The 226815-nt window shown below is 58.5% G+C and carries 212 protein-coding genes, 3 tRNA genes, 4 pseudogenes and 1 riboswitch (2 of these 220 cut by a window edge); of the genes and pseudogenes, 119 read left to right on the top strand and 100 right to left on the bottom strand.

From position 1 onward, the window contains the following. The 20 genes from frr to ispD form a co-directional block, all read left to right on the top strand. On the top strand, window positions 1–520 hold the 3' portion of the coding sequence (frr, locus tag ACYZT7_RS26020) for a ribosome recycling factor (protein ID WP_462002529.1). It extends 38 nt beyond the left edge of the window; 520 of the gene's 558 nt are visible here — the last part of the coding sequence; the start codon falls outside the window, past its left edge; the stop codon is at window positions 518–520. A gap of 13 nt (window positions 521–533) precedes the next feature. Then, window positions 534–1289 carry a polyprenyl diphosphate synthase gene (gene uppS / locus ACYZT7_RS26015; protein ID WP_462038757.1) on the top strand — a complete coding sequence of 252 codons (756 nt, stop codon included), beginning with the start codon at window positions 534–536 and terminating at the stop codon, window positions 1287–1289. Further along, window positions 1289–2095 (top strand): phosphatidate cytidylyltransferase, encoded by an 807-nt coding sequence (locus tag ACYZT7_RS26010; RefSeq protein WP_462038756.1) that lies wholly within the window; start codon window positions 1289–1291, stop codon window positions 2093–2095. Before uppS ends, ACYZT7_RS26010 begins: the two co-directional genes overlap by 1 nt. Further along, window positions 2092–3282, top strand: a complete 1191-nt coding sequence (ispC, locus tag ACYZT7_RS26005; RefSeq protein ID WP_462038755.1) for a 1-deoxy-D-xylulose-5-phosphate reductoisomerase — start codon at window positions 2092–2094, stop codon at window positions 3280–3282. The genes ACYZT7_RS26010 and ispC overlap by 4 nt, the downstream gene beginning before the upstream one ends. Window positions 3283–3335: 53 nt before the next feature. After that, the gene (rseP, locus tag ACYZT7_RS26000; RefSeq protein ID WP_462038754.1) at window positions 3336–4688 is read left to right on the top strand and encodes a sigma E protease regulator RseP; all 1353 of its coding nucleotides are present in this window, start codon (window positions 3336–3338) and stop codon (window positions 4686–4688) included. Window positions 4689–4762: 74 nt separating this feature from the next. Continuing rightward, window positions 4763–7153 carry an outer membrane protein assembly factor BamA gene (gene bamA, locus ACYZT7_RS25995; protein WP_462038753.1) on the top strand — a complete coding sequence of 797 codons (2391 nt, stop codon included), beginning with the start codon at window positions 4763–4765 and terminating at the stop codon, window positions 7151–7153. Between the two features lie 45 nt (window positions 7154–7198). Then, entirely contained in the window at window positions 7199–7702 is a 504-nt protein-coding gene (locus ACYZT7_RS25990) for an OmpH/Skp family outer membrane protein (protein WP_008028980.1), read from the top strand. Between the two features lie 2 nt (window positions 7703–7704). Further along, window positions 7705–8760 carry a UDP-3-O-(3-hydroxymyristoyl)glucosamine N-acyltransferase gene (gene lpxD / locus ACYZT7_RS25985; RefSeq protein ID WP_462038752.1) on the top strand — a complete coding sequence of 352 codons (1056 nt, stop codon included), beginning with the start codon at window positions 7705–7707 and terminating at the stop codon, window positions 8758–8760. Between the two features lie 109 nt (window positions 8761–8869). Further along, a complete protein-coding gene (gene fabZ, locus ACYZT7_RS25980) occupies window positions 8870–9310 on the top strand; it encodes a 3-hydroxyacyl-ACP dehydratase FabZ (RefSeq protein ID WP_017336708.1) in 441 nt (146 codons plus the stop codon). After that, window positions 9307–10083, top strand: coding sequence for an acyl-ACP--UDP-N-acetylglucosamine O-acyltransferase (gene lpxA / locus ACYZT7_RS25975; RefSeq protein WP_262165811.1), 777 nt, complete (start codon window positions 9307–9309; stop codon window positions 10081–10083). Before fabZ ends, lpxA begins: the two co-directional genes overlap by 4 nt. 2 nt (window positions 10084–10085) lie before the next feature. Further along, window positions 10086–11216 (top strand): lipid-A-disaccharide synthase, encoded by a 1131-nt coding sequence (gene lpxB / locus ACYZT7_RS25970; protein WP_462038751.1) that lies wholly within the window; start codon window positions 10086–10088, stop codon window positions 11214–11216. Continuing rightward, window positions 11213–11854 (top strand): ribonuclease HII, encoded by a 642-nt coding sequence (rnhB, locus tag ACYZT7_RS25965; RefSeq protein ID WP_282376959.1) that lies wholly within the window; start codon window positions 11213–11215, stop codon window positions 11852–11854. The genes lpxB and rnhB overlap by 4 nt, the downstream gene beginning before the upstream one ends. Window positions 11855–11930: 76 nt before the next feature. After that, on the top strand, window positions 11931–15452 hold the full coding sequence (gene dnaE / locus ACYZT7_RS25960) for a DNA polymerase III subunit alpha (RefSeq protein WP_462038750.1): 3522 nt from the start codon (window positions 11931–11933) through the stop codon (window positions 15450–15452). A gap of 140 nt (window positions 15453–15592) precedes the next feature. Further along, window positions 15593–16540: an acetyl-CoA carboxylase carboxyltransferase subunit alpha gene (locus tag ACYZT7_RS25955; RefSeq protein WP_008154040.1), complete on the top strand. Its 948-nt coding sequence runs from the start codon at window positions 15593–15595 to the stop codon at window positions 16538–16540. A gap of 126 nt (window positions 16541–16666) precedes the next feature. Further along, on the top strand, window positions 16667–17980 hold the full coding sequence (tilS, locus tag ACYZT7_RS25950; protein WP_462038749.1) for a tRNA lysidine(34) synthetase TilS: 1314 nt from the start codon (window positions 16667–16669) through the stop codon (window positions 17978–17980). Window positions 17981–18254: 274 nt separating this feature from the next. Next, complete coding sequence (locus ACYZT7_RS25945; protein WP_462038748.1) at window positions 18255–19886, top strand: CTP synthase; 1632 nt, start codon at window positions 18255–18257, stop codon at window positions 19884–19886. A gap of 5 nt (window positions 19887–19891) precedes the next feature. Next, the gene (gene kdsA, locus ACYZT7_RS25940; protein ID WP_348124744.1) at window positions 19892–20737 is read left to right on the top strand and encodes a 3-deoxy-8-phosphooctulonate synthase; all 846 of its coding nucleotides are present in this window, start codon (window positions 19892–19894) and stop codon (window positions 20735–20737) included. A gap of 156 nt (window positions 20738–20893) precedes the next feature. Next, window positions 20894–22183: a phosphopyruvate hydratase gene (eno, locus tag ACYZT7_RS25935; protein WP_461965746.1), complete on the top strand. Its 1290-nt coding sequence runs from the start codon at window positions 20894–20896 to the stop codon at window positions 22181–22183. Window positions 22184–22355: 172 nt separating this feature from the next. Further along, complete coding sequence (ftsB, locus tag ACYZT7_RS25930) at window positions 22356–22634, top strand: cell division protein FtsB (RefSeq protein WP_008028992.1); 279 nt, start codon at window positions 22356–22358, stop codon at window positions 22632–22634. Beyond that, on the top strand, window positions 22631–23338 hold the full coding sequence (ispD, locus tag ACYZT7_RS25925) for a 2-C-methyl-D-erythritol 4-phosphate cytidylyltransferase (RefSeq protein ID WP_462038747.1): 708 nt from the start codon (window positions 22631–22633) through the stop codon (window positions 23336–23338). The genes ftsB and ispD overlap by 4 nt, the downstream gene beginning before the upstream one ends. A gap of 164 nt (window positions 23339–23502) precedes the next feature. On the opposite strand, the gene ACYZT7_RS25920 is transcribed toward ispD, so the two are convergent. Beyond that, a complete protein-coding gene (locus tag ACYZT7_RS25920; protein WP_462038746.1) occupies window positions 23503–24399 on the bottom strand; it encodes a LysR family transcriptional regulator in 897 nt (298 codons plus the stop codon). Between the two features lie 107 nt (window positions 24400–24506). Between ACYZT7_RS25920 and ACYZT7_RS25915 the strand changes: the two genes are divergently transcribed. The 9 genes from ACYZT7_RS25915 to ACYZT7_RS25875 all read left to right on the top strand — a co-directional run bounded on the left by ACYZT7_RS25915 (window position 24507) and on the right by ACYZT7_RS25875 (window position 32377). Further along, on the top strand, window positions 24507–25619 hold the full coding sequence (locus ACYZT7_RS25915; RefSeq protein ID WP_462038745.1) for an S-(hydroxymethyl)glutathione dehydrogenase/class III alcohol dehydrogenase: 1113 nt from the start codon (window positions 24507–24509) through the stop codon (window positions 25617–25619). Between the two features lie 8 nt (window positions 25620–25627). Further along, entirely contained in the window at window positions 25628–26473 is an 846-nt protein-coding gene (gene fghA, locus ACYZT7_RS25910) for an S-formylglutathione hydrolase (protein WP_462038744.1), read from the top strand. 43 nt (window positions 26474–26516) lie between these two features. After that, window positions 26517–26990 (top strand): 2-C-methyl-D-erythritol 2,4-cyclodiphosphate synthase, encoded by a 474-nt coding sequence (gene ispF / locus ACYZT7_RS25905; RefSeq protein ID WP_010462780.1) that lies wholly within the window; start codon window positions 26517–26519, stop codon window positions 26988–26990. Continuing rightward, window positions 26987–28045 (top strand): tRNA pseudouridine(13) synthase TruD, encoded by a 1059-nt coding sequence (gene truD, locus ACYZT7_RS25900; RefSeq protein ID WP_462038743.1) that lies wholly within the window; start codon window positions 26987–26989, stop codon window positions 28043–28045. Before ispF ends, truD begins: the two co-directional genes overlap by 4 nt. Continuing rightward, the gene (gene surE, locus ACYZT7_RS25895; RefSeq protein WP_462038742.1) at window positions 28033–28782 is read left to right on the top strand and encodes a 5'/3'-nucleotidase SurE; all 750 of its coding nucleotides are present in this window, start codon (window positions 28033–28035) and stop codon (window positions 28780–28782) included. Before truD ends, surE begins: the two co-directional genes overlap by 13 nt. Before the next feature lie 41 nt (window positions 28783–28823). After that, window positions 28824–29459 (top strand): protein-L-isoaspartate(D-aspartate) O-methyltransferase, encoded by a 636-nt coding sequence (locus ACYZT7_RS25890; protein WP_177318845.1) that lies wholly within the window; start codon window positions 28824–28826, stop codon window positions 29457–29459. Window positions 29460–29670: 211 nt separating this feature from the next. After that, window positions 29671–30528: a peptidoglycan DD-metalloendopeptidase family protein gene (locus ACYZT7_RS25885; RefSeq protein WP_462038741.1), complete on the top strand. Its 858-nt coding sequence runs from the start codon at window positions 29671–29673 to the stop codon at window positions 30526–30528. 105 nt (window positions 30529–30633) lie between these two features. Beyond that, a complete protein-coding gene (gene rpoS, locus ACYZT7_RS25880) occupies window positions 30634–31641 on the top strand; it encodes an RNA polymerase sigma factor RpoS (protein WP_449644935.1) in 1008 nt (335 codons plus the stop codon). 13 nt (window positions 31642–31654) lie between these two features. Further along, complete coding sequence (locus tag ACYZT7_RS25875; protein WP_462041865.1) at window positions 31655–32377, top strand: group II intron maturase-specific domain-containing protein; 723 nt, start codon at window positions 31655–31657, stop codon at window positions 32375–32377. Between the two features lie 519 nt (window positions 32378–32896). Here ACYZT7_RS25875 and fdxA read toward each other — a convergent pair. Next, window positions 32897–33220, bottom strand: coding sequence for a ferredoxin FdxA (gene fdxA / locus ACYZT7_RS25870; protein WP_008154011.1), 324 nt, complete (start codon window positions 33218–33220; stop codon window positions 32897–32899). Window positions 33221–33362: 142 nt separating this feature from the next. After that, a complete protein-coding gene (gene mutS, locus ACYZT7_RS25865) occupies window positions 33363–35942 on the bottom strand; it encodes a DNA mismatch repair protein MutS (protein WP_462038740.1) in 2580 nt (859 codons plus the stop codon). A gap of 211 nt (window positions 35943–36153) precedes the next feature. Between mutS and ACYZT7_RS25860 the strand changes: the two genes are divergently transcribed. The 6 genes from ACYZT7_RS25860 to recX all read left to right on the top strand — a co-directional run bounded on the left by ACYZT7_RS25860 (window position 36154) and on the right by recX (window position 40478). Further along, window positions 36154–36888 carry a LexA family transcriptional regulator gene (locus tag ACYZT7_RS25860; protein ID WP_282377059.1) on the top strand — a complete coding sequence of 245 codons (735 nt, stop codon included), beginning with the start codon at window positions 36154–36156 and terminating at the stop codon, window positions 36886–36888. Window positions 36889–37171: 283 nt separating this feature from the next. Then, window positions 37172–37519: a phage holin family protein gene (locus ACYZT7_RS25855; protein ID WP_462038739.1), complete on the top strand. Its 348-nt coding sequence runs from the start codon at window positions 37172–37174 to the stop codon at window positions 37517–37519. Between the two features lie 114 nt (window positions 37520–37633). After that, entirely contained in the window at window positions 37634–38197 is a 564-nt protein-coding gene (locus ACYZT7_RS25850) for a glycoside hydrolase family 19 protein (protein WP_462038738.1), read from the top strand. Window positions 38198–38365: 168 nt separating this feature from the next. After that, window positions 38366–38866, top strand: a complete 501-nt coding sequence (locus tag ACYZT7_RS25845; RefSeq protein WP_462038737.1) for a CinA family protein — start codon at window positions 38366–38368, stop codon at window positions 38864–38866. Window positions 38867–38949: 83 nt separating this feature from the next. Then, on the top strand, window positions 38950–40002 hold the full coding sequence (gene recA, locus ACYZT7_RS25840; RefSeq protein ID WP_150709927.1) for a recombinase RecA: 1053 nt from the start codon (window positions 38950–38952) through the stop codon (window positions 40000–40002). Window positions 40003–40010: 8 nt separating this feature from the next. After that, a complete protein-coding gene (gene recX, locus ACYZT7_RS25835) occupies window positions 40011–40478 on the top strand; it encodes a recombination regulator RecX (protein WP_462038736.1) in 468 nt (155 codons plus the stop codon). A gap of 42 nt (window positions 40479–40520) precedes the next feature. Here the strand turns inward: recX and ACYZT7_RS25830 are convergent, their stop codons facing one another. Then, the gene (locus ACYZT7_RS25830) at window positions 40521–41639 is read right to left on the bottom strand and encodes an LOG family protein (protein ID WP_462038735.1); all 1119 of its coding nucleotides are present in this window, start codon (window positions 41637–41639) and stop codon (window positions 40521–40523) included. 366 nt (window positions 41640–42005) lie between these two features. Here ACYZT7_RS25830 and ACYZT7_RS25825 point away from each other — a divergent pair, with 366 nt between their 5' ends. After that, window positions 42006–42200, top strand: coding sequence for a hypothetical protein (locus ACYZT7_RS25825; protein ID WP_449644957.1), 195 nt, complete (start codon window positions 42006–42008; stop codon window positions 42198–42200). On the opposite strand, the gene ACYZT7_RS25820 is transcribed toward ACYZT7_RS25825, so the two are convergent. Further along, window positions 42201–42626: a PA3611 family quorum-sensing-regulated virulence factor gene (locus ACYZT7_RS25820; RefSeq protein WP_462038734.1), complete on the bottom strand. Its 426-nt coding sequence runs from the start codon at window positions 42624–42626 to the stop codon at window positions 42201–42203. A gap of 189 nt (window positions 42627–42815) precedes the next feature. Here ACYZT7_RS25820 and ACYZT7_RS25815 point away from each other — a divergent pair, with 189 nt between their 5' ends. The 3 genes from ACYZT7_RS25815 (at window position 42816) to ACYZT7_RS25805 (ending at window position 44874) form a co-directional block, all read left to right on the top strand. After that, window positions 42816–43574, top strand: a complete 759-nt coding sequence (locus tag ACYZT7_RS25815) for a tRNA-uridine aminocarboxypropyltransferase (protein WP_462038733.1) — start codon at window positions 42816–42818, stop codon at window positions 43572–43574. Window positions 43575–43784: 210 nt separating this feature from the next. Next, a complete protein-coding gene (gene erdR, locus ACYZT7_RS25810; protein ID WP_282376915.1) occupies window positions 43785–44435 on the top strand; it encodes a response regulator transcription factor ErdR in 651 nt (216 codons plus the stop codon). 76 nt (window positions 44436–44511) lie between these two features. Further along, window positions 44512–44874 carry a diacylglycerol kinase gene (locus tag ACYZT7_RS25805; RefSeq protein WP_282376914.1) on the top strand — a complete coding sequence of 121 codons (363 nt, stop codon included), beginning with the start codon at window positions 44512–44514 and terminating at the stop codon, window positions 44872–44874. Here the strand turns inward: ACYZT7_RS25805 and ACYZT7_RS25800 are convergent. Beyond that, complete coding sequence (locus tag ACYZT7_RS25800) at window positions 44871–45797, bottom strand: LysR family transcriptional regulator (RefSeq protein WP_462038732.1); 927 nt, start codon at window positions 45795–45797, stop codon at window positions 44871–44873. The genes ACYZT7_RS25805 and ACYZT7_RS25800 overlap by 4 nt on opposite strands. A 149-nt stretch (window positions 45798–45946) precedes the next feature. Between ACYZT7_RS25800 and fpr the strand changes: the two genes are divergently transcribed. Beyond that, window positions 45947–46726: a ferredoxin-NADP reductase gene (fpr, locus tag ACYZT7_RS25795; protein ID WP_462038731.1), complete on the top strand. Its 780-nt coding sequence runs from the start codon at window positions 45947–45949 to the stop codon at window positions 46724–46726. A gap of 90 nt (window positions 46727–46816) precedes the next feature. On the opposite strand, the gene tsaA is transcribed toward fpr, so the two are convergent. The 6 genes from tsaA to rimO all read right to left on the bottom strand — a co-directional run bounded on the left by tsaA (window position 46817) and on the right by rimO (window position 51885). Then, window positions 46817–47518 carry a tRNA (N6-threonylcarbamoyladenosine(37)-N6)-methyltransferase TrmO gene (gene tsaA / locus ACYZT7_RS25790; RefSeq protein WP_462041864.1) on the bottom strand — a complete coding sequence of 234 codons (702 nt, stop codon included), beginning with the start codon at window positions 47516–47518 and terminating at the stop codon, window positions 46817–46819. A 183-nt stretch (window positions 47519–47701) separates the two neighbouring features. Next, window positions 47702–48472: an SDR family oxidoreductase gene (locus tag ACYZT7_RS25785; RefSeq protein WP_462038730.1), complete on the bottom strand. Its 771-nt coding sequence runs from the start codon at window positions 48470–48472 to the stop codon at window positions 47702–47704. A gap of 136 nt (window positions 48473–48608) precedes the next feature. Next, window positions 48609–49079, bottom strand: coding sequence for a YehS family protein (locus ACYZT7_RS25780; protein ID WP_056739223.1), 471 nt, complete (start codon window positions 49077–49079; stop codon window positions 48609–48611). 75 nt (window positions 49080–49154) lie between these two features. Then, on the bottom strand, window positions 49155–49865 hold the full coding sequence (locus tag ACYZT7_RS25775) for an rRNA pseudouridine synthase (RefSeq protein WP_010462687.1): 711 nt from the start codon (window positions 49863–49865) through the stop codon (window positions 49155–49157). 82 nt (window positions 49866–49947) lie between these two features. Then, the gene (locus ACYZT7_RS25770; RefSeq protein ID WP_461965689.1) at window positions 49948–50421 is read right to left on the bottom strand and encodes a GNAT family N-acetyltransferase; all 474 of its coding nucleotides are present in this window, start codon (window positions 50419–50421) and stop codon (window positions 49948–49950) included. A gap of 126 nt (window positions 50422–50547) precedes the next feature. Then, complete coding sequence (gene rimO / locus ACYZT7_RS25765) at window positions 50548–51885, bottom strand: 30S ribosomal protein S12 methylthiotransferase RimO (RefSeq protein WP_462038729.1); 1338 nt, start codon at window positions 51883–51885, stop codon at window positions 50548–50550. Window positions 51886–52174: 289 nt separating this feature from the next. Between rimO and ACYZT7_RS25760 the strand changes: the two genes are divergently transcribed. The 3 genes from ACYZT7_RS25760 (at window position 52175) to ACYZT7_RS25750 (ending at window position 54850) form a co-directional block, all read left to right on the top strand. Beyond that, window positions 52175–54076, top strand: a complete 1902-nt coding sequence (locus ACYZT7_RS25760) for a potassium transporter Kup (RefSeq protein ID WP_462038728.1) — start codon at window positions 52175–52177, stop codon at window positions 54074–54076. Window positions 54077–54260: 184 nt separating this feature from the next. Further along, window positions 54261–54551, top strand: coding sequence for a type II toxin-antitoxin system Phd/YefM family antitoxin (locus ACYZT7_RS25755; RefSeq protein WP_462038727.1), 291 nt, complete (start codon window positions 54261–54263; stop codon window positions 54549–54551). Window positions 54552–54562: 11 nt separating this feature from the next. Next, window positions 54563–54850 carry a type II toxin-antitoxin system RelE family toxin gene (locus ACYZT7_RS25750; RefSeq protein WP_462038726.1) on the top strand — a complete coding sequence of 96 codons (288 nt, stop codon included), beginning with the start codon at window positions 54563–54565 and terminating at the stop codon, window positions 54848–54850. Between the two features lie 58 nt (window positions 54851–54908). On the opposite strand, the gene ACYZT7_RS25745 is transcribed toward ACYZT7_RS25750, so the two are convergent. From ACYZT7_RS25745 to ACYZT7_RS25730, 4 genes are all read right to left on the bottom strand, one after another. Continuing rightward, the gene (locus ACYZT7_RS25745) at window positions 54909–56204 is read right to left on the bottom strand and encodes a virulence factor family protein (RefSeq protein WP_462038725.1); all 1296 of its coding nucleotides are present in this window, start codon (window positions 56202–56204) and stop codon (window positions 54909–54911) included. Continuing rightward, window positions 56204–58846: a bifunctional lysylphosphatidylglycerol flippase/synthetase MprF gene (gene mprF / locus ACYZT7_RS25740; protein ID WP_462038724.1), complete on the bottom strand. Its 2643-nt coding sequence runs from the start codon at window positions 58844–58846 to the stop codon at window positions 56204–56206. The genes ACYZT7_RS25745 and mprF overlap by 1 nt, the downstream gene beginning before the upstream one ends. A 279-nt stretch (window positions 58847–59125) precedes the next feature. Beyond that, window positions 59126–59202 (bottom strand) — tRNA-Met (locus ACYZT7_RS25735). Window positions 59203–59421: 219 nt separating this feature from the next. Further along, window positions 59422–59498: transfer RNA gene (locus tag ACYZT7_RS25730), tRNA-Met, on the bottom strand. 301 nt (window positions 59499–59799) lie between these two features. On the opposite strand from ACYZT7_RS25730, the gene dinB reads away from it, so the two are divergent. Then, window positions 59800–60861, top strand: coding sequence for a DNA polymerase IV (gene dinB, locus ACYZT7_RS25725; protein ID WP_462038723.1), 1062 nt, complete (start codon window positions 59800–59802; stop codon window positions 60859–60861). A gap of 99 nt (window positions 60862–60960) precedes the next feature. Here dinB and ACYZT7_RS25720 read toward each other — a convergent pair whose 3' ends face one another. The 4 genes from ACYZT7_RS25720 to ACYZT7_RS25705 form a co-directional block, all read right to left on the bottom strand. Next, the gene (locus tag ACYZT7_RS25720; RefSeq protein WP_462038722.1) at window positions 60961–61914 is read right to left on the bottom strand and encodes a hypothetical protein; all 954 of its coding nucleotides are present in this window, start codon (window positions 61912–61914) and stop codon (window positions 60961–60963) included. A 17-nt stretch (window positions 61915–61931) separates the two neighbouring features. Further along, window positions 61932–63647 carry a proline--tRNA ligase gene (locus tag ACYZT7_RS25715; protein WP_462038721.1) on the bottom strand — a complete coding sequence of 572 codons (1716 nt, stop codon included), beginning with the start codon at window positions 63645–63647 and terminating at the stop codon, window positions 61932–61934. Between the two features lie 143 nt (window positions 63648–63790). Next, entirely contained in the window at window positions 63791–65350 is a 1560-nt protein-coding gene (locus tag ACYZT7_RS25710) for an AmpG family muropeptide MFS transporter (protein ID WP_462038720.1), read from the bottom strand. A 44-nt stretch (window positions 65351–65394) separates the two neighbouring features. Then, window positions 65395–65748: an MGMT family protein gene (locus ACYZT7_RS25705; RefSeq protein ID WP_462038719.1), complete on the bottom strand. Its 354-nt coding sequence runs from the start codon at window positions 65746–65748 to the stop codon at window positions 65395–65397. 162 nt (window positions 65749–65910) lie between these two features. On the opposite strand from ACYZT7_RS25705, the gene ACYZT7_RS25700 reads away from it, so the two are divergent. Then, entirely contained in the window at window positions 65911–66918 is a 1008-nt protein-coding gene (locus ACYZT7_RS25700) for a DUF481 domain-containing protein (protein ID WP_462038718.1), read from the top strand. A 110-nt stretch (window positions 66919–67028) separates the two neighbouring features. Here the strand turns inward: ACYZT7_RS25700 and ACYZT7_RS25695 are convergent, their stop codons facing one another. Further along, a complete protein-coding gene (locus ACYZT7_RS25695) occupies window positions 67029–67238 on the bottom strand; it encodes a cold-shock protein (RefSeq protein ID WP_002554837.1) in 210 nt (69 codons plus the stop codon). A 355-nt stretch (window positions 67239–67593) separates the two neighbouring features. Here ACYZT7_RS25695 and dcd point away from each other — a divergent pair, with 355 nt between their 5' ends. From dcd to ACYZT7_RS25680, 3 genes are all read left to right on the top strand, one after another. Then, a complete protein-coding gene (gene dcd, locus ACYZT7_RS25690) occupies window positions 67594–68160 on the top strand; it encodes a dCTP deaminase (protein WP_282376893.1) in 567 nt (188 codons plus the stop codon). 106 nt (window positions 68161–68266) lie between these two features. Beyond that, window positions 68267–68476 carry a hypothetical protein gene (locus ACYZT7_RS25685; protein WP_157714825.1) on the top strand — a complete coding sequence of 70 codons (210 nt, stop codon included), beginning with the start codon at window positions 68267–68269 and terminating at the stop codon, window positions 68474–68476. A gap of 382 nt (window positions 68477–68858) precedes the next feature. After that, window positions 68859–69854, top strand: a complete 996-nt coding sequence (locus tag ACYZT7_RS25680) for an IS110 family RNA-guided transposase (RefSeq protein ID WP_462030744.1) — start codon at window positions 68859–68861, stop codon at window positions 69852–69854. A 31-nt stretch (window positions 69855–69885) separates the two neighbouring features. Here ACYZT7_RS25680 and ACYZT7_RS25675 read toward each other — a convergent pair whose 3' ends face one another. The 7 genes and pseudogenes from ACYZT7_RS25675 to ACYZT7_RS25645 all read right to left on the bottom strand — a co-directional run bounded on the left by ACYZT7_RS25675 (window position 69886) and on the right by ACYZT7_RS25645 (window position 77615). After that, window positions 69886–70650, bottom strand: coding sequence for an ABC transporter ATP-binding protein (locus ACYZT7_RS25675; protein ID WP_462038717.1), 765 nt, complete (start codon window positions 70648–70650; stop codon window positions 69886–69888). Window positions 70651–70663: 13 nt separating this feature from the next. Next, window positions 70664–71782 (bottom strand): succinylglutamate desuccinylase/aspartoacylase family protein, encoded by a 1119-nt coding sequence (locus ACYZT7_RS25670; RefSeq protein ID WP_462038716.1) that lies wholly within the window; start codon window positions 71780–71782, stop codon window positions 70664–70666. Between the two features lie 29 nt (window positions 71783–71811). Further along, window positions 71812–72522, bottom strand: coding sequence for an ABC transporter permease (locus tag ACYZT7_RS25665; protein ID WP_462038715.1), 711 nt, complete (start codon window positions 72520–72522; stop codon window positions 71812–71814). Further along, window positions 72519–73247: an ABC transporter permease gene (locus tag ACYZT7_RS25660; protein ID WP_462038714.1), complete on the bottom strand. Its 729-nt coding sequence runs from the start codon at window positions 73245–73247 to the stop codon at window positions 72519–72521. Before ACYZT7_RS25660 ends, ACYZT7_RS25665 begins: the two co-directional genes overlap by 4 nt. A 56-nt stretch (window positions 73248–73303) precedes the next feature. Further along, window positions 73304–74086, bottom strand: a complete 783-nt coding sequence (locus tag ACYZT7_RS25655; protein ID WP_462038713.1) for a transporter substrate-binding domain-containing protein — start codon at window positions 74084–74086, stop codon at window positions 73304–73306. A gap of 223 nt (window positions 74087–74309) precedes the next feature. Beyond that, window positions 74310–74899: pseudogene (locus ACYZT7_RS25650) on the bottom strand (ATP dependent DNA ligase); the annotation flags it as partial. A 265-nt stretch (window positions 74900–75164) separates the two neighbouring features. Further along, window positions 75165–77615, bottom strand: a complete 2451-nt coding sequence (locus tag ACYZT7_RS25645; protein WP_462038712.1) for a penicillin acylase family protein — start codon at window positions 77613–77615, stop codon at window positions 75165–75167. A gap of 262 nt (window positions 77616–77877) precedes the next feature. On the opposite strand from ACYZT7_RS25645, the gene ACYZT7_RS25640 reads away from it, so the two are divergent. Continuing rightward, window positions 77878–78426 (top strand): cysteine hydrolase family protein, encoded by a 549-nt coding sequence (locus tag ACYZT7_RS25640; RefSeq protein WP_462038711.1) that lies wholly within the window; start codon window positions 77878–77880, stop codon window positions 78424–78426. A 120-nt stretch (window positions 78427–78546) separates the two neighbouring features. Here ACYZT7_RS25640 and ACYZT7_RS25635 read toward each other — a convergent pair whose 3' ends face one another. The 4 genes from ACYZT7_RS25635 to ACYZT7_RS25620 form a co-directional block, all read right to left on the bottom strand. Beyond that, window positions 78547–78765, bottom strand: coding sequence for an SEC-C metal-binding domain-containing protein (locus tag ACYZT7_RS25635; RefSeq protein WP_046046248.1), 219 nt, complete (start codon window positions 78763–78765; stop codon window positions 78547–78549). Beyond that, window positions 78762–79256 carry an LEA/WHy family protein gene (locus ACYZT7_RS25630; protein ID WP_462038710.1) on the bottom strand — a complete coding sequence of 165 codons (495 nt, stop codon included), beginning with the start codon at window positions 79254–79256 and terminating at the stop codon, window positions 78762–78764. The genes ACYZT7_RS25635 and ACYZT7_RS25630 overlap by 4 nt, the downstream gene beginning before the upstream one ends. Window positions 79257–79320: 64 nt before the next feature. Then, window positions 79321–79797 carry a YchJ family protein gene (locus ACYZT7_RS25625; protein ID WP_462038709.1) on the bottom strand — a complete coding sequence of 159 codons (477 nt, stop codon included), beginning with the start codon at window positions 79795–79797 and terminating at the stop codon, window positions 79321–79323. Window positions 79798–79801: 4 nt separating this feature from the next. Continuing rightward, window positions 79802–80299 (bottom strand): DUF6231 family protein, encoded by a 498-nt coding sequence (locus ACYZT7_RS25620; RefSeq protein ID WP_461965638.1) that lies wholly within the window; start codon window positions 80297–80299, stop codon window positions 79802–79804. Window positions 80300–80490: 191 nt separating this feature from the next. On the opposite strand from ACYZT7_RS25620, the gene ACYZT7_RS25615 reads away from it, so the two are divergent. The 4 genes and pseudogenes from ACYZT7_RS25615 (at window position 80491) to ACYZT7_RS25600 (ending at window position 82556) form a co-directional block, all read left to right on the top strand. Continuing rightward, complete coding sequence (locus ACYZT7_RS25615) at window positions 80491–81186, top strand: OmpA family protein (RefSeq protein ID WP_462038708.1); 696 nt, start codon at window positions 80491–80493, stop codon at window positions 81184–81186. 90 nt (window positions 81187–81276) lie between these two features. Beyond that, window positions 81277–81372 (top strand): annotated as a pseudogene (locus ACYZT7_RS25610) (OmpA family protein); the annotation flags it as partial. 154 nt (window positions 81373–81526) lie between these two features. Further along, complete coding sequence (locus tag ACYZT7_RS25605) at window positions 81527–81805, top strand: DUF1145 domain-containing protein (RefSeq protein WP_462038707.1); 279 nt, start codon at window positions 81527–81529, stop codon at window positions 81803–81805. Then, complete coding sequence (locus tag ACYZT7_RS25600) at window positions 81798–82556, top strand: collagen-like protein (protein ID WP_462038706.1); 759 nt, start codon at window positions 81798–81800, stop codon at window positions 82554–82556. Before ACYZT7_RS25605 ends, ACYZT7_RS25600 begins: the two co-directional genes overlap by 8 nt. Before the next feature lie 172 nt (window positions 82557–82728). On the opposite strand, the gene ACYZT7_RS25595 is transcribed toward ACYZT7_RS25600, so the two are convergent. Further along, window positions 82729–83193: a CopD family protein gene (locus ACYZT7_RS25595; protein WP_462038705.1), complete on the bottom strand. Its 465-nt coding sequence runs from the start codon at window positions 83191–83193 to the stop codon at window positions 82729–82731. Window positions 83194–83292: 99 nt separating this feature from the next. Here ACYZT7_RS25595 and dinG point away from each other — a divergent pair, with 99 nt between their 5' ends. The 5 genes from dinG (at window position 83293) to pdxH (ending at window position 91241) form a co-directional block, all read left to right on the top strand. Next, window positions 83293–85437 (top strand): ATP-dependent DNA helicase DinG, encoded by a 2145-nt coding sequence (gene dinG / locus ACYZT7_RS25590; RefSeq protein WP_462038704.1) that lies wholly within the window; start codon window positions 83293–83295, stop codon window positions 85435–85437. A gap of 95 nt (window positions 85438–85532) precedes the next feature. Further along, on the top strand, window positions 85533–88055 hold the full coding sequence (locus ACYZT7_RS25585) for a beta-agarase (RefSeq protein ID WP_462038703.1): 2523 nt from the start codon (window positions 85533–85535) through the stop codon (window positions 88053–88055). Window positions 88056–88194: 139 nt separating this feature from the next. Next, window positions 88195–89340: a serine hydrolase domain-containing protein gene (locus ACYZT7_RS25580; protein ID WP_462038702.1), complete on the top strand. Its 1146-nt coding sequence runs from the start codon at window positions 88195–88197 to the stop codon at window positions 89338–89340. A 113-nt stretch (window positions 89341–89453) separates the two neighbouring features. After that, window positions 89454–90569 (top strand): OmpA family protein, encoded by a 1116-nt coding sequence (locus tag ACYZT7_RS25575; protein ID WP_462038701.1) that lies wholly within the window; start codon window positions 89454–89456, stop codon window positions 90567–90569. A 24-nt stretch (window positions 90570–90593) separates the two neighbouring features. Continuing rightward, window positions 90594–91241, top strand: a complete 648-nt coding sequence (gene pdxH, locus ACYZT7_RS25570) for a pyridoxamine 5'-phosphate oxidase (protein WP_462038700.1) — start codon at window positions 90594–90596, stop codon at window positions 91239–91241. A 5-nt stretch (window positions 91242–91246) separates the two neighbouring features. On the opposite strand, the gene ACYZT7_RS25565 is transcribed toward pdxH, so the two are convergent. Beyond that, window positions 91247–91483 (bottom strand): hypothetical protein, encoded by a 237-nt coding sequence (locus ACYZT7_RS25565; protein WP_462038699.1) that lies wholly within the window; start codon window positions 91481–91483, stop codon window positions 91247–91249. A 169-nt stretch (window positions 91484–91652) separates the two neighbouring features. Here ACYZT7_RS25565 and ACYZT7_RS25560 point away from each other — a divergent pair, with 169 nt between their 5' ends. Continuing rightward, window positions 91653–92117, top strand: coding sequence for an outer membrane lipoprotein (locus tag ACYZT7_RS25560; protein ID WP_017336812.1), 465 nt, complete (start codon window positions 91653–91655; stop codon window positions 92115–92117). Window positions 92118–92198: 81 nt separating this feature from the next. Here the strand turns inward: ACYZT7_RS25560 and ACYZT7_RS25555 are convergent, their stop codons facing one another. The 3 genes from ACYZT7_RS25555 to nhaA all read right to left on the bottom strand — a co-directional run bounded on the left by ACYZT7_RS25555 (window position 92199) and on the right by nhaA (window position 94919). After that, window positions 92199–92429, bottom strand: a complete 231-nt coding sequence (locus ACYZT7_RS25555; protein WP_461965616.1) for a DUF7683 domain-containing protein — start codon at window positions 92427–92429, stop codon at window positions 92199–92201. Next, a complete protein-coding gene (locus tag ACYZT7_RS25550) occupies window positions 92426–93610 on the bottom strand; it encodes a colicin E3/pyocin S6 family cytotoxin (protein WP_462038698.1) in 1185 nt (394 codons plus the stop codon). The genes ACYZT7_RS25555 and ACYZT7_RS25550 overlap by 4 nt, the downstream gene beginning before the upstream one ends. Before the next feature lie 121 nt (window positions 93611–93731). Beyond that, window positions 93732–94919 (bottom strand): Na+/H+ antiporter NhaA, encoded by a 1188-nt coding sequence (nhaA, locus tag ACYZT7_RS25545; RefSeq protein WP_462038697.1) that lies wholly within the window; start codon window positions 94917–94919, stop codon window positions 93732–93734. Window positions 94920–95186: 267 nt separating this feature from the next. Between nhaA and ACYZT7_RS25540 the strand changes: the two genes are divergently transcribed. Beyond that, window positions 95187–96281 (top strand): PLP-dependent cysteine synthase family protein, encoded by a 1095-nt coding sequence (locus tag ACYZT7_RS25540; RefSeq protein WP_462038696.1) that lies wholly within the window; start codon window positions 95187–95189, stop codon window positions 96279–96281. Between the two features lie 176 nt (window positions 96282–96457). Here the strand turns inward: ACYZT7_RS25540 and ACYZT7_RS25535 are convergent, their stop codons facing one another. The 3 genes from ACYZT7_RS25535 to ACYZT7_RS25525 form a co-directional block, all read right to left on the bottom strand. After that, window positions 96458–98071, bottom strand: a complete 1614-nt coding sequence (locus ACYZT7_RS25535) for an NAD(P)/FAD-dependent oxidoreductase (RefSeq protein ID WP_462038695.1) — start codon at window positions 98069–98071, stop codon at window positions 96458–96460. 95 nt (window positions 98072–98166) lie between these two features. Beyond that, the gene (locus ACYZT7_RS25530) at window positions 98167–98832 is read right to left on the bottom strand and encodes a COG3650 family protein (RefSeq protein WP_462038694.1); all 666 of its coding nucleotides are present in this window, start codon (window positions 98830–98832) and stop codon (window positions 98167–98169) included. Between the two features lie 59 nt (window positions 98833–98891). After that, window positions 98892–99491 carry a short chain dehydrogenase gene (locus tag ACYZT7_RS25525; protein ID WP_462038693.1) on the bottom strand — a complete coding sequence of 200 codons (600 nt, stop codon included), beginning with the start codon at window positions 99489–99491 and terminating at the stop codon, window positions 98892–98894. Window positions 99492–99596: 105 nt separating this feature from the next. Here ACYZT7_RS25525 and ACYZT7_RS25520 point away from each other — a divergent pair, with 105 nt between their 5' ends. Next, complete coding sequence (locus ACYZT7_RS25520) at window positions 99597–100517, top strand: LysR family transcriptional regulator (protein WP_462038692.1); 921 nt, start codon at window positions 99597–99599, stop codon at window positions 100515–100517. Between the two features lie 108 nt (window positions 100518–100625). Here the strand turns inward: ACYZT7_RS25520 and ACYZT7_RS25515 are convergent, their stop codons facing one another. From ACYZT7_RS25515 to ACYZT7_RS25490, 6 genes are all read right to left on the bottom strand, one after another. After that, a complete protein-coding gene (locus ACYZT7_RS25515) occupies window positions 100626–100877 on the bottom strand; it encodes a DUF6124 family protein (protein ID WP_462038691.1) in 252 nt (83 codons plus the stop codon). A gap of 480 nt (window positions 100878–101357) precedes the next feature. After that, a complete protein-coding gene (locus ACYZT7_RS25510; RefSeq protein ID WP_462038690.1) occupies window positions 101358–102059 on the bottom strand; it encodes an ABC transporter ATP-binding protein in 702 nt (233 codons plus the stop codon). Continuing rightward, the gene (livG, locus tag ACYZT7_RS25505) at window positions 102060–102827 is read right to left on the bottom strand and encodes a high-affinity branched-chain amino acid ABC transporter ATP-binding protein LivG (protein ID WP_449642623.1); all 768 of its coding nucleotides are present in this window, start codon (window positions 102825–102827) and stop codon (window positions 102060–102062) included. Continuing rightward, window positions 102824–104080, bottom strand: a complete 1257-nt coding sequence (locus tag ACYZT7_RS25500) for a high-affinity branched-chain amino acid ABC transporter permease LivM (protein WP_462038689.1) — start codon at window positions 104078–104080, stop codon at window positions 102824–102826. The genes livG and ACYZT7_RS25500 overlap by 4 nt, the downstream gene beginning before the upstream one ends. Then, window positions 104077–105000 (bottom strand): high-affinity branched-chain amino acid ABC transporter permease LivH, encoded by a 924-nt coding sequence (gene livH, locus ACYZT7_RS25495; RefSeq protein ID WP_462038688.1) that lies wholly within the window; start codon window positions 104998–105000, stop codon window positions 104077–104079. The genes ACYZT7_RS25500 and livH overlap by 4 nt, the downstream gene beginning before the upstream one ends. Before the next feature lie 232 nt (window positions 105001–105232). After that, window positions 105233–106360: a branched-chain amino acid ABC transporter substrate-binding protein gene (locus ACYZT7_RS25490; protein ID WP_462038687.1), complete on the bottom strand. Its 1128-nt coding sequence runs from the start codon at window positions 106358–106360 to the stop codon at window positions 105233–105235. 338 nt (window positions 106361–106698) lie between these two features. On the opposite strand from ACYZT7_RS25490, the gene ACYZT7_RS25485 reads away from it, so the two are divergent. Beyond that, entirely contained in the window at window positions 106699–107004 is a 306-nt protein-coding gene (locus tag ACYZT7_RS25485) for a DUF2288 domain-containing protein (protein WP_462038686.1), read from the top strand. A gap of 310 nt (window positions 107005–107314) precedes the next feature. Here ACYZT7_RS25485 and ACYZT7_RS25480 read toward each other — a convergent pair whose 3' ends face one another. Further along, window positions 107315–109510, bottom strand: coding sequence for a hypothetical protein (locus ACYZT7_RS25480; protein ID WP_462038685.1), 2196 nt, complete (start codon window positions 109508–109510; stop codon window positions 107315–107317). Between the two features lie 198 nt (window positions 109511–109708). Here ACYZT7_RS25480 and ACYZT7_RS25475 point away from each other — a divergent pair, with 198 nt between their 5' ends. Beyond that, entirely contained in the window at window positions 109709–110605 is an 897-nt protein-coding gene (locus ACYZT7_RS25475) for an NAD(P)-dependent oxidoreductase (RefSeq protein WP_462038684.1), read from the top strand. Here the strand turns inward: ACYZT7_RS25475 and ACYZT7_RS25470 are convergent. After that, a complete protein-coding gene (locus ACYZT7_RS25470; protein WP_462041863.1) occupies window positions 110496–112778 on the bottom strand; it encodes a putative bifunctional diguanylate cyclase/phosphodiesterase in 2283 nt (760 codons plus the stop codon). The genes ACYZT7_RS25475 and ACYZT7_RS25470 overlap by 110 nt on opposite strands. Window positions 112779–113068: 290 nt before the next feature. Here ACYZT7_RS25470 and ACYZT7_RS25465 point away from each other — a divergent pair, with 290 nt between their 5' ends. After that, window positions 113069–114418 carry a spinster family MFS transporter gene (locus ACYZT7_RS25465; RefSeq protein WP_462038683.1) on the top strand — a complete coding sequence of 450 codons (1350 nt, stop codon included), beginning with the start codon at window positions 113069–113071 and terminating at the stop codon, window positions 114416–114418. Window positions 114419–114515: 97 nt separating this feature from the next. On the opposite strand, the gene rapA is transcribed toward ACYZT7_RS25465, so the two are convergent. Next, a complete protein-coding gene (gene rapA, locus ACYZT7_RS25460; protein ID WP_462038682.1) occupies window positions 114516–117362 on the bottom strand; it encodes an RNA polymerase-associated protein RapA in 2847 nt (948 codons plus the stop codon). 253 nt (window positions 117363–117615) lie between these two features. Here rapA and ACYZT7_RS25455 point away from each other — a divergent pair, with 253 nt between their 5' ends. The 3 genes from ACYZT7_RS25455 (at window position 117616) to ccoM (ending at window position 118477) form a co-directional block, all read left to right on the top strand. Then, complete coding sequence (locus ACYZT7_RS25455) at window positions 117616–117957, top strand: aspartate-semialdehyde dehydrogenase (RefSeq protein WP_449642614.1); 342 nt, start codon at window positions 117616–117618, stop codon at window positions 117955–117957. Window positions 117958–118057: 100 nt separating this feature from the next. After that, window positions 118058–118219: a hypothetical protein gene (locus ACYZT7_RS25450; RefSeq protein ID WP_262162692.1), complete on the top strand. Its 162-nt coding sequence runs from the start codon at window positions 118058–118060 to the stop codon at window positions 118217–118219. Between the two features lie 144 nt (window positions 118220–118363). Further along, a complete protein-coding gene (gene ccoM / locus ACYZT7_RS25445; RefSeq protein WP_282381713.1) occupies window positions 118364–118477 on the top strand; it encodes a cytochrome c oxidase subunit CcoM in 114 nt (37 codons plus the stop codon). A 272-nt stretch (window positions 118478–118749) separates the two neighbouring features. On the opposite strand, the gene ACYZT7_RS25440 is transcribed toward ccoM, so the two are convergent. Both ACYZT7_RS25440 and ACYZT7_RS25435 read right to left on the bottom strand, forming a co-directional pair. Continuing rightward, window positions 118750–120225 (bottom strand): inorganic phosphate transporter, encoded by a 1476-nt coding sequence (locus ACYZT7_RS25440; RefSeq protein ID WP_462038681.1) that lies wholly within the window; start codon window positions 120223–120225, stop codon window positions 118750–118752. 376 nt (window positions 120226–120601) lie between these two features. Next, the gene (locus ACYZT7_RS25435) at window positions 120602–120802 is read right to left on the bottom strand and encodes a hypothetical protein (RefSeq protein WP_007935837.1); all 201 of its coding nucleotides are present in this window, start codon (window positions 120800–120802) and stop codon (window positions 120602–120604) included. A gap of 685 nt (window positions 120803–121487) precedes the next feature. Between ACYZT7_RS25435 and pcaR the strand changes: the two genes are divergently transcribed. From pcaR to pcaC, 10 genes are all read left to right on the top strand, one after another. After that, entirely contained in the window at window positions 121488–122330 is an 843-nt protein-coding gene (pcaR, locus tag ACYZT7_RS25430) for a pca regulon transcriptional regulator PcaR (protein ID WP_462038680.1), read from the top strand. A 140-nt stretch (window positions 122331–122470) separates the two neighbouring features. After that, window positions 122471–123817 carry an aromatic acid/H+ symport family MFS transporter gene (locus ACYZT7_RS25425; protein ID WP_462038679.1) on the top strand — a complete coding sequence of 449 codons (1347 nt, stop codon included), beginning with the start codon at window positions 122471–122473 and terminating at the stop codon, window positions 123815–123817. Window positions 123818–123990: 173 nt separating this feature from the next. Beyond that, window positions 123991–124848, top strand: coding sequence for a CoA transferase subunit A (locus ACYZT7_RS25420; protein ID WP_149417863.1), 858 nt, complete (start codon window positions 123991–123993; stop codon window positions 124846–124848). Further along, a complete protein-coding gene (locus ACYZT7_RS25415) occupies window positions 124848–125627 on the top strand; it encodes a CoA-transferase subunit beta (protein ID WP_462038678.1) in 780 nt (259 codons plus the stop codon). Before ACYZT7_RS25420 ends, ACYZT7_RS25415 begins: the two co-directional genes overlap by 1 nt. Further along, window positions 125624–126829: a 3-oxoadipyl-CoA thiolase gene (pcaF, locus tag ACYZT7_RS25410; RefSeq protein WP_462041862.1), complete on the top strand. Its 1206-nt coding sequence runs from the start codon at window positions 125624–125626 to the stop codon at window positions 126827–126829. Before ACYZT7_RS25415 ends, pcaF begins: the two co-directional genes overlap by 4 nt. A 37-nt stretch (window positions 126830–126866) precedes the next feature. Then, on the top strand, window positions 126867–127571 hold the full coding sequence (gene pcaH / locus ACYZT7_RS25405; protein WP_449642610.1) for a protocatechuate 3,4-dioxygenase subunit beta: 705 nt from the start codon (window positions 126867–126869) through the stop codon (window positions 127569–127571). Between the two features lies 1 nt (window position 127572). Next, window positions 127573–128139: a protocatechuate 3,4-dioxygenase subunit alpha gene (gene pcaG, locus ACYZT7_RS25400; RefSeq protein ID WP_462038677.1), complete on the top strand. Its 567-nt coding sequence runs from the start codon at window positions 127573–127575 to the stop codon at window positions 128137–128139. A gap of 148 nt (window positions 128140–128287) precedes the next feature. Beyond that, on the top strand, window positions 128288–129652 hold the full coding sequence (locus ACYZT7_RS25395; RefSeq protein ID WP_462038676.1) for a 3-carboxy-cis,cis-muconate cycloisomerase: 1365 nt from the start codon (window positions 128288–128290) through the stop codon (window positions 129650–129652). Between the two features lie 11 nt (window positions 129653–129663). Next, entirely contained in the window at window positions 129664–130470 is an 807-nt protein-coding gene (gene pcaD / locus ACYZT7_RS25390; RefSeq protein ID WP_462038675.1) for a 3-oxoadipate enol-lactonase, read from the top strand. A 10-nt stretch (window positions 130471–130480) separates the two neighbouring features. After that, window positions 130481–130873, top strand: coding sequence for a 4-carboxymuconolactone decarboxylase (gene pcaC, locus ACYZT7_RS25385; protein ID WP_462038674.1), 393 nt, complete (start codon window positions 130481–130483; stop codon window positions 130871–130873). A 51-nt stretch (window positions 130874–130924) separates the two neighbouring features. Here the strand turns inward: pcaC and ACYZT7_RS25380 are convergent, their stop codons facing one another. The 4 genes from ACYZT7_RS25380 to ACYZT7_RS25365 all read right to left on the bottom strand — a co-directional run bounded on the left by ACYZT7_RS25380 (window position 130925) and on the right by ACYZT7_RS25365 (window position 138405). Beyond that, window positions 130925–132184: an OprD family porin gene (locus ACYZT7_RS25380; protein ID WP_462038673.1), complete on the bottom strand. Its 1260-nt coding sequence runs from the start codon at window positions 132182–132184 to the stop codon at window positions 130925–130927. Window positions 132185–132622: 438 nt separating this feature from the next. Beyond that, window positions 132623–134083 (bottom strand): efflux RND transporter outer membrane subunit EmhC, encoded by a 1461-nt coding sequence (emhC, locus tag ACYZT7_RS25375; RefSeq protein WP_462038672.1) that lies wholly within the window; start codon window positions 134081–134083, stop codon window positions 132623–132625. Further along, on the bottom strand, window positions 134083–137244 hold the full coding sequence (gene emhB / locus ACYZT7_RS25370; RefSeq protein WP_462038671.1) for an efflux RND transporter permease subunit EmhB: 3162 nt from the start codon (window positions 137242–137244) through the stop codon (window positions 134083–134085). Before emhB ends, emhC begins: the two co-directional genes overlap by 1 nt. A 3-nt stretch (window positions 137245–137247) precedes the next feature. After that, window positions 137248–138405, bottom strand: coding sequence for an efflux RND transporter periplasmic adaptor subunit (locus tag ACYZT7_RS25365; protein ID WP_462038670.1), 1158 nt, complete (start codon window positions 138403–138405; stop codon window positions 137248–137250). A 265-nt stretch (window positions 138406–138670) separates the two neighbouring features. Here ACYZT7_RS25365 and emhR point away from each other — a divergent pair, with 265 nt between their 5' ends. Beyond that, the gene (emhR, locus tag ACYZT7_RS25360; RefSeq protein ID WP_462038669.1) at window positions 138671–139303 is read left to right on the top strand and encodes an efflux system transcriptional repressor EmhR; all 633 of its coding nucleotides are present in this window, start codon (window positions 138671–138673) and stop codon (window positions 139301–139303) included. Window positions 139304–139539: 236 nt separating this feature from the next. On the opposite strand, the gene ACYZT7_RS25355 is transcribed toward emhR, so the two are convergent. The 4 genes from ACYZT7_RS25355 to ACYZT7_RS25340 all read right to left on the bottom strand — a co-directional run bounded on the left by ACYZT7_RS25355 (window position 139540) and on the right by ACYZT7_RS25340 (window position 142912). After that, the gene (locus tag ACYZT7_RS25355; protein ID WP_462038668.1) at window positions 139540–140169 is read right to left on the bottom strand and encodes a hypothetical protein; all 630 of its coding nucleotides are present in this window, start codon (window positions 140167–140169) and stop codon (window positions 139540–139542) included. Window positions 140170–140350: 181 nt separating this feature from the next. Then, window positions 140351–141400 (bottom strand): alkene reductase, encoded by a 1050-nt coding sequence (locus ACYZT7_RS25350; protein ID WP_462038667.1) that lies wholly within the window; start codon window positions 141398–141400, stop codon window positions 140351–140353. A gap of 21 nt (window positions 141401–141421) precedes the next feature. Further along, window positions 141422–142588, bottom strand: a complete 1167-nt coding sequence (locus ACYZT7_RS25345) for an MFS transporter (protein ID WP_462038666.1) — start codon at window positions 142586–142588, stop codon at window positions 141422–141424. Window positions 142589–142591: 3 nt separating this feature from the next. Beyond that, complete coding sequence (locus ACYZT7_RS25340; protein ID WP_449642596.1) at window positions 142592–142912, bottom strand: ArsR/SmtB family transcription factor; 321 nt, start codon at window positions 142910–142912, stop codon at window positions 142592–142594. A 155-nt stretch (window positions 142913–143067) separates the two neighbouring features. On the opposite strand from ACYZT7_RS25340, the gene ACYZT7_RS25335 reads away from it, so the two are divergent. Continuing rightward, complete coding sequence (locus tag ACYZT7_RS25335) at window positions 143068–143667, top strand: acyl carrier protein phosphodiesterase (RefSeq protein ID WP_462041861.1); 600 nt, start codon at window positions 143068–143070, stop codon at window positions 143665–143667. A gap of 67 nt (window positions 143668–143734) precedes the next feature. Here ACYZT7_RS25335 and ACYZT7_RS25330 read toward each other — a convergent pair whose 3' ends face one another. Continuing rightward, entirely contained in the window at window positions 143735–144526 is a 792-nt protein-coding gene (locus tag ACYZT7_RS25330; RefSeq protein ID WP_462041860.1) for a lysophospholipid acyltransferase family protein, read from the bottom strand. Next, complete coding sequence (gene olsB, locus ACYZT7_RS25325) at window positions 144526–145281, bottom strand: L-ornithine N(alpha)-acyltransferase (protein ID WP_008152922.1); 756 nt, start codon at window positions 145279–145281, stop codon at window positions 144526–144528. Before olsB ends, ACYZT7_RS25330 begins: the two co-directional genes overlap by 1 nt. Before the next feature lie 154 nt (window positions 145282–145435). On the opposite strand from olsB, the gene ACYZT7_RS25320 reads away from it, so the two are divergent. The 5 genes from ACYZT7_RS25320 to ACYZT7_RS25300 all read left to right on the top strand — a co-directional run bounded on the left by ACYZT7_RS25320 (window position 145436) and on the right by ACYZT7_RS25300 (window position 149728). After that, window positions 145436–146323, top strand: a complete 888-nt coding sequence (locus tag ACYZT7_RS25320; RefSeq protein WP_462038665.1) for an acyl-CoA dehydrogenase middle domain-containing protein — start codon at window positions 145436–145438, stop codon at window positions 146321–146323. Between the two features lie 161 nt (window positions 146324–146484). After that, on the top strand, window positions 146485–147579 hold the full coding sequence (locus ACYZT7_RS25315; protein WP_462038664.1) for a serine hydrolase domain-containing protein: 1095 nt from the start codon (window positions 146485–146487) through the stop codon (window positions 147577–147579). After that, window positions 147576–147905, top strand: coding sequence for an amidase (locus tag ACYZT7_RS25310; protein ID WP_462038663.1), 330 nt, complete (start codon window positions 147576–147578; stop codon window positions 147903–147905). The genes ACYZT7_RS25315 and ACYZT7_RS25310 overlap by 4 nt, the downstream gene beginning before the upstream one ends. Window positions 147906–147978: 73 nt before the next feature. Continuing rightward, a complete protein-coding gene (locus ACYZT7_RS25305; RefSeq protein ID WP_462038662.1) occupies window positions 147979–148569 on the top strand; it encodes a YceI family protein in 591 nt (196 codons plus the stop codon). A 1-nt stretch (window position 148570) separates the two neighbouring features. Next, window positions 148571–149728, top strand: coding sequence for a phospholipase D-like domain-containing protein (locus tag ACYZT7_RS25300; RefSeq protein ID WP_462038661.1), 1158 nt, complete (start codon window positions 148571–148573; stop codon window positions 149726–149728). A gap of 123 nt (window positions 149729–149851) precedes the next feature. Here the strand turns inward: ACYZT7_RS25300 and bglX are convergent, their stop codons facing one another. Further along, window positions 149852–152143, bottom strand: coding sequence for a beta-glucosidase BglX (bglX, locus tag ACYZT7_RS25295; protein ID WP_462038660.1), 2292 nt, complete (start codon window positions 152141–152143; stop codon window positions 149852–149854). Window positions 152144–152381: 238 nt separating this feature from the next. On the opposite strand from bglX, the gene ACYZT7_RS25290 reads away from it, so the two are divergent. The 4 genes from ACYZT7_RS25290 to ACYZT7_RS25275 all read left to right on the top strand — a co-directional run bounded on the left by ACYZT7_RS25290 (window position 152382) and on the right by ACYZT7_RS25275 (window position 155947). After that, on the top strand, window positions 152382–152993 hold the full coding sequence (locus tag ACYZT7_RS25290; RefSeq protein ID WP_462038659.1) for a LemA family protein: 612 nt from the start codon (window positions 152382–152384) through the stop codon (window positions 152991–152993). Between the two features lie 43 nt (window positions 152994–153036). Continuing rightward, window positions 153037–153792: a TPM domain-containing protein gene (locus ACYZT7_RS25285; protein ID WP_462038658.1), complete on the top strand. Its 756-nt coding sequence runs from the start codon at window positions 153037–153039 to the stop codon at window positions 153790–153792. A 43-nt stretch (window positions 153793–153835) separates the two neighbouring features. After that, window positions 153836–154453 (top strand): TPM domain-containing protein, encoded by a 618-nt coding sequence (locus tag ACYZT7_RS25280; protein ID WP_462038657.1) that lies wholly within the window; start codon window positions 153836–153838, stop codon window positions 154451–154453. Window positions 154454–154720: 267 nt separating this feature from the next. Next, entirely contained in the window at window positions 154721–155947 is a 1227-nt protein-coding gene (locus tag ACYZT7_RS25275; RefSeq protein ID WP_462038656.1) for a class I SAM-dependent methyltransferase, read from the top strand. Here ACYZT7_RS25275 and ACYZT7_RS25270 read toward each other — a convergent pair. Further along, window positions 155937–156851, bottom strand: coding sequence for a DMT family transporter (locus ACYZT7_RS25270; protein ID WP_462038655.1), 915 nt, complete (start codon window positions 156849–156851; stop codon window positions 155937–155939). The two genes, ACYZT7_RS25275 and ACYZT7_RS25270, sit on opposite strands and share 11 nt — an antisense overlap. A 275-nt stretch (window positions 156852–157126) precedes the next feature. On the opposite strand from ACYZT7_RS25270, the gene ACYZT7_RS25265 reads away from it, so the two are divergent. Genes ACYZT7_RS25265 through ACYZT7_RS25255 form a run of 3 tightly spaced genes read left to right on the top strand, consistent with a single transcriptional unit; the run spans window position 157127 to window position 158430 of the window. Continuing rightward, on the top strand, window positions 157127–157708 hold the full coding sequence (locus ACYZT7_RS25265) for a DJ-1/PfpI family protein (protein WP_258620479.1): 582 nt from the start codon (window positions 157127–157129) through the stop codon (window positions 157706–157708). 14 nt (window positions 157709–157722) lie between these two features. Beyond that, entirely contained in the window at window positions 157723–158028 is a 306-nt protein-coding gene (locus ACYZT7_RS25260) for a ribbon-helix-helix domain-containing protein (protein WP_221108594.1), read from the top strand. A 57-nt stretch (window positions 158029–158085) separates the two neighbouring features. Beyond that, complete coding sequence (locus tag ACYZT7_RS25255; protein WP_462038654.1) at window positions 158086–158430, top strand: YegP family protein; 345 nt, start codon at window positions 158086–158088, stop codon at window positions 158428–158430. 40 nt (window positions 158431–158470) lie between these two features. On the opposite strand, the gene ACYZT7_RS25250 is transcribed toward ACYZT7_RS25255, so the two are convergent. After that, window positions 158471–159490 (bottom strand): DUF4917 family protein, encoded by a 1020-nt coding sequence (locus tag ACYZT7_RS25250; RefSeq protein ID WP_462038653.1) that lies wholly within the window; start codon window positions 159488–159490, stop codon window positions 158471–158473. Between the two features lie 157 nt (window positions 159491–159647). On the opposite strand from ACYZT7_RS25250, the gene yiaY reads away from it, so the two are divergent. Beyond that, window positions 159648–160796 (top strand): L-threonine dehydrogenase, encoded by a 1149-nt coding sequence (yiaY, locus tag ACYZT7_RS25245; protein ID WP_462038652.1) that lies wholly within the window; start codon window positions 159648–159650, stop codon window positions 160794–160796. Here the strand turns inward: yiaY and ACYZT7_RS25240 are convergent. Together ACYZT7_RS25240 and ACYZT7_RS25235 are read right to left on the bottom strand one after the other, a co-directional pair. Beyond that, entirely contained in the window at window positions 160793–161959 is a 1167-nt protein-coding gene (locus ACYZT7_RS25240) for an MFS transporter (RefSeq protein ID WP_462038651.1), read from the bottom strand. The two genes, yiaY and ACYZT7_RS25240, sit on opposite strands and share 4 nt — an antisense overlap. 21 nt (window positions 161960–161980) lie before the next feature. Next, window positions 161981–163216 (bottom strand): aminotransferase class I/II-fold pyridoxal phosphate-dependent enzyme, encoded by a 1236-nt coding sequence (locus tag ACYZT7_RS25235; RefSeq protein ID WP_462038650.1) that lies wholly within the window; start codon window positions 163214–163216, stop codon window positions 161981–161983. A 226-nt stretch (window positions 163217–163442) separates the two neighbouring features. Between ACYZT7_RS25235 and ACYZT7_RS25230 the strand changes: the two genes are divergently transcribed. The 4 genes from ACYZT7_RS25230 (at window position 163443) to ACYZT7_RS25215 (ending at window position 168105) form a co-directional block, all read left to right on the top strand. Further along, window positions 163443–164351, top strand: a complete 909-nt coding sequence (locus ACYZT7_RS25230; protein WP_462038649.1) for a LysR family transcriptional regulator — start codon at window positions 163443–163445, stop codon at window positions 164349–164351. A 106-nt stretch (window positions 164352–164457) separates the two neighbouring features. Then, the gene (locus ACYZT7_RS25225; RefSeq protein WP_462038648.1) at window positions 164458–165651 is read left to right on the top strand and encodes a CaiB/BaiF CoA transferase family protein; all 1194 of its coding nucleotides are present in this window, start codon (window positions 164458–164460) and stop codon (window positions 165649–165651) included. Next, on the top strand, window positions 165648–166574 hold the full coding sequence (locus tag ACYZT7_RS25220; protein WP_462038647.1) for a hydroxymethylglutaryl-CoA lyase: 927 nt from the start codon (window positions 165648–165650) through the stop codon (window positions 166572–166574). The genes ACYZT7_RS25225 and ACYZT7_RS25220 overlap by 4 nt, the downstream gene beginning before the upstream one ends. 199 nt (window positions 166575–166773) lie before the next feature. Continuing rightward, a complete protein-coding gene (locus ACYZT7_RS25215) occupies window positions 166774–168105 on the top strand; it encodes an MFS transporter (protein WP_462038646.1) in 1332 nt (443 codons plus the stop codon). A 45-nt stretch (window positions 168106–168150) separates the two neighbouring features. On the opposite strand, the gene ACYZT7_RS25210 is transcribed toward ACYZT7_RS25215, so the two are convergent. Further along, a complete protein-coding gene (locus ACYZT7_RS25210) occupies window positions 168151–168639 on the bottom strand; it encodes a DMT family transporter (protein WP_462038645.1) in 489 nt (162 codons plus the stop codon). A 77-nt stretch (window positions 168640–168716) separates the two neighbouring features. Between ACYZT7_RS25210 and ACYZT7_RS25205 the strand changes: the two genes are divergently transcribed. From ACYZT7_RS25205 to ACYZT7_RS25175, 7 genes are all read left to right on the top strand, one after another. After that, window positions 168717–169628: a LysR substrate-binding domain-containing protein gene (locus tag ACYZT7_RS25205; RefSeq protein WP_462038644.1), complete on the top strand. Its 912-nt coding sequence runs from the start codon at window positions 168717–168719 to the stop codon at window positions 169626–169628. 431 nt (window positions 169629–170059) lie between these two features. Beyond that, window positions 170060–170455, top strand: a complete 396-nt coding sequence (locus tag ACYZT7_RS25200) for a VOC family protein (RefSeq protein WP_462041859.1) — start codon at window positions 170060–170062, stop codon at window positions 170453–170455. Between the two features lie 62 nt (window positions 170456–170517). Beyond that, window positions 170518–171156: a LysE family translocator gene (locus ACYZT7_RS25195; RefSeq protein ID WP_449642567.1), complete on the top strand. Its 639-nt coding sequence runs from the start codon at window positions 170518–170520 to the stop codon at window positions 171154–171156. Window positions 171157–171258: 102 nt separating this feature from the next. Next, complete coding sequence (locus ACYZT7_RS25190; RefSeq protein ID WP_462038643.1) at window positions 171259–172608, top strand: sensor domain-containing protein; 1350 nt, start codon at window positions 171259–171261, stop codon at window positions 172606–172608. A 115-nt stretch (window positions 172609–172723) separates the two neighbouring features. Next, entirely contained in the window at window positions 172724–172882 is a 159-nt protein-coding gene (locus ACYZT7_RS25185) for a stress protein (RefSeq protein ID WP_449642565.1), read from the top strand. A 73-nt stretch (window positions 172883–172955) separates the two neighbouring features. Beyond that, window positions 172956–173459, top strand: a complete 504-nt coding sequence (locus ACYZT7_RS25180; protein ID WP_462038642.1) for a DUF4142 domain-containing protein — start codon at window positions 172956–172958, stop codon at window positions 173457–173459. Between the two features lie 425 nt (window positions 173460–173884). Further along, window positions 173885–174445, top strand: a complete 561-nt coding sequence (locus tag ACYZT7_RS25175) for a magnesium transporter (protein WP_462038641.1) — start codon at window positions 173885–173887, stop codon at window positions 174443–174445. A 32-nt stretch (window positions 174446–174477) separates the two neighbouring features. On the opposite strand, the gene ACYZT7_RS25170 is transcribed toward ACYZT7_RS25175, so the two are convergent. From ACYZT7_RS25170 to ACYZT7_RS25150, 5 genes are read right to left on the bottom strand one after another with little or no spacing between them, the layout of a single operon-like run. Beyond that, on the bottom strand, window positions 174478–174795 hold the full coding sequence (locus tag ACYZT7_RS25170) for a cytochrome C oxidase subunit IV family protein (protein WP_123499130.1): 318 nt from the start codon (window positions 174793–174795) through the stop codon (window positions 174478–174480). 13 nt (window positions 174796–174808) lie between these two features. After that, complete coding sequence (locus ACYZT7_RS25165) at window positions 174809–175522, bottom strand: heme-copper oxidase subunit III family protein (RefSeq protein ID WP_449642560.1); 714 nt, start codon at window positions 175520–175522, stop codon at window positions 174809–174811. A gap of 6 nt (window positions 175523–175528) precedes the next feature. Further along, the gene (locus ACYZT7_RS25160) at window positions 175529–176221 is read right to left on the bottom strand and encodes a cytochrome c oxidase subunit 3 (RefSeq protein ID WP_462038640.1); all 693 of its coding nucleotides are present in this window, start codon (window positions 176219–176221) and stop codon (window positions 175529–175531) included. Beyond that, entirely contained in the window at window positions 176218–177993 is a 1776-nt protein-coding gene (ctaD, locus tag ACYZT7_RS25155) for a cytochrome c oxidase subunit I (protein WP_462041858.1), read from the bottom strand. The genes ACYZT7_RS25160 and ctaD overlap by 4 nt, the downstream gene beginning before the upstream one ends. A 43-nt stretch (window positions 177994–178036) precedes the next feature. Then, complete coding sequence (locus tag ACYZT7_RS25150; protein WP_462038639.1) at window positions 178037–179515, bottom strand: c-type cytochrome; 1479 nt, start codon at window positions 179513–179515, stop codon at window positions 178037–178039. A 397-nt stretch (window positions 179516–179912) separates the two neighbouring features. Between ACYZT7_RS25150 and ACYZT7_RS25145 the strand changes: the two genes are divergently transcribed. After that, window positions 179913–180251: a hypothetical protein gene (locus tag ACYZT7_RS25145; protein WP_462038638.1), complete on the top strand. Its 339-nt coding sequence runs from the start codon at window positions 179913–179915 to the stop codon at window positions 180249–180251. Between the two features lie 216 nt (window positions 180252–180467). Here the strand turns inward: ACYZT7_RS25145 and ACYZT7_RS25140 are convergent, their stop codons facing one another. Both ACYZT7_RS25140 and ACYZT7_RS25135 read right to left on the bottom strand, forming a co-directional pair. Then, on the bottom strand, window positions 180468–181007 hold the full coding sequence (locus tag ACYZT7_RS25140) for an AidA/PixA family protein (RefSeq protein ID WP_462038637.1): 540 nt from the start codon (window positions 181005–181007) through the stop codon (window positions 180468–180470). 125 nt (window positions 181008–181132) lie between these two features. Then, window positions 181133–181636 (bottom strand): inclusion body family protein, encoded by a 504-nt coding sequence (locus tag ACYZT7_RS25135; protein ID WP_347803664.1) that lies wholly within the window; start codon window positions 181634–181636, stop codon window positions 181133–181135. Between the two features lie 481 nt (window positions 181637–182117). Between ACYZT7_RS25135 and ACYZT7_RS25130 the strand changes: the two are divergent. Then, window positions 182118–182702, top strand: a pseudogene (locus tag ACYZT7_RS25130) (methyltransferase domain-containing protein); the annotation flags it as partial. Between the two features lie 34 nt (window positions 182703–182736). Here ACYZT7_RS25130 and ACYZT7_RS25125 read toward each other — a convergent pair. Continuing rightward, window positions 182737–184289 (bottom strand): IS3 family transposase gene (locus ACYZT7_RS25125; protein ID WP_462038636.1). Its coding sequence is split into 2 segments (ribosomal slippage): window positions 182737–183827 and window positions 183827–184289, totalling 1554 coding nucleotides; the frame shifts between segments, so codons are not numbered across the junction. 53 nt (window positions 184290–184342) lie between these two features. On the opposite strand from ACYZT7_RS25125, the pseudogene ACYZT7_RS25120 reads away from it, so the two are divergent. Beyond that, a pseudogene (locus tag ACYZT7_RS25120) lies at window positions 184343–184558 on the top strand (trans-aconitate 2-methyltransferase); the annotation flags it as partial. A 261-nt stretch (window positions 184559–184819) separates the two neighbouring features. Here the strand turns inward: ACYZT7_RS25120 and ACYZT7_RS25115 are convergent. The 16 genes from ACYZT7_RS25115 to ACYZT7_RS25040 all read right to left on the bottom strand — a co-directional run bounded on the left by ACYZT7_RS25115 (window position 184820) and on the right by ACYZT7_RS25040 (window position 201319). Beyond that, complete coding sequence (locus ACYZT7_RS25115; protein WP_462038635.1) at window positions 184820–185551, bottom strand: class I SAM-dependent methyltransferase; 732 nt, start codon at window positions 185549–185551, stop codon at window positions 184820–184822. A gap of 359 nt (window positions 185552–185910) precedes the next feature. After that, on the bottom strand, window positions 185911–186174 hold the full coding sequence (locus ACYZT7_RS25110) for a short-chain dehydrogenase (RefSeq protein WP_462038634.1): 264 nt from the start codon (window positions 186172–186174) through the stop codon (window positions 185911–185913). Between the two features lie 315 nt (window positions 186175–186489). Beyond that, window positions 186490–186897 (bottom strand): type II toxin-antitoxin system HicB family antitoxin, encoded by a 408-nt coding sequence (locus ACYZT7_RS25105; RefSeq protein ID WP_462038633.1) that lies wholly within the window; start codon window positions 186895–186897, stop codon window positions 186490–186492. 37 nt (window positions 186898–186934) lie between these two features. Further along, window positions 186935–187114 (bottom strand): type II toxin-antitoxin system HicA family toxin, encoded by a 180-nt coding sequence (locus ACYZT7_RS25100; RefSeq protein ID WP_462038632.1) that lies wholly within the window; start codon window positions 187112–187114, stop codon window positions 186935–186937. Window positions 187115–187420: 306 nt separating this feature from the next. After that, window positions 187421–187494, bottom strand: a tRNA-Gly gene (locus ACYZT7_RS25095). Window positions 187495–187656: 162 nt separating this feature from the next. Beyond that, window positions 187657–188541 carry an alpha/beta fold hydrolase gene (locus ACYZT7_RS25090; RefSeq protein WP_462038631.1) on the bottom strand — a complete coding sequence of 295 codons (885 nt, stop codon included), beginning with the start codon at window positions 188539–188541 and terminating at the stop codon, window positions 187657–187659. A gap of 314 nt (window positions 188542–188855) precedes the next feature. Next, entirely contained in the window at window positions 188856–189548 is a 693-nt protein-coding gene (locus ACYZT7_RS25085) for a pseudouridine synthase (RefSeq protein ID WP_462038630.1), read from the bottom strand. Window positions 189549–189581: 33 nt separating this feature from the next. Beyond that, complete coding sequence (locus tag ACYZT7_RS25080; RefSeq protein ID WP_462038629.1) at window positions 189582–189800, bottom strand: cysteine-rich CWC family protein; 219 nt, start codon at window positions 189798–189800, stop codon at window positions 189582–189584. Window positions 189801–189806: 6 nt separating this feature from the next. Continuing rightward, window positions 189807–191294: a sensor domain-containing diguanylate cyclase gene (locus ACYZT7_RS25075; RefSeq protein WP_462038628.1), complete on the bottom strand. Its 1488-nt coding sequence runs from the start codon at window positions 191292–191294 to the stop codon at window positions 189807–189809. A 165-nt stretch (window positions 191295–191459) separates the two neighbouring features. Beyond that, window positions 191460–193238, bottom strand: a complete 1779-nt coding sequence (gene atzF, locus ACYZT7_RS25070) for an allophanate hydrolase (RefSeq protein ID WP_462038627.1) — start codon at window positions 193236–193238, stop codon at window positions 191460–191462. Between the two features lie 26 nt (window positions 193239–193264). Next, window positions 193265–196912 (bottom strand): urea carboxylase, encoded by a 3648-nt coding sequence (gene uca / locus ACYZT7_RS25065; protein ID WP_462038626.1) that lies wholly within the window; start codon window positions 196910–196912, stop codon window positions 193265–193267. A 306-nt stretch (window positions 196913–197218) separates the two neighbouring features. Continuing rightward, window positions 197219–197884: an urea amidolyase associated protein UAAP2 gene (locus tag ACYZT7_RS25060; protein WP_462038625.1), complete on the bottom strand. Its 666-nt coding sequence runs from the start codon at window positions 197882–197884 to the stop codon at window positions 197219–197221. Between the two features lie 11 nt (window positions 197885–197895). Then, complete coding sequence (locus ACYZT7_RS25055; protein WP_462038624.1) at window positions 197896–198621, bottom strand: urea amidolyase associated protein UAAP1; 726 nt, start codon at window positions 198619–198621, stop codon at window positions 197896–197898. A gap of 13 nt (window positions 198622–198634) precedes the next feature. Further along, window positions 198635–199423 carry an ABC transporter ATP-binding protein gene (locus ACYZT7_RS25050; RefSeq protein ID WP_462038623.1) on the bottom strand — a complete coding sequence of 263 codons (789 nt, stop codon included), beginning with the start codon at window positions 199421–199423 and terminating at the stop codon, window positions 198635–198637. Then, window positions 199420–200235 carry an ABC transporter permease gene (locus ACYZT7_RS25045; RefSeq protein WP_462038622.1) on the bottom strand — a complete coding sequence of 272 codons (816 nt, stop codon included), beginning with the start codon at window positions 200233–200235 and terminating at the stop codon, window positions 199420–199422. Before ACYZT7_RS25045 ends, ACYZT7_RS25050 begins: the two co-directional genes overlap by 4 nt. Before the next feature lie 16 nt (window positions 200236–200251). Next, window positions 200252–201319, bottom strand: a complete 1068-nt coding sequence (locus ACYZT7_RS25040) for a putative urea ABC transporter substrate-binding protein (RefSeq protein WP_462038621.1) — start codon at window positions 201317–201319, stop codon at window positions 200252–200254. 61 nt (window positions 201320–201380) lie between these two features. Continuing rightward, window positions 201381–201481, bottom strand: a riboswitch (guanidine-I (ykkC/yxkD leader). Window positions 201482–201758: 277 nt separating this feature from the next. Between ACYZT7_RS25040 and ACYZT7_RS25035 the strand changes: the two genes are divergently transcribed. The 5 genes from ACYZT7_RS25035 to ACYZT7_RS25015 all read left to right on the top strand — a co-directional run bounded on the left by ACYZT7_RS25035 (window position 201759) and on the right by ACYZT7_RS25015 (window position 210644). Further along, complete coding sequence (locus ACYZT7_RS25035) at window positions 201759–202001, top strand: hypothetical protein (RefSeq protein WP_462038620.1); 243 nt, start codon at window positions 201759–201761, stop codon at window positions 201999–202001. Window positions 202002–202168: 167 nt separating this feature from the next. Continuing rightward, window positions 202169–202624: a hypothetical protein gene (locus ACYZT7_RS25030; RefSeq protein ID WP_462038619.1), complete on the top strand. Its 456-nt coding sequence runs from the start codon at window positions 202169–202171 to the stop codon at window positions 202622–202624. A 316-nt stretch (window positions 202625–202940) separates the two neighbouring features. Beyond that, window positions 202941–204161, top strand: coding sequence for a glycosyltransferase family 4 protein (locus ACYZT7_RS25025; RefSeq protein WP_462038618.1), 1221 nt, complete (start codon window positions 202941–202943; stop codon window positions 204159–204161). A gap of 31 nt (window positions 204162–204192) precedes the next feature. Then, on the top strand, window positions 204193–205050 hold the full coding sequence (locus ACYZT7_RS25020) for a hypothetical protein (protein WP_462038617.1): 858 nt from the start codon (window positions 204193–204195) through the stop codon (window positions 205048–205050). Between the two features lie 2 nt (window positions 205051–205052). Then, window positions 205053–210644: a calcium-binding protein gene (locus ACYZT7_RS25015; RefSeq protein WP_462038616.1), complete on the top strand. Its 5592-nt coding sequence runs from the start codon at window positions 205053–205055 to the stop codon at window positions 210642–210644. Between the two features lie 176 nt (window positions 210645–210820). On the opposite strand, the gene ACYZT7_RS25010 is transcribed toward ACYZT7_RS25015, so the two are convergent. After that, a complete protein-coding gene (locus ACYZT7_RS25010; RefSeq protein WP_462038615.1) occupies window positions 210821–211924 on the bottom strand; it encodes an enoyl-CoA hydratase/isomerase family protein in 1104 nt (367 codons plus the stop codon). Between the two features lie 132 nt (window positions 211925–212056). Here ACYZT7_RS25010 and ung point away from each other — a divergent pair, with 132 nt between their 5' ends. Beyond that, entirely contained in the window at window positions 212057–212752 is a 696-nt protein-coding gene (gene ung / locus ACYZT7_RS25005) for a uracil-DNA glycosylase (RefSeq protein ID WP_449642547.1), read from the top strand. A 110-nt stretch (window positions 212753–212862) separates the two neighbouring features. Here the strand turns inward: ung and ACYZT7_RS25000 are convergent, their stop codons facing one another. The 5 genes from ACYZT7_RS25000 to ACYZT7_RS24980 are packed head-to-tail and all read right to left on the bottom strand — an operon-like array spanning window position 212863 to window position 218245. After that, on the bottom strand, window positions 212863–213909 hold the full coding sequence (locus ACYZT7_RS25000) for an AbrB family transcriptional regulator (RefSeq protein ID WP_462038614.1): 1047 nt from the start codon (window positions 213907–213909) through the stop codon (window positions 212863–212865). After that, window positions 213902–215416, bottom strand: a complete 1515-nt coding sequence (locus ACYZT7_RS24995; RefSeq protein ID WP_462038613.1) for a tripartite tricarboxylate transporter permease — start codon at window positions 215414–215416, stop codon at window positions 213902–213904. Before ACYZT7_RS24995 ends, ACYZT7_RS25000 begins: the two co-directional genes overlap by 8 nt. Before the next feature lies 1 nt (window position 215417). After that, window positions 215418–215876, bottom strand: a complete 459-nt coding sequence (locus tag ACYZT7_RS24990; protein WP_462038612.1) for a tripartite tricarboxylate transporter TctB family protein — start codon at window positions 215874–215876, stop codon at window positions 215418–215420. A 59-nt stretch (window positions 215877–215935) separates the two neighbouring features. After that, window positions 215936–216913, bottom strand: coding sequence for a Bug family tripartite tricarboxylate transporter substrate binding protein (locus ACYZT7_RS24985; protein ID WP_449642543.1), 978 nt, complete (start codon window positions 216911–216913; stop codon window positions 215936–215938). 39 nt (window positions 216914–216952) lie between these two features. Next, window positions 216953–218245 (bottom strand): OprD family porin, encoded by a 1293-nt coding sequence (locus ACYZT7_RS24980; protein ID WP_462038610.1) that lies wholly within the window; start codon window positions 218243–218245, stop codon window positions 216953–216955. A gap of 221 nt (window positions 218246–218466) precedes the next feature. Between ACYZT7_RS24980 and ACYZT7_RS24975 the strand changes: the two genes are divergently transcribed. Further along, window positions 218467–219138, top strand: coding sequence for a response regulator (locus ACYZT7_RS24975; RefSeq protein ID WP_123366793.1), 672 nt, complete (start codon window positions 218467–218469; stop codon window positions 219136–219138). Further along, window positions 219131–220519 (top strand): sensor histidine kinase, encoded by a 1389-nt coding sequence (locus ACYZT7_RS24970; RefSeq protein WP_462038609.1) that lies wholly within the window; start codon window positions 219131–219133, stop codon window positions 220517–220519. Before ACYZT7_RS24975 ends, ACYZT7_RS24970 begins: the two co-directional genes overlap by 8 nt. Window positions 220520–220563: 44 nt before the next feature. Here the strand turns inward: ACYZT7_RS24970 and ACYZT7_RS24965 are convergent, their stop codons facing one another. Next, entirely contained in the window at window positions 220564–221385 is an 822-nt protein-coding gene (locus ACYZT7_RS24965) for an HDOD domain-containing protein (protein ID WP_462038608.1), read from the bottom strand. A 34-nt stretch (window positions 221386–221419) separates the two neighbouring features. Beyond that, a complete protein-coding gene (ygfZ, locus tag ACYZT7_RS24960; protein WP_462038607.1) occupies window positions 221420–222361 on the bottom strand; it encodes a CAF17-like 4Fe-4S cluster assembly/insertion protein YgfZ in 942 nt (313 codons plus the stop codon). Window positions 222362–222510: 149 nt separating this feature from the next. Here ygfZ and ACYZT7_RS24955 point away from each other — a divergent pair, with 149 nt between their 5' ends. Both ACYZT7_RS24955 and ACYZT7_RS24950 read left to right on the top strand, forming a co-directional pair. Further along, the gene (locus ACYZT7_RS24955; protein ID WP_007944081.1) at window positions 222511–222765 is read left to right on the top strand and encodes an FAD assembly factor SdhE; all 255 of its coding nucleotides are present in this window, start codon (window positions 222511–222513) and stop codon (window positions 222763–222765) included. After that, the gene (locus ACYZT7_RS24950; protein WP_462038606.1) at window positions 222749–223213 is read left to right on the top strand and encodes a protein YgfX; all 465 of its coding nucleotides are present in this window, start codon (window positions 222749–222751) and stop codon (window positions 223211–223213) included. Before ACYZT7_RS24955 ends, ACYZT7_RS24950 begins: the two co-directional genes overlap by 17 nt. On the opposite strand, the gene nadB is transcribed toward ACYZT7_RS24950, so the two are convergent. Continuing rightward, window positions 223182–224798, bottom strand: a complete 1617-nt coding sequence (gene nadB, locus ACYZT7_RS24945; protein WP_462038605.1) for an L-aspartate oxidase — start codon at window positions 224796–224798, stop codon at window positions 223182–223184. The genes ACYZT7_RS24950 and nadB overlap by 32 nt on opposite strands. A 559-nt stretch (window positions 224799–225357) precedes the next feature. On the opposite strand from nadB, the gene rpoE reads away from it, so the two are divergent. The 3 genes in view from rpoE to ACYZT7_RS24930 are tightly spaced (at most 36 nt apart) and all read left to right on the top strand, a layout consistent with a single transcriptional unit that may run on beyond the window. Continuing rightward, entirely contained in the window at window positions 225358–225936 is a 579-nt protein-coding gene (rpoE, locus tag ACYZT7_RS24940; protein ID WP_449642535.1) for an RNA polymerase sigma factor RpoE, read from the top strand. Between the two features lie 36 nt (window positions 225937–225972). Then, complete coding sequence (locus ACYZT7_RS24935; protein ID WP_462038604.1) at window positions 225973–226560, top strand: sigma-E factor negative regulatory protein; 588 nt, start codon at window positions 225973–225975, stop codon at window positions 226558–226560. 8 nt (window positions 226561–226568) lie between these two features. After that, on the top strand, window positions 226569–226815 hold the 5' portion of the coding sequence (locus ACYZT7_RS24930; RefSeq protein ID WP_462038603.1) for a MucB/RseB C-terminal domain-containing protein. 710 nt of this gene lie beyond the right edge of the window; 247 of the gene's 957 nt are visible here — the first part of the coding sequence; it begins with the start codon at window positions 226569–226571; the stop codon falls past the right edge of the window.

The raw sequence follows: 226815 nt of genomic DNA, 5'->3' as shown, positions 1-226815 counted from the left end.
GAAAAAATCCGTGGAGTCGCTGGCGCACAACTTCGGCCGTATTCGTACCGGCCAGGCGCACCCAAGCATTCTTGAAGGCGTGATGGTGCCGTATTACGGTTCCGACACTCCGATCAAGCAGGTCGCGAACATCACCGTCAAAGATGCTCGTACCCTGCAAGTCGTTGCCTTTGAGCGCAACATGCTGGGTGCCGTCGACAAAGCTATCGGTAGCGCGGGTCTGAACCTCAACCCGACCAACCTGGGTGAATTGTTGCTGATCTCCATGCCGGCCCTGACCGAAGAAACCCGCAAGGGCTTCACCAAGCAGGCTCGCGATGTCGCTGAAGATGCCCGTGTTGCGGTGCGCAACATCCGTCGTGATGCGAATAGCCAGCTCAAGGACCTGGTCAAGGAAAAAGAAATCAGCGAAGACGAAGAGCGCCGCGCCACTGGCGAAATCGATGATTTGACCAAAAAATTCGTGGCTGAAATCGACGCGAATTTGGCGCAGAAAGAAAAAGACCTGATGGCCGTATAAGGGTCGCGTTTTAATGGATAAGACCAAGCAGACTGCGCCGTTCGCGGTGCCGCGCCATGTCGCGATCATCATGGATGGTAATAATCGCTGGGCGAAAAAGCGCTTTATGCCGGGTGTCGCCGGTCATAAAGCGGGTGTGGATGCAGTTCGTGCGGTGATCGAGGTGTGTTTCGAGGCCAAGGTCGAAGTATTGACCCTGTTCGCCTTCTCCAGCGAGAACTGGCAGCGCCCGGCCGACGAGGTCAGTGCCTTGATGGATCTGTTCTTCAAGGCATTGCGCCGCGAAGCCAAGCGCCTGAACGAAAACAACATCAGTTTGCGCATCATTGGCGACCGTTCGCGCTTTCATCCAGAGCTTCAAGCTGCCATGCGTGAAGCTGAAGCAATGACGGCGGGCGCCAATCGCTTCGTTCTGCAGATCGCCGCCAACTACGGCGGTCAGTGGGACATCGCGCAGGCCGCACAGCGTCTGGCGCGGGAGGTTCAGGCCGGGCACCTGCGTCCGGAAGACATCACCCCGGAACTGTTGCAAACCTGTCTGTCGACCGGCGATCTGCCGTTGCCGGACTTGTGCATCCGTACCGGCGGCGAGCACCGCATCAGCAACTTCCTGCTGTGGCAACTGGCTTACGCCGAGTTGTACTTCTCCGACCTGTTCTGGCCGGACTTCAAACACGATGCCATGCGTAATGCGTTGGCCGATTTTGCTTCTCGCCAGCGCCGCTTCGGTAAAACGAGTGAGCAGGTCGAGGCTGGGGCCCGGGTTTAATGCTTAAACAACGAATCATCACCGCGCTGATCCTGTTACCGATTGCCCTGTGCGGGTTTTTCCTGCTCGAGGGCACCGGTTTTGCGCTGTTCATCGGACTGATCGTGACCCTCGGTGCATGGGAGTGGGCTCGCCTGGCGGGTTTCACTGAGCAGCCGCTCCGCGTTGCCTATGCGGCAGTGGTCGCGTTGATGCTGTTTTTCATGCATATCCTGCCAGGGCTCGCGCCTTGGGTGTTGGGCGCTTCAGTGCTTTGGTGGGGCGTTGCAACCTACCTGGTGCTGACTTATCCGCGCACCAGCGAACATTGGGCCAGCGCTGCCTGCAAGCTGGTGATCGGTCTGCTGATCCTGTTGCCGGCCTGGCAAGGTCTGATTCAGATCAAACAGGAACCGTTGGGTAACTGGCTGATCATGGCGGTGATGGTGTTGGTCTGGGGCGCTGATATCGGTGCCTACTTTTCCGGTCGGGCCTTTGGTAAACGCAAGTTGGCGCCGCAGGTCAGTCCCGGCAAAAGCTGGGAGGGCGTCTACGGCGGCCTGGCGCTGAGTCTGGTTATCACTGTCGTTGTCGGTCTGGTCCGCGACTGGACGGTGGCTCAGTTGTTTAAAGGTCTGATAGGGGCTGCCATCATTGTGTTCATCTCGGTGGTAGGTGATCTCACTGAAAGCATGTTCAAGCGTCAGTCCGGGATCAAGGACAGCAGCAATCTGCTGCCGGGTCACGGCGGCGTGCTGGACCGTATCGACAGTCTGACGGCAGCAATTCCGGTGTTTGCCGTGCTGCTGTGGATGGCGGCACCGTGAGCCGCCCACAGCAGATTACTGTTCTGGGGGCGACCGGCTCGATTGGTCTGAGCACTCTCGATGTCATCGCTCGTCATCCCGAGCGTTATCAGGTTTTCGCCTTGAGCGGTTTCACTCGTCTGAGCGAGCTGCTGGCGCTGTGCGTTCGCCATACGCCGCGATTTGCCGTGGTGCCTGAGGCGGGTGCTGCCCGAGGCTTGCAGGATGACCTTCGCGCCGCAGGTCTGCCGACTCGCGTGCTGGTGGGTGAGGAGGGGTTGTGTCAGGTTGCCTCCGATCCTGAGGTCGATGCGGTCATGGCCGCCATCGTTGGCGCAGCGGGCTTGCGACCGACTCTGGCGGCGGTCGAGGCCGGCAAGAAAATCCTCCTGGCCAACAAAGAAGCACTGGTGATGTCCGGTGCGCTGTTCATGCAGGCGGTGCGCAAGAGTGGTTCGGTGTTGCTGCCGATTGACAGCGAGCACAACGCAATTTTCCAGTGCATGCCACAGGATTTCGCTCGTGGGCTGGGTGCAGTCGGGGTCCGTCGGATTTTACTCACAGCCTCTGGCGGTCCGTTCCGACAGACACCTATGGCTGAACTGGTGCATGTTTCCCCTGAGCAAGCGTGTGCCCATCCGAATTGGTCCATGGGGCGCAAGATTTCGGTGGATTCGGCCAGCATGATGAACAAGGGGCTTGAGTTAATCGAAGCTTGCTGGCTGTTTGATGCCAAGCCGTCCCAGGTCGAAGTGGTCATTCACCCTCAAAGCGTGATTCATTCGCTGGTCGATTACATCGACGGTTCGGTATTGGCCCAGTTAGGTAACCCTGACATGCGCACGCCGATCGCCAACGCGCTGGCCTGGCCGGAGCGAATCGACTCGGGTGTTGCGCCGCTGGACCTGTTTGCAATTGCGCGGCTGGACTTCCAGGCGCCTGATGAAGAGCGATTCCCGTGTCTGCGCCTTGCGCGTCAGGCAGCCGAATCCGGCAATAGTGCGCCGGCCATGCTTAATGCGGCGAATGAAGTGGCTGTCGCGGCCTTTCTCGACGGGCGGGTTCGCTACCCGGAAATCGCGAGTATCATCGAAGAAGTCTTGAATCTTGAGCCTGTCGTTACGGTTGATGATCTCGAGGCAGTGTTCACGGCCGACGCGAAAGCGCGAGTTCTGGCCGAACAATGGTTGAGCCGTCACGGGCGGTAAGTGCTGCAATACGTTGACCCATGCGGCACTGGACAGGATTGCGGAGAAAGTAGATGAGCGCGCTCTATATGATTGTCGGCACCCTGGTGGCTTTGGGTGTGCTGGTCACCTTCCACGAATTCGGCCATTTTTGGGTCGCGCGTCGCTGTGGGGTCAAAGTGCTGCGTTTCTCCGTGGGCTTCGGTATGCCGTTGCTGCGCTGGCACGACAAGAAAGGCACTGAGTTCGTCGTCGCCGCGATCCCGTTGGGCGGTTACGTAAAAATGCTCGATGAGCGCGAAGGCGACGTGCCTGCCGATCAGCTTGATCAATCCTTTAATCGAAAAACCGTCCGTCAACGCATCGCTATCGTTGCTGCTGGCCCGATTGCCAACTTTTTATTGGCGATGATTTTTTTCTGGGTGCTCGCAATGCTCGGCAGCGAGCAAGTGCGCCCGATCATCGGTGCAGTCGAATCCGGCAGTATCGCCGCCAAGGCGGGTTTAAACCCGGGCCAGGAAATCATCGCCATCGATGGCGAGCCAACGTCCGGCTGGGCTGCGGTGAACCTGCAACTGGTCCGTCGTCTCGGGGAGAGCGGTTCCCTGCAGTTGCTGGTCCGTGATCAGGGTTCCTCGGCGGATTCGCCCCATGAGCTGGCGTTGGATAAATGGCTCAAGGGTGCCGATGAGCCGGACCCGATTCGCTCGCTGGGTATACGCCCTTGGCGTCCGGCGCTGCCACCGGTCCTCGCCGAACTTGACCCGAAAGGCCCGGCACAGGCTGCAGGCCTGAAGACCGGTGACCGACTGTTGGCTCTGGATGGCAAGGCGCTCGATGACTGGCAGCAGGTGGTGGACACGGTCCGTATGCGCCCTGATACCAAAATCATGCTGCGCGTCGAGCGTGATGGTGCTCAAATTGACGTCCCTGTGACGCTGGCCGCTCGCGGCGAGAAGAAAGCACCCAGTGGTTATCTGGGTGCTGGGGTGAAAGCAGTCGATTGGCCGCCAGAGATGATTCGCGAAGTCAGTTACGGTCCTGTGGCCGCGATCGGGGAGGGTGCTCGACGCACCTGGACCATGAGCGTACTGACCCTCGATTCGCTCAAGAAAATGTTGTTCGGTGAGCTCTCGGTAAAAAACTTGAGTGGACCGATAACCATTGCTAAAGTGGCGGGCGCTTCTGCCCAGTCGGGTGTCGCTGATTTCCTGAATTTCCTTGCTTATCTGAGTATTAGCTTGGGGGTTCTGAATTTGTTGCCCATTCCTGTATTGGATGGGGGACATTTGTTGTTTTATCTGATCGAGTGGGCGCGTGGTCGCCCCTTGTCGGATCGGGTGCAGGGTTGGGGGATACAGATCGGTATCAGTTTGGTGGTCGGGGTGATGTTGCTTGCTCTGGTCAATGATCTGGGTCGACTGTAACGCTTCGCTGAATTGCGAATCTGCCGCATTTTGCGGCAGTTTGTTTATTGCCAGTTGGAATAAGAAAGGACTTCATGAAACGTCTGCTGCTAACTGCGGTTCTCACCGTATTGATGATCGCCGAAGTTCACGCCGAGTCCTTCACTATCTCTGATATTCGCGTCAATGGCCTCCAGCGGGTCTCCGCGGGTAGCGTCTTTGGTGCTTTGCCGTTGAACGTCGGTGAACAGGCGGATGATCGTCGCCTGGTGGAATCCACTCGTGCGTTGTTCAAAACCGGTTTCTTTCAAGATATCCAGCTGGGCCGAGATGGCAACGTCCTGGTCATCACGGTAGTCGAGCGCCCGTCGGTCGCCAGTATCGAGATCGAGGGTAACAAGGCGATCTCCACTGAAGACCTGATGAAAGGCCTCAAACAATCCGGTCTGGCCGAAGGCGAGATCTTCCAGCGCGCCACCCTCGAAGGTGTGCGTAACGAACTGCAGCGCCAGTACGTCGCTCAGGGTCGCTACTCGGCCACCGTCGACACCGAAGTGGTGCCGCAGCCGCGTAACCGCGTTGCGCTGAAGGTCAATATCAACGAAGGCACGGTTGCTGCCATCCAGCACATCAACGTGGTGGGTAACACCGTCTTCCCTGATGAAGACCTGATCGACCTGTTCGAACTCAAGACCACCAACTGGCTGTCGTTCTTCAAGAACGATGACAAGTACGCTCGTGAAAAACTTTCCGGTGACCTGGAGCGTCTGCGCTCCTATTACCTGGACCGTGGCTATATCAACATGGATATCGCTTCGACCCAGGTGTCCATCACCCCGGACAAGAAGCACGTATACATCACGGTCAACGTCAATGAAGGCGAGAAGTACACCGTCCGTGACGTCAAGCTGAGCGGCGACCTGAAAGTCCCTGAAGACCAGGTCAAGTCTCTGCTGCTGGTTCAGAAAGGCCAGGTGTTCTCGCGCAAGCTGATGACCACCACTTCCGAGCTGATCACTCGCCGTCTGGGTAACGAGGGTTACACCTTCGCCAACGTCAATGGCGTGCCTCAGCCTCACGATGAAGACCACACGGTCGATATCACTTTCGCCGTTGACCCAGGCAAGCGTGCTTACGTGAACCGCATCAACTTCCGTGGCAACACCAAGTCCGAAGACGAAGTGCTGCGCCGTGAAATGCGTCAGATGGAGGGCGGCTGGGCTTCGACTTACCTGATCGACCAATCCAAAACTCGTCTCGAGCGTCTGGGCTTCTTCAAGGAAGTCAACGTCGAAACCCCAGCTGTACCGGGTGTTGATGACCAGGTTGATGTGAACTACAGCGTTGAAGAACAGGCCTCCGGCTCGATTACCGCCAGCGTCGGTTTTGCCCAGAGCGCCGGTCTGATCCTCGGTGGTTCGATCACTCAGAACAACTTCCTGGGTACGGGTAACAAGGTCAGCATCGGCTTGACCCGCAGTGAATACCAGAGCCGCTATAACTTCGGTTATGTCGACCCCTACTGGACTGCTGACGGTGTGAGCCTGGGTTACAACGCCTTCTACCGCACCACCGACTACGACGAACTCGATGCCGACCTCACCAGCTATGCCGTAGACAGCCTGGGTGCGGGTGTGAGTGTTGGCTACCCGATCAGCGAGACTTCGCGTCTGACCTTTGGCCTGAATGCACAACAGGACGAGATCAAGACCGGTCAGTACACCGTTGACGAGATTTTCGACTTCGTTAACAAGGAAGGCGACAAATACCTGAACTTCAAGGCTTCGGCCGGCTGGTCCGAGTCAACACTGAACAAAGGCGTATTGGCGACCCGTGGTCATTCCCAGAGCCTGACTCTGGAAACCACCACGCCAGGCAGTGACCTGTCGTTCTTCAAACTTGATTACCGTGGCCAGTTGTTCCAGCCATTGTCTGAAAACTACACCATGCGCCTGCACACCGAGCTGGGCTACGGCGATGGTTATGGTTCTACCGATGGCTTGCCGTTCTATGAAAACTACTATGCTGGTGGTTTCAACTCGGTTCGTGGCTTCAAGGACAGCACCCTCGGTCCTCGCAGTACCCCAAGTCGCGGTGCAGCTGTGACGGGTAACACCGGTACGCTCGCTGACCCGGACCAGGACCCGCTGCCGTTTGGTGGTAACGTTCTGATCCAGGGTGGTGTCGAAGTGTTGTTCCCGCTGCCATTCGTCAAGGATCAGCGTTCGCTGCGTACTTCGGTATTCTGGGATGTGGGTAACGTATTCGATTCCAAGTGCGAAAAAACCACGAACGCGAATGTCGGTTCAACCGCTCAAACAGCGTGCAACGACATCAGCCTGAGCAACGTGGCCAGCTCCGTCGGTGTAGGCGTGACCTGGGTTACCGCACTGGGTCCTCTGAGTTTCGCGTTGGCCATGCCGATCAAGGAACCGGATGACGCTGAAACTCAAGTGTTCCAATTCTCCCTCGGCCAGACGTTCTAAGCGTCTGACCCAAGATAACGACAATGGATTTTGTAGGAGTGCATCGTGCGTAAGTTGACTCAATTGGTTCTCCTGGCGACCGTACTGGTAGCAGGTCCGGCTTTTGCCGACATGAAAATCGCCGTTCTGAACTATCAGATGGCTCTGCTGGAGTCCGACGCGGCCAAGAAATACGCTGTGGATGCCGAGAAGAAGTTCGGCCCTCAGCTGACCAAACTCAAGACTCTGGAAAGCAGTGCCAAAGGCATCCAGGACCGTCTGATGGCCGGCGGCGACAAGATGCAGCAAGGCGAGCGTGAACGCCTGGAACTCGAGTTCAAGCAAAAGGCCCGTGACTTCCAGTTCCAGTCCAAGGAACTGAACGAAGCCAAAGCCGTTGCCGACCGTGAAATGCTGAAGCAGCTCAAGCCGAAACTGGACAGCGCTGTGGAAGAAGTCATCAAGAAAGGTGCTTTTGACCTGGTCTTCGAGCGTGGCGCAGTGATTGATGTCAAACCTCAGTACGACATCACTCGCCAGGTTATCGAGCGCATGAATCAGCTGAAGTAACCATGACAGCGACTATAAAGCTCGGCCAATTGGCCGAGTTCCTCGGCGCCACACTGCGTGGCGACCCGGAGAAAGAAATTACTGGGCTAGCCACTTTGCAAGAGGCTGGCCCAGCTCAGTTGAGCTTTCTCGCAAACCCCCAATACCGTAAGTACCTGGCTGACAGCCGGGCTGCAGCCTTGTTGCTGAAGGCCGCTGATGCTGAAGGTTTTGCAGGTAATGCGCTGGTGGTGCCTGATCCGTATCTGGCCTACGCGCGGGTTTCCCATCTGTTTGATCCCAAGCCCAAGGCGTCTGCCGGTATTCACCCGACAGCCGTTGTGGCAGCGGATGCAGTGGTCGACCCTGCGGCGAGCATCGGTGCCTTTGCGGTGATCGAAAGCTGTGCGCGTATTGCTGCGGGGGTGACCGTTGGCGCGCACTGCTTCATCGGTGCCCGCTGCGAGATTGGCGAGGGCGGCTGGCTGGCCCCGCGGGTTACGTTGTACCACGACGTGCGTATCGGCAAGCGGGTAGTGATTCAGTCGGGTGCCGTACTCGGTGGCGAAGGTTTCGGTTTTGCCAACGAGAAAGGTGTCTGGCAGAAGATCGCCCAGATCGGTGGTGTCCTGGTCGGTGACGATGTGGAAATTGGCGTAAATACCGCTATCGATCGCGGTGCACTGGCCGATACCGTTCTGGGTAACGGTGTGAAACTCGACAATCAGATTCAGATCGCCCACAACGTCCAGGTTGGTGATCACACCGCCATGGCCGCGTGCGTGGGGATCTCCGGCAGCACCAAAATCGGCAAGCATTGCATGCTCGCCGGTGGCGTAGGGCTGGTGGGGCATATCGAAATTTGCGACAACGTATTTATCACCGGGATGACCATGGTGACCCACTCGATTACGGAAAAGGGTTCCTATTCTTCCGGTACGGCGATGCAACCAGCAGCCGAATGGCGCAAAAGCGCGGCCCGTATCCGTCAGCTCGATGACATCGCGCGGCGTCTGCGACAGCTGGAAAAGCGAGTAGGGGAAGTGACCCCTGACGGTAATGCTTCATCAGATGGCTGATACCATTTCCATATCAAGTGTGCACAGCCGCTAGACTGCCTCCTTGATTTGCTAGAGGGGTGCGCGTCAGTCGCGCGCTCCCAATCTTTACATAGGCTTCCCCCCCGAAATGATGGACATCAACGAGATTCGCGAATACCTGCCTCACCGTTACCCGTTCCTGCTGGTGGACCGAGTCGTGGAACTGGATGTGGAAGGCAAGCGCATTCGCGCCTACAAGAATGTCAGCATCAACGAACCGTTCTTCAATGGTCACTTCCCTGCGCATCCAATCATGCCGGGCGTGTTGATCATCGAAGCGATGGCTCAGGCTGCCGGTATCCTTGGCTTCAAAATGCTCGACGTGAAGCCCGCCGACGGCACGCTTTACTACTTCGTCGGTTCCGACAAGCTGCGTTTTCGCCAGCCCGTCACCCCTGGCGATCAGTTGATCCTCGAAGCCCGCTTCATCAGCTGCAAGCGCCAGATCTGGAAGTTCGAGTGTCAGGCTTCGGTCGATGGCAAGCCAGTCTGCTCCGCTGAAATTATCTGCGCGGAACGCAAACTATGAGTTTGATTGACCCTCGCGCAATCATCGATCCGACGGCCATCCTGGCTGACGGCGTCGAGGTCGGCCCCTGGTCGATCATCGGCGCAGGTGTGGAAATCGGCGAGGGGACAGTGATCGGGCCGCATGTGATTCTCAAAGGCCCGACCCGAATCGGTAAGCACAACCGCATCTACCAGTTTTCTTCGGTAGGCGAGGACACGCCCGATCTGAAATACAAGGGTGAAGAAACCCGTCTGGTCATCGGTGACCACAACGTCATCCGTGAAGGCGTGACGATTCACCGTGGGACCATTCAGGACCGTTCTGAAACGACCCTGGGCGATCACAATCTGATCATGGCCTATGCCCACATCGGCCACGACAGTGTCATCGGCAACCACTGCATCCTGGTCAACAACACCGCGTTGGCGGGCCATGTGCACGTTGAAGACTGGGCGATTCTGTCCGGTTTTACCCTGGTTCATCAGTATTGCCATATCGGCGCCCACAGCTTTTCCGGTATGGGCACCGCCATCGGCAAGGATGTCCCGGCGTACGTCACTGTGTTCGGCAACCCGGCCGAAGCCCGCAGCATGAACTTCGAAGGCATGCGTCGTCGCGGCTTCAGCGAAGATGCGATCCACGCGCTGCGTCGTGCCTACAAAGTGGTTTACCGCCAGGGGCTGACGGTCGAACAGGCGCTCGCCGAACTGGCCGAACCGTCGGCCCAGTTCCCGGAAGTCGCGGTATTCCGTGATTCCATCCAGTCTTCGACCCGTGGCATCACTCGTTAATCATGGCTAATCTGCGTATTGCGCTGGTGGCGGGTGAGGCTTCCGGTGACATTCTGGGCGCTGGTCTCATGCGCGCACTCAAGGCTCAGCATCCGGCTGTCGAGTTCATCGGTGTCGGCGGTCCGCTGATGCAGGCTGAAGGCCTGACCTCGTATTTCCCGATGGAGCGCCTCTCTGTCATGGGCCTGGTGGAAGTGCTGGGCCGATTGCGCGAGCTGATGGCTCGACGCAAGAAGTTGATTGCGGACCTGATCGCCCAGAAGCCGGATGTGTTCATCGGCATCGATGCCCCGGACTTCAACCTCAATATCGAACTGAAGCTGCGTCAGGCCGGGATCAAGACCGTGCATTACGTCAGCCCGTCGGTTTGGGCGTGGCGGCAGAAGCGGGTGCTGAAGATTCGCGAAGGCTGCGACCTGATGCTGACGTTGTTCCCGTTCGAAGCGAAATTTTATGAAGAGAAGGGCGTGCCGGTGCGGTTTGTCGGGCACTCCCTGGCTGATGCTATCCCGCTTGAAGCGGATCGCGCTGCAGCGCGGGCTGAACTCGGCTTGCCAGACGGGCCGTTGGTTGCGCTGATGCCGGGCAGTCGCGGTGGCGAAGTCGGCCGTCTCGGTGCGCTGTTTCTCGATACCGCCCAGCGCCTGCGGGCCTTGCGCCCCGGCGTACGTTTCGTCATGCCGTGCGCCAGCCCTGAGCGCCGAGTGCAGCTGGAAGAATTGTTGGCAGGTCGCGATTTGCCATTGACCTTGCTCAATGGCAACTCCCATCTGGCCCTGGCAGCCTGTGACGCTGTGCTGATCGCCTCCGGCACCGCTACGCTTGAAGCGTTGTTGTACAAGCGGCCGATGGTGGTCGCTTACCGCTTGGCACCGCTGACGTTCTGGATTCTCAAGCGCATGGTGAAAAGCCCGTATATCTCCTTGCCGAACCTGCTGGCACAGCGCCTGTTGGTGCCCGAGTTGCTGCAGGACGACGCGACAGTTGAAGCCTTGGCCCAGACGCTGTCGCCACTGATCGAAGGCGGTGAAGAACAGACCCGCGGCTTCGATGAAATTCACCGTACCTTACGTCTGGACGCCTCCAATCAGGCGGCGGACGCGGTACTGAACCTGATCGGCAAAACACAATGAGCAAAGCAAGCACTCAGATGGGCCTGGACTTCACCCTGGTCGCCGAAGTTGAAGATCTGGTCGCAGGCGTCGACGAAGTCGGTCGCGGCCCGCTCTGCGGTGCGGTGGTGACAGCCGCGGTGATCCTCGATCCGAACCGTCCGATCCTGGGCCTGAACGATTCGAAGAAGCTCACCGAAGCCCGCCGCGAAAAGCTCTACGACGAGATCTGCGAAAAAGCCCTGAGCTGGTGCATCGCCCGGGCCGAAGTCGAAGAAATCGACGAGCTGAACATCCTTCACGCCACCATGCTGGCCATGCAGCGCGCAGTCGAAGGCCTGCACATCACACCGAAACTTGCGATGATCGACGGCAACCGTTGCCCGAAACTGTCCATGCGCGCCGAAGCGGTGGTGCAGGGCGACGGTAAGGTACCGGCCATCGCAGCCGCGTCGATTCTGGCCAAGGTCAGCCGCGACCGCGAGATGGCAGCGTTCGAGCTGATTTACCCGGGTTACGGCATCGGCGGCCATAAAGGCTACCCGACGCCCGTTCATCTGGAGGCGCTGGCCCGCTTGGGGCCAACGCCGATTCACCGCCGCTCCTTCGCCCCCGTACGTCTGGCGTACGAGGCTCGGGAAAACCTGATCGAGAGTTAGTCGCAAGGCTGATGTTTTTGCCAAGGCCCGGTACAATCCGGGCCTTGTTGTCTTCACGTTTCTAGACAGGATCACTATGCCGGCTTCATTCGTTCATCTACGCCTGCACACTGAGTATTCCCTGGTCGACGGTCTGGTGCGGATCAAACCGCTGGTCAAGACCCTGGTCGGTATGAACATGCCTGCCGTAGCGGTCACTGACCAGAACAATATGTGTTCCCTGGTCAAATTCTATAAAGCCGCCATGGGCGCCGGGATCAAGCCGATCTGTGGCGCCGACCTGTGGCTGTCGAACAAGGATCCGGATAACGCTCTGAGCCGGATCAGCCTGCTGGCGATGAACGCCGTGGGTTATCGCAACCTCACCGAACTGATCTCCCGCGGCTTCATCGACGGCCAGCGCAATGGCTCGGTCATCATCGAGCGTGAGTGGGTGGCCGAAGCCAGCGAAGGCTTGATCATGCTGTCGGCGGCGAAAGAAGGCGAGATCGGCCTGGCTATGCTCGGCGGCAACCCGGCCGAAGCCGAGACCCTGGCCCGCGAATGGATGGCGGTGTTCCCGGACCGTTTCTATCTGGAGATCCAGCGCACCAACCGCCCCTACGATGAGGAACAATTGCACGGCGCCGTGGCCCTGGCCGAGAAAATCGGTGCGCCGCTGGTCGCCACCAACGACGTGCGCTTCATCAAGCAGGAAGACTTCGCCGCTCACGAAACCCGCGTCTGCATCGGTGAGGGCCGCGCCCTTGACGATCCGCGGCGTTCGAAGAATTACAGCGATCAGCAATACCTCAAAAGCGCTGAGGAAATGGCCGAGCTGTTCAGCGACATTCCCGAGGCGCTGGCCAACACCGTCGAGATCGCCAAGCGCTGCAACATCGAAGTGAAGCTGGGCACTCACTTCCTGCCCAACTTCCCGATTCCTGATGGCATGACCATCGACGAGTATTTCCGCAAGGTCTCGTTCGACGGTCTGGAAGATCGCCTCAGCGTGCTACTGCCCAGGGACACCACCGAAGACTACGAAACCAAGCGCCAGGTCTATGTCGACCGGTTGAATTTCGAGCTGGATATCATCATCCAGATGGGGTTCCCGGGTTACTTCCTGATCGTTATGGACTTTATCCAGTGGGCCAAGAGCAACGGCGTGCCGGTCGGCCCTGGCCGGGGGTCGGGTGCCGGGTCGCTGGTGGCCTATGTGCAGAAGATCACTGACCTCGATCCGCTGGAATACGACCTGCTGTTCGAACGTTTCCTTAACCCGGAACGGGTCTCCATGCCCGACTTCGACGTCGACTTCTGCATGGACGGTCGTGACCGCGTGATCGACTACGTGGCCGAGAAATACGGCCGCAATGCGGTGAGCCAGATCATCACCTTCGGTTCCATGGCCGCCAAGGCTGTGGTCCGTGACGTGGCGCGGGTGCAGGGCAAGTCCTACGGTCTGGCGGATCGTCTGTCGAAGATGATTCCGTTCGAAGTCGGCATGACCCTGGAAAAAGCTTACGAGCAGGAAGAAATCCTCCGTGACTTCATCAAGGTCGATGAAGAAGCCGCGGAAATCTGGGAAATGGCCCGCAAGCTGGAAGGCGTTGTGCGTAACGTCGGCAAGCACGCCGGTGGTGTAGTAATCGCCCCGACCAAGCTGACGGACTTTTCGCCGATCTATTGCGACGAGGCCGGTGATGGTCTGGTAACCCAGTTCGACAAGGACGACGTTGAGGCTGCCGGTCTGGTGAAGTTCGACTTCCTGGGACTTCGGACGCTGACGGTCATCGACTGGGCGCTGAAAACGATTAACCGCGACCGCGCCAAGGTTGATGAGCCGCCGCTGGACATCGCTTTCATCCCGCTGGATGACAAGCCGACCTACCAGTTGCTGCAAAAAGCCGAAACCACGGCGGTGTTCCAGCTCGAGTCCCGGGGCATGAAGGAGCTGATCAAAAAGCTCAAGCCCGACTGCCTGGAAGACTTGATTGCACTGGTGGCCCTGTTCCGTCCGGGCCCTCTGCAATCGGGCATGGTGGATGACTTTATCAACCGTAAGCACGGTCGCGCCGAACTGGCGTACCCGCACTCGGACTACCAGTACGAAGGCCTTAAACCCGTATTGGCACCGACTTACGGCATCATCTTGTATCAGGAACAGGTGATGCAGATTGCCCAGGTCATGGCCGGCTACACCCTGGGTGGTGCGGACATGCTGCGTCGGGCCATGGGTAAGAAAAAGCCCGAAGAAATGGCCAAGCAGCGCGGCGGTTTCATTGAAGGTTGCACCGCTAACAATATCGACGCGGACCTGGCCGGTAACATTTTCGATCTGGTGGAAAAATTCGCCGGTTACGGCTTCAACAAGTCTCACTCCGCCGCTTACGGCCTGGTGTCTTACCAGACCGCGTGGCTGAAAACGCATTACCCGGCGCCGTTCATGGCGGCGGTGCTGTCGGCGGATATGCACAACACCGACAAGGTCGTGACCTTGATCGAAGAAATTCGCACCATGAAGCTGCGTCTCGACGCGCCGGATGTGAATACGTCGGAATTCAAGTTCACGGTAAATGACGAAGGCCGCATTATTTACGGCCTCGGCGCGATCAAGGGTGTGGGCGAAGGTCCGGTGGAAGCGATCACCGAGGCGCGTCGGGACGGGCCGTTCAAGGATTTGTTCGACTTCTGCGCCCGGGTCGACCTCAAGCGAATCAATAAGCGCACGCTGGACGGTTTGATCCGCAGCGGCGCACTGGATCGTCTGGGGCCTTATTTCCATGACGAACCGAAAGCCTACCAAGCGAGCATCGACCAGAACCGCGCCGTACTACTGAATGCGATGGAAGGGGCGATCAAGGCCGCCGAACAAACCGCACGCACCCACGACAGCGGTCACGCCGACTTGTTTGGCGGGCTGTTCGTCGAGGAAGACGCCGATGTCTACGCCAATCACCGCAAGGCCAAGGAGCTGACCCTCAAGGAGCGCCTGAAAGGCGAGAAAGACACCCTGGGCCTGTACCTGACCGGTCACCCGATTGACGAATACGAAGGCGAGATCCGCCGTTTTGCCCGTCAGCGCATCATCGACCTGAAGCCGGCTCGCGATACGCAAACCGTCGCGGGCATGATCATCGCCCTGCGGGTGATGAAGAACAAAAAGGGCGACAAGATGGGTTTCATCACCCTCGATGACCGCTCGGGACGAATCGAAGCTTCGCTGTTTGCCGAGGCGTTCCATTCGGCGCAATCGCTGTTGCAGACCGACGCGATGGTGGTGGTCGAAGGCGAAGTCAGTAACGACGATTTCTCCGGTGGGCTGCGGCTGCGGGTCAAGCGGGTGATGAGCATGGAAGATGCGCGCACCAATCTGGCCGAAAGCCTGCGCTTGAAGCTGCAGACCAAGGACCTCAAGGGCGATCAGCTACGCTGGCTGGGTGAGTTGTTCAAGCGTCACCGCGGTGCATGCCCGATCACCATGGAATACACGAGTCTCGATGCGAAAGCCTTGCTGCAGTTCGGCGAGACCTGGCGAATCGACCCGGCGGATGCTTTGATTCAAGCCCTGCGTGACCAGTTCGGGCGAGACAACGTCTTCCTCCAATACCGTTGACGGTCAGGTCCTATTGAAGGGGCCTGATCTCGACCTGAATCTTTAATCTCGACCTGAACGCGCCTCTCCCTTAAGGTAGGGCGCGAATAGACAACCGGCCGGCCCAAGCTCTCTTGGATGTCGACCCAAGACGGACGCCTATGAACCCGAATTTTCTAGATTTCGAACAGCCGATCGCCGACCTGCAAGCCAAGATCGAAGAGTTGCGCTTGGTCGGTAATGACAATTCGCTGAATATCGGCGATGAGATCTCCCGCCTGCAGGACAAAAGCAGCACGCTGACCGAAGACATCTTCGGCAAGCTGACCAGCTGGCAGATCGCGCGTCTGGCGCGTCACCCGAAACGTCCGTATACCCTGGACTACATCGAACACATCTTCACCGAGTTCGACGAACTGCACGGCGACCGTCACTTCTCCGACGACGCTGCGATCGTCGGTGGCATTGCCCGTCTGGACGATCAGCCGGTGATGATCATCGGTCATCAGAAAGGCCGTGAAGTGCGCGAGAAGGTTCGCCGCAACTTCGGCATGCCGCGTCCGGAAGGCTACCGCAAGGCGTGCCGCCTGATGGAAATGGCAGAACGTTTCAAAATGCCGATCCTGACCTTCATCGACACCCCGGGCGCCTACCCGGGTATCGACGCTGAAGAGCGCAACCAGAGCGAAGCGATTGCCTGGAACCTGCGCGTCATGGCGCGCCTGAAAACCCCAATCATCGCCACCGTGATCGGTGAAGGTGGTTCCGGTGGTGCTCTGGCGATTGGCGTTTGCGATCAACTGAACATGCTGCAGTACTCGACTTACGCGGTGATTTCGCCGGAAGGTTGCGCTTCGATTCTGTGGAAGACCGCCGAGAAAGCGCCGGACGCTGCCGAAGCCATGGGCATCACTGCCGAGCGCCTGAAAGGCCTGGGTATTGTGGATAAGGTGATCAGCGAGCCTTTGGGCGGTGCGCACCGTAATCCGGCCGCTGCAGCTGCATCGATCCGTGCCGAGCTGAGCTCGCAGTTGGCGATGTTGAAGAAGTTCGATAACGAAGCGCTGTTGGCTCGCCGTTACGAGCGTCTGATGAGCTACGGCCTCTGATCGATCGCTCCTGCATCACCCTGTAGGAGCAAGGCTTGCCCGCGATTGGGACGCCTCGGTTTAACAGACCGACCGCGTTATCGTTCATCGCGAGCAAGCTCGGCTCCTACAGGTTATGGTGCGTTCATGACTCTTTACTCAACGCTTCTCAAGCAACTTGCACCCTGGCGCAATGCTTCAACCTGGTGCATCGCCTTCTCCGGTGGCCTCGACTCCACCGTTCTGCTGCACCTTCTCGTACACCTCGCAAAAACCGAATCCTTGCCGGCGCTAAACGCCATCCACGTCCATCACGGCCTTCAGGCTGCGGCTGATGCGTGGCCGGATCATTGTCAGTCGGTCTGCGATGCTCTGGATGTGCCGCTGAAAGTTGTTCGCGTGCAGGTCCAGCCCGGCGCCAGCCTTGAGCGTGCAGCCCGGGATGCGCGATATGCCGCGTTCATCGAGGCGACTCAGGCCAATGAAGTGTTGATGACCGCCCAGCACCGTGACGATCAGGCAGAAACCCTGTTGTTTCGGATGTTGCGTGGGGCGGGGGTGAGGGGATTGTCGGGGATGCCACGCCATCGCCCGCTCGGTAAAGGGCAGCTGCTTCGGCCATTGCTCGATGTCACGCGGGCTGAACTTGAAGCCTATGCGGCCGAGCATCGGCTGAACTGGATCGAAGACCCTTCGAACCAGGATCGACAGTTCTCGCGTAATTACCTGCGGCATCAGGTTTTCCCTGTATTGACTGAGCGCTGGCCGCAAGCGCTGGCGACCATGGCCCGCAGCGTTGCACATCTGAGTGAAGCGCAGGGATTGCTCGATGAGCTTGCGCAAATCGACCTGGCTGGCGCCAGCACTGCCAACGACTTTGATTGGCTGGGATTGCCGTCCCTGGAACTGGGGGCATTGGAAACGCTGTCCGCTGCTCGTCAGCGTAATGCGTTGAGTCATTGGCTCGAACCGCTGACGCGACTGCCGGACAGTGACCATTGGTCGGGTTGGGAGGATTTACGCGATGCCACCGGCGATGCCCGCCCGATCTGGCGGCTGGCGGATGGCGAACTGCATCGGGCGGGCGGACGTATCTGGTGGTTGTCCGGTAGCTGGTTGCGCACGCCGCCCGCCGTCGGAAATTGGCCTGATCCCTCGCTATCGCTGGTGTTGCCGGACAACGGTGTGATCACACTCACCGGCCAAATCCCCGATGGTCCGCTGCATATCCGCTATCGTGAGGGTGGTGAGGTCATGAGTCTGCCCGGTCGCGGCCACCGCGATCTGAAGCGATTGCTCAACGAAAGCGGCGTGCCGGGTTTCGCCCGTGGCAGATTGCCGCTGCTCTATCGAGGCGAGCAATTGCTGGCGGTGGCCAACCTGCGGGGCTTGGACGGCAGTGCAAAGGAGCATTGGAATTTGCATTGGCAGCCACCGAACGAAGATCAAGGTTTGAGCTGAAAGGGGCTTTCCGGTAGACTACGCTCCCTTCTTGATACAACTTCTGTGGATTCGCCTGAATTGCAGGAGTTGCCGATTACCAAGCAGTCTTTGCTGGGCGATTCCAAAAAATGTGTAGCGAGCAACGTACCGGTGTTTCATCTTCCGGTCTGTCCCAACGCGGCGGTTTTTTTGAAAGGTGCACTGTGATTAATGCAGGTGATCGGGGGCTTCGGCCTTCCTTCGCTTTCCCCGGCGGCTCGGACCGCTTTAACGCAGACTTCTAGGGTTTTTCATGACGCGCTACATATTCGTCACGGGCGGTGTTGTTTCTTCATTGGGGAAAGGCATCGCATCGGCTTCATTGGCGGCCATCCTGGAGGCGCGGGGACTTAAGGTCACCATGCTGAAGCTGGACCCGTACATCAACGTTGACCCGGGCACCATGAGCCCGTTCCAGCACGGTGAAGTGTTCGTCACCCATGACGGCGCCGAGACCGACCTGGACCTGGGCCACTACGAGCGGTTCATCCGCACGACCATGACCCAGAACAACAACTTCACCACTGGCCGTGTCTACGAACACGTCCTGCGCAAAGAGCGCCGTGGTGATTACCTGGGCGCCACCATTCAGGTGATCCCGCACATCACCGACGAAATCAAGCGCCGGATCATCAAGGGCGCCGGCGATGCTGACGTGGCCATGGTCGAGATCGGTGGCACCGTGGGTGACATCGAGTCCCAGCCGTTCCTCGAAGCGATCCGTCAATTGCGTTTCGAAGTCGGCGCCAAGCGCGCGATGCTGATGCACCTGACGCTGGTGCCGTACATCGCCACTGCCGGCGAAACCAAAACCAAGCCAACCCAGCACTCGGTCAAGGAACTGCGTTCCATCGGCCTGCAGCCTGACGTGCTGGTCTGCCGTTCCGATCACCCGATCGACATCTCCTCGCGTCGCAAGATCGCGCAGTTCACCAACGTTGAAGAACGTGCGGTGATTGCGCTGGAAGACGCCGACACCATCTACAAGATCCCGGGCATTCTGCACTCCCAGGGCCTGGATGATTTCGTTGTCGAGCGTTTCGGCCTGCAATGTGGCGGTGCCGATCTGTCCGAGTGGGAAGCCGTGGTCGACGCCAAGCTCAACCCTGAGCATGAAGTCACCATCGCCATGGTCGGCAAGTACATGGAACTGCTGGACGCCTACAAGTCGCTGATCGAAGCGATGAGTCACGCAGGCATCAGCAACCGCACCAAGGTCAACCTGCGCTACATCGACTCCGAAGACATCGAAAACCAGGGCACTGCGCTGCTGGAAGGTGTCGACGCGATTCTGGTACCCGGCGGCTTCGGTCTGCGTGGCGTGGAAGGCAAGATCACTGCCGTTCAATACGCTCGCGAAAACAAGGTTCCGTACCTGGGCATCTGCCTGGGCATGCAAGTGGCCGTGATCGAGTTCGCTCGTAACGTGCTGGGCTGGAAAGACGCAAACTCCACCGAGTTCGATCGTGCCAGCGGTCATCCGGTCGTGGGTCTGATCACCGAGTGGGAAGATGCCACCGGCGCCGTTGAAACCCGTACCGAAACGTCCGATCTGGGCGGCACCATGCGCCTTGGCGCTCAGGATTGCCTGCTGGAGCCAGGTTCCCTGGTGCACGATTGCTACGCCAAGGACGTGATCGTCGAGCGTCACCGTCACCGCTACGAAGTGAACAACAACCTGCTGCCGCAAATCATGGAAGCCGGTCTGAAAATCACCGGTCGTTCCGGTGATGGCGCCTTGGTAGAAGTGGTTGAAGCCCCGGATCATCCATGGTTCGTCGCTTGCCAGTTCCACCCTGAGTTCACCTCGACACCACGCGACGGTCACCCGTTGTTCAGCGGTTTCGTTAAAGCAGCTTTGGTTCAACACCAGAAGAAGGCGTAAATCCGATGGCCCAGAAGATCATCCGCGTAGGCGATATCGAGATTGCCAACGACAAGCCAATGGTGCTTTTCGGTGGTATGAACGTGCTGGAAAGCCGCGACATGGCGATGCAGGTCTGCGAAGAATACGTAAAGGTCACCGAGAAACTCGGTATCCCTTACGTGTTCAAGGCCAGCTTCGACAAGGCCAACCGTTCCTCCGTGACCTCTTACCGTGGCCCCGGCCTGGAAGAGGGCATGCGGATTTTCCAGGACATCAAGCAAGCGTTCGGCGTGCCGATCATCACCGACGTCCACGAGCCTGATCAGGCCGCGGTCGTCGCTGAAGTCTGCGATATCATCCAGCTGCCGGCCTTCTTGTCGCGCCAGACCGACCTGGTGGTCGCGATGGCCAAGACCGGCGCGGTGATCAACATCAAGAAAGCCCAGTTCCTCGCACCTCAGGAAATGAAACACATCCTGAGCAAGTGCGTGGAAGCGGGTAACGATCAGTTGATCCTCTGCGAGCGCGGTTCGAGCTTCGGCTACAACAACCTGGTCGTCGACATGCTCGGCTTCGGCATCATGAAGCAGTTCGAATACCCGGTGTTCTTCGACGTGACCCACGCGCTGCAAATGCCTGGCGGTCGCTCCGACTCCGCCGGCGGTCGCCGGGGCCAGGTCACCGATCTGGCAAAAGCCGGTATGAGCCAGTCGTTGGCCGGTCTGTTCCTCGAAGCTCACCCTGACCCGGACAACGCCAAATGCGACGGCCCTTGCGCCTTGCGTCTGGACAAACTGGAGCCATTCCTGGCCCAGCTCAAAGCTTTGGACGAACTGGTGAAGAGTTTTCCGACGGTAGAAACCGCGTAATCCTCGTTTCTCCGGTAAAGTACCGCACGAATTAATGCTCAGGCCCTCGGGCCTGGGCCTTATCGTCAGCAAGTCTGCCCGCTGCACATCACTTGCCGGCGATACAAGATTTCCTTCAGCTGCGTCGTTTTCGTCAACTTTGGAGTGTTTACAACAATGGCAAAAATCGTCGACATCAAAGGTCGTGAAGTTCTCGACTCCCGTGGCAACCCCACCGTGGAAGCGGACGTGCTTCTCGATAACGGCATCATCGGTAGCGCTTGCGCGCCGTCCGGTGCTTCCACTGGCTCGCGTGAAGCGCTCGAGCTGCGTGATGGCGACAAGAGCCGTTACCTGGGCAAGGGCGTACTCAAAGCCGTCGCGAACATCAACGGTCCGATTCGCGACCTGTTGTTGGGTAAAGACCCAAGCGACCAGAAAGCCCTGGATCACGCGATGATCAAGCTCGACGGTACTGAAAACAAAGGTTCCCTGGGCGCCAACGCGATCCTCGCCGTTTCCCTGGCAGCAGCCAAGGCAGCAGCACAGGACCAGGACCTGCCGCTGTACGCTCACATCGCCAACCTGAACGGCACCCCGGGTGTTTACTCGATGCCGGTTCCGATGATGAACATCATCAACGGTGGCGAGCACGCCGATAACAACGTCGACATCCAGGAATTCATGGTTCAGCCGGTTGGCGCCAAGTCTTTCTCGGAAGGCCTGCGCATGGGCACCGAGATTTTCCATCACCTCAAAGCCGTTCTGAAAGCCCGTGGCTTAAGCACTGCTGTCGGTGACGAAGGTGGTTTCGCGCCGAACCTGGCCTCCAACGAAGACGCTTTGAAAGTGATCTCCGAAGCCGTGGCCAACGCCGGTTACAAGCTGGGCACCGACGTGACCCTGGCACTGGACTGCGCGGCCAGCGAGTTTTACGAAGACGGTAAATACAACCTGTCCGGCGAAGGCCAGGTATTCACCGCTGAAGGTTTCGCCGACTACCTGAAAGGTCTGACCGAGCGTTATCCGATCATCTCCATCGAAGATGGCCTGGACGAATCCGACTGGGCTGGCTGGAAAATCCTCACCGACAAAATCGGCGAGAAGGTTCAGCTGGTAGGCGACGACCTGTTCGTAACCAACACCAAGATCCTGAAAGAAGGCATCGATAAAAAGATCGCCAACTCGATCCTGATCAAGTTCAACCAGATCGGTACCCTGACCGAAACCCTGGAAGCCATCCAGATGGCCAAGGCCGCTGGTTACACTGCCGTAATCTCGCACCGCTCCGGCGAAACCGAAGATTCGACCATTGCCGACCTGGCTGTGGGCACTGCGGCTGGCCAGATCAAAACCGGTTCCCTGTGCCGTTCCGACCGCGTTTCCAAGTACAACCAACTGCTGCGTATCGAAGAGCAGTTGAATGGCAAAGCCAAATACAACGGCCGCAGCGAATTCCGCGGCTGATCGCTAGATGATAAAAAGACACCGGATTGTGTCGGAAAAAATCGCTGCAGCGATGGATTTGCCACTAATCTGATGCCTTATTAGCACAAGCCTGGTTTTTCCAGGCTTCGTGCTATCAGACGCTTCAAAGTTTTGGCATGGCTGTCTTTTTTCACTGGATACCTGATATTCGATGCGCAGTCCCAATTGGTTGTTCCTCGTCTTGCTCCTGCTGCTGGCTGGCCTGCAATACCGCCTGTGGGTGGGTAATGGCAGTCTGGCGCAAGTGGCCGAACTGACTCAGCAGATCGCAGATCAACACGCTGAGAACGAGGGGCTGCTCGAGCGCAATCGGGTGATGGACGCTGAAGTCAGTGAGTTGAAAAAGGGCATGGAGACCGTTGAAGAACGGGCCCGCCATGAGCTGGGCATGGTCAAGGACGGTGAAACCCTTTACCAGTTGGCCCAATGATTCAGTCGTTACCGGCCTTCTGGGCCGTGATTCCTGCCGCGGGCGTCGGTGCCCGTATGGCCGCGGACCGTCCCAAGCAATACTTGCAACTGGGCGGGCGCACTATTCTCGAACACAGCCTCGGCTGTTTCCTTGATCATCCTTCCCTGAAGGGGTTGGTGGTCAGTCTTGCTGTTGATGATCCTTATTGGCCGAACCTGGCGTGTGCTTGCGATCCGCGTATTCAGCGGGTTGAAGGCGGCTCCGAGCGCTCCGGGTCGGTACTCAATGCGTTGTTGCATTTGCACGCGCAAGGCGCTGACGATGAGGATTGGGTGTTGGTTCACGATGCCGCGCGGCCGAATCTGAGTCGTGATGATCTGGACAAGTTGCTGGGTGAACTCGCAGATGATCTGGTAGGTGGACTGCTGGCGGTTCCGGCACGCGATACCCTCAAACGGGTCGACAAACACGGTCGTGTGGTCGAAACCGTGGATCGCAGTGTGATCTGGCAAGCCTATACGCCGCAGATGTTTCGCTTGGGTGCGTTGCATCGGGCGTTAGCCGACAGTCTGGTGGCCGACGCCGTCATCACCGACGAAGCCTCGGCCATGGAGTGGGCAGGCCTGGCGCCGCGCCTGATCGAAGGTCGGTCCGACAACCTCAAGGTCACGCGCCCTGAGGACCTGGAATGGCTGAGACAGCGGTGGGCCAACCGCCGCTGATCCACCTTTGGATCTGTGGTGCCCCGATCGCGAGCAAGCTCGCTCCCACAGGGCTCTATGGCGTTTACAAGATTTGTGTTCGACCCCGGTCACTGTGGGAGCGAGCTTGCTCGCGATAGCGGTAGTACTGACAACCGACATCTTACTGGCACGCCGGCACCTTCCTAGCTTCGATACTCCGGCCGTTCGGCCAGCCCTTCCTTCAAGTAGTCCACTAACTTGCGCACCTTGGGCGACAGATGCCGTTGCTGCGGATAAAGCGCCCACACGGCGGTGTTCGGTGGTTGATGCGCGTCCAACAGTGAAATCAGTTCGCCGTTTTTCAGATGCTCCAGGACGTAATAGTCCGGCAGCTGACACAAACCCACGCCCTGCAACACGGCATCCAGCACCGCTTGCCCACTGTTGCAGCGCCAGTTTCCCTGCACTCGCTGGGAAAATTCCCGCCCGTTCTGTTCCAGTTGCCACATGTCCGAGCTGCCGATGAGGCAGTTGTGGCGGCTTAGTTCCGACAAGCTATGCGGGCGACCATACCGTTCCAGGTAGGACGGCGATGCGCACAGGTACATCCGCCGTGGCGCCAGACGCGCCGCCACCAGCCGCGAGTCCTGCAGGCGACCGAGGCGGATTGCCAGGTCCAGGCCTTCATGCACGAGGTCGAGTTGGCGATTGCTCAATTCAATGTCGATGCGCAGTTGCGGATACAACCCCATGAATCGCGTCACCAGCGGCACGATGAATCGTTCGCCGTACGCCACAGCGCAGGTCATGCGCAGCATGCCTTTGGGTTCGCTGGTCAGGTCACCCACCGCTCGCAGTGCTTCTTCTCGACCATCCTGTAAACGCTGGCAATGTTGCAGAAAGGTTTGCCCGGCCTCGGTCAAAGTGACCCGGCGGGTGCTGCGGTAAAGCAGGCGCGTTTGCAGCCGCTCTTCAAGGCGTACTATTTGTCGACTGATGTGGGAGGACGAAACCCCAAGGCGTTCCGCGGCAGCCGTGAACTGGAGGCACTCGGCCACGGCGACGAACTCGTCGATACCTTCCCAGCGGTTTTCGGACATCAAGGATTATCCCTGTATGGCAATAATGTTTTGCTTTTGTCCGGATTATTCACCGTCAGGCGGTGTATTACACTCCCTGTCTCGTTTTTATTAACCGGAGAATCCACATGATCAAGTCGCGCGCTGCCGTTGCCTTCGAGGCCAAGAAACCCCTCGAGATCGTTGAAGTCGATGTCGCCATGCCCAAGGCCGGTGAAGTTTTGCTGCGCGTGGTTGCCTCCGGAGTCTGCCATACCGACGCCTACACGCTGTCGGGCGCGGACCCGGAAGGTATCTTCCCGTCGATCCTCGGTCACGAAGGTGGCGCGGTGGTTGAGGCGATTGGTGAGGGCGTGACCTCCGTCGCAGTCGGCGATCATGTGATCCCGCTGTACACCCCGGAATGCCGCCAGTGCAAATTCTGTCTGTCGGGCAAAACCAACCTGTGTCAGGCGATTCGCGCGACTCAGGGTAAAGGCCTGATGCCGGATGGCACTTCGCGCTTTTCCTACAAAGGCCAACCAATTTTCCACTACATGGGGACGTCGACGTTCTCCGAGTACACCGTGCTGCCGGAAATCTCCGTCGCCAAAATTCCAAAAGAAGCGCCACTGGAAAAAGTCTGCCTGCTGGGCTGCGGTGTCACCACCGGCATCGGTGCAGTCCTCAATACCGCCAAGGTAAAACCAGGTGATACCGTCGCCATTTTCGGCCTCGGCGGCATCGGTCTGTCGGCGGTGATCGGCGCCGTCAAAGCCAAGGCTGCGCGGATCATCGCCATCGACATCAACCCGGCCAAATTCGAGATCGCCAAGCAGTTGGGTGCAACCGATTGTGTGAACCCGAAAGATTTCGATCGTCCGATCCAGGAAATCATCGTCGATATGACCGACGGCGGCGTCGACTTTTCCTTCGAGTGCATCGGCAATGTGCAATTGATGCGTGCCGCACTTGAGTGCTGCCACAAGGGTTGGGGCGAGTCGGTGATCATCGGTGTTGCCGGTGCCGGCCAGGAAATCGCCACCCGTCCATTCCAGCTGGTGACCGGTCGCGTCTGGCGCGGTTCGGCATTTGGCGGTGTGCGTGGTCGCACCGAGCTGCCGAGCTATGTCGAGATGGCTGAAACCGGCGAAATCCCGCTGGATACTTTCATCACCCACACGATGGGCCTGGAAGATATCAACAAGGCGTTCGACCTGATGCATGAAGGCAAGAGCATCCGTTCCGTCATCCATTTCTGAGGTCGGTCATGAGCCTGGAAAATATCTCCTGCCAGAAAAGCTTCGGTGGCTGGCACAAACGCTATCGGCACCGCTCCGATGTGCTCGGCTGCGACATGGTGTTCGCCGTGTACCTGCCGCCGCAAGCGGAGCAGGGCGGCAAGTTGCCGGTGCTGTACTGGTTGTCCGGCCTGACCTGCACCGACGAAAACTTCATGCAAAAGGCCGGTGCCATGCGCATGGCCGCCGAGCTGGGGCTGATCATCGTTGCTCCGGACACCAGCCCTCGCGGCCCCGATGTGCCGGGTGATCCGGATGGCGCCTGGGACTTCGGTCTCGGTGCCGGGTTTTATCTGAATGCCACGCAGGAACCCTGGTCCCGCCACTATCGGATGCATGACTATGTCGTGCAGGAATTACCGACATTGGTTGAGGCTCATTTCCCGGCATCGGACAAGCGCGGTATCAGCGGTCACTCCATGGGAGGCCACGGTGCGCTGGTCTGCGCGTTGCGTAATCCGGGGCGTTATCAGTCGGTGTCGGCGTTCTCGCCAATCAACAATCCGATGGATTGCCCGTGGGGCCAGAAAGCCTTTTCCCGTTACCTGGGCGAAGACCGATCGAAGTGGCGCGAATGGGATGCCTGCGCGTTGATCGCCGAGGCACACGAGAAGCTGCCGCTGCTGGTCGACCAAGGTGATCGCGACGATTTCCTCGCCACCCAGCTCAAGCCTGAAGCGTTGCAACAGGCTGCCAAATTGGCCGGTCATCCGCTGACGTTGCGCTTGCAACCTGGCTACGACCACAGCTATTTCTTCATCGCCAGTTTCATCGACGACCACTTGCAACATCATGGACGCGCCCTAGGCGTCTAATGCAGGTAGAATCACGCCCTGACAAAAATCGGGGCGTTTTTTTATGCGTATTGGCCACGGCTATGATGTGCACCGTTTCGCTGAAGGCGATTTCATTACTCTGGGCGGCGTGCGCATTGCACACGGCTTCGGGCTGCTCGCTCACTCCGACGGTGACGTCCTGCTGCACGCCTTGAGCGATGCCTTGCTCGGCGCCGCTGCGCTGGGTGATATCGGCAAGCATTTCCCGGACACCGACCCGACATTCAAGGGCGCCGACAGCCGTGTGCTGTTGCGTCATGTCGTCGCACTGATCCACGCCAAGGGCTGGAAAGTCGGCAACGTCGATAACACCATCGTCGCCCAAGCCCCGAAAATGGCCCCGCATATCGAATCGATGCGCGCGCTGATTGCCGCGGATCTTCAAGTTGAGTTGGATCAAGTGAACGTGAAAGCTACCACCACCGAAAAGCTCGGCTTTGTCGGTCGCGAAGAAGGCATTGCCGTGCATTCCGTTGCCTTGTTGCTGCGCGCATGAACGAGGCGCAATTGCTCGGCCCGCGGGCCTATGGTGACGCTCTCGGCACCGCGGTACTGAAAGCCACGGCGGAAGATTTTCAGGTCGACGAAGTGCTCAATATCCCCCTCAGTGGCGACGGCGAACACTTGTGGATCTGGGTGGAAAAGCGCGGTCTGAATACCGAAGAAGCGGCACGGCGGATCGCCAAGGCCGCGGGCGTGCCATTGCGCACCGTCAGTTACGCGGGCCTCAAGGATCGTCAGGCGCTGACTCGCCAGTGGTTCAGCGTGCAGCTGCCGGGCAAGGCTGATCCTGATCTGTCGGCGGCGCAAAACGATACGCTGAAAATCCTCAAGACCGGTCGGCACAAGCGCAAGCTGCAACGCGGTGCCCACTCGGCCAATGGCTTCACGTTGCGACTGACGCAATTCGCGGGCGACAAAGCGGCGATCGAGGAGCGTCTGCAACTGATCGCCAAGCAAGGTATTCCCAATTATTTCGGTGCCCAGCGTTTTGGGTTTGACGGCGGCAACGTGGTCGATGCCCGCGCATGGGCGGCGCGTAAAGCCTTGCCGGAGCAGCGCAACGTGCGTTCGCGTCTGCTCTCTACGGCGCGCAGTTTTCTGTTTAATCAGGTGTTGGCGGCGCGTGTCGCCGATGGCAGCTGGCAGCGTGCTCAGGTCGGCGATCTTCTGGCCTTCACCGATAGCCGCAGCTTTTTTCCAGCCGGTGAAGCGGAATGCAGCGACCCGCGTCTGGCGATTCTCGATCTGCACCCGACCGGTCCGCAGTGGGGCGAAGGTGACTCGCCGGCGACTGGCGCTGTCCATGAACTGGAGCAGGCAATCGCCACTCGCGAAGCGGACTTGCGTGATTGGTTGATTAACGCCGGAATGAGCCACGAACGTCGCATCCTGCGGCTGCCCATTGGTGGGTTGACGTGGCATTATCCCGAGCCTGACATTCTGCAACTGGAATTCGTCCTCCCGGCCGGATGCTTCGCCACTGTATTGGTGCGCGAGCTCGTTGATCTGGTGCCGGTGGGGCAGACGGACAGCTCATGCGTATTCTGATTTCTAACGACGATGGGGTAACCGCACCCGGTCTCGCCGCGCTTTATGCTGCGCTGGCGGATTACACCGAATGCGTGGTTATCGCCCCGGACCAAGACAAAAGCGGCGCCAGCAGCTCGCTGACGCTCGACCGTCCGTTACACCCGCAAACCCTGGCCAACGGCTTTATCAGCCTCAATGGCACACCGACCGATTGTGTGCACCTGGGCCTCAATGGCTTGCTGGAACGCGAGCCGGACATGGTGGTTTCGGGCATCAACCTGGGCGCCAACCTGGGTGATGACGTGTTGTATTCCGGCACCGTGGCGGCGGCCCTTGAGGGACGTTTCCTGGCGCTTCCTTCGTTTGCCTTTTCGTTGGCCTCACGGCAAGTGGAGAACCTTCCCACAGCCGCGTACTTTGCGCGCAAACTGGTAGAGGCTCACGCGGACCTTGAACTGCCACCGCGTACGGTACTGAACGTGAACATTCCCAATTTGCCGCTGGACCACATCCGCGGTATTCAGCTGACCCGCCTCGGGCATCGCGCACGTGCTGCAGCGCCGATGAAAGTGGTCGATCCGCGCGGTAAATCCGGTTACTGGATTGCGGCGGCGGGCGATGCTGAAGACGGCGGCCCGGGCACCGATTTCCATGCGGTGATGCAGGGCTATGTTTCAATCACTCCACTACAACTGGATCGCACCTTCAATGATGCCTTCAGAAGTCTCGATGGCTGGCTGGAGGGGCTGCACTAATGGGTCGTGAACAAGACGATATGCTGCGTCGCGGCATCGGCATGACCTCTCAGCGGACTCGCGAGCGCCTTATTCAGCGGCTTTATGAGGAGGGGATTTCCAACGCCAAGGTGCTGGAAGTCATCCGCCGTACGCCGCGTCACCTGTTCGTCGACGAGGCGCTGGCCCATCGCGCTTACGAAGATACTGCGCTGCCGATTGGGCATAACCAGACCATCTCCCAGCCTTATATGGTGGCTCGCATGAGCGAGCTGCTGCTGGAGGCAGGTCCTCTCGACAAGGTGATGGAAATCGGCACCGGTTCGGGCTACCAGACGGCGGTGCTGTCGCAACTGGTCGAACGGGTATTTTCGGTCGAACGCATCAAGGTTTTGCAGGATCGGGCCAAGGAGCGCCTGGTGGAACTGAACCTGCGCAACGTGGTGTTCCGCTGGGGCGATGGTTGGGAAGGCTGGCCGGCACTGGCGCCGTACAACGGCATTATCGTGACCGCAGTGGCGACCGATGTACCTCAGGCGCTGCTTGATCAATTGGCGCCGGGAGGGCGGCTGGTGATCCCGGTCGGATCGGGGGAGGTTCAACAATTGATGCTGATCATCCGGGAAGAGCAGGGCTTTTCCAGGCGTGTTCTGGGGGCTGTTCGCTTCGTTCCGTTACTCAATGGGCCGCTCGCCTGAGCATTTGTTTCAGCGCGCTGAATTCTCTTCGATTGCTCCTGTCTTACAGCGGCACCGATCAGTTAAACGGGATTCATCGTCAGGCAGCAAACGTGTGCGCGAAGCCCTTTCGCTTCATTAAAGGTAAAGCCTGCACGGCCCGTTATACTTGCGACATTTCATGCCGGAACACGGCAATCCACATTTTCAGCCACCACAAAGGGAGCGGCGGGTGAGTCTCACAGTCATTGCGCAGCGAATGGGTAAAACGAGCTTTCAGCGCCTGGTGACTGGCTTTGTTTTGAGCACCTTGCTGGTAGGTTGCTCCAGCAACAAGTCGAGTGATGTGCGCGTCGTCGATCGCAACAATACCGTCGCCCAGCGTCCGGCAGTGACCACGGGTCAATACGTCGTCCGACCTAAAGACACCTTGTTCTCCATTGCTTTTCGCTACGGCTGGGACTACAAAGCCCTCGCGGCACGCAACAACATTCCTACGCCTTACACGATCCATCCGGGTCAGACGATTCGCTTTGACGGTCGAACCGGTTCAACGCCGACGCCGGTGGCCAGCTCCACCGATTCAACGCCTTCTTCGTCGCTGAAAACCACGGTTATCCGGCGCCAGACGAATGGCGCAACCACCAGCACAGCAGTGGTTGCACCGTCCGTCGCCAGCAAGCCGACCCCTGCTCCGATGCCTCCTGCCGGTCCGGCCCCGACCGGCTGGGGATGGCCATCTAATGGCATTCTCATTGGTAAATTCTCTTCAAACGGGAGTTTGAATAAAGGAATTGATATCGCCGGGGATTTGGGACAGCCTGTTTTAGCTGCGTCTGATGGGACGGTGGTATACGCCGGGAGTGGCTTAAGGGGCTACGGCGAATTAGTCATCATCAAACACAGCGATACCTACGTCAGTGCCTACGGACATAACCGCAGGCTGTTGGTTCGGGAGGGGCAGCAGGTCAAGGTCGGACAGACAATTGCCGAAATGGGGTCAACGGGAACAGACCGGGTGAAGCTGCATTTTGAGATTCGCCGGCAAGGTAAACCCGTAGATCCGCTGCAGTTCCTGCCACGTCGTTGATCGCTTTCCAGCCTGTTTCTTCACGTAGAGGGAACAGGCTCCAGCGTTGCCAAGGATAAAGGCGCCGCTTGAGCCTGAGGTCGAACTCACCAAAGGACTATAACAATGGCTCTCAGTAAAGAAGTGCCGGAGTTTGACATCGACGATGAGGTTCTCCTGATGGAGACCGGCATCGGTACGGATTCGATGTCGAATGATGAAGGGGCTGCTCCACCTTCCGTTCGTGCCAAATCCAAAAACTCCGCCTCGTTAAAGCAACACAAGTACATTGACTACACGCGTGCACTCGATGCCACGCAGCTGTACCTCAATGAGATTGGCTTTTCCCCTCTGCTGTCCCCCGAAGAAGAAGTTCATTTTGCGCGCTTGTCGCAAAGTGGAGATCCGGCTGGGCGCAAACGCATGATTGAAAGCAACCTGCGGCTGGTGGTGAAAATCGCCCGGCGTTACGTCAATCGTGGTCTGTCGCTGCTGGACCTGATCGAAGAGGGCAACCTCGGTCTTATCCGGGCAGTAGAGAAGTTCGACCCCGAACGTGGCTTCCGCTTTTCGACCTACGCGACCTGGTGGATTCGTCAGACCATCGAGCGCGCGATCATGAATCAGACCCGGACCATCCGGTTGCCGATTCATGTGGTCAAAGAGCTCAACGTGTACCTGCGGGCTGCACGGGAGCTGACTCAAAAACTCGATCACGAACCCTCACCCGAAGAAATCGCCAACCTGTTGGAAAAACCAGTGGGAGAGGTCAAGCGCATGCTCGGCCTGAACGAGCGGGTTTCTTCGGTCGACGTCTCGCTGGGTCCGGATTCGGATAAAACCCTGCTGGACACCCTTACCGATGACCGTCCAACCGATCCATGTGAACTGTTGCAGGATGACGACCTGTCCCAGAGCATCGATCAATGGCTCTCGGAGCTGACCGACAAGCAACGTGAAGTGGTGATACGCCGCTTCGGCCTGCGCGGTCACGAGAGCAGCACGCTTGAAGATGTAGGCCTGGAGATTGGCCTGACCCGGGAGCGGGTCAGACAGATTCAGGTTGAAGGCCTGAAGCGTCTTCGGGAGATTCTCGAGAAGAATGGCCTGTCGAGCGAGTCGCTGTTTCAATAAGTAATTTTGCTGGCTGGCATTAGGAAGCCCCGACTGGTTCGGGGTTTTTTATTGGTGCGCCCAGCATGGGCGCAATCTTGTGGGTGAAAGTCCCACCTTGTGCGGGGCGCCGCAAGGCGGCCCGCTGTCGCCGTTACTGGCGAACGTGCTGCTGGATGAAGTGGATCGGGAGCTTGAGCATCGAGGTCATTGCTTTGTGCGCTATGCCGATGACGCGAATGTGTATGTTCGCAGTCGCAAGGCAGGGCAGCGGTTGAGCGTCAACGAGAGCAAGAGTGCGGTGGCGAGTGCGTTTGGCCGTAAGTTTCTGGGGTATGCCTTTTGGTCCTGCCAAGGCGAAACCAAACGAGCCGTCTCATTTAAAGCGCAGAAGCGGTTCAAGCAGCGGATACGCGAATGCACCCGACGCTCAGGCGGTCGTAGCATGCAGCAAGTCGTAAACGGCTTGCGGCCTTACCTGTTGGGTTGGAAAGCTTACTTTGGGTTGTCGCAAGTCCCGAGAATCTGGCGAGAGCTGGATGAATGGATACGACATCGACTGCGAGCCATCCAACTCAAACACTGGAAGCGTGGAACGACGATCTACAGAGAGTTACGAGCACTGGGTGCACGCGAAGAAAGCGCACGCAGAGTTGCGGGAAACTCGCGCAGCTGGTGGCGTAACAGTCGTATGGAAATGAACCGCGTGCTTGATATTGCGTGGTTCGACAGCCTGGGACTACCACGCCTCTCCTGACCTCAATCTCTCGAACCTCCCGGTGCGGACCCGCATGCCGGGTGGTGTGGCAGGGGTACGGTCTATGAAGACCGTCCCCTATGCCGATCCTGAGAGAAAGGTTGTGAGTTCCCTCTCTAATCGCCTCTGTTTTGTAGTCTCTCGCTGTAAGTGTTTGCTTACTCTTTCGTAAGTGTTCGCTAACTCCATGAGTAGCAGTCGTATATATTCTTACGTGAGAAAAGATTAACTTGTTGATTTATATGATTATATTTTTAGATGAACAACGTATGACAGGCAGTTTTAACTATCCGGGGCAATTGCTCTTGGTAGGGAACTCTCTAGTATCTGAACTGTGTCGACGGACAGACACGCCCTTCAAGGATGAGGGGAAAGGATATCGCAGGAAGCGATTCATCAGGACGATGAAAAGGAACACAGGGAATAGGGAAAAAATGTGGGCGGGTCATACCGCCCCTTTTTTTGCCTGCAGAAAAGCAAAAAGGCCCACAAGGGGCCTTTTCGAGAACGCGGGGGTAATCAGCGTTCGAGGTCTTTGATCTTGCCTTTGACGCCATCCCACTCTTCGGCATCGGGCAACGATTCTTTCTTCTCGGTGATGTTGGGCCAGATTTCCGCCAGCTCAACGTTCAGCTGAATAAATTGTTGCATGTCTTCCGGGACTTCATCTTCGGAGAAGATGGCCACGGCTGGGCATTCTGGTTCGCACAGTGCGCAGTCGATGCACTCATCCGGGTGAATCACCAGGAAGTTCGGGCCTTCGTAAAAGCAGTCCACCGGACACACTTCTACGCAGTCGGTGTACTTGCACTTGATGCAGTTGTCGGTGACGACGAAGGTCATTTCTAATTTTCTCCTCAGGCGGCGGCAGCGGAGCCCCTTCACGTTGGGGTCGCCAGGTTTGGGAGCGATAGTCTGCTGGTCAGGCTATAAGCCAGCAGCATCCCAAACCGCGCGAGATTCTAACAGCTTGCAGGCAAGTGCGTTAGATCCGTGTCTTTAGTGTATAGAGCATTTCGAGCGCGCGACGCGGTGTCATGTCGTCCAGATCAAGTTTGGCCAGATCATCCAGCACCGGATGCGGCAGGCTGGCGAACATGTCGCTCTGCTGCGGCGCGTCCGGTTTGCCTTTGGCAGTCTTGGGAGCTTCATGAGGCAGGGCGGTCGCTTCCAGCCGGCCCAGGTGTTCGCGAGCGCGCACGATCACTTCGCTCGGCACACCGGCCAACTGCGCAACCGCAAGGCCGTAGCTCTGGCTGGCAGGCCCTGGCAGCACGTGGTGCAGGAACACGATGCGTTCGTTGTGCTCAGTGGCATTGAGGTGCACGTTCGCCACCAGCGGTTGGGCTTCCGGCAACACGGTCAACTCGAAGTAGTGGGTAGCGAACAGCGTATAAGCCCGCAGATGCGCAAGGCGTTCGGCCGCGGCCCACGCCAGGGACAGTCCGTCAAAGGTGCTGGTGCCACGACCGACTTCGTCCATCAGCACCAGGCTGCGCTCGGTGGCGTTGTGCAAAATATTCGCGGTTTCGCTCATTTCGACCATGAAGGTCGAGCGCCCGCCGGCCAGGTCATCGCTGGAACCGATCCGGGTAAAGATCCGGTCTACCAGAGACAACTCGCAACTGGCTGCCGGTACGAAGCTGCCGATGTGGGCCAGCAACACGATCAGAGCAGTCTGGCGCATGTAGGTGGATTTACCGCCCATGTTCGGACCGGTGATCACCAGCATGCGGGTGTTGTCGTCGAGGCTCAGGTCGTTGGCCACGAACGGCGTGGTCAGCACTTGCTCGACCACCGGGTGACGACCCTGGCTGATGCGCATGCACGGCTCACTGACGAAGCGCGGGCAGTTCAAATCGAGGTTCAGCGCACGTTCGGCAAGGTTGCTCAGCACGTCCAACTCGGCCAGTGCCGCGGCGGTGTCCTGCAGCGGTGGCAACTGGGCGATCAAATCTTCGAGCAGTGCTTCGTAGAGCATCTTCTCGCGCGCCAGGGCGCGGCTCTTCGCCGACAGCGCCTTGTCTTCGAACGCCTTCAGTTCCGGCGTAATGAAGCGCTCGGCACCTTTCAACGTCTGGCGACGGATATAGTCTGCCGGTGCCGATTCGGCCTGCTTGCTCGGCAACTCGATGAAGTAGCCATGAATGCGGTTGTAACCGACTTTCAGGTGAGACAGGCCGGTGCGGGCCTTCTCACGGGCTTCGAGGTCGATCAAAAACTGCCCGGCGTTTTCGCTGAGCGATTGCAAATCGTCCAGTTCGGCGTCGTAACCGGTTTTCAATACACCACCGTCACGGATGACGGCCGGAGGGTTGTCGATGATGGCTTTTTCCAACAGGGCCGCCAGTTCCGGGTAGGTGCTGGTGGTCTTCGCCAGTTGAATGATGTGCGGAGCTTCCAGCTCGGTCATCGCCACTTGTAACTCAGGCAATGCACCGAGCGCATCGCGCAGGCGAGCCAGGTCACGAGGGCGGGCATTGCGCAGGCCGATCCGCGCGAGGATCCGCTCGATGTCGCCGATTTCCTTGAGCTGCGGTTGCAGTTTTTCGAAGCGGTAACCGTCGAGCAGGCAGGTGATCGAGGTCTGGCGCGCCAGCAATACGGTCAGATCCCGCAGCGGACGGTTCAGCCAGCGGGTCAGCAGGCGGCTGCCCATGGCGGTCTGGCAGCGGTCGACCACCGATTGCAACGTGTTGTCGCGACCGCCAGCCAGGTTAGTGTCCAGTTCCAGGTTGCGACGGCTCGCGCCGTCCAGCACAACTGTGTCGTCCAGACGTTCATGCCGCAGGCTGCGCAAATGTGGCAGGGCAGTGCGCTGGGTTTCTTTGGCGTAGCTGAGCAGGCAGCCCGCGGCGCCGATGGCCAGGGTCAGGTTCTCGCAGCCGAAACCTTTTAGGTCCTGGGTGGAAAACTGCTGGCAAAGACTTTTCAGCGCCGAATCACGTTCGAAATCCCACGGCGCACGGCGACGAACCCCACGACGTTTCTCCGCCGGTAAATCCTTCGGCCAGTCATCCGGGATCATCAGTTCCACTGGATTGACCCGCTCCAGTTCTGCCAGCAGATTCTCCCAGCCCTTGATTTCCAGCACGGTAAAGTTGCCGCTGGTGATGTCCAGCACGGCGAGACCGAACAGGCGCTCGTCACCCAGCACCGCCGCGATCAGGTTATCCCGACGCTCATCCAGCAGCGCTTCATCACTGACCGTACCGGGCGTGATGATTCGCACCACCTGACGATCCACCGGCCCTTTGCTCGTGGCCGGGTCACCGACCTGCTCACAGATCACCACCGACTCGCCGAGCTTGACCAGTTTCGCCAGGTAGCCTTCCGCGGCGTGGTAAGGAATCCCACACATCGGAATCGCCTGTCCAGCCGACTGTCCACGGGCGGTCAGGGTGATGTCCAGCAACTTGGCGGCTTTCTTCGCGTCTTCATAGAAGATCTCGTAGAAATCGCCCATTCGGTAGAACATCAGCTGATCAGGGTGCTGGTTCTTCAGGCGCCAGTACTGTTGCATCATTGGCGTGTGCGAGGACAGATCGGAGAGTGCTTTATTCATCGGATAATCAGGCAAATTCGTTGAAAGGTGTAGGGCAAAGGAGGGGCATCGGCCCGGCTTTTCCGCGATGGGCGCAAGGTTAACATGGGCGGTCCACCCGACGCAGGCATGAAAGCCCCGCCATGCATTTCTTCTGTCTATGCACCACTCATGCGCTATCTATGCAGTTTGGCAATTGTTTTGCGCAAAAAGATCAAGCACTATGCGCGTTATGCAAAAACGCAATGTTTCTACCGTCTTAAGAGCACTGCTCGATCAGCACGGGATCTCCCCCACGGAGCTTCACCGGCGCACCGGCGTGCCTCAATCCACTCTCTCCCGGATCCTCAGCGGGAAGATCGTCGATCCCTCGGATAAACACATCTCGAAGATCGCCGAGTACTTCGCCGTGAGCACCGACCAGTTGCGGGGCCGTGCGGATGTCGCGCCGGCAGCCAACACCGGGCGCGATCAATTGCATTCGGAACTCAAGGACATAAGTCTGTGGGACGACGATACGCCCGTCGATGATGACGAGGTATCCGTCCCCTTTCTTCGCGAGGTTGAATTGGCTGCAGGATCAGGAAGATTCGTCATCGAAGAGAGCGAGCGCTCTAGCCTGCGCTTTGGCAAGCGGAGTCTGCGCCACAACGGCGTTCAGTTCGATCAGGCCAAATGCGTGACAGTGCGCGGCAACAGTATGTTGCCGGTACTGCGCGACGGCGCCACGGTCGGCGTGAATGCCGGCAAGTGCGGGATCGGCGATATCGTGGATGGCGACCTTTACGCCATTAACCACAACGGGCAGCTGCGGGTGAAACAGCTTTATCGCCTGCCTACCGGGATACGCCTGCGCAGCTTCAATCGCGATGAACACCCGGACGAGGACTACACCTTTCAGGAAATCCAGGAAGAGCAGATTGTCATCCTCGGTCACGTCTTCTGGTGGGGCATGTACGCCCGTTAACCTCAACGCTGTCAGATAAAACCCGCCACCGAGCGGTTTTTTTTTCGCCTGACGAAAGCTACCAACGGCCATTGCTTACGGGTTTCAATGCATTAACGCATTAGTTTCGTCTAAATAAATGCAGATATGCATTGACTGTATATGCATCCATGCATATTCTTTGTCTCAAGCCGCTCAACAAAGCAGCCCGAAACGAAGCTCTTTAGTTCCACAAAAAAAGGCAAGAGACACCGTTTGAAAGATGCATACGCATCATTCATCAATCACCCCCAGGAGGTGTGACATGACAATCGAGCAACAGGCGTTGCTGGACATGCCGATCTGGCTGGTCATGGTTCTCGCCCTGGTGGGTGGGGTGTCTGGCGAAATGTGGCGCGCCGACAAGGAAGGCGCTCGCGGCTGGTCATTGCTGCGACGTCTGGCCTTGCGATCCGGGGCCTGCGTGGTCTGCGGGGGCTCGGTCATCATGCTGCTGTATGCCGCCGGCGTGTCGATCTGGACGGCTTGCGCGTTCGGTTGCCTCACGGCGATGGCAGGGGCGGACGTTGCCATTGGTCTTTATGAGCGCTGGGCAGCCAAGCGGATTGGCGTTTGCGAAGTGCCGTCGCGAGATACCGGCCAGGATCACTGAACACAAAGTCCAATGGATTGGCGAACAGCGGTGCCGACCGGCATCCGACCTGCAAGGATGCGGGTTTTTCATGGGTAGTAACTTTCAGGACTCTCGTCGGTTTCAGGGGGCATCATGACCATTACACGACAACAGCTACAGAACGTTATGCCGAATGCCCGCACCCAAGTGGGCGTTTTCATTTCCGCTCTCAACACCGCCATGGCGGACTACAGCATCAATACGCCCAAACGCATCGCCGCCTTCCTGGCACAAGTCGGTCATGAGTCCGGGCAATTGCAGTATTCGCGCGAACTGGGCAGCGAGCAGTATGTGAGCAAATACGATACCGGAGCGCTGGCCGCTCGTTTGGGTAATACGTCAGAGCCCGACGGTGACGGTCAACAATTTCGCGGCCGTGGCCTTATCCAGGTCACTGGTCGCAACAACTACCGACAGTGCAGCTTGGCGCTATTTGGCGATGAGCGACTTCTGAATCAACCCGAGTTACTCGAAAAGCCGCAGTGGGCAGCCGAATCAGCTGCCTGGTTCTGGAAGCAAAACGGCCTCAACGAACTGGCCGACCGTGACCAGTTCAACCGCATCACCCGTCGGATCAATGGCGGTCTGAACGGGCTGCAAGACCGTCTGCAGCTCTGGGCACGGGCGAGGGCGGAGTTATGCCAGCCTTTGGTTTGACTCCAGCGTCTTACCGAGCGAAAGGTGTTGTTGTATTGCTGGTTGTGTTGGTTGGTGGCCCGGTGTTGCTGTCTTGGCGCTTCGCTAACATTTTGATCGATCCTGCGCCTTGCAAGCGTTATCCGCTCGTGTACGGTAGTTCTCATTCCGCTTGCTCAGGAGATGACCGTGAAAGAAATCACCCAACTGGCCGCTGAACTTGGCAGGCGTTTGCAGGTTCTCAATGCCCACGTCACTGCCGCCGAGTCCTGTACCGGCGGCGGGATCAGCGAGGCGATCACCCGGATTCCGGGCAGCTCAGCGTGGTTCGAGGCCGGTTATGTCACCTACTCCAACCGCCAGAAAACCCAGCAATTGAATGTCCCGGTCGATTTGTTTTCTACCGTGGGGGCGGTCAGTCGCGAGGTGGTCGAGGCCATGGTCCGAGGCGCGCAGGAAAAATGCCAGGCGCGTTTTGCCGTGGCGGTCAGCGGTGTGGCGGGGCCGGATGGCGGTTCGCCGAGCAAGCCGGTGGGCACCGTGTGGCTGGCCTGGGGCGTTGGCGAGCAACTGTTCAGCGAGGTGCAGCACTTTCCCGGTAGTCGTGACGAGGTCCGCCGACAAACGGTGAAGGCCGCGCTAGAGGGCCTGCTGCGCCATGCCGCTGGAGAAATCTCAAATCAGGGGTAGGCGATCCTGAAACGCTGTGGAATAATACTGGCTACTTATACAGGTGTTGGCCGTCAGGCCTTATTGATTACGTGAGGACTTTAATGGACGACAACAAGAAGAAAGCCTTGGCTGCGGCCCTGGGTCAGATCGAACGTCAATTCGGCAAGGGTGCCGTAATGCGTATGGGCGATCAGGACCGTCAGGCGATCCCGGCTATCTCCACTGGCTCTCTGGGTCTGGACATCGCGCTCGGCATTGGCGGTCTGCCAAAAGGCCGTATCGTTGAAATCTACGGTCCCGAATCCTCCGGTAAAACCACGCTGACACTGTCGGTGATCGCCCAGGCTCAAAAAGCTGGCGCGACCTGCGCATTCGTCGACGCCGAACACGCCCTCGACCCTGAATATGCCGGCAAACTGGGCGTCAATGTCGACGACCTGCTGGTTTCGCAGCCGGACACCGGCGAGCAAGCCCTGGAAATCACCGACATGCTGGTGCGTTCCAACGCGGTTGACGTGATCATTGTCGACTCCGTGGCCGCTCTGGTTCCAAAAGCTGAAATCGAAGGCGAAATGGGTGACATGCACGTGGGCCTGCAAGCCCGTCTGATGTCCCAGGCGCTGCGTAAAATCACCGGTAACATCAAGAACGCCAACTGCCTGGTTATCTTCATCAACCAGATCCGTATGAAAATCGGCGTGATGTTCGGCAGTCCGGAAACCACCACCGGTGGTAACGCGCTGAAGTTCTACGCTTCGGTTCGTCTGGACATCCGTCGTACCGGCGCGGTGAAAGAAGGTGATGAAGTTGTTGGTAGCGAAACCCGCGTCAAGGTTGTGAAGAACAAGGTCGCTTCGCCGTTCCGTCAGGCCGAGTTCCAGATTCTTTACGGCAAGGGTATCTACCTCAATGGCGAGATGATCGACCTCGGCGTGCTGCACGGTTTCGTTGAGAAGTCCGGTGCCTGGTATGCCTACGAAGGCACCAAGATCGGTCAGGGCAAGGCCAACTCGGCCAAGTTCCTGGCAGACAACCCGGAAATCGCCAAGAAACTTGAGAAGCAGCTGCGCGACAAGTTGCTGACTCCAGCACCGGACGTCAAAGCATCGCCAGTCAAAGAGACTGCTGATGACCTGGCTGACGCTGATATCTGATTGATCCGATGACCGCCGTACTCGATACACTCGTCGCGGTGCGGCGAACCGCAATGGACCTGCTCGCGAGACGCGAGCACGGTCGAGTCGAGTTGACGCGTAAACTGCGTCAACGCGGCGCCCTCCCTGAAATGATCGACACGGCACTCGACCGTTTGACGGAAGAAGGTCTGCTGTCCGAGTCCCGTTATCTTGAAAGCTTTGTGTCTTACCGTGCCCGCTCCGGTTATGGCCCTTTGCGAATTCGTGAAGAGTTGAGCCAGCGCGGCCTGCAACGTACCGACATCGAGCTCGCTTTGCGCGAGAGCGGTATCAACTGGCAGGAACAACTGGAGGACACCTGGCGGCGAAAGTTTTCCGGGCATTTACCGATAGACGTCCGGGAGCGTGCCAAACAGGGCAGGTTCCTGAGTTATCGGGGATATTCCATGGAAATGATCAGCCGCTTGTTCAGCGGCCGAGGGATGGACGATTGACTGAAACGGCTCGCTATTTCGATAGCGGGCCGTTTTTTTTGCCTACGTAACCTTGGACGGTTCCCGCGTGCGCTGTTGCTCCTGGGGTTTGGACTGCGCCCAGTTTTCCGACAGGTTGATGTAATCCACCAGTTCCCGCAGACGACCATGATCACGCGCATTGAAGGTGAAGGCTAGTCGCGCCAGGTGGCTGAACTGCGGTTCGTCGTGTTCCTCACCGCTGTAGGCATGTTGATGGAAATGATCGCTCAGACACAGGTCGGCAAATGCCTCCTGCATGTGTTCGAGCGCCTGGTCGCTTAGTTTGTGATTCATGCGAATCACGAACTGATGCTTGAGCCAGCGGCTGGAGTGGAAGTTGCCGTAGAACTGGTTGATCTGCTCCACAGCCTCTTCCGCGCTATAGACCAGGCTCACGAGCTTCATATCGGTCGGCAGGATGTAGCGATTTTCCTCCAGTTGATGGTGAATGAAGTCCAACGCACCTTGCCAGAACTTGCCGCCGGGAGCGTCCAGCAGTATCACGGGCACTAGCGGGCTTTTACCGGTCTGGATCAGAGTCAGCACTTCCAGGGCTTCATCCAGGGTACCGAAACCGCCAGGGCACAGGACGAGCGCATCGGCTTCCTTGACGAAGAACAGCTTGCGGGTAAAGAAGAAGTGAAAAGGTAGCAGGTTGGTGGTGCCATTCACGGTGGGATTGGCATGCTGCTCGAAGGGCAGGGTGATATTGAATCCCAGGCTGTGTGCCAGGCCGGCACCTTCGTGAGCCGCCGCCATGATGCCGCCACCGGCACCGGTGATAACCATCAGGTCTGAGCGCGCCAGTGCGGCGCCAAGCTCCCGGGCCAGACCGTATAAAGGATGTTCTATCGGTGTTCGGGCCGAGCCAAAAACGGTGACCTTGCGGCGCCCCCTGAACTGTTCCAGCGCACGGAAGGCATGTTCCAGTTCGCGTAGGGCTTGCAAGGTGATCTTGGCATTCCAGCGGTTGTGATCTTCCTGGGCCATGCGTAGCACGGTCAGGATCATGTCGCGGTAGATCGGGATGTTCGGGCTGTTGGGTGAAACCAGGTTGAGTTGCTCTTCGACCTTGCTGATGAGGTCGTGGCCGCTTTCTTCAAAATGACGGCTCAGGAGGTCATTCGGTTGGTAAGGCATCAACTTCTCCTTCCGTACAGGCTCTGTTTTTCCCTTGGATGAAGGAAACATTCGCACAACAAGACGTGTAATGGGCGGCCCCCTTCCTGCCCTGAAAAGTGAACGTGAACACTATGAATCTAGACCCTCGCAGAGATTTTCGCTGACTTGATCATTGCGCCGTAAAACCTTTCCTGGCAACCGCTTATTGGCGATTTGCAAGGTGCTTTCACCGCTCGTCTGACCGCAGTCCGCGTGTGCGATAGTCTGATTTACTAAATGACAGGTATGACACGACAACTTTGCGTCAAAGGCAGGGCGCACGGTACAAGCGGTTCAAGGATTTTATCGCTCAAGCATGGGCGAGGTGCAAGGAGGCGGGAAGCGATGGCCAGAGTCATTCTGGAGATCGATACGCAACTGTATCGATTACTGAAGTCATCGGCCGAGACCAATCATGTGAGTCTCGAAGAGGAGTGCTGCCGGCGTCTGGAGGGGGCCGACCGGCGTTCACGTTACTTGCAGGCGCTGGTGGCAGAACTGCGCGCCGAGGATGAACAGCGGCGCGCCAATTCCCATTGATTACTTCTTCTTGGCCGGAGCCGCTTTTGGGCAATCCGATTCCTGATAGCTGGCGGAGCCGACTGAGCGGTTGGTCTTCACCTCAGTGAAGTCGTAACGCATGACCGCGCCCTTGGCCATCAGCTTGCGGAACGATGGGTTGTTGCACACAGAAGCGCCCAGCTGGAAATACACGGCTTTCGGGTCGGCACGCATCTTGTTGGCGTGGCTGCTTTGTACGCTCAGATGATTGATCAGCGTGTTGCCTTCGACGGTGTATCCCTGATCAAGAATGTCTTCGTTGATCGCCCGTGGAGTGCCAGCACTGCTTTGTGTGGCGACGTTTCGCAGCTCTCTGTTGAGATTCTGCTCACTCAAGGAAGCAGCTTGAGCGCTGAAGGACGACGCCAGCAAAATGGCAGCGGTGGGGACGATAAGGCGCAGCATGAAACTCTCCTGGTTCAGTGACTGGTGGTTCGACCCGTCACATGACTGTGCGTTCAGTGGCGGCGAATTATAGGGGACGAGGCCTGGACGGTACAGGCTTGCGCCGGCTGCTCTGATAAACTGCCGCCACTTTCTGTCTTGCCGAGTGTTTTTCGTGTCGATTTTCTTCCCCAGCCGGCGTTGCCTGCGATGAGCCCTGCAACCCCACGCTTTGCTGCAAACGCAGTAGCCCGCTTGCGCGATGAGCGAGAGGAAGAGGGTATCAAGCCGATTCAGGCCCGAGGCTGGAGGGCGCCGCGTTGCCGAGCCTGCCGCGTGATCGAGAGCCACTGTCTGTGCGCCTGGCGCCCGCAGGTCGAGGCCCGCTCTGGCGTGTGCCTGATCATGACCAACAAGGAAGTGTTCAAGCCGAGCAACACCGGTTGGCTGATCGCCGACGTGGTGCGCGACAACCATGCATTTATCTGGTCACGCACGGAAACTGATCCGCAGTTGCTGGCGTTGCTGGCCGACCCGCAATGGCAACCGTATCTGGTCTTTCCAGGTGAATACGTCGAGCCTGAGCGAGTGACGAACACCGTCGAAGCCGATAGCACCAAGCGACCACTGTTCATTCTGCTCGACGCGACCTGGACCGAAGCCCGGAAGATTTTCCGCAAGAGCCCGTATTTTGATGCGTTGCCGATCCTGAGCCTGTTGCCCGAGAAGCTGTCGCGGTACCGGTTGCGCAGGTCGACCCGCAGCGAGCATTTGTGCACGGCCGAGGTGGCGGCGCTGTGTCTCGATCTTGCGGGCGATACCGAGGCGGCGTCGGCGCTGGACGCTTATTTCGACGTGTTCAGCCAACATTACCTCGACGCCAAACATCAGCTTGAAATGAACGTTTCAACGCCGGCACATGCTGAGCTGATGCCCTTCGTTGAGAACGCAGCGCCTGCCCCGAGCTGAGAGTCGCCCATACTGCAAGGAACGGGACAGGCCATGCACCTTGACCACCCCGGCTTCGCTGGGCATGCTTGGCGCCGATTAGGGCGCGGCCGAAGTTTGATACGCCGTATTCTTTGCGTGAATAGCCACGTTATTGGCGTTGAACGTGCCCTGTTGGTGCAGCTCCGTGGCTGCACCTCGAGTTGTTTGAAAAACAGGATCATTTGAAAAATGGCCACATACGAAATCCTGATTGCCGATGACCACCCTCTTTTTCGTAGCGCCCTGCATCAAGCGTTGACTCTGGGACTGGGCCCCGAAGTCCGTCTGGTGGAAGTAGCGAGCATTGCCGAGTTGGAAACCCGTCTGGACGAGAAGTCCGACTGGGATTTAGTGCTGCTGGACCTGAACATGCCGGGGGCCTACGGTTTTTCTGGGTTGGTGCTGCTGCGCGGTCAGTATCCGCAGATTCCGGTGGTCATGGTATCGGCCCAGGAAGAGGCTTCGATTATGGTGAAGTCCCGTGAGTTCGGCGCCAGCGGCTTCATCCCCAAGTCCAGTGATCTGAGCGTCATCCAGAAAGCCGTACGCGCGGTGCTCGATGGTGATGTGTTCTGGCCGCCCCAGGCGTTCGAGGCGGTCAGCGTTTCCGCCGAAGCCAAGGCCGCCAGCGAAGGCCTTGCGAGCCTCACGCCCCAGCAGTTTCGTGTCCTGACCATGGTCTGTGAAGGTTTGCTGAATAAGCAGATAGCCTACGAACTGAGCGTTTCCGAAGCGACGATCAAAGCCCACGTGACAGCGATTTTTCGCAAGCTGAATGTGCGGACCCGGACTCAGGCGGCGTTGCTCCTGCAACAACTTGAGTCAATTTCGAACCACTAAGGCGCTGCATGTTCACGCTTTTTTGACTTTGCTTAATCTAGCTTTCCCACTTCCTTCTTGGTCAGTTGCCTACTTTATGTCACCTTTCAAAGGCCAAACCGGCCTAAAACGCATCCTTAACGCCTCCGGTTATTCCCTGGATGGCCTGCGCGCAGCCTTCACCGGCGAAGCGGCCTTTCGGCAACTGGTGTTGCTCAACGTCATATTGGTCCCGCTGTCGTTCTTCCTGAATGTCAGCCGCGTCGAACAGGCGTTGCTGATTGCAGTCTGCCTGTTGGCGTTGATCGTCGAATTGCTCAATTCGGCAGTGGAAGCGGCCATCGACCGCATTTCCCTTGAATTGCATCCTCTGTCCAAGAATGCGAAAGACATGGGCAGCGCCGCTCAATTCGTGGCGTTGAGCATGATTGCGCTGGTGTGGGCGGTGATTCTGCTTTAAGCGATGGTGGGCAGCACAATCTCGTCGCTGCGCTGAACCCCGGCGGTGAAGGCGCGGCACAGGTCGAGAAATTCACGCATTGCTGATGTCTGATATTTCTGTTTGTGCCAGATGAAATAGAATTGCCGCGCCAGATCCAGATCCGGCGTCTCCACGGGCACCAGGCTGCCACGGCGAAATGCATCGCGCAGTGCCAGGCGAGAAATGCAACCAATCCCCAACCCGGACTCCACAGCACGCTTGATCGCTTCGGTGTGTTCCAGTTCCAGTCGGATATTCAGCGAGCTGCGATGGTGACGCATGGCCTGGTCAAAGGTCAGTCGCGTGCCAGAACCCTGTTCACGCAGAATCCAGGCTTCGTGGGTCAGCTCTTCCATAGTCGCCGCGCCGCGTTTGGCCAGTGGATGCTGGGGCGCGCAGAACACCACCAGCTCATCCTCGACCCAGCTCTGCACTTCGATGTCCGGATGGCTGCAGTCGCCTTCGATTAGACCCAGATCAATTTCATAGTGGGCAACCTGCTGCACAATGTTGGCAGTGTTCTGCACGTGCAGCTTCACCTGGCTTTCCGGATGGCGCTGCATGAAGCTGCCGATCAGCAAGGTGGCCAGGTAATTGCCGATGGTCAGGGTGGCGCCGACCGCCAGAGAGCCGAATCCCGACTTGCCATTGAGCAAGTCTTCAATTTCTTTGGACTGATCAAGCAACGCCACCGCTTGCGGCAGCAGCTGTTTGCCGAGGGCGTTGAGGCTCAGCCGTTTGCCGGCGCGGTCGAACAGCTGACAGCTGGACTGACGCTCCAGTTCGGTGATTGAGGTGCTCGCCGCCGACTGCGAGAGGTTGAGCAGACCCGCGGCACGGGACACGCTTTCCTGCTGGGCGACGGCGACGAATACTTGAAGTTGACGGAGAGTAAATCGCATATCTATATAACCGATAACCCTTATCTTAATAATCCAGTTAACAGATATTGTGGCTGCCATTAGAATGCGATGCAATTGTGCGCATCAGCTCATTTTTCGCTGAGCAGGCGCAGAGCATGCGCAGACAAAATCTCAGGAGTCCCACGTACATGAGCAACATGAACCACGAGCGTGTCCTCAGTGTTCATCACTGGAACGACACTCTGTTCAGCTTCAAGTGCACCCGCGATCCGGGCCTGCGCTTCGAGAACGGTCAGTTCGTGATGATCGGCCTGCAACAGCCCAGCGGCCGGCCGCTCATGCGCGCTTACTCGATTGCCAGCCCGAACTGGGAAGAGCATCTCGAGTTCTTCAGTATCAAGGTGCCTGATGGTCCGTTGACTTCCCAGCTGCAGCATCTGAAGGAAGGCGACGAGATCATCATCAGCAAAAAGCCTACCGGCACGTTGGTGCTGGATGACTTGAAGCCTGGCAAACATTTGTACCTGCTCAGCACCGGTACCGGTCTGGCGCCATTCATGAGCGTCATCCAGGACCCGGAAACCTACGAGCGTTTCGAAAAAGTGATCCTGTGCCACGGCGTGCGTTACGTCAACGAAGTCGCTTACCGCGAATTCATCACCGAGCACTTGCCGCAGAATGAGTTCTTCGGCGAGGCCCTGAGTGACAAGTTGATCTACTACCCGACCGTGACCCGCGAGCCGTTCGAGAACGAAGGTCGCCTGACCGACCTGATGCGCAGCGGCAAGCTGTTCAGCGACATCGGCCTGCCACCGATCAACCCGCAGGACGACCGCGCCATGCTGTGCGGCAGCCCGAGCATGCTCGACGAGACCAGCGAAGTGTTGAACAGCTTCGGCCTGAAAGTTTCGCCGCGGATGCGCGAGCCGGGTGATTACCTGATCGAGCGTGCGTTCGTCGAGAAGTAAGCAAACCGTATCACTTAAAAACCCCCATTGCCTTAGCAGGCAATGGGGGTTTTTTATGCCGGATACAATCTCTGTAGGAGCCTGCGGCAGCTACAGGTTGGAAGCGGGGATGACTTCAAGAACGCGGATCACACCCGCCTCGGGGTAATGCCAACGCACATCCAGATCCCAGAACTGTGCGCCGTATTCCCGTTCGGGCGTAGGAATCTGGTACGCCGGACGTGGGTCTTGTGCCAGGCATTGCTCGATCAACGCCACCAGCGGTTCTTCAAGGCGCTGAGCATGGCCGTGAGCCTGTTGCAGCGCTGAATCTGTCCACTGCACGGGAATCAGCTGCGGCGCAGCGCTGGCGATGCTGTTGGAGGCCGTATCGATGATGTCGGCGTAAGGCACGTAGGGTTTGATGTCGAGAATCGGCGTGCCGTCCAGCAGGTCGATTCCGGATATCCACAACCGATTGGCTTCAACCTTGTCCAGTTTGACCACTGACTGGCCGATGCCATTGGGTCGATGCGTCGCCCGGGTGGCGAACACGCCCATGGATTTGTTACCGCCGAGGCGAGGAGGGCGGACTTTCAGTCGTGGCTTTTCTTCCAGGGCCTGGTGAAACAGGAACAGCAGCCAGACATGGCTGACCTGCTCCAGACCTTGCACTGCGTCGCCCTGATCGAACGGCGCCACCAGTTCCAGCACGCCGCGAGCGGCCGGGGCCAGTTGAGGCTGGCGCGGGATGGCGAACTTCTCCTTGAAGCAGGAGCGCACGAAGCCGATGGGGGAAACGCTGTAGGTCATGGTCTGGGGTCGAGGCGGGATGAGGGCGGGCATGATAACCCGAGCGACCGTCGGACCGGTGGTGCCTGTCTATCCGTCATCGCGAGCAAGCTCACTCCCACAGGGTTCTCGAGCGAACACAAAATTGTGTCCACCACAAATCCTGTGGGAGCGTGGCTTGCCCGCGATGGTCGCGCCGCCGATCTAGAGGCTGAATCCGCCATCCAGCGGAATGATATTCCCGGTCATGTAAGCGCCGGCCGTACTCGCAAGACTGATCGCCAGCGCCGCCATCTCTTCCTCCCGGCCCCAGCGTTTCATTGGAATCAACGCCGTATCGTCGGCCAACGCCTGCTCATCATTGCCGATGTGCTGAGTCATCTTGCTCGGAAAACGCCCCGGCGCGATGACGTTGACGTTGATGTGCTGGCTCACCAGCTCCCGCGCGAGAATCCTTGAGAGTTGATGCAGGGCCGCTTTACTCGGCCCGTAGGCATAAGCCTGTTCGCCGAAGGACGAAATACCGGCCACTGAGCCGATGTTGATGATCCGCGCCGGATTCGCTGGCGAACCGGCCTTACGCAGCAGCGGCAAAAACTGTTGAATGCAGTTGAACACCGAGGTCACGTTGAGCTGCATGACCTTTTCCCAGCCTTTGAGCGGGTAGCTCTCCAACGGTGCTCCCCACGTGGTGCCAGCGTTGTTCACCAGAATATCCAGCTGGGCGATCTGTTCTCCCAATTGGGTGGCCAACTGAAGCACGCCTTCTTCAGTGGCGAGATTGGCCACCACGGCATGGCAGCGACCGAGCGCACCCAGCTCATCAGCCGTTTGTTGACAGGCTTCGGCATCTCGGGCGCAGACGTACACAGTGGCGCCAGCCTCGACATAAGCCTTGGCGATCATTTTGCCGATACCACGGGTGCCGCCGGTCACCAGAGCGGTGCGGCCTTGCAGCGAAAAGTACGGGTGCATGGCGAATCCTGAGAGCTGAGGGTCAGTACACCCTAGTCGTCAGCCGCCAGAAGCGGAGCCACTATTTTTGCGAGGAATGAGGGTCTATACAGCCTGGCCTTGAGCTACAGGTTTGCAGCTCAAGGTTGGCGGACGCTTACTGCGGGCGCACGCGCAGGGTCAGGCCCTTGAGGAAGTTGCGCAGCAACTGATCGCCGCACGGACGGTAGTTGGTGTGGCCGAATTTGCGGAACAGCGCGCTCAGCTCAGGCTTGGACACCGGGAACTCGGACGCCTTGAGAATCGCGTGCATGTCGTCTTCTTTCAGTTCGAAGGCCACACGCAGCTTTTTCAGGATGATGTTGTTGGTCACCGGCACTTCGATCGGCTGTGGCGGACGGCTTTCGTCCTTGCCGCGCTTGAAGGTCACCAGGCCGTCGAGGAAATGCGCCATGACTTCGTCCGGGCAGCGTACGAAGCCTTCCTCGTCTTCCTCTTTCTTGTCGAGGTACGTCACCAGGTCTTCCAGGGTCACGTCCATGCCGCCGAGCTTGATGATCTCGATGACTTTCTTGTCGCTGATGTCGAGCATGTAGCGCACGCTGCGCAGTACGTCGTTATGAATCATGGTGTGCAATCCTGATATTCAGCAGTGGGCGCCGCATACACAGCGGCGCCGAAAAGTGTGGCGGCGTGAAAAGTCTTAGAACTTCTCTTTGCCGGACAGGTAACGCCATTGGCCCAACGGCACTTTGCCGATGGACACGCCGCCAATACGGATACGGCGGATGGCGACCACCTTCAGGCCTACGGCCTGGCAGAACAGGGCGATCACACCCGGTTGCGGGTTCTTCATCGCAAAGCGCAGACGGTTTTCGTTCTGCCAGCTGGCCTTGACCGGCGGCAGTTCCTTGCCCTTGTAAGTCAGGCCGTGGTTCAGGCGGTTGAGGCCGTGAGCCACCATGTCGCCTTCAACCTCGACCACGTACTCTTGCTCAATTTTGGCGGAATCGGCGGTGAGTTTGCGCAGGATCTTCCAGTCCTGGGTGAACACCAGCAGACCGCTGGCATTGGCCTGCAAGTCGGTGCTGGCGGTCAGGCGCAGGAAGTGGCCCTTGAGCGGACGTTTGCTGAAGCGATGTTCTTCGCTCAAGGTCTCGGCGCTGATCGTCGCCATGGCCGTTTCCGCATCCATGCCCACGGGCACGTTCAGCAGGATGGTCACCGGCTCCGGCGCAGTGGCCTTGGCTTCTGGATCAAGCTCGACTTTTTGCGTGTCGACCTTGAACTGCGGCTCGTCGATGACTTCACCGTCCACGGTGACCCAGCCGCCCTCGATGAACAGCTCAGCCTCCCGACGGGAACAGCCGACGAGTTCGATGAGGCGTTTGGAGAGACGAATCGGGTCAGTCATGACAGGGCCGTAACAAAAAAGGGGTGGGCATTGTACCTGCCTGGCGCCGGTTAATCGCGGGTCCATTTGCGCAGTAAGGCTTTTAGCCGCGTTGAGCGCGCTGATTCGCCTGTTTCATGCGCATGTGCAGCAGCGGATAAGGCTGGCCCATGCCGTCATGCTCGGAGCGACCGATCACTTCGAAGCCCTGTTTGAAGTAGAAACCCAAGGCTTGCGGGTTCTGTTCGTTGACGTCCAGTTCATCGGCATTCAGGTGTTCCATGGCATAGCGCAGCAACTGCTTGCCCAGGCCCTGGCCACGGTGAGCCGGGTCGATGAAGAGCATTTCGATCTTCCCCGCAGCCACCCCGGCAAACCCGGTGATGCGCTGGCGCGAGTCTTTGGTGCAGATCAGCATCACCGCGTCGAGGTAGCGGGTCAGCACCAGGTTCTTCAGCAGTTCAATGTAGCTGTCCGGCAGAAAGTCGTGGGTGGCGCGTACCGAGGCTTCCCATACCTGAGTGAGTTCTACGTAGTCGCTGTGTTTCGGCGTGTGGATTACCGAATGTTGGCGCATGGCCGGCTGCTCCTTCTTTTTACTCGCTGTTTCTGTGAATGTTGAGAATCCTTTCCTCACAAAACGATAGACGTAAAAAAGCCCCGCATCTCGTCAAGAGAGCGGGGCTTTTCGTATTTTTTGCGTTTAGATCTGTTCAGCCCACAGGTCGTATTCGTCGGCGTCAGTCACTTTGCACCAGACTTTATCGCCTGGTTTCAGGTTGCTGCCGTTGTCGATGAACACGTTGCCGTCGATTTCCGGGGCATCGAAGAAGCAGCGGCCGACGGCGCCTTGCTCGTCGACTTCGTCCACCAGCACTTCGATTTCACGGCCAACGCGCATTTGCAGGCGAGCCGAACTGATGGCTTGCTGGTGCGCCATGAAGCGATCCCAGCGGTCTTGCTTGACGTCGTCCGGAACGATCTCCAGGTCCAGGTCATTGGCGGGTGCACCATCAACCGGCGAGTACTGGAAGCAACCGACGCGGTCGAGCTGCGCTTCGGTCAGCCAGTTCAGCAGGTACTGGAAGTCTTCTTCGGTTTCGCCGGGGAAACCGACGATGAAGGTCGAACGGATGATCAGGTCCGGGCAGATTTCGCGCCAGTTCTTGATGCGCGCCAGGGTCTTGTCTTCGAAGGCCGGGCGTTTCATGGCTTTCAGGACCTTCGGGCTGGCGTGCTGGAACGGTATGTCCAGGTACGGCAGGATTTTTCCGGCGGCCATCAGCGGAATCAGCTCATCGACGTGCGGGTACGGATAAACATAGTGCAGACGAACCCAGACGCCGAGGGTGCTCAGGGCTTCGCAGAGTTCGGTCATGCGGGTTTTCACCGGCGCGCCGTTCCAGAAACCGGTGCGGTATTTCACATCGACGCCGTAGGCGCTGGTGTCCTGGGAGATCACCAACAGCTCTTTGACGCCGGCCTTGACCAGGCGCTGAGCTTCGTCGAGCACGTCACCGACCGGGCGGCTGACCAGTTTGCCGCGCATCGACGGGATGATGCAGAAGCTGCAGCTGTGGTTGCAGCCTTCGGAAATCTTCAGGTAGGCGTAGTGGCGCGGGGTCAGTTTGATCCCTTGTGGCGGCACCAGGTCGATCAGCGGGTTGTGATCCTGACGCGGCGGCACGGCGTCGTGCACGGCGTTGACCACTTGCTCGTACTGCTGCGGACCGGTCACGGCCAGCACGCTCGGGTGCACCTTGCGAATGTTGCCTTCTTCGACGCCCATGCAGCCGGTCACGATGACCTTGCCGTTTTCCTTGATGGCTTCGCCAATCACTTCCAGGGATTCAGCCTTGGCCGAGTCAATGAAACCGCAGGTGTTGACCACCACGACGTCAGCGTCCTGATAAGTGGAGACAACGTCATAGCCTTCCATACGCAGCTGGGTAAGGATGCGCTCGGAGTCGACCAGTGCTTTGGGGCAACCCAGGGATACGAAGCCAACCTTTGGATTGGCCGGCGCAGGAGTGGTGGACATGTCTAACCTCGGTGTTTTGTGACGCCTCCAGCCATGAACGGCAAGGCGACAGACGGGCACTTGGTGTGCCTCTGATCAAAAAGTGCGCAATTCTAGCGATGAGAGGCGCACTTGACCAGCTTTATGCAGGGAAATACGACGAGTGCTGCGCTATGCTTCGCGCCGTTACGCTTTACCGATTTTTTACAGTCAACAAAACGTCTGTAACAGTACGTAAAACAGCGCATGCTGCACGGCAAAGCATAGTGCTTCTTCCATAGAAGTCCGGTCTGGGTAGTAGGAGTGGTGGATGGGTCAGGCAAGTAGTCAGGCGGCGGGTGCCGAGCATTCTGCGGCAAAGCCGATCGGCATGCTGGTCGCGGCGGTCGGGGTGGTTTATGGCGATATCGGCACAAGCCCGCTGTACACCCTCAAAGAAGTGTTTTCCGGTCACTATGGTGTACCGGTCGACCATGACGGCGTGTTCGGGATTCTGGCGCTGATTTTCTGGTCGCTGATCTGGGTCGTTTCAATCAAATACGTGCTGTTCGTGCTGCGTGCCGACAACCAGGGCGAAGGCGGGATCATGGCCTTGACCGCCCTCGCTCGGCGGGCTGCGGCCGGGCATCCGAAGTTACGCACGTTGCTGGTGGTCTGCGGGCTGATCGGCGCGGCGCTGTTCTATGGCGACAGCATGATCACTCCGGCGATCTCAGTGCTCTCGGCGATTGAAGGCCTGGGACTGGCTTTCGAGGGTATCGACCATTGGGTGGTGCCGCTGTCGTTGGTTGTGCTGGTGGCGCTGTTCCTGATTCAGCGCCACGGCACTGCGCGGATCGGCATTCTGTTCGGCCCGATCATGGTCACCTGGTTTGTGGTGCTGGGGGCGCTGGGTGTCTACGGCATCCTGCAGCACCCGGAAGTGTTGCAAGCGATGAACCCGGTCTGGGGCGTGCGCTTCTTCATCGTGCACCCGGGCATGGGGGTGGCGATCCTCGGCGCGGTGGTGCTGGCACTGACCGGTGCCGAAGCGCTGTACGCCGACATGGGCCACTTCGGTCGCAAGCCGATTGCCCGTGCGTGGTTCATCCTCGTGCTGCCGGCGCTGGTGCTGAACTACTTCGGCCAAGGCGCGTTGCTGCTCGGTGACCCGGAAGCGGCGCGTAACCCGTTCTACTTATTGGCTCCGAGCTGGGCGCTGATTCCGTTGGTGGGGTTGTCGACCCTGGCCACGGTCATTGCCTCCCAGGCAGTGATTTCCGGTGCGTTCTCCCTGACTCGTCAGGCGATTCAGCTCGGTTACATACCGCGCATGCACATTCAGCACACCTCCAGTGCCGAACAAGGCCAGATCTACATCGGCGCGGTGAACTGGGCGCTGATGGTCGGCGTCATCCTGTTGGTGCTGGGCTTCGAGTCCTCCGGCGCGCTGGCTGCGGCTTACGGCGTGGCCGTGACGGGCACGATGCTGATGACCACCATTCTGGTGTCGGCGGTGATATTGCTGCTGTGGAAATGGCCTCCGGTCCTCGCGGTTCCGCTGTTGCTTGGTTTTCTGGTGGTGGACGGTCTGTACTTTGCGGCCAACGTGCCGAAAATCATTCAGGGCGGGGCGTTCCCGGTGATCGCCGGTATCGTGCTGTTTGTGCTGATGACCACCTGGAAACGCGGCAAGCAATTGCTGGTTGATCGTCTGGACGAAGGTGGATTGCCGCTGCCGATCTTCATTGGCAGTATTCGCGTGCAACCGCCGCATCGCGTTCAGGGCACTGCCGTATTCCTGACCGCGCGGCCGGATGCCGTGCCTCATGCGCTGTTGCACAACCTGCTGCATAACCAGGTGCTGCACGAGCAAGTGGTGTTGCTGACGGTGGTGTACGAAGACATCCCGCGGGTGCCTGCGCAACGGCGTTTCGAGGTTGAATCTCACGGCGAAGGGTTCTTCCGGGTGATCCTGCACTTTGGCTTCGTCGACGAACCGGACGTGCCGCAAGCGCTGAAGCTGTGTCATCTCGATGATCTGGACTTCAGCCCGATGCGCACCACCTACTTCCTCAGCCGCGAGACGGTCATCGCCTCCAAGCTCGAAGGCATGGCGCGCTGGCGTGAGACGCTGTTCGCCTTCATGTTGCAGAACGCCAACGGCAACCTGCGCTTCTTCAATCTGCCGCTGAACCGGGTGATTGAGTTGGGTACTCAGGTAGAGATGTAAGCCGGATCAAAAAGCCCCCGTTGCCATTAAGGCAGCGGGGGCTTCTTTTTGCCTGGGATTTTTTGTTTGTTCTCCGAGCGCTTGGTCGGCTAATTTTTTTTCGGGTTGCGATGCGTTTAATTCGACGCGATACTCTGCGTATAACTGTGTGTGAATATGCACATGATTGTGAAGAGAGGTGAGTATGACGGCATTACTAGAGCGTGCTGACCAAGCGATATCGGTTACTGCAATGGTCAGGGGCTTCAGTGCGAGGCTCAAGGAGATCTCCAGTCGAGCCACTGAGCGCCTGGTCATTTTCAAAGACAATCAACCGGCAGCGGTCATTATCAATGTTGATGCGTATCAGGAAATGCTCGACGAGCTTGAGAATCTCAGGGTTGAAGCAGTGGCCCGGGAGCGACTGATCGGTTTCGATCAGGCCAAGGCAATCAGTCATGACGATATGCGGGCACGGTACGCTAGGAAAGACTAAAGGAGCTGTGGATGGTTTGGGGCGTGATCTATCATCCGGAGGTTCAGAAGGATCTGGATCTACTAGGAGCTGCGGCGGCAAACCGTATTCTTGATGTCATTGAAGAGCGGATTATCAACGGTGAGCCGGACAAGAGCGGAAAACCTCTAAGAGCCAGCCTGGCAGGTTGTAGGCGGATTCGAGCAGGCGACAAGCGGATTGTTTATCGAGTTGATGGAAAGGCAATCCAGGTGTTGATAGTCGCCGTCGGTGCCCGACGTGACGAAGAAGTATACGACGCCGCAGAACGTCGCCTCTAACAACAAAGCCCCCCGTTGCCTTGCGGCAGCGGGGGCTTTTCTGTGGGCGGAACTCATATCACTCCTGAGCCGCCGTCTCCTTCGCTTGACGCTTCTCGATCACATCCACCAAACGCTGGGCCAGGGCCGGGTAATTCTCGTCGAAGTGATGACCACCAGGCAGTTTCATCGCTTCGCCCACCGCAGTCTTGTCGGTGCAGCCGCTTTCGTCGACTTCCTCTTCACCGTAGATGCAGACCACTTTCTCCGGCGGCAGCTTGGCCATTTCCGGGCCGGTGGCGGCTTCTTTGCCGGCGTTGCCGAGCCAGCCTTCGACTTCGATTTCGAAGCTGCCGGTGCGGGCGAAGGCCAGCAGGATGATCGCGTCGACCCGTTGCTGTTCCGATGGCTCCAAGCGGTTGTAGATCGCCGGCAGGACGTCGGCGCCGAACGAATAGCCGGTCAGGATGAAGCGCTTGGTGCCCCACTTCTGCCGGTAGTGTTGCATCAGTTCGGCCAGGTCCAGGGCGCTTTGCTCAGGGCTCTTGTGCTGCCAGTAGTAACGCAAGGTGTCGATGCCGACCACCGGATAGCCGATCTTCGCCATCTCGCCCGCGACGTCACGGTCCAGGTCGCGCCAGCCGCCGTCACCGGACAGGAACAGGGTCACGGTGTCCTTGGCTTGGCCGGCCGGCACTTCGACCACCGGGATCTGCAGGCCGCCGGCGGCTTTATCGCCACCGACGAGGATTTTGCGCAGTTCGTTGTTCAGCACTTGCGGCAAGTTGATGTCGTAGTCGCTGATGCTGGTTTCGGCGTTGGGTTGGTCGCGCACGAAGCCGGCGCTGGTGTCGTCAGGGTTGTCGTTCCACGCTACCAGCCAGTGACCGTGAGTGGCGCTTTTCGGTAGCAGGTGCGTGCAACCGGGTTTTTCCAGGGCCAAATCCACCGAGACGGCTTGAGCCTTGTCGTTCTTCTGCTCGGACAACCAGCGCCACGCCAGCACGGCGCCAGGGCCGATGCCGCTGACCAGGGTCGCCGGGCCTTTGAGTTCTCTCAGGGCCGATTGCAGGGCGCGACTTTGCAGCAGGCAGTCTTTGGGCAGAATCACCTGAACGATCTGTGCCGAGCCGGTGCGGCTCAGGGTCATCAGTATTTTGTCGCTGAGCTTCTGGTCTTCATTGACTGCCACCAGCACCTGGGCGCGTGGCGTGTTACCCGGAATGACACGGGTCATCACGGCCCTATCGGCCGGCGTCAGCCGTTCGAGGGTCGGTTCCGGTGCCGGGCGTTTCAGGTACCAGTAACCGCCACCGAGAATCAGGGCCAGCACTACCAGTGTGGCCAATACGTACCGCAAGGAGCGTTGAATCATCAGCGTTTCACCAATCCAGTCAAGCCGCCTGCAATCAGGGCGGCAGTGTCGGCCAGAGCAACCAGCGGATCGAGTCCGGCGGGTACGGCCATATAACGGGGTTCCCAGTCAGGCTGGAATTTGTCTTTGAAGCGGCGCAAACCTTGGAAGTTGTAGAGCTGCTCACCACGGCGGAACACCATCGAGCCCAGACGCTGGGTCAGTGGTGCACCACGTCGGGGTTGTAACCCCGACAACGGCACCATGCCCAGGCTGAAGCGCCCGTATCCATGATTTTTATAATGTTGAATCAGGCCGACCATCATGAACTCCATGGTCAGCTTGGGGGCGTCCGGGTGTGCGCGCATCAGGTCGAGGCTGGCCAGGTCATGGCCGTAGGTCTCGAGCAGGTTGGCGAACGCCACCGGGCGCCCTTCGAAACGAATCACCGCGACGCGGAAATGCTTGAGGTAGTCATCGCTGAAGCGGCCGAGCGAGAAGCCTTTCTCACGCACGTTTTTGCCGGTCAGCCAGGCATCGGAAATCACCTTGAGCTCATCCATCGGCGCTTGCCCCGGATCAAAGATCTCCAGCGAAAGGCCATCGCGAGTGCCACGGTTCCAGGTGTAGCGCAGGTCTTTCATCTCTTTGCCTTTGGCTTCGAGATCAAAGCGAAGCAGGTCGACCCGGGCTTCTTCGCCGAGCTTGATCGCGGTCAGGCCGATGTCCATGTAGTACGGCAGGTTCTCGGCGCGCACTTGATAGAACACCGGGCGGGCGTGGTGGATATCGCAGAGGTCGCGGAACTGCCAGATCATTTCCGCCCGTTGCCGGGTCGGGCCGATCGGGTCATACAGGGCCACCAGGCTGCGACCACGGCGGGCGTACATCAGGAACGCCTCGTCGTTGGGGTGAAACAGCAGCGCCTTGTCACCGGTCAGGGCCAGGCCGCCATCCGGTTGTGCGGAGGCCATGAGGATCTTTACCGCGCGATCCAGTTCATCCGGCGTTGGCAGATGGATCACCGGGCGCGCGGTGCGCAACAGCCAGGTCAGGGACACCACCACCAGCAGGACCGCGGCGCCGAGCAGCGAGCGCAAGCCCCGTGGCGCGTCAGCGTCGAGGGTGAACTGCCACCAGAGTTGGTGGCTGTACGGGACGTCCTGATAGGCGAACAGCAACAGCCAGATCGACGCACCGAGTACGCACAGGCTGGCCACCAGATACAGCGGCGAGAACGGAAGTTCGGTCAGACGGCTGGGGCGATAGAACGAGCTGCGGAAAACCCCCAGCAGGCTCGCAGTCAGGGTCAGCAAGCAGGCTTCTTCCCAATCGAAGCCCTTGAGCAGCGAGAGCAGGGCGCCGACCAGCAACAATATGGTGGTCAGCATCCAGGCGGCCGACAGTCGGCGGCGCAGCCCTTGAGCCAGCAGCAAGCACAGTACGCCAACCAGGCTGGCACCGAAGTGCGAGGCGTCGACCAGTCGATGCGGGATCAGAAAGCCTATGTGTTCCAGGCGTGTGTCGATTTCCGGGGTGGCACCGGAGAACAACAGCACCACGCCCGACAGAAATACCAGCACCGCCAGAATCGGCGCGGCCAGGCCGGACGCAACCCTTAAAGACTGACGCGATTGAAACAGGCGCTGACCTTCGTTGATCAGCAGGAATAAGCAGGCCACCAGCAACGGAAGCACCACATAGATCAGGCGATAGAGCAGCAGCGCGGCAGCGAGTGGCGCGGCGCCGAGTGTGTCGGAGAAGGCCGCCAGCAGAATCGCTTCGAACACCCCGACCCCGCCGGGAACATGGCTGAGCACACCGGCGGCCAGGGCCAACAGGTACACCAGCAGGAACGCGCCGAAGGGCGGTGCTTCAGGCAGCAACAAATAGAGCACGGTCGCCGCGGCGGCTACGTCCAGGGCAGTGATGATCAGTTGCAGGAACGTCAGGCGACGGCCCGGCAGGCGCAAAGTGCGGCGTCCGACCTTGACCAGTAAGTTATCCGGGTAAGGCTGATCTGGCAGGCGACGGCGGTAGATGCCGATGGCCAGTACCGTGAACAACAGCAAAACGGCCGCGGCGATGGCGCCCAGCAAGGTCTCGGACAAACCCAGGGCGGCAGAGGCGCCAGGCAGGTTGCTGAGGGTGGCGAGGGCGGCCAGTGGGGGCAGGGCGCAGCCGAGCGAGAGGCTGGCGAACAGGGTCATGTGGGCGACTTCAGAAGCGCCCAGGCCATGACGTGCATATAAACGGTAACGAACCGACCCCCCCGAGAGCATCGAAAGGCCGATGGCATTGCCGATAGCGAATGCGGTGAACCCGCCCAGAGCCAGGATTCGCGGCGCCAGTGTCACGCCTGCGTAGCGGCTGGCCGACCATTCGTAGCCCAGCAGGATAATGAACCCGACCACGGTCGCGCCCAGCGCGCCCAGCAATGCCGGTTTCGGAACGTCGAGAATCGAGTCGTGCAGAGCGTACAGGTCGAGTTCGCTCAGCAGGTGGCGACAGGCAATCAGCGCGATAGCGAACAACAGCAAAGTAACTGCCAGGCCGATGGGCTGGCGGTATTTGCTGATTCGATCAAGCAAGCGCAGACGCTCGGTCTTGATCGGTTGTGTCGCTGTGACGGTGTCTTGTGAATCAGACGAGTTGGCGCGCATCAATCACCTCTTGGATTGTGCGCGACAGGATGGGGGTATCCAGCCAAGTTACCAATCCCTGTAGAAAAAAATAATCACAAATATTAACGCCTCTCACCGGGTATCGGTGATGGTACGTCATCAGGCAATAGAGGGTTTTGTCTGCGGGTCAGCTAAGTCTGGGCTCGAAGTATGGGTGATCCCGAACGGCTTACTGCACAGTGGCAGGTCATTGTTGCGAAAGGACTTTTTCAACAGATACAAAAAAGGCCACTCTTTCGAGTAGCCTTTTTTGATGTTTGGTTGCGGGAGCCGGATTTGAACCGACGACCTTCGGGTTATGAGCCCGACGAGCTACCAGACTGCTCCATCCCGCGTCTGTGTGGCGGCATTCTATAGAGATACGCCTGGGTGTCAACCGTTAATCCTGAATAGGGTCAAATAAGCGTAAATGAGCGGCGAACGGTCGTGGGGGAGACTTAAGTTTCGGAATCAGAACAATTTCTCACTTCTGCGCCTGTAGGCGTAGCACTTCATCTTTACAAAACAAGCACGCACAAAAAAGGCCACTCTTTCGAGTAGCCTTTTTTGATGTTTGGTTGCGGGAGCCGGATTTGAACCGACGACCTTCGGGTTATGAGCCCGACGAGCTACCAGACTGCTCCATCCCGCGTCTGTGTGTCGGCATTCTACAGCGGATCGGCGGGCTGTCAACCTTCAATTAAGAGAAAACCTCTTCCTGTTCAATCGCTTAGGTTGAAAAGAGGAGTGGGTGATTGGCTGTAAGGCTGGTATGGCAAGGCTTTCAGCTCTATCGGGTGGTGCTTCTCGATTGAAAAAATAAATTCATCCGGCACTTTTCCTACGAGTGGAAAAGAACATTCTGAGTACTGGTGCTATATACAGGTGTCAGTGAGATACTGCCGATCTGACTCGCCAAGACTCCATTTCTTCACCATGAACACTGCTTTTATATGACGCAGCGAAAAATCATCCACGTCGATTGTGACTGCTTCTACGCCGCCATCGAGATGCGTGATGACCCGCGCCTGGCCGGTAAACCTCTGGCGGTGGGCGGTTCGGCGGATCGACGTGGCGTGATCGCCACCTGCAATTATGAAGCGCGGGCGTATGGGGTGCGCTCGGCCATGTCTTCCGGACATGCATTGAAGCTGTGCCCGGACCTGACCATCGTCAAGCCGCGCATGGAGGCCTATAGAGAGGCCTCAAAGGAAATTCACACGATATTTCGCGATTACACCGACTTGATCGAGCCGCTTTCGCTGGATGAGGCCTACCTCGACGTGTCGGAGTGCGCGCATTTCGGCGGCAGCGCCACGCGGATCGCCCAAGACATTCGCCGTCGCGTCTCTAATCAGCTGCACATCACTGTTTCGGCTGGCGTTGCGCCGAACAAGTTTCTGGCCAAGATTGCCAGCGACTGGAAGAAGCCCAACGGCTTGTTCGTCATTACGCCGGATCAGGTCGAGGATTTTGTCAGTGGCTTGCCGGTGAGCAAGCTGCACGGCGTTGGCAAGGTGACCGCAGACAAACTGGGCAAGCTGGGCATCGTTGATTGCTCGCATCTGCGCGAATGGGACAAATTGGCGCTTGTGCGCGAATTCGGCAGCTTCGGCGAGCGACTCTGGAGCCTGGCCCGTGGGATCGATGACCGATTGGTGCACAACGACAGTCGTCGACAGTCGATCAGTGTCGAAAACACTTACGACGTCGACCTGCCGGATCTGGTGAGCTGCCTCGATAAGTTACCCGAGTTACTGGAAACCCTGGCCGGCCGCATGGCGCGAATCGACAGCAGCTATCGGCCGGGCAAGCCGTTCGTCAAAGTGAAATTCCATGACTTCACCCAGACCACTCTGGAGCAGGCCGGGGCAGGGCGGGATTTGGGGAGCTATCAGTTGTTGCTGACCCAGGCGTTCAATCGCGGCGGCAAACCGGTGCGGTTGTTGGGGATTGGTGTGCGGCTGGAGGATTTGCGGGGCGGGTTTGAGCAGATGGAGTTGTTTGAGCGGTAGTTCAGTGGTGAATTTAAGGGCCTCATCGCGAGCAAGCTCGCTCCCGCAGGAAACATGCAATACCTGTGGGAGCGAGCTTGCTCGCGATGCTTTTAGGCTTTAATTCGGTCCCGGATCCGCTACCAGTCGCCCGGCATCCTTGGTCAACGACTTGAGGAATTCGGTCTGCAACTCAGGATCGTTGCGCGTCAGTTCGATCAGGCTCTGTTCCAGCTCGGTGGCTTCTTCTTCCAGACCCAGTTCCGACAGGCGTTTGACCCGGTGTACCCACTGGCTCACTTCGTCGTCTTCGAGGTCGTCGTAAATCAGCCCGTGAGCTTCGAGCAGCTTGCCGCGCAAGGAACTGCTGACCGCCAGGGAAGAATCGGTGTGCACATCGTCCTGGGCATCTTCGACACTGATCAGCAGTCGGCTCAGATGATTGATGTCATGTTCAGCGAATGGGCTGTCCAGCAGGTTCACGCGCAAAACGCCGTTTTTGTCGGTACTCAGCTGGAACGTTTCTTTGCCAGCCTTGACCTCAACCGGACGCTCGCTCCATGGCAGGCTCGAGTATTCAGTGCGCTTGTCGAGCTGGACCTCGTCGATTCCCGCCAGGTTCTGTTGCGCGCGACCATGAGACTGCGCGTTCATGAACGGGTTGAGCCCGGCGAAACCGTAGCTCAACCAATCTTTCGTCACGCTGTCCGGCAAGTTGCCGAGGGCGAACACGTTGACCACGTTCGCACCGACCCCGGCCACCACGGCCACCGCACCCAGCGGGATTTCGTAAGCCTCCCGCCAGGGTTGGTAAGGCGTGTAGCGGTCGTAGTGGCGGGTGACTTCGAATTCGGTGACTTCGAAAGTCTTCTGCTCGTGGATCTTCACCCGACGTTGCGGCAGCTCAAGCACCTTTGGCTCGCCGACATCGATCTGCAGGCTGTGATCGAGCAATTTGCGCTCGACACGTTCCTCGTGCTCGCTGCGTTGCGACATGTGATTGGCACAGCCGCTGACCAGCAGGGTGCCGCACAGGGCGGCACCACCGAGGCCTAAGGTGTTTCGCTTGAACATGACTTCTCTATCTGGTTTCAGCGGCGGATACGGGCCTGGAGGAAGGACAGCACGTCAGCGACCGGCAGCGCTTGCGCTTCGGGTTCGGTACGGCTCTTGTATTCCAGATTGCCTTCGGCGAGGCCGCGGTCACTGACCACGATCCGGTGAGGAATGCCGATCAGCTCCATGTCCGCGAACTTGATGCCCGGGCTGGTTTTCTTGTCGCGGTCGTCCAGCAATACTTCGAAGCCGGCTGCAGTCAGTTCTGCATACAGCTTGTCGGTGGCTTCGCGAACCTGTTCGGTTTCGTAGCGCAGCGGCACCAGAGCGATCTGGAACGGGGCCAGCGTGTCGCTCCAGATGATCCCGTTGGCGTCGTTATTCTGCTCGATCGCCGCAGCCACCACGCGGGAAACGCCGATGCCGTAGCAACCCATTTCCAGAGTGACCGGCTTGCCATTCTCGCCCAGCACTTCGCACTTCATCGCTTTGCTGTACTTGTTGCCCAGCTGGAAGATATGCCCGACTTCGATGCCGCGCTTGATTTCCAGGGTGCCCTTGCCATCTGGGCTCGGGTCGCCGGCGACGACGTTGCGCAGGTCAGCAACGGTCGGAACCGGCAGATCGCGCTCCCAGTTCACGCCGAAGTAGTGCTTGTCGTCGATGTTCGCGCCGATACCGAAGTCGCTCATCAGCTCGACGGAACGGTCGATGATGATTGGCAGTGGCAGGTTCAACGGGCCGAGGGAGCCGGCACCGGCGCCAATGGCGTCGCGCAGTTCGGCTTCGGATGCCATGACCAGAGGGCTGGCAACGCCCGGCTGGTTGCCGGCCTTGATTTCGTTCAGCTCGTGGTCACCACGGATGATCAGGGCAATCAGCTTGCCTTGCTCTTCAGCGTGAACCACCAGGGTCTTGATGGTCTTTTCGATCGGCAGATTGAAGCCTTCGACCAGTTGCGCAATGGTCTTGGCGTTCGGGGTATCGACCAGGCGCAGCTCTTCGCTCGGTGCGGCGCGGGAAGTTTCGCGCGGCACGGCTTCGGCTTTTTCGATGTTGGCGGCGTAGTCGGAGCCGTTGCTGAAGGCGATATCGTCTTCGCCGGACTCGGCCAGCACGTGGAACTCGTGGGAGCCGGCACCGCCGATGGAGCCGTTGTCGGCTTCAACCGGGCGGAACTTCAGGCCCAGACGGGTGAACACGTTGCAATACGCCTGGTGCATGCGGTCGTAGGTGAGCTGCAGCGATGGCTGGTCAGCGTGGAAGGAGTAAGCGTCCTTCATGATGAACTCGCGACCGCGCATCAAACCGAAGCGTGGACGGATTTCGTCACGGAATTTGGTCTGGATCTGGTACAGGTTGATCGGCAGCTGTTTGTAGCTGCTCAACTCGTTGCGCATCAGGTCGGTGATCACTTCTTCGTGAGTCGGGCCGGCGCAGAAATCGCGACCGTGGCGATCCTTGAAGCGCAACAATTCAGGGCCGTACTCTTCCCAGCGACCGGATTCCTGCCACAGCTCAGCCGGTTGGGTGCTCGGCATCAACACTTCGAGAGAGCCAGCGGCGTTCATTTCTTCACGAACGACGGCTTCGACCTTGCGCATCACTCGCAAGCCCATCGGCAGCCAGGTATACAGGCCCGAGGCAAGTTTGCGGATCATGCCGGCGCGCAGCATCAGCTGATGGCTGATCACGACCGCGTCGGAAGGCGTTTCTTTCTGTGTGGCGAGCAAAAATTGACTGGTGCGCATGGTTGGCCGTTGTCGGTTGCTGATGACGAGAAATGACGGAACATTGTACGGGCGAGATCTGCTGGCGTACAGGCGTGCGGTCGGCGGTGTGGCAGGAGGGCGGGAATCGCCGCACCCTCTGCGATGCTTCCTTTGTTACGAGCCTACGATTCTTCCGCGACCTGGGTCGGAACCGGTTCTGGCGTTGGTGTCGGACCTGCACGACGGCTCTCCTGAAACCAGTGCAAGGCGATCAACAGCAAGGTCGGCACGCCTAACAGGGCGGTGATCAGGAAGAAGTTTTGATAGCCGAACTTCTCCACCATGACACCTGAGTAACCGCCGATCAGGCGTGGCAGCAGAAGCATGATCGAGCTGAGCAGGGCGTACTGGGTGGCCGAGAATTTGAGGTTGGTCAGGCTCGACAGGTAGGCGACGAACGCCGAGGTCGCCAGGCCCGAGCTGAAGTTGTCCAGGGAAATGGTGCCAATCAGCATGTTCAGGTTGGCGCCCATGTCGGCGAGCATCAGGAACAGCAGGTTGGTGCCGGCCGACGTGATGCCGCCGATGAATAGAATCGGAAGGATGCCAAAGCGCACGATCAGCAGGCCGCCCATGCCGGCGCCAACCAAAGTCATGATCAGGCCAAAGATCTTGCTGACGCTGGCAATCTGATCCTTGGTGAAGCCCTGATCGATGTAGAACACGTTGGCCATCACCCCCATGACCGTATCGGACATCCGATAGGTGGCGATCAGCCCGAGCAGCAAAAACGCCTGCCAGCGGTACCGCAGAATAAAGTCGTTGATCGGCGTCAGCACCGGCGCCAGGCCGCGGCGGCCCATGGCCGACAGGCACAGGGCAGTAAGCGTGGTGTAGAGGATCGCCCGCAGGAACGCGCGGTCGTCGAGCAGCAGGTCAAGCACGCTCGTGCTTTCGAACAGCACGCTGGCAAAGTCCGTGTTATAGAGCTGAGTGAACATGGCCGGTACGGACACCAGCAGCACGATTAGCACAAACACCGAAGCCAGTTGATGTACAAAGCTGTAGCGCCCGGCCTGCAGTTGCGTGCGCAGGGGCACCGGCGGTTCGCGCATGAAGAGGGAGGTCAGCAATGCCGGAACCATCAGGGCGCCGAACAGGATGTAGGTGCCGGCCCATGCCGAATGTTTATAGTTGAAACCGGTGGAGCCGAAGCCTTCCGCGAAGAACAGGGCGCCGGCGGTGGCCAGCAACGCTGCAATCCGATACCCGGACATATAACTGGCGGCAAGCGCGGCCTGGCGAGTGTCGTCGGCGATTTCCAGGCGATAGGCGTCGACCGCGATGTCTTGCGTCGCCGAAGCGAAGGCGACAACCACGGCAATGGCGATCAGCCAGGACAAATGCTTTTGCGGGTCGCAGAAACCCATCCCGATCAGGCCGAGGATGACCAGTGCCTGGGAAAGCACCAGCCAGGAACGTCGTCGACCGAGCTTGCCGAGGAATGGCAGGCGCCATTGGTCGAGCAGCGGTGACCAGACCCACTTAAAGGCATAGGCCAGGCCGATCAGGCTTGCATAGCCGATGGTTTCGCGAGCCACGCCGGCTTCGCGCAGCCAGACCGAAAGTGTCGAAAACACCAGCATGTAGGGCAGGCCGGCGGCGAAACCAAGCAGCAACAGTACGAGCGTCGAGGGGCTGGCATAGGCGGCGAGCGCGGCGCGCCAGGTTTTACGGGGCATGGGCTGAAGTCTGCCTCAAGAAATACGGAAACAAAGCGCGCACTCTAACCGCTGTGCTCTACCGGGCGCCAGCCATGGCGCTGAATATCAACACGATTGTTCAGGATACTGATGCCCTCCATGCGCAAACGCGCGCGTTGTTCATCCCCCGAAGGACTGCCCGCAGGCAGGCTGATACGCCCGCCGGCACCGAGTACGCGGTGCCAGGGTAATTTGCTGTCACCCGGCAGTTGGCTCAGTGTGCGCCCGACGAAGCGGGCGGCGCGACCCAATCCCGCCAGCTCGGCAAGTTGGCCGTAACTCACGACTTTGCCCTCGGGGACTTGGGCCAGTGTCAGGTAGAGCGCCGTGCGTCGGATTTGCGCCTGACTATCGGTTTCAGTGGTTGAGTCGGTCACGTCCGCAGTTCCTGAAAAAAGTTTGCCTTACCGTCTGTAGAGTAAATCCTGGATCACCCATTGAGAAATGAACTCAATAGAAATAGTCGGGTCAGTCCTTGCTAGGGTTTTATTCGTACGGATAATGCCGACTTTTTTCGCTAACTTGAGCCTGTATTGCTTATGTTGTCCAGAACTCTGCTGTGCCTCGCTGTCGCCAGTGCTTCCACGCCCTTGCTCGCCGATACCGTCTGGTTGAAGAACGGTGACAAGCTGAGCGGCAAGATCACCGTTTTCGATGGCGGCAAGCTGTTGATCCAGACCGAATACGCCGGTGCCGTCCCTATCGACTGGAAGCAGGTTAAAACCCTGGAAAGTGATCAGCAGTTGCTGGTCAAGCAGGATGCCTACACGGGCGAAAAGGCCAAGGCGCTGCATGCGGCAGGTGACGGCAAGGTCACCTTGGCCAATGGCGATGCTCCCAAGACCGTCGAGCTGGCCAGTATCCAGCAGATCCTCAAGCCCAAACCGGTGGTTGAGGATTTGGTGTGGAAGGGGAATGTCGACGCGGCGCTTGATTATCAGCGGGCGGAAAAAGACACCGATGACTACGACATCGACTTCAAAACCACTGCGCGCCATGGCCGGTGGCGGCACACGGCGGAAGGCGAGTACAACCGCGAGTTCCAGGATGACGTGGTCACCACGGACAACTGGCGGGGCGAGTACTCCCTCGACCGCTTCTTGACCGAGAAATGGTTCTGGCAAGGTCGTGCGGTCTATAAACGCGACAAGGTTGAAGACCTTTCCCGCCAGCGCACGGTCGGTACAGGCCCTGGTTACCAGTTCTGGGACGACGAGTTGGGCGCATTCTCCCTGGGCTCCCTGGTCAACCGCACGGACTATGAATTCGCCGACGGCGGCAAAGAAAACTTCTATTCCCTGGCGATGAAATGGGATTACAACCGCTACCTGATCGGCAAGAAGGTGGAGTTCTTCACGAATGGCGAAGTGGGTAAGCCGTTGTCGGGCGTGGCGGATTACGCGCTCGATGCCGAAATGGGCTTGCGCTACAAGGTGACCGATTGGGCGTCGCTTAACCTAAAGGCCGAGCGGGACATTATCAGCGGTACCGACGATGCCGATCTGGACAAGACCCGCTACACCGCAGGGTTTGGCGTGGCCTGGTAAGACGCAAAAAAATCGCGGCCATGGGCTGCGATTTTTTTTGCCTGCAAAACAGACAGGCACAAAAAAGCCCCGCTTTTGAGGGCGGGGCTTTTTACTAAAGCAAGTACAAGTTAGATAACTTGAACTTCTTCAGCTTGCATGCCTTTCTGACCGCGGGTAGCGATGAAAGAAACCTGTTGGCCTTCTTTCAGGCTTTTGAAGCCGTCGGATTGGATAGCTTTGAAGTGAACGAACAGGTCGTCACCGGATTGTGGAGTGATGAAGCCGAAGCCTTTTTCATCGTTGAACCACTTAACGGTACCAGTTTGGCGATTAGACATGGTGTAACTCCTTGAACAAAGATAACTGCGACGCAGGAAGAACCCTGGCCGAGACTGAGTGCAAAGAGCAGGAAAAATTCTTGTAGATGGTTGGATCGAAATTCAACATATCGTGTAGAGATTCTCAGTGACACAAGCAGCACAGTGGCGCCACCTTAACCCTTTTTCCGGAACGTGCCAATGCTTCCTGCGAAGGTTTCTCTGTTTTCATGACTGACGGTGCACCCGAATGCGGCGAAGGGCTAGATTTCACGGGGGATCGGCGAGAATTGTGTGCCTCGGACTTTGAACCCGAAGCGCGCGCCCGGTAAGATGCCGGACAGATTTTTCCACCTCGCTATTCAGGACACCCGCCATGAGCATCAAATCGGACAAGTGGATTCGCCGCATGGCGCAAGAGCACGGCATGATCGAGCCCTTCGTAGAGCGCCAGGTGCGTGGCGAAGGCGCCGACCGAGTGATTTCCTACGGTGTGTCGAGCTATGGCTACGACGTACGTTGCGCCGATGAATTCAAAGTGTTCACCAACATCAATTCGGCGACCGTTGATCCGAAGAACTTCGACGAGAAGAGCTTTGTCGACGTCAAGAGCGATGTCTGCATCATCCCGCCGAACTCCTTTGCCTTGGCGCGCACCGTGGAATTCTTCCGTATTCCGCGCAATGTGCTGACTATCTGCCTGGGTAAAAGTACCTACGCTCGTTGCGGCATTATCGTCAACGTGACGCCGCTCGAGCCCGAGTGGGAAGGCCATGTGACCCTGGAGTTCTCCAACACCACCACGTTGCCGGCAAAAATCTACGCCAACGAAGGCGTGGCCCAGATGCTGTTCTTCGAATCCGACGAAGAGTGCGAAGTGTCCTACAAGGACCGTGGCGGCAAGTATCAGGGCCAGCGCGGCGTCACCCTGCCACGCACCTGATCGGTTTGTCTGGCAAGTCGTGGGAATTCTTGAGCGGGTAGGCACTCTATTGGGTGTACTGCCCGGTTCTCGCAATGCGGACGGGGCCATCGCTCAGGAGTGCTGTATGAAGATCGATCCGCAAATAAGTGCCGAACTGGCAAGGCTTGAGCCCAATCAGGTTGGCGTTTTGGCCTGGTCCTTGTTGGCACATCCACCCATCAGCATGGCAGGGGGCATCCCCGGTCAGCCTGATCCCGATACGCCCAACGAACAACCTACCGAGCCCGGTGAGCCCACCCTGCCGGATGAGCCGCCTCCCGCGCCTGTAGTCTGATGGCCGCCTGCCGAAAAACGAATGGCGTGTAGGAGCGAAGCTTGCTCGCGAAGGCGATGTGTCAGGCAAGGATAATGTCGGCTGACACACCGCCTTCGCGAGCAAGCTTCGCTCCTTGTATGTTGACCCTGACTCCAGCGAGAGAGGTTACGCTCAAGGATTCATTCAACAGCAAGTGCGTTTCTGGGGGAGGCCGATCGCTCCTGAAGGCAGGATTTGCTCCTGACCTTGTCTGTAGAGAGGCCCCCCCGCCTCATTGCCCACCACGAAGAGTATCGAGAAGCCGACAAGTCGGACTTCGCATTACAAGGTTGCAGTGGCATGAAGTTCGAGGTCGGGGGAACCGGAAGCAATCTTACCTAAAGTCAGGGAAGTGAAAAGCATGAATACTCATGTCGGCATAGACATTGGTGCCAAAACGTCTGCCATGGGATGGCGGCAGAACGGCAAAACAGTCGGCCAGTGGGACATTCAGCACACGCCCAAGGGTCGTAAGGCCGCGGTGAATAAGATGATGGGCCTCAAACCGCTGAGCGTGGTCATGGAGGCCACCGGTATTTACTACCTGGATCTTGCGTTGGAGTTGCATGCCGCCGGCTTACCGGTCTCGGTGATCAACCCAAAAAGCTTCCACAACTTTGCCAAGTTGATGTTGCAAAACAGCAAGACTGACCAGATCGATGCGCAGTTGCTGGCTGAATATGGCGAGCGCATGGCACCCAGGCTTTGGGTCCCGCCTACGGCGGATCAAATGATGCTGCGTGCGATTGGCCGTCATATCAATCGACTGATTGGCCATCGGACCAGAGCCAAGAATGAGCTGCATGCGCTACAAGCGACAGATACGAGTATTGAGTTGCTAATCGCAGATGAGAAAGACGCGATTGCTGCATTGGATATACGCGTTGACCGTTTGAAAAAGGCTGCGCGCGACGCCATCGCCAAGTGCCCGAACCTGACCTTGCAGTTTCGCTGCATGATGGCGGCACCCGGCGTGGGAGAGGCTTCAGCGATTGCTGCACTGGCTGAGTTGACGACGCTACCTGTAACGCTCAAATCGGCACAGGTGAGCCGTTATGCGGGGCTGGACGTGAGATTGACCCAGTCAGGAACAAGTGTGAACCGCCCTGGCCGAATGTCGAAATGTGGCAACGCCTACTTACGCGCAGCGATGTTCATGCCGGCAATGACGGCAATCCGTTGCGATGAGAACGTGAAAGCCTTCTACGAAGCTCTGGTGGCTCGGGGCAAGAAGAAAATGCAAGCCATCGGAGCAGTGATGCGCAAGTACCTGACGGGTTTATGGGCTTGCATGCGCTCCGGCGAAGAATTTGATACGGCCAAGCTTTTTAGCGAAAAACATCTCGCGAAAGCTTGACCGTGAACAGAGTATCTACAGGGTTTTAGTTTTACTTGAGATTACCGCTCAGGAACTGCTTTAGCCGCTCACTTTTCGGACTGCCCAACACGTCTTCCGGTGCGCCTTCTTCCTCCACCAACCCTTGGTGCAGGAACAACACCTGACTTGATACTTTGCGGGCGAAGCTCATTTCGTGGGTCACCATGATCATGGTCCGGCCTTCTTCGGCCAGGCCCTGGATCACTTTGAGCACTTCGCCCACCAGTTCCGGGTCGAGCGCCGAGGTCGGTTCGTCGAACAGCATGACTTCCGGTTCCATGGCCAATGCGCGGGCAATGGCGACCCGTTGCTGCTGACCGCCGGAGAGGAACGCCGGATACTGATCGGCCACCCGCGCTGCCAGCCCGACCTTGTCGAGGTAACGTCGGGCACGGTCTTCGGCCTCTTTCTTACTGCAACCCAGCACCCTTCGCGGGGCCATAGTGATGTTTTCCAGCACCGTCATGTGGCTCCACAAGTTGAAGTGCTGGAACACCATGGCCAGGCGGGTGCGGATCCGTTGCAGTTCATCGGCGTCAGCCACGTGCATGCCGTGGCGATCCTTGATCATGCGGATGTTCTGGCCGTCCAGGCTCATGGCGCCATCGTTGGGCTGTTCGAGAAAGTTGATGCAACGCAGGAAGGTACTTTTGCCCGAGCCGCTGGCGCCGATCAGGCTGATGACGTCGCCGGTGTTGGCCTTGAGTGAAACGCCTTTGAGCACATGATGATCGCCATAGCTTTTATGCAGGCCGTCGATGGTCAGTTTGTACATGGGGCATGCATCCTCAAGGCGAAAGTAGGTAGCCGCTGCGATAGGCCTCGGTGCCCGCGACGTGCGCGATCACCATGCCGGCAGTGGCCATGCGCCGTAGCGAGCGGGCGTACATCAGGCCGGCGGCGGTGCAATGAACGGGGGTGACGCGATCAGTGATCGGGTCGATGATTTCGGCGATCAGTTGCCCGGCTTCGAGGTATTCCCCTGGCAGCGCGGTGAACACCAGCAACCCGCCGACCGGTGTTGCCACCGGTTCAACGCCGGCCAGCGGTGTCGCCGGGTAGGGCAGCTCAGGCAGCGACGCGGGTTCGCCAGCAATGGCGCCGAAGTGCATCAGGTAATCGATCAGCGCCTGGCAATCGAGGCTGGCCAACGGGTGATTGACGTCGCCCTGACCGCGCAATTCAACGGTGACCGAAAAACTGCCCAACGGAATGTCGAAGTGTTCGCCGAAGCGCTCCTTCAACTGCCACCAGAGCAGGGTGAAGCATTCATCGAACGACTGACCGCCGGAATCGGTGGCCAGCAGACTGGCTTCAGCCCCGATGTACCGCGCCAGCGGCTCGACCTGCGGCCAGGCCTCGGGCGTGGTGTAAAGGTGGGCGACCGCTTCGAAATCGCAATGCAGGTCCAGCACCATATCGGCATCGCAGGCCAGCCGTTGCAGGGCCAGGCGCTGAGATTGCAGTTGCGTGCTGGCAGTCTGCCGAGCGAGGGCATTGCGCAGGCAGCTGCGAATCAGTTCGAGGTTGAGCTGCGGATCGTCGCCGAGTTGGCCTTCGATCTCGTTGCCGACGGCTTCGCTCAAATCGACGAACCAGCGATTGAAGTTCTGCCCGCTTTCGAGTTCGTAACGGCCCAGCGGCACATCCATCAGCACTTGTTCGAGGCCGACCGGGTTGGCTATCGGCACCAGCACGATTTCGCTGCGCAGGCGGCCGGCTGCTTCAATTTCCGCCAGGCGTTGCTTGAGGTGCCAGGCCACCAGCATGCCGGGCATTTCGTCGGCATGCAGGGACGACTGGATGTAGATCTTGCCTTTGCCCGACTCAGGGCCGAAGTGGAAACTGTGAATCTGTCGTGCGGTCCCCGGCAGTGGGGCCAGCAGGTCATGAATCTGGTGGCGCATGTTCGTCTCTTTAATCCTGAAAGCGGGTCCTAGTGGGTCGGCCCGAGGAAGGCCAGCCATCGGCGTTCGGCGAGGCGGAACAGGCCGACCAGCGCAAAGGTAACGGTCAGGTAGATCAGCGCGGCGGTGCCGAACGACTGGAAGGTCAGGAAGGTCGCCGAGTTGGCATCCCGCGCGACTTTCAATATGTCCGGGATGGTCGCGGTAAACGCCACGGTGGTCGAGTGCAGCATCAGAATCACTTCGTTGCTGTAATAAGGCAACGAACGACGCAGGGCCGAAGGCATGATCACGTAGGCATAAAGCTTCCAGCCTGTCAGACCGTAAGCCTTGGCCGCTTCGACTTCACCATGAGCCATGCTGCGAATTGCCCCGGCGAAAATCTCCGTGGTGTAGGCGCAGGTGTTCAGGGCGAAGGCCAGGATGGTGCAATTCATCGCATCGCGAAAGAAGCTATCGAGCAGCGGTTGAGCGCGCACGGCGGCCAGGCTGTAAATACCGGTGTAGCAAATCAGCAGCTGGATATACAGCGGCGTACCGCGGAACAGGTAGGTGTAGAACTGTACTGGCCCGCGGATGTAGAAGTGCGGCGAAACCCGGGCGATGGAGAGCGGAATCGACACCAGAAAACCGATGAAGATCGACGCACTGAGCAGCCACAGGGTCATGGCCAGGCCGGTGATGTTATAGCCGTCGGTATAGAGGAAGGGTTTCCAGTATTCCTGCAAGAGTTCGATCATCGTACGGCCTCCCGGGAACCGGCGGCATAGCGGCGTTCGAGCCAGCGCAGGACAACGTTGGACGCGCTGGTGATCAGCAGGTAAATCAGCGCGGCAAGCACCAGGAAGTAAAACAGTTGATAGGTGCTTTTTCCGGCGTCCTGCGCAGCCTTGACCAAGTCGGCAAGGCCGATGATCGAGACCAGTGCGGTGGCCTTGAGCATCACCATCCAGTTGTTACCGATGCCCGGCAGGGCGAAACGCATCATCTGCGGGAACACCACGATACGAAAACGCTGGCCGCGTTTGAGGCCATAAGCGGTGGCGGCTTCGACCTGACCCCGAGGCACAGCGAGGATCGCCCCGCGGAAGGTTTCAGTGAAGTACGCGCCATAAATGAAGCCCAGGGTGATGACCCCGGCGCTGAACGGGTTGATCTCGATGTATTCCCATTCCATGAAATCGGTAAAGGTCGTCAACCAGGTTTGCAGGCTATAGAAGATCAACAGCATCAGCACCAGGTCAGGTACACCGCGAATCAGTGTGGTGTAGAGCTGGGCCGGAACCCGCACCAGTTTGACTTTTGACAGTTTGGCTGTGGCGCCAAGCAGGCCGAGCAACACGGCCACCAGCAGCGACAAAGCCGATAATTTGATGGTCATCCAGGTGCCTTCCATCAGCAACGGACCGAAGCCCTTGAGGCTGAAGGCTGAGAGCCCCAGATTTTGTAAGAGGTTTTCGAACATAAATCAGCAACCTGATCGGATAAAAAAAGCGCCCATCGTGAGATGGGCGCCGCGCATTATTTGCCGCTGTACAGATTCAGATCGCCAAAGTGTTTCTTTTGAATGGTGGCGTAGGTGCCATCGTCGTGTAACGCTTTGATACCTTTATCCAAAAGTGCCTTGAGGTCTTTGTTACTTTTAGAGATACCGACAGCCGTTTTGGCTGGCAGCAATTCGCTGTCAACCGGCTTGCTGACTTCGTAGCCCTCGCCCTTTGGCGACTTCAAAAACCCCAGTTCGGCTTGCAGCATGTCCTGGATCGCCGCGTCGAGACGGCCGGACATCAGGTCGGAATACACCTGATCCTGGTTCTGATAGGCCTGGGTTTTCACGCCCGCCTTGTCCAGAACAGCTTTGGCGTACGCTTCCTGGATGGTGCCTTGCTCGTAGCCGACGGTTTTGCCCTTCAGCGAAGCGACGTCTTCGGTCAGGCCGGAGCCTTTCTTGAACACGTAAGCGGTTGGGCCGGAGAACAGCTCGCTGGAGAAGTCGATGACTTTTTCGCGGGCCGGGGTGACGGTCATCGAAGAGATCACACCGTCGAATTTGTTGGCCTTCAGGCCCGGAATCATGCCGTCGAAATCGCTTTCGACCCATTTGCACTTGACCTTCAGCTCGGCGCAGATCGCGTTACCCAGATCGATGTCGAAGCCCACCAGGCTACCGTCAGCCGCTTTGGACTCGAACGGAGCGTAAGAAGGGTCAACGCCAAAACGCAGTTCTTTGTATTCCTTGGCCAGCACGGAGCCGGCAGCCATGCACAACGCCAGTGCAGAAAGGGTCAGCAATGCTTTTTTCATTATTCAATCCCTAAAAACCAATAGAGCGCTTATGGCGCAGAATTATTGTTACTGGAAAGCGTAAGACCTACTGAAAGTAGCAATTTCCGAACCAGAGTCCCGAACAAGTGTTTTAAAAGGTGATTCAAGAAATGGCAAGGAGGGATTTTTGCACGAAAACGGGCATTGAAAAATTGATGCACCAATATAGGTTGGGTCGACACAAAAAACTGTGGAATTCGGTTTAGCTCAACAAGTCCTGCAGTGTCGCCAGATTGTCAGCTTCCTCAACCGACTTATCCCGCCGCCAGCGCAACATCCTCGGAAACCGCACCGCAATCCCGCTTTCGTTTGGACAGGGCGATGCCCTCAAATCCCAGTTTAAACACCAGACTCGGCGTCACACTGCTCACCGGCCCGAATTTCTCTACGGTGGTCTTGCGCACGATGCTGTCGACCTGACGCATTTCTTCGTCGGTCAGCCCTGAATAGGCCTTGGCGAACGGCACCAGTGTGCGTTCGCTCGCCTCAGGCGGCCCGTCCCACACCGCGAAGGTGTAATCGCTGTATAGACTGGCCCGGCGACCATGGCCGCGTTGCGCGTAGATCAGCACCGCGTCAACGGTCTTCGCCCTGCCATTCCAGCAGGTCGTAGGCGAGGACTACCACCGGCACAGTTTCGAGAATTTTTTTGTCCAGGGTTTTACGGCCGATCCGCTGTGGCAGCAGAGCGAATGGTTTTACCGCGGGGGAGGCTGAGGAAGGAGGGTCGAAAGCGTCCTCGGTGGTGGGTTGTGCGGCTTTCCAAGCAACGATTTCACCGTCGATCACGCTATGAGGTTTGCGCGAGGCTGGAAGCTCTATTGATTTTTTCGCGAGGGTGGAAGATTTGCGGCGAGTTGAAAATCCACCCCTCACCCCAGCCCTCCCGAAACGTCGGACCGCCCCAGAGGGGAGAGGCGGAAAGGGGGCCGATTTATATCGTTTTCAAATCCTGAGTTCGACTCGATTTTTCAGGTCGATGTAGCTCTTAGAACAACTCGGTCAGTCCCCTCTACCCCTTGGGGAGAGGGTTAGGGTGGCTCTCATAGCAAACACATTACTTGCCAGGTGTCAGCGTCAACCGCGTCTTCCCATACACCTTGTCAAAGTTCTGCGGCTGCATCGGCAAGCTCATGTATTGCCCCTTGAGCCAAGGATCAATGCTGTTGAGGTAGTTCGGGCTGGCCGGGTTACCGGACTGGCCGGTGCCGTTCTGGCCCATCAGCGGTTCGGCCTGGCCGAAGTCGACGATAAAGCGCATGGCCGGCGCCAAGGTGGTGTTGAAGTCCTGACCCCAGGTGAACGCCGCGGTATTGAGCGTGGTGTGATCGCCACCCCCCGCGAATGGACCGCGCACGGTCTGGCCACTGGCATTCTTCCATTCATAACGGTGCAGTTTGCCCCACTGCCAGGCTTTGTGATCGCCGCCCAACTGACTGTCGCCAGCGCTGATCGCCGCCGCCAGACTGCGGGCGAGGATCACCGGTTTGTCTTCTTTGTGCGGTGTGCGAGCGTCATCCCAGAACGGACTGTCCTCACGCCCCAGCAGGTGGTCGGCCTGCGCCGTGTAGGACAACTTACCGTTGGCGATAAAGGCTTTCCACGCCGGGCTGCTTTCCGGACCCAGTTCATCGAGGAAAATCTGTTGGGTACTTTGCTGCAGGAACAGCTCATAAATCGCCGCATCGGCGGAGGTTGGGCTGAGTTTGCCGTCGAAGGCCATCAGGCGGGTATACGCCTCGCGAGCCTTGCCGCGATCCGCCTCAGGCAACGCTTCGATGGCCTGCTTGAGCGGCTGGGACATGCCCGGTGCTGCAAACATTTTCTTCAGTTTGGCGGCGAAGGTGGTGGTCTGATCGTATTGCATGGCGATCATGCTGCGCGTGTCGTGTTTGCCCACACCCGCCAGTTCGGCCAGGCGTTCGCCACGTTCCGGCGCTGACCAGGAGTTGGACAGTTGCATTCCGTAGCCATGGGGAATGACTCGCTGGTTGGCGGTGCCGAGCCAGCCTTGGGCCGGATCCTGGTCATAGGGATGGAGCATCGGGTCGGCGTAACCGTCCCAATCGTAACGACCTTCCCAGCCCGGCGACGGCAGCAGGCCTTCACCTTCGCGACGGTTCGGGTAGCGACCGGTGACTTGCCAGCCGATGTTGCTGGCGTCGGCAAATACCAGGTTCAGCGCAATGGCGCGGATTTCACGGCTGGCGTCCGAGGCTTTCTCGACGGTCTGCGCCCGGGACAGGTCGAAAAACGCGTCCAGTGTCTTGTCGTCGGTGAAGTTTGGCGTCTGCAAGGCCAGGCCGAACCCATTGGCCAGCGTCGTACCTTGAGCACTGTTGAGCAGCGGGCCGTGACGGGTTTCGTACACCACTTCGCGAATCGGCCGCTGGCCTTTGACGAAGTAGGTTTCGTTACGCACGATCGCCGGCTGCCATTTGCCGCCCACCTCGTAGGAAAGTCCGTTGCCCTGGCGTTTGATTTTTTCCAGGAACAGGTCCTGGTTGTCGCCCATGACGGTGGTCATGCTCCACGCCACTTTGCCGTTGAAACCGCCGAGCACCATTGGCAAGCCGGCAATCGTCACACCAGACGCCTGGTACTTCGGCGCGCGAATCTGTACGTAACTGAACAACGAAGGCACGCCCAGTGGTCCATGGCTGTCGCTGGCCAGCAAGCTTTTGCCGCTGCGGCTGCGTTGCGGGCCGATCGCCCAGTTGTTCGACGAGGTGGCGCCCAGCAGATTCAGATCGGACAGTTGGCTCGTGGCTTTGCTGATGTCGGCCAGGCCCGGGATTTGCCCGTTGAGCTTGATGCCCTGAAGTTTTTCAGCTTCGGCCAGCGGCAGTTTTTCATCGGGGGCAGACGGCGTCAGCCACGCGAGTTTGTCGGTGCTGACGGTCTGAGCCAGCATCAATGAGGAAATTTCCTCGGGCAGGTTGGCTGATTGGCTGAAGTTCAACAGGCAGAAAATCAGCGCTGAATCTTCCGGCTTCCAGTATTCAGGCTTGTAACCAGTGGCCGCGAGGTCTGCTGGCAACTTGTCGCGGTAGCGGAACAGGTAGGCGTTGACCCCGCGCGCATAGACTTCGAAGAAGCGTTTGAGGCGCGGCGATGATGCCTTGTACAGCTCGCCGGCGCTTGTCTTCAGGTTGACGGCGCGCATGTAGCGGTCAGCGTCCAGCAGGTCCGAACCGGACATCTCCGACAAACGGCCCTGAGCCAATAGGCGCAGGGTGACCATTTGCGTGATGCGGTCGCTGGCGTGGACGTAACCAAGGGCGAACAGCGCGTCGTGGAAGGTGTTGCTTTCGATCAACGGCATGCCCATGGCATTGCGGCGTACCGAAACGTTCTGCGCCAGGCCCTTGAGCGGCTGCACACCGGTGGTCGACGGGAGGGTGTCCTGGGTGTTCCAGGTCTGACAACCGGTCAGGCTTAAAACACTGGCCACTGCTGCGGCAACGCCGAACCGGGGAAGGAAATGTGTAAGGGCTGGCGAGGCCATGGCAAAGCTCCTGCGGGGGGGGTAGCGTCATTAAAGGCGCTACGTTAGTGAGCAGGTGGTGGCCGCGCAAGCGGCAGCGGGGTTATTTCTTCACCGGTGGTGGTTTCGGACCGCTACGCGGTCCAACGGGGGCAAGCCCCCTCGCCACAGGGGGTTGCGTCGTTTTTCAGGATTCGTCCTGTTTGCGTTCGATAGCTTGCCTGTAAAAGGAGGTGATGCTGAAGTGCGTGAAATTCAATGACCCAGCATGAGAACAACCGGCATGGAGCTCAAAACGAACGCGGCGCTGATCATCATTGATCAACAAAAAGGCATCCTGCATCCCAAACTGGGTCGCCGAAATAACCCTCAGGCCGAGGAGCGAATCCTCGATTTGCTAACGCATTGGCGGCGAACCGGGCGACCGGTGATTCACGTGCAACACCTGTCCCGGTCGCCTGAATCGGTGTTCTGGCCGGAGCAGTCCGGGGTGGAGTTTCAGGTGCGGTTCCAGCCACGAACCGGTGAGCAGCTGATTCAGAAACAGGTGCCGGATGCGTTTTGTTCGACGGGGTTGGAGCAGCGTTTGCGAGAAGCGGGGATCAATCAGTTGATCATTGTCGGCGTGGCGACCCACAACTCGGTGGAGTCCACGGCGCGAACGGCCGGGAATCTGGGGTTTGAGGCGTGGGTGGCGGAGGATGCGTGTTTTACCTTCGACAAGGCTGATTACTTTGGCAACGCCCATACAGCCGAGGACGTGCATGCGATGTCGCTGGGTAATTTGCAGGGCGAATATGCGACGGTCGTGAGCACCGTGCAGATTTTGTAGGAGCGAGGCTTGCCCGCGAAAAGGACGCCTCGATCATTCAGGCATACCGCGTCATCGTTCTTCGCGGGCAAGTCGGATCGCCGCACCGCTCGCTCCTACGCAGAGCAATGCTTCAACGCGTTACGCGCCGTGGCACTTCTTGAATTTCTTGCCGTTGCCGCAGGGGCAAGGGTCGTTGCGACCGACGTCTTTCAGGGCGTTGCGCACCGGTTCCTGGTGGGCGTGGCCGCAGTTCGGACCGTGAACATGGCCGTGGTCGTGATCATGGTGGTCGTGATGGTCGTGATGGTCATGATCGTGGTTGCAGTCAGGGCCATGGACATGGGGTTGCTGGGTCATCGGTTTTGCTCCGGAATTAAATCGGCGGGGATTATCACGCCATTACGCGCCAGGTGCACGTAGTGGGCGATGAATAAACCGGTTTCCAATTCACCTTCCAGGCGATAGGGGATGGGCTGGTCGGGTTTTTTCAGCATTTTCACCAGATCCCGGACCTTGGGCCACAGATTGGTGCGGATCGGTACTTTAAAGTAGGCACTGCGCTTGGGACCGACCGTGAACCAATGCTCGTGCTCGCCTTCGGTCAGCAGCATGTCGCCCAAGTGAATGCGGTACTCGATGCCCCGCACCGTCAGGTCACTGTCGTTGGGGTTGTCGACGCGAAAGTGCAGGAGGAATCGTTGCTGCATCAGTTTGGCCTGGACCACTTCGACCTTGACCAGATGCACCTGCGGCTCCGGCAAATCGTCGCCGAACCAGGACGCGCAGCCGCCGAGCCCCAGAAACAGGAGCAGAGCGAACAGATAAAGTGCGAGTCGCCGGGTGATCATGGTCGGGTTTCTCCCTTGAGCACCAGTCTAGCCCTAAAGGATCGGACGATCTTTTGACGTCACTTCAACTGCTGAAAAAACCCGCACAACACTTCTTGAATTTCTGTCCGCTGGCGCAAGGGCACGCATCATTGCGTCCGGCCTTGAGTTGTACGGTGGGGTCGATGAAGTACCAGTGGCCGGCGTTCTGCACGAACGACGAGCGCTCGCGGTGGCTGTGTTCACCGCTGCCGTCGTGCCAGCGCGCGGTGAAGGTCACGAAGGCGTGTTCCGGCTGACCGCCGAAGACCTCCGAGCTTTCCACTTCAAGGCCCAGCCAGGTGCTTTGGGCGCTCCAGTCGCTGATGGACTGTCGATCGAGGCCGGCCTGTTGCGCGGGCAGGGTGGTTGTCACCAGGTAATCGATCAGACCCAATACATAGGCGCTGTAGCGCGAACGCATCAAGGCTTCGGCACAAGGCGCCGGATGGCCGGCATGGTAATGACCGCAACAGGCATCCAGCAGGGTGCCGCTGCCGCAGGGGCAAATGGATGTACTCATTGCGTTACCACCAATATTTCCCGAAGTTTTCCGGATTGGCCCAAAAGCGTGAGTTGAGCCAGTCAGGTACTTGTTTGTAGTCAAGCAGATCATAGGTGAACAGGGTCAGCACTTGATCGTCGCGCTGGAAACGTTCGCTCGCTTGCAGGGCCAGGGAGAAAAAATCGGTCTCCTGCCAGCCGCTTGCCGGCAAATCCGCCAGCACCGCGATGCGACTGGCGTTGAGGTTACGGATCCCGCCAAGGAGGTTCAGGCCATCGCGTTTGGGCAGATGCTCGAGGCAATCGACCACCAGCGCCAGGTCAAACCGGCGCGCGGCCAATTCGTCAGGCAACGCCCCGGGTGCCGCGTGTGCAACACAGGTGTCCGGGTGCGCCAGCTTGAAGGCCTCAAGCGCGGGGAATTCGCTGGCGCCAATCAGCAACAGGCGCGCGGGGGCGTAACGATCAAGCAAAGCGGCCAACGCCTGCTGGGGCGTGCGCGAAGAAATACTTGCAATCATCGAAGTTCCTCAATCAGAGCTGCCAAGACTAGCCTGCTCAAGGGACCGGGCCTAGAGGTGGTTTCTCCCAAAAGCGTCGATCTACCGTGAACACGGGACGAAACTGCAATGGCCTATTGCTGGCGGAGATTAAAACTCGGGTCTTTACTACCTGAATCGGTCCTAAGCCGATCCCCTCAGGAGAAAACTAGATGAGCATAGTTCGCACAGCATTACCCTTGGTTCTGCTAACCAGTGTGTTGACTGGTTGCGCAGGTTTGCAGAAAACCGACTGGCCGACCTGTGCGGCGGTCGGTGGTGTCGTGGGTGCAGGTCTCGGCGCGACCGAGAGCTCGGCATGGGCGGGGTATGGCGCGCTGCTCATCGGCGGCACGGCTGCGGCCTATTGCTGGGTTCACGGTGATGGCGACGAAGACGGCGATGGCGTGCCGGATAGCCGCGACAAGTGCCCGGGAACACCTAGAGGCGTACGCGTCGATGCCGACGGCTGCCCTCCGCCGGTGCCTGCGCCAGTGGTCGAAGAAGCGGCCGTGGTTAAAGAAGAAGTCATCGTCATTCGCGATGTTCACTTCCAGTTCGACAAAGCCACACTTACCCCATCCGATAAAGATGTACTCAACACAATCGCCACGCGTCTGAAACAGGAATCGAGCACCGCGCAGTTGACCGTAACCGGTCACACCGACAGCGTGGGCAGTGACGCCTACAACCAGAAACTGTCGGACCGTCGTGCGCACTCGGTGGTCGAATACCTGATTTCCCAAGGTGTACCACGCAGCAGCTTTGTATCTGTCACCGGTGCCGGTGAAAGCCAACCGGTCGCCGATAACAAAACCGCTGACGGCCGCTCGTCGAACCGTCGCACGGAAATCAAAATCAACCGCTAAACCCCTCGTACTCCGTGGCTTGTGCAGTCGCGGATGCGGGTCTTTACTCCTGTGTAACCGGCATTGGCCGGTAACACAGGAGCTTTCACCATGAGTGTTCTCACACGGACCGTCTTGCCGGTTGTGCTGCTTGGCAGCCTGTTGACCGGTTGCGCTACTCACAGCGATGGCACCGCCCCCCTCAATTAACGAACCTGGCCAATCTGCCCATACCGACAGCCAAGGCTCGGACGCCTATAATCAGGCACTCTCGGAACAAGAATTTTCCGTTGGCCTCTGGCTTATCCCGCGTGGAAGCCGGTACTGTGCGCGCAAAGAATAATTCTCAACGGGGGAGCGTATGAACGTGTTTTGGGGGCTGGGGAAGTTATTGACCCTGCTGTTCTGGCTGGTGGTGCTGGTCAATCAGTTCACGCCGTTTATCAATCCTCTGCATCTATTGGTCGATCTGGTTGGCAGCCTGTTGGCGCTGCTCCATTTTCTGGCCGCGGTGTTCTGCTACCGCAGTCTCAGAGGTCGCGCTCACCCTTGGCGTGATCGCCTGAAGATCCTCTTTTTCGGCGTTTTCCACCTGCAAACCATCCCGGCTCCCACCGTACCGAAGGCTTCCCATGCGTAAACTCTGTCTGCTCGCCGCACTCATCAGCCCATTGGCTTGCGCTCAGGTGGTGAGCGTCGAAAGCAACACCTTGATGCGCTTGCCCAACACCGCCAGCACCTTGCAGCTGGAACGCCTGGAAGTGGCCGATTACGGCACGTTGTTGATTCCCTCGAATGTGACCGAGGTCACCGTCGGTGAATTGCGTCTGGGTCGTGAAGCGCGGATCGCCATCGTACCCAGCGAACAGCCGCTTGAGCTGAAGGTCAGTCGTGCGCAGTTGTCCGAAGGCAGCCAGATCACTGCTCGCGGCGCGCCGGGGACTTACCTCAAGGCGGCCCGCTCCGGGCGTAACCTGAATGTGCAGATCAAGGCGCTGAGCGCGCCGCTATTGTGGGTGGACGCTCGCGGCGGCGCGGGCGCACCGGGTTTCGTCGGTCTCGATGGGGCCAACGGTCAGGCGCCGGGTTGTACCTGGGGTCAGGCCGGTCGCGGTGCTGATGGCAGTAATGGCAGCGACGGTCAGCCGGGAGCACCGGGTGCGCTGGTAAGGCTGGAAATGCCGCGCGATTACCCGGCGGAACAGATCAAGGTTCAGGTGGCCGGTGGTGCCGGTGGTGTGGCCGGGCCTGGCGGCAAGCCGGGAGCGGGTGGCAAGGCCAAGGGCTGCTTCGTCTACAAGGCCGATGGCGGAAAAAGTGGTCGTCCTGGGGTTGATGGCCAGCCGGGGCCTGCGGGTGCGGCGGGTGCTGTGACATTGCAGCGTTTATAAGATCCACCCCTCACCCCACCCCTCTCCCCATAGAGAGGGAAAAGGGAGCCGATCTTCATTGTTTTCAAACCTGAGTTCGACTCGATCTTTCAGGTCGATGTAGCTCAAAAGTACACCTCGGTCAGTCCCCTCGCCCCTTTGGGGAGAGGGTTAGGGGGATGTTGATCTTTTCTCAAAACATCGGCCGCGCCGCAGCAATCGCCACCAGCCCCAACCCGACTATCAAATTAATCCCCACCAACTTACGAATCTTCCCAAGCACCGCAGCACCCGTCGGCCAATCCTGTGCCGCCACCGCCGTGCGCAACTCCGGCAACAACAACGCCTGAATCCGGATAAACAGCGCAGTCATCACCACGTACAACCCCATCATGACCTGCACATAACGCGGTGCCGTTTCAAAACCGGTGTACTGCAGATGAATCATGCCCACACCGCTAATTGGCAAAAGCACCACCGCGACCCAGACCCAGCGGAAAAAACCTTGAAACACTTCTACCCACAGCTTCAAACGGGCAGGGCCTTCCAGGGCCTTCATCGCCGCGGGGCGCAAGACCATCCACGCGAAAAACATGCCGCCAACCCACACCAGGGCTGACAGTACATGCAGGGTATAAACAAGGCCAAAAGGTGTCATTGAGGTACTCCGTTCTGCGCGGGATTAATTAGCGGGGTATGATAGCGGCCGATCCGAACCACTGAAAATTTATCCAGCGTTTTTTGCGCCCGACAATCCATGATCAGCACCGAACTCAAAACCACGATCCAGGGCGCCTACTCGCGTTTTCTCGAAGCCAAGAGCCTCAAGCCGCGCTACGGCCAACGCCTGATGATCGCCGAAATTGCCAAGGTCCTCGGTGACATCGACACCGACGACGAAGGCCGGCGCAGTGGCGACCCCGCGATTGTCGCGGTGGAAGCCGGCACCGGTACCGGTAAAACCGTGGCCTACAGCCTGGCCGCAATCCCCACTGCGAAGGCCGCCGGCAAGCGCCTGGTGATTGCCACGGCCACCGTGGCCCTGCAAGAGCAGATCGTCTACAAGGATTTGCCTGACCTGATGCGCAACAGCGGGCTGAATTTCAGCTTTGCCCTGGCCAAGGGGCGCGGGCGCTACATGTGCCTGTCCAAGCTCGACATGTTGCTTCAGGAAGGTCACGCGCAAACCGCCACGGCTCAGCTGTTCGAAGAAGAAGGCTTCAAGATCGAGGTCGATGAGGCCAGTCAGAAGCTGTTCACCAGCATGATCGAGAAACTTGCCGGCAATAAGTGGGACGGCGACCGCGACAGTTGGTCGACCGCACTGGAAGATGCCGATTGGGCGCGTCTGACCACCGATCACAGCCAGTGCACCAACCGTCATTGCCCGAACTTCGGCCAGTGCGCCTTCTACAAGGCCCGCGAAGGCATGGGTAAGGTCGACGTGATCGTCACCAACCACGACATGGTCCTGGCCGACCTGGCCCTGGGCGGCGGCGCCGTGCTGCCGGACCCGCGCGACACGATCTACGTGTTCGACGAAGGCCACCACCTGCCGGATAAAGCCATCGGCCATTTCGCCCATTACACACGTCTGCGTTCCACCGCCGACTGGCTCGAAACCACCGCCAAGAACCTCACCAAATTACTGGCCCAACATCCGTTGCCGGGCGACTTGGGCAAGTTGATCGAACAGGTGCCGGAGCTGGCGCGGGAGATCAAGACCCAGCAGCAGTTCATGTTCACCGCGTGCGAGCAGGTCGCCGATTTCAAACCCGGCGAAGACGTCGAAGGCCGTGAACGGCCGCGTCACCGCTTCGTTGCCGGGGTCATCCCCGAGCACATGCGCGAGATGGGTGTCGAGCTGAAAAAAGCCTTCGCCCGCCTGACCGATTTGTTCACCCGCCTCACCGAACTGCTCAAGGAAGGCATGGACGGCGAAGTCAACATCGGCATTGCCAGCAACCAGGCCGAAGAGTGGTATCCGCTGTTTGGCAGCCTGTTGTCCCGCTCTTCGGGCAACTGGGAATTGTGGGGCGCGTTCACCGCTGAAGACCCGGAAGACAACCCACCCATGGCTCGCTGGCTGACCCTGGCCGAAAGCGGTTCGCTGTTCGACATCGAGGTCAATGCCAGCCCGATTCTCGCGGCGGAAATGCTCCGTCGCAATTTGTGGAACGTGGCCTACGGCGCTCTGGTGACCTCGGCGACCCTGACGGCGCTCGGCACCTTCGACCGGTTCCGCATGCGTGCCGGTCTGCCGAAAAAAGCCGTAACCGCGGTAGTCCCGAGCCCGTTCCATCATGCCGACGCTGGCGTGCTGCGAGTGCCGGACCTGAAGGCCGATCCGCGTGATGCGCCGGCCCACACCGCGGCGATCATCCGCGACTTGCCCGCCTTGGTGGAAGGTTCGCGTGGCACCCTGGTGCTGTTCTCTTCGCGCAAACAGATGCAGGACGTGTTCGACGGGCTCGATCGCGACTGGCGCAAGCAAGTGTTCATTCAAGGCAACCTGTCGAAACAGGAAACCCTGAACAAGCACAAGGCGCGGGTCGATGGCGGTGATTCCAGTGTGTTGTTCGGCCTGGCGAGTTTCGCCGAAGGGGTCGACTTGCCCGGTGCCTATTGCGAGCACGTGGTGATCGCGAAGATTCCATTCTCGGTGCCCGATGATCCGGTCGAAGCGGCCCTGGCCGAGTGGATCGAGGCTCGGGGTGGCAATCCGTTCATGGAAATATCCGTGCCGGACGCTTCGCTGAAGCTGGTCCAGGCCTGCGGTCGCTTGCTGCGTACGGAAGAAGACCGCGGCACCATCACCTTGCTCGATCGACGCCTGGTCACCCAGCGTTACGGCAAGGCAATCCTCAATGCGTTGCCACCCTTCCGTCGAGAAATTTCCTGATACACCGGTGGGCAAATTTGCCCACCGCGTTGTCTATCTCTCTGCCATCGCTTTTCCACTGGCCCATCTGGGTCGTTAGGGAGAATTTCGTTCTCATGATTCGCCGTTCGCTGCGCCGTTCGTTACCTGCCGTTTTCGCTCTGATGTTCGCAGCCCCTTTGCTGGCGGCCCCTGCCGGCCAACAGACGCTGTTCAACTTTGTGCGCCCCGCCGATGTGGTCCAGGTGGCGACTCAGGACGCCAGCCTGCCGCAATCCAACGCCGAGCAAACGGCCGAAGGCGAAGTGCTGCGTCGGGTGACGTTCAACCCGGTGGCACAACCGACCTTGCGCCTGACCCCGCAGACGGGCGCCTGGGACTGGTCGCAGTCGGGCTTCATGAGCTTGCGGATTCAGAGCGCAATGAACTGGGCTGTGACCCTGTACGTGAAAATCCAGAGCAACGATGGCAAGACGCTGGTTAGCCGCGTCGACTTGCCGGCCGGCCCTGCGCAAACTTTATTAGTGCCGCTGCAGCCCTTTACGCCATTGAGCCTTGGCCTGAAAGCCGGTCCGCCGATGCCGATGACGTTTGATGGCCAACGCGTATTGCTGGCCAGCAGCGTCGGTGAACTGGAGCGCAGCCAAGTAGTATCGGTGACCTTGTCGATGGATCAGCCGAAAGTCGCACAAAGTATTCTGCTTGAGCGCTTTGGCGTGCAGGATGGCGATGCGGTCACCCAAGCGGCTTTTGGCGGCCTTGTAGACGCTTACGGCCAGTCAACCCGGGCCAAATGGCCGGAGAAAGTCGGCAGCGACGAGCAACTGAAAACCGCCGCCGCCAAAGAACAGCAGCAACTGAAAACCTGGCTGGCCGAGCGCGAGAAGTCGTCCCTGGACAAGTTCGGTGGATGGAACAAAGGCCCGGCATTCAAGGCTAGCGGGTTTTTCCGCACTGAGAAGCGCGACGGTCGCTGGTACCTGGTGACCCCTGAAGGGCATCCGTTTTATTCGCTTGGGGTCAACACCGTCACCCCGGACGTCAACCAGACTTACATCGCCGGTCGCGAATGGATGTTCGAATCCCTGCCAAAACCCGACGAGCCGCTGGCCAGCCACTATGGCGAAGGCGACAACCGCGGTGGCAACGGTGTCGATCAGGGGCGTGGATTTAACGCCGGTCGCTGGTATGACTTCTATGGGGCCAACCTGCAGCGCTTGTATGGTGAACCTTGCGCATTGGGCAGCGACACCAAGGCCGGTGTCGCCGAAGCCGCCAAGGCTGACGCCGTTGAGGCAACGGCCGATAAGGCCGCTGAGCAACCTGTCGTTCCTTCGACTACCGAATCCGGTGTCGCCGAAGCAGCCAAGACCGGCGCAGTCGACGCGACAGCCGCAAAAACGGCTGAGCAAACACCTGCCGAACCCTGCAAAGCGGTTGTTGATGAACAACGCTGGGCCAGCCACACCCTTGATCGCCTGCGAGCCTGGGGCTTCAACACCCTCGGCAACTGGAGCGACCTGGCGCTGGCCAACGCTGACCGCATGCCGTACACCTTACCGCTGTCGATCGTCGGCGATTACGCCAGCATCAGCACCGGCACCGACTGGTGGGGCGGCATGCCCGATCCGTTCGACCCACGATTCGCCATGGCCACCGAACGTGCCGTGGCCATCGCCGCGCGCGACCATCGCGACGATCCATGGCTGATCGGCTACTTTGCCGACAACGAACTGGCCTGGGCCGGTCCCGGCGACGACCCGAAAGCCCGTTACGCCTTGGCCTACGGCACCTTGAAAATGACCACCGACGTGCCGGCCAAACGCGCGTTCCTCAAGCAATTGCGGGATAAATACCGCAATCAGGCGGGCCTTTCCAAAGCCTGGGGCATTGATTTGCCGGCCTGGGAATTGATGGAAGATCCGGGCTTCGTGCCGCCGCTGCCAAGCGCCGAATACCCGGAAATCGAAGCCGACTTCAAATACTTCCAGAAGGTCTTCGCCGACACGTACTTCAAGACCCTCTCCGATTCGCTCAAGTGGCACGCGCCGAATCAGCTGTTGCTGGGTGGCCGATTTGCCATCAGCACCCCGGAAGCGGTTGAGTCCTGCGCCCAGTATTGCGACGTGTTGAGCTTCAACATGTACACCCTGCAACCGCAGGACGGTTACGACTTCGCCAAGCTGCGCAGCCTGGACAAACCGGTGCTGATCACCGAGTTCAACTTCGGCTCGGTCGATCGTGGTCCGTTCTGGGGCGGGGTGACGCAATTGGCGAAGGAAGAGGACCGTGGGCCGGCTTACGCCAATTTCCTCAAACAGGCGATGAGCGAACCGTCGATCGTCGGCGTGCACTGGTTCCAATACCTTGATCAACCGGTGACCGGTCGCCTGCTGGATGGCGAGAACGGTCACTTTGGTCTGGTGGGCATCACCGATCTGCCGTTCCAGGGGTTCGTCGACAGCGTACGCAAGAGCAATTTGCAGACCGTCGATCAGCTTGGTAAAGACGCCGAGAAGGCCAAGGCTGAGGCGGACAAAACCGGTCACGAAGCTGAGGGCGGCAGAAAAGGCGATGCTGGCAAAGGCGCAGGGCAGGGCGCTGGCCATGCGGGTGGGCATTCCGGCAATGGCCACTGAGTGCTGACAGGTACGTAAGATTTTCTGAGTGTTTCACCCGGGCGGGATGGCGACCGCCCGGCCCGGCCCTGTTCCCAAAACCTTCAATGGCTGGAACAATGCGGCCACTTTGTAGAGCGTTTATCCAGAGGAGTTGCGGGTGCAGATTCAGGGTTTTTACGAGCTGAAGTTCGAAGCGGTGCGTGAAGCTTTCGCGGCGCTGTTCGACGATCCTCAGGAACGTGGCGCGGCGCTGTGCATCCAGATCGGCGGTGAAACCGTCGTCGATCTTTGGGCCGGTAGTGCCGATAAGGATGGCGCTGAAGCCTGGCACAGCGACACCATCGCCAACCTGTTTTCCTGCACCAAGACCTTTACCGCTGTGACCGCCCTGCAACTGGTGGCCGAAGGCAAACTGCAATTGGATGCCCCGGTTGCTCGCTATTGGCCGGAGTTCGCCGCCGCTGGCAAAGAGTCGGTCACCTTGCGTCAATTGCTCTGCCATCAGGCAGGTCTTCCGGCGGTGCGTGAGTTGCTGGCCCCGGAAGCCCTTTACGACTGGCAAACCATGGTTGACGCCTTGGCCGCCGAAGAACCGTGGTGGACGCCCGGGGTCGGTCACGGTTACGCCGCGATCACCTACGGCTGGCTGGTCGGTGAGTTGTTGCGTCGTGCCGACGGTCGTGGTCCGGGTGAGTCCATCGTGGCGCGGGTCGCGAAGCCTTTGGGGCTGGATTTCCACGTCGGCCTGGCGGACCAGGAGTTCCATCGCGTGGCGCACATCGCTCGTGGCAAGGGCAATGTCGGCGATGCCGCGGCCCAGCGCTTGCTGCAAGTGACCATGCGCGAACCGACCGCCATGACCACGAGGGCGTTCACTAATCCGCCGTCGATTATGACCAGCACCAACAAACCCGAGTGGCGACGCATGCAGCAGCCGGCCGCCAATGGCCACGGCAATGCCCGCAGCCTGGCCGGGTTCTATGCCGGTCTGCTCGATGGCAGCTTGCTGGAAAGCGAACTGCTCGACGAACTGACGCGCGAACACAGCCTCGGCGAGGACAAGACTTTACTGACCCGGACCCGTTTCGGCCTGGGTTGCATGCTCGATCAACCGGACGTCCCCAACGCTACCTACGGCCTCGGCCCTCGTGCGTTCGGCCATCCGGGTGCCGGCGGTTCCATCGGTTTTGCTGACCCGGAACACGATGTAGCCTTTGGCTTTGTGACAAATACCTTAGGGCCGTACGTCTTGATGGATCCGCGCGCGCAAAAGCTTGTGCGGGCACTGGCCACTTGTCTGTAAATCGCGCTCAGGGGTTCCAGGGCCGGAACCCCAAGGCCTTTATGGTTTCCAAGCGTCTGTTTTTCCGGGTCAATCCGGCCTGATACTTCATTACTTCATTTTGTGGATATCCAATGTCTTCCAATAAAACTCTCGCTTTGGCCCTGTGCTTCGCTATTACCGGTTGCGCACAAACTCCACAAAATGACTCGGATGGCAGCAGTTGGTGGCCGTTCGGTTCCTCCGACAAAGTCGCCGCTAAAGACCCGGCTCCGACTAAGGCTCCGGCACCCCTGAAGCCTGCCGCGACTGCTCCGGTAGCCAAGACTGAAAGCTCCAGCCATTGGTACTGGCCGTTCGGCTCCGATGATGCCGCCGACAAGACCCCGGCCAAGCCAGAAGTAAAACCTGAAGCTAAACCTGCCGCTGTGACCAAGGCTGAGGCCGATGCAGGTGGCAAATGGTGGTGGCCGTTCGGCGGTAAAGAGCAAAGCACTGCCAAAGTCGTGCCGATGCCTGATCCGAAAGTCACCCAGGCCTGGCTCGATGACTACGAACCGCGCCTGCGCGAAGCGATCAAGGGCAGCAATCTGCAACTCGAGCGCCGTGAAAACGTCTTGGTGGTGACCGCGCCGGTAGAAGGGTCGTTCAACCCTGATCGTCCGGCCATGCTGCTGCCGGTGACCCTCGGTCCATTCACTCGCATCGCGAAAATCCTTGAAGTCGACCCAAAGACTGCCGTGCTGGTGCTCGGTCACAGTGATACGTCGGGCGCTGCACCGGCCAACGTGAAACTGAGCCAGGAGCGTGCCCAGGCCGTGGCGGCGATTTTCCGCCTCAGCGGTCTGCAGCGTGATCGCCTGATGCTGCGCGGTATGGGTGGTGAAGCCCCGCGTGCTGCCAACGACAGCAATGAAGGCCGTGCCTTGAACCGTCGAGTGGAACTGCTGGTGACCCCGCAAAACACCATGGTTGCGTTGCTGAGCAAGTACAACATGCCGGCCCCGGCGCCAGTGAAGATGGTTGCTGACCAGGACATCAAGCCAGTGGTCAAGCCTGTTACTCCTGCACCGGCCGCCAAGAAAGCGGCTGTGCCTGCCGCGAAAAAGGCCCCGGCCAAGAAAGCCGCCGCCAAGAAGACGCCTGCTAAAACCGCGACTCCGGCGAAAAAGACCGCTCCGGCCAAAGCCGCTGCCGACTCGAAAAAAGCCACCGCCGCTGCTGCGGACGGCGACGCCACAAAGAAGTGATTCGTTAACCAAAAGGAATACGCCATGACCCAGGGCCTGGCTGATATGCGTCGCGACTACACCCGAGATGGCCTGACCGAGGCACAAGCCCCGGCCGAGCCATTCGGGCTGTTCCATCAGTGGTTCGCCGATGCGGTGAAAACCGAGCAACCGCCGGTGGAGGCCAACGCCATGACCTTGGCCACCGTCGATCAGGACGGTCGGCCGCATTGCCGCATTCTGCTGCTCAAGGGGCTGGACGAGCAGGGCTTCACGTTCTTCACCAACTACGACAGCGCCAAGGGCGAGCATCTGGCCGCGAACCCGTTCGCGGCCATGACCTTTTTCTGGCCGGTCCTTGAGCGCCAGGTGCGCATCGAAGGACGAGTGGTGAAAGTCACGCCTGAAGAGTCCGACGCCTATTTTCAGGTCCGTCCACTGGGCAGCCGCCTCGGTGCCTGGGCTTCGCCGCAAAGCCGCGTGATCGCTGACCGTGGCGAGCTGGAAGCGCTGCTCAAGAACACCGAGCAACGTTTCAGCGACACGCAACCTCATTGCCCTGAGCACTGGGGTGGTTACCGTTTGTTACCGGAGCGCATCGAGTTCTGGCAGGGTCGTCCGAGCCGCCTGCACGATCGCCTCAACTACCGTTTGCAGGGCGCTAACTGGATTCTTGAACGTCTGGCACCCTAAACAGTCTACCGATCAAGATAGCTTGCCGCAGCGGCTTCCAGCCACTGTGGCAGGTCTCGGCGCTTGATCTTCTGCGCTTGAGCGTTCGCCAGTTGCTGGAGCATGAAAGCCTTTTTATGCTCGTCTTTACCCGCCAGCGCCAACGCCAGATCGCGGTCCATCCAGCGTTTGATCCGCACGTACAACCACCAGTGGAAGTACAGACCGGCGACGGTGGTGACGACAATGATGAAGTAATCCATGAAAATCCTTGGTTCAGTGGCTCAGATTGCGGAATTTGCCGCTACTGTGTGTCAAGTTCGTGGTAGCGCCCTGTACCGGGCCTGAATCAAACCAATTTTATCCGGGCGGGGCAGTGACAGGCGTCAAGCTGCGGAGTTTAATGAATACCTGTCCTTTGGAGTTGATGCTATGCGTAAGTCTGTTCTGCTGGTTGCTTCCTTTTCCACGATGGCGATGTTGCTCACTGGCTGCCAATCGAGCCTGACCGGTGACTCCTACTCCCGTGACGAAGCGCGTCGCGTGCAGACGGTTCGCATGGGTACCATCGAATCCCTGCGTCCGGTGAAAATCGAAGGCACCAAAACCCCGATCGGCGGCCTTGCCGGTGCGGCGGTTGGCGGTGTTGGCGGCAGCGCTATCGGTGGCGGTCGCGGCAGCATCGTTGCTGCTGTTATCGGCGCCGTTGCTGGCGGCCTGATCGGCTCGGCCACCGAAGAAGGCCTGACCCGCGCCCAAGGTGTGGAAATCACTGTTCGCGAAGACGACGGCAGCATGCGCGCCTACGTGCAACAGGTTCAGGAGAATGAAGTGTTCCGTGTGGGTGAGCGGGTGCGGATTGCCACTGTTGATGGGACTAGCCGCGTTTCGCATTAAGCGGGAACGGGTAAAAGAAAACCCCGATCAGGTGACTGGTCGGGGTTTTTTGTTTGAAGTGAGAGTTATACGGCGCTATTTCTAGACGTTGCAGGTGAGTTGAAAAAGAAATGCTGGATTATAAATTTTCTTTCCGAGTATTTCTTCCAAGGCATCAAGCTGCTCGGTCGTGAGGTTGTATCCCTCCCAGCCTTGTTGATCTGCTGTCCATCCCATAATTGCTTTCAGTTCTTTATCATGGCCGTTCGGCAGCTCTTCTTCGAATGCGAGGAGTTCCGTTTTTTTATCAAATGCCTCTATGACGTAAATCATGGTTCTACTTTCCTAGTGTTATCCGCTGGTTTGGTCTGCTCGCCAGTAGTCGGATCATATTCACCGAGATGACGGCCACGTTTGTCGTACATCTCGACAGCCCCATGCTGTGAGTCCCATTCAAATATTTTCCCGTTTGGAGTTTTCCAGCGTTTTCTAAGGCCGCCGCCACCTTTAACCGGGGTCTTACGAGTTGCTCTCGTAGCATCGGGAAAAGCGGTCAGTCCATTTGGCGCTGGATAATATTTGTGGTTAGAAACACCGACCACAATATAAACCGGCGACACCCCCGAACCCGCAGGGAATACCAGAATGAAATCCTTGTACTCAGGCGGATAAACCGGGTTCACGATAATGCTGTCAGCTGCTTCCGTCGGCGGATAAACCCAAATATGCGGCGCTTGCGGCGCAGCCTCCAGTGCTGGAATCCCAAGGATGTCGGATCCATCCACAGCCGGCGTCCAGATCAACTCAACGCCATCCCCGAGATCCGCCACCTGCTGGCTGCCGCGCACACTGAACTGCACGACATCGACCATTTCCCAATCGCGGTTCTTGCCGGTGTAAAACCCATAGCCTTTGAGACTGCCGTCAGCCTGTTGCTCTACCTGTAGACGAACGCGGGTTCTGGCCTGTTTCAGGGTGCGCAATTGATCTTCGGTGTAGAGGGCGCTGTCGCCCAAGCTGGGCGTCCAGAACGCTGCAACCACCGCGGCCAATACGGTGGCTCCAGCAGCACCGACTGCTGCGGCCGGAACGGCGAGAGCCGGCGCGCTGAGTGCAAGGCGGCCAATGCCGAGCGAGAGGGTGCTGCCGCTGATCGTTTCCAGGTTCAGCAGACCTGCATCGTCTACCTCGCGAGCGCCGAGCCAGGCGACTTCTCCGTAGTCCTTAAGGCTGTCGGTGGGCACCATTCCCGAAGGATTCGAGTAATCGATGATGGCGTCGGGAAGCTTGCAGGACTTGGCAAAGACGCATCCGGCGCGAACGGCTTGGTGCTTTTTGGCCACGACCTCACGACTCCGTTCGAAGGCGTCTTGCCTCGCGAGCATGGCGTCGTAAGCGTTTTGTCGGGCCTCGCGCTCGGCCAGTTCGGTGGCCGTCATGAAGCGGTGAGTGACGTGATGCCCGTCGCCTGACGGTGGATTCTGAACCCGGGGAATGTCCTTATTGCCAGCCACTGATCTTCCTTGCGTTCGTACGTCGACAGCCCTCAAAAAAGGGACTGCGCGACGTTAACGAACGTGGCTAATCGTGGCTGTAGGACGAATCCTGAATGTCGCTAAGAGTGTTCTCTATCGCTCAGGATTGCAGCGCAGTGCGCTTGCGACTCGCTGCCGCCGTCACCGCATAACCAATCAATGCCGCCAGAATCGAGCCGGTCAAAATCCCCATCCGATCCATCCCGGCGTATTCACTGGCGCCGGGCACGAAGGCCAGGGATCCGACAAACAGGCTCATGGTGAAACCAATGCCACAGAGGATCGCAACGCCCAATACCTGGCCCCAATTGGCGCCTTGGGGCAGGGCGGCGATGCCGATTTTCACCGCCAGCCAGGTCAGGCCGAAGACGCCGAGGGTTTTGCCCAGCAGCAGGCCAACCGCGATGCCCATGGGCACGTGGTGGGTGAAGCTTTCCATCGTCACGCCACTCAGGGACAGGCCGGCGTTGGCGAAGGCGAACAGTGGCAGGATGCCGTAGGCCACCCATGGGTGCAGGGCGTGTTCGAGGGTCAGCAGTGGCGAAGGTTCGGCGTTTTTCGTGCGCAACGGAATGCAGAACGCGAGGGTCACACCGGCCAGTGTCGCGTGGACACCACTCTTGAGCACGCAAACCCAGAGGATCAAACCGATGATCATGTACGGTCCGAGCTTGACCACGCCGAGCCGGTTCATCGCGATTAGCGCCACAATGCACGCCCCGGCAAGCGCCAGTGAGAGTGTCGACAACGTGCCCGAATAGAAGATCGCGATGACAATGATTGCGCCGAGGTCATCGATGATCGCCAGGGTCATCAGGAACAGCTTCAGCGAAACCGGCACGCGTTTACCGAGCAAGGCGAGTACGCCAAGGGCGAAGGCTATGTCGGTGGCCATCGGGATGGCCCAGCCACCCATGGCTGCCGGGTTGTCGCGGTTCAAAAGCCAGTAGAACAGCGCCGGTACCACCATGCCGCCAATCGCCGCCGCGCCGGGCAGGACGATTTGCGACGGTTTCGACAGTTGACCGTCAAGGACTTCACGCTTCACTTCCAGGCCGATCAGCAGGAAGAACATGGCCATCAGACCGTCGTTGATCCACAGCAACAAAGGCTTGGCAATCTTCAGCGCGCCGATCTGAGCGACCACGGGGGTGTCCAGCAGGCCGTTATAAAGCCACGACAGCGGGGAGTTGTTGATGATCAACGCCAGCGCTGCGGCAGCGATCAATAACAGACCGCTGGCAGCTTCCAACTGGAAGAAACGCGTGAACGTGCTACGCAGAGGCAAGGTCGCTCTCCATCGATGAATTCAAAAGGTGGCACACCCTAACCCGTACCGTTAGTTGTTAAAACAAAAGTTATATTCTTTTTTGTTATAAGCCGTGACAGCGGGAACAGCGGGAACAGCGGGAACAGCGGGAAGGACCTGAGCCTAGCAGTTGCCGAACGTATTGGACCTCAGCTGTACCTGTGCGTGATGTAGGTTTTTTCCTAAGCTTGAAGACTGAGCCTTGCGAAAAGGCCGACTCTTGCCCGATTCGACGAGAAAACCACCATGAGCGACAACCGACAGTGGGCCCGCGAAGCCATCCGGATCATCGAAGCCGATTTCCAGCGCAGCGCCGACACCCACCTGATCCCCTTGCCACTGCCGGGTTTTCCGGGCATCGAGTTGTATTTCAAGGATGAGTCCAGCCATCCCACCGGCAGCCTGAAGCATCGGTTGGCGCGCTCGCTGTTTTTGTATGCGCTGTGTAACGGCTGGCTCAAACCCGGTGCGCCGGTGATTGAAGCGTCCAGTGGTTCGACGGCCATTTCCGAAGCGTATTTCGCCCGTATGCTGGGTTTGCCGTTCATAGCGGTGATGCCGGCGAGTACCTCCAAGGAGAAGATCGCGCAGATCGCCTTCTACGGCGGCAAAAGCCATCTGGTCGACGATCCGACACAGATTTACGCTGAATCCGAACGTCTGGCTCGCGAACACGATGGGCATTTCATCGACCAGTTCACCTACGCCGAACGCGCTACCGACTGGCGGGCGAACAACAACATCGCCGAGTCGATCTTCCAGCAAATGCGCTTCGAGCTGCACCCCGAGCCGAGCTGGCTGATTTCCAGCCCCGGCACCGGCGGCACCACCGCGACGCTGGGCCGATACGTGCGTTATCGCCAGCATTGCACCCGCGTGCTGTGCGCCGACGCCGAGCGTTCGGTGTTCTTCGATTACTACCAGACTGGCGACGCTAGCCTGTGCCTGGACCATGGGTCGCGGATTGAAGGCATTGGCCGGCCGAGGGTGGAAGCGTCGTTCCTGCCCAAGGTGATCGATGCGATGATCAAAGTGCCAGACGCCCTGTCACTGGCGGCCATGCATTACCTGGCGCAGCGTTTGGGTCGTCATGTTGGCGGGTCGAGCGGGACCAACCTGATCGGCGCCTTGATGGCGGCCCAGCAGATGGCGGCGGCGGGAGAGTCGGGGTCGATCGTGGCGATTCTGTGTGATGGCGGCGAACGCTATGCCACCACCTATTACGATCAGGATTGGCTCAAGGCTCAGGGGTATGAGTTGAGTGGTTTGATGGATGCCGTGGCGGCGAGTGTCGAACGTGGCGAGCCGCTGCCGGCCACCGTGCTGCGCGCCAATATCTGACACACCACAGGGGATTTGCGTGCTGACATGGATTGCAAGCACACCCCCCAAAACAAATGTGGGAGCGAGCTTGCTCGCGATGAAGTCTGAACATTCAACAGAGATGTTGATTGGTCTACCGCTATCGCGAGCAAGCTCGCTCCCACAGGGTTTTGCATTATCTCAGGAATTGTCGATCAGTCTTTCAGGCCAAGGATATCGCGGGCCACGGCTTCGGCAATCCGAATCCCATCGACACCCGCCGACAGAATCCCGCCCGCATAACCCGCGCCTTCACCCGCCGGGAACAGGCCCTTCACGTTCAAACTTTGCATCGACTCGTTACGGGTAATCCGCAGCGGTGACGATGTACGCGTCTCGATCCCGGTCAACACGGCGTCGTGCAACGAGTATCCACGAATCTGCTTCTCAAACGCGGACAACGCTTCACGAATGGCTTCGATGGCGAATGGCGGCAAGGCCAACGCCAAATCACCCAAGGCAACGCCCGGTTTGTAGGACGGTTCTACGCTGCCCAACGCGGTCGACGGCTTGCCGGCAATGAAATCGCCGACCAGTTGCGCCGGCGCTTCGTAGTTGCTGCCGCCCAGCACAAAGGCGTGGGATTCCAGGCGTTCCTGCAACTCGATACCCGCCAGCGGGCCGCCCGGATAATCGACTTCCGGGGTAATCCCGACGACGATCCCAGAGTTGGCGTTGCGCTCGTTACGCGAGTACTGGCTCATGCCGTTGGTGACCACACGGCCCGGCTCGGACGTCGCCGCCACTACAGTGCCGCCCGGGCACATGCAGAAGCTGTAGACCGAACGTCCGTTGCTGGCGTGGTGCACCAGTTTGTAGTCGGCAGCCCCGAGTTTCGGGTGGCCGGCGTACTTGCCCAGACGCGCGCGGTCGATCAGCGACTGCGGGTGTTCGATGCGGAAACCCACCGAAAACGGCTTGGCTTCCATGAAAACGCCACGGCCATGCAGCATGCGGAAGGTGTCCCGGGCGCTGTGACCGAGGGCCAGAATCACGTGTTTCGAATGAATCTGCTCGCCGCCATTGAGTTCTACGCCGACTATTTGGCCGTCCTCGATCAACACGTCGGTGACCCGCTGCTGGAAGCGCACTTCGCCACCCAACGCGCGAATCTGCTCACGCATGTTCTCCACAACGCCGGTCAGACGGAACGTCCCGATGTGCGGTTTGCTGACGTAGAGAATTTCTTCCGGCGCACCGGCCTTGACGAACTCATGCAGGACTTTGCGTCCGATGAACTTCGGATCCTTGATCTGGCTGTACAGCTTGCCGTCGGAGAATGTCCCCGCGCCGCCCTCGCCAAATTGCACGTTGGATTCCGGGTTAAGCACGCTTTTACGCCACAGGCCCCAGGTGTCCTTGGTGCGCTGACGCACTTCGGTGCCGCGCTCGAGGATGATTGGCTTGAAGCCCATTTGCGCCAGCAGCAACCCGGCGAAAATCCCGCACGGACCAAAACCCACGACGACAGGACGTTGCTCTAGATCAGCGGGCGCCTGGCCGACCACTTTGTAGCTGACATCCGGCGCCACGTTGACGTTACGGTCATCGGCGAACGTGTGCAGCACCGCCGCCTCATCGCGAACGTTAAGGTCGATGGTGTAGATGAAACACAGTTCGGAGGACTTTTTGCGCGCATCGTAGCTGCGCTTGAACAAGGTGAAATCGAGCAGGTCATCACTGGTGATGCCCAGGCGCTGCACGATGGCAGGGCGCAGGTCTTCATCGGGATGGTCGATCGGCAGCTTGAGTTCGGTGATTCGTAACATGACAGGATCCGGTTCGCGGGGCGCACAACTGCGCCAAGGCGTTTGAAGCCCGCGATTATAAGCCTCAAAGAATGATTCCCGTGAGGCTAAAACGATCAGTCGTTACGCGATCCGCCGAAATACCCGCAGCCGCGCTGAACCTGGCCGTCGACGCGCAGTTCGGCGCTCATGTGCTGGACGCTGCCGGTGGTGCTGTCGACGCAACGTTGTGGCGCAACCCACAATTCGATGTGCTGGTTATTGGCTTCAGTGCTGAGATTGAAGCGGCCATCGCCCAGTTGCTCTTCAACGTAAGGTACGGCCAATGGCGGCTGACCGGCGCGGTCGATGACCATGCCTTTGCCGCTGACTTTCACGTTCCATTCCGGTCCATGGCCGGCGGCGCGCAGAATCAGCAGTTTGAAATTCGGATCGTTGCACACGGTGCCCGAGCGCTCGACGCGGTACAACTGCTCCAGATCGAGGCGGCTATCGGCGCCGCTTGCAACGATCTGGCCGCGTACGTCGGCAAACAACTTACCTTGGGCATCGGCCAGGGTCGCGGCCTCTTGCAGGACACTGGTGCCGCCGGTGTCGATGACCACGTAACTACGTTGCTCATTACACGGCTGGAACAACAGCTTGCCATCGGCCGCCGTCAACTGGCCCTGCATGCGGGTCTGGCCCACGTGGGACGCACTTTCACGCGGGCCATCGAGCAACTGGCAAGCAGTGAACAGCGGAAGCAGGGCAACGAGGACTAAGTAACGGGCAACACGCATCTTTGAGTCTCCTGACAAGTGCCGCCACGTTACGCAGCCTGACCGTTCATCACAAGGGCTTAGCCCACGTGAAAGGTCTGACCTGTTTGCAAGCCTTCTACGCTTTTGGCGTAGGCCAATGCCACATCGGCTGCCGGAACCGGTTTATAGCCGCGAAAGTACGGCGCGTATTTGCCCATGGCTTCGACCAGAACGTTCGGGCTCACCGAATTGATGCGCAGACCACGAGGCAGTTCAATGGCGGCAGCGCGGACGAAGCTGTCCAGGGCGCCATTGACCAGCGCTGCCGAGACGCCGCTGCGAATCGGGTCGTGGCTGAGGACGCCAGTGGTGAAGGTGAACGAGGCGTCGTCGTTGGCGTACTCGCGGCCGATCAGCAGCAAATTGACCTGGCCCATCAGCTTGTCTTTCAGGCCCAGCGCGAAGCTTTCTTCGGTCATTTCGCCCAAGGGTGCGAAGGTCACGTTGCCGGCGGCGCAGACCAGCGCATCGAACTTGCCGGTCTGTTCGAACAGCTTGCGAATCGAGGCGCTGTCGCTGATGTCAACATGGAAATCACCGCTGTTGCGGCCGATGCGGATGATCTCGTGACGCTCGGACAACGCCTTGTCGACCGCCGAACCGATGGTGCCGCCTGCCCCTATCAAAAGAATTTTCATCATGCTGATCCTTGAGTGGTTTGAATGAGGTCTCAGTCTAGAGTGGTTTTTTCCATTGATAAGCGCGCTAATAGGCAACCTTTGGTTTTCAAATGGAAACAATCCATGAGCGAAATGGATGATCTGGCAGCGTTCGCCGTGTTGATCGAAGCCGGGAGTTTTACCTTGGCGGCCCAGCAATTGGGTTGCAGCAAGGGCCAGCTCTCCAAGCGTATCAGCTTGCTGGAGACGCGCTTTTCCGTGGTCTTGCTGCAACGCACAACCCGCCGCTTGAGTTTGACGGCAGCGGGCGCGGCGCTGTTGCCGCAAGCCCAGGCGCTTGTAGTCCAGGTCGAGAGGGCGCGCCAGGCATTGGCGCGGTTGAAGGATGATATGGCTGGGCCGGTGCGTATGACGGTTCCTGTTTCGCTGGGGGAAACCTTCTTCGATGGCTTGTTGCTGGAGTTTTCCGGCAAGTACCCCGAGGTGCAGATCGAGCTGGATCTGAGTAACAACTACCGTGATTTGTCCCGCGACGGGTTTGATCTCGCGGTTCGCTCCGAGGTGGGCAATGACGAGCGCCTGGTGGCCCGGCCGCTATTAGCCTGGCACGAGATGACCTGCGCCAGCCCGGCTTACCTTGAACAATACGGCGAACCGCTGACACCGCAGGCCCTCGCTGAACATCGCTGTCTGCTCAACAGTCACTACAGCGGCCGCGAAGAGTGGCTCTATCACCAGCAACACGAGTTGTTGCGGGTACGCGTGTCGGGACCGTTCGCCAGCAACCACTACAGCCTGCTGAAGAAAGCGGCGCTGGCTGGCGCCGGCATTGCGCGGTTGCCGTCCTACCTGCTGCAAGCGGAATTGGCTGATGGACGTTTGCGCTGGCTCTTGCGTGACTATCAGACGCGCAGAATGCCGATGTACCTGGTGCACCCGTATCAGGGTGGATTGCCGAAGCGCACGCAGGTGTTGGCGGATTACTTGATTGGCTGGTTCAAGCGCAGTGGCGAAGCGCTGGATCGGCTCCAGCACACCACATAGATCCCAAGGAGCGAGCCTGCTCGCGAAAGCGGTAGGGCAGACAACATTTCTGTTGAATGTGAAATTGCATTCGCGAGCAGGCTCGCTCCCACAGGGTGATCTTCGGGGTCAGGATTCTTGTGGGTCGATTTGATCCAGCGCCCGATTCACCGCCAGCTCGCCCAGCATGATGCTTTGCTGGATACCGAGCAGCATGTTGCGGTGCGAACCTTCCAGGAAAGCGGCGAAATTGCTGGACATCACACTCGCCGACGCTAGTGATTCGCAGGCATGGCCCAGCAGGGTTTGCACATCGATACCGGGCGCGACGACAAACATAGGGCTGGGATTGTGCGGGGGATTGGGGGTGTTCTTGAACATAACGGGAGCTCACTAATTGAGGTTGCAACCCTGTTCGCGACTAACTGAAATTAGGGTGGCAGCTGTGTGCAGGTTAGTCGACCGATGAGCCCCAGAAACTCGGCGCGCCCGAGGGCGCCCTGCACACAGCCGCCGTCAAGTGCAGGGAAGGGATACCTGACTCTATGGCACCTATGCGTTTCTAGGGCAAAACAACCGAGCGACTAAACCCGACCACTGATGGGCAGTGGCGGGGGAAACGATAGAGGCCAGGCCCGAGGCGCACAAGCCGGCGGATTCTGGCTTAGCTGTAGGCAACGACGCAAGGCGATGTAGCTTGCAGGAAGTAACACTGACGCTAATTAAACACGCTCTGCAAAACATCCAATATCCCCTGTGGGAGCGAGCTTGCTCGCTCCCACAGGGGATTTTCATCGTTGCTGAGTTTGTGTGAGACACAAAAAAACGGCCCGAAGGCCGTTTTATGTTTACCGCAAAGACTCAACCACCCAGGTACGCTTCACGCACTTTCGGATCAGTCAGCAGCGCTTCACCAGTACCTTGCATCACCACCCGGCCGTTCTCCAGAACGTACGCGCGGTCAGCAATTTTCAGCGCCTGGTTGGCGTTTTGCTCAACCAAAAACACCGTCACGCCATCCTTGCGCAGCTGTTCGATGATGTCGAAGATCTGCTGGATGATGATCGGTGCCAGGCCCAACGAAGGTTCGTCGAGCAACAGCAGCTTGGGTTTGCTCATCAGTGCACGACCGATGGCGAGCATTTGCTGTTCGCCACCGGACATGGTGCCGCCGCGCTGGGCGAAGCGTTCTTTCAGGCGTGGGAAAAGTCCCAATACCTTGTCCATCTGTTCTTGATAATCGCCCTTACTGGTGAAAAAACCACCCATGGAGAGGTTTTCTTCCACGGTCAGGCGGGCAAACACCCGACGACCTTCCGGGACCACGGCGATGCTCTTGCGCATGATCTGCGATGAGCTCTGACCGACCAGTTCCTCACCCATGTAGCGGATGCTGCCGCTGTGGGCCTGCGGCGAACCGCAGAGGGTCATCAGCAGGGTCGACTTGCCAGCACCGTTGGCGCCGATCAGGGTCACGATTTCGCCCTGACGGACTTCGACGTTGACGCTGTGCAGGGCCTGGATCTTGCCGTAGAAGGTGGAAACGTTTTCGAATTGCAGCATTTACGCTTCCCCCAGGTAGGCTTTGATCACTTCGGGATTGTCGCGGATCTGTTCCGGTGTGCCGTTGGCCAGGGGCGTGCCCTGGTTGATCACGACGATGTGGTCGGAAATGCTCATGACCAGTTTCATGTCGTGTTCGATCAGCAGCACGGTGACGTTGTGCTCTTCACGCAACATGCTGATCAGTGCCTTGAGGTCTTCGGTTTCCTTGGGGTTCAGACCGGCGGCCGGTTCGTCGAGCATGAGGATCCGCGGTCGGGTCATCATGCAACGGGCGATTTCCAGACGACGTTGCTGACCGTAGGCCAGGGTGCCGGCCGGACGGTTGGCAAACGCTGTGAGGTTGACCTTGTCCAGCCAGAACTCGGCGAATTCCATCGCCTCGCGCTCGCTCTTGCGGAACCCCGGGGTCTTGAACAGGCCCGCCAGGAAATTGGTGTTCAGGTGACGGTGCTGGGCGATCAAGAGGTTCTCGACCGCGGTCATGTCCTTGAACAACCTCACGTTCTGGAAGGTGCGCACCACGCCTTTGAGGGCGATCTTGTGGCCCGGCAGGCCTTCGATCGGCTCGCCGTCCAGCAGGATGCTGCCGCCACTCGGCTTGTAGAAACCGGTCAGGCAGTTGAACACCGTGGTCTTGCCGGCACCGTTGGGGCCGATCAGCGCCACGACCTGTTTTTCGTGCACGGTCAGGGCCACGCCGTTGACCGCCAGCAAGCCGCCGAAGCGCATGCTCAGATTTTCGACTTTAAGGATCTCGCGGCTCATTTGCGCAGCTCCATGTGAGGGCGTTGCATGGGCAGCAGACCTTGAGGACGCCAGATCATCATCAGCACCATCAAGGCGCCGAACATCAACATGCGGTATTCACTGAACTCACGCATCATTTCCGGCAACAGGATCATCACCACGGCGGCCAGGATCACGCCCAGTTGCGAGCCCATGCCACCCAACACCACGATGGCGAGAATGATCGCCGACTCGATGAAGGTGAAGGACTCCGGCGTCACCAGGCCCTGACGCGCAGCGAAGAAGCTGCCGGCAAAACCGGCGAAGCTGGCGCCCAGGGTGAAGGCCGAAAGCTTGATGACCGTAGGATTGAGACCCAGTGCACGGCAGGCGATTTCGTCTTCACGCAGCGCTTCCCACGCGCGGCCCAGAGGCATGCGCAGCAGGCGGTTGATGACGAACAGCGCAGCCAGTGCCAGGAACAACGCCACCAGGTAAAGGAAAATCACCTTGTTGATCGAGTTGTATGCCAGGCCGAAGTACTCGTGGAAGGTCTGCATGCCTTCGGCGGCTTTACGTTCGAAGGTCAGGCCGAAGAACGTTGGTTTCTCGATGTTGCTGATACCGTTCGGGCCACCGGTGAGGCCAGTCAGGTTACGCAGGAACAGACGGATGATTTCACCGAAACCCAGGGTCACGATCGCCAGGTAGTCACCGCGTAGACGCAGTACCGGGAAACCGAGCAGGAAGCCGAAGGTGGCCGCCATCAGACCGGCGATCGGCAGGCAGATCCAGAAGCTCAGACCGTAGTAATGCGACAGCAGCGCGTAGCTGTAGGCGCCGACGGCATAGAAGCCGACGTAACCGAGGTCGAGTAGGCCAGCCAGGCCGACCACGATGTTCAGGCCGAGGCCGAGCATCACGTAGATCAACACCAGTGTGGCGATATCCACCGCCCCGCGAGAGCCGAAGAACGGCCAGACCAGCGCGCCGGCGATCAACGCAATGATGATCCAGCGCTGGGTGGTCGGCAGGGTCAGGAAGTTACTGGCCTTGGACGGAATCAGCGGCATGTTTGGCGAGGAGCGCCAGGCCGAGCTGATCTGCTGGTCGAAGAGCACCCGCAGGAACATCAATACCGAGCACACGGCGATGGTTATCAGGGTGGCGTCGCTGGTGCCATGGACTTCGAGGTTGATGCCGACGATGGTCAATTTCAGACCGAGTACCGGGTAGGCTACGGCCCACACCAGCAAGGCGCTGAACAACGCCTGTTTAAGATTCCTAGTCATACTTTCTCAACCTCCGGACGGCCCAACAGGCCGGTTGGCCGGAACAACAACACCAGAACCAATAGACCGAACGCCACAACGTCCTTGTACTGGTCACCGAAGATATCGGCACCAAAGGCTTCCGCCACCCCAAGCACGATCCCGCCGAGCATGGCTCCAGGGATGCTGCCGATGCCGCCCAGTACCGCTGCGGTGAAGGCCTTGAGGCCGACGAGGAAACCGGCGTTCGGGTTGATCACGCCGTATTGCATGCTCAGCAGCACGGCCGCGATGGCCGCCAGTGCGGCACCGATGACGAAGGTCAGGGCGATGATGTTGTTGGTGTTGATACCCAAGAGGTTGGCCATCTTGATGTCTTCGGCACAGGCACGGCAGGCGCGACCCAGACGAGAGCGGGAGATGAACAGCGTCAGGCCGAGCATGGCGACCAGGGTCACCACGAACACCACGATTTGCATGTAGGAAATCAACACTTCATGTGCGCCACCTGGCCCGAAGGCAAAGTTGCCCGGAATCAGGTTGGGGATGGATTTATCCTTGGAGTCTTGCGCCAGCAGAACCGTGTTCTGAAGGAAGATCGACATGCCGATGGCGGAAATCAGCGGGATCAGACGGTTGCTGCCGCGCAAGGGGCGGTAGGCGATCCGTTCGATGCTGTAACCGTAGGCACTGGTCACGACAATGGTCGCGAGAAAAGCGGCGGTCATCAACAGTGGAACACTGTCGAGTCCCATCATGGTCAGCCCGGCGATGGCGATGAACGCCACGTAAGAGCCAATCATGTACACCTCGCCGTGGGCGAAGTTGATCATTCCAATGATGCCGTAAACCATCGTATAGCCGATGGCGATCAGGGCATATGTGCTGCCAATGGTCAGACCATTAACCAGCTGTTGGAAGAAGTGATAGATGTCAGGCATTACAGCGCTCCTAAAAACCTGATACGCATTTCACTGGTGGAGTCATTTTCCCGCTCGAGCCCCGTGGATCTGCATCCACTTCGAACGCGAGGTTTGCCAGCGAACCGCTGATGACGGTTTTGAGATTTTCAGGTGGGGAGACTGGCGGATCACGCCAGCGCGGCCCTATACGTTCGTAAAACAAAGCCCACGGCACGCCGTGGGCTTTATTGGCAGTCAGTCAGGCAACGCCTTACTGAGGTTTTGCTTCAGTTTTAGGTTTGCCGAAGTGCCACTCGTAAACCACAAATTTGAAGTCTTTCAGGTCGCCCTTGTCATCGAAGCTCAGGTCGCCGGTAGGCGTCTTGAAGGTGCCTGCGTGGATGGCAGCAGCCACTTTGGCAGTGTCTTCGGACTTGGCAGCCTTGATGCCGTCGGCAATCACGGTCACAGCCGAGTAGGCCGGGAACACGAACGGACCGCTCGGGTCTTCTTTCTTGGCTTTGAACGCATCAGCCAGGGCGATGTTCGCCGGATCCTGGTCGAAGGATTTCGGCAGGGTCACCAGCAGACCTTCGGAAGCCTCTTTGGCGATCTGCGAAATCGAGTCGTTACCCACGCCTTCCGGACCCATGAACTTGGCTTTCAGGCCTTTTTCCTGGGCTTGACGCAGGATCAGACCCAGCTCCGGGTGGTAGCCGCCGTAGTAGACGAAGTCAACGTTGGCTTGCTTGAGCTTGGCGATCATCGAAGAGAAGTCTTTGTCGCCGGCGTTGATGCCTTCGAACACGGCAACCTTGACGCCTTTGCCTTCCAGTGTGGTTTTAACGGCGGTGGCGATGCCTTCACCGTATTGCTGTTTGTCGTGCAGAACAGCAACGATTTTCGGTTTTACGTGATCGGCGATGTAGTTGCCAGCGGCAGGGCCCTGGGCGCTGTCGAGACCGATGGTGCGGAACACCATTTTGTAACCACGAGCTGTGATGTCCGGGCTGGTGGCAGCCGGGGTGATCATGATCACGCCTTCGTCTTCGTAGATGTCCGAAGCCGGTTGAGTGGAGCTGGAGCACAGGTGACCGACCACGAACTTGACGCCGTCGTTGACGACTTTGTTCGCGACCGCTACCGCTTGTTTTGGATCACAGGCGTCATCGTATTCAACGGCTTCGAGTTTCTTGCCGTCTACGCCGCCTTTGGCGTTGATCTGTTCGATGGCCATTTTGGCGCCACTGAACTGCATGTCGCCGTATTGGGCTACAGGACCGGTTTTAGGGCCGGCGATGCCGATCTTGATGGTGTCAGCTGCGAACGAATGGCTGGCAACCCCGGCCAGAACCATAGCGGCAAACAGTTTTGAAATCTGCTTAGTAGCCTTAGTCATAGTGCTCCACTCTTACTGTTGTAGTTTTTATAGTCCTGGCGCCGTAGCAGCAGAACCGGGTCAGATATCTTCGATATCCTCCGGAAAATGCCCCCGGCAACTGTACCGGTACAGTGTAGAGCGCCAATTGTTAGCCTGGGAAGCTGGCGCCAGGGGGCAATACCAGAGGGTGTCGCTTTATTGAAAGAAAAAGACAGAATCGCGGCGGGGGTTCAGGCTGAATGAACAGCAATCCTTGGCTTTCCTGCACTTTTCAATCGGTAACTCAATTGCATCCGGGTTTTTCTGCCAGACCACCGACGTTATGATTACGTCAATTTATTTTCCGGACAGGACCCATGACTCAAGAACCTAGCACCCTCTATGCCAAGCTGCTTGGTGAAACCGCATCTATTACCTGGAAGGAGTTGGAGCCGTTCTTTGCCAAGGGTGCCCTATTGTGGGTCGACCCCGGTCTGGATTTGATTGCCGCAGCGGAGGCGGTGGCAACGGATGAAGGCGAGAAAGTCGCTGCCTGGCTGGCCGCCGACAAAGTCGCCAAGCTGTCTGAAACGCGGGCGCTGGATCTGTTTGAGCGCGATCCGGCGCTCTGGGCAGTGGTTGTTTCTCCATGGATCCTGATCCAGGAAAGGGCGACGAAGTGAAGGCTTGCACATTATTGGTGCGTCGTTTCGGCGGCTAAAAGTGTGTAGGTGAGTAGCGTGATGGCATGTTGCCGTAGAGAAAGGCCACAGAAGGGTCTTGGCGAGGGTGACGTAAACGGAACGGGAACAGTTTTGTTAGCAGCCTGATGGCTGCTTAATTGTTTCTGAATGTTGGATTTGTAGTGAATGTGAGGCCGCCATCGTCGGAACGCCGCCCGGAGCAAGCTCGCTCCCACATTTGATCGCATTCTTCTGAAAGAACGCGGCCCCCCTGTGGGAGCGAGCTTGCTCGCGATTGGAGCGCCGCTGATTAAGCGGTTTTACCGGTATGGTTATTCAGCGAAATAACCTTGGTCTTGCCAATCCGGTGGCGGTAGATCTCGCGCAGATACTTGATCGCCTTCTTCACGCAATCCCGGGACAAACGAATGTCGTTGATCGAGACGAACTTATCCTTGTCATTGATCAGCTCACGGTACTTCTTCTCGTACATCGGCTTGATCGCGTACCAGTTGGTGTCGAGGATCTTCGCCGGGTTCTCGAATTCATTAAGCAGTTCGTCGATCCGGTCCTCGTCGAAATCTTCATTAATGATGAAGTCCAGGATCGAGTTATCCAGGGTCTCGTCAAAGCGATACGGGTTTTTCGCAAAGCAACGCTTGATGAAGGCCACGATCAGCGTCAGGAAGTCGTCCGACAGGCACGGGCTCTTGGCGATCAGGGTGGTCAGCGACAGGTTGGCCGAGGCGCCGATTACCAGCGCATATCGCTTGAGCGTGGTGTTCGGAAACAGGCTGTTGAGGTGGGTCTTCAACCGGTTCAGGTCCATGTAGGACAGCTTGTAGTCCTTCGGCAGCGATACAATCGAGACCACCGACGAGCAATTCTTGAAGAAGTGCAGGTCGTGCAATGCGGCTGCGTCATAGCCCGAATTCTTGTACTGCTCCAGCGACGCGCGATAGCGTTTGGATTCGATCGGCAACAGGCTGATGCCTTCGATCGCCTGGGTCACTTTGTTGAAGTGCGGCAAGTCGATGGAGCGGAAGAACAGGTCGTCGATGTTCAGGCGCTGCGGTTCTTTCTCGAACACCTTGAACTTGTCGCTGCTCGGCGGCGGGGTTTCCGGCACCACGGACTCGGCGTAGGCAATCGCCACTGGACCGGCCAGACTCATGAACAGGTCGTTGGCGTCGAGGCGAATGGTTTCGCCAATGTCGATGCCGGCCCGACGGAAATAGTTCTGGTCGTAGTCGGTGGTGACTGCCTGCGCCGTCAGAATGTTGAAGATCTGCTGTGAGATGTATTGGTTGGCGTGCTTTTCCATCGCGTTGACGTCGATGTTCTGAATGTTGCCGTCATCGCTTTCTTCGGCGTAACGCATGATGTCGTTGGAGATCAGCATCATCGCGTTCCATGGACGGATCCGGCCCATGACACTGGCTTCGCTGCTGTCTTCATTGGCGAAGTTGTAGGAGAAGTCCCACTCTTCCGACAGGTACTTGCACAGCAGGCGACCGGCGTTGATGTGCAGCGCCTCGGACATTTCGCTGCGGTGATCGGAAATGTTCGGCAGCACGCAGATGCCGCTGGTGAAAATCGGCTCGAAAACGAACGAGTGGCCGCTTTTGCCGTCGTGCTCGTCCATCGGTTTGGTATCGAACGTCTTGTTCATGTACGAGTGCTGCTGCGCCAGGCCGAATTCCGAGGCCATGCCCGAACCGGTACCGCCGCCGGCACTGAAGATCGAGAAATACAGGCGCGACTGGTTGGCCTTGATCCCGCAGCTGTCGATCAGGTACGAGTGAATCATCTTCCAGTCAGGGCTGGAGAAACGCTGGGTGTCCTTGTTCAGGATGATCTTGGCCAGGTACTGACCGAGGATCGGCGCGTTACCGGCGCCACCGGCGTGGACTTCCGACAAGTCCATGATTTTCATTTTGCTGTAGTCACGCAAAAAGCCGCTTTTTTCACCCTTGCGCGAGAAACGGATACGACCGGCGATGTCCTTGTCCAGGTCGCCGAGCATCACCAGCGGTTCTACCAGGAACACTGGTTTGGTGGCTTTGTTCGGCCCCAGACGGAGGTTGTTGCGAATCCACTGTGCCGGGCTGTAGCCCTTTTCGGCGTAGCGTTTGTCCGGCGAAAGACGGTCTTCGTTATTGAACTCGTTGAGGTAGAACTTGCGGGCGTTGTACACCAGCTCCGCGACGTCCAGCGCGATGTTCGAACCGCAGCGGCCCAGGCCGATCAGGCACACCGACGGGAATTCCTGATCGCTGTGATGTTCACTGTCGCCTTCCAGATGCGGTGGGCGCGGGAACACCATGTCGCGCAGGCCGTCGAGGTTGTCGAGGATACGGTCGGTGTTGGTTTCGGTGAAGTACAGGTATTGCTGAGTTGCCAGCGGGCGCGATGGGGTCAATGGCTTCGAGGGGGCGGGGCTGTTCGCCGCAGGGCTCAGGGTCAGATCGGATATTGCAGCAGCCGGATTGTTTTTAGAAGTCATTGTGCGCCATGTACCTGGACTGGTTGGTTGGGCGACAGGCTGTCGTCAAACCATCACGGAATGGGAACTCGCGTCTTTTTTCAGCGCGTATTTGGCCCAAGCGTCAGGGTGTTGGCCTGGCCATCACTCGGGGGAATCCTTTCCTTAGTCATGATGAATCGGCCAATATTCGGTGATCTTTAATCAAAAGGAGGCTAAATGATGGCAGCGTTACCTTCACTTGGGTTTGCCGGAATCGGCCTGATGGGTTTGCCGATGTGCCGGCGCCTGCTGGCGGCGGGTTATCCGCTGACCGTGTGGAACCGCAATCCGGCCAAGTGCGCGCCGCTGGTCGAAGCCGGCGCCCGGCAAGTCGCCACGCCTGCGCAACTGTGTCAGCACGCCGACGTGGTGATGTTGTGCCTGGCGGATACTTCGGTGGTTCGAGAGGTGATTTTTGGCTCGGCTGGCATTGCCGAGGGGGCGAAAAGGGGGCAAGTGCTGGTGGACTTTTCCAGTCTGGAACCCACGGCGACCCGGGAAATGGCCGAGGCGCTGATCAACACCACCGGCATGAGTTGGATGGATACGCCTGTGTCTGGCGGTGTGTCCGGTGCCGAGGCTGGCAGCCTGGCGATCATGGTGGGTGGCACAACGGCAGATCTTGAGCGTGTGCGCTCGGTGTTGTTGACCCTTGGCCAGCGCGTGACGCACATGGGGGCTGTCGGAGCAGGGCAGGTGACCAAGGTTTGCAATCAGATGATTGTCGCCTGCAATGCGCTGGTGATCGCCGAAGTGATGGCTTTGGCTGAACGCTCCCAGGTCAATGCCGGCATGATTGCCGAGGCACTGGCCGGCGGTTTCGCCGATTCAAAACCCTTGCAGATTCTCGCCCCGCAAATGGCCGACAGCCGTTTCGAGCCCGTGAAGTGGCACGTACGCACGCTGCTCAAGGATCTGGATGCTGCGGTGAAATTTTCCCGCGAACAGGGTTCGGCCACACCGATCAGTGGATTGGCCGCACAACTGATGCGACTGCATGGGGCCCAGGGTTTTTTGGAGAAAGATCCGTCAACGTTAGTGCAGTTATACCGCGAGCCAGGCTCAAGGAACTGACCGTGTGCGGGTGCTTGCGCTGGTTGATTTCGTTCAGTACCGGGCGTAATTCTTCCAGCGGTACCGGGCGGCTGAGCAGGTAACCCTGGACGAAATCGCTGCCCTGGCGTTCGAGAAAGTCATATTGCTCGAAGGTCTCGACGCCCTCGGTGACCACCTGCAAATGCAGGGTGTGCGCCATGACGATGATCGCCTGGACGATCTCCATGTCCTGCGTTGCCTTGGGAATGTCCTGAATGAAAGAGCGATCGATCTTCAGTGTGTTCAGCGGCAGGCGCTTGAGGTAGGCCAAGGATGAGTAGCCGGTGCCAAAATCGTCGATCGACAATGAAACCCCGAGGGCGCGGATCTGCCGCAGCAGCATCAGGGTGTTGGCGATGTTGCCCATCAGCGCGTTCTCCGTGACCTCCAGCTCCAGGCGCTCGGGCGCAACCCCGGCCACGCGCAGGGCGTATTCGATTTCGTCGGCCAATTCCTCGCGCGCCAGGTTCAGCGGCGAGCAGTTCACCGCAATCTTCAGTTCTTCACAGCCGTGGCGGGACAACTCGCCCAGGTCTTCACAGGCCTTGCGCAGTACCCAGTTGTCCAGTTCGGCGATCAACCCGTTGGCCTCAGCGATGCCGATAAAGCGCTCCGGCGTGAGTAAGCCGTGAATCGGGTGTTGCCAGCGAATCAGCGCTTCCAGTTTGGTGACCTGGCCGCTTTTCAGGTCGTAGATCGGTTGGTAATGGATCATCAGCCCCGTGTCTTCGCGCAGGGCATGGCGCAGTTCTTCTTCCAGTTGCAGTTCCATCGTAGCCCGGGTCCTGAGGCTCGAACTGAAGAAATGCAGGCTGTTGCGGCCGCTGCCTTTGGACTGATACAGCGCCAGGTCGGCGTTTTTCAGCAGTTCTTCGCACGTCTTGCCGTCTTCGGGGAACAGGCTGATGCCGATGCTGGTGGTCATGACCATGCGCCGGCCGGACAGCTCGATGGGTTCCTTCATTTTCAGCATGATGCGCTGGGCCATGTGCCGGGCTTCTTCACGGTCGTGCAGGCCGATGAGAATGCAGAACTCGTCGCCACCAAAGCGCGCCACCACGTCGTCGTGGCTGCGTACCGAGCTTTTGATATGGCTGGCCAGGACCTTGAGCAATTCGTCGCCGGCGTCGTGGCCGAGGCTATCGTTGATGCGCTTGAAATGGTCGATGTCGAGGAACAGCACCGCCAGCATGCCTCCCTCGTTGGTTTTCTCGATCAGTTTCTCGGCAAAGATCTGATTGAAGCCGCGGCGGTTGATCAGGTTGGTAAGGGCGTCATAGTGCGCCACCTGTTGCAGCGACATGCGCGCCTGATCCAGTTGACTAAGCAGAGCATTGACCCGTCGCAGGTCGTGCTCCTTGTTTTGTAGTTTCTTGTCGGCCAGTGCCGCGCTGATGCAGCTACCGATGATCAACAGGGCCATGATCGCCACCGTTAGCCCCAGTTGCAGGTGGTTGTTTTCAGCGGGTAGCATCGGCAGGCTGCCGGTGGGCAGCACCAGAGTCAGCGCGGCCATGCCAGTGAAATGCATGCTGACGATACCGGCCCCGAGCACCAGGCTGGCGGTGAATTTTACCAGTGGGTGATGCAAACCGGTGCCATCGCGCAGGTGACTGGAAATCAACAGGGCGGCGAGGCTGGCGCCAATCGCGATCACGATGGAGAGGACGAACAGGGCGGGGTTGTAATAGGCCGTTGCAACCGAACGCATGGCAGCCATGCCCACATAGTGCATGGTCGCGATGCCCAGACCGATCCAGACCGCGGCCCGCAGGTACTGCCAGAAATTGAGGTCAGGATGACTGAGCGTGTGCATCGCCAGCCACGAAGCGGTCAGGGCGAACAACAGCGAGAGCAGAGTGATGGGCAGTTGGTAATGAATTTCGACCGGCGCCTGGAATGCCAGCATGCTGATGAAATGCATGGCCCAGATCCCGCCCGCCAGGCAACCGGCGCCGACCCAGCGCCAGAGCCGTTTCGAAGCGATTTTTTCGGCGTGACCCACCCGTTCGGCCATGTCCAGTGTGGCAAAGCTGCCGACACAGGCGACCATATAAGCCAGTAACACCAGAAAAGGGTCATGTGCGCAATTGAGTATTACCTGCCCGCTTTTCGGAAGCTCGGTAATGAAAAGCAAACCAAGCCACTCCATAGCATGCCCCATCTTGTCATCCTGGCTGCGCCATGAACGCTGGCGAATGCTTTGGAGTATAGAGGGCGTGTAAAGAGTGCAAGCGATAGTGGCACATTGGCCGCAACCATTTTGGAATGAGCGTTAGAGTGTTTGGAAATAAACTGTTGCACAGGCTGCGACATCTTCCATGGGCGGATATCAGCTTTACAAATAATGACAGACAGCTCTGGCGGGCCTGACTAAATTGCAGGTTCCGGGCTCGGATGCGCTGGCAGTGAAGCCCCAATAACAATAAAAGAGACGGACCCATGCAGAACTCGACCCAAGCGGCGAATGCCTGGCGCATTCTGTTCCTGCTGTTCCTCGCCAACCTGTTCAACTTCTTCGACCGCACGATCCCCGCCATCATCATCGAGCCGATCCGCATGGAATGGCACCTCAGCGACTTTCAACTGGGGATCATCGGTACCGCATTCACCCTCGTTTATGCCATTGCCGGCCTGCCTCTGGGACGGATGGCCGATACCGGTTCGCGCAGCAAATTGATGGGCTGGGGCCTGGCGGCCTGGAGCGGGCTAACGGCGGTCAACGGACTGGTGGGGAGTTTCTGGGCTTTCCTGATCGTGCGCATGGGCATCGGCATCGGTGAAGCCAGTTACGCACCGGCCGCCAACTCGCTGATCGGCGACCTGTTCCCGGCCCACCGCCGGGCGCGGGCGATGGGCATTTTCATGCTCGGGCTGCCCTTGGGGCTGCTGCTGGCATTCTTCACCATTGGCTGGATGGTCAAGGTGTTCGACAGCTGGCGCGCGCCGTTCTTTATCGCGGCAGTGCCGGGGTTGATTCTGGCGATCTTCATGTTCTACATCAAAGAACCGAAACGCGGCGCCGCAGAGAGTGTGCAGGTTTCTCAGGAACGCGTAGACCGGCCGATCCGTCGGGTGCTGGCAGTGCCGACTTTCCTGTGGCTGGTAATGGCGGGGCTGTGCTTCAACTTCGCCACGTATGCCTGCAACTCGTTTCTGGTGCCGATGCTGCAGCGCTATTTCCTGATGCCGTTGCAGGAAGCGGCGGTGGCGACAGGGGTGATTGTCGGCGTGACCGGGTTGTTCGGCCTGACACTGGGCGGTTGGGTGGCTGACAAGATTCACCAGCGGGTGGCCAATGGGCGACTGTTGTTTGCCGCGTTCAGCTTGATCATCTCGACGGTGTGTACGGCTTGGGCACTGCATTCCGGGCGGATCGAGATCGGGGTATTTGTGGCGGTGTTCAGTGTGGGCTGGTTGTTTGCCTACAACTTCTACACCTGCGTTTACACCGCCATTCAGGACGTAGTCGAGCCGCGCTTGCGGGCCACGGCCATGGCGTTGTTCTTTGCCGGGCTGTACTTGCTGGGCGGTGGGTTGGGGCCGGTGGTGGTCGGCGCCTTGTCCGACCACTTTGCGCATACGGCGATGCTCTCGGCGGGTGCTGAACAGATGACTGAGGCGTTCAAGGCTGTCGGCTTGCATGACGCGATGTACCTGATCCCGGTGGCGCTGTTTTTCACCATGGTATTTCTATTCCTGGCTTCGCGGTGTTTTGTGCGCGATGCCAAGCGGATGAAGGAAGGGTTGGTGGCGATGGTTGAGCCGCAAATTCCGGCGGTCACTGCGTAAATGATCGTTCCCACGCGGAGCGTAGGAACGATCAGCAGACAAAAAAAGGCCCGCATCGCTGCGGGCCTTCTTTGTTTTAGCGGGGCAGAGCAGGGACTTAACCCGCCACCAGCACCCGAATCGCTTCCAGTCGCAACGCAGCCTTATCGAGCATGGCCAGGCCTTGCTCGCGCTGTTTGCGCAGGGCAACCAGTTCGCTGTCGCGCACCGTCGGGTTGACCGCTTGCAAGGCGGTCAGGCGCGCCAGTTCTTCGTCGGTGTCGGCGGCCAGACGACGTTGCGCCTCAGCCACGCGCTCGGCGTGACGCGGGAATATCTTCTCTTCGCCAGCGTTGATCCGTGGCGTCAGCTGATCGCGCTGAGCCTGGATGAACTTGTTGGCGCTGGCGCGCGGTACGCTTTCCAGCTGATCGTTAAGGGTTTCGAACGAGACCCGGGTCGACAGGTCGTTGCCATTGGCATCGAGCAGGCAGCGCAGGGCGGCCGGCGGCAGGTAACGGCCCAGTTGCAGCGAGCGCGGGGCAACCACTTCGCTGACGTAAAGCAGTTCCAGCAACACGGTGCCAGGTTTCAGTGCCTTGTTCTTGATCAGCGCCACGGCGGTGTTGCCCATGGAACCGGACAAGACCAGGTCCATGCCGCCCTGAACCATCGGGTGTTCCCAGGTAATGAACTGCATGTCTTCGCGAGACAGCGCCTGGTTGCGGTCGTAAGTGATGGTCACGCCTTCGTCGTCGCCCAGCGGGAAGCTGGCATCGAGCATTTTTTCGCTCGGCTTGAGGATCAGTGCGTTTTCCGAGTGATCTTCGCTGTCGATGCCGAACGCGTCGAACAGGGTTTCCATGTAGATCGGCAGGGCGAACTGGTCGTCTTGCTCGAGGATGTCCTCGACCAGCGCATCACCTTCGCCAGCGCCGCCGGAGTTGAGTTCCAGCAAGCGGTCACGGCCGCTGTGCAACTCGCCTTCCAGACGCTCGCGCTCGGCGCGGGCTTCGTCGATCAGCGCTTGCCACTCGCCGTCGTCGGCGTTTTCCAGCAACGGCAGCAGGCGCGGGCCGAACTGGTGCTGCAAGGCATTGCCGGTCGGGCAGGTGTTGAGGAATGCGTTCAATGCTTCGTGGTACCACTGAAACAGCCGCTCTTGCGGGCTGGTTTCCAGGTACGGCACGTGCACTTCGATGATGTGCTTCTGGCCGATCCGGTCCAGACGACCGATACGCTGCTCCAGCAGGTCTGGGTGCGACGGCAGATCGAACAGCACCAGGTGGTGCGAGAACTGGAAGTTGCGACCTTCACTGCCGATTTCCGAGCAGATCAGCACTTGTGCGCCAAATTCTTCGTCGGCGAAGTAGGCGGCGGCGCGGTCACGCTCGAGGATGTTCATGCCTTCGTGGAACACCGTGGCCGGGATGCCGGAACGCACGCGCAGGGCGTCTTCCAGGTCCATGGCGGTTTCGGCGTGGGCACAGATCACCAGCACTTTGGTGCGCTTGAGCATCTTCAGGGTGTCGATCAGCCACTCGACGCGGGGGTCGAATTTCCACCAGCGCTCTTCTTCATTGGCGTCCGGCTGGGCCTGGAAGCTGACTTCCGGGTACAGCTCGGCGTGATCGCCCAATGGCAGTTCGAGGTATTCGTCGGGGCACGGCAGCGGGTACGGGTGCAGTTTGCGCTCCGGAAAACCCTGCACGGCGGCGCGGGTGTTGCGGAACAGCACGCGGCCGGTGCCGTGGCGGTCGAGCAGTTCGCGGACCAGACGGGCGCTGGCTTCGATGTCGCCATCGTTGACGGCGGCCAGCAGGGCTTCGCCTTCGTTGCCGAGGAAACCGTGAATGGTTTTGTGCGCTTCAGGCGACAGTCGCCCCTTGTCCAGCAGCTCCTGGACGGCTTCGGCCACCGGGCGATAGTTTTCACTCTCGGCACGGAAGGCGTGCAGGTCATGGAAACGGTTCGGGTCGAGCAGGCGCAGCCGCGCGAAGTGGCTGTCCTGGCCCAGTTGTTCCGGGGTCGCGGTCAGCAGCAGGACGCCCGGGATCGTTTCAGCAAGCTGCTCGACGAGGGTGTATTCGGGGCTGGCCTTTTCTTCGTGCCAGACCAAGTGGTGAGCTTCGTCGACGACCATCATGTCCCAACCCGCGGCGAACAGCGCGTCCTGGGCCTTCTCGTCGTCCACCAGCCACTCGAGTGCAACCAGCGCGAGCTGGGTGTCTTCAAACGGGTTGGCAGCATCGCTTTCGATGAAGCGTTCTTCGTCGAACAGCGCGACTTGCAGGTTGAAGCGGCGGCGCATCTCGACCAGCCACTGGTGCTGAAGGTTCTCCGGAACCAGGATCAGCACACGGTTGGCGCGGCCCGAGAGCAGTTGGCGATGGATGATCAGGCCGGCTTCGATGGTTTTCCCCAGGCCCACTTCGTCCGCCAGCAGAACCCGTGGCGCGATGCGGTCGGCGACCTCACGGGCGATGTGCAACTGGTGCGCGATCGGTTGCGCACGCACGCCACCCAGGCCCCAAAGGGAGGACTGCAATTGGCGGCTGGTGTGTTCCAGGGTGTGGTAACGCAGGGAGAACCAGGCCAGCGGGTCAATTTGACCGGCGAACAAACGGTCGCTGGCCAGACGGAACTGAATGAAGTTCGACAGTTGGGTTTCCGGCAGGGTGACCACTTCGTTCTGCCCGTTAAGGCCGTGGTAGACCAGCAGGCCGTCGACGTCGTCGACTTCTTGTACGGTCAGTTTCCAGCCTTCGAAGTGAGTGATCGAGTCACCCGGCGAAAACCGCACGCGGGTGAGGGGCGCATTCCGTAGCGCGTACTGGCGAGTGTCGCCAGTGGCCGGGTAGAGCACGGTCAACAAGCGGCCGTCCTGTGCCAGAACGGTGCCTAAACCCAGCTCGGCTTCGCTGTCACTGATCCAGCGTTGCCCCGGTTGATACTGCTGCGCCATGCTGCCTGACTCCCACCTTGAAAAAGCGGGCTATCTTAACGGAATCGGGCCTGCAGACCAAAGGTTTACATGCATAGGCGCTGCCGACGTCGGACGATCTTTTGATCTTCGGGAACACTTGAGTTCTGCGTTGTCCGATGAAAGATCGCAGCGGGCGGCAGCACCTACAGTGCCAACCGGGTCACAATTTGCGACCGATGGCTCAAGTCACCATCCCCGCAGCCGACAGCTTGCTGACAGGAGACTAATAATTATGCTGCCACCGATGCTCCCCTTGAGTGCCGTGCCGATCACCTCACAGCAGGATCCGATTCGCCAGCGGCCGGATATTCCACCCGTGGTGCCGGTGCAGGAAAGCTCCAGCGAAAGCACTATCGACCTGCAAAAACGCGATCCCGAAGAAGCCGCCTTGCAGCTACGCGAGGAGCAGCGCCGGCAGCAGGAGCGTGACCGACGTCGCCGTGAAGCTGATGAAGATCCCGAAGAGCACCTGGCGATTCCCGGGGACGAGCTCAACGCCGACAATACCGTGCCGGTGGCGCCATTGATGGACGATCAGCCTCGGCAAGGGTTGTGGGTCGATATTCAGATTTGAGGTGGCGGCTGGTCAGCGATGCGATCAGACCGCATTATTGGCACATCCTTGCCTGCCGATACGGCAGCTGAATTTCACCACAAGCGATGCACTGAGCACCATGAGCCAAGACGACAAGCTGATCGACCTCAACTCCGAACGCGCCAAGCGGGTTCATGACCTTAATGAAAAGCGTCTGAACGAAGTACGCCAGGCGTTCGAGCAAGCCCTGCCGTTGGGTAAAGCGAAGAAGAAGCCGAAGAACAAACCGAAAAAGCGTTGAAACACCCTGCATTGGTTGATGCAGGTCAGTTATTCCCCCTCCTTTACGCCCAGTCTCGGGCGACATTGATCCCGGTCAATTTTTTCTCCTGCCTGATTGGTTAACTTAGCCCTATCGCAACAAGGCAACCGCAGGAGGCCAGTCATGTTTTTCGACAACGTGGTGATCGCCGGAGTGCTGACTGTCGGCCTCATGGTTATGTTTTTTGCAGGGTTTGGATTTTTTATCTGGAAGGATTCGCATAAGCGCAAGCCGTAGGTCTTTCTGGAAGCAATGAGCACGCAAGGCATTTTGGGCAACTTCGGTTGCCCTTTTTTTTGTGTCTGAAAATCTATCGGAATACGCACCTGATCGTTCCCACGCTCTGCGTGGGAATGCCTCAAGGGACGCTCCGCGTTCCAGCTCTCGAAAGGGACGCGGAGCGTCCCGGGCTGCATTTCCACGCAGAGCGAGGGAACGATCTATACCGAAATGCGGGCAATAAAAAGGCGCGAACCTCACGGAACGCGCCTTTTTTGTGCGGCTATGTATCAGCTGCCCAGTGCCTTCGATGCCAGCCAGAACAGGCCGGCCGACAAGGCCACGGTCGCTGGCAAGGTAAGGACCCAGGCCAGCAGGATGGTTCTGACGGTGCCGCCCTGCAGGCCGCTTTTGTTGGCAACCATGGTGCCAGCCACGCCTGATGACAGAACGTGGGTGGTGGACACCGGCAGGCTGAAGATGTTGGCCATGCCGATCAGGGTCGCGGTAGTGATCTGTGCCGACATGCCTTGGGAGTAAGTCATGCCCTGCTTGCCGATCTTCTCGCCGATGGTCAGTACCACGCGTTTCCAGCCGACCATGGTACCCAGGCCGAGGGCCAGGGCGACCGCCAGGATCACCCAGAATGGGGCGTATTCGGTGGTGGTGGTCAGGTCTTTGCGCAGCTTGTTCAGGTCAGCTTTTTCACGGGCGTCGAGGCCTGGCAGCTTGCCGACTTTCTTCGCCGTGTCGTCCAGGCAGAGCAGATAACGACGCACTTCGATGCGGCTTTCCGCCGGTAGCGAGTGGTAGTCTGCTACACCTTTAAGGGTGCCGAGCAGGGCGGTGATGGTCGGTTCGGTCTGTTGCGGGTTGCAACGGAATTTCTCCGGCAGATCGCCTTCCACGCTTTTGCCCAGGGCCAGGTATTCACCCAGTGTTGCGGCGTTGCGCTTATAGAACTGGCTCAGGTGCAAGGTCGCATCGCGTGTCCGCTCGATCTGATAGGTGGTGCTGCCCAGGTCGAGTACGAACTGCGCCGGGACAATACCGATCAGCACCAGCATGATCAAGCCGATACCTTTCTGGCCATCGTTGGAGCCGTGCACAAAGCTCACGGCCATCGCCGAAATCACCAGCACCAGGCGGTTCCAGAACGGCGGGTGTTTCTTGTCATCGATCTTGCGGCGCTGTTCCGGCGTCTTGTGCATCTTCGACAGCGGACGCCACCATTTAAGGCTGATCAATATCAGGGCTGCGACCAGGAAGCCGGCCATCGGCGAGAACACCAGGGAGGCACCGATATCGATCGCTTTCTGCCAGTTCACACCATCGGCCAACGGAATATCGTTGATCAACGCGTTGGCCAGGCCAACACCGAGGATCGACCCGATCAGCGTATGGGAGCTGGAAGCCGGGATACCGAAGTACCAGGTGCCCAGGTTCCAGGTGATGGCGGCGGCGAGCAGCGAGAACACCATGGCCAGCCCGTGACCGGTGTTCACATTGATCAGCAACTCTACCGGCAGCAGGTGGACGATGGCATACGCCACGCCGACACCGCCCAGCAGCACGCCAAGAAAGTTGAACACACCGGAAAAGAACACTGCCAGATGAGGCGGCATGGCTTTGGTGTAGATAACAGTGGCCACCGCGTTAGCGGTGTCATGAAAGCCGTTGATGAACTCGAAGGCAAGGACAAAGGCCAGGGCGAGCAAGAGGCTCACAAGCACCCAAGCATCCAGTCCGCTGAATAAATCGATCATGAAGGTTTTCTGACCCGGTCGTAAGGGGGCGCGATTATGCCAGAAAAGACTGCTAATCGATGCACTAGGTGCTCATCGGTAACATTCTTCAATGAATTAGTTTGTGACGACAGCCTAAGCCCCAGGTTTTTACGGGGTTTTGCAAGTCATTGAATTCTTTGAAAAGGCCGCAGCCACAAGGGTTCCTCTCGTAGGGAGGAGAGGCTTGAACGCTTGTGCGAAACATCTGAAAAGAGGGCCAGACACGAGCCACTTGCCTCATCCGACAGGTGAGGTGGCCGCTGCCCGCTCATAGCGGGCGCGATAGGCATCATCAATACATCCCGCTTTTAGCGGGTGCAGACGCAGACCCTTGAAAGAATTCAGGCCAAGGCCGTTATGGCTCTTCGGCTTTGAGTTCCTTTTCCATTTTCTGCAATTCCTGAGTGAAAGCCTGATCCTGAACGGTGGCGCGTTTACGCCAGGGTTTGCGCTCTGGTTCGGGCTGAGCGGCGTAGGTGGTGACTTCCCCGCCGTAAACTTCCTTGTAACGTTGTTCCTGGCGCTCAAGTTCCGCGCGCAGTTCGTCTTTCGTCACAGTGCTACCTGATTGAGTTGAGATTAATTCTGGTGAAACGCGCTACATCAAACGTATTGACCACGCTCGCCGAAAGGACAAGGCCGGTGAAGGCATCGTTTTTACGGCATTGTGATCAATACTTCCATGTTGCAGGCGGCCACGGCACCAGAGATAAACAGCTGACGTAGCATCAGTTTCCTGTTTCAGCGAACGCTTTGGCGAAGCATATGAATGAGCGTCAGGCGCTTGCTGCGGGCAGCGGCAATGGAACATCGCGCTACCAGGTGGCGAATCGGCAATTAAAAACCGGTCGCCACTGATTTGCATTATAGCGGTCGATTCGAAGAACACTATCGCCAAAGAGTTAAAAGTGGGTCTTGATGTGTGATTGTTTGGGTACTCGCAACTTTTACGGCTAACTAGGTCGTTCCGCGTCGCCGACTTTACAGTGATGTCTTTCTGACGCCATTAAGTCGAATAAGTTACGGTAATTACATGGACCCTTTTAGTCTGCGTCCGAGCCAGTGTAAAGATAGGTAATAGGGGGTGCAAACCCGTTCAATAGTCGGTTGGCCCAGATGATAGTCGATTGCGATTATCGGTCGATGGTTCGATAATCGAACAGTCTTGGTTGCCAGGGCTTGTGTGAGAGGCCGGATGCCGCTTGTAATAGCCGCTGATCCGTGCGGGAAAAGGACCTTATATGAACGATCAAATGCGCAATTCCTTCGCTTCAGTGGCGCCGCCGATCGTTGCCTCGCCCGCCAAGCGGATCCAGGCACTGACCGGCGACCCCGATTTCATGACGTCCCTCGCCCGAGGCCTGGCTGTGGTGCAAGCGTTCCAGGAACGCAAACGGCACCTCACCATTGCCCAGATCAGCCACCGTACCGAAATTCCCCGCGCCGCTGTGCGACGTTGCCTGCACACGCTGATCAAACTCGGCTACGCCACCACCGACGGCCGCACGTATTCGCTGCTACCCAAAGTGCTGACGCTCGGCCATGCCTATGTGTCCTCGACTCCGCTGGCGGTTTCTGCCCAGCCCTACCTGGACCGCATGAGCGAGCAACTCCATGAAGCTTGCAACATGGCTACTCTGGAGGGCGATGACATCTTGTACATCGCTCGTTCGGCCACCACTCAGCGATTGATTTCCGTCGACCTGTCGGTGGGTGGACGTCTGCCCGCCTATTGCACTTCGATGGGTCGGATTCTTCTCGCGGCGCTGGACGATTCGTCACTGCGCGAGTACCTCGATCATGCAGAGCTGCAAGCCAAGACCAGCCGTACCCTGCACACCCCCGAGGCGTTGCTCGAATGCCTGCAAGAGGTGCGACGGCAAGGTTGGTGCATCGTCGATCAGGAACTGGAACAGGGCCTGCGCTCGATTGCCGTTCCCGTGTACGACGCTTCCGGGCAAGTGGTCGCAGCGCTGAACGTCAGTACCCACGCTGGCCGGGTCAGCCGCAACGAGCTGGAGCAGCGCTTTCTTCCGGGCCTTCTGAGCGCCAGCCGCGACCTTAGCGCACAACTCTTCGCCTGAACCGTCCACTAAGTTGTTCGATAAACGCACAGACTCGCGTTTATCGAATTGACGCTCTTTCCCCAAGATCACTAATGTCGCGGCAGCGTCAGCCTTGACTGGCACCTGTCCAACTGCGTTCTTTGCGTGGAATAAAAATAATGAACCAGCCTCAGTCTGCTGTAGGAAACTGCCTCGACGTGCAGTCTTTCATCAATGCTCAACCCATTTCGCGCTACCAGTGGCGAGTGCTCATCCTGTGTTTTCTGATTGTTTTCCTCGATGGCCTCGACACCGCGGCCATGGGCTTCATCGCGCCCGCCCTCACACAGGATTGGGGCATCGACCGCGCCAGCCTTGGGCCGGTGATGAGCGCTGCGCTGATCGGCATGGTCTTCGGCGCACTGGGTTCTGGCCCGTTGGCTGACCGCTTCGGGCGAAAAGTCGTACTGGTGGGCGCGGTATTGTTGTTCGGCGCTTTCAGTTTGGCCTCGGCTTACAGCACCAACGTCGATCAGCTGCTGGTGCTGCGTTTCCTCACCGGCCTGGGCCTTGGCGCCGGCATGCCGAACGCCACGACGCTCCTGTCCGAATACACCCCTGAGCGAAAGAAATCCCTGTTGGTGACCAGCATGTTCTGCGGCTTCAATCTCGGCATGGCGGGCGGCGGTTTCATTTCCGCCAAGCTGATCCCGGCCTTTGGCTGGCACAGCCTGCTGCTGATCGGCGGGATCCTGCCGTTGATCCTCGCAGTCGTTCTGTTCTTCTGGCTGCCGGAATCGGCGCGCTACCTCGTAGTCCGCAATCGCGGCACCGACAAGGTGCGCAAGACTTTGGCGCCCATCGACCCGACGGTCGTTGCCCAGGCTTCCAGCTTCAGCGTGCCAGAACAGAAAACCGTGAAGGCCCGCAACGTTTTCGCAGTGATCTTCTCCGGCACCTACAGCACCGGCACCTTGTTGCTGTGGCTGACTTACTTCATGGGGCTGGTGATCGTTTATTTGCTGACCAGTTGGCTGCCGACGCTGATGCGTGACAGTGGCGCGAGTATGGAGAACGCGGCGTTTATTGGCGCGTTGTTCCAGTTTGGTGGGGTATTGAGCGCGGTGGGTGTGGGCTGGGCGATGGATCGGTTCAATCCGCACAAGGTTATCGGCATTTTCTATCTACTCGCCGGGGTGTTTGCCTACGCGGTAGGGCAAAGCCTGGGCAACATCACGCTGCTGGCGACGTTGGTGCTGGTGGCCGGGATGTGTGTCAACGGCGCGCAATCGGCGATGCCTTCACTGGCGGCGCGGTTTTATCCGACCCAGGGGCGGGCGACCGGGGTGTCGTGGATGCTCGGGATTGGCCGCTTCGGTGCAATTCTCGGTGCCTGGATGGGCGCAACACTACTGGGCCTTGGCTGGAACTTTGAGCAGGTGCTGACAGCGCTGGTGATTCCAGCGGCATTGGCGACCACGGCGGTGGTGATCAAGGGCATGGTCAGTCATGCGGATGCGACCTGAGTCCAAGGGGCAGAAGATCGGTAGCCAGACAACAATCTGTTCGATAAACGAACACTTAGTCGATTATCGGATTGTTTGGCGTTTTTTAGGGGCTTACTCTTCAGTCATTCCGGCGCTGCGCATCGCGCCTTTTTCTTCGACTGTCGGTTCATAACAAAACAGGAGCCTGCCCCATGGCTGAAATCCTTTCGCTGCACGACGCGGTGAAGCAATTCGTTAACGACGGCGATACGGTCGCGCTCGAAGGCTTCACTCACCTGATCCCTACGGCGGCGGGTCACGAAATCATTCGCCAGGGCAAGAAAGACCTGACCCTGGTGCGGATGACGCCTGACCTGGTCTACGACCAGTTGATCGGCGCCGGTTGTGCTCGCAAGCTGATTTTCTCCTGGGGCGGCAACCCGGGCGTCGGTTCGCTGCACCGCCTGCGTGACGCCGTCGAGAAGCAGTGGCCACACGCGCTGGAAATCGAAGAACACAGCCACGCCGACCTGGCCAATGCCTACGTCGCTGGCGCATCCGGCCTACCGTTCGCGGTGCTGCGTGCCTACGCCGGCTCCGACCTGCCGAAGGTCAACCCGCTGATCAAAACCGTCACCTGCCCATTCACTGGCGAAGTATTGGCGGCCGTGCCTTCGGTGCGCCCGGACATCACCGTGATTCACGCACAGAAAGCCGACCGCAAAGGCAACGTGCTGCTCTGGGGCATTCTCGGCGTACAGAAAGAAGCGGCGTTGGCTGCCAAGCGCTGCATCGTTACCGTCGAGGAAATCGTCGACGACCTCAATGCACCGATGAACTCGTGTGTTCTGCCGACGTGGGCGTTGAGCGCGGTCTGCCACGTTCCTGGCGGTGCGCACCCGTCCTACGCTCACGGCTACAACGAGCGTGATAACCGTTTCTACCAGGCCTGGGACCCGATTGCCCGCGACCGTGAAACCTTCACCGCGTGGATCAACGAGTACATCCACGGCTGCGCTGACTTCAGCGAGTTCCAGGCCAAACTGGCCGCTGCTTCGGAGGCGAAGTAATGACTTACACCACCAATGAAATGATGACCGTCGCCGCTGCCCGCCGCCTGAAAAACGGTTCGGTGTGCTTCGTTGGTATCGGCCTGCCGTCGAAAGCCGCCAACCTGGCGCGTCTGACGTCCTCGCCGGACGTCGTCCTGATCTACGAATCGGGTCCGATCGGTGCCAAGCCGAGCGTACTGCCGCTGTCTATCGGTGACGGCGAGCTGGCGGAAACCGCCGATACCGTCGTCCCGACCGGTGAGATTTTTCGCTACTGGTTGCAGGGCGGGCGCATCGACGTCGGTTTCCTTGGCGCCGCGCAAGTCGACCGCTTTGGCAATATCAACACCACAGTGGTGGGCGACTACCATCAGCCGAAAGTCCGCCTGCCGGGTGCCGGTGGTGCGCCGGAGATCGCGGGCTCGGCCAAAAGTGTGCTGATCATCCTCAAGCAGTCGGCGCGTTCCTTTGTCGACAAACTCGACTTCATTACCTCGGTTGGCCATGGCGAGGGCGGCGATTCTCGCAAGCGTCTCGGACTGCCGGGCGCCGGACCGGTCGGCATCATCACTGACCTGTGCATCATGGAACCGGAAGCCGGCACCCATGAATTCGTGGTCACCGCGCTGCACCCTGGCGTGACCTGTGAGCAAGTGGTCGCTGCCACCGGTTGGGCGATTCGTTTTGCCGAGACGGTTGAAAACACCGCAGAGCCGACGGTCGTCGAACTGACGGCGCTCAGGGATCTGGAAGCCCGCACTGCCGCGGCCCACGGCCAAGCACCCGGAGAAGCCTGATGCGCGACGTTTATATCTGCGACGCGATTCGCACCCCCATCGGCCGTTTCGGCGGTGGCCTGTCGGCGGTTCGCGCCGACGACCTGGCCGCCGTGCCGATCAAGGCGCTGATGGAGCGCAACCCGTCGGTCGACTGGAGCGCGGTGGACGAGGTGTTCCTCGGTTGCGCCAACCAGGCCGGCGAAGACAACCGCAACGTAGCGCGCATGGCGTTGTTGCTGGCGGGCCTGCCGGACACCATTCCGGGCGTGACCCTCAATCGCCTCTGCGCCTCGGGTATGGATGCCATCGGCACCGCTTTCCGGGCCATCGCCAGTGGCGAGATGGAGCTGGCGATTGCTGGCGGCGTCGAGTCGATGTCCCGCGCACCGTTCGTGATGGGCAAGGCGGATGCGGCGTTCTCGCGCAACATGAAGCTGGAAGACACCACCATCGGCTGGCGTTTTATCAACCCGTTGATGAAAGCCCAATACGGCGTGGATGCGATGCCGCAGACCGCCGACAACGTGGCTGACGATTACGAAGTTTCCCGCGCCGATCAGGACGCTTTCGCACTGCGCAGTCAGCAGCGGACAGCCGCCGCGCAGGCCGCAGGATTTTTCGCGGAAGAAATCGTTGAAGTGCGCATTGCCCACAAGAAGGGTGAAAGTGTCGTCAGCCAGGATGAGCATCCTCGCGCCGACACCACGCTGGAAACCCTGGCCAAACTCAAACCGGTCAACGGTCCCGACAAAACCGTCACCGCCGGCAATGCTTCCGGGGTGAACGACGGTGCGGCGGCATTGATTCTGGCCTCTGGCGATGCGGTGAAGAAACACGGTCTGACCGCCCGCGCCAAAGTGCTGGGCATGTCCAGCGCCGGTGTTGCACCACGGGTCATGGGCATCGGTCCGGTGCCTGCAGTGCGAAAATTGATCGAGCGCCTCGGTCTGGCCGTCAGCGATTTCGACGTGATCGAACTCAACGAAGCGTTCGCCAGCCAGGGTTTGGCGGTGCTGCGTGAACTGGGACTGGCGGACGACGCAGCCCAAGTCAACCCGAACGGTGGCGCCATTGCCTTGGGCCACCCGTTGGGCATGAGCGGTGCGCGTCTGGTACTGACCGCGCTGCATCAGCTGGAAAAGACCGGTGGCAAGAAAGGTCTGGCGACCATGTGCGTCGGCGTGGGCCAGGGTCTGGCCTTGGCGATCGAACGGGTCTGACGCGCAGCGTTGATGAATAAGAACTGAGGAATGCTTCATGACTGACAAGCCTGGTTACCGCCGCCCGCAAGAGGGCACCCAGCCGGAATACCTGCACCCGGCCTATCAATCCACCAACCTTCGCTCGCCGTCCAAGCCGTTGGTGTTTTTGCCCCATTCGCTGTCGGAAATTACCGGTCCGACCATCGGCGCCGAGCGCATTCAAGCGCAGGACAACGACCTGACCGCCCAGCATAAGGGTGAGCCACTGGGTGAGCGCATCATCATTCACGGCCGCGTGCTGGATGAAGATGGTTTGCCGGTGCCGGGGATTCTGGTGGAGATCTGGCAAGCCAACGCTGCCGGTCGCTACAACCATGATCGCGACCTGCACGATGCGCCGCTGGACCCGAACTTTACCGGCACCGGCCGCACCGTGACCGACGCCGATGGCGGGTACCAGTTCCAGACCATCAAGCCCGGCGCCTATCCGTGGGGCAACCACCACAACGCGTGGCGCCCGGCGCACATCCATTTCTCACTGTTCGGGCCGAGCATTCTGACGCGCCTGGTCACGCAGATGTATTTCCCGGGCGATCCTTTGCTGGCCTATGACCCGATCTACAACTGCGTACCGGACACCAGCGCCAAAGAGCGCTTGATCGCCAGTTTCGACCTGGAAAAAACCATCCCTTCCTATGCCCTCGGTTATCGCTGGGACATCGTCTTGCGCGGCCGCGAAGCCACGCCGATGGAGAAATAAGATGACGCTGAATGCGACCACATCCCACACCGTCGGGCCGTATTACCACATCGGCCTGACCTGGCTGAACCGCGAAGACCTGACCGTCGAACAAACCCTGGGCGAGCGCGTGGCGATTACCGGGCAAGTCATCGATGGCAACGGCGACGTCGTCAACGACGCGATGCTGGAAGTCTGGCAAGCCAACGCCGCCGGCAAGTACGACCACCCCGAAGACGATCAGGACAAACCCCTGGACCCAAACTTCGAAGGGTTTGGCCGGGTGCCGGTGGATGCAGAAGGGCGCTTCCGCTTCACCACGATCAAACCGGGCACGGTGGAAGGCTTGAAAGGCACGACCCAGGCGCCACATCTGGTGGTGCTGGTGTTTGCTCGCGGGTTGGTGAAGCACTTGCTGACGCGGATTTACTTTGATGGCGAACCGGCCAACGTGGCGGATCCGCTTCTTGAGTGCGTGCCGGCTGAACGCCGCAATACCTTGCTGGCGAAGCAGGATACTTCGGGTGTGTATCAGTGGAATGTGATCCTGCAAGGGACGGATGCCGAGACGGTGTTCTTCGATTATTGAGTGATGAAGGCTCTGCTGGTCAGGGAGATTTTGTAGCGAGGGGGCTTGCCCCCTCGCTACAGAGATTGCATTGCCAGGCGAAGTATTGCACAACGACCTTTGATTTCTACGCGTAGGCCTGGCTGGCCCACGCCTGCAGGGACTGTTTATGAAAGAGCGACCGGGCAATCAATTGTTCGATGCCTATTTCACTGCACGCGGTATGCGTGAGGTGTTCTGCGATCAGGGTCGGGTTCAAGCGATGCTTGATTTCGAAGCGGCACTGGCCCGGGCCGAGGCGCGGGTCGGGTTGATCCCGCAAGCAGCTGTCGCGCCCATTGAAGCGGCCTGTCAGGCCGGGCATTACGACTTCGCCGCTCTCGGCGAGGCGATTGCCGCGGCCGGCAATTCGGCTATTCCGTTGGTCAAGGCGCTGGGTAAACAGATCGCGGCCAACAATGCCGAAGCCGAGCGCTATGTGCATCTGGGCGCGACCAGCCAGGACGTGATGGACTCAGGTTTGGTGCTGCAACTGCGCCGGGCGCTAGCGCTGATCGAAAGCGATCTGGCGCAACTGGGCGAAACTCTCGCGACTCAAGCCTTGCGTTACGTCGCCACACCGCTGGCCGGGCGCACCTGGTTGCAGCACGCGACGCCGGTCACCCTCGGCATGAAAATCGCCGGTTGGCTGGGTGCTGTCACTCGCAGCCGTCAACGTCTGCTGGAACTCAAACCGCGACTGCTGGTGCTGCAATTCGGCGGCGCCTCCGGAACCCTCGCGGCCCTTGGCGAGCAGGCGATGCCGATTGCCGAAGCGCTGGCTGAAGAATTGAAATTGGTACTGCCGGAACAGCCTTGGCACACCCAGCGAGATCGCTTGGTGGAGTTCGGCTCGGTATTGGGATTGATCGCCGGCAGCCTTGGCAAACTGGGTCGCGACATCAGCCTGTTGATGCAGACCGAAGCGGCTGAAGTGTTCGAACCCTCGGCGCCGGGCAAGGGCGGTTCGTCGACCATGCCGCACAAACGCAACCCGGTAGGCGCGGCGGTGCTGATCGGCGCTGCAACGCGGGTTCCGGGTTTGCTCTCGACCCTGTTCAGCGCCATGCCTCAAGAACACGAGCGCAGCCTGGGCCTGTGGCATGCCGAGTGGGAAACCCTGCCGGAGATTTGCTGCCTGGTGTCCGGCAGCCTGAAACAAGCGTTACTGGTGGCAGAGGGACTGGAAGTGGACGCGGAGCGCATGACCCGCAACCTCGATCTGACCCAGGGCCTGGTGCTCGCCGAAGCGGTGAGTATCGTCCTCGCGCAACGAGTGGGGCGCGACACGGCGCACCATTTGCTGGAGCAATGTTGCAAGCGCGCGGTGGCCGAACAACGTCATCTGCGAGCGGTGCTCGGCGACGAGCCGCAAGTGACCGCCGAACTGTCGGATGCTGAACTCGATCGTCTGCTGGACCCCGCCCATTACCTCGGTCAGGCCCATACCTGGGTCGAGCGAGCGGTGGCTGAACATTCCGCGTTGACTGCCTGAAGGAGATTGCTGTGGCTTTCGTACAACTCGCCGAGGGCGAACTGCACTACCAAATTCAAGGGCCGCAACTCGATGGCCCGGACGATGCGCCGGTGCTGGTGCTGGCCAACTCGCTGGGGACCGACCTGCACATGTGGGACGCGCAGATTGCGGCGTTAACCGAGCATTTTCGCGTGCTGCGTTTCGACACCCGTGGTCATGGCAAATCGCTGGTCACGCCGGGGCCGTACAGCATCGAACAACTGGGCCATGACGTGTTGGCGCTGCTGGATGCGTTGCACATCGAGCGTGCGCATTTCTGCGGTCTGTCGATGGGCGGTTTGATTGGTCAGTGGCTGGGGATCAACGCCGGCCAGCGTCTGCACAAATTGGTGGTGTGCAACACCGCAGCGAAAATCGGTGATCCGTCGGTATGGAACCCGCGGATTGAAACCGTGCTGCGTGACGGTCCGGCCGCCATGGTCGCACTGCGTGATGCGTCGATTGCGCGCTGGTTCACTGCGGATTTTGCTGAAGCCAATCCTGCTGCCGCGAAAAAGATTACTGACATGCTCGCCGCCACCTCGCCTGAAGGTTATGTCGCGAACTGTGCTGCCGTGCGCGATGCAGACTTCCGCGATCAACTGTCCTCGATCAAGGTGCCGCTGCTGGTCATCGCCGGCACCGAAGACGCGGTGACGCCGCCGTCCGGCGGGCACTTCATTCAGGACCACGTGCAGGGCGCCGAATACGCCGAGTTCTATGCGGCGCACCTGTCCAACGTCCAGGCCGGTGCTGCGTTCAGCGAACGGGTTCTGGCATTTTTGTCAGGCCATTGAGGGTTTTTTTGTGGACGAGAAACAACGTTACGACGAAGGCCTGAAAGTCCGACGTGCAGTACTCGGCGACGCCCATGTCGACCGCAGCCTGAACGCGATGACCGAGTTCAACTCGGAGTTTCAGGAGATGATCACCCGTCACGCCTGGGGCGACATCTGGACCCGTCCGGGGCTGCCGCGTCACACCCGCAGCCTGATCACGATCGCTATGCTGATCGGCATGAACCGCAATGAGGAACTCAAACTGCATCTGCGCGCCGCCGCCAACAACGGCGTGACCCGCGGCGAGATCAAGGAAGTGATCATGCAGAGCGCGATCTATTGCGGCATTCCGGCAGCGAACGCGACGTTCCACCTGGCGGAGTCGGTGTGGGATGAGTTGGGGGTTGAATCGCGGGAGTGATTGCGGGGAGATTGATCGTTCCCACAGCGTGGGAACGATCAATGCAGATGTTTACAACAAGCTGATCGGATAGCTGACGATCAACCGGTTCTCATCGAACTCGTTGTTGCTGAAGTCGCGGCGAATGGTCGAGTTGCGCCATTTGAGGTTCAGGTCTTTGAGCGCGCCACTCTGCACGGTGTAGCCCAGTTCGCTTTCGCGGCCCCATTCCTTGCCGTCGGTGAGGGTACCGGTGTGGACGTTGTCGCCGCTGATGTAGCGGTTCATCAGGGTCAGGCCCGGTACGCCCACGGCAACGAAGTTGTAGTCGTGGCGCACTTGCCAGGATTTTTCTTTGGCATTGTCATAGCTTGAGTTATAGCTGTCGTTGGCCAGGGTGCCGCCGCTGGTGCCGTTGACCCGCATCCAGGCGCTGTCGCCGGTGAGTTTTTGCAGGCCGACATAGAAGGTGTTGCCGCCGTATTTGGCCGAGAACATGCCTGACCAGGTCTTGTTGTCCAGCTCGCCGGCCCGGGCGCTGCCGTCATCCTTGCCGTAGAAGAAACCGAGGTTGGCGCCCAGGGTCCAGTCGCCGATGGGCTGGCTGTGGATCAGGTTGATGTATTGCTGGCTGTAAATGTCTTTGAGTTCGGCGTTCCACAAACCAATTTGGGTGCGCTTTTCGTTGAAGGCGTATTCGCCGCCCTGGAAGTTGAAGCGGTCAGAGGTGAACGCCGTTTTGCCGACCATCGACATGTCGCTCATGCTGCTGTCGTCCCGCGGGCTGTTGGCGCGGAGCTGGCCGCCGTAGAGCGTCAGGCCGTCGATTTCCTTCGAGGTGATCTGGCCACCACGGAACGTTTGCGGCAGGGAGCGACCGTCGTCCGAACGCAGGATCGGCAGCACCGGCATCCATTCGCCAACCTTCACTTCGGTCTGCGACAGCTTGGCCTTGAACGCTACGTTGGTGCGACCGAAGTTGTCCGCCGGGCGACCGTCGTGATCCAGCGGCAGCAACTGCGTTCCGCCTGTGCCTTTACCGCCATCGAGTTTCACCGAGTACAGCCCCAGCACATCCATGCCGAACCCAAAGGTGCCCTGAGTAAACCCGGACTTGGCGTCGAGGATGAAGCTTTGTGTCCACTCTTCTGCCTTGCCCTGAGCTTTGGTCGGGTGGGTGAAGTTGCGGTTGATGTAGAAGTTGCGCAGGTTCAGGTTGACCTTGGCACCTTCGACAAAGCCTGACTCCTCGGCCATGGCGGGCAGCGCCGTACTGGCCAGTGCAACGGCGATGAGGCTGGGGAACACGTAGTGCGTGCTGGAAGGTGTCATGTGCTCGGGTCTCTCTAATTGTTAGGCGTGAAACGGGGCGCTGCCGCAACCTGGGGTTGCAGTCCAAAAAATTTGAAATCAGGATAAAAACGAACGGGATCAGCCGGACAGGGCAAGGCGCGGTGGCATGGTGTCGAACCTGTTGTTATTGGTCTTGTGCCACGAATGGTGCGGGGGATGGGCGGGGCGATTCAATCGGCGAAAGCGGGTTTTGGGCGATTATCGAACGTAAGATTGGCTGGGGATTTGTGTTGTCTGTTCCGGCCTCATCGCGAGCAAGCTCGCTCCCACAGTGATCCGGTTTGAACGCAAATTATGTGTTCGCCTAAGACCCCTGTGGGAGCGAGCTTGCTCGCGATGAGGCCAGTCCTGGCGCCACAATTTTCCGCAGACAACAAAAAGCCCACCAATCGGTGGGCTTCTTGTTTTACAGCGCTATCAGAACAACTTCAGCTTCGGCGCTTCTTCTTTCAACGGCTCGTTCTTCGCGGTCTGCTCGTTCCAGCCACCGCCCAGTGCCTTGTACAGATTGACGGCACTGACCAGTTGGGCCAGACGGTCGGTGATCAGTACTTGTTGGGCACTGAACAGTTGGCGCTGGGCATCGAGGAAAGTCAGGTTGCTGTCGACACCAATGCGGTAACGACGCTCGGCCAGACGGTAGTAGTCCTGGTTGGCGGTGACGAAATCACGCTGGGCCTGCAACTGATCGGTGTAGGTCTGGCGGGCGGCCAGGCCGTCGGCGACTTCCTGGAAGGCCGTTTGAATGGACTTCTCGTAGTTCGCCACGCCGATGTCTTTCTGGATTTTTGAATAATCCAGGCTGGCGCGCAGGCTGCCGGCATTGAAGATCGGCAGGTTGATCTGCGGCTGAAACAGCCAGGTGCCCGAACCGCCCTTGAACAGACCGGACAGGTCTGGGCTCAGGCTCCCGGCATTGGCGGTCAGGCTGATGCTCGGGAAGAAGGCAGCACGTGCCGCGCCGATGTTGGCGTTGGCGGCTTTCAGGTTGTATTCGGCCTGGAGGATGTCCGGACGACGTTGCAGCAAGTCCGACGGCAGGCCAGGCGGCACGTCGCTCAGCAGGTCGTCAGCCAACGGCTTGGGCGCTTGCAGATTGGCCGGGATTCCCGAGCCGAGCAGCAGCACCAGGCTGTTTTCATCCTGGGCGACTTGACGTGTGTATTTGGCCTGTTGCGCGCGGGCGTTTTCCACCGAGGTACGCGACTGTGCCAGGTCCAGGGCCGAGGCTACACCCACTTCGTTGCTGCGGGCGGTGAGCTTGTAGCTCTCGTCGAATGCACCCAGGGTGTCCTGGGTCAGTTTCAGCAGCTCCTTGTCGGCTTGCCAGGTCAGGTAGGCATTGGCCACGCTGGCCACCAGGCTGATCTGAGTGCTGCGGCGTGCTTCTTCAGTGGCGAAGTATTTCTGCAGCGCTTCTTCGCTCAGGCTGCGAACCCGACCGAACAGGTCGAGTTCATAGGCGCTGATGCCGACCGTGGCCGAGTAGGAACTGGTGATACCCGCTTCGCCGGTCTGCGAGGCGCGTGCCGGGACGCGCTGACGGCTACCGGTGCCGTTGGCCGACACCGCCGGGAACAAATCGGCACGCTGGATGCGGTATTGAGCCGCGAAGGCGTCGATATTCAGCGCCGCGACACGCAGATCACGGTTGTTTTCCAGGGCGACCTGGATCAGCTGTTGCAGCGCCGGGTCGTGGAAAAACTGCTTCCAGCCCTGTTCGGCGGCAGCTTGGGCAGGCGCCTGGGCCGACGAATACGCCGGACCTTGCGGGTACTGGCCCGCCACCGGTGCTTCAGGCTGCTGATAATCGGGTATCAGCGAGCAGCCGCTGAGCACGAAGGCGGCAACAGCCAGGGAGAGTAGCGACTTGCTCATTAGCCAGCCTCTTTAGAAGGTTCAATAGCGTCGTCCTGGTCAGCGGTTTTGCGCTGCCCCATGGCCGACACGGTGACGAAAAACAGCGGGACCCAGAAGATCGCCAGGATCGTGGCGGTGATCATACCGCCAATGACCACGGTACCGATGGCGTGTTGGCTGCCCGAGCCAGCACCGCTGGAAATGGCCAGGGGCACCACGCCGAGGACGAACGCCAGGGACGTCATGATGATCGGGCGCAACCGCATGCGGCAAGCCTCGATGGCTGCCTCCTGCAAGCTCTTGCCCTGTTCGTGCAGGTCTTTGGCGAACTCGACGATCAGAATGGCGTTTTTCGCCGCCAGACCGATGGTGGTCAACAGACCCACCAGGAAGTACACGTCGTTGGACAGACCGCGCAGGCTGGTCGCCATCAGCGCACCGATAATCCCCAGCGGTACCACGAGCACCACCGCAATCGGAATCGACCAGCTTTCATACAACGCCGCCAGACACAGGAACACCATCAGGATCGAGAGCGCGAACAGCGCCGGCGCCTGAGAGCCTGCCAGTCGTTCTTCATACGACAGACCGGTCCAGGAAATACCGACACCGGCCGGCAGTTTCTTCGCCAGGGCTTCGACTTCGGCCATGGCTTCACCGCTGGAATAACCCGGTGCCGGGGTGCCAAGGATTTCCATCGCTTCTACGCCGTTGTAACGCGACAGTTTCGGCGCACCGTAAATCCACTCACCCTTGGCGAACGCCGAGAACGGGACCATGGTGCCGGCGCTGTTGCGCACGTACCATTTCTTGACGTCTTCAGGACTCATGCGCGAACCCGGCTGGCCTTGCACGTACACCTTTTTCACCCGACCGCGGTCGATGAAGTCGTTGACGTAGCTACTGCCCAGCGCAATCGACAGGGTGTTGTTGATGTCGGTGAGCGTCACGCCGAGGGCGCTGGCCTTCTCGTCGTCGATTTCCAGTTGGTATTGCGGTTCGTCGTTCAGACCGTTCGGACGGACTTGCGACAGCACCTTGCTCTGCGCTGCCATGCCGAGGAACTGGTTGCGCGCTTCCATCAGCTTGTCGTGACCGATACCGGCGCGGTCCTGCAGGAACACGTCGAAACCGGTGGCGTTACCCAGCTCCAGTACCGCCGGTGGGGCGAAGGCAAACACCATGGCGTCCCGGAAGGTGAAGAAGTGCTGCTGAGCACGGGCCGCAAGTTTGAACACGCTGTTGTCGGCGTTACGTTCGCCCCACGGTTTGAGCATGATGAACGCCATACCCGAGCTCTGGCCACGGCCGGCGAAGTTGAAGCCGGTCACGGTAAACACCGAGGCCACCGCGTCGCCTTCACCGCCATCCTTGCTCGGACGCAGCAGGAACTCACGCATTTCGTCCACGACCACTTGCGTGCGTTCGGCACTGGAGCCGGCCGGGGTTTGCACCTGGGCGAACAGTACGCCCTGGTCTTCTTCCGGGAGGAACGAGGACGGGATGCGCATGAACAGCCAGATCATGCCGACGACGATGATCACGTAGACCAGCAGGTACGGCACCTTGTTGCGCAGAATATTGCCAACGCCACGTTCGTAGCTTTTCACGCTACGGTCGAAGTTGCGGTTGAACCAGCCGAAGAATCCGCGTTTCGGAACGCCGTGCTCGCCTTTCGGAATCGGCTTGAGCATAGTGGCGCAGAGTGCCGGGGTGAAGATCAGCGCGACCAGTACCGACAGGGCCATGGCCGAGACGATGGTGATCGAGAATTGCTTATAGATCACACCGGTAGAACCGCCGAAGAATGCCATCGGCAGCAGTACCGCCGACAGTACGAGCGCAATACCGACCAGCGCACCCTGGATCTGCCCCATGGATTTCTTGGTGGCTTCCTTGGGTGACAAGCCTTCTTCACTCATGACCCGTTCGACGTTTTCCACCACGACGATGGCGTCATCCACCAGCAAGCCGATGGCCAGCACCATACCGAACATGGTCAGGGTGTTGATGCTGAAACCGAACGCCGAGAGGATCCCGAAGGTACCCAGCAATACCACTGGCACGGTCATCGTGGTGATGACGGTGGCGCGGAAGTTTTGCAGGAACAGGAACATCACCAGGAACACCAGCACGATCGCTTCGACCAGGGTTTCAACCACACCCTTGATCGATTCGGTCACCACCGGAGTCGTGTCGTATGGGAACACCACTTCCATCCCTTGCGGGAAGAACGGCTTGAGGGTTTCGATGGTCTTGCGCAGGGCTTTTGCAGTGTCGAGGGCGTTGGCACCGTTGGCCAGTTTCACCGCCAGACCGGAGGCCGGACTGCCGTTGAACTGGGCACTGACCGAGTAGTTTTCACCGCCCAGACCGACATCCGCAACGTCGCCGACACGCACTTGCGAACCGTCCTTGTTGACCTTGAGCAGGATCGCCTTGAACTGCTCGGCAGTCTGCAGGCGGGTCTTGCCGATGATCGTCGCGTTCAGCTGTTGGCCTGCCACGGCAGGCAAACCGCCGAGTTGACCGGACGACACCTGAACGTTCTGAGCGGCGATGGCGGTTTTCACGTCCACCGGGGTCAGGTTGTAGTTGTTCAGCTTGGCCGGGTCGAGCCAGATCCGCATCGCGTACTGGGCACCGAAGACCTGGAAGTCACCGACACCGGCGGTCCGCGAGACCGGGTCCTGCATGTTCGACACGATGTAGTTGGCCAAGTCGTCCTTGGTCATGCTGCCGTCGCGCGAGACCACGCCGATCACCATCAGGAAGTTCTTCACTGCCTTGGTGACGCGGATCCCCTGTTGCTGCACTTCTTGCGGCAGCAGCGGGGTGGCCAGGTTCAGTTTGTTCTGGACCTGAACCTGCGCGGTATCGGAGTTGGTGCCCTGCTCGAAGGTCGCGGTAATGGTCATGCTGCCGTCGGAGTTACTTTCCGAGGAGACATAACGCAGGTTGTCGATACCGTTGAGCTGTTGCTCGATCACCTGCACCACGGTGTCCTGCACGGTTTGTGCAGACGCGCCTGGGTAGGTCACCGAGATGGCAATGGCCGGAGGCGCAATGCTCGGGTATTGGTTGATCGGGAGTTTGAGGATCGATAGTGCCCCGACCAGCATGATCACCAGGGCAATTACCCAGGCGAAAATCGGACGGTCGATAAAAAATCTGGACATGGTCTACTCCCCTTTGCCGCTGGAAGCCTTGCTAGCTGCCTGTGCGGGGGCCGGGTTCTTTGCGCTAACGTTGGTCGCTTCACTGGCTTTTACTTCAATGCCAGGTTTGACGTATTGCAGCCCTTCGGTGATCAGGCGATCGCCGGCCTTCAGACCGTCTTCAATCAGCCATTGGCTGCCGACAGTACGGCTGGCCTTGAGCTGACGCAGTTCGACCTTGTTGTCCGCACCGACGACCAGCGCGGTCGGGGTGCCTTTGAGGTCGCGGGTCACGCCTTGTTGCGGCGCGAGGATCGCCGCGCTGTTTACACCGGCCTGCAATTGGGCGTGTACAAACATGCCTGGCAGCAGGGTGTGATCAGGGTTCGGGAATACCGCACGCAAGGTCACGGAACCGGTGGTCTGGTCCACCGAGACTTCGGAGAACTCGAGTTTGCCTTCCTGTTTGTACTGGCTGCCGTCTTCGAGGGTCAGTTTGACCGCTGCCGCCGTGGCGCCGGCCTTTTGCAGGCGACCGCTTTCCAGTTCGCGGCGCAATTCAAGCAGCTCCACGGAAGACTGGGTCACGTCGACGTAGATCGGGTCCAGTTGCTGGATCACCGCCATGGCATCGGCCTGGCCGTTGCTGACCAGCGCGCCCTCGGTCACGTTCGAGCGGCCGATGCGACCGGAGATCGGTGCGTAGACCTTGGTGTAACGCACATTGATCTGCGCGGTTTGCAGGGTAGCTTCCGATTGCAACCGGTTGGCCAGGGCCGTGTCGTATTCCTGACGGCTCACAGCCTGTTCGCTGACCAGTTGCTTGTAGCGATCCGAAATCGATTTGGTCTGCTGCAAGTTGGCTTGGGCGCTTTTCAGGGTGGCTTCATAAACCGCCGGATCAATCTGATACAGCTGTTGGCCGGCCTTGACGTCGCCGCCTTCCTTGAACAGGCGCTTGAGAATGATGCCGTTCACCTGAGGGCGAACTTCGGCGATGCGGTACGCGCTGGTACGGCCCGGAAGCTCGGAGGTCAGGGTGAAGGCTTGAGGTTGCAGAGTAACGACGCCGACCTGAGGGGGTGGTGCGGCAGGTGCTGTCTCTTCCTTTTTGCATCCGCTGAGCAGCGATGCCAAGGCGAGGGCAGTGACCAGAGCGGTAACAGCTGGTTTGAATTGCATGAAAATCCTCGGGTCAGGCGCGCAAATTGCGCACTAGAAATGTGGAAAGGTAAAAAATGTGCGCTGAGTGGATAAGTAGCTTGCTAAGCAATATACTTACGTTCATGGTTGTTTGTAAACACCTTGACTGTGTATCCACACCGTTACCAAAGCTGTTCAAAGATCCGAATTGTAGGCCGGGGACGACGCCTAAGAGCGCTTGCCCCACTTTTGTTCAGCGAATAGTCAGAAATCGCTGAAGCATCCTGATTGAGGTTGTACTGCCATGGTTCGTCGTACCAAAGAGGAAGCTCAAGAAACCCGTAGCCAGATACTCGAAGCGGCAGAAAAAGCCTTTTTTGAGCGGGGCGTAGCGCGCACGACACTGGCGGATATCGCTACCCTGGCCGGGGTCACTCGCGGCGCCATCTACTGGCATTTCAGCAACAAAGCGGATCTGGTGCAGGCCATGCTGGATACCTTGCATGAGCCGCTGGAAGAAATGGCCAAGGCCAGTGAAAGCGAAGATGAACTCGACCCCTTGGGCTGCATGCGCAAGCTGCTGATTCATTTGTTTCATCAAGTTGCCCTGGACCCGAAAACCCGACGCATCAATGAGATTCTGTTTCATAAGTGCGAATTCACCGATGAAATGTGCGACCTGCGCCAGCAGCGTCGAGCGGTCAGTCTTGATTGCAATGTGCGAATCGCTCTGGCCCTGAGTAATGCGGTCAATCGGGGACAGTTACCGGAAAGCCTCGATACGGCCCGCGCGGCCATCAGTCTGCATGCGTACATCGACGGCATCCTGTATCAGTGGCTGTTGGCGCCCGACAGCTTTGAACTGCACATAGATGCCGAGCGCTGGGTCGATACAGGGTTGGACATGCTGCGCTTGAGCCCCAGCCTGCGCAAATGAAACAAAATGCGTAATCGCATCGGTGTGTGTCATTAGGTGAGGTTTAGAGGAGCCACCGCTCATGCTTTGCGGCAGAGTGCTTTTATAAACTGACGCTGCCTAGGTTGATAGGCAATCAATGGCGAATTTTGTAGGGAATTTGTTTCGCGCTTGTGAAAGTGTGTGAACAGTCGGCCGACAAGCCGCCGAGTGGGCAGGCAGATGCTCCGCCAGACAACTCTGACGGGGCCGCATTTTCAGCCCAGCGTGATTTTCACGGTAAAACTGTATGGACCTTCATCCTCCGCGTAAGTGATTCGGGTCGTGCATTTGATCGGGGTGGCGCCGATAGAGATAACTTTGTTTGTTCGAACAGGCGTCAGCGTCGGCGTGAAAACACCGAAAGAGCTCTTGACGCTCAAGCCGAAGTCAAAACGAAATCCGAGGTCCTTGTCGTCGAACACAATAAAATGCTTGATCAAGTCCTTGCTGGGTGTTCCCAGTTGCCTGGAGTAAGTAAAGCCGCAGTTGAATGCCTGGATGTCCCAAGGAAGTATTTTTATACTGTCTCGCTCGTCTGCGCTCAAGTTAAGATTGTTTTCGCCAACGGCAAGGGCATGGGCGGTGTTATTGATCAACTTTACAACGAGACGCGTCCGCTTTGAGTGAGGTCTCTCTTGCTCCCAGGCTTGAACCTCCTTGTTGACCTTTTCTTCCAGTTTTGCATGTGCTGCCGTGGCCTTGAGCAGCTCGAGGTTTTCTTCTGTGTTAAGCGATTGGATATAGTTATAAATAGAAGCCCAAGGTGCATAGCCGGTCAGGGAGAGTAATTCTTCGTAAGTGTTCTTGTTGTCCTGGGTTGAATTTTCGAGGGCGTTATCATTCATCTTGAATTCCTTTTCAATAGTGTTTGTGGATGTTTATTAATCGATACGTTCAGTCCTGTCGTGGGGATAATATGAATCGTTAGACGGTTTTTTGACAGTTTGAATATTCTACTGAATATTTAACTTGGATAAAAAAAGCCCTGGCTCTTTCGAGTCAGGGCTTTGTTATTTCGGTTGATAGTTAGAGCGCGGGATAATCAATGTATCCTACCGGGCCTTTGGCGTAGAACAATTCCGGACGCGGCTCATTCAATGGCGCATCGGCCTTCAAACGTGCCGGCAGGTCCGGGTTGGCAATGAACGGCACACCGAAGGCGACCGCATCAGCCTTGCCGCTGGCCAGCCAGGCGTTGGCGCTGTCCTTGGTGAAGCGTTCGTTGACGATGTACGGGCCGCCGAACGCTTCTTTCAATTGTGGACCCAGGCTGTCGCCATCTTCTTTCTCGCGGGAGCAGATGAAGGCGATGCCACGTTTGCCCAGTTCGCGAGCGACGTAAGTGAAGGTCTCGGACAGGTTGTCGTCGCCCATGTCATGGAGATCGGCACGGGGTGACAGGTGCACACCCACGCGGCCTGCGCCCCAGACTTCGATCGCGGCATCGGTCACTTCCAGCAACAGGCGTGCGCGATTTTCCACGGAACCGCCGTAGTTGTCGGTGCGCTGGTTGGTGCTGGTTTGCAGGAACTGGTCGAGCAGGTAACCGTTGGCGCCGTGAATTTCCACGCCGTCGAAACCGGCCGCCTTGGCGTTCTCGGCACCGACGCGGTAGGCGTCGACGACGTCGGCGATTTCAGCGATTTCCAGGGCGCGTGGGGTTGGGAAGTCGGCCAGCGGGCGAACCAGGCTGACATGGCCTTTTGGCTGAATGGCGCTTGGTGCGACCGGCGCTTCACCGTCCAGGTACGACCCGTGGGAAATACGGCCGACGTGCCACAGTTGCAGGAAAATCTTGCCGCCCGCGCCGTGAATAGCCTTGGTCACGTTGGCCCAGCCACGCACTTGATCGTTGGACCAGATACCCGGGGTGTCCGGGTAGCCGACACCCATCGGCGTGACCGAAGTGGCCTCGCTGAGGATCAGGCCGGCCGAGGCGCGTTGTACGTAGTACTCGGCCATCAGCGCGTTTGGCACGCGGCCTTCGTCGGCGCGGCAGCGGGTCAGCGGCGCCATGATGATGCGGTTGGCCAACTCGAGGTCGCCCAGTTTGATCGGATCGAAAATAGTCGTCATGAAATAGCTCTCTTGTAGAGATCAGTGGGTAGCAGGGGCCAGTTCGGGATTGCCGCTCTGACGGAAGGTAATCAGGGTCACCAGCAGGGCGAGTACCGCCAGTGCGGCTGCCGCGAGAGGAACGCTGGTCAAGCCGAAACCGTGGGCGATGACGCTGCCACCGACCCAGGCACCCAGTGCGTTGCCGATATTGAAAGCGCCGATGTTCAGGGTCGACACCAGGTTCGGTGCGGCTTTGCCGTAGGTCACGACGTTCACTTGCAGGGCGGGCACGGCGGCAAAGCACGCGGTGGCCCAGAGGAACAGGGTGATTTCGGTCGGAATCAGCGCGACGCTGGTCCAGGTCAGCACGGTAGAGATCACGGCCATCGAGATGAAGACGCCGGTCAGCGTCGCGGCCATGCCTTTGTCAGCAAGCTTGCCGCCGATGATGTTGCCGACGGTCAGGCCCAGGCCGATGAGCATCAGGGTCCAGGTCACGCCTTTTGGCGAGACACCGGTGACATCGCCGAGCAGCGGGGCGACATAGGTGAACAGGGTGAATACGGAAGCCGCGAACAACGCAGTCATGCTCAGCGACAGCCAAATCCCGGCGCCTTTGAGGGCGCGCAGCTCGGCGCGCATGTCGAGTTTCTCTTCATCGCGCTTGGCCGGCAGGAAGCGGATCAGCCCGATCAATGCGATCACACCCATCACGGTCACCGCCCAGAAGGTCGAACGCCAGCCGGCTTGCTGACCGAGCGCGGTGCCCAGCGGAACGCCGAGCACGTTGGCCAGGGTCAGGCCGGTGAACATCAAAGCCACGGCCGAAGCGCGTTTATTCGCCGGAACGAGACCTGCCGCGACCACCGAACCAGTACCGAAGAACGCACCGTGGCAGAGGGCGGTGACCACACGGGCAAACATCAGCACGTTGTAGTCGGTCGCCATTGCGCAGAGCAGGTTGCCGACGATGAAAATCCCCATCAACGCTACCAGCGCGGCCTTGCGCGGCAATCGAGAGGTGGCCAGTGCCATGAACGGCGCGCCGATGGCCACGCCCAGAGCGTAACCGGTCACCAGCCAGCCGGCGCCGGGGATCGACACACCGAGGTCGGCCGCCACATCAGGCAGCAAGCCCATGATGACGAACTCGGTGGTGCCGATGGCGAAGGCGCTCAAGGCCAGAATGAGTAGCGAGAGGGGCATTGTTTAATTCCTGGTCGGAGCGCTGAGCTCCTTGACGATGGCGTCGAGGAACGCCTGAATCACGTCCTCGTTGCGTTTGAAGAAGTGCCATTGACCGGCTTTCTGGCTGCTGATCAACCCCGCCCGTTGCAAGTTCGCCAAATGGGCGGACACGGTCGACTGCGACAGGCCGCAGCGTTGATCGATCTGTCCAGCGCAAATGCCGTACTCGTGGTTGTGGATCTGTTCCGGGAACTGGGCTTTGGGGTCTTTCAGCCAGGTGAGGATGTCTCGGCGTACTGGGTGTGCCAGGGCTTTTATTATTTCGTCGAGGTCGATGGTCATGGTTTGGGCTCGTGATGAGTAAAACGCTATATCGCGATGAGGCGAACTTTAAATCGGTACTTCGCGATATACCAATATGATTTTGGTCTGACGACCGCCTAAATCGGTGTATCGGGTTATAACGATATTTGATGCGCAGTGCTAAGCTGCGCGGCATGAACTATCTCGCACATCTGCACCTCGGTGGCCAGCGCCCCGGTCAATTGCTCGGCAGTCTGTATGGCGATTTCGTCAAAGGGCGGCTGCAAGGGCAGTTCGATCCCGAGATCGAAGCGGCCATCCAGCTGCATCGAAGCATCGATGTCTTTACTGACCGCCATCCGTTGGTGGACGTTTCGTTGTCGCGGTTTTCCCTGACCCGCAGGCGCTACGCCGGGATCGTGCTCGATGTTTTTTTCGACCATTGCCTGGCGCGTGACTGGACGCTGTACGCCGACCGGCCGCTGGAGCAATTTACGTCGGACGTGTACCGGGTTTTGTCCGCAGAGCCGCAATTGCCGGAACGGTTGGCGAGGATCGCGCCGCACATGGTGGCGAATGACTGGTTGGGTTCTTACCGGGAGTTCGCGGTGCTGGAGCAGGTGCTGCGGGGGATTTCGCGGCGGTTGACGCGACCGGAGGAACTGGCCGCAGCGATGCAGGAATTGCGGGTGTTGTATGAGCCGTTGAGTGATGACTTTCGGTTGTTCTATCCGCAGCTTCAGGACTTTGCCCAAAACAATGTGGGAGCGAGCTTGCTCGCGATGAGGCCATAACTGTCACCATTGATGGTGAGTGGTAGATAGCTATCGCGAGCAAGCTCGCTCCCACAGGGGATTTGTATCAGGCCGCGATCGCGGGGCGCAGCGGTTCCGGTTGCGCCTGCGGAATCACCCCAAACAACGCCTTCTGTACCGCCTGCTGTGCCTCGAACGCCAACGCCGCACGCTCGCGACCTTCGCAAGCGATCGGCTTGAGCAGATGAATCTCCACCTCACCCCGATCATTGGCAAACAAGCGCATCAGGTGCGAGAGCAAGTCATCATCGCCAATGAACGGCGCCAGCGAATCGAGCTCACCGCCGCGCAGGTAACGAATCGCCACTGGCTGCAACTTCACTTCGGAATCGATCGCAGCAGACAGCAAGCGGCCATGAAAAGTACGCAATGTGCGGCCATCGGTGGTGGTGCCTTCCGGGAACATCAGCAGCGGATGATCCTGCTCCAGATGACGGGTCATCTGTTTGCGGATCAACTGACTGTCACCTGAACCGCGACGGATAAACAGGCTGCCGGCCTTGGCCGCCAACCAGCCCGCCACCGGCCAGGTGCGCACTTCGGCCTTGGACAGGAACGACAGCGGCGTGAGCATGCCCAGCAGTGGAATGTCGGTCCAGGACACGTGGTTGCTCACCCAGAGCATCGGCGCCTTCGGTAATTCACCGTGCATGGTCACGCGAAAGGGCAGAGCATTGCTCAGGCGCGCCATGAAGAACCGCGACCAGCGTTGGCGACGGACCATCGAATGAGCAATCCCCAAACGCTCGAATAGCCCAAACACTCCAGCCATGCTCAAACCCAGCGCCACCACCACCAACACTCGCGCAATCCGCGCGTACACCCGTAACCGACGCATCATACGGCCGCCTTGAAGTGCTTGGCATAACGCGGGCAGAGTTCGTCGCGCTTGAGCAGGATGAACACGTCGGCGACCTGGAAATCTTCGTCCCAGCACGGCTCGCCGCAGATCTTCGCGCCAAGGCGCATGTAGGCCTTCAGCAGCGGTGGCATTTCGGCGATGACGTTGGACGGGATGTCGAGGCTCGGCAGTGGTTTTTTCGGTTCGGCCCGCAGGTGTTCAGTGCACAGGTAGCGCTCACGCAGGCGCTGCATGATCGCGTGGGCTTGAATGCCGCCGTCCTGCATTGGAATGCTCGCGCAACCCATCAAATAGCTGTAGCCGCCCTGGTTCAGCACTTCGGCCAGTTCGCCCCAGAGTACGGCGATGGTACCGCCGTTGCGGTACGCCGGGTCGACGCAGGTGCGGCCGATTTCCAGAATCGGGCCTTTGAGATGGACCAGGCCATGCAGGCTGAATTCTTCTTCGCTGTAGAACTTGCCCAGGCTGCTGGCGGCCGTGTGGTCGAGCAAACGGGTGGTCGCCACCAGTCGCCCGGTGTTCAAGTCACGCACGCCGATGTGGGCGCAGTGAACATCATAGTCATCCATGTCCAGACCCAGCTCCGCGCCTTTCAGCTTGGCGTTGAATTCGCCGCTGAACACGTTGAAGCGCAGGGCCTGGGCTTCCTGCAAGGCCTCGGCGCCCACCAGGCGTTCGGCTTGCAGGCGGCGTTCATTGCCGGTGTCGCTGATGCGGGCGATCTGAGTCATTGCGAATCTCCATACGGGCCGGTCACCCGTCTTGGGTTGCAGCCGATCGACTTTCTTTATGCAGCCGTGTTGTGCAAAGTCAGGCTATGTAGCCCCGGTGTCATCGCCATGAAGCTTTGGTGATGCTTATATGACAGCCTTTGAGGAGCCTCTTATGCCCTGGCAAAACCTGCTGCGCCGCCGCGATCGTCTGCCCGCCAACCCGGACCTGGGCGAGGGGTTCGCAACCTTGTTGCACCAGTTGGGCAACGTCACACCGTTCGAGTTGGCGGTGGCTGGCGGGCGTTTGATGTCGACGCCGGGGCTGGCGTTTCTGGTGGGGTATCAGGCGGCGTTGCGCATGCTCTGGCCGAGCGCGCCGCTGAGCCTCGGCGCGTTATGCGCGACCGAACAGCGCAGCCTGAGGGTGGCGGACATGCAGACCCGTCTCAGCGATTTGCGTCTGAGCGGGCGCAAGGATTTTGTCACCGCAGGCGATGCCGCCGATTGGCTGCTGATCGCTGCCCGCAGTGAAGCACCCGGTGAAGAACCGCGCCTGAGCCTGGCGGTGGTCTATCCCGATGAACCGGGCGTGCGCCTGGAAAAACTCCCGGCGATCCCATTGATGCCGGACATCAGTCACGGTCGGCTGTTTCTCGATAACGCTCAGTGCGAACTGTTGGCGGGGGATGGCTGGGATGCATACATCAAACCGTTCCGTACCCTTGAAGACATCTATGTGCTGAGCGCCATGACCGCCTGGCTGTACGGCATCGGTCAGGACTGCGACTGGCCGCAAGCCTTGCAACTGCGTTTGCTGGCGCTGCTGGCCGGGTGTGCGGAAGTCAGCCGGCAGGCGCCGAATAATCCGACCGGGCATGTGTTGCTCGGTGGCTTGTTTGCGCAGTTCGATGGGCTCAGGGCTGATGTGACTCAGGCACTGGCCGATGGCCCGCAGCATTGGGCCGCGATGTGGCAGCGCGATCAGGGGGTGATGGATCTGGCGGCGGGTGCGCGGGGCAAGCGATTGGCCAAGGCACTCGCGGGATCTTCGCTGGATTGACCGGCCCCTTCGCGAGCAAGCCCGCTCCCACAGGGTGTGTACAACGCAGATCCAATGTGGGAGCGAGCTTGCTCGCGATGGCGGCCTCAATGACGACGTAGTTTCCGAACTGTCATTTATCTCGACTAGGCTCAGCAGGTCCATCCCTCCGAGCGCCCACCATGTTCAAAGGCTTGTCCCTGATTTTCGGGCTGTTGTTCAGCCTCACGGCCCACGCCGAAAACTGGCCTGCCGAGCAATGGTCGACCGCCCCGACAGTCACCGGGCCGGCGCTTCAAGCCCTGGAGACTTACGCCTTCCCACCCCGTGATGAGGCCACCCGAAAAGGCATCCGCACCGACGCCTTGCTGGTAATCCGCGACGGCCAGTTGATCTACGAACGCTACGCCGGCCCTACCACTGCCGACACCCCGCACCTGACCTGGTCCATCAGCAAAAGCCTGATGGCCACGGTCCTCGGCGTGGCTTATGGCGAGGGCCTGTTCAAGCTTACGGATCCGGTGCTGAAGTTTTATCCACCGCTGGAAAAGCACCCGGCGATGACCATGGCCGATCTGCTGCAATGGGCCTCGGGCCTGGACTGGCAGGAAGACTATGAATACGCGCCGCTGAAATCCTCGGTGGTCGCGATGCTCTACACCCGTGGCCACCAGGACATGGCCGCGTTCACCGCTGATCACACTGAATACGCCAAACCCGGTCAGGCATTCCGTTACTCCAGCGGCGACAGCAATCTGTTGTCCGCCGCGCTGAAAAACATCGTCGGCCCGAACCGCTATCCGGACTATCCATGGACCGTTCTGTTCGAACCCTTGGGGATTCGTCACGCCGTCTGGGAAACCGATGCCACGGGGACGTTCGTCGCCTCATCCTATGCCTATCTCACCGCCAGGGATCTGGCCCGAGTCGGTCTGCTGATGGCGCGCGACGGCCGTTGGGGCGAGCGCCAATTGCTGCCCAAGGACTGGATCACTTTCAACCGCGAACCGTTCGCCCATTATCAAGCCAATCAGGACGACGCCGTGCCCGGTGGCCATTGGTGGCTTAACCGCGCGGTGGATGGCGCGGTAAAGCCCTGGCCCGATGCCCCCGACGACACCTTCGCCGCGATGGGCCATTGGGGCCAGGCGATGTACGTGATTCCCAGCGAAAACCTGGTGATCGTGCGCTACGGCGACGACCGCGACGGCAGCTACCGGCACAACGATTTTCTCAAACTCGCGCTCAAGGCATTTGCCGCGAAGGTGCAGCCATGAACCGCCGCAGCTTTGTTCGTCGCCGACCGTTCAGCACGCTGATGTTGATCCTGCTGATCGCCTTGCTCGGCTGGGTCTGGCAAGAACGCGTCGCGCTGTGGGCGTTCCCGGACATCATCAGCGCCTACACCGCCAAGGAATATTGTTCGTGCCGTTACGTGATGAACAACCCGGCCGAGTACTGCCACAGCTATGTGAAACAGTGGTTGCCGACCAGCGGCTTTACCGATGACGCCGCCAGTAGGCGCGTGACAGTCAGCGGCTTGGGTCGCAGCAACAGCGCCGAGTGGGTCGGCGAGCGCCAAGGCTGCCGCCTGAATCCCTGAATGCTGCTACAAGTTTGCAATTGGCTCACGGGCGGTTAAGGTTCGTGCAGGTTTATCTGCCCCACGAGTCTCTATGTTCAACCGCTTCCTCTGCAAAACCCTCGCCTTCCTGCTGCTGGCCGGTGCCGCCCTGTCGGCCCATGCCGATTGGTATCTGGACGGCGAGTCCTCGCGGCTGTCGTTCATCAGCACCCAAAACACCAACATCTCCGAAGTGCAGCGCTTTCTGGTGCTGCACGGCAAGGTCAACCCCAAGGGCCTGGCCGAGGTCGAAGTTGAGCTGGACTCGGTCAACAGCGGCATCCCGCTGCGCGATGAACGCATGCGCAGGGACCTGTTTGAAATCCAGACCTTCCCTGAAACACTGATCACCGCGCAAATTGATCTGCGGCCGATCAACGATCTGGCGCCCGGTGCGCAACTTGAATTGCGCCTGCCGCTGACCGTCAATCTCCATGGCAAACAACACGAATACACCGCCGAACTGTTGGCAACCCGTCTCGATGACCGACGCTTCCAGGTGGTGACCCTCGAACCGCTGATCATCAATGCCGCGGATTTCGACCTGGCACCCGGCCTGGAAAACTTGCGCAACGTTGCCGGTTTGTCGGCCATCAGTTTGTCGGTGCCGGTGAGCGCGGTACTGATTTTCACGGCGCGCTGACATGGCCGGTGCAATATTCCCCTGGCGTGAAGGCAACAGTTTTGAACTGCTGATCGACGGTCCGCAGTTTTTCCCGCGGATGTTGGTCGCGATTGCCCGTGCCGAAGAACAGGTCGAGCTGGAGCTGTATCTGGTGGAGGCGGGTACCTGTGCCGAGGCGATGGTTCAGGCGTTGGTCCAGGCTGCCGAACGTGGCGTGCGCGTGCGCTGCCTGTTCGATGATTACGGCAGCCTCGCGTTCACCCTGACCTTGCGTCGACGTTTGATGGCGGCGGGTGTGGAGCTGCGTTTCTACAATCGCCTGAGCTGGCGGCGCTGGGTCGGCAACTTCTACCGCGATCACCGCAAGCTGTTGCTGGTCGATCAGAGCATGGCCGTGGTGGGCGGCACCGGGGTGACTGATGAGTTCTGGACGCCGGGCGAAGACACCAGCGAATGGCACGAAGTGATGGTGGAAATCACCGGCCCATTGGTCATCGACTGGCAGTTGCTGTTCGACCGCCAATGGATCGCTAACCGGCATCGGCGTGCCTGGAAACCCGCTGCGCATTTTGGCTTGCCGCGTCTGCCGCGCGTGCCGTCCATGGGCGAGGGCATGGGCCGGGTCGCCTATGCCGACGCCCGCCAGCACCGGGACATCCTGCAATCGCTGACTCGCGCGCTGAACAGCGGCCAGCGGCGGATCTGGCTGGCGACGCCGTACTTCCTGCCGACCTGGAAAGTCCGTCGTTCATTGCGCCGGGCAGCTGCGCGCGGTATCGACGTGCGTCTGCTGCTGACCGGGCCGCGCACCGATCACCCGTCGGTGCGTTATGCCGGGCATCGCTACTACCCGCGATTGCTCAGGGCCGGGGTGAAGATCTTTGAATACCAACCGTGTTTCCTGCATTTGAAAATGGTCCTGATCGACGACTGGGTAAGCATCGGCTCGTGCAATTTCGATCACTGGAATTTGCGTTTCAACCTGGAAGCCAACCTTGAGGCGCTGGACCCTGGGCTGACGCGGGCGGTGGCGGCGAGTTTTGAGAAAGACTTTGCGCAGAGCCAGGAAGTCAGCCTGGAGGTATGGCAACGCCGGCCGCTATGGCGGCGGGTGAAGCAACGGGTGTGGGGATGGGTGGATCGGCTGGTGGTGAATCTGCTGGATCGACGGGGCTAGTGACGCCAGATCGTTCCCACGCTCTGCGTGGGAATGCCTCAAGGGACGCTCCGCGTCCAGTGACGCGGAGCGTCACGGGCTGCATTCCCACGCAGAGCGTGGGAACGATCATTGCGTGCAGAGTTACAGCAGTTCAAAGCTCTGCTGCGTTACGTCCTGGGAATCCAGGCCGATCTCCACGTTGAACTTGCCCGGTTCTGCCGCGTATTTGAGCTGGGCATTGAAGAACTTCAGGTCGTCCTCAGTAATGGTGAAGTGCACGACTTTCTGTTCGCCGGCCTTGAGCATGATTTTCTGGAAGTTCTTCAGCTCCTTTATCGGCCGGATCATCGAACCGGTCACGTCCTGGATGTACAGCTGCACCACGGTTTCGCCGTCACGCTTGCCGGTGTTTTTCAGCATGACGCTGGCGTCGAGCTTGCCGGTCTTGTTCAGCGTGGTCGATGACAGGGCCATGTCGTTCAGGCTGAAGTCGGTGTAGCTCAGACCGAAACCGAACGGGAACAGCGGCCCGGTTGTGTCATCGAAATACTGCGAGGTGTAATTGCCCGGTTTGCCTGGGGTGAACGGCCGGCCAATGCTCAGGTGGTTGTAGTAGGTCGGAATCTGACCCACCGAGCGCGGGAAGGTGATCGGCAGTTTGCCCGACGGGTTGTAGTCGCCAAACAGCACGTCGGCGATGGCGTTACCGCCTTCGGTACCGCTGAACCAGGTTTCCAGAATCGCGTCAGCCTGTTCTTTCTCTTCGAGAATCGACAGCGGACGGCCGTTCATCAACACCAGCACCAACGGTTTGCCGGTGGCCTTCAGGGCCTTGATCAAATCGCGCTGGTTGGCCGGGATGTTCAGGTCGGTGCGGCTCGACGACTCGTGGGACATGCCACGGGATTCGCCCACCGCTGCGACCACCACATCGGCATCCTTGGCGGCTTTCACGGCTTCGTCGATCAGCACTTGGGCCGGACGCGGATCGTCCACCACTTCCGGCGCATCGAAGTTGAGGAAGTTCAGGTAATCGAGGGCTTTCTTGTCACTGGTGATGTTGGCGCCACGGGCGTAGATCAGCGTCGATTGCGCGCCCAGTGCGTTGGTCATGCCGTCGAACAGCGTCACCGATTGCGCAGGGCGACCGTTGGCGGCCCAACTGCCCATCATGTCGATCGGTGCCTTGGCCAATGGACCGACCAGGACGATTTTCGCAGTTTTCTTCAGCGGCAAGGTTTCGCCCTGATTCTTCAGCAACACCATGCTGCGGCGCGCAACGTCGCGAGCCTCGGCACGGTGCAGGCGGCTGTCGGCGTTAGTGTCGACCGGATCATCTTCAGCCTTGCCGATGCGCAGGTACGGGTCCTTGAACAGGCCCATGTCGTACTTGGCGTCGAGCACCGCACGCACGGCGTTGTCGATGTCGCTCTGCTGGATCTCACCGGCCTTCAGCAGCCCTGGCAGTTCCTTGCCGTAGAGCGTGTCGTTCATGCTCATGTGGATGCCGGCCTTGATCGCCAGCTTCGCGGCTTCGCGGCCATCGCGAGCAACACCGTGTTTGATCAGCTCGAAAATCGCCCCGTGGTCGCTGACGGCCAGGCCTTTGAAGCCCCATTGCTTGCGCAACAGGTCGTTCATCAGCCAGGTGTTGGCGGTGGCCGGCACGCCGTTGATCGAGTTCAGCGCGACCATCACCCCGCCAGCACCGGCGTCGATAGCCGCACGGTACGGTGGCAGGTAGTCCTGGAACATCTTGACCGGGCTCATGTCGACGACGTTGTAGTCGCGACCGCCCTCGACCGCGCCGTACAAGGCAAAGTGCTTGACGCTGGCCATGATGCTGTCAGCCGCGTTCGCGCCGGTGCCCTGGAACGCCTTGACCATCACGCCGGCGATACGCGACACGAGATAAGTGTCTTCGCCGAAGCCTTCGGAGGTGCGGCCCCAACGTGGGTCGCGGGAGATGTCGACCATCGGCGCGAAGGTGATGTCGAGGCCGTCCGACGCGGCTTCCTTGGCGGCGATGCGCCCGGACAGGCCGATGGCATTCATGTCCCAGCTCGAGGCCAGGGCTATCGGGATCGGGAAAATGGTCCTATGACCGTGGATCACGTCATAGGCGAAGAACATCGGGATCTTCAACCGGCTGCGCATGGCCGCGTCCTGCATCGGACGGTTTTCCGGGCGGGTGATCGAGTTGAACGTGCCACCGATGTTGCCGGCAGCGATTTCCTTGCGGATCATCTCCCGAGGCATTTCCGGGCCGATACTGATCAGGCGCAACTGGCCGATCTTTTCATCGAGGGTCATTTGCTTCATCAGGTTGCTGATGAACGCGTCCTTGTTTTCCAGAGGTGCGGGCGTCGTGGCGGCCAATACGGTATGACTGGCCAGGCTGACGAGCAGGCCCAGCAAACACAGCTTATTCATGAATGGTTTTCTCTAAAGCCTAAACGGCAGTGAATACGCGCCGGTCAGCCAAAATTTAGGGAGCGACTATTGTTGTTCAGGTAAATGCAGGCACACTTGCGCAGTGTTTTAGCGCTGGGGCATCTTTTAGCCCATTGGCGCGATGCAATCCAGTGGCGGCGGCAGATTATGCCCGAAGAGCCGGGTTCAAAGTTCGAAGGTCGTTTTTCAACGGAATGTGCAAGGGAGCGTCAACCAGATGAATGTACGACACCACACTCGGTCGAGCCTGCAGGTTGCAGCCTTGATGTTGCTGACCACACTGTTGGTCGGCTGCGGCATCAACACGATCCCGACCCTCGACGAACAGGCCAAGGCCGCGTGGGGCCAGGTGCAGAACCAGTACCAGCGCCGCGCCGACCTGATCCCCAATCTGGTGGAAACCGTCAAGGGCTACGCGCAGCATGAGCAGGAAACCCTGACCGCGGTGATCGAAGCCCGGGCCAAGGCCACTTCGATTCAGGTGGACGCCAGCACGCTCGACAATCCAGAAAAGCTCAAGCAATTCCAGCAGGCCCAGGATCAACTGACCGGTGCCTTGAGCCGTTTGATGGTGGTGTCCGAGCGTTACCCGGACCTCAAGGCCAACCAGAATTTCCTGGCCCTGCAATCGCAACTTGAAGGCACCGAGAACCGCATCGCCGTGGCGCGTCGCGACTTCATCCTCGCGGTGCAGAAGTACAACACGGAACTCCGTACCTTCCCCGGTCGCCTGTGGCACACAGTGATGTACAGCGAATTGCCGATCCGCGAAACCTTCGAGGCCACCAGCCCCGATGCGCAAAAAGTGCCAGAAGTGAAATTCAAGTAAGTACCGGGATGGGTTTGAAGCGTCACCACGGATGAGGTTGCCAATGCGCGTGTTGAAAGTTGGCCTGGTGCTGTTGCTGTGGGTGTTTGCCCTGACGGCCCAGGCCGAGTTGAAGTTTCCGGAACTGACCGGACGGGTGGTCGATAACGCCCAGATGATCGAGCCGTCGGTGCGCGAGCAGCTGACGCAACAGCTCCAGGCCCATGAAAAAGCCACCGGCGAGCAACTGGTGGTGGTCACGTTGTCGGATTTGCAGGGCACCGACATTGCGGACTTCGGCTATCAGTTGGGGCGTTATTGGGGCATCGGCCAAAAGGACAAAAACACCGGCGCGCTGCTGATCGTTGCGCGTGACGATCGCAAGCTGCGGATTGAAGTCGGTTATGGCCTGGAAGATCGTCTGACCGATGCGCAGAGTTCTGTGATCATCAATCAGGTGATCACCCCGGCGTTCAAAACCGGCAACTTCAGCAAGGGCATCAGCGACGGGGTTGCGGCGATGCTCGTGGTGCTGGGCGGCAATCCGCTGGATGAGCCGTCCACGGTGTATGACTCCGGAGGCAATCAGGAAAGCGACTTCGTGTCGCGGTATCCGGGGGTATTCGTGTTTCTGGTGATGCTGTTCATCCTGACGTTTTTTGTCTGCCAGATGCTCGGGATCCTGCCCAGCGGTGGTGGCGGCCGAGGCGGTTCCAGCGGCGGGTTCGGTGGCGGTGGTTTTGGTGGCGGTGGAGGAGGCGGGGGCTTCAGCGGCGGCGGGGGCAGTTTCGGGGGCGGCGGTTCGTCAGGCGGCTGGTGATCACACTGCAGGTAACAACAATAGCGAGTGGGCATTCTTAAACATGGCATTACTGACTGAACACGAACAACGCAAAGTCGCCGAGGCAATTGCCCGGGTCGAGCGCGACACCGACGCCGAGCTGGTGACCGTGCTCGCGGCCCGCGCCGACGACTACGCGTACATCCCGCTGCTCTGGGCCAGCCTGCTGGCGCTGGTCGTGCCGGGTGTCGTGCATTACCTGACCGGCTGGCTGACCATGCACAGCTTGCTGCTGGTGCAATGGATCACGTTCATCGTGCTGTGCCTGGTGTTCCGGATTCCGAAAATCACCACGCACCTGATCCCGCGCTCGGTGCGCCACTGGCGCGCCTCGAACCTGGCGCGCCGGCAGTTTCTGGAGCAAAACCTGCACCACACAGTGGGCAGCACTGGCATGCTGATTTTCGTCTCCGAGGCTGAGCGCTATGTGGAGATTTTGGTCGATGAAGGGATTTCGAAGCGCCTGGACAACAAAAACTGGGACGCGATTGTGGCGGCGTTTACGCAGCAGGTGAAGCAGGGGCAGACGTTGCAGGGATTTGTGTCCTGCGTAGAGGCGTGCGGCGAGTTGCTTAAGGTGCATGTGCCGGTGACGCATGTGAGGAATGAGTTGCCGAATCGGTTGGTGGTGTTGGGCTAAAAGCCCCCCTCACCCTAACCCTCTCCCCGAGGGGCGAGGGGACTGACCGATGTGTTCTCTAGATATTTTTCGACCGGGGAAATCGAGTCGAACTCAGGTTTAATAAGCTTGAAGATCGGCTCCCTTTCCCCCTCTCCCCATTGGGGAGAGGGCTGGGGTGAGGGGTGGTTTTCAAACCGTTCGGTAAATAACCGCGTGTCCCAAACCCCCATCCCCCCTAAAATACCCGCCATTCCCCGATCCGCACCGCCCGAGGCCGTTTTTCCCATGTCTGTCACCGCCATTCCCACCAGCCTCGCGCCGGATCACCACGCCCAGTTTATCGACCTGCTGCAATCCAGCCTCGACGACAACGCCTTCATCAAACTGGTGCTGGCCAAGTACGTCGGCACTGAGGCGGAGCTGCAGCGGCTGATCATCAAACAGCTGACGGTCAAGGATCAGCCCTGCCTGTCCTTCGTCTACCGTTACAAGACCCGCGACATCACCAAGAATCTGCCGATTGCCGAGGGCGTAGCGACCATCGCTGCGCTGCTGCCGGCGTCGTTCAAAAATGCGCATTTACTGTCGCTGACGGACGAAGCCCAGCTCGAATACAGCAAAAAGGGCAAGTCTTCGCTGTTCAGGAGCAAACCTCAGCAATTGCGGGAGGTGCCGTCCGCCGAGCACAACCGCGAGAAAAACCGCTTCCTTGACCTGAGCCGGCCGTTCCTTGCCGACCTCGGCGTGACCAACAAGCAGCATGAACTGATCCCGGCGATGTCGCGCAAGTGGAAGCAGATCAACAAATTCATCGAAGTCTTCAGCCACGCACTGACCACGTCACCGCTGGCGCTGGACAAGCCGGTTCAGGTGGCGGACTTCGGTTCGGGCAAGGGTTACCTGACGTTCGCGATTCACGACTATCTGCGCAACACGTTGAAGGCCGAAGGCGTGGTGACGGGTGTCGAGCTGCGCGAAGAAATGGTCAACCTGTGTAACGCCGCAGCCGCAAAACTCGAGCATCCGGGGCTGGTGTTCAAGTGCGGTGATGTGCGCAGCGTGGCGCCGAGCGAGCTGGACGTGATGATCGCGCTGCATGCGTGCGACATCGCCACCGACTATGCGATTCACACCGGTATCCGTTCCGGCGCCTCGATCATCATGTGCTCGCCGTGCTGCCACAAGCAGATCCGCCTGCAAATCCAGAGCCCGGCGCTGCTCAAACCGATGCTGCAATACGGTCTGCATTTGGGGCAGCAGGCGGAAATGGTCACCGACAGTTTGCGCGCGTTGTTCCTTGAGGCCTGTGGTTACGAGACCAAGGTATTCGAGTTCATTTCACTGGACCACACCAACAAGAACAAGATGATCCTGGCGGTCAAACGTGCCGAGCCGGTGGACCCAGCTCAGCTGTTGGTGAAGATTCAGGAACTGAAGGATTTCTACCACATCAGCGAACATTGCCTCGAAACCCTGCTGCAGGCGGATGGGCTGCTTGTGGCTAAGGCTTGACCTGAATGCCTGCCGGTAACGTGCCCGGTTGCGCCGGGCGCACGGCCGTCTTGCGTCCCAACATCACGGTCACGATCACCCCGGCGGCAAACAGCCAGGTGATCGGCTCGATGTGTTCACCGAAGAACATCGCCGAAAAGGCGATGGTGAAGAAAATCTGCAACAGTTGGATCTGACTGACCCGCGCAATGCCGCCCATCGCCAACCCGGCGTACCAGGCAAAAAAGCCGATGAATTGCGAAAACAGCGAGACGTAACCAAACGCCCACCAGGTCTTGGCCGAAATCTCGCCTTGATGTTGCAATGCCAGGTACACCACCGGCCCGATCAGCAACGGCGTCGATAACACTAACGCCCAGCAGATCACCTGCCAGCCGCCCATCTCCTTGGCCAATCGGCCGCCCTCGGCATAACCCAGGCCACCCACGGCAATCGCCCCGAGCATCAGCAAATCACCGACCTGAATGCTGCCGGCACCGCTGATCAGCGCATAACCGAGCACCAGCGCACTGCCCAGTGCGGCGCAGGCCCAGAACGCTTTCGACGGTCGTTCATGGGACAACCACGCGGCATACAGCGCAACGCACAGCGGTTGCAGGCCGTTGACCAGTGCGCCGTGAGACGCCGGCAAGGTTTGCATGGCCCAGGCCGAAAGCACCGGGAAGCCGAGGATCACCCCGGCAATCACCAGGGTCAGACCTTTGACCTGTTTCCAGGTCGGCCATTTTTCCCGACGCCACAGCAACAACAACGCTGCCGGAACCGCCGCGAACAGCGCACGGCCCAGGCCGTTGAGCAGCGGATGGAGTTCCTGCACGACGATCCGTGTGAAGGGCAGGGTGAGACTGAAAATCACAACGCCGAGCAGGCCGAGGGCCATGCCGGTGTTTTCGCGCGAGGACATGATGGCAACCAGAATCGAGGGCGACGGAGAGAGTCTTCATCTAGCCATAAACCGCAGGGTTCGCGCTGTTACAGCTAGGTGCAGAGTTATCCGTACAGTTTGAGGACGCCATCGCGAGCAAGCTCGCTCCCACATTGAAATGCGTTTCCCTGTGGGAGCGAGCCTGCTCGCGAAGAACGATAACTCGGTCGTCAGGTAGTAGCTGGTTATTACCCGACCCTGCGGATAAGGACTACCTTGAATACTCCTACGTATTTCCCAGAGGAGTCCTCCCCATGGCGGCTAAAAAAATTCTGATGCTGGTCGGCGATTACGTCGAAGACTACGAAGTGATGGTGCCGTTTCAGGCGCTGCTGATGGTCGGCCACACGGTGCATGCCGTTTGCCCGGACAAAACCGCCGGTCAGACGGTACGCACGGCAATCCACGACTTTGAAGGCGACCAGACCTACAGCGAAAAGCCCGGCCACCTGTTTGCCCTGAACTTCGATTTTGCCAAGGTCGATGCCGCGGACTACGACGCGCTGCTGGTACCGGGAGGTCGTGCGCCTGAGTACCTGCGCCTGAACGAAAAAGTCCTGGAACTGGTGCGAGCGTTCGATAAGGCCGGCAAACCGATTGCCGCTGTGTGTCACGGTGCACAATTGCTGGCGGCAGCGGGGATTCTCGAAGGTCGCGAGTGCAGCGCTTACCCGGCCTGTGCTCCGGAAGTGCGCCTGGCCGGTGGTACGTTCATCGATATCCCGGTGACGGAAGGTCACGTTCAAGGCAATCTGGCCACTGCTCCGGCCTGGCCGGCGCACCCGAGCTGGCTCGCCGGTTTCCTCGGGTTGCTGGGCACCAAAATCACGCTGTAACGAGGGACCTGTCCATGTGCGAGCTCTACGTCAAAGCCGATCCGATTCTCTACGAATCGCGCTCCCGCTCGCTGCGCATCTGCGGGGTGGTCACCACCCTGCGGCTGGAGAATCAGTTCTGGGACATCCTCAGTGAAATTGCCGAGGTCGACGGCATGACCACCAATCAGTTGATCGCCAAGCTGTATGAAGAGGTGATGGACTACCGCGGCGAAGTGGTGAATTTTGCCTCGTTTTTGCGGGTCAGTTGTACGCGGTATCTGAGTCAGCGACGGGTGCAGGCGCCGGAGTTATCGGTGGTGCGCTCGGTGGTGAAGTAGGGCAGGTTGGTCTTTACTCTGAAGCGCGAAACCTCTCAATTGCCAAGGAGAAAGAGCATGTCTGGATGGTATGAAGTGAGCAAAAGCAGCAATGGTCAGTTCAAATTTGTACTGAAGGCCGCCAACGCGGAAACCATTCTGACCAGCGAGCTGTACATCACCCGCGCTGCCGCTGACAAAGGCATCGTATCGGTTCAGAGCAACAGCCCGAAGGATGAACGCTACGAGAAGAAAACCACCAAGGATGGCCATCCTTACTTCAACCTCAAGGCTGGTAACCACGAGATCATCGGCAGCAGCGAGGCTTATGCCTCCGCTGCCGCGCTGGAGAAAGGCATCGCCAGCGTAAAGGCTAACGGGCCGACCACGGTGATCAAGGACAAAACCTTGCCGGTGCTCTGACTGTCCGAGATCGTTCCCACGCTTCGCGTGGGATTGATTTTCAGGCTTCGACTGGAACTGTGAGCTTGGGGCTACCCAGCGCATGGGTCTTCGAATCAAAAAACCGCAGTTCCACACCAGTACCCTCAAACACCTTCGCGTAATGCCGCTTCTGGTGCTGAATGAACGCCTTGCTGCGCGGATAAATCGAGATCGCCACCCCCTGCGGTTTCGCCTGGCGCAAGGCGTGGATGATGTGGCTGTCCTGCTCACCCAGGGCATGGCCAAACAGGCACAACCCGTCACCATGACCGAGTAGCTGGTCGTAGCAGAACGACAGATAGTCCGAGCTGCGAATGGTTTTGAGCTTGTCCTGCGCCGGACCTTCATTGACGAACAGCGGCACGTCGTCGAGGGTCTTGATCGTGTTGTTGATCGCGAAGGTGCCGAGCAACGTGCCCTCGGTCGACATCAGTTTGCGCGCCGTGCCGTCCTGATTGCGCACCAGATGCAGGCCGCCGTGCAGGTACAGCAGGCGGGTTTTATCGGTCGCCGTGGCGCTTAGATCAAAGCTTGATTCTGCACCCTGAAACAGGTCGCTGATCGCATCAGGCTGGTGCTGAGTCGCCCAGTAGTTGAGCAGATCGTAGTTGGTGGTGAACACGGTCCGGTAACGGCCCAGTTCCTGATTGATCGCCGCCAGCGTCGAGGGCACCACCAGCCGCCACGGGATGTGCACCGCGTGCACGCTGTTGATCAACGCTTCCTTGATCGCGTAGTAACGATTGCGCGGTGCGGCGGAACTTACGGCCAAGGCCTTGTTGACCCGGCTGGTGGTTTTCAGCGCGCTGAGCACCTGCTCGAAGCTGCGCGTCTGCAGGGCGTCGAACACGCTCAGCTCGGACTGGCTCAGGGGCTTTTCTTCGACGGTGCGGGCGTTTTCAAACAGCGAGTCGTAGCCGAAGTCGTCCCACACGGCGCGGCTGGCGCCGTTGCCCACCAGCAGGCCGCCGAACGAGGCGGTGGTGCGCAAGGCGTTCCAGTCTTCAAGTTGGGCATCAACATCCTGGAAATCGGTCATTGCGGTCAAAGTCTCAAAGCAAAGGGTCTGATGGGCGGCGACTTTATCACGACCAAGACTTGAGCCAGATCAAGTTACTGCGCGGCCGATAGGTCGATCCTTGTGGGTACCCGCTGGATCGGCGCTGCCGATTCGGCCTCAGCCAGGAGACTCGCTCATGAGCAGCACGTTTTTCATCCCCGCCGTGAACATCATGGGCATTGGTTGCCTGGACGAAGCCATGGACGCCATTCGCAAGTACGGTTTTCGCAAGGCGCTGATCGTCACCGACGCCGGGCTGGCCAAGGCGGGTGTCGCGAAAATGATTGCCGATAAACTGGCGTTGAAGGACATCGATTCGGTGATTTTCGACGGCGCCAAACCTAACCCGAGCATCGCCAACGTCGAAAGCGGTCTGGGTCTGCTCAAGGAAACCCGCTGTGATTTCGTGGTGTCGCTGGGCGGCGGTTCGCCCCATGACTGCGCCAAAGGCATCGCGTTATGCGCGACCAACGGCGGGCAGATTCGCGATTACGAAGGCGTCGATCAATCCACCCAGCCACAACTGCCGCTGATCGCGATCAACACCACCGCCGGCACCGCCAGCGAGATGACCCGTTTCTGCATCATCACCGACGAATCCCGTCACGTAAAAATGGCCATTGTCGATCGCAACGTCACGCCACTGCTGTCGGTCAACGACCCGGCGCTGATGGTCGCCATGCCCAAGGGCCTGACGGCTGCCACCGGCATGGACGCGTTGACTCACGCTATCGAGGCTTACGTTTCCACGGCGGCCAATCCGATCACCGATGCCTGCGCGCTGAAAGCGATCACGTTGATCAGCAACAACCTGCGCCTGGCCGTCCGTGACGGTAGTGACATGGCCGCGCGGGAAAACATGGCTTACGCGCAGTTTCTCGCCGGCATGGCGTTCAATAACGCATCCCTGGGTTATGTCCACGCCATGGCTCACCAGTTGGGCGGGTTCTACGACTTGCCTCATGGTGTGTGCAACGCGGTACTGCTGCCCCACGTACAAAGCTTTAACGCACTGGTTTGTGCCGATCGCCTCACTGATGTCGCCCTTGCAATGGGCGTCGATGTTCACGGCTTCACCCCGGAAGCGGGCGCCCAGGCGGCCATCGTGGCGATCCGCAGCCTGTCCAGAGACGTGGAAATTCCCGCCGGTTTGCGTGAGCTCGGTACCAAGCTCAACGACATCCCGATCCTCGCCACCAATGCCTTGAAAGATGCGTGTGGCGTGACCAATCCTCGAGCGGCGGATCAGCGTCAGATCGAGGAGATTTTCCGCAACGCCTTTTAAGAAGTTTTGCGACCGGGCGCGAGCATCACGCAGAGCATCGCGCCCAACGCCAGCAAGGTACACAACAGCGACAACGGCCAGGCCTGCGGGCTTGCGATCAAACTGGCGATCCCGCCGATAACGGCGGCCATCAATTGATGAATGAAACCGCTCAACGCCATCGCATACGCACCACCGACCGGCGAACCGTCATTGGCCAGGGACAGGCTGATCGGGTAAGTCAACGACTGGCCGAACACCGCAAAGCAATAGGGCAACCAGAACAGCAGTGCCACTGAAGTGCCCGCCACACTCCCCAGCAACATCACCGCGCTGCCGGCCAGCACCAGCCCCACACCCGCCGTCATCAACCCGCGTTGACCGGTGCGAAGTACAAAGCCATTGACCCCCAAAGCCCCCAGAAAATACGCCGCGCTGATCGGCCAGCCTAACAACCCGTATTCCACGGCCGACCAGTTGAACGGTCCTTGCAGAATCAGCGGCGCTGCGGTGTTGAACGCGACAATCACTCCGTACCCGAGGCCGCCGGTGAGGGCCGGCAACAGAAAGGCTCGATGACGCAAGATGCGCCAGTAGCTCGGCCAGGCGGATGACGGGGCATTCTCCTCGGCCAGCACCGGGAACCTAACCCGGGCCACGATTAGCGCCATCATCAGACTCACACCACCCAACAGGCAGAAAATCGCTGGCCAGCCCAGCGCCACCTGGATGATCGACCCCAAGTATTGGCCGATACCCAGCGCCACCACGAAGGAAATCGAAATCCAGGACAACGCCTTGGCCAGTAGGTCGCCGCGGAAACTGTCGCGGATCAGCACCCGCGCCATGACCGAAATGCCGCTGGCGCCAATGCCCTGAACCAGTCGAAACGTCAGGAACGATTCAAGCGTCTGGCTCAGGGGCAGCGCCAGATTTCCCAAGCCGTAGATGCCGAGTGCGGCGAGCAGCACCGGTTTGCGGCCGATGCGCTGACCCAGGCTGCCCCAGAACAACATCGGCAGCGCCATGCCGATCAGATACACCGCCAGCCCCCAGGAAACCTGCGAGGCGTCGGAAGACAAATCCCCGGCCATTTCCGGCAGCGCCGGCAGGTAAATGCTCATGCCTAATTGAGCGAGAAAAACCGTGCTGCAGGTGACGAGGAGGGTGGTGCTGCTCTTCATTGAATCTTCCCTGGTTTCAGTTCAACAGCCGATTTCCCGGCCACGCGTGCGAAAAAGCTCGGTGATGAGTTCACAAAAGTGTCGGATCAGCGTCGGCTCCATGTCGGCGCGCAGGGTGATTCGAATGGCTGCCTTGCCTTGTGCGACCACTGGGAAAAAGACTGCCGAGGTGAAGAAGCCGTGATTGGCCAGTTCCATGGCAATGCTGTTTGCCAGTGCTGCTTCGCCGCAGTTGACCAGCCGAATGGCCATGTTGCTGTTGTGTTGATCGGTTCGTATGAGGCTGTCGAACAGCTGGATATTAGCCTGAAGTTTTTCCTGCAACGCGGCAAATTCCGGTGTGCGATGAAGCTGGATGGACGCTCTGCCCGCGCCAATGGCTGCACTGTTCAGACTTTGCGACCAATTGCTGGGGCCGCCGTAACGCGCAATGAGCCTCTTCTGCCGTTCATTGCCCAGCATCACCAGACCGCCGCTGGCGCCAAACGACTTGGCCAGCGAGGCGACGATCAGGCAGTCATCCTCCAGTGCCTGCAACCTGGGGCGCACTAGGCCTGCACCAAAGGTTCCGACGGCGGACAGCGCGTGGGAATCGTCCAGATAGAGAAACAACCCATAGCGGTCCTTCAGATACAGAAGACTGTCCATGTCCGCGCCCCCACCCATGCTGTACGCACCGTCGGCAACATACGCAACTGTGCGGTGTTGCTGACACTGCGTCTCAAGAAAATCCATGTCGTTGTGAGGACAGGTCACGACCGTGGTTTCATCCGCGCAGGCGGCTTTCAGGTGGTTCATCGAGTAGTGCGCCAACCGGTCAAAGACCATCAATGGAGGGCGGTTTTGCGTGAACACGCCGCTGGCCAGCAGCGGCAGAATGGCGGCACTTGCCGCACTGCACGACAGGGTGCTCAGGCAACTGGCGCCGAACAGCTCGGAAAGTTCGGTTTCGTACTGTTCCAGAATCGCCAGCTTGCAGCGGTTCTTTGAATTGGCGACGCGAAGGGTGCCGGTTTCCCACAGTGTGTTCATGGCGCCGTCGAGAATATCGGGATGGTGATCCAGGCCCAGGTAAGACGTCGTACAGAAATGATGAAAAGCGCGGCCGTACTGATCGAGCATTCGGTTGGCACTTTTGATTTCGACGTTAAGCCCCGAAATTTTCCCGGCTTCAGCGCTTTCCCAATCGTGATCGGCCAACGCGATGACTTTGCGGTAGTTGGTGTAGAGGTTTGCCGCGTGTGTTGTCTGGTCCATGTGAAGATGACTTTCCTTGAGTGAAACGATCCATGGGTGTGTTGCAGTCCGTGTGTGTTTCCAGACTTTACAGAACGCGGCGGGGGCTTTGAATCGGCTGTTTCCGGTAAGGCTGAGTGTTACAAGAGATTTATGTGTAGGGCGATGCCTCGTGATGTTGTGGGCTAATTGCTTGGAAACAGGGCTATCCTGCCGACTCAGCCGAACCCAAGCATCGAGCCCTCCCATGCTGCAGAAAAGCCTGATCCGCCGCCTCGACCTGATCACTCTCCAACTGTTTGTCGCCGTTCATGAAGAGGGCACATTGACCCGTGCCGCCGCGCGTGAAGCCATCGCCGTGTCGGCGGCCAGCAAGCGGCTGACGGAGTTGGAGGAAGCGCTGGGCATCAGCCTGTTCGTGCGCCAGGCGAAAGGCATGACCCTGACGCCGGCCGGTGAAACCTTGTTGCACCATGCTCGGCAGATGCTATTTAACGTCGAGAAAATGGGGCTCGAACTGGGCGAACACAGCCACGGTGTGCGCGGCTATGTGCGGATGCTCGCCAACCTGTCGGCGATCATTCAGTTTCTGCCTGAGGATCTGCGAGACTTTTCCGAGCGTCATCCTCAGGTCAAGACCGACCTCGAAGAGCGCCCCAGCAGCGGGGTGATTCAGGGGGTGCTGGATGGCGTGGCCGACCTGGGAATCTGCTCCAGTGACAGCGACGTCAAAGGTCTGCACAGCGTGCTTTATCGACAGGACAAACTGGTGGTGTTGATGCTGCCCGATCATCCGTTGGCGAGTCGTTCCAGTCTGGCCTTCGCCGATACGCTGGGCAGCGACTACGTCGGTCTGCATTCCGCCAGTTCGATCAACATGCGTACCCACGCAGCTGCGCGCCAGGCCGACAAGGTGCTGCGGCTACGGATTCATGTCCCGGGTTTTGATGCGATGTGCCGGATGGTCCAGGCCAACATGGGCATCGGCATCCTGCCGCAAAAGGCCTATGAATTATTTGGCCGGGCGTTGGGTTTGCGTGCGGTGCCGTTGACGGATGACTGGTCGGATCGTGCGTTGGTTCTGGTGGTGCGCGATGAAGCGGCGCTGTCGCCGGTGAGTCGAATGTTGTTTAAGCAGTTGCGCGGAGCGGATTGAGCGTTCGCGTTTCGCGAACGTTCGTTGCCAACTGAAGGTTGGATTCCTGGCCCCGTGGTCCTCTAGCCTTGGCTCATATTCCAAGAACAACATGAGGTACCCCGCGATGACTGCTCCCTTGAGTGCAATCAAAGTGATCGAGATCGGCACGCTGATCGCTGCGCCGTTCGCCGCGCGCATGCTCGCCGAGTTCGGCGCCGAAGTGATCAAGATCGAAGCCATGGGTCAGGGCGACCCGCTGCGCAAATGGCGCAAGCTGCACGAAGGCACGTCGCTGTGGTGGTACCTGCAATCGCGAAACAAGAAATCCCTGGCACTGAATCTGAAATCCCCGGAAGGCATTGAACTGGTCAAGCAACTGGCGACCAGCGCCGACGTGCTGATCGAAAATCTGCGTCCCGGCGCCCTGGAGAAACTCGGTCTGGGCTGGGACGTGTTGCACGCCCTCAACCCTAACCTGACGCTGGTGCGTATTTCCGGTTATGGCCAGACCGGCCCGTACCGCGATCGCCCGGGCTTCGGCGCCATCGGCGAGGCCATGGGCGGGATCCGCTACACCACCGGCACCCCCGGTTCGCCGCCAGCTCGGGTTGGCGTCAGCCTCGGCGATTCCCTGGCTTCGTTGCACGCGGTGATCGGTGCCTTGATGTCACTGCTGCGGGTCAAGACCGGGCAGGGCGGTGGGCAAGTCGTCGATGTGTCCTTGGCTGAAAGCGTGTTCAACGTCATGGAAAGCCTGGTGCCGGAATACGACATGCTCGGTCATGTTCGTGAACGCAGCGGCGGGGCCTTACCGGGCATCGCGCCGTCCAATACGTACCTGACGGCCGATGGCGCCTACGTGGTGATCGCCGGCAACAGCGACCCGATCTACAAGCGTCTGATGGACGTCATCGGTCGCCGTGATCTGGGCGATGCGCCGGAGTTTGCCCACAACGACGGTCGTGCCGCCAAGAGCAACGTGCTCGATGCGGCGATTACTCACTGGACCAGCAGCCTGCCGATCGACGAGGTGTTGTCGGCGCTGGAAGCTGCCGAAGTACCGGCCGGGCGCATCTATTCGGTGGCCGACATCGTCGCCGATCCGCACTATCAGGCGCGGGACATGCTGCTCAACGCCGACCTGCCCGGCGGTGCCACGGTGAAGATGCCGGGCATCGTGCCGAAACTCTCCGAAACCCCCGGTGGCGTGAACTGGTCCGGACCTACCCTGGGTCAGCACACTGACGGCATTCTCGCGGGGCTTGGCCTTTCGGGATTGGACATCGAACGGCTAAAAGCTGAAGGGGTGGTGCAATGATCACTGACTTTTCCGAGACCCTGTTTGTTCAGGAAGTCTCCCCCCGCGACGGCTTGCAGATCGAGCCGACCTGGGTTGAAACCGTCGACAAGATTGCCTTGATCGATCAGCTGTCGCTGGCGGGTTTCAGTCGCATCGAAGCAGGCTCGTTTGTTTCCCCCAAGGCGATACCGGCGCTGCGCGATGGTGAGCTTGTGTTCAAGGGCATCGCCCGGCAACCGGGGGTGATCTATGTCGCGTTGATCCCCAACCTGAAAGGCGCGCAACGGGCACTGGCGACCAGGGCCGACGAGCTGAATCTGGTGATGTCCGCCAGCCAGACCCACAACCTGGCGAATATGCGCATGCGTTGCGAAGCTTCTCTGGCCGCATTCGGCGAGATCGTGCAATACGTTTGCGGGACGAAGGTGCGCCTCAACGGCAGCATCGCCACGACCTTTGGCTGCCCGTTTGAAGGCAAGATCGATGAGGATCGCGTGCTGCAAATCGTCGAGGCTTATCAGGAACTCGGGATCCAGGGCATTACCCTGGCCGACACCACCGGTATGGCCAATCCGCGGCAGGTTGATCGTCTGGTGCGGCGGGTCTTGCAGCGAGTTTCGCCCGCTGATCTGACCCTGCATTTCCACAACACTCGCGGCCTCGGTCTGTGCAACGTGCTGGCCGCCTACGAGGCCGGTGCCCGTCGTTTCGACGCGGCACTGGGTGGGCTCGGCGGTTGCCCGTTCGCGCCGGGCGCCTCGGGCAATATTTGCACCGAAGACTTGGTCAACCTGTGCGATGAAGTAGGCATTCACACCGGCATCGATCTGCCGCTGTTGCTGCAATTGTCGCGAGGCTTACCCGCGCTGCTGGGCCACGAAGTGCCCGGTCAATTAGCCAAGTCCGGACGCAATTGCGATTTGCATCCAAGTCCTTCCTGACTACACCGAATCCCCTGTGGGAGCGGGCTTGGTCCGGGCGGCGATCCGACGATGACTGAGTCACATCCAACATCAATGTTGACTGATACAGCGCTATCGCGAGCAAGCTCGCTCCCACAGAAAAGCTCACAAGCAGCCACTCTCAACCAGACAACAAAAACAATCGGACGCCCACAGGAAGTCCGCCTGGAGAAACATCATGAGCCTTAATGTACTGGAGGCGGGCGCGAGCCCGTCCGTTAGCCACGACGAAGAAAAAGCCCTGGTCAGCAAAGTCGCCTGGCGTCTGATGCCGCTGATCATGGTCTGCTACCTGTTCGCGTTTTTCGACCGCATCAACATCAGCTTTGCCAAATTCCAGTTGCAGACCGACCTGAGCCTGAGCGACACCGCATACGGCCTCGGCGCCGGGCTGTTTGTGGTTGGTTATGTGATCTTCGAAGTGCCGAGCAACATGATGCTCTACAAGGTCGGCGCCCGGCGCTGGATCGCCCGGATCATGATGTCCTGGGGAGTCGCCACCGCCCTCATGGTCTTCGTCAACAGCGAATGGCAGTTCTACGCGCTTCGCTTCGTGATTGGCGCGATGGAAGCCGGGTTCGCCCCAGGCGTGCTGTATTACCTGACGCTGTGGTTCCCGCAGCACTATCGCGGACGCATCACCTCGATGCTGTTTCTGGCCTCGGCGTTTGCCGGTCTGGTGGGCGCTCCGTTTTCCGGGCTGGTGTTGCAACACCTCGACGGCTTTATGGATATGCGCGGCTGGCACTGGCTGTTTCTGCTGGGCGGCGTACCTTGCATCGGCCTTGGCTTGCTGGTACTGACGTTGCTCAAGGACCGCATCGAAGACGCCCATTGGCTGACGCCGTCAGAGAAAACGCTGCTGGCCAGCCGTATCGCGCACCATGAACCGCACAAGAGCGGCGGCTCGTTGCTCGCCGCGCTGCGGATCCCGGGTTTTATGACCCTCGGGCTGATCTACTTCCTGATTCAAGTGGCGTCCTACGGCTTGAATTTCTGGGCCCCGCAACTGATTCGTAGCGCTGGCACCGAGAGCCCGGTGATGATTGGTTTGCTGACCGCCATCCCTTACATCTGCGGCGCCATCAGCATGGTGGTGATCGGGCGGTTGTCCGACTCGACCGGTGAACGACGCAAGTTTGTCGCAGGTTTAGTCGCGGTGGGCGCGGTAGGGTTCTTCTGTGCAGGGATCTTCGCTAACCACACGACCTTCCTGATTGTCGCGCTGGGCTTGCTCGGTGCCGGGATCATCGCGTCCATCCCGAGCTTCTGGACCCTGCCGCCAAAACTGCTGGCCGGTGCCGGTGCAGGGGCTGCTGGCGGGATCGCGGTGATCAATACCCTCGGCCAGTTCGGCGGTATTGTCAGCCCGGTCATGGTCGGGCGAATCAAGGACCTGACGGGCAGCACCACGCCGGCGCTGTATGTCATCGGCGTCGCTGCGCTGATCGCGGTTGCGCTGCTGATGTGGGGGTTGCCGCAGAAGCTGCGCACGCTCGACAAGTTTTAAAAGATCGCAGGCTGGTGATCGTTTTCACGCAGAGCATGGGAACGATCAGGATGTCGCAATCACCGCTTTGGCCGGCATATCACCGAACTGAATCAACACCACACCGGCAATCAACAACACCGCCCCAAACACCCGCGGCAACGTCACTTGCCGTTCCATCAAGCCAAACAATCCAAAGTGATCCAGCACCAGCGAAGCCACCACCTGTCCCGCCAGCGCCAAAGCAATAAACCCTGACGCCCCAAGCTTGGGCAGCAGCATCAGCGCCAACGAGATAAAACACACCCCGAACGCACCACCAGCCCACATCCACAGCGGCGCCCGGGTGATGAACGCGAGTGATGGCAGCGGCAATCGCATCGCCAACATAATCGGCAACACCACCACGATGCTCACCAATAACGACGCGAGCGTCGCCCATAACGGATGACCCAACCCACGCGTGAGGTTGGCGTTGATCGCACTCTGAAAAGGCACCACCGCGCCGGCAATCACGGCCAGCAGCAACAGCCCGGCCCAATGCAATGTACTCATGATAATTCTCCAACAGGTTTTGCTGGACTCTAGAGTATTCGTCACGCAGATTTAAATTCCAAATTGCTATCCAGAACATGCATCAGATGAATGATCTTCGGCGCATCGACCTCAACTTGCTGGTGATCCTCGACGCCTTGCTCAGCGAACAACACGTGACCCGTGCCGCCGAGCGCCTGCACCTGAGTCAGCCGGCCGTCAGTCATGCCTTGGCGCGACTACGTGATCTGCTCGGCGATCCTTTACTGGTGCGGGCGGGCGCCACTCTTGTGCCAACACCGCGAGCCCTGGAGTTGATGGCGCCTTTGGCCGAAGCCCTGGCTCAGGTGCAATCGCTGCTGGCACCGAATGCTTTCGATCCGGCCACCGCCAAGCGCACCTTTCGCCTGGCGATGTCCGACTATGGCGCTGCCATCGTCCTGCCGAGTTTGATACGGACCTTGCGCCGGGAAGCACCGGGCATCGACCTCCAAGTCAGCCACGCCAGCCGCGAAGGCATGCTCGATGCTGTGCTCAACGGCGACATCGACATGGCGGCAGGCGTCTTTCCAGAGCTGCCGAACGAATTGCGCAGCACCCCGCTGTTCGAAGAGCACTATGCCTGTCTGGTAGACCGCAAAAGCCTGCCCGCCGATGGCGTACTCGACCTGCCAACTTACCTCGCCCGACCCCACGTCCTGCTGGAAATGCGCGGCAGTGGCACCCCGGAAATCGAACGGGCCCTGACAGCCCTGCGTGAATGCCGTCGCGTGGCGATCAGCCTGCCGCACTGGAGCGTTGCCCCGGAATTCATCAGCGGCACGGACCTGATCCTCACCGTCGCTTCCCGAGGGTTGCTCAACATTGATGAGCAATCGTTGATCGTCGTCCCGCCGCCGTTTCATATTCCGTTGTTTACGTTTGTGTTGGTTTGGCACAAGCGACGGGGCGGGGATCAGGCGTTGAACTGGTTGAATGGGCGGATTGAGGAGGGGATAGTGCGCGGCTGATGACGCAATGTTGTTCACTTAAACGTGGTATTTCAGGTATGCCTGCATTTGTGGCAAGGGGGCTTATGGGAATGCCACAGATTTCTCGCTCGCCTCAAGATTTTCTTAAGCGAACAGCATTGTGGTTGATGACGAGTATTTTGGTTTGAAAGCGGCGTATCAGCTGATGTTTGTCACCCACTTGCTTACAACCGCTTTTATTTCTTTTGGGCTCGCGAAATCACGGCTATTCGCTTCTCTCAGCGCTTGCTGGATTTCGTCGATTATCGAGGCCTGATGTGCTGAGTGCCCGCGCGATATGCCTATTGTATGAAGCGAATCGCTGTGTCTTTTGGTTTTTGGCTTTTCCACTTGTTTTGCGCTCCAGATCGTTGGTTCAGAACATACCCGTGAGGAAATAAAATTGCTAACAGCCGACAGGCCTCAACCACCTGACCCTCGCCGTTACCGATTTGAACCGCAGCGTGGAGTTCTATCACGATCTGCTGCAACTTCAGCTTGAGTCCACCTGGGACGCCGGCGCCTACCTCTCACTGCCGGGCCTCTGGCTTTGCCTTTCCCTCGATCCACTGCGCAACTGCGAACCCGTCGCCGATTACACCCATTTCGCCTTCAACATCAGCGCAACAGACTTCCCGCTCTTCGTCGAACGCCTGCGATCCGCCGACGTCCAGGAATGGCGTGGTAACCGGAGCGAAGGCGCATCCTTCTGTTTCCTCGACCCGGACGGGCACAAGCTCGAAGCCCATGTCGGTGACTTGGCATCGAGGCTGGCAGCCTGTCGGCAGCGGCCCTATGCGGGAATGAGGTTCTTCGACGATCAGTAAGTCGGGTCCCGGAGACCTGAGATAGACTTGCGTGCATTCACCCCAGCTCAACAGGACTCCCCATGACCCCATCGCTGCTAATGGCCGTTCTCGCCTCGGGCTTTATCTACGGCATCACGCCGGGGCCGGGTGTGTTGGCGGTGTTCGGCATCGGTGCGGCGCGTGGTCGGAGGGCAGGGGCGGGGTTTCTCTGCGGGCATTTGCTGGGGGATGTGGTCTGGTGCAGCACTGCGCTGATCGCGATTGTCGGTGCGCGGGAAATCGGCAGTACCGCGTTCGATGTGCTGGGCGTGCTCAGCGGACTGTATCTGTTCTGGCTCGGCCTGCGCGCGGTTCGCGCTCGTCGCAGCAGTGTCGAGGCGCCACAGGGGCCGGCGCGGCAGCCGTTCTGGCACGGCATTCTGTTTGGCCTGACCAATCCGAAGGCTTACCCGGTGGCGGTGGCGACGTTTACCGCGCTGCTGTCCAGCCGTGCCGAATTGCTGCATTGGTCGATGCTGCCGTGGTTGATTGTCCTGAGCTTCGTCGGTGGCCTCATGGCCTACGCTATCCTCATTGCTATTGTCGGTGCGCGACAGGTGCGCAACGTGTACCAGCGCCATGAGCTGTTGATCACCCGGCTGTGTGGGGTGATGTTTATCGGTTTCGCCATCAACGCCCTGGCGCATGCATTGCCGGGGCTGGTGACGAACAAGGCTTGAAACTGATCGCAGGGAAGCGTCAGTTGCAACGTCATCGCACGGGCGTATGACCGGTCAGGGAGGGGTTTTAATGCTGCATTGTTCGGACATGCGCCCTGCACCATGGCAACCAGAAATTCCGCGCCGTCGGCGAGTTACATCGATCTCTTGCTGGACGCCGTCTGTGCGGTCGACACACAAGGTCGCTTCGTATTTGTCAGCGCGGCCTGCGAGCGTATTTTCGGTTATACCCCCGAAGAGCTGATCGGCCAGCCGATGATCGACCTGGTGCATCCCGCCGATCGTCAGCGCACCCTCGACGCCGCGCGGGAGATCATGGGCGGCGAACCCAAGCTCAATTTCGAAAACCGCTACCTGCGCAAGGATGGCCGAGTGGTGCACATCCTCTGGTCGGCACGCTGGTCGGAGGTCGACCAATTGCGCATCGCCGTGGCGCGCGACATCACCGAGCGCAAGCAGGCCGAGTCCCGGCAAGCGGCGCTGTATGCGATCTCCGAAGCCGCCCACGCGGCGGAAGATTTGCTGGCGCTGTTCAAACGCGTCCATTTGATCATCGGTGAATGGCTGCCGGCACTGAATTTCTCCGTGGCGCTGTATGACGAACACTGTGCGCAGCTGAATTTCCCCTATCACGTCGACGACTATGAGCTGCAGCCCGAGCAGCCTGGGACTATCACTGGACGTCTCTGTGCCGAGGTGATTCGCAGCGGCCAGCCGATTCTGCTGACCCCGGATCAGAACAACTTGCCAGAAGGGTTTGAGGCGCTGGTCGCGAGCCCGCATTCGCCCTGCTGGCTGGGCGTGCCGTTGAGTTCACAAAACGGCACCATCGGTGCGCTGATCGTTAAAAGCGTGCCCGGTGGCGAGCGCTACACCGAACAGGACAAGGAGTTGCTGCAATACGTGTGCGCCCAAGTCACGACCGCCATCGAACGCAAGCAATTGCATGCCCGACTGCAGCGCATGGCGCAATACGATCAACTGACCCAACTGCCCAATCGAGAATTGCTCCGTGACCGGCTCAAAGCTTCGCTGACCCTGGCCCGGGCGGACAGCGGCCGAATGGCGTTGCTGTACGTCGACCTCGACCGCTTCAAAGAAGTCAACGACACCCACGGCCATGCGGTGGGCGACATGCTGCTGCAAGCGGTCGCCAATCGGCTCAAAGGCTGCGTGCGCGAAACCGACACCGTGGCGCGCATCGGCGGTGATGAGTTTGTGGTGGTGTTGCACAGCATCCACGCCTCGGAAGACGCCGACAGCGTGGCGGGAAAAATCCGTCAGGTCCTGGCTCAACCCCTGCGCCTGGATGGCCACAGCCTGATCATCCAGACGAGCATCGGCGTTGCGCGATACCCCGACCACGGCACCGAAGAAACGCAGTTGTTCCGACACGCCGACGAGGCGATGTACACCGCCAAACGCCAGCATCACCTGCGCACCGACGTCTGAGTTTCGTCACCGTTCGTCGCGGCGGTGCCAGGTTTTCTAAACCTTTTTGGACATTGAAATTCTGATCTTATGCGGGCTCCTGCTCGCCGCGATCATCACCAAGAGGTAGAGAATCATGCCTAATTCAAGAAACTCGAACTCGGGAAACCCCCCCAGCGATCGAACGAAGGCGTCTGAAGCCGGTCGCAAAGGTGGGAAAACTACCACCACGACTGTCGATAAAGAGCCTGCGAAACCAGATATGGGCCGCAAAGGTGGTCAGAAGTCGAAGTAGTGGTGTCGGTAGTTTTGATTGAGAGGCGGGAGCGTAAGCTCCCGTTTGAATTTTTTACGAGGAGGGCGCGACCATGAGCCGGATGGCCACCCGATTACGCAATGCCAGTTTTGCCACGTTACTGGGCCTGTGTGCCAGCAGTGCCTTTGCCCAGTCCCCCGCCGAATTCATCCACGATGCATCGGCCAAAGGCATGGCCGATATCGAAGCCAGCCGCCTGGCGCACCTGAAAACCGAATCCAAAGAGGTCAAGGACTACACCATCGTCGTCATCAATGACCGCACCACCGCCAACCAGCATCTGGCGAAAATCGCCAAGCAACTCGATTTGCCGGTGGCCCCGCGCGAAGAGGTCGTCGATAAAGCCAAAGCCTTGATGCCGCAAGTGAAGGACGGCGCGAGCTTCGACCAGGCCTACGCGGCCAGTCAGGTGAAAACCACCCAGGAAGCCATCGAACAGCTTCAACAGCAAGCGCAGACCACCGACGTGCCTGAAATCAAAGCCTTTGCCGAGGAAACCCTGCCCAAACTGCAGAACCACCTGCAAATGGCCAGGGCGTTGCAAGCCAGTCGCTAACCCTCGAAGTACGCGGGTGATCTCGGACCACCCGCGTTTTCCCGATCAGCATTCATTCAAATCCTGCTTACCTTTTTCCTGGACGACGGTGCCGTCCAGGGAAATCGTTTCGCCCTCGCCAAGTTGCCGATACTGCTTTCTCAGCGCTTCATGCCATTTATCTTGAATATCTGACTCCTGTTTCCGCCCTCGTTGGGCGAATTGGCTGATGGCACTTCGACACAGAATTCGTCGGAGCGCCCCAGGCCCTGATGCTGCCTTTAGATCTTGACGCTTCCTTCTCGGCATGCTAGCGGGTGCTATACTTCATTTCTGGTTGCATGAAGTGTGCAACGTTCCCCACGGGTACAGAACCGACTGCAAATCTCAGTTAACGGCTGCAGGACAGAGGAGGTCTACAGCAAACGCAAGATGGGAGGTGTGGCATGAATCGACACTATTACATCAGCAACAATCTCGACGATCTTGAAGTCGTTGAAAATGAACTGGAAGCCAGCGGCATCAATTCCGAACAAATTCATGTGCTCAGTCAACACGTTGCCGATGTTGAACAACATCACCTTCACGAAGTTAACTCGTTAATGGAACAGGATGTTGTCCACTCTGGCGAAATTGGTGCAGTGATCGGTGTGCCACTCGCGGCGCTGGTTCTTGGCTGCGCCTATTGGCTGGGCTGGACCGAATCCGCCGCAGGCTGGATGCCTTTTATCTTTCTTGCCATTGTTGTATTTGGCTTCTGCATCTGGGAAGGCGGTTTTTTTGGTATCCAGGTGCCAAACACTCACTTCCGCAGTTTTAAACAGGTGGTAGCAGAGGGAAAACATATTTTCTTCGTAGATGTCGAGCCGGATCAGGAGTCGATATTGGACGGGGTTATCGAACATCACCCAACGCTGGAGATTGCCGGCACGGGAACGGCCGCCCCCCACTGGACAGTAGCCTGGCAGCACAAATGGCATCAGTTCAAGCGAGTGATATCGGGTTAGCCCCTGAAGACTCAAGGCCATCCGGAAGCTGCTTATTGGCCGAAGGAAATGACCCGACTGAGGAAAACATAGTCCGCCTCGGTGGCCATCAGCCCGACAAGTACCAGCAAACACAACGGTGGCAGGAGTATGGCGTAGACCATGGCCAACCGTTCCCAGGCCATATGCATGAAGATGGAGACAATTAAACCTGCCTTCAACAACATGAAAGTGATAATCAGGGACCAGCGAAGGTAACCATGGAAGTGGAAATAGTCGACAAGGTACGACAGCGTGCTGAGGACGAATAACAGCCCCCAAATTTTAAGGTACAAGCTGATTGGATGTTGCTGACCTTGAGCATGTGCCATCACCAGTGCTCCTCTACCATAAATAGAAGAAAGCAAAAATAAACACCCACACCAAATCCACGAAGTGCCAGTACAGCCCGGCTATCTCGACAACCTGGTAGTTTGCGGAGCGCTCATAATCTCCCCGCAATACTTTCAGCGCAACAATGCTGAGGTAGATGACGCCGATTGACACATGCAGTCCGTGGAAACCGGTAATCATGAAAAAGCTGGCACCAAACTGCGCCGCCCCCATAGGGTTCCCCCAAGGACGCACCCCTTCTGCGATTAGCTTGCTCCATTCGAATGCCTGCATGCCGACGAAGGCCACACCCAAGGCAGCGGTCGCCAGCATCAGGGCAGTGGTTTTCGCACGATCACGGCGATAGGCGAAATTGACTGCCATGGCCATGGTGCCGCTGCTACTGATCAGCACAAAGGTCATGATGGCGATCAAAATAAGTGGGATCGCCTGACCGCCGATCGTCAATGCGAACACTTCACTGGGGTTCGGCCAAGGGGTGGTGATCGTCATGCGTACCGACATGTAGCCGGTCAAAAAGCAGGTAAATACAAAAGTATCGCTGAGCAGGAATATCCACATCATCGCCTTGCCCCAAGAGACCTGCTTGAAAGCCTCCTTATCCGAGGACCAGTCGCTGGCGATGCCCTGCCATCCTGCTGCAGGCGGCAAGCTGGGTGGATTGGATGAACTGGACTCGCCTGGGGCGGGTGAATGCGATGCCATGGCTTTTCACCTCAGGCCGCAGAATCTCGCGATAGCTTCATAGGTTTGCGGCGTGCTGGTCAGCAGAGCGAATAGCACGAACCAAAGACCCAGTAAGTAATGCCAATAGATGGCACACAGCTCTACGCTGGTGCTGAGTTGCGGCAACGGTACGCGATGCAGGAATTTAGCAACGATTATGCCCCAGGCTATGAGCCCGCCCAGCAGGTGGAGCGCATGCAGGCCGGTCAACAGGTAGAAGAAGCTGTTGGCCGGATTGCTGGCGAGAAAGTAACCCCAGGCGACAAACTGCTGCCAGACCCAGAGCTGTCCCGCCAGAAAAGCAATGGTGAATACGCCCCCCAATGCAAAACCAATCACAGTTGCACCCAGTCGCGCCTGTCGGGCGGCCATACGCGAACACTGCAGTGCGACGCAACTGAATACCAGAAAAGCCGAATTCAGCCATAACTGCCAGAGATTGGCTAACGGCGCCAAGGGCTCTGTCAGAGGTAGCCAGTCGGTCATTTGTGAACGGGCGATAAAGGCGAGCAAGAAGAGAAAGAACAACGAACTCACCACGACCAGAAATAAGCGCAGGCCTATTCTTGCGGTTTGGTTTCGATCGGCACCCTCGCCGGCCTGAATACCCTCCGGATCGCGATTCCAGCTGCCGCCGGGGTCAGCGCCGTCGGCGTTTCTCAATAGCAACCTGCTCATGTTTTAACGTCCGCTATCTTGGTTCCGGCACTCAGTTGCCGCATGTGCTCCAGCGCCTCGGCGGAGACTGTTTGTGGAACGAAATCCTGTTCTATCCCCGGCACACTGTAGTCATAGGCCCAGCGATGCACGACCGGCAGCTTCGCTCCCCAGTTACCGTGTATCGGCGGGGTGTTCGGCGTTTGCCATTCCAGACTGGCCGCGCCCCAGGGATTGCTGCCTGCGGGCCTGCCTTTAAACACACTCCAGGCCAGGTTAAACAGGAACAGCAACTGGGAAACGCCGACGGCCAATGCGACCACCGTAATGAAGGCATTCAAATCTTGCGCCGACTGCGGGATGAACGCGTAGTTTTCATAGGCGTAGTAACGGCGTGGCATGCCCTGGAAACCCAGGTAGTGCATGGGGAAGAAGATGGCGTAGGTGCCCAGGAAGGTAATCCAGAAATGCAGCTTGCCCAGGGTGTCATTCAACATGCGCCCGGTGACTTTCGGGAACCAATGATAAATGCCGCCGAATACCACCAGTACCGGTGCGACACCCATCACCATATGAAAATGGGCTACGACGAAATAGGTGTCCGAGAGCGGAATATCCACGATCACATTGCCCAGAAACAAGCCGGTCAGACCGCCGACCAGGAAAGTGACGATAAAGGCCAGGGCAAACAGCATCGGTACGGTCAGATGAATGTCACCGCGCCACAGGGTCAGCACCCAGTTGTAGACTTTCAGTGCGGTCGGCACCGCGATGATCAAGGTGGTGACGGCGAAGAAAAAGCCAAAGTACGGGTTCATTCCGCTGACATACATATGGTGCGCCCAGACCACAAAGCTGAGTACGCCAATCGCAATAATGGCCCACACCATCATTCGGTAGCCGAAGATATTTTTACGCGCATGCGTGCTGATCAAGTCGGAGACCAAACCAAACGCAGGGAGAGCAACAATGTAGACCTCCGGGTGGCCGAAGAACCAGAACAGGTGCTGGAATAATATTGGGCTGCCACCCTGGTGATCGAGCTGCTGCCCCAGCGAGATCATCGCCGGCATAAAGAAGCTGGTGCCCAACAGCTTGTCAAACAGCATCATGACCGCACTGACGAACAACGCCGGGAAGGCCAGCAAGGCCATGATCGAGGCCATGAAAATTCCCCATACGGAGAGCGGCATGCGAAACAATGTCATGCCGTGCGTGCGCGCCTGCAACACCGTGGTGACGTAGTTCAACCCGCCCATGGTGGTTGCGACAATAAAAATCGCCAGTGAGACGAGCATCAGTACGATGCCCCACTCGGTCCCCGGTGTCCCCTGAGTAATGACCTGTGGCGGATAGAGCGTCCAGCCCCCACCGGTGGGGCCGCCCGGGACAAAGAAACTGGAGAGCAACACCAGTACCGCCAGCAGGTAGAACCAGTAACTCAGCATGTTGACATAGGGGAAGACCATGTCGCGAGCGCCCACCATCAGTGGGATCAGATAGTTGCCGAAGCCACCCAGGAACAAGGCCGTCAGCAAATAAATGACCATGATCATGCCGTGCATGGTCATCGCCTGATAGTAAGTACTGGCGTCCATGAACTCCAAACTACCGGGGAAGCCAATCTGCATGCGCATCAAGCCGGACAGCACCACGGCTATAACACCCACAAATATAGCCGTCAGGGAATATTGAACGGCTATGACCTTGTGGTCCTGACTCCAGACATATTTGGTCAGGAAACTTTTTGGTTCGTGCAGTGCTTCTGTTTCGGCTTGCTCCGCATAGGCCATCACGTCATCCTCCTGCCGAAGTTTCAGTGCATTTCTGGCTGCTTTACGGCGCCTTTCCTGGCTCCGCCTTGCTCGCATCAGCGTCGGCATTCGCTTTGGATCTGATAAAAGCGATCAGTGCATTCAACTCCTTATCGCCCAGAGCAAAGGCCGGCATGACGGCTGCATAGCCCTTGACGATTTTGGCACTGGGATTAAGAACCGAATCCTTTATATAACCCTCATCGGCTTTTATCATCGCACCGTCGGCAAGGGTTACTGTTTTGCCATACAGGCCCTGCCAGCTGGGGCCGACACCCTTGCTGCCATCGACACTGTGGCAGGCCAGACAGCCGAGCGACTCGGCCAGCCGTTGTCCCTGTACCGCCAAGTCGTCACCTGGGCGCGACGCTTCGCTGGCAGGAGGTTCATCGTCTTGCTGCCCGGCACCGAGCGATTTGATCAGCGCGACGAGAGCACCCAGTTCATCGTCATTGAGAGTATAGGCCACCATGACCGGCGGGTAGCCCTGTACCAGTCGGGCCTTCGGATCGAGGATCGACTCTTTCAGGTAGGCGTCATCGACCAGCACACTGGTGCCATCGGCAAGCTGTTCAGTGCGGCCGTACAGCCCCTTCCATCCCGGGCCGAGACTGGCACTGCCATCCTGGCTATGGCAGGCACTGCAGCCGTGGTTTTCGACCAACAGGCGGCCTTTTTCCAGAACGCTGTCCCGACTGGGCTTGGCAGCGGTCGTTAATGTCTGCGCAAAAGTCGGTTGGCTGTTCAGCCATTGATCGAAGGCGTCCTGTTCTTCCACGATCATATGGCCGCGCATGTTGTAATGGCCTACGCCACAATATTCAGCGCAAAGGACTTCATATTTCCCGGTCTTGGTTGGCGTAAACCAAAAATGCGACACCATTCCTGGCACCATGTCCATCTTGCTGCGAATTTGCGGTACATAGAAATTGTGCAGCACATCTTTAGAACGCAGTAAAACTTTTACCGGCTGATCGAGCGGAAGGCGAACTTCATTGTTTCTTATAAGCACATCGTCTTGCCCAACAGGGTCCTTGGGGTCAAGGCCGAAGGGATTGGCGGAATCAACAAACTTAATATCCGATTTGCCCAGCTTCCCGTCCTGGCCGGGAAAACGAAAGGCCCATTGCCACTGCTGCGCGACCACTTCAAGTTCATAAGCATTTTTCGGCACCCGGATGAAGTCACTGTAAACAACCAGGCCTGGCGCCAACATCGCGGCAATACCTACCGAGGTCACGATAATTAACCATGTTTCCAACTTTTTATTTTCTGGCTGGTAGGCCGCCCTGGCACCTTCCTTGTGACGGAAACGCATCACGGCCACCGCCATGAATACGGTGATGGCGATAAAAAATACTCCGCTGATAATCAGGGTGATGAACAGGGTGGTGTCTATTGAACCCCAGTTGGAGGCGGGTGGTGTCGCCTGCCAGGGCGCTAATAGATGGAACAGCACTGATGCAATAACGATTAGTACAAGAATAATTGCCATTGCCATTTTGCTTTCATCCTATTCCTGTTACTCATCGGTATGCATAAGCATCGCCACAGAACAACATCGTCAAATCAATACTAATCTGACGCCAAAACAGGCTAGACAAATACCCGCTATCTTCGTGGCAAAGTCCGCAGGAAGTATAGTTCATGGCCGGAACAAGCGCTTTTCCTGAAAAGCCTTGTTGCCTGGATATTCCAACCTCAGCACGCAGTCCGCCCTTCGGGGCCTGGACGACACGTCGAGTAAGCGAGGCCCGGTTGCCAGCTATAATTAGGTCTGATTACGGAAGGCAAAGATCGGATAAAAGCGCCCGCAAAGATCCTCGCCTATGCATAGCGGTCAGACAAGTGACGGCCAAGAGCTATAGAGTCCAGCCGTCCACAACGGAGATTTCGTCATGAGTGCCTTGACGATCGAAGGCTGGTGCAAAGTCAACGGACAACAAAAGTCGACCCCGGTGGGAGAAATCCATTTTTACGTCGATGGCCCCCTCCATCTGGGTCTGGAGCAAGCTGAAGAACGCCTGCAGAAGACCCATGAGCGTGAAGCCATGGTCGATGTCGACATGGACACACTGGAGTTGAAATTGCCAGAGGGATACGGCCCTTTGTCCGACTGCCAAATGCGCGTCTATATACATAACGAGCGAGGTCAGTTCCATCTGGTCGGGCATCGCGCGAGTGATGGAAGCTTGATCTATAGCAACGCGGTGTTGATTGATCAGTTGATTGATTAGCTACGACGGGATGCTCGGCATCGGTTTTTCCCTGTGGGGGTAGTGCGGTGCTGAAAATTCACCTTTTAAACAGAATCAACGTAACTGAGTCATTTGCGCCAGCTTGACCTTTGGCCATAAGAAATCAAAATCCGATGCCTGTACTGGCATCGGATTTTTTATACGTCTCGCACTGACTGGCATTAGCCCTTGATGCCGGTTTTTTTTGATTTCTGGTCACTCCGCCAACTTCACTTCCACTGCCCAACTGAAGTACCCCAATGCCTCGCAGCTTTTATTGATCAGCATGAACTTCAGTTCGCACGCCTCAACCCCAGCCGCCAATTGCGTGCAGTGCCAATAATGATCATCGGCCGTGTGGCTACCCGGTTGGGTCGGGTTTTCGGGGTCGGGGGCGGGGACAGTCAGGTTTGCGTGAACCACCAGTTCTGGCGGTGAAAGTACTCCGGTATCACCTACAGACATCTCGTAGAACACCACGCTGTGTTCGGCGAGCAGGCTGACGGTCCTGCCTCGGATATGGAAGTCCTTTCCGTTACTGGCGAGAAGCGTCATTAAGCTGTCATTTATTGTACTTTTCGTTGTGTTTGTGCCTCTGATGGCGAAGATGAAACCTTCCTCAATCTCGGTCGGTTTTTGCGGCTCAAGACTGGGCTGCGGATAACGTAAAAGCAGCGATTCAGCATCGACGATCAGCAGCACATTGTTGGCTGGCGCGATACTCGCCGAGGGGGAGGCAATCGGTTCGGAAGTCATCATGGATTCCTTTCATGATGTTGATGCAAGACGGCAGCCGCTTCGATTCATGCAAGACATCCTGTTCCTGTCGAGGCGGCAACGAACTCGGTAGGCCCCTCGTTTGCCAAGGGGCCTGGTCATCGTCAATTACGGATGGTAATGAACGGATCCCACGAGCAGCAGCCGACAATCTTGCAGTCGCGATCAACGATCAGGAAATGGAAGTGGTAAGTCACGCTACCGCACGAAAGGGTTTCCGAAGACCAGTAATGGTTATCGACTTTCTGGCAGCTCGGCACCGATGGATTGCTGGTGTTGGGGACGGCGACACAGGCGGTAGCCTTGCGCGGCGTGGGGGTGGAGATCAATTCGTTGCCGACGTTGCCAACGAACTTGTAGAAAATCACTGCCGTCTCGAAGCTCTGCGAAAGACTGGTTTCACGCCAGCGAATCAAGTCGCCGACCTGGGCTCTCAAGTTAAGTTCGCCACCGGCCTGGCCGCTGACTACGTTGTTCTGATTGGTCACCATGTACACATGATTGACGTCGATCAGCGTTGGCGACGCAGGATTCTTGCTGATGTTCGGGTAGTTTTTCAGAATGGTTTCAGTGTCGATGGAAACAAGTACATCCGTGACTCGAGACATAGTAACGCTCCATTTTCATAGTGAATGCCTGGCATCTTTCCAGGCACAACAACGCTTGCTTGCCTTGCGGCCGTTGCGAAAACACTACGGGCGGAACCCACCTGTCACGGGTATGAGCTGGCCTTGCTCCTAGCGTGCAAATTAACGGGTTGGGTTCCATCCGACTGGCCGCGATAGGACTATAGATGCCATTTTCATGCTGTCAAAATTGCTTGCCTGCTGGTTCGACGAACGGTCGGTTTAATTATAAATTCACACGATTTGGCGATTAAAATCGCTCATTCAAGTTCTCATTGTTATGTCGGCGCCAGTTGTACATCCGCACTGGGAGCCACGTAGTAATGGCTGTTACTGGCAGCGAGGGGGTTGGGTCAACTGACATCGTTCGCCGTAGGTCGGATAGGGCAGAGCACATCGGTCGGCGTATCGTAGCGAACGGTTATCTGCCCTGCCCATGACAACGCACCGACAGGAGAACGCAATGAGTTGGTCCGCCAAACAATACGTCGCTTTTGAAGATGAACGCACACGCCCCGCGCGTGACCTGCTGGCCGCAATCCCCGCTGTGGAAGCGCGCTCGGCAATCGACATCGGTTGCGGCCCCGGCAATTCGACCGAGTTGCTTGTTGAGCGTTTCGCCAATGCCACGGTGCGTGGCTTGGACAGTTCAACCGATATGATCGACGCCGCCCGCAAGCGCTTGCCGCAGGTGCAATTCGATACGGCTGACATTGATACCTGGAGCGAACCGGGTCCGTTCGATGTGATTTTCGCCAACGCGGTGCTGCAGTGGGTGCCCGATCACGCGCGGTTGCTGCCGTCACTGGTGAGCCGGCTCGCTCCCGGTGGAAGCCTGGCGATTCAGATGCCGGACAATCTCAACGAACCTTCGCATCGCTTGATGCGCGAAGTTGCAGCCGATGGTCCATGGGCCGAAAAACTGGCCGGTGCCGCTGGCCAGCGCACGGAAATGGCGAGCGCCAGCGACTATTACTCGATGCTGCGCTCCCGCTGCGCCCGGGTCGATATCTGGCGCACCACCTACCATCACCCGCTCGCGGGCGGCGTTTTTCAAGGTAGTTGTCGCGTCAACCGTTCAACTATGCCGCTCTTTTCTCGTCCTGCTGCTCCCGATCCGGATTCAGCATCACCGCTCCTATCGGCTCCCAGTTCCGCGTCTGGCCTGACCAACGTTCCGGGCTTTTCTTGCGCGCTCGCTGGTACAGTTCATGCCGCCGCGCCAGGATCTGCTGGTCCAGCCCTCGATGCCGCTCCGTCGGTGTCACGAAGCGGATCCGGCTATGCCGGTGCTCGTTGTTGTACCAACGCATAAAATCTCTCACCCACGCGCGTGCGGCGTCCAAGCTGGCAAAACCCTCCTGCGGCCATTGCGGGCAATATTTCAGCGTTCTAAACAGCGACTCCGAGTACGGATTGTCGTTGCTCACTCGCGGTCGGCCACGGGACGGCGTGATACCCAGGTCGTACATCTTGCTCAACAGCGTCAGCGATTTCATCGGCGCACCATTGTCCGAGTGCAGCACCAGCGGCTCGTGTAAACACTGCTCGCCGATCACGCTGCGTTGCAGCAGCGCAGCGGCTTTTTCGCCGCTTTCTTCTTCGTAAACTTCCCAGCCTACGGCCTTGCGGCTGTAAATATCTTCGATCAAATACAGGTAGTAGTACTTGCCGCGTATCGGCGACGGCAAATACGTGATGTCCCACGACCACACCTGATTGGGCGCTTTGGCGACATGCGTCGTCGGTGCCGCATGCCGTCTGGGTCGCTGGCTACGGCCCCGATGATGTTGCTGACCGGCTGCACGCAGGATGCGATAAAACGTCGCTTCCGACGCCAGATAACGCCCCTCGTCAGCCAGCCTCGGTACGATCTGACTCGGCGGCAAATGGGCATACGCAGGGCTGTTACACAGCGTCACGATCGCTTGTCGTTCGAGCTCGCTCAACGCATTACGCGGCGTGGGCCGCACGGTGGTTGTGCGGGCATCGGCTTGAAGATCCTCACTCTGCGTCCATCGCTGCAAGGTTCTGAGCGACAGCCCCACCTCTTGGCACGCTCTGATTTTTCGAGCACCGGCCTCGATGGCTTCGATCAACCAAGCCACCAACAACTGCCGTTCCGGCAAAGAGGTCAGGTGTCCTCGTTGTCGATCCCCCAGTAATCGTTGAGCTTTTTTCGCAGCACCAACAACGCGGCGGTTTCGGCCAGCGCCTTGTCTTTACGCAGCAGTTCGCGCTCAAGTTGCTGAATACGTTTCTTGTCCTTGCGAGATTGTTCGCGGTCGACCTTTTGTTGGTTCTGAACACTCTGCTGCCCCGTGATACAGGCTTGGCGCCAGGCGCTGACGTGTTCGGGGTACAGACCTTTTCGTCGGCAGTACTCACCCAGTTCGAGCTGCGACAGACCGGCGGTTTCAAGGACGACAGCGAACCGGGCTTCAGCAGACCAGTTCTCGGGGAGTGGCTTGTCTTCAGGCACTGCGCTTCCTTCAGAACTGACCTTCTTGCGCCAGTTGGACAAAGACATTTCGCTAACCCCTTCACGCCGGGAAACCTCGGCCATCGTCAGGTTCAGCGGGGGAAGCAGCATCTTGAGTAATGCGGCTTTGCGTTCAGGTGAATAGTACGGCACGACCAGTCTCTTTCCGCCCCCGATATGCTTTTTCAGGAAAATTCGGAGAGGCGACAACTATCCTGACACCGGGGGCGGGCGGCGCGTCGGGTGTGGTCGAGTGGTTCAAAGGCAGCGGATTGCGGCCGTTTCTCGAACCGCTGGATGAGGCGGAAAAAGCGCAATACCTCAAGCAGTATCAAGCCGCAATCGAGCAGGCGTATCCCGCCCTAAGCGATGGTTCGGTGCTGTTGCCATTCCCGCGGTTGTTTATCGTCGCGACCCGTTAGTGCAAAAAGGGACGGATCACGCTGAACGTTATCTGTCCCTTTGCTTGGCACTCAAGTATTCAAAAATAAAAGAAGCAAAGCCGAACAACCCAATCATCGAAATGATCATGATCCCCAACTCTGAATTGTCCATGTTGATCTCTAGGTGAAAGGTGAGCCGGCAGAATAAAGTATCTGTGGTCAGGCCCAACGCAGCGCTACTGCTTCTTTACCGGATTGCTGGGATCTATACGCAAAATATACGAGTACCAAGAGTGGCACTCAGCGCTGAACGCTGACCAGCATCATCATCGGTCGCTCCCGCTCTTCGGCCAAGGCCGGTTGCGCCGCCACCATTTCAGCATTGGTCGGCCCCCATTCGTTGACATGCTGGATCCTGAAACCTGCGCCAATCAGCGTATTGAGCAAGGTGCCGATGGTTCGGTGCTGCTTGATCACGCCTTCGGCCAACCAGTTGGTCACACGCTCTCCTTCCAGTTGATAACTGTCCACCGGCCAGCGCTTGTTACCTTCGCTATCAATCAGCCAGCCCGGATTGCGCGGGGCCATGAAGATCGGGTGTTCAATTGAAAATACGAAGCGTGAACCGGGTTTAAGGGCCGCGTGGATTTTGGCGAACAGTCCTGGGAGATCCTTGATGTAGTGCAGCGCCAGAGAGCTATAGGCGAGGTCGAAACTGGCTGCGGGTATGGCGAGTTGTTCCAGATCGGCACGGGCGTATTGGATATTCGTCGCCGACGTAGTGTTGCGTGCCTGCTCCAGCATTTTTTCCGAGACGTCCAGGCCGAGCACGCTGTCGGCACCTTGATCACTGGCCCAGCGGCAGAACCAGCCGTAACCGCAGCCGAGGTCGACCACCTTCAGGCCTTTCATGGGTGGCAGCATTGCCTTGAGCGCAGGCCATTCGGGCGCTGCGTCGAGGCCGCCGATGGAGCGGGCCATCTGGCTGTAGCCCTGGAAAAATTCTGGGTCGTCGTAGATGTTTTGAGTCATGTTTTGGGGGCTCTGTTGAGATCGTTCACGGGCAGCACCTGATGTGCGGCCGATTGGGTTCCCTCGGAGAGTTTATGGCGCGTGTTCGCTGATGGTCGCGCAGGGGAGAGGGCGGTTGAAGATAGGGGAGATGCTAGCGGGTTGAGCGGGGAAGGGGAACGGGGTTGAGCGTTGGGGGTTTATAAGCAGTGCTCATATCAAAGAGAGCCGGCCATTCAGGGGTATTGCCGATCAGTAAAAAACTGCAGGCAACACACACTTTTTGTAGCAGCTGGCGAAGTGCGCAGCCGAACGCAGGCTTCGCCAGCTGCTACAAATTGAGGGCGCCCCGAAAGGGGCACCCCCGTATCACGTCAGAACTATTGCGCATCCATACGTCGGGCAATGACGTCCAGCACATCGTAGCCATCGCGCAAGGGGATGCAGCAGAGCATTGCGAAGTCGCTGAGAATCACCGAATCCGTGGTGATATCGCCGCGCATTGCGAGGTTTTCCAAGACCTGCGTTACCGCACCAATTCGGTAGCGTGCGGTGCTGAGCAGTGAATGAAGCGGTTGGGTGGTATTTACATACAGCGAGGGAAGGTCGTCGGCGTTGCTGGTTAAAGCCATATATTCGTTCATGAGTGATTACCGTTAGTAGGTGAAAGACCTACCACTCAATCGTCGCCAAACAAAAGGGTGGTAGCTGTACGCGGGTTGGCGAACCGGACAACGGTAAAACCGGCAGACCCGAAGGTCTCCCACGCACAGCCACCAAAAAAAGCGCAGCAAAGTGCAGTCAGAAAAGCTCCGAAAAAACTCCGAGGCTTCTGGGTCGTTGTCATCGAGTCGCGGTGAATGGCTGGTCACAGAGGAAGAATCAACATTTCACCAAATCCCGCCCACAAAAAAAACCGGCCACTCGAGGTCGGCAGATACATCTCTGAAACAAGGTCATCAGCTCTGCTGCAACACCTTAAGTGCTGCCGAGGCCAGAAAACCCGACCGGCTTTTCTCTTCCGGATGGTGCAGTACGTATTCGTCGATGCGGTTGAGCAGGTAGCCCGGCAGTGTGATGTTCAGCTTCTGGGCTTTGCCCAGGTACTTGGTAATATCGATGTCCACCACTGCCCATGTACAACCTGCGTACTGCGAATTGGCCGCATGCAGAGTGACTTTGTTCGCGGGTGGAATCGGCGAACCGTCTTCGGCCAGAATTTCGAAATGACCCTCAATGGCTTCGCGAGCCATGGCCATCGCATCATCCAGATCGTCACCGGCAGAGTAGCACCCCGGAATATCCGGTACTTCCACTCCCCAAGCGTGTTCGTTATCGCCCATTGAAATTGCAATTGGGTAAAGCATGTTCATTGTCCTCCTGGGGCGCCGCGCATTGAGATCGTCAGAGCAGCGCCTTTTGCAAAATACTCATGGCTGTTTTTTTGAGCAGATCCTTTTTCGGATGAGGAACTGTCACCAGCCCCGGTTTGGTCGGATGCTTAAAGTGATGATGGCTGCCCCTGATTCGTACCAGGTACCAGCCATCTGCAACGATTTGGCCTATCAAAAATCGGCTATTCACATCACCTCCCTGTGGTGTGCTTAGGTGGTTACTATACCTACTGAATTTTTACGATCAACACTATAACCACTGAGCCTTCTCGGGCACCGATGGTTAGGTGGCAGGAAACGAGTCTAGGAGGACGGGAGGAGATGGTTCGGGGGATGGCCTCAAATGAGGTGTTTTCTGTATTGCAGGGTTTTGCCACCCTCCAAGCGCTCACGTAGCTCAATTCTCAGGCATAAAAAAACCGGCCATATCGGACCGGTTTTTTTCTGTCTCTACATCCCCCGTCAAAACCATCCTGACGTGAGACCAAAATTCGATTGGAGCGGGTGAAGGGAATCGAACCCTCGTTATCAGCTTGGGAAGCTGGAGTAATGCCATTATACGACACCCGCTCAGAGCGGCTGACTTTGTACCAGATGTACGCGTGGAAATGAAGTTTTTCTTTGTACGCGATGGCTTTATCGGCGGGTGAAACACATGCAGTGATCGCGTGACGGTCATTCGCGGGCAAGCCTTGCTCCTACCGGGCGGGGCTTGCTCGCGATGACGCTGTTTCAAATGGCCAATGCATGTTGGTCCTGCACGTAGTGGTAACGCGGTCGGCTTTCGTGTTGCGAAGGTTTCAGAAAGCCCAGCAATGCGTTGCGGCTGTCTCGGCAAGCAGCTTTGTGCTCCATGTCGAGAAAGTGCCCGGTGGCCTCAAGGGTGGTGAAGGTGGCGTGTTGCACATGGTTGGCGAACAACTGAGCGCCGTCGGCAGCGGTGTACTCGTCCCATTCGCCGTTCATGAACAGCACGGGCACCTTGATTTTCTCCGCGGCTTTCAGAAAGCACTGGCGATCGCTGTTGAGCAGGTCGCTGATGTGGTAGTGCATCTGCCCGTATTCATGCTCGGCCAGGGAACTGACGTGCCGATAATTGAAGCGCTTGAACAGTGTCGGCAGGTGTTTGCCGATGGTGCTGTTCACCAGGTTGCCAACCCGGTCCCCGTCCCGGCTGCCGAGGTAATCGACACCGCGCTCGAGGTAATCGAGCATGTGCGCGTTGATCTCCGGGGAGAACGAGCTGATCACGGCTTTTTCGATTCGCCGTGGCTGGTGGGCCAGGGCGACCAGGGTTGCGGCGCCACCCCAGGAAAACGACAGCACGTGTTCGGCGCCAAAGTGGTCGATCAGTTCCAGGAGGATCTGCCCTTCGACTTCCTTGGACAGCATTTTCTCATGCAGGTTGTGGGCTTTGGACTTGCCCGCGTAGGGCTGGTCGTAGCAAACCACATTGAACTGCGGATGAAGATTTTTCACGGTTTGTGCAAACGACGCAGTCGTGGCCATCGAGCCGTTGACCAAAATAATGGTCTTCTCTGCGGCGTCTGCGCGATAGAACTCCGTGTAAACCCGATACTGACCCTGTATATCCAGCACAGCGATTTCTGGCCTCATGTCATAAGACTCCTGGCAAGCGGGTATGCGTGCAAATCAGATTGCACGAGCTTTGTGACAGGTAGGCATACGCCTGGAATTCGAGAGGCCCATGTCGATCCATTGCAGTCCGGTCGACGGGTATTGTTATTGGCGGGCAGTCTGCCGGGGGAAAGGCGGAACCTGAGGGTTCTCTACCGGCAAAAAGTTTCTTAGAAGTATGTTGTGACTCGTCGGTCACATTTCGGCCGACGTCCTGATTCAAGCAGGGGTCACGTCATCGCGCAAGTATCTTTGGCAAATTGTTCGACAACTTCTGCTGAGCGGTCGCCTGCTTAGATCAATTGAATCTCTTCGGTGCGTAATGCGCGGTACTCGCCCGGTTTCAGCGCACTGTCGAGCACCAACGGGCCCATGCTTTCGCGGTGCAGGCGCAGCACCTTGTTGTCGAAATGGCCGAACATTCGCTTCACCTGGTGATACCGACCTTCGACAATGCTCAGCCGCGCCGATTTTGCCCCGAGCAGCACCAACTCGGCGGGTTGGGTGGTGAGATCCTCAAAGGCGAAGTACAGCCCCTCGGCGAACGCGACTGCATATTCCGGGCCGATGTCCTGCTCGGTCTCGACGTAATAAACCTTGGGCAGTTTGGTCTGTGGTTGGGTCAGGCGTCGCGACCAGCTGCCGTCGTTGGTGATCAGCATCAGCCCGGTGGTGTTGAAATCCAGCCGACCGGCGATGTGCAGCTCATCCTTGTCCGGCTCATGGATCAGGTCGAGTACGGTCGGGTGCTCCGGATCACGGGTGGCGCTGACGCAGCCGGCTGGCTTGTGCAGCATGAAGTGACGCACCGGTTTGCCGACTTGCAGCACCTCGTCATCGACCTCGACACGGCTGAACTCGCGTACTTCGGTGTGAGGGTCACTGACGATTTTTCCGTCAACCCTGACGCGCTTTTCCACCAGCAACAGACGCACCTGCTTACGGTTGAAGCGAGGAAGGTTGCTGAGGAAACGGTCAACACGCATGGCTAGAGGTCGGTGGGAAAAGGGCCGCGCATCTTACGTGATCGGGCGGGCGGATGCTTGCAACTGCGCCTCGACCCGAGCGCAGCCGGGGCACAAACAGGATGTGCCGCGCAGGCCGGCCGGCAGCGCTTCGAGCACTGCCGGGTCGATGCTGACGCCGTAGCACCAGCAGGCCCGATCGGCGGTTCGCGGGTCGGCCAGCGTACAGTCGTTGGAGGCGCCGCACGCCGGGCAGAGGTCAGGCTTGCTCATTTAGGGTTATGCATAACTGGAGTGAGGCATTTCCACGCAGGTGCGGTTACGGCCGGCTTGCTTGGCCCGGTACATCGCATGATCAGCCCTCGAGAGCAGCGTGTGCAAGGTGTCATCGGTCTGCAGGGTGGTAACGCCGATGCTCACGGTCAGCTGCAAGGCCTTATCGTTGTAGGCATAACGCTGTTGCTCGACATGCTGACGAATTTTCTCGGCGATCATCAGACCGGTCTCACCGTCAGTGTCTTTGAGTAGCACGATGAATTCCTCACCGCCCCAGCGGCAGACAATGTCGGAATGCCGCAGACAGCTCTCCAGATCCCGAGCGAAACCAATCAGCACCTGATCGCCGGCAAGGTGGCCGTAGGTGTCGTTCAAGGCCTTGAAGTGGTCCAGATCCAGCAGCAAAGCAGTCAGTGGTTTGGGCTCGCGCTGGGCTTCGTGCATGGCTTGCGCCGCCAGCAGGTCGAAGCCGCGACGGTTCGGCAACTCGGTCAGGCTGTCGAGGATCGCCTGGGCCTGGATCTTGCCCTGATAGCGCTTGATCTCCCGGTTGAGCAGGATCAGCACAATCAGTGTGACGATCAGGCAGATCAACAGGTTGAGGTACAGCGACTGGCGGATTTCACTGAGGGCGCCGTCTTCGCGTTTTTCGACGAACAGGTACCAGTTCAACTCTGGAATGAAACGCACATTGAGGAAATGTCCCTGGCCCCGGACGGAATATTCGTAGGTGCCGCTGTGAGGTTTGGGCAGTTGGCTGACCAGGCCCTTCATGCTGTCGAGCTCGCCGAGGGTCCGCCCTATCCGCGCGCCTTCTGGGCCACCCTCGGCGCCCGTAAGCACCAGGCGCCCAAAGGTGTCGACGAAATACACGCTGCGCTGGTAGCGCTGCTGGTACTTGTCGATCAGCTTGATCACCGCATCGACCGTCAGACCGACACCCGCAGCACCGATGAAACGGTTGTTGTAGTCGTAAACCTTGTAGTTGATGAAGAAGGTCAGGTTGTCCTTGTTGGCCATGTCAGGATCGACGTTGATCTCGTACGGATCGGCCATGTCACGTACGCGGAAATACCACGCATCGCGGGGCTCCGTGGCTTTGATCTGCTTGAGTACGCCTTTGGCGTGGTAGTAGGTCAGGCTGCTGTTGGAAACGAAAAATGCGGTGTAGGCGCCGTAGTGGGTCATGACCTCGTTGAGGTAACGGGTCATTTTCTCGGGGTCGTTTTCGCCGTTTACCACCCAGTCGCGCATGAAGGTGTCGCGGGACATCATCGAGGAAATCAGGATCGGTCTGACGAGGTCTTTCTGGATTTCCGAGTAGACCGTGTCCGACGTCAGCGGCAGTTCGGTGTTGATGATGTTGTCGCGGATCGACGCTCGCGAGGCGTAGTAACTGAGGAAGGACGTGGCGAGAAAACCTGCGCCCAGCAGCGCGATCAGCGTGAGGACCAACGAACGTTGCGAATACAGCGGCGAGCGAAGCGGCATGACGATTCCGTTGGCAGTGACCCGATGGCAGGCATTCTAATGGCACTGCGGGGAAATAACTGCTCTATGTGCAAGGCGAATGATCGTACACACGCCCCACCGAGATTGTGCCAGGACCTTGTGGGAGCAAGCTCGCTCCCACAAGGTCTGGTCGTTCTCTCGCTCTTAAGTCAGGGATCGTAGATACGCACGCCATCCGCCGAGATGACTAATATCCACCGCCCCCTCCAACCCATACGCCTCACAAATAAACCCGCTCTCCCAACGCCCATCTGCCAATTGCACTTTGCCCAACCCCAACGGCGCCGGAATCCCGGTCAAAAACGAACCCAACTCACTGCTCGGCAATTCCCAAACCTCCACCGCAATCGCCACACCTGCGTCCTTCACCCGAACCATCCCGGGGCGAAGCGGTGGGCCACCGGCCAAGGCATACAGTTGATAGTTCGGTGAGCTGAACGTCGTCTCGACCAACCGAGCCCCGCGCCGCTTCAACTGCCAGTTCAGCGCCAGACCGTCCAGATGCGCGCCACACACCACCAATCGCGCCCGGTCATTGCGTGCGGCAGCTGTCGGCGCAGGCGCGACCAAACCTTGCTGGCGTTGTAAGGCATCCGCCACGCTCAACAAATATTGATCGGTAAATGCCCGGCCAAACAGCGTTACGCCCCAAGGCAAACCATTACCCATGAAACCGCTGGGCACGGCGACGGCGGCGTAATCGAGCAGGTTCATGAAATTGGTGTAGTAGCCCAGTTCCGAATTGCGCAGCACCGGTTCGGCGTCCAGTTCCGCCAGCGTGACGGGGCGGCCGAGGGTGGGTGTGAGCACGCAATCGAGGTCCTCCAGCGCTTTGTCGCAGAGGACTTTCAGGGCTTGCAGCCGGTACTGGGCGCGGAACGTTTGCACGCCACTCACCGCTGGCGCCTTGGCCAGCACCGCGCGAATCACCGGCAGCACCGCTTCTGGATTTTGCTCCATCAACTCACCGGCCACGCTGTAGCGCTCGGCCACCCACGGCCCTTCATAGAGCAACCGCGCCGCTTCAAGGAACGGCGACAAATCCAGTTCCACGGCTTCACCGCCCAAGGCTTTGAGCTGATCGATGGCGTCACCGAACAACAACGGGCCTTCAGGGCAGTCGAAGAACTCCAGATCCTGCGCACGAGGTACGCCGAAACGAAAAGGACGCGGAGTGCCAAACGCCGAGCCGTCATTCCACAGCGGATTGTTGCGGCTGTATTCATCGCGGGGATCGAGGTGTGCGGTTAACTTCAGCAACTGACTGGCCTCCCGAGCAGTTGCTGTGAAGGTCGTCACGCAATCGAGCGTGCGACACGCCGGCACCACACCCGCTGTAGAAATCAACCCTTTGGTAGCTTTCAGCCCGACCAGATTGTTCTGCGCCGCCGGCACACGCCCGGAACCCGCCGTGTCCGTGCCCAAGGAAAAACTCGCGACGCCGAGCGCCACCGCCAGCGAAGAGCCGGCGCTGGAGCCGCCCGATGGATACTCCGGCAACACGCTGTTGGGGCACGCGCCATACGGTGAGCGACTGCCATTAAGTCCCGTGGCGAACTGGTCGAGGTTGGTCTTGCCCAACGGAATCGCCCCCAGCGCCAACAATTGCTCGACGATGGTCGCCGAACGTTCCGGCACGTAGGCAAACGCCGGGCACGCTGCGGTGGTTGGAATGCCCGCCAGGTCGATGTTGTCCTTGATCGCGAACGGCACGCCGAACAACGGCAAGCTGTCGATATCGCGACCGTCGAGTGCGGCAAGGTACGGTTCCAGCTCTTCAACACTGAGCAAGTGGATGAACAGGTGATAATCCGGGTTCAGCGCCGCGGCTTTGTCGCGCAGGCTCAGCAGCAGTTGCCGAGGTGTGATGTTGGCGTCGAGGTAAGTGCTGCGCAGGGCGTCAAGTTGCAGATTGATCATCATGGCGTTAATCCTTTTTTGAAATGGGTTCACTCAAGTTCCAGCACCACGACGCGCTGTCCGGCGCGCACCGCCGAACCCGGTTGCACGCGAATCTCGCGCACCACCCCGGCCATAGGTGCGAGCAGCGGGATTTCCATCTTCATCGACTCCAGAATCACCAGCACATCACCCGCGGCAACCCGGCTGCCGGTTTCAACCTGAACCTGCCAAAGGTTGCCGGCGATGTGGCTGTCGACACTCTGTTGACCGCTGGCCAGCGGTGCGTCTTCGGTCACTTGCGGGGCCAGTTCTTCGCTGTCGAAATGTGCCTGGCCACTGGCGATCCAGCGCTCGCGTTCGGCGTTGAACGCGCCTTTTTGCTGATCGCGAAACGCGGCAATGCTCTCGGCTTCCTTCGTCAGGAAGGCTTGGTAATCCGCCAGATTCAGCTGACTGTGCTCGATGTTCAGATCGAAGCGCCCGAGTGGGAAATCCCGTCGAATGCGCAGCAGTTCATTGGCACTGACCGGGTAGAAACGGATCTGGTCAAAGAAGCGCAGTAACCACGGTTTGCCATCGAATGCGGCGACCTCACGGTAGCGATTCCACATCTGTAATGTGCGGCCGACGAACTGATAACCGCCTGGGCCTTCCATGCCGTAGACGCACATGTAAGCGCCACCGATGCCCACCGAGTTTTCGGCGGTCCAGGTGCGGGCCGGGTTGTATTTGGTGGTCACCAAGCGATGCCGTGGATCGAGTGGCGTGGCCACTGGCGCACCGAGGTAGACGTCGCCGAGGCCCATCACCAGGTAGCTGGCGTCGAACACCGTGCGCTGCACTTCGTCGAGGTTTGGCAGGTCATTGATGCGGCGGATGAACTCCAGATTACTCGGGCACCACGGGGCGTCCTTACGCACGGTGGTCATGTATTTTTCGATCGCCAACTGGCAGGCCGGGTCGTCCCAGGACAGCGGCAGATGGACGATCCGCGAGGGCACTTGCAGGTCCTTGGCGGCGCACACAGCGTCCCATTTGCCGGCGACGATGCCGAGCAGATCGGCCAGCGGCAGTTGTTCGGGTTGGTAGTGCACTTGCAGCGAGCGGATGCCGGGTGTCAGGTCGATGACGCCGTGCAGGTTTTGGCTTTCCAGTGCTTGCATCAATGCGTGGGCGCGAAAGCGCAGAACCAGATCCAGTTCGGGGGCGCCGATTTCGAGCAGCAGGTGAGTGTCCCCAGACAATCTCGCCACCAGCCGCGTATCGTCCTGACCAATATCCAACACCACCGACGACTCAATCCCCTGTGGGAGCGGCGGTGCGACGATTCGACTTGCTCGCGATGAAGTTGATGCTGTGTCTGATCCGGCCCCATCGCGAGCAAGCTCGCTCCCACAGTGATTCCATTTCAAGGCGAGGTTGCGGGCGGTCTTGAGATCGACGGGGAGGAACTGCACTTTATCCCCAGCCTTGAGTTGCCCAAGCTGCCAGAGGTCAGCTTCGATCACCGTCACCGGGCAGACAAACCCGCCGAGGCTCGGGCCGTCGGGACCGAGGATTACCGGCATGTCACCGGTGAAATCCACTGCACCAATGGCGTACGGGTTGTCATGAATATTCGACGGATGCAGACCCGCCTCACCACCATCGGCACGCACCCATTCAGGCTTCGGTCCGATCAACCGCACACCGGTTCGGCTGGAGTTGAAATGCACTTCCCACTGGGTGGCGAAGAAGGTGCCGATGTAGTTTTCGGTGAAGTATTCCGGTGCGCCATGAGGGCCGTAGATCACGCGGATCTGCCGCAGATCAGCCAACTCGGTGACCTGTTCTTCAGCCAGTTGTTGACCGGCACTGCGGTCGTTCAAAGCAGGGAGATGCAACACGTCGCCGGCTCGCAATGCGCGACCACCATGCCCACCAAACTGGCCGAGGGTGAAGGTGCTTTTGCTGTCCAGATAATCCGGCACTTGCAGGCCACCACGCAGGCACAAGTAACTGCGAGCGCCTGCTCCGGCAATCGTACCAAGGATCAAAGTAGCGCCCGCCGTTACCAGCAAAGCCGTGTTCATCGGCACCACTTCACCATTAAGGGTCAGTGGAATCACTGCCCCGGTCACCGCCACCACCGCGTCGCAATTGAAGCGCAGCAGCGGCCCGCTCATGGTGATTTCCAGCGCCGCGGCACCTTCATCGTTTCCCAGCAGACGATTGCCCAAACGCAACGCGCGACTGTCCATCGGCCCTGACGGCGGCACGCCCACAGCCCAATACCCAAGACGACCCGGATAGTCCTGAACGCTGGTTTGAGTCCCGGCGCTGAGCACTTCAAACGTGTTGGCCTGATACACCAAACCTTCCAGGCAACGGGTCCACGGCTGACCGCTGGCGAAGGGCACATCGAGCAGAATCTGCCGCAAATAATCGCGGTTGGTTTCCACCCCGTAGAGCAGGCTGTCGCCCAGCGCTTGATGCAGATCGGCAGCGGCTTCTTCACGGGTCGGCGCCCAACTGATGACTTTGGCGATCATCGGATCGAAATACGGTGGAATCTCGCAACCGGCCTCGACCCACGTGTCGATGCGCAAGTGTTTGCCATCGGCGGCAGGGAAGTTCACGGCGGTCAGCAACCCCGGGCTCGGCTGAAAATCCCGACCCGGATCTTCCGCGTAAAGCCGTGCCTGAATCGCATGGCCGCAGGCTTTCAGGCCTTGGCTCAACTTGCTCAACGATGGCAAATCACCCGCTGCCAGTTCCACCATCCAACGCACCAGATCCACGCCCCAGACTTGCTCGGTGACGCCGTGCTCCACCTGCAAGCGGGTGTTCACTTCAAGAAAGTAAAAACGCTGAGCCTCGCTGTCGAAGACGAACTCAACGGTGCCGGCGCTGCGGTAATTCACCGCTTTCGCCAGTTTGATCGCCGCCGCACACAGCTCCTCAGCCATGCCCTCTGGCAAGTTCGGCGCCGGGGTTTCTTCGAGGACTTTCTGGTTGCGCCGTTGCACCGAGCAGTCGCGCACGCCGAGGGCAATCACTTCGCCCCGGCCGTCGCCGAACACCTGGACTTCCAGATGTCGGGCGCGCTGGATGTACTTCTCGATGAACACCCCTGCGTCGCTGAAGTTGTTCTGGCCGAGGCGCTTGACGGCCTCAAAGGATTCGCTCAACTCGGCCGCGCTGCGGCATACCCGCATGCCGATGCCGCCACCGCCGGCAGTGCTTTTGAGCATCACCGGGTAGCCGACTTGTTCGCCGGCAATCAGCGCTGCGTCGAGGCTGTCGAGCAACTCGGTGCCTTCGAGCATCGGTACGCCGTGTTGCTTGGCCAATGCGCGGGCGGTGTGCTTGAGGCCGAACACTCGCAGCTGCTCTGGCGTCGGGCCGATGAAGGCAATGTCGACGGCTTCACAGGCTTCGGCAAACGCGGCGTTTTCCGAGAGAAAACCGTAGCCGGGATGGATCGCCGTGGCGCCGGTGGATTTGGCGATGGCGAGAATCTTGTCGACCTCCAAATAGGTGCCGGCGGCTGCGCCTTCACCGAGGCTGTGGGCTTCGTCGGCTTGCAGAATGTGCAGGCTCGCGGCATCCGCTTCAGAGTAAACGGCGACGCCCTGGACCTGCACTTCACGCAAGGTACGCAGGATGCGGCAGGCAATGGCGCCACGGTTGGCAATCAGGACTTTTTCGAACATGGCATAACCCCTGGAGGCGATAGCGCATCAGCCTCGACCTGGGATGCGGGCCGTCCCGCAGTTTTTCGATAAGCGCCGAGGTCGTCCCCGACGGCAGAATCAGTTCACTCCAAGACACCACCGGACCCCTGTGGGAGCGAGCTTGCTCGCGATGGCGGTGTGTCAGGCAACACATGTGTTGAATGTTGAACCGCTATCGCGAGCAAGCTCGCTCCCACAGGTTTCAGTGGTGTTTGGGCTGTTTGAGGCATTGCCCGGAACGGGCCTGGCACAACACAAACAACCATCGACGCAACCGCGAAAATTTCAGTTCCATACCAGCAGCTCCGCAGGAGTGGGGATGTAGGCGTTGCACGGGTTGTTCAGTTGCGGGCAGTTGGAGATCAGCACGATCACGTCCATCTCGGCCCGCAGGTCGACGTATTTGCCCGGCGCCGAAATCCCATCCTCAAACGTCAGCCCGCCATCCGCCGTGACCGGCACGTTCATGAAGAAGTTGATGTTCGGCCCTATGTCGCCCTTGCCCAGTCGCCCGTCGTGGACGCAGGCGCGCAGGTAGTTGTCGCGGCAGCTGTGCATGTAGCGTTTCTCCAACGCGTAACGCACGGTGTTGCTCTCTTGCGCGCAGGCGCCGCCGAGGGTGTCGTGACGGCCACAAGTGTCGGCAACGATGGTCAGCATCGGTTTGCCGAGGTTGGAATAGAGCACGCTACCGGTGCTCAGGTAGACGCTGTTCTGCCGGCGCAACGTGCGTTGCACGTCATAGCGTTCCTTTGGATTAGCAACGCTGTAGAACAAAGTGTCGACGGCCTGATTGCCTTCCAGGTCGAGGATGCGCAAATTTTGGCCAGCCTTGACCTCCATCAGCCACGGTTCGCCGGCCGGGATGGTGGCGCGGTAGATCGCGGTTTCTGGCTGTCTGTTTGCGGCATTGCCATTAGAAGCGGCAGCGGTAGCGATTGCGAGTGACATGGCAGCGATCCTCAGGCGAACAGACGGTCGGTGTTGATGAAGCCGCGCTCGTTTTCCGGGCGCGAGGTGCGGCAGTGTTCGGCGACGCTGGCGTCAGCATTCATCCAGCTGAGCTTCAGCGGTTTTGGCGCGTATTCAGGCGAAGGGTCCATCGGATGTTGCAGCGCGGTGAGCACCACCAACGTGTCCATCGGCGCATACAACTCGATGTAGTCGCTGGCCCTGGAATTGCCTTCGACGAAGTGGAAACGCCCGGCCTCATCGACGTTTACGCGGCTGAACAGGTTGAGCGTCATCAGCAGGTCGGACAGGCCCAGCCCCCACTTGCCCAGTTCCACCAACAGGTTGTCGGTGCCGTTGCGGAAGAAACCGTTGCGTAGTTCCTGGTAGCGCCCCGCGCCGTATTTTTCCGCGACTTCTTCAGCACAGAGCACACCGCCGAGGCTGTCGCTCCAGCCACAGGTGTCGGCAGTGATGGCTGCCAGCACGCGGCCCATGTCCGAATACAGGCAATGGCCGGTAGTGAGCTTGGCCGTGTGTTGGCATTTGAGGCTGTCAGGCAGGTTCAGGCGTTCGGTTTTTTCGTTGGCGTTGAGCAACGTAAGGCTGACGTTGGCACCACCGCGCAGGTCGGTCAGGCGCAGCAGTTGGCCGCGTTTCAGGACGAAGGAACGATGGCCGCCGCCGGGGAGCATTTCTTCGGCGAAGGGCGGGAACAGTTGGATCGAATCAGTCATGTGCAAAGTCCTCTTAAGCGGTGCGAAGCGTGCCTGCCAGCTCAGCCGGCAAGGCGTCGACGGCGGTGCGATGGGCGCGGCGGTCGCTGTTCAAAGGGATGTCGTAAGTGATGCGCGCGCCATAGGCGCCAGGGGCGTGCGGGTCGAGACGGACCTTGTCGAACACCAGCAGGCGAGTGCCGAGGCTGAAACCTTCGGACAGGTCGTGAGTGACCATGAACACCGTCAGTTGCGTCTCGCGCCACAGTTCCAGCAGCAGGCTGTGCATGTCTTTGCGGATGCCTGGGTCGAGGGCGCCGAACGGTTCGTCGAGTAGCAACACGCGCGGTTTCATGATCAGCGCCTGGGCGATGGCCAGCCGTTGTTGCATGCCGCCGGACAGCTGCGTCGGGTACTTGTCCAGCGAGTGACCGAGACCGACTTTGTGCAGCAGTGTCGAGGCTTGGTCGCGGGCGTCTTTTTTAGCGCTGCCGAACAAGCGTCCGAGCAACGGCGAACGTGGCAGTTCGAGGCCCAGGGCGACGTTGTCCAGCACCGTCAGATGCGGGAACACCGAATAGCGCTGGAACACCACGCCACGGCTCGAATCCGGTTCGCCGGCCAGGCCTTGGCCATCCAGTAAAATCTCGCCGCGACTGGCACGTTCCTGGCCCAGCAATAGCCGCAGGAAGGTCGACTTGCCGCAACCCGAGGCGCCTACGAGCGTGCAGAATTCTCCCTCGTTGACGGTCAGGTTCAGCCCTTCGAGCACCACCTGATCGGCGTATTGCTGCCAGACGTTTTTCACTGTGATGAAGCTCATGCGCGGGCCCCCTCATACCAAGGGAACGCCCGTTGGGTCAGGCGCTTCAGGCCCCAGTCCATCAGCCACGCGAGGAGGGTGATCCAGACCACGTAAGGCAGGATCACGTCCATCGCCAGATAGCGGCGCACCAGGAAAATCCGGTAACCGAGGCCGTCGGTGGAGGCGATGGCTTCGGCAGCGATCAGGAACAACCACGCCGAGCCCAGCATCAGCCGCAGCGAGATCAACAAGCGTGGCAACAGTTGCGGCAGCACCACTCGCAATATCAGCGTCCAGGTCGAAGCACCGAGGGTCTGGGCCTTGATCAGCAACTCGACCGGTATCTCACGTGCACGTTGCTCCAGATCACGGGCCAGGCACGGGGTGATGCCGATCACGATCAGCATCACTTTCGACAACTCCCCCAAGCCGAACACAATGAACAGAATCGGCAGAATCGCCAGCGGCGGCACCATCGACAGCACCGTCAGCAACGGCGACAACGGCGCGCCAAACAGCGGCAAAGTCCCGGCGGCGATGCCCAGGCACAGCCCGGCCAGCGCGCTGATGCCGAGGCCGATGGCCAGGCGTCGCAGGCTGGACGCGGTGTCTTGCCAAAGTAAATAGTCACCGGTGCGGGTGTCGGCGGTGAAGGCCAGGCGTTTGACCGCGTCGGTCATCTGCACGGCGCTCGGCAACAGCTTGTCGTTGGGGTTGTCCGTCAGCCGCTCGGCCGAGCCCATGAAGTAGGCGAACAGCACCAGGGCGAACGGCAGGATCACCAACAGCAGGCGACTCGGGCGATCCGGGTGGCGATTAATCAGGCGCATGGCCAGGTCCTCCTGATTACAGCTTCGCGTCGGCGGCCATCTGCACATAGGTCGGGTCGAAGCGCAGCTTGAGGTTGGTCTTGTCGCCGCTGGTCACGCCATTGGCGAACGCCATGCCGACCGCGCTGGTGTCCTTGGCGCCTTCACCGAGCAAGCCGTGCTGGAACGAGAACTCGGCGACTTTGCGCATGGTTTCCGGCAGTTGCTTGCTGGTGGAGAACGCCAGGGCTTCTTGAGGGGTGGCGAACAATTTGGTGGTGTCGAGTTGCGACTGGAAACCGGCCAGATCGGTGCCGGAAGCTTTGGCCATGTGTTCGAGCGCGGCTTTGCTGGCGGCATTTTTCGCGTTCATCAACTCAACCACTTCAAACCAGGCACCGGTCAACGCTTTGCCCAGCGCCGGGTTATCTTTGAGGGTCGATGAGTTGACCACCATCATGTCCATGATTTCGCCGGGGATCTGGCTGGAGTTGAAGACTTCGGTCACCGCAGGCTTGGCCTTGATGTCCGAAAGCATCGGGTTCCAGGTGGTGACGGCGTTGACCTGATCGGTGTTGAAGGCGGCCGAGATATCGGCATCGGAGGTGTTGACCACTTTCAGGTCTTTCTCGGTGAGATCGACTGAATCCAGCGCCCGGGCCAGCAGGTAATGGGAAACAGAGAGCTCCACCAGATTGACGTCCATGCCTTTGAGGTCGGTGACTTTCTTGCCGTCGCCCTTGAGCACGATGCCGTCGTTGCCATTGGAGAAGTCGCTGACGATCAGCGCAGTGCTGTCGACGCCACCGGCCGCCGGAATGGTCAGCGCGTCCATGTTGGTCATGGTGCAGCCATCGAACTGGCCGGCGGTGTATTGATTGATGGATTCGACGTAGTCATTGAGCTGCACCACATCGATCTTGATGCCGTACTTCTTCGCCCATTTATCGACGATGCCTTGGCTGCCCGCATATTCCCAGGGCATCCAACCGGCGTAGATGGTCCAGCAGACGCTGAAGTGGTCTTTCTGGGCGGCCTGGGACGAGACGCTCACGAAGGCTGCGAAAGCAGCGGCGAGCAGGGCGGGTAAACGAAGTCGGGACATGGTGGTTCTCCAGTTGATCAAGGGCGGGCAGGAGTCAACGCGGCACCGTGAACGGTGGCTTGTCTCCCGGGCTTTTATCCCGCCGTGTAACCTCAACTGGAGGTCGCCAACTCTCGGACCAGCCACTCGCCTTAGCGAGCCGGAACCCTAGTCAGCCATTGCAAATTGTGGTGCCGCGAACCTGTGATGACTCCTGCACGTCTTTGCTAAAGCGAGAGCCGTGCCAAGTCGGCTTGAGCGCTCTAGCGTGGGCGATTACGAAGTTTGCGCGTTGGAAAGAGGTGGCGGCGTTGCCTTGTGATGGTGCGTGGGTGCACCGCAATGGATCGGGCCGGCCGCTGATCTGAAGGTCAAGGCGGCTCGGCACTCGGCGCAGCATTGCCAGTCAAAACAGGTGTCAGCCGGCCTGTTCCGGTTGTGGGTCTTGCAGGAGGCCGCCATGTTTCGTCGACTGTTGCTTGGTGTTGTTCTCGGTCTGGGATTGTCCGGCTGCTACTACTATGCCGGTGGCTACGATGTGTACTCCGCGCCTTATTACTACCCCGGCTATTCACCCTATTCCTACTATTACGGACCGCGCTATTACTACGGCCCACGCTTTTATGGTGGCTATCGCTACTACTATTGGGGCGGGCACGGGCCACGTCATTACGGTGGTGGATATCGCGGTGGCCACCATTAATCAGCGGGTGAATGGATGAAAAACCTTTCATCGGCGACTTGTTTCAATCTGTTTCGGGAACGCACCAGATTTGGAAAACGATGTCTGATCTTTCGACAGTCAGCGAATAATTGACTGTCGCCTGCCAGCGTCGCTGGTGTGGCTCACTCGCGGTCCAGGAGGCCGCCATGTATCTGCGAATTCTTCTGATTGCTGTATTGGGATTGTCTCTTGGTGCATGTGTGCCTTATTCCGATGGAGGAGCCAGCTATTACCGTTCCGAGGTCTATACCTCGCCAGCCTATTATGACGGTGGGCCTTACTATTCAGGTGGCGGCGGTTATTACACGCAACCACGCCGGTACTACGCCCCGCCAGCGCGGTATTACCAGCCAACGCCGCGGTATTACCATCAGCCGCGGGTTTATCAATCGGCACCACGTTATTACCAGTCGTCGCCACGAGCCGATTACCGGGCTCATCAGAATCGCGGCTGGGATGGCCATAACCGTGGCAATTGGGACGGCCGTAACCGCGGTGGAAACAACGACTATCGCGGCGGCCATGGCGGACGCGACAACCGTAGCGGAAGGGGCGACCACAACGGTCGCGGCGATCACGATGGCCGAGGCGGCCACCGGTAGCCCTCACAAAAACCTCTATAAAAAAGCGGCGCATAAAGCGCCGCTTTTTTTTTGGCTGCGTCAGGCATGGCTACTTGGGTCGTGACTGGTGTTGGAGGTGAAGCCCTCAACGGAACCGTACGGCCGGTGGCGGGAAAGACAGAGGGACGCGCCGCTACTCGGTTCGAAAAATCACTCGTCTTACCCATCTCCTCGGTGTTCTCGGAACCCTCCTACAGTTTTATTTCTGCGCATTTGTTAGCGTTTGTGCATTCACATTGATGTTGGAAAAACTTCAATTTAACGGGGGTATCCAAGGAAGAAAGTCGGTCAAATCATGAACTTACTCATTATTCATCAAAATTTCCCCGGTCAATTTCGGCATGTTGCATTGGCGGCGCTGAGTCGACCAGGCATCGCAGTGACTGCGATAGGGCGAGAGACTGCTCCAGGTGTTCCTGGAATAAAGCTCTTTCGATATCGGCCTATAAGAAAAAAATCAGATGATGTTCATCCGTATTTGCATAAATATGAAGAGGCGATATTGGATGGTCAACAAGTCCTTAGAGTGTTGACGAAGCTCAAGCAAGAAGGTTATTGCCCTGATGTGATACTCGCTCATCCCGGATGGGGTGAAACACTGTTCGTACAGGATGTATATCCTGACACTCCGCTCATTCATTTCTGTGAATATTATTATCATTCAAAGGGTGCTGATATGGGGTTCGATCCGGAATTCCCGTGTGCCGTAGATGCATCATCAAGGCTTCGTCTCCTGAATTCCATGCATCTTTTGAACCTTGAGCAATGTGATGTTGGAATTTCACCAACACATTGGCAGCGCAGTCTGTTTCCACCCATTTATCACTCTAAAATTTATGTGATTCATGAAGGTGTCCCTTTGCAATCTCCCGCGCCTGTACCGGTTGCCTCTGTAAAGTTACCCAGTGGGCACGTGATAAAAGCCGGCCAATCAATTGTGACGTACGTTGCCAGGAACCTCGAACCTTATCGTGGGTTTCATAGTTTCATGAGGTCTATTCCATACATTCAAACTCACTGTCCAGACGCCCAAATCGTAATAGTAGGAGGAGATGGCGTAAGTTATGGGTGTATGCCTAAAGGGTATGAGAACTGGCGAGGCAAAATGGTGGCTGAATTAGAAATTGATCTTTCCAGAGTGCATTTTGCCGGCAAACTGCCTTATGCAACTTATAGAGCTATTTTGCAGATTTCAGAAGTTCATGTTTATTTAACGTATCCCTTCGTTCTGTCTTGGTCGTTGCTAGAGGCTATGGCGTCTGGATGTGTCGTTATAGGTTCCGATACCGCTCCAGTCAAAGAGGTGATTGTTGACGGCGTAAATGGATTGTTGGTGGATTTTTTTGATAGCGAAGCGATGGCTGAAAAAATTTGTAATGTTCTAAAATCTTCTGGTGATTTTGGTTTGATTAAAGAATCAGCGATATCGACAGCAAGCAGGTTCGATGTAAAGCATGGTGTAAAAGGCTATTTTGAGATTTTTGATCGCGTGATGTCTGGTTGTTGTTTTAGATAAGCTGTTTGATCATTTTAAAATGGAGTTTGAAATGCATAAATTGTTTCGCAAGGGCGTAAGTCGGTGGTGTAAGTCGATGCTGAAGTACGGTTTGGTTTTGGCTCTGTGTTATTGGGTTGTGGATTTTTATATTGAATGGGAGCGCATGGCAGAAGCAAGAGAACTTCAGCGTGAGGTATCAAAAAAATGTAGTCAAAAACTTGCTGGAATGGAACAGGTTCCCATCTTGGGCGGTAGTTTTCTTGATAGAACTCGGATACCAGGGTTCCATTTTGGTTCTTCAACGAGGGACGGGCTGTGTATTGCAGATGTTCTTGAGGGTTCTTTTTGGTGGACGGGCACTGAACTGCGCACAGAGTATCAGGAGAGCGGGAAAGAGCCACGATCCAGTTGGGGGCATTTCAATGTGGCGGCTAGGCTATACACCAGAAAGCCATCCACCGAACCATACAATATGGGGTTTAAGGTTGTTGATTGGCCTGAAGAGTTGATTGTGAAACTCAAAAATTATCCAGGCTTGGAGCTTTGGCTTAATGAACGACCTCCTAGTATTAAGAATGAGTTCTCAGTTACAGACTTTGTAATACGTGACTGGCGCCGACGTGACGGAACACCGCGCACAATATCGTGTGACGGTTTGGGCTCCCCGAGGAAGAAAACTTTAGAAAGTGGGGTAAGTAAGGCGGATCTATTGAGGTTTAATAAATCGCAACTGCAAAATCTAGATTTTGGTGATTTGAATGCCTATTGTACGGTCGGATTGCATGATTTCGATTTTGCAGGTGGGGATGCTCGTATAGGAACCGGTACTGGTTCGTTACGTGGGGCTCCCATAGCGCTTCGATTGCTTAGTGAATATCTTTCGCGTTCCATAATTACAGGGAAGTAACTATGAGCTATGTTTTTAGTGTCTCAGAGCAAAAAATAATTTTCGATGCTGTCAGTATATGCAATGGGATGGAGTTCGATTCGGAAAAAGAACGGTACAAAGCAGTAGCGATGGAAGGTAAGAATTGCGCACCTTTTTATCAGGCGTTATCAGATATTATTGGTGATAAGCTTTCCGGTCGAGTTGTTTTTGATGAAACCATTAAGCGGACTTTAAAAAGTGCCAAGCTCTGGCTTGATGTGGCGATTGATGCCAATGGAGGAAACGGTGCTTACTCTGCTTTAATTCGTGCCTATACGTTACGGCAAGGACAACTGAGGCTGAATGAAGCATTTAGCGCTGATTTGATGCAACAAGCGTCTAATGGGGTGGCAGTCAATTTTGTAAATGCTTTGATTCACGGGTCGGTTAAAGATAATTTGGCACCGTGGACCGTACCTTTAATTAGCCAAATCGCTTCCATCGATGCAAGAGCCGTCGGTGAAATATTGTTCGAAGACAAGAGTGGTGCAGCAGACACTGCCTCAAGTCGTAATTCAGGATGGTCGGGCACAATCGCCTTTAGCCTGTTGGGTGGGGAGTTCCCCTATGAAACGTGGAGATTGATGTCGGCTGGAGATCCCGGGTCGGAAATAAAAGGCAGTCATGAACAAGCAAAGGTTAATAGCGTCGATGATTTTAAGAACATCCTGTTTGCCATAGACTCATACAGTGTGGCGCTTGAAGCGGTGATCAAAAATTTTGGCAGGAATATTTTTGAGAGCTTGTTTTCAGTTGTGCCAGAGCAGATAAATGTGGCGCTTAGTAGTGGAAGTGTTAATCCGTTAATCCAGTATGTGGTTAAAGGTACGCCTATTTCGCCAGTGGTTGATCTGATATTAAGATACGGCGTGAATGCCTTCTTCAACATGTTTAGACGAACCTACGAAGGTGACGCTACTTTTACGGCGACCACGGATGAAACGTTTGCTGCTAACGCCTATACATTTTTCTCATCACTCTCACCGAGTCAATCCCAAAGCATTGTTGCGAAGACAATTGGGGAATACGGCAGCGCTTCTGAGTGGGGCGTACTGGCCGCCCAGGAAACTCCCATTGGGCTGGCGTTACGTAACTCTCTAAAACACCTGAGCGAAATAGTTATAGAAAGAGATGACGGTTTTTCAGGGCGCGGACTGGAACTCTATGACTCGAAAACCGGCGAAGGTGTCATCACTGAGCAATGGCTTGTTGATCGCGCGGATATGTTAGGCCGCCTGATAGCCAGGTCCCACGGATCATTCGGAGAAAACACCGCTCAGAAGTTTTCCTACTCAGATCTTGCATCAGGCAAGCAAGCGTCAATGACTACTGGGGTTTCAAATCCGCTGGTCATGTTTGGTGATGCTGGAGGCCGCTCGTTTAGCGGTGGAACAAATATCGACCATCTCTATGGTGGTGCGGGCAATGACACGATCAACGGCCTGGACGGAAATGATCATATTGAAGGTGGTCATGGTAACGACTCGTTAACGGGCGGGGATGGGAATGATGCGCTGCACGGGTTGTCAGGTGATGATGTATTAGTGGGTGGTAAAGGTAGCGATATTCTGTTTGGCGGCGCAGGCAACGATCGATATGAATTCTCGAGTGGTGATGGAGTTGATCAGATTTTCGATTTGAACGCCGATGGTCAGATACTTATAAATGGCCTTCCGATACCTCTCCCAAAACGTAGTAGTCCTCTGAGTAATACCTGGATTGCTGAAGATGGCGCTATTACTTTAACCCTCTTCGAAGAACTCGCTGAAAAAACACTTACTATCAAATACGGTCAGAATGACCTGGTTCTTATTAAACACTACACGCCAGGAATGTTGGGTATTCAGCTCCCTGAATACAAAGGTCAACCCTTGTCAGACCCCGATCTAATCGTCGTGGGCGATTGGAAAGCAAAAGATACCGACCCGAATGTTCCCGGTGATCAGTTCTCTTACGATGAATTGGGAAACGTTTTGGTGCGAGAGGTTAAGCAGAGAAATAAGGCCGACTCACTTTACGGATCGCCGAACGACGACGTAATTATTGGGCTTGGTGGTTCTGATCGGTTATTCGGTAAAGCTGGAAATGACCGGTTGTTTGGAGATAAGCAATCAACAATCGAACAAGCGTTGGCTGATGGAGCCCTTCGCGGGAATGCAAGTCGTGGTGATTGGCTTGATGGGGGGCAGGGCGATGATCTACTTGTGGGCACCGGGTCCCGAGACGTGCTACTCGGAGGCAACGGTCGAGATACGCTCATTGGGGGAGCCGGCGACGACAATTTATCCGGTGATGATGTGACCGGTGTGTTGGAGAAAAACTGGAATTTTAAAAGGATTGACGTTCCTCTTGGCGACGGTGTCGTCAGCATGCGTAACGTGTATGCCAAAGCGTCGCTCAGCAACCCTTTGGAGGGTGGTAATGACATTCTTTACGGTCAAGGTGGTCGCGACTTTATCTCTGGAGGCTGGGGGGACGATTTGCTCGATGGCGGAACTGAAAACGATGTCCTGAGCGGCGATGGGGGAAATGACACGCTTAGTGGCAGGGACGGCAACGACACATTGGCGGGAGACAACCTTGATTGGGCTGGTGGTCTCCAAGGCAGACACCACGGCAATGATTTGTTGGTTGGGGGGGATGGCAATGATGAACTTGCTGGTAACGGTGGTAGCGATGTGTTGTACGGCGGTCTCGGTAACGACTATTTAAAGGGTGATGATCCCGTCCTGCAGGGTATTGAGGGTAATGCCGCCGATTATTTCGGCAGTGACTTTCTGGATGGTGGTGCGGGTGACGACACCCTTCAAGGTGGCGGTGCTGATGATTCACTTTATGGTGGTGCAGGTAACGATAATTTATCTGGCGATTACACCGATCACCCAGTTCGTTACCACGGTGATGATTTTCTTGATGGCGGGGTTGGTGATGACACGCTTTTCGGCATGGGTGGATCCGATACGCTGATAGGGGGACAAGGGAATGACGCCCTGGATGGAGATGAGCACAACTTGGAGGAGGGGGGAACTAATGATGACTGCATTCAAGGAAATGCCGGAAACGACACGCTCTGGGGAGGCTTGGGCGCCGATACACTTTATGGAGGTGCTGATGACGACTTCTTGCTGGGTGACTACGAGCTAAGACCCGAAACGGAACATGGTGCAGATTATCTTGATGGTGGTCCAGGTAACGACACTCTGTTAGGTGGTGGTGGAAATGACACGTTATATGGTGGTGCAGGTGTGGACTATCTTCGCGGTGGCTCCGGCAATAACGTTATTGGAGGAGGCGGCGGCAACGACTATCTGGATGGGCAAGACGGCGATGATACTTATCATTTCGGCGCTGGTGATGGTCTCGACGTTATCGCAGATACAGGTGGAAATAACTTCATAAAATTTGGGTCTGGATTTACTGCGGATACTTTAAAGGTTGACATCATTGTTGTTGATGTTGGGCCGGTATTACGACTTTCGAATGGTTCGGGTGACGCCATTCTGATCCGTGATTTTGAAAAATGGCAAAGTTCATCATTTGGTTTCAGTAACGGGGTTGTTTTAAGTTTTCAGGATGTTATGAAAATAGTCCAAGGGCCGGTAGATGTTTTGTCTTTGGCAGAAACATCTCTGGTAGGTGGCACAGACGGAAGCAGCGTCGGGGCTACAGATAGCCCTAATGTTACGGAGCAGTCCGGAGGTAGTGACAATTCTAATGAGGTTGCGGGCACCAATAATGCTGCGGCCGATACTCCTCGCCTTGAAGGTGATAAGGACAAACTGTGGGGCGAAGAGTTTCTGGTGAACATGAAAAAACGCCGCTCGGCATTTATATTGGCATCGGGGTTCGTGCTAAATGCTCAGGGCGCCTGGAGCAAAAGCCATATTATTGATAGTGAGCACAGCTACCACGAACAAACTAATTTAATTGTTGAAAGCTTCCAGGCAGGATCATTTTCGGAAACCCCGGATCGAATGAGTCTTGTTTCTGGTAGAGCAGTACTCAGTGAGAGATCCTCAGATACAACATCCCGCGCTGAGTCAAGACCTTCAGCGGTAGATGGTCTGAAATATATGCCAAAACAAGAGCCGCAATACTATCCGTCTGGCTCAAGCTATAGTGGATTTGCTTTAAGTGCTGGTGAAGTTGTCATCGAAAATAAAAGCGTCACAGGTGTCGTTCAAGGTTGGTATGTTTATCCTGCTGGAAGTTTTGAAAGTGGTGCGGTTAGTTATAAACAGTTCAGTTGGGATGTCACGACTGAAACCATTAGGCACCAAGTTGTTCAGGGCGATGATGCCGGCGGTAGAGTAAATCTCGAAGGTGGCAATATTTTTCATGGAGGGGCGGGCGACGATTTAGTCGTCACCGTTAAAGATCCCGGCGTTTATTATGGTGAACATGAAGGTAAGACACCCGGTGCGTTTCTTTCAGGCGGGGCAGGAAACGATACGCTGCTTGGATCAGACGGTGCGGATTATTTAATCAGTGGTTCAGGGCATGATTGGCTTTACGGTGAGAACGGTCCTGACACTTATATAATAGGCGCGCATGCTGGAGCGACTACCCTTATTGCGGATATATTAAGCCCTGTTTTTCTCCGTCCTGAAGTTGGGGTTGCTGGGTGGGAATCTGAGTCCGGACTAGACGATACTGATACCGTTAGACTTCCGGATGGGATAACGCTTGATCAGTTGCAATTAAGTTGGGGGGCTGTATTGGTCGAAGCGGTCAATATAGAGTTATCACCAAATCCAAAGCGCGGCACCTTTCGCAGTCCGCCCCGAGGGCTGATGCTGTACTCAACGCTTGATATTTCCTGGGGTAAGGAACAACAAGTTCATATCACATTGCCGAATGCAAGTGATCTGGGTGGTTCTGGTATTGAAATTATAAAATTTGCAGATGGTGCGACCATTCGCTTGGAACAGCTTATCGCTAACAGCAAATTAGGTCCTGCTCCTGATATTTACCACAGTGGCGTTTTGGTAGCCGGTGCTCCTTTGGTCAGATCTTCTCGTGATAATAAAGCGCTTCCTCTCGTTGGTGGTCGAGGTGATGACACTTTGAGTGGGACAGGTGAGATTAGAGGCATGCAGGGAGATGACTCGATCTCGGGCGGTCCAGAAGACGATGTTCTTTGGGGAGGACCGGGTGACGACACTCTAGCAGGTGGCGCGGGCAATGACGTTTACAAATATGACGGGCTGGGAAGAGATTTGATTGTTAATGCATTTGGCGGCATTGATGGAATTGATTTTACGGGTTTCGATGCATCCATCCAACAGCTGAAATTTCACCGCGATAATGATGATCTCGTAGTAGTGGTGAATTATGGCGCGTCTCCGAAGATACGAGTGGTTAATCATTTTTCAGGAGGTGATGCTGCGATAGGTTTTATAAGGGTACAAGGAGTGGACAAAATTCCTCAAGACTACACTGCGGAGCAAGTTGTTGAACTTCTACACGCTTTGCCCCCGCTAAGGGATGTGGAAGATATCTTGTTGCGTAATGACGATGAAGCGTTGCAGGCAGTGAAGGAAATAATGCAATTGTATGAACTTAAAGGTTAATTATTATTTCGATGCCAAACAGGTGATGACTGCCAACAATTCCTCCGCTTGCGGTAAGAGGCTCGTTCCGGGAATAGGGTAGGAACGAAATACAGTTAACAACGTGTACGAGCATGGCTTGCCCGCGATAAGCCCTTGAGATGGCCATCGCGGGCAATGCCAGGATTTCAATATTCCTACAGATCGGCCAGAGGATGCCGGCCTTCCCAGGCCTTGTGGAAATGCGCGTCTACCACTGCATCTGGCAGATTATTGATGTCTGGCCAGTGCCAATGCGGTTTTTGATCCTTGTCGATCAACCGAGCGCGCACGCCTTCGCTGAACTCAGGATGACGGCAGCAGTTGAGGCTCATGGTGTATTCCATCTGAAAGACTTGAGCCAACGACATGTGCCGGGCGCGGGCGATCTGTTCCCACACCAGATGAGCGGTCAGGGGCGAGCCTTCGCTCATGGTTTTCGCGGCACGGCTGAGGAGCAGATCCGTGTTGTCGCGCAGCTGGCTGATCGCCTTCCAGGCGCAGCGCACGTCACTGACATCCAGCAGCTCATCGATCTGCTGACGTCGTGGCAGCCACTGGGCTTCGGGCATTTGCGCGAGCGCTTCCTGCTGCAACGCCTTGAGCAGGCTGTTCAGCTGCATTGGCGTCTGTTCCTGCCAGTTCAATTGCAGCAGGCCTTCGATCAGCTTTTCTTGCTGTTCATCGAGCAGGAAACGATCGGCAAGGTCCAAATCGATCGCATCGCGACCGTTCATATGGGCGCCGGTCAGACCGAGGAATAATCCGAGCTTGCCGGGCAGGCGCGACAGAAACCAACTGGCCCCGACGTCCGGGTACAGACCGATACTGATTTCCGGCATTGCCAGGCGGCTGCTCGGCGTGACAATGCGAATGCTCGCCCCTTGCAGCAGCCCCATGCCGCCGCCGAGCACATAACCATGCCCCCAGCAGATCAGCGGTTTAGGGTACGTGTGCAGATTGAAGTCCAGGCGATATTCCGCCGCAAAGAAGTGCGCGGCCAACGGCGGCACTTCGCCTGGATGGGTGCGACAGGCTTCCACCAGGCTGCGGACTTCACCGCCGGCGCAAAAGGCCTTGGCGCCCTTGCCGCGCAATACTACGCAGACAATTTGCGGCTCTTTGGCCCAAGCCTCCAGTTGATCGCGCAAGGCGTTGATCATCGGCAAAGACAGGGCATTGAGGGATTTTTCGGCATTCAGGCTGGCGATGCCGATGCGTGCGCCGTCGGTGCCGGTGAGTTCTTCGAAGTGCAGATTCATCGTGACCTCGATCGGGAATTTGAGCGTTCAGTATGATCGCTATGCAGGAAAGTGCCGGATCTGCGTCAGATCAATTGACAAGCGTGATGGGCTTTCCTAGGGTTCGCTCCATTGTTTTTGCCGGATGTAACCATGACTGCTGACGACCGTATCAAACTCGAACCGAGCTGGAAGGAGGCACTGCGTGCCGAATTCGACCAGCCCTACATGGCAGAGTTGCGCAACTTCCTGCAAGAAGAGCGCGCGGCAGGCAAGGAAATCTACCCGCCAGGACCGATGATTTTCAATGCGCTCAATTCGACGCCGCTGGATAAGGTCAAAGTCGTCATCCTCGGCCAGGACCCGTACCACGGTCCGGGACAGGCCCACGGCTTGTGCTTCTCGGTGCAACCGGGCGTACCGGCGCCGCCGTCATTGGTGAACATCTATAAAGAGTTGAAACGCGACCTGAACATCGATATCCCGAGTCACGGCTGCCTGCAAAGCTGGGCCGACCAGGGCGTGCTGATGATCAACACCACCATGACCGTGGAACGCGCCAACGCCAATGCACACAAGGACAAGGGCTGGCAGTTTTTCACGGATCGGATCATTGAAGTGGTCAGCCAACAGCAACCGCATCTGGTGTTCATGCTGTGGGGCGCGCATGCCCAGAGCAAGCAGAAACTGATCGACGCCACCAAGCATCTGGTGCTGACCTCAGTGCATCCATCACCGTTGTCCGCTTATCGCGGCTTCCTCGGCTGTGGGCACTTCAGTCGAACCAATAAGTATCTTGAGCAGAATGGCGAGACGCCGATCGAATGGCGGTTGCCGCCAGTGGCGTAATGATCGTTCCCACGCTCCGCGTGGGAATGCCTCAACGGACGCTCCGCGTTCGGCTTTAGATGGGACGCAGAGCGTCCCGGGCTGCATTCCCACGCGGAGCGTGGGAACGATCATGGTGGGGACTGCTCCGGAACCCGATTCCAATACTTGAACAACGGCTCCGCCAAAAACAACACAAACAACAGCCGCATCACCTGCATCGCCGTCACCAGCGGCACCGATAACTGCAACGTCTCTGCGGTCAGGCTCATCTCCGCAATCCCGCCGGGCATCATGCCTAGCGTCAGCGAGCGCAAATCCAGATGCGTGAGCGCACTCAACCCCAGTGCCGCCAACGTAGCGATCAACATGGTCAACACCGTGCCGATCAAGGTCCGCCCCATGAACGATGGGGCGCGACGGAAAAACTGCCGATTGAAGTGACACCCCAACCCGCTGCCAATCAGCCATTGGCCGATTTGGCTGCCGCCGTTGGGCAAACCGATGTGCAGGTCCCAGCCAATACTCACCGCTGCACTGACCAGTAACGGCCCGAACAGCCACGGATTGGGTTGACGCAACCGCTGCCAGCCCCAGGCGAGCAGGGCGCCCGCCGGAAACAGAAGCGCCAGCCAGCGCCAGTCAACGGAAGTGGCATGGGACAACGGCGCACCGTCACCCAACAAATACTTGAACGACGCCGGCACACACAGCACCACCACCAACACCCGCAGACTTTGCCCCGCCGCCACACGACTGAGCACCGCGCCGTTACGCGCGCCGAGGTTGACCATCTCCCCGGAACCGCCCGGCATGCTGGAAAAGAACGCCGTGGCGCGATCTTCACCGGTACGCCGCATCAACCAGACCCCGACCACGGCCGACAGGCTGGTGACCAACGCACCGAAGAAGATCAAACCGAAGTGGCTCAGGACCTGCTCCATCACCCCCGGGGTGAAGTGCAGGCCGATGCCGATACCGACAATCCACTGGCCGCACTTGCGGCCGCCAGGGATTTCCGCCAATTGCCAGGGTGTCAGGCAGCGTACCAGGATGATCGCCAGCAACGAGCCGACCATCCACGGCAGTGGCCAGCCAATCTGGCTGGCCAGGTAACCGCCCAACAGACCGACCAGCGGGGTTCCCCACCAGGCTTTGAAGGGTGTTCGATCAGACATCGGCGATAGCGCGCCGGGCTACCGAACGTTTGCGCCAGATTCGCAGGATCGGCACCAGCAGCATCACTGCGATCAACGCCCAGACACCCATGGTGATCCCGCTCGACCAGAGAATCTCCAGTGAACCGTTGGAGATCGACAAGGCTCGGCGCAGGTTCTGTTCCATCAAACCTCCGAGGATGAAGCCCAGCAGAACGGGCGATAACGGGAAGTCCAACTTGCGCAGAATGTAGCCGAAGATGCCGATACCAATCATCAGGAACAGGTCGAAGGTGGTGGCATGCACCGCGAAAACGCCGATGGCGGTAATGATCGCGATCATCGGCACCAGCGCCCAGTTCGGCACGGCGAGGATGCGGGTGAAGATGCGGATCATTGGAATGTTGAGGATCACCAGCATGATGTTGGCGACAAACAACGAAGCGATCAGGCCCCAGACGATGTCCGGTTGCTGTTGAAACAGCAGTGGGCCAGGGGTGATGTTGTACAGCGACAGGGCGCCGATCATCACCGCCGTCGTTCCCGAACCGGGAACACCCAGCGTCAGCATCGGCACCAGAGCGCCGCAGGCTTCAGCGCCGATGGCGGTTTCCGGAGCGGCGAGACCACGCTTGTCGCCTTGTCCGAATTTTCCGCTTGGACCCGCGATACGTTTCTCGGTCATGTAAGCCACGGCGCTGGCCAGTGTCGCACCGGCACCGGGCAACACGCCCATGATGAACCCGAGCACACCGCAACGCATGTTCACCCAGAACACCGAAGCGGCCTCCTTGAAGTTGAACATCATGCGACCGGTTGCCTTGAACGCTTCCTGGCCACGGTGGGTTTTTTCCAGCAGCAAGAGGATTTCACTGATCGAGAACAGTCCCAGCACCAGCACTACGAACTGAATGCCGTCCGTGAGGTGGATGTTGTCGCCGGTGAAGCGGTAGACACCGCTGTTGGCATCAATGCCGACCGTCGACAGGAACAGGCCGATCAGCGCCGCAATAAACGTCTTGAGCGGTCGATCGCCAGCCATGCCGCCGAGGCAGACAATCGCGAACACCATCAGCACAAAGTATTCCGCCGGACCGAAGGCAATCGCCCATTTCGCCAGAATCGGTGCGAACACCACCATCCCGCAGGTCGCAATGAAGGCACCGATGAACGAACTCCACGCCGATAGCGACAGCGCAACGCCCGCCATCCCTTGACGGGCCATCGGGTAGCCGTCAAGGGTGGTCATCACGGTGGAGGCTTCGCCCGGAATGTTCAGCAGAATTGAACTGATCCGGCCGCCGTACTCGCAACCCAGATAAACCGCGGCCAGCAGGATCAACGCCGATTCCGGTGGCAGGCCGAGGGCGAAAGCGATCGGGATTAGCAACGCCACACCGTTAATCGGGCCCAGGCCGGGGAGCAGGCCGACGACGGTGCCGATCAGCGTGCCGCTGAGTGCGGTCACCAGGTTGTAAGGGGTCAATGCGACGCCGAAGCCGTGACTCAAATAACCAAGCGTATCCATATCAGTTCTCCAGAACGTCGAGCAGGCCCAGAGGCAGTGGCACGTCCATGACTTTGTCGAACAGCAGGTACAGACCGATACTCATCAGGCTGATGATCACTGCGCTTGGCAACCAGCGTCCGCCGTAGAGGCGCGCCATCGGAATGCCAATCAGCATGCTGCTGAGGATGAAGCCCAGTGGTTCGAACAGCCCGGCAAAGATCAGCAACAACAGCACGCAAAGGCCAATCTTGTTCAGGGTTTCGCGATCCATGGGTGGATCTTCATCGGAGTGTTTGATCGGCGAAGGGCGATACACCATATAAACCAACCCCAGCCCCATTAGCCCCAGCATCAACAGGGGGAAGGCCCGTGGGCCGATCGGCTCGTAGGAAAAAGGCGCCTGATAGGGCCAGGCCATCAGCACCAGGCTGAGACAGGCCACCAATAGCACCGAAGCAAAAATGCGTTGTAAGAGCATGGGAAACTCCTGTGCCGCGGCCCCGCAGAACGGGGGCCACAGCCGCTAGACAGAGGCGATCACTGAATCAGGCCGAACTCTTTGGCCAGCACTTTGTAGTCCGCGACCTGCTTCTTCACGTAGGTGTCCAGCTCCGGGCCGGTCATGGCGAACGGGAAGAGCTCACGTTGATCGCGCAGCTTGGCGAAATCGTCGGACGCCAACAGTTTGTCGAAGGCGTCTTTCCACCAGGCGTAGTCTTCGTCGCTGACTTTTGGCCCGAGGTAGAAGCCGCGAACCACTGGCCAGACGATGTCGTAGCCTTGCTCTTTGGCGGTCGGAATGTCTTTCATTTCCGGCTCGTCCAGACGCTTCTCGGAGAACACTGCGAGTAGGCGCATGTCGCCGCTCTGGATGTGCGGCATGGAGTCGGAGATGTCGGTACTGCCCACCTGGATGTGGCCGCCGAGCAGGGCGGTGGCTATTTCACCGCCGCCTTCGAGGGCGACGTAACGCAGGTCGCGCGGGTTGATCCCGGCAGCCTTGGCGATCAGGGCGGTTTGCATCCAGTCCTGGCTGCCGACGGTGCCGCCGGAGCCGATCACCACTTTGCTCGGATCTTTCTTCAACGCCTGAACCAGATCGTCCAGCGTCTTGTAAGGCGAATCGCTTTTCACCGCGATGGCGCCATAGCTGGTTCCAACCGCCGCCAGCCAGCGCACGGCGTTTTCATCGAAACGACCGAACTTGCCTTGGGCCAGGTTCAGCAGCGAACCGCTGGACCACGCCACCAGCGTACCGGCATCGCCAGGGCGCTGAGCGACTACCGCGTTGTACGCCACCGCGCCTACACCGCCGGGCATGTAGGTCACGCGCATCGGTTTGGTCAGCAGCTTTTCGTTGACCAACGCGCTTTGCGCCAGTTTGCAGGTCAGGTCGAAACCGCCACCTGGCGAGGCCGGGGCAATGCATTCCGGGCGTTTTGGCTCGGCCATCAGTTGGCCGGCAAACAGCAAGCAGCTGGCGGCTAGAGCAACTTTACGCAGTGATAAGTTCATTTGAGTCTCCACGAGAATTATTGTTATTGGACGTGATGTTTACCAAAGGGCAACGCTATAGCTCACCAGCAACCGCACTTCATCGGCGTCGCGGGCGGAGTAATTGGAACGGTAAGTGGCATTGCGCAGGCGCACGGCGACGTCCTTGAGCGCGCCGCTTTGTACGACATATTTGATCTCGGTGTTGCGTTCCCACTCTTTGCCTTCGTCACCGTTCTTGAGCTTGATGTTGTCGCCGCTCAGGTAACGGCTCATGAAACTCAGGCCGGGGAGGCCGAGTTTGGCGAAGTCATAGTCGTAGCGCGCTTGCCAGGAACGTTCTTCGGCAGCGGCAAAGTCGTTGATCTGTACGAAGTTGACCAGGTACGGGTCGGCGCCATCAACATAGGGGAACGCGCTGTCACCGGACATGTGCTGATAACCGGCGCTGAACTTATGCCCGCTCAAGGCGTAGCTCACCAGACCGTTCAGGGATTTGTTGTCGATCTTGCCGCCACGGGCCGCGCCTTGGTCATCACTGATGGCCAGTCGCAGGTCGGTGCCGAAAGTGCCAGGGCCGAACGGCTGCCAGGCGACGACGCCGAGGAAGTGTTGGTTATAGACTTCATCGAGTTGCGCGAAGTGGTAGCTGCCGGTGATTTTGTCGGTGAACTTGTAGTCCACGCCGCCAAAATCGAAGTGCTTGCCAGCGGCGGTGCCGGCAAAACGGCTGTTCTTGTTGTTGAGGGCAATGTCCTCGAAGTCGGTGCTGTCGCGATCCTTGGCTTTCTCCAGACGGCCGCCGGTGAAGGTCAGGTTCTTGATTTCTTTGGAGGTCAGCAGGCCGCCTTCAAAGGTCTGCGGCAGGATGCGTCCGTCGTTGGGCTTGAGGATTGGCAACTCCGGAATCAGGCTGCCGATTTTAAGTTCCGTCGCCGAGATTTTCACTTTGCCGGTCAGGCCCAGTTTGGAGTACTCATCAGCCGCGCGGCCGTCGTCGTGGGTCGGCAGCAAACCGGTACCAGTGCGGTCCGGACTCGAATCGAGTTTGACCCCCAGCATACCCAGCGCATCGACACCGAACCCCACGGTGCCGTCGGTGTAACCCGATTGCAGATTGAGCATGAAGCCCTGGGCCCATTCGTCACGCTTGGATTGTTGGGCGCTGGTGCCGTCGCGAAAATCTCGGTTGAAATACATGTTGCGGGTTTCGAGGGTTGCCGTACTGTCCTCGAAGAAGGCAGCCTGGCTCAACGGCGAAAAGCCGGCGAGGGCGGCGGCACTGGCAAGGGCGGTGTGGCTGAGGCGGGGGAAACGAGCAGGCGGGCGAGCCTGAAGCTGCATGGACAGCATCGTGTAGTACTCCGTTTATTGTTCTTATTGGCGAAAACGCTTCGTGGCGTTTTTCGTATCGCGACGGCAGTCGAAACTGTCCGTGGCCTGACTCTAACGGGCTAACCTTTCGCTAACCTTTCAGCTGACATTCAGCGTTTTTGCGCTTCACAGCGGCAGATGCGGCTGTAAACTCCGCGCCAAAGAATGGCGTCGACCATCCCTGAATGAGGTAAAGATCCATGCGTGTTCTGCTCGTCGAAGACCATCTGCAGCTCGCCGAAAGTGTCGCCCAGGCGCTCAAGAGCACCGGGCTGACCGTGGATGTGCTGCACGACGGTGTGGCGGCCGACCTGGCCTTGAGCAGCGAGGAATACGCCATGGCGATCCTCGACGTCGGCCTGCCGCGCATGGATGGTTTCGAAGTGCTGGCGCGCCTGCGGGCGCGGGGCAAGAACCTGCCGGTGTTGATGTTGACCGCCCGCAGCGACGTCAAGGACCGGGTCCACGGCCTGAACCTCGGCGCTGACGATTACCTGGCCAAACCTTTCGAACTGACCGAACTCGAAGCCCGGGTCAAAGCCTTGCTGCGCCGCAGTGTGCTCGGCGGTGAACGCCAGCAGCGCTGCGGCGTACTGGCCTATGACCTGGACACTCGGCGTTTCACCCTCGGCGAAGAATTGCTGACCCTGACCTCCCGCGAGCAGGCAGTGCTCGAAGCCCTGATCGCCCGTCCCGGTCGGGTGATGAGCAAGGAACAACTGGCCTCGCAAGTATTCGGACTGGACGAAGAGGCCAGCCCCGACGCCATCGAGATCTATGTCCATCGCCTGCGCAAAAAGCTGGACGGTCAACCGGTTGTCATCGTGACCTTCCGCGGTCTCGGTTACTTGCTGGAAAGCCGTGATGCATAAGCCCAGCAGCCTGCGCTGGCGGTTGCTGTGGAATCTGGCGCTGTTGCTGGTGGTGTTGATGCTGGCCAGTGGTTTGAGCGCGTACTGGAACGGTCGCGAAGCCGCCGACACCGCCTATGACCGGACCTTGCTGGCGTCGGCGCGGACTATCGCCGCGGGTGTCTCCCAGCGCGACGGCACGCTGAGCGCTGACGTGCCGTATGTGGCCCTCGATACCTTCGCGTACGACAGCGCGGGGCGAATTTTTTACCTGGTCAACGACATCAATCAGAAACTGATCTCCGGTTACGAAAACCTTCCGCCGCCACCACCAGGGACACCGCGCACCGATGACTATCCGGCACTGGCGCGCTTCTATAACGCCCAGTATCAGGGACAGAACGTACGCGTAGTGAGCCTGCTTAAACCTGTGAGCGAGCCGAACATGAACGGCATGGCGGAAATCCGTGTAGCCGAGACTGATGAAGCGCGGGTCAGCATGGCTCGCAGTCTGGCGGCGGACACGTTGCTGCGTCTGGGCATGCTGGCGATCGGCGCGCTGTTAATGGTGTGGTTTGCGGTTAGCGCGGCGCTGCGCCCGCTGGAACGCTTGCGCACGGCGGTAGAAGAACGCCAGTCGGACGATTTGCGGCCATTACCGCTGGTGGAAGTGCAGCACGAATTGTGGCCGCTGGTGCGCGCGCTCAATCACTTTACCGAGCGCCTGCGTGAGCAGTTCGAGCGTCAGGCGCAGTTCATCGCCGATGCCGCTCATGAATTGCGCACGCCCCTGGCGGCGCTCAAGGCACGACTGGAACTGGGTTTGCGCTCGACCGAACCTGAAACCTGGCGCAGTACATTGGAAACCGCCGCCCAAGGCACGGATCGCTTGACCCACCTTGCCAATCAATTGCTCTCGCTGGCACGGGTCGAAAATGGTGCCCGGGCCATCGCCGAGGGCGGCGCGCAGTTGCTTGACCTCAGTCAGCTGGCTCGCGAACTCGGCATGGCCATGGCACCGCTCGCCCACGCTCGCGGTGTGGCGCTGGCGCTGGAAGCGGACGAACCGGTGTGGTTACGGGGTGAGCCAACGCTGTTGAACGAACTGTTGAGCAATCTGGTGGATAACGCGCTGGCCCATACACCGTCGGGTGGCAACGTGATTCTTCGGGTCACGGCACCGGCTGTGTTGGAGGTCGAGGACGACGGCCCCGGCATTCCTCTTGAAGAGCGCGATCGGGTGTTCGAGCGCTTTTACCGGCGCAACCAGCAGGTGGCGGGTTCGGGTTTGGGGCTGGCGATTGTCGGCGAGATCTGCCGCGCACACCTGGCGCAGATCAGCCTGCACGATGGCGAGCAGGCGGGGCTGAAGGTGCGGGTGAGTTTTATTGCTGGAGAATGAACAAAAAACCTGTGGCGAGGGGGCAAGCCCCCTCGCCACAACGATCAGTAAAACATCGACCGCGACTCTTCCAGATCGCGGCACATCGCCTCGTTTTCCGGATCAATCCCCAGCTTCTTGAACGCCGGCACGCTGAATGCGTCGATACGGGCGAGGGGATGGTCGGTGTCCTTGTGGCAATACAGGCTGGCCACTTGCACCAGATCGACATAATCGACCCGCTCGGACTGTCGCTTGAAGTCCAGATAAAGCCCCGGCACCTGCACCAGCATTTCCGGAAACTCCCAGACCCTGAGCAGTTTGTCGCCGATCCACGGATGAATCTGGTCGATCACATGGTTGAGGCTGACCGCGTCAGACAGCAGTTCATAGTGATCTTCGGCGTAGGTCAGGATCGGCAGCACACCGATTTGATGCACCAGTCCGCCAAGGGCTGCCTGATCGGGTTTTAGTTGGGTGTAGCGGCGGCACAGGGCGTAGCTGACTCCGGCGATTTCCAGGCTTTTGCGCCAGACTTCGCGCATTTTCTGTTCCACCACCTCGGAGCGGGCATTGAAAATCTGCTCCATGACCAGACCGATGGCCAGGTTGCTGCTGTAATTGACACCCAGTCGAGTGATCGCCGTGTGCAGATCAGTGACTTCCTGAGTCGCGCGCAATAACGGGCTATTGACCACTTTGATCAGGCGCGCCGACAGTGCGGTGTCGCGGCCGATCACTTTGCTCAAAGTGCTGACACTGATTTCCGGGTCTTCTGCGGCCTTGCGAATCTGCAGGGCCACTTCCGGTAACGTTGGCAGAACCAGGTCATCGTTATCGATGGCCTCAACCAAATCCTGTTGGACCTTTTCCGCCAGCTCGCTCATTTCGTTTCTCTAGGTGTTGCGACAAGTGCTGCTGTTAACGCTGGATTTCGCGATCGCGATCCAGTGGGTACGGCAGGTCGAGCAGGTGCAGGGCTGGGCCATCGAGCGCGCCCAGATGGATATCGCCACCTTCTGCTGCTTCGGCTTGCAGCACGGCCAGGAGTTCAATGTTTTTCTCGGTGCGGGCGGCCAGCACCACTTCACCAATAGAACTGCCGTGGGTGGGGGAGAACAGTGGTGTGCCCGGTTCAGGTAACTCGATGGCATCCAGTTTCAGGCGATACAAGCGGCGCTTGAGCTTGCCCAGGTACTGCATGCGCGCGACTATTTCCTGGCCGGTGTAGCAACCCTTTTTGAAACTCACGCCACCAACGGCTTGCAGATTGAGCATCTGCGGGATGAACAACTCGCGAGTGCTCGGCATGACCTGACCGATCCCTGCGCGGATCTGGCCCAGCAGCCATTGATTCAGGTCGCCTTCAGCCAACACGGCGGACAGCGTGCCCTTGAAGAGGTCGGCACGATCGGCGGCGACCCAGAGTTCGGCACGATTCGGCGAGACGCGAATGGCAATCAGACCTTCATTGCGCACGACACTGTCGGTTTCTACCGGCAGCTCAAGTCCCAGGCTGATCAGCGCAGCATCCCCATGATCGACGCCGAGGCGGACCCAGGCAGCACTTTCGTCGGCCAGTTTGGATTTGGAGAACACCGCGTACTTTTTCAGGTCCGCCAGTTGCGGCTCCAGCAACTCGGTGGCCATGGCCATCAGAACGCCGTCACCTTCCAGCAGGATGCGGAAGCTCGACTGCATCCGGCCTTTCTGCGTGCAGCGAGCGCCCAGGCTGGCCTGGGTTTCGCTCAGGTAATCGAGGTTGCAGGTCAATTGGCCTTGCAGGAATTTGCTGGCATCCGCGCCGCGTACTGCGAGAACGCCTTCATGAGACAGGGTGCAGAAAAAAGCAGAATCGGCCATGGGTCATCGCAGGGTAAAGAGTCTGGGGGACATCATAAGGGGGCGCTCTTGAAATGGGTAGTTCACAAAAGATCGTTGGTGCCCGACCAAAGCCAAGTGCCCGACTCTGCCTGGGACTGTATACTTGCCGCCTATTTGAGGAGCGCTCCATGGTCGAAGATGTTGAACTGAATCGCCTCTACTGGCACAGCCGCCGCGGCATGCTTGAGCTTGACGTGTTGCTGGTGCCGTTCGTGAAAGAGGTCTATCCGCACCTCAATGATGTCGACCGCGATTGCTACCGCAAGCTGCTCGAGTGCGAAGATCAGGACATGTTCGGCTGGTTCATGGAACGCGCCGAATCGGAAGATCCGGAGCTTCAACGCATGGTTCGCATGATCCTGGATCGTGTCCAGCCCAAGTAATGCGTTCGAATGCCGCTGGCATGCCTCTCGGCAGTTGCTGGCGGCGTATCTCCTGGCCCAGCTGTTCGCGCTGGGTTCGCTGTTTCTTCTCTCGATTCCAGTCTGGGCCAGTCTGCTCGGCGTTGTTCTGTGCGTTGTTCTGTGCGTGGTTCATGGCTGGTGGGCATTGCCGAGGCAGATTCTGCTGACGCACCCTCAGGCATTTCGCGGCTTGCGTCGCGATGCCGATGGCTGGCAGTTGTGGAATCAGGCTGCAGGTTGGCAACCAGTGCAGTTGCGACCGGACAGCTTGGCATTGCCATTGATTGTGGTGCTGCGTTTTCGACTGCGAGACGAGCGGCGGGTCAGATCGATCTGCGTTCCCCGAGACTCGCAGGCGGCGGATCTGCACCGACGCCTGCGGGTTCGGCTCACGTTCAGTCGGCGTAGGTGGGCGGCACCAGAATAGTGTCCAGGGCGACCGGCAACATGTTCGGGTAGTCGAGGGTGTAATGCAGGCCGCGACTTTCCTTGCGCTCCATGGCTGACTGGATCATCAGCTCGGCCACTTGGGCCAGGTTACGCAGTTCGATCAAGTCCCGACTGACCTTGTAGTTGCTGTAGAACTCGTCGATTTCATCCAGCAACAGCCGCACGCGGTGTTGCGCACGTTGCAAGCGCTTGTTGGTGCGCACGATGCCGACATAGTCCCACATGAATCGCCGTAGTTCGTCCCAGTTGTGCGCAATGATCACGTCCTCATCGGAGTCGGTGACCTGGCTCGCATCCCAGACGGGCAGGGCAATCGGAATCGAAACCTGTGGCAGCTGCTCAAGAATGTCCGCCGCCGCCGAGCGCGCGTAAACGAAACACTCCAGCAACGAGTTGCTGGCCATGCGGTTGGCGCCGTGCAGGCCGGTGAAGCTGGTTTCGCCAATGGCATATAGCCCCGGCACATCGGTGCGACCCTGCTGATCGACCATCACGCCGCCGCACGTGTAGTGCGCCGCCGGAACCACCGGAATCGGTTGCTTGGTGATGTCGATGGAAAATTCGAGGCAGCGTTCGTACACCGTCGGGAAGTGAGTCTTGATGAACGCTTCCGGCTTGTGGCTGATGTCCAGATAGACACAATCGACGCCCAGGCGCTTCATTTCATGGTCGATGGCCCGGGCGACGATGTCGCGTGGGGCCAGCTCGGCGCGTGGGTCGAAGCGCTGCATGAAGCGTTCGCCGTTGGGCAGCTTCAGGTGTGCGCCTTCGCCGCGCAGGGCTTCGGTGACCAAGAAGCTTTTGGCTTGCGGGTGATACAGGCAAGTGGGGTGGAACTGATTAAACTCCAGATTCGCCACCCGGCAGCCCGAACGCCAGGCCATGGCGATGCCATCACCGCAGGCGCCGTCGGGGTTGCTGGTATAGAGGTAGACCTTTGCTGCGCCACCCGACGCGAGGATCACAAAGCGAGCACCGTAGGTGTCGACTTCACCTGTCCCTCGATTGAGGACGTAGGCGCCGAGGCAGCGATTACCTTCAAGGCCAAGGCGCTTTTCGGTGATCAGATCGATCGCGACTCGTTGCTCCAGCAGTTCAATGTTCGGTCGTTGCCTGGCCTTGTCGAGCAAGGTTCTGAAAATCGCTGCACCCGTGGCATCGGCGGCATGGATGATGCGCCGATGACTGTGACCGCCTTCGCGGGTCAGGTGAAACTCGAATCCACCATCTTCGGTACCGGACTGTTCATCGCGGGTGAAGGGCACACCTTGATCGATCAACCATTGAATTGCCTCTTTACTGTGCTCGACGGTAAAGCGCACGGCGTCTTCGTGGCACAGGCCGCCGCCGGCATTGAGGGTGTCATCGACATGTGACTCAACGGTGTCGGTGTCATCCAGGACGGCGGCGACGCCACCTTGGGCCCAGAAAGTAGAGCCATTGGCGAGGTCGCCCTTGCTCAGTACGGCGATGCGCAAATGACCGGGTAAGGTCAGCGCAAGGCTCAAGCCGGCAGCACCGCTGCCAATGACCAGTACATCGTGTTGAAACTGTTGGCTCATTTCAGGATTCCGCTCAAAGCGACCCGGGTCGGGGTTGGCGCAAGACACCTGGATCGGCGAGTCAAGACAGCCACACAGCCCACTAGTATATAGAGGGGGGGAGCGGCACAATAGCCGAGCCCACATGGCATTGTGAAACTACTGTGACGGAAAAGACTGGACGCTTCGTCGGATGTTTTTTTGACCGGTTCGGCGACTAGAAGACTGTATCGTGGATTTAACAGTCTTTTTCTCTTCACGGTTGCACAATGTCGGTCTTGCGCAGCTATAAATATTTGGAACTTTTGCCAAAGGCCCAAGATCAATAGCCCGTTGCCTGATTTAAGGGACAGTGTCGGCTTCAACGCGGGATCTGTGGTTTGATCCTTGCCGGCGAATCCGATGACAAGATTATTCGCGCAGCCGGGTCAACCCGAGCTGCGCTTTTCGTGCGTGCCAAATCAGAGCCCGCAGGAAACTTGCTTGGAGGGGGAGAACTTTTGCGAAAAGCCCGAGTCTATGTTTGCAAGTCTGGTCGTTTAGGTATGCAAGCCTCCTCCGAGCTTATCGAGGAGTGTTCATGCTAACCCAGGAAGAGGATCAGCAGCTGGTCGAACGCGTTCAGCGCGGCGACAAGCGAGCTTTCGATCTGCTAGTGCTGAAATACCAGCACAAAATTCTCGGGTTGATCGTGCGTTTTGTGCACGACACCCATGAAGCCCAGGATGTGGCGCAGGAAGCCTTTATCAAGGCGTACCGTGCACTTGGTAATTTTCGCGGAGACAGCGCGTTTTATACGTGGCTTTACCGCATAGCCATCAACACGGCGAAAAACTATTTGGTTTCACGCGGCCGTCGGCCGCCGGATAGCGATGTCAGTTCCGAGGATGCAGAGTTCTACGATGGCGATCATGGCCTCAAGGATCTCGAGTCGCCAGAGCGCGCATTGCTGCGGGATGAGATCGAAGGCACCGTCCATCGAACCATTCAGCAACTGCCAGAAGATTTGCGTACGGCGTTAACTTTACGTGAATTCGATGGTCTGAGTTACGAGGACATTGCGGCCGTCATGCAATGTCCGGTGGGTACCGTGCGCTCCCGGATTTTCCGCGCTCGGGAAGCCATCGATAAAGCCCTGCAGCCGTTGTTGCAGGATTAACCGAGACAGCGGCGACAGCCAAGAGAGGAACCCGCCATGAGTCGTGAAGCCCTGCAGGAATCGCTGTCCGCAGTGATGGATAACGAAGCGGACGAATTGGAATTGCGTCGGGTATTGAATGCCTTTGACGATGTTGAAACCCGTGAAACCTGGGCTCGTTATCAGATCGCTCGGGCAGTTATGCACAAGGATTTGCTGCTTCCGCGTCTGGATATCGCTGCGGCAGTCTCTGCTGCGCTGGCTGACGAAGCCGTACCGGCAAAAGCCTCCCGTGGTCCATGGCGCAGCCTGGGTCGTCTGGCGGTCGCTGCATCGGTAACCGTCGCGGTACTGGCGGGTGTTCGTCTGTATAACCAGGACGAGATCGCTGGTGTCGAATTGGCTCAGCAATCCAGCCAACCAAGTCTGGCCGTTCCTCAGGCCAAGGGTCCAGCTGTTTTGGCAGGCTATAATGAGAGTTCGGAAGCCGCTGGTCCTATGGCCAACGGCGTATTGCAAGGTCAGCCAGGCTGGCACGATCAGCGTCTGCCAGGCTACTTGCGCCAACATGCTCAACAGGCTGCATTGAAAGGTACTGAGAGCGCTCTGCCTTACGCTCGTGCAGCAAGTCTGGAAAACCGTTAAGGAGGATCATGCGCGCCATACCTCTACTTACGCTTCTGCTTGGTGGCTGGTTTGTTGTTCCAGCCAATGCTGATGAAGCCCAGAACTGGTTGACCCGACTGGGCCAAGCCGAGCAACAGCAAAGCTTTCACGGTACATTCGTCTACGAGCGTAACGGTAGTTTTTCTACCCACAACATCTGGCACCGTGTCCAGGATGGCAAGGTCCGCGAGCGTTTACTCCAGCTCGACGGCTCGGCACAGGAAGTGGTGCGCA

Source organism: Pseudomonas sp. RT4P38 (assembly GCF_054897765.1).
Note: the sequence above shows the minus strand (reverse complement) of the source record. Positions and strands in the feature narration are given on the sequence as shown.

Excerpts from the sequence above, each read along its gene's own strand:
- uppS (WP_462038757.1), top strand. The coding sequence starts at position 534 with ATGGATAAGACCAAGCAGACTGCGCCGTTCGCGGTGCCGCGCCATGTC.
- ACYZT7_RS26010 (WP_462038756.1), top strand. The coding sequence starts at position 1,289 with ATGCTTAAACAACGAATCATCACCGCGCTGATCCTGTTACCGATTGCC.
- rseP (WP_462038754.1), top strand. The coding sequence starts at position 3,336 with ATGAGCGCGCTCTATATGATTGTCGGCACCCTGGTGGCTTTGGGTGTG.
- bamA (WP_462038753.1), top strand. The coding sequence starts at position 4,763 with ATGAAACGTCTGCTGCTAACTGCGGTTCTCACCGTATTGATGATCGCC.
- lpxD (WP_462038752.1), top strand. The coding sequence starts at position 7,705 with ATGACAGCGACTATAAAGCTCGGCCAATTGGCCGAGTTCCTCGGCGCC.
- fabZ (WP_017336708.1), top strand. The coding sequence starts at position 8,870 with ATGATGGACATCAACGAGATTCGCGAATACCTGCCTCACCGTTACCCG.
- lpxA (WP_262165811.1), top strand. The coding sequence starts at position 9,307 with ATGAGTTTGATTGACCCTCGCGCAATCATCGATCCGACGGCCATCCTG.
- lpxB (WP_462038751.1), top strand. The coding sequence starts at position 10,086 with ATGGCTAATCTGCGTATTGCGCTGGTGGCGGGTGAGGCTTCCGGTGAC.
- rnhB (WP_282376959.1), top strand. The coding sequence starts at position 11,213 with ATGAGCAAAGCAAGCACTCAGATGGGCCTGGACTTCACCCTGGTCGCC.
- dnaE (WP_462038750.1), top strand. The coding sequence starts at position 11,931 with ATGCCGGCTTCATTCGTTCATCTACGCCTGCACACTGAGTATTCCCTG.
- ACYZT7_RS25955 (WP_008154040.1), top strand. The coding sequence starts at position 15,593 with ATGAACCCGAATTTTCTAGATTTCGAACAGCCGATCGCCGACCTGCAA.
- tilS (WP_462038749.1), top strand. The coding sequence starts at position 16,667 with ATGACTCTTTACTCAACGCTTCTCAAGCAACTTGCACCCTGGCGCAAT.
- ACYZT7_RS25945 (WP_462038748.1), top strand. The coding sequence starts at position 18,255 with ATGACGCGCTACATATTCGTCACGGGCGGTGTTGTTTCTTCATTGGGG.
- kdsA (WP_348124744.1), top strand. The coding sequence starts at position 19,892 with ATGGCCCAGAAGATCATCCGCGTAGGCGATATCGAGATTGCCAACGAC.
- eno (WP_461965746.1), top strand. The coding sequence starts at position 20,894 with ATGGCAAAAATCGTCGACATCAAAGGTCGTGAAGTTCTCGACTCCCGT.
- ftsB (WP_008028992.1), top strand. The coding sequence starts at position 22,356 with ATGCGCAGTCCCAATTGGTTGTTCCTCGTCTTGCTCCTGCTGCTGGCT.
- ispD (WP_462038747.1), top strand. The coding sequence starts at position 22,631 with ATGATTCAGTCGTTACCGGCCTTCTGGGCCGTGATTCCTGCCGCGGGC.
- ACYZT7_RS25920 (WP_462038746.1), bottom strand. The coding sequence starts at position 24,399 with ATGTCCGAAAACCGCTGGGAAGGTATCGACGAGTTCGTCGCCGTGGCC.
- ACYZT7_RS25915 (WP_462038745.1), top strand. The coding sequence starts at position 24,507 with ATGATCAAGTCGCGCGCTGCCGTTGCCTTCGAGGCCAAGAAACCCCTC.
- fghA (WP_462038744.1), top strand. The coding sequence starts at position 25,628 with ATGAGCCTGGAAAATATCTCCTGCCAGAAAAGCTTCGGTGGCTGGCAC.
- ispF (WP_010462780.1), top strand. The coding sequence starts at position 26,517 with ATGCGTATTGGCCACGGCTATGATGTGCACCGTTTCGCTGAAGGCGAT.
- truD (WP_462038743.1), top strand. The coding sequence starts at position 26,987 with ATGAACGAGGCGCAATTGCTCGGCCCGCGGGCCTATGGTGACGCTCTC.
- surE (WP_462038742.1), top strand. The coding sequence starts at position 28,033 with ATGCGTATTCTGATTTCTAACGACGATGGGGTAACCGCACCCGGTCTC.
- ACYZT7_RS25890 (WP_177318845.1), top strand. The coding sequence starts at position 28,824 with ATGACCTCTCAGCGGACTCGCGAGCGCCTTATTCAGCGGCTTTATGAG.
- rpoS (WP_449644935.1), top strand. The coding sequence starts at position 30,634 with ATGGCTCTCAGTAAAGAAGTGCCGGAGTTTGACATCGACGATGAGGTT.
- fdxA (WP_008154011.1), bottom strand. The coding sequence starts at position 33,220 with ATGACCTTCGTCGTCACCGACAACTGCATCAAGTGCAAGTACACCGAC.
- mutS (WP_462038740.1), bottom strand. The coding sequence starts at position 35,942 with ATGAATAAAGCACTCTCCGATCTGTCCTCGCACACGCCAATGATGCAA.
- ACYZT7_RS25860 (WP_282377059.1), top strand. The coding sequence starts at position 36,154 with ATGCAAAAACGCAATGTTTCTACCGTCTTAAGAGCACTGCTCGATCAG.
- ACYZT7_RS25855 (WP_462038739.1), top strand. The coding sequence starts at position 37,172 with ATGACAATCGAGCAACAGGCGTTGCTGGACATGCCGATCTGGCTGGTC.
- ACYZT7_RS25850 (WP_462038738.1), top strand. The coding sequence starts at position 37,634 with ATGACCATTACACGACAACAGCTACAGAACGTTATGCCGAATGCCCGC.
- recA (WP_150709927.1), top strand. The coding sequence starts at position 38,950 with ATGGACGACAACAAGAAGAAAGCCTTGGCTGCGGCCCTGGGTCAGATC.
- recX (WP_462038736.1), top strand. The coding sequence starts at position 40,011 with ATGACCGCCGTACTCGATACACTCGTCGCGGTGCGGCGAACCGCAATG.
- ACYZT7_RS25830 (WP_462038735.1), bottom strand. The coding sequence starts at position 41,639 with ATGCCTTACCAACCGAATGACCTCCTGAGCCGTCATTTTGAAGAAAGC.
- ACYZT7_RS25825 (WP_449644957.1), top strand. The coding sequence starts at position 42,006 with ATGGCCAGAGTCATTCTGGAGATCGATACGCAACTGTATCGATTACTG.
- ACYZT7_RS25820 (WP_462038734.1), bottom strand. The coding sequence starts at position 42,626 with ATGCTGCGCCTTATCGTCCCCACCGCTGCCATTTTGCTGGCGTCGTCC.
- ACYZT7_RS25815 (WP_462038733.1), top strand. The coding sequence starts at position 42,816 with ATGAGCCCTGCAACCCCACGCTTTGCTGCAAACGCAGTAGCCCGCTTG.
- erdR (WP_282376915.1), top strand. The coding sequence starts at position 43,785 with ATGGCCACATACGAAATCCTGATTGCCGATGACCACCCTCTTTTTCGT.
- ACYZT7_RS25805 (WP_282376914.1), top strand. The coding sequence starts at position 44,512 with ATGTCACCTTTCAAAGGCCAAACCGGCCTAAAACGCATCCTTAACGCC.
- ACYZT7_RS25800 (WP_462038732.1), bottom strand. The coding sequence starts at position 45,797 with ATGCGATTTACTCTCCGTCAACTTCAAGTATTCGTCGCCGTCGCCCAG.
- fpr (WP_462038731.1), top strand. The coding sequence starts at position 45,947 with ATGAGCAACATGAACCACGAGCGTGTCCTCAGTGTTCATCACTGGAAC.
- tsaA (WP_462041864.1), bottom strand. The coding sequence starts at position 47,518 with ATGACCTACAGCGTTTCCCCCATCGGCTTCGTGCGCTCCTGCTTCAAG.
- ACYZT7_RS25785 (WP_462038730.1), bottom strand. The coding sequence starts at position 48,472 with ATGCACCCGTACTTTTCGCTGCAAGGCCGCACCGCTCTGGTGACCGGC.
- ACYZT7_RS25780 (WP_056739223.1), bottom strand. The coding sequence starts at position 49,079 with ATGATTCATAACGACGTACTGCGCAGCGTGCGCTACATGCTCGACATC.
- ACYZT7_RS25775 (WP_010462687.1), bottom strand. The coding sequence starts at position 49,865 with ATGACTGACCCGATTCGTCTCTCCAAACGCCTCATCGAACTCGTCGGC.
- ACYZT7_RS25770 (WP_461965689.1), bottom strand. The coding sequence starts at position 50,421 with ATGCGCCAACATTCGGTAATCCACACGCCGAAACACAGCGACTACGTA.
- rimO (WP_462038729.1), bottom strand. The coding sequence starts at position 51,885 with ATGTCCACCACTCCTGCGCCGGCCAATCCAAAGGTTGGCTTCGTATCC.
- ACYZT7_RS25760 (WP_462038728.1), top strand. The coding sequence starts at position 52,175 with ATGGGTCAGGCAAGTAGTCAGGCGGCGGGTGCCGAGCATTCTGCGGCA.
- ACYZT7_RS25755 (WP_462038727.1), top strand. The coding sequence starts at position 54,261 with ATGACGGCATTACTAGAGCGTGCTGACCAAGCGATATCGGTTACTGCA.
- ACYZT7_RS25750 (WP_462038726.1), top strand. The coding sequence starts at position 54,563 with ATGGTTTGGGGCGTGATCTATCATCCGGAGGTTCAGAAGGATCTGGAT.
- ACYZT7_RS25745 (WP_462038725.1), bottom strand. The coding sequence starts at position 56,204 with ATGATTCAACGCTCCTTGCGGTACGTATTGGCCACACTGGTAGTGCTG.
- mprF (WP_462038724.1), bottom strand. The coding sequence starts at position 58,846 with ATGCGCGCCAACTCGTCTGATTCACAAGACACCGTCACAGCGACACAA.
- dinB (WP_462038723.1), top strand. The coding sequence starts at position 59,800 with ATGACGCAGCGAAAAATCATCCACGTCGATTGTGACTGCTTCTACGCC.
- ACYZT7_RS25720 (WP_462038722.1), bottom strand. The coding sequence starts at position 61,914 with ATGTTCAAGCGAAACACCTTAGGCCTCGGTGGTGCCGCCCTGTGCGGC.
- ACYZT7_RS25715 (WP_462038721.1), bottom strand. The coding sequence starts at position 63,647 with ATGCGCACCAGTCAATTTTTGCTCGCCACACAGAAAGAAACGCCTTCC.
- ACYZT7_RS25710 (WP_462038720.1), bottom strand. The coding sequence starts at position 65,350 with ATGCCCCGTAAAACCTGGCGCGCCGCGCTCGCCGCCTATGCCAGCCCC.
- ACYZT7_RS25700 (WP_462038718.1), top strand. The coding sequence starts at position 65,911 with ATGTTGTCCAGAACTCTGCTGTGCCTCGCTGTCGCCAGTGCTTCCACG.
- ACYZT7_RS25695 (WP_002554837.1), bottom strand. The coding sequence starts at position 67,238 with ATGTCTAATCGCCAAACTGGTACCGTTAAGTGGTTCAACGATGAAAAA.
- dcd (WP_282376893.1), top strand. The coding sequence starts at position 67,594 with ATGAGCATCAAATCGGACAAGTGGATTCGCCGCATGGCGCAAGAGCAC.
- ACYZT7_RS25685 (WP_157714825.1), top strand. The coding sequence starts at position 68,267 with ATGAAGATCGATCCGCAAATAAGTGCCGAACTGGCAAGGCTTGAGCCC.
- ACYZT7_RS25680 (WP_462030744.1), top strand. The coding sequence starts at position 68,859 with ATGAATACTCATGTCGGCATAGACATTGGTGCCAAAACGTCTGCCATG.
- ACYZT7_RS25675 (WP_462038717.1), bottom strand. The coding sequence starts at position 70,650 with ATGTACAAACTGACCATCGACGGCCTGCATAAAAGCTATGGCGATCAT.
- ACYZT7_RS25670 (WP_462038716.1), bottom strand. The coding sequence starts at position 71,782 with ATGCGCCACCAGATTCATGACCTGCTGGCCCCACTGCCGGGGACCGCA.
- ACYZT7_RS25665 (WP_462038715.1), bottom strand. The coding sequence starts at position 72,522 with ATGATCGAACTCTTGCAGGAATACTGGAAACCCTTCCTCTATACCGAC.
- ACYZT7_RS25660 (WP_462038714.1), bottom strand. The coding sequence starts at position 73,247 with ATGTTCGAAAACCTCTTACAAAATCTGGGGCTCTCAGCCTTCAGCCTC.
- ACYZT7_RS25655 (WP_462038713.1), bottom strand. The coding sequence starts at position 74,086 with ATGAAAAAAGCATTGCTGACCCTTTCTGCACTGGCGTTGTGCATGGCT.
- ACYZT7_RS25645 (WP_462038712.1), bottom strand. The coding sequence starts at position 77,615 with ATGGCCTCGCCAGCCCTTACACATTTCCTTCCCCGGTTCGGCGTTGCC.
- ACYZT7_RS25640 (WP_462038711.1), top strand. The coding sequence starts at position 77,878 with ATGGAGCTCAAAACGAACGCGGCGCTGATCATCATTGATCAACAAAAA.
- ACYZT7_RS25635 (WP_046046248.1), bottom strand. The coding sequence starts at position 78,765 with ATGACCCAGCAACCCCATGTCCATGGCCCTGACTGCAACCACGATCAT.
- ACYZT7_RS25630 (WP_462038710.1), bottom strand. The coding sequence starts at position 79,256 with ATGATCACCCGGCGACTCGCACTTTATCTGTTCGCTCTGCTCCTGTTT.
- ACYZT7_RS25625 (WP_462038709.1), bottom strand. The coding sequence starts at position 79,797 with ATGAGTACATCCATTTGCCCCTGCGGCAGCGGCACCCTGCTGGATGCC.
- ACYZT7_RS25620 (WP_461965638.1), bottom strand. The coding sequence starts at position 80,299 with ATGATTGCAAGTATTTCTTCGCGCACGCCCCAGCAGGCGTTGGCCGCT.
- ACYZT7_RS25615 (WP_462038708.1), top strand. The coding sequence starts at position 80,491 with ATGAGCATAGTTCGCACAGCATTACCCTTGGTTCTGCTAACCAGTGTG.
- ACYZT7_RS25605 (WP_462038707.1), top strand. The coding sequence starts at position 81,527 with ATGAACGTGTTTTGGGGGCTGGGGAAGTTATTGACCCTGCTGTTCTGG.
- ACYZT7_RS25600 (WP_462038706.1), top strand. The coding sequence starts at position 81,798 with ATGCGTAAACTCTGTCTGCTCGCCGCACTCATCAGCCCATTGGCTTGC.
- ACYZT7_RS25595 (WP_462038705.1), bottom strand. The coding sequence starts at position 83,193 with ATGACACCTTTTGGCCTTGTTTATACCCTGCATGTACTGTCAGCCCTG.
- dinG (WP_462038704.1), top strand. The coding sequence starts at position 83,293 with ATGATCAGCACCGAACTCAAAACCACGATCCAGGGCGCCTACTCGCGT.
- ACYZT7_RS25585 (WP_462038703.1), top strand. The coding sequence starts at position 85,533 with ATGATTCGCCGTTCGCTGCGCCGTTCGTTACCTGCCGTTTTCGCTCTG.
- ACYZT7_RS25575 (WP_462038701.1), top strand. The coding sequence starts at position 89,454 with ATGTCTTCCAATAAAACTCTCGCTTTGGCCCTGTGCTTCGCTATTACC.
- pdxH (WP_462038700.1), top strand. The coding sequence starts at position 90,594 with ATGACCCAGGGCCTGGCTGATATGCGTCGCGACTACACCCGAGATGGC.
- ACYZT7_RS25565 (WP_462038699.1), bottom strand. The coding sequence starts at position 91,483 with ATGGATTACTTCATCATTGTCGTCACCACCGTCGCCGGTCTGTACTTC.
- ACYZT7_RS25560 (WP_017336812.1), top strand. The coding sequence starts at position 91,653 with ATGCGTAAGTCTGTTCTGCTGGTTGCTTCCTTTTCCACGATGGCGATG.
- ACYZT7_RS25555 (WP_461965616.1), bottom strand. The coding sequence starts at position 92,429 with ATGATTTACGTCATAGAGGCATTTGATAAAAAAACGGAACTCCTCGCA.
- ACYZT7_RS25540 (WP_462038696.1), top strand. The coding sequence starts at position 95,187 with ATGAGCGACAACCGACAGTGGGCCCGCGAAGCCATCCGGATCATCGAA.
- ACYZT7_RS25535 (WP_462038695.1), bottom strand. The coding sequence starts at position 98,071 with ATGTTACGAATCACCGAACTCAAGCTGCCGATCGACCATCCCGATGAA.
- ACYZT7_RS25530 (WP_462038694.1), bottom strand. The coding sequence starts at position 98,832 with ATGCGTGTTGCCCGTTACTTAGTCCTCGTTGCCCTGCTTCCGCTGTTC.
- ACYZT7_RS25525 (WP_462038693.1), bottom strand. The coding sequence starts at position 99,491 with ATGAAAATTCTTTTGATAGGGGCAGGCGGCACCATCGGTTCGGCGGTC.
- ACYZT7_RS25520 (WP_462038692.1), top strand. The coding sequence starts at position 99,597 with ATGAGCGAAATGGATGATCTGGCAGCGTTCGCCGTGTTGATCGAAGCC.
- ACYZT7_RS25515 (WP_462038691.1), bottom strand. The coding sequence starts at position 100,877 with ATGTTCAAGAACACCCCCAATCCCCCGCACAATCCCAGCCCTATGTTT.
- ACYZT7_RS25510 (WP_462038690.1), bottom strand. The coding sequence starts at position 102,059 with ATGCTGCAATTCGAAAACGTTTCCACCTTCTACGGCAAGATCCAGGCC.
- livG (WP_449642623.1), bottom strand. The coding sequence starts at position 102,827 with ATGAGCCGCGAGATCCTTAAAGTCGAAAATCTGAGCATGCGCTTCGGC.
- ACYZT7_RS25500 (WP_462038689.1), bottom strand. The coding sequence starts at position 104,080 with ATGACTAGGAATCTTAAACAGGCGTTGTTCAGCGCCTTGCTGGTGTGG.
- livH (WP_462038688.1), bottom strand. The coding sequence starts at position 105,000 with ATGCCTGACATCTATCACTTCTTCCAACAGCTGGTTAATGGTCTGACC.
- ACYZT7_RS25490 (WP_462038687.1), bottom strand. The coding sequence starts at position 106,360 with ATGACTAAGGCTACTAAGCAGATTTCAAAACTGTTTGCCGCTATGGTT.
- ACYZT7_RS25485 (WP_462038686.1), top strand. The coding sequence starts at position 106,699 with ATGACTCAAGAACCTAGCACCCTCTATGCCAAGCTGCTTGGTGAAACC.
- ACYZT7_RS25480 (WP_462038685.1), bottom strand. The coding sequence starts at position 109,510 with ATGACTTCTAAAAACAATCCGGCTGCTGCAATATCCGATCTGACCCTG.
- ACYZT7_RS25475 (WP_462038684.1), top strand. The coding sequence starts at position 109,709 with ATGATGGCAGCGTTACCTTCACTTGGGTTTGCCGGAATCGGCCTGATG.
- ACYZT7_RS25470 (WP_462041863.1), bottom strand. The coding sequence starts at position 112,778 with ATGGAGTGGCTTGGTTTGCTTTTCATTACCGAGCTTCCGAAAAGCGGG.
- ACYZT7_RS25465 (WP_462038683.1), top strand. The coding sequence starts at position 113,069 with ATGCAGAACTCGACCCAAGCGGCGAATGCCTGGCGCATTCTGTTCCTG.
- rapA (WP_462038682.1), bottom strand. The coding sequence starts at position 117,362 with ATGGCGCAGCAGTATCAACCGGGGCAACGCTGGATCAGTGACAGCGAA.
- ACYZT7_RS25455 (WP_449642614.1), top strand. The coding sequence starts at position 117,616 with ATGCTGCCACCGATGCTCCCCTTGAGTGCCGTGCCGATCACCTCACAG.
- ACYZT7_RS25450 (WP_262162692.1), top strand. The coding sequence starts at position 118,058 with ATGAGCCAAGACGACAAGCTGATCGACCTCAACTCCGAACGCGCCAAG.
- ccoM (WP_282381713.1), top strand. The coding sequence starts at position 118,364 with ATGTTTTTCGACAACGTGGTGATCGCCGGAGTGCTGACTGTCGGCCTC.
- ACYZT7_RS25440 (WP_462038681.1), bottom strand. The coding sequence starts at position 120,225 with ATGATCGATTTATTCAGCGGACTGGATGCTTGGGTGCTTGTGAGCCTC.
- pcaR (WP_462038680.1), top strand. The coding sequence starts at position 121,488 with ATGAACGATCAAATGCGCAATTCCTTCGCTTCAGTGGCGCCGCCGATC.
- ACYZT7_RS25425 (WP_462038679.1), top strand. The coding sequence starts at position 122,471 with ATGAACCAGCCTCAGTCTGCTGTAGGAAACTGCCTCGACGTGCAGTCT.
- ACYZT7_RS25420 (WP_149417863.1), top strand. The coding sequence starts at position 123,991 with ATGGCTGAAATCCTTTCGCTGCACGACGCGGTGAAGCAATTCGTTAAC.
- ACYZT7_RS25415 (WP_462038678.1), top strand. The coding sequence starts at position 124,848 with ATGACTTACACCACCAATGAAATGATGACCGTCGCCGCTGCCCGCCGC.
- pcaH (WP_449642610.1), top strand. The coding sequence starts at position 126,867 with ATGACTGACAAGCCTGGTTACCGCCGCCCGCAAGAGGGCACCCAGCCG.
- pcaG (WP_462038677.1), top strand. The coding sequence starts at position 127,573 with ATGACGCTGAATGCGACCACATCCCACACCGTCGGGCCGTATTACCAC.
- ACYZT7_RS25395 (WP_462038676.1), top strand. The coding sequence starts at position 128,288 with ATGAAAGAGCGACCGGGCAATCAATTGTTCGATGCCTATTTCACTGCA.
- ACYZT7_RS25380 (WP_462038673.1), bottom strand. The coding sequence starts at position 132,184 with ATGACACCTTCCAGCACGCACTACGTGTTCCCCAGCCTCATCGCCGTT.
- emhC (WP_462038672.1), bottom strand. The coding sequence starts at position 134,083 with ATGAGCAAGTCGCTACTCTCCCTGGCTGTTGCCGCCTTCGTGCTCAGC.
- emhB (WP_462038671.1), bottom strand. The coding sequence starts at position 137,244 with ATGTCCAGATTTTTTATCGACCGTCCGATTTTCGCCTGGGTAATTGCC.
- ACYZT7_RS25365 (WP_462038670.1), bottom strand. The coding sequence starts at position 138,405 with ATGCAATTCAAACCAGCTGTTACCGCTCTGGTCACTGCCCTCGCCTTG.
- emhR (WP_462038669.1), top strand. The coding sequence starts at position 138,671 with ATGGTTCGTCGTACCAAAGAGGAAGCTCAAGAAACCCGTAGCCAGATA.
- ACYZT7_RS25355 (WP_462038668.1), bottom strand. The coding sequence starts at position 140,169 with ATGAATGATAACGCCCTCGAAAATTCAACCCAGGACAACAAGAACACT.
- ACYZT7_RS25350 (WP_462038667.1), bottom strand. The coding sequence starts at position 141,400 with ATGACGACTATTTTCGATCCGATCAAACTGGGCGACCTCGAGTTGGCC.
- ACYZT7_RS25345 (WP_462038666.1), bottom strand. The coding sequence starts at position 142,588 with ATGCCCCTCTCGCTACTCATTCTGGCCTTGAGCGCCTTCGCCATCGGC.
- ACYZT7_RS25340 (WP_449642596.1), bottom strand. The coding sequence starts at position 142,912 with ATGACCATCGACCTCGACGAAATAATAAAAGCCCTGGCACACCCAGTA.
- ACYZT7_RS25335 (WP_462041861.1), top strand. The coding sequence starts at position 143,068 with ATGAACTATCTCGCACATCTGCACCTCGGTGGCCAGCGCCCCGGTCAA.
- ACYZT7_RS25330 (WP_462041860.1), bottom strand. The coding sequence starts at position 144,526 with ATGCGTCGGTTACGGGTGTACGCGCGGATTGCGCGAGTGTTGGTGGTG.
- olsB (WP_008152922.1), bottom strand. The coding sequence starts at position 145,281 with ATGACTCAGATCGCCCGCATCAGCGACACCGGCAATGAACGCCGCCTG.
- ACYZT7_RS25320 (WP_462038665.1), top strand. The coding sequence starts at position 145,436 with ATGCCCTGGCAAAACCTGCTGCGCCGCCGCGATCGTCTGCCCGCCAAC.
- ACYZT7_RS25315 (WP_462038664.1), top strand. The coding sequence starts at position 146,485 with ATGTTCAAAGGCTTGTCCCTGATTTTCGGGCTGTTGTTCAGCCTCACG.
- ACYZT7_RS25310 (WP_462038663.1), top strand. The coding sequence starts at position 147,576 with ATGAACCGCCGCAGCTTTGTTCGTCGCCGACCGTTCAGCACGCTGATG.
- ACYZT7_RS25305 (WP_462038662.1), top strand. The coding sequence starts at position 147,979 with ATGTTCAACCGCTTCCTCTGCAAAACCCTCGCCTTCCTGCTGCTGGCC.
- ACYZT7_RS25300 (WP_462038661.1), top strand. The coding sequence starts at position 148,571 with ATGGCCGGTGCAATATTCCCCTGGCGTGAAGGCAACAGTTTTGAACTG.
- bglX (WP_462038660.1), bottom strand. The coding sequence starts at position 152,143 with ATGAATAAGCTGTGTTTGCTGGGCCTGCTCGTCAGCCTGGCCAGTCAT.
- ACYZT7_RS25290 (WP_462038659.1), top strand. The coding sequence starts at position 152,382 with ATGAATGTACGACACCACACTCGGTCGAGCCTGCAGGTTGCAGCCTTG.
- ACYZT7_RS25285 (WP_462038658.1), top strand. The coding sequence starts at position 153,037 with ATGCGCGTGTTGAAAGTTGGCCTGGTGCTGTTGCTGTGGGTGTTTGCC.
- ACYZT7_RS25280 (WP_462038657.1), top strand. The coding sequence starts at position 153,836 with ATGGCATTACTGACTGAACACGAACAACGCAAAGTCGCCGAGGCAATT.
- ACYZT7_RS25275 (WP_462038656.1), top strand. The coding sequence starts at position 154,721 with ATGTCTGTCACCGCCATTCCCACCAGCCTCGCGCCGGATCACCACGCC.
- ACYZT7_RS25270 (WP_462038655.1), bottom strand. The coding sequence starts at position 156,851 with ATGTCCTCGCGCGAAAACACCGGCATGGCCCTCGGCCTGCTCGGCGTT.
- ACYZT7_RS25265 (WP_258620479.1), top strand. The coding sequence starts at position 157,127 with ATGGCGGCTAAAAAAATTCTGATGCTGGTCGGCGATTACGTCGAAGAC.
- ACYZT7_RS25260 (WP_221108594.1), top strand. The coding sequence starts at position 157,723 with ATGTGCGAGCTCTACGTCAAAGCCGATCCGATTCTCTACGAATCGCGC.
- ACYZT7_RS25255 (WP_462038654.1), top strand. The coding sequence starts at position 158,086 with ATGTCTGGATGGTATGAAGTGAGCAAAAGCAGCAATGGTCAGTTCAAA.
- ACYZT7_RS25250 (WP_462038653.1), bottom strand. The coding sequence starts at position 159,490 with ATGACCGATTTCCAGGATGTTGATGCCCAACTTGAAGACTGGAACGCC.
- yiaY (WP_462038652.1), top strand. The coding sequence starts at position 159,648 with ATGAGCAGCACGTTTTTCATCCCCGCCGTGAACATCATGGGCATTGGT.
- ACYZT7_RS25240 (WP_462038651.1), bottom strand. The coding sequence starts at position 161,959 with ATGAAGAGCAGCACCACCCTCCTCGTCACCTGCAGCACGGTTTTTCTC.
- ACYZT7_RS25235 (WP_462038650.1), bottom strand. The coding sequence starts at position 163,216 with ATGGACCAGACAACACACGCGGCAAACCTCTACACCAACTACCGCAAA.
- ACYZT7_RS25230 (WP_462038649.1), top strand. The coding sequence starts at position 163,443 with ATGCTGCAGAAAAGCCTGATCCGCCGCCTCGACCTGATCACTCTCCAA.
- ACYZT7_RS25225 (WP_462038648.1), top strand. The coding sequence starts at position 164,458 with ATGACTGCTCCCTTGAGTGCAATCAAAGTGATCGAGATCGGCACGCTG.
- ACYZT7_RS25220 (WP_462038647.1), top strand. The coding sequence starts at position 165,648 with ATGATCACTGACTTTTCCGAGACCCTGTTTGTTCAGGAAGTCTCCCCC.
- ACYZT7_RS25215 (WP_462038646.1), top strand. The coding sequence starts at position 166,774 with ATGAGCCTTAATGTACTGGAGGCGGGCGCGAGCCCGTCCGTTAGCCAC.
- ACYZT7_RS25210 (WP_462038645.1), bottom strand. The coding sequence starts at position 168,639 with ATGAGTACATTGCATTGGGCCGGGCTGTTGCTGCTGGCCGTGATTGCC.
- ACYZT7_RS25205 (WP_462038644.1), top strand. The coding sequence starts at position 168,717 with ATGCATCAGATGAATGATCTTCGGCGCATCGACCTCAACTTGCTGGTG.
- ACYZT7_RS25195 (WP_449642567.1), top strand. The coding sequence starts at position 170,518 with ATGACCCCATCGCTGCTAATGGCCGTTCTCGCCTCGGGCTTTATCTAC.
- ACYZT7_RS25190 (WP_462038643.1), top strand. The coding sequence starts at position 171,259 with ATGGCAACCAGAAATTCCGCGCCGTCGGCGAGTTACATCGATCTCTTG.
- ACYZT7_RS25185 (WP_449642565.1), top strand. The coding sequence starts at position 172,724 with ATGCCTAATTCAAGAAACTCGAACTCGGGAAACCCCCCCAGCGATCGA.
- ACYZT7_RS25180 (WP_462038642.1), top strand. The coding sequence starts at position 172,956 with ATGAGCCGGATGGCCACCCGATTACGCAATGCCAGTTTTGCCACGTTA.
- ACYZT7_RS25175 (WP_462038641.1), top strand. The coding sequence starts at position 173,885 with ATGAATCGACACTATTACATCAGCAACAATCTCGACGATCTTGAAGTC.
- ACYZT7_RS25170 (WP_123499130.1), bottom strand. The coding sequence starts at position 174,795 with ATGGCACATGCTCAAGGTCAGCAACATCCAATCAGCTTGTACCTTAAA.
- ACYZT7_RS25165 (WP_449642560.1), bottom strand. The coding sequence starts at position 175,522 with ATGGCATCGCATTCACCCGCCCCAGGCGAGTCCAGTTCATCCAATCCA.
- ACYZT7_RS25160 (WP_462038640.1), bottom strand. The coding sequence starts at position 176,221 with ATGAGCAGGTTGCTATTGAGAAACGCCGACGGCGCTGACCCCGGCGGC.
- ctaD (WP_462041858.1), bottom strand. The coding sequence starts at position 177,993 with ATGGCCTATGCGGAGCAAGCCGAAACAGAAGCACTGCACGAACCAAAA.
- ACYZT7_RS25150 (WP_462038639.1), bottom strand. The coding sequence starts at position 179,515 with ATGGCAATGGCAATTATTCTTGTACTAATCGTTATTGCATCAGTGCTG.
- ACYZT7_RS25145 (WP_462038638.1), top strand. The coding sequence starts at position 179,913 with ATGAGTGCCTTGACGATCGAAGGCTGGTGCAAAGTCAACGGACAACAA.
- ACYZT7_RS25140 (WP_462038637.1), bottom strand. The coding sequence starts at position 181,007 with ATGACTTCCGAACCGATTGCCTCCCCCTCGGCGAGTATCGCGCCAGCC.
- ACYZT7_RS25135 (WP_347803664.1), bottom strand. The coding sequence starts at position 181,636 with ATGTCTCGAGTCACGGATGTACTTGTTTCCATCGACACTGAAACCATT.
- ACYZT7_RS25115 (WP_462038635.1), bottom strand. The coding sequence starts at position 185,551 with ATGACTCAAAACATCTACGACGACCCAGAATTTTTCCAGGGCTACAGC.
- ACYZT7_RS25110 (WP_462038634.1), bottom strand. The coding sequence starts at position 186,174 with ATGAACGAATATATGGCTTTAACCAGCAACGCCGACGACCTTCCCTCG.
- ACYZT7_RS25105 (WP_462038633.1), bottom strand. The coding sequence starts at position 186,897 with ATGCTTTACCCAATTGCAATTTCAATGGGCGATAACGAACACGCTTGG.
- ACYZT7_RS25090 (WP_462038631.1), bottom strand. The coding sequence starts at position 188,541 with ATGAGGCCAGAAATCGCTGTGCTGGATATACAGGGTCAGTATCGGGTT.
- ACYZT7_RS25085 (WP_462038630.1), bottom strand. The coding sequence starts at position 189,548 with ATGCGTGTTGACCGTTTCCTCAGCAACCTTCCTCGCTTCAACCGTAAG.
- ACYZT7_RS25080 (WP_462038629.1), bottom strand. The coding sequence starts at position 189,800 with ATGAGCAAGCCTGACCTCTGCCCGGCGTGCGGCGCCTCCAACGACTGT.
- ACYZT7_RS25075 (WP_462038628.1), bottom strand. The coding sequence starts at position 191,294 with ATGCCGCTTCGCTCGCCGCTGTATTCGCAACGTTCGTTGGTCCTCACG.
- atzF (WP_462038627.1), bottom strand. The coding sequence starts at position 193,238 with ATGATGATCAATCTGCAACTTGACGCCCTGCGCAGCACTTACCTCGAC.
- uca (WP_462038626.1), bottom strand. The coding sequence starts at position 196,912 with ATGTTCGAAAAAGTCCTGATTGCCAACCGTGGCGCCATTGCCTGCCGC.
- ACYZT7_RS25060 (WP_462038625.1), bottom strand. The coding sequence starts at position 197,884 with ATGTCACTCGCAATCGCTACCGCTGCCGCTTCTAATGGCAATGCCGCA.
- ACYZT7_RS25055 (WP_462038624.1), bottom strand. The coding sequence starts at position 198,621 with ATGACTGATTCGATCCAACTGTTCCCGCCCTTCGCCGAAGAAATGCTC.
- ACYZT7_RS25050 (WP_462038623.1), bottom strand. The coding sequence starts at position 199,423 with ATGAGCTTCATCACAGTGAAAAACGTCTGGCAGCAATACGCCGATCAG.
- ACYZT7_RS25045 (WP_462038622.1), bottom strand. The coding sequence starts at position 200,235 with ATGCGCCTGATTAATCGCCACCCGGATCGCCCGAGTCGCCTGCTGTTG.
- ACYZT7_RS25040 (WP_462038621.1), bottom strand. The coding sequence starts at position 201,319 with ATGTCCCGACTTCGTTTACCCGCCCTGCTCGCCGCTGCTTTCGCAGCC.
- ACYZT7_RS25035 (WP_462038620.1), top strand. The coding sequence starts at position 201,759 with ATGTTTCGTCGACTGTTGCTTGGTGTTGTTCTCGGTCTGGGATTGTCC.
- ACYZT7_RS25030 (WP_462038619.1), top strand. The coding sequence starts at position 202,169 with ATGTATCTGCGAATTCTTCTGATTGCTGTATTGGGATTGTCTCTTGGT.
- ACYZT7_RS25025 (WP_462038618.1), top strand. The coding sequence starts at position 202,941 with ATGAACTTACTCATTATTCATCAAAATTTCCCCGGTCAATTTCGGCAT.
- ACYZT7_RS25020 (WP_462038617.1), top strand. The coding sequence starts at position 204,193 with ATGCATAAATTGTTTCGCAAGGGCGTAAGTCGGTGGTGTAAGTCGATG.
- ACYZT7_RS25015 (WP_462038616.1), top strand. The coding sequence starts at position 205,053 with ATGAGCTATGTTTTTAGTGTCTCAGAGCAAAAAATAATTTTCGATGCT.
- ACYZT7_RS25010 (WP_462038615.1), bottom strand. The coding sequence starts at position 211,924 with ATGAATCTGCACTTCGAAGAACTCACCGGCACCGACGGCGCACGCATC.
- ung (WP_449642547.1), top strand. The coding sequence starts at position 212,057 with ATGACTGCTGACGACCGTATCAAACTCGAACCGAGCTGGAAGGAGGCA.
- ACYZT7_RS25000 (WP_462038614.1), bottom strand. The coding sequence starts at position 213,909 with ATGTCTGATCGAACACCCTTCAAAGCCTGGTGGGGAACCCCGCTGGTC.
- ACYZT7_RS24995 (WP_462038613.1), bottom strand. The coding sequence starts at position 215,416 with ATGGATACGCTTGGTTATTTGAGTCACGGCTTCGGCGTCGCATTGACC.
- ACYZT7_RS24990 (WP_462038612.1), bottom strand. The coding sequence starts at position 215,876 with ATGCTCTTACAACGCATTTTTGCTTCGGTGCTATTGGTGGCCTGTCTC.
- ACYZT7_RS24985 (WP_449642543.1), bottom strand. The coding sequence starts at position 216,913 with ATGAACTTATCACTGCGTAAAGTTGCTCTAGCCGCCAGCTGCTTGCTG.
- ACYZT7_RS24980 (WP_462038610.1), bottom strand. The coding sequence starts at position 218,245 with ATGCTGTCCATGCAGCTTCAGGCTCGCCCGCCTGCTCGTTTCCCCCGC.
- ACYZT7_RS24975 (WP_123366793.1), top strand. The coding sequence starts at position 218,467 with ATGCGTGTTCTGCTCGTCGAAGACCATCTGCAGCTCGCCGAAAGTGTC.
- ACYZT7_RS24970 (WP_462038609.1), top strand. The coding sequence starts at position 219,131 with ATGCATAAGCCCAGCAGCCTGCGCTGGCGGTTGCTGTGGAATCTGGCG.
- ACYZT7_RS24965 (WP_462038608.1), bottom strand. The coding sequence starts at position 221,385 with ATGAGCGAGCTGGCGGAAAAGGTCCAACAGGATTTGGTTGAGGCCATC.
- ygfZ (WP_462038607.1), bottom strand. The coding sequence starts at position 222,361 with ATGGCCGATTCTGCTTTTTTCTGCACCCTGTCTCATGAAGGCGTTCTC.
- ACYZT7_RS24955 (WP_007944081.1), top strand. The coding sequence starts at position 222,511 with ATGGTCGAAGATGTTGAACTGAATCGCCTCTACTGGCACAGCCGCCGC.
- nadB (WP_462038605.1), bottom strand. The coding sequence starts at position 224,798 with ATGAGCCAACAGTTTCAACACGATGTACTGGTCATTGGCAGCGGTGCT.
- rpoE (WP_449642535.1), top strand. The coding sequence starts at position 225,358 with ATGCTAACCCAGGAAGAGGATCAGCAGCTGGTCGAACGCGTTCAGCGC.
- ACYZT7_RS24935 (WP_462038604.1), top strand. The coding sequence starts at position 225,973 with ATGAGTCGTGAAGCCCTGCAGGAATCGCTGTCCGCAGTGATGGATAAC.